Source organism: Sphingomonas leidyi, assembly GCF_011761945.1.
Taxonomy (GTDB): Bacteria; Pseudomonadota; Alphaproteobacteria; order Sphingomonadales; family Sphingomonadaceae; genus Sphingomonas; species Sphingomonas leidyi.
In genome coordinates, this window is sequence record NZ_JAASQV010000003.1 from 279,585 (window position 1) to 484,169 (window position 204,585).

Consider the following 204,585-nt stretch of genomic DNA (forward strand, 5'->3'; position numbering starts at 1 on the left):
TGTTGTTGGCGATGCCATCCAGCGCACGTTGCTGCGTCTGAAGGCCCACCGCTCCCACATAGAAGGCGTCACTCATCGCGTCTGTCCCAGGCTGGAGATCGCGCGGCCGATCAGATCGTCATAGACCTGCACCAGGCGAGCGCCGCCTTCCGACTGGCGCAGCGCGGTCATCATCGCGACCATTTCGTCGCCCATCTCGACATTCGAGCTTTCCACCATGCCCTGGCGGATCACCGGCCCGCCGACCGTGTCCATCGCGCCCGCCCCGGCCGAGAAATAGGATTCGCCAACCGGTGTCAGCGCCTGCGGGTCCCTGGCGGCGAACAGCTCGATCCGGGTGACCGGTCGACCGTCCTCGATCACGGTGCCGTCCTGCTGGATGGTCGCCGCCTGGCGATCGAGCACCAGGTCGCCGCCGCCCTGCTGCTGCAGCACATAGCCTTGCGGCGAGACCAGCGTACCGTCCGCGGCAAGCTTGAACTGGCCCTGGCGCGAATAGACGATGCTGTCGCCCGCACGGAGCTGGAAGAACCCGTCGCCGCTGATCGCGAGGTCGAACGGATTGCGCGTCTCGGTGAGCTTGCCCTGCGCGAAATTGCGGCGGACCGCGACCTCGGGAAGCGGCATCGCATCGTTCCCCGAAGCCTGGAGAAGCTGCGAAAACCCTATCTGCCGCTTGAAACCGGGTGTGGAAACATTGGCGACGTTGTGCGCCGCTACTTCCAGCTTTCTTTCGGACGCACTAAGAATAGCCGTCGCCGCTTCGACGAGCCCCGACATTTCATCCCCCCGTTACTGTCCCGATATGAGACAGTCCGGGGTGTCTGCCGTCAAGTGCCTCCGATTAAGAAATATTTCGATGTGTTGCGGCAACGTTTCAACCGCGGAAATCCCGCGATTCGCCGAAATCCCATTCCATCCCAGACAGCTATGGGCCTCGGCTCCAAGTGCCTTTTGCTGCCATTTCGGTTCATTCTTTTCGGAGCAATTCCACGCTTCGAACCGGAAAGGCCCTCCTCCGATTCGCATGCGATGCCGGCCGCCGACGTCCTTGCCCGATCAGTTCTGCGCGTCGCCGACTTCGCGCCATGGGCCGGTCTGATCCCGCTCGAACGCGCTGCCGATCGCGCTGTCGAGGATCGAAAGGATCGCCGGATCATAGTTTGCGATGGTATTCACCGCGTAGAAATCATGCCGGGAAGCGTCCGCCATGTACGCGTCGTCTTCGTCTCCGGCGAAGAACCGCCAGCCGCTATCCGCCCCGTTCACCGGCCGCTCCCGATAGGCATAGCCGATCATCCTGCCGTCAACGGTTACGCGGTCCGTGGCGGTCGCGGCGCCCCAGCCGCTGACGAGCGCGACCATGTCCTCGGCGGCGATCCTATACTGCTTTTCCGGCATGCCTCAGCTTCTCGATCAGTTGCGCGTTGCCCATGTCGATCGCCAGGTCGAGCGGCGACTTGCCCGCCCTGTTGCGGGTATCCGGATCCGCGCCATGGGCAAGGAGCAGATCGACCAGCGCATAATCGCCCCGCGCGGACATCACCGCGGTCCAGAGCGCGCCATTGCCATGCTTGTTCGTCGCGTTGACGTCGGCACCCGCGCGGATCAGCTTCTCGGCCAGAGGATAATATTGATATTCCATGGCATAATGGAGCGCCGTGAAACCGGAACGATCGCGATTGTCGAGGTCGACGCCGCGCTCCACCAGCCAAGCCGCAAGCTCGGGCTTGCGGCTGGCAATGGCCTCCTGAAGGGTCGTCTGGCCGATATCCCCCTTTGCCCGGATGTCATCGGCAGTGATCCGCGTTTCGATCGCCGGCGCATCGGACCGAATCAGCGTGAAGACGGCCGCTTCGGGTATCATTGGTATCTCCTGCTCCTGTTGGCGCCAGGCGCCTCCGGCTGGTAATTCCGCGGATCATGATATTCGCGGAGGAACTGCTCGCGACTAATCTGCCCGCTCATATACCGATCGTGCAAGGTCTTGTAGTCCTTGCCCGGAAGATGGCCCATGTCCCACTGGCCATTGCGGTTCCGGCCACGGTCCCAGGTAAGGACCTCGCCGGTATTGGGATCGCGTACCACACCGTCCGGCGAGCGGCGCACCGCATTCTCCCAGACGCTGTCGACCTGGCCCCGCGCGTAGCTCGGGCGGCTGCGCGCATAGGGCATGCGCCGCGTGGTGGGCGTCGGATCGGGCGTGGATACCGGCGTCTCGATCGTCGGCGCGCGACGGACCGCGCCGCGCAGGCGCTGCGCGATGCCCTTTGCGAGCGATGGCAGCGAACGCAGCGTCCCGACGATGTCGCGCGAGCTCAACCCGAGCTGGATCAGCGTAGCCGCGCCCACTGCACCGGCGGACGCTTCGGTCGGGTCATATCCCTTGTCGTCATAGCGGTTGCCGACCGCGTCGCTGACATATTGCGTGGCGGCGCCCTGGAGCTGGCCGACGGCCTGGCTGATGAAGAACTTGGCCGGCCCGCCGAAATACCAGGTCGCCGCATCCGCGGTATAGCCGGCAACCGTCACGCCGATCCGCAACCAGGGGCGCGAATCGATGACTTCGCCGATCCGCTGCGCCTTGTCGCCGACGATGCTTACCGCACTGTCCACCGCGACGACGCCGAGCGCCGCCCCCTGACGCGTACCGTCGGTGGGCAGGTCCTCGCGCCGGTATCCGATGACGACGACCGTCTGGAGGATCTCGCCGGTCTGCGGATCGACGGTCGGCGGGGCATTGTTCTGTGCGTTCTGTTCGGCGATCTGCGCATCGTATCTCGCCGGATCATAGCCCCGCCCGCCGGACCGAAGCGCTTCGTTGATCTGCGCGTCGCTATAGCCTGACGCACGACCGGCGATCGTTGCCAACGTGCGCTTGTTGGCGGCGAGCCGGCTCAGCGCGCCTTCGCGACGCGCCTCATAGTCGCCGACGGTCTCGTTCCGGCCCTGCGGGCGGGCATAGTCGTCCGAGATCCTCGGCGCGTCGAGATAGGCGGCCCGGACCTCGGCAAGCTGGTCCTTGTCGGTGATGCCATATTCCGCGGCGAACCGCTGGGTTTCCGACTCGGCATATTCGATCCGCGCCTGCTCCTTGGTGCTGGTGACGCCGTTGAACAGGATGTCGCCGATCGTTTGCGCGATGACGTCCGGGATCGCGGCGACCACCGCGTCGCCGAAGCTCGTGCCCTCGATCGCGCTGCGCGTCGCGGCATTGGCGATGGTGCTCGCCGCACCCTGGGCGAAGTTGACGAGATAGTTGCCGATCGAATTGTTCTGGCTGATCGGCTCCACGCCCATCCACTTGCCGGCCTGATAGCCGACCGCCGCACCCACCCCGGCGGCCGCGACGCCGGCCCAGCTGAACTTGTCCTGCAAGCCGGTGGCGACGCCGATGCCCTGGGTTATCGCGCTGCCGGCGGCACCGCGCGCCGCGGCACCGATGATCCCGCCGCCGCCAAATGCCTCGTTGAGACCGCCCGACACCAGCGAGCCGATCGCGGCCATGCCGACTGCCTTCCAGCTGAACTTGTCCTGGATGCCCGTCGCAACGCCGATGCCCTGGCTGACGATCGAGCCGATGGCCGCGGCACCCGCGCCGATGGCCAGCCCGCCGGCCACGCCGGCGGCACCGATCAGGCCGCCGCCGACGACGGTGGTGATCCCGGCGCCGACGCTGGTCGCCAGGCCGGCGGCCGCCAGCGCGGCGCCCGCGGTCACCACGGTGACTGCGATCGCCACCACCGCGAGGATGATCGCGCCGAAGACGCCGCACTTGTTCTTCTTCTGCTGCTGCGGCTGCGGCGTCGACGGGGTTACGTCGCCGATCGCCTCGCCCGGATTATAGGGCTTGAGCCCGGAGGCGTTGTAGCTCGACTTCACCACGCCGCTCGGCAGCGTCAGCGTCCGCCCCTCGACGAGCGCGGAGGCACCGGTCAGGCCATTCGCCTCGGCCAGGCGATACCAGAGGTTGGAGTCGCCATAGATGGAGAGCGCGATGCCCTGGAGCGTGTCGCCGGCCCGCACGGTGTAGCTGCCGCCCGACGAACCCTGGCTGTAGCTGTTGATCGGATCGTAGCTGTTGGCGAACTCCGCGTAGGAGCTGCCATAGCTCGCGCCGTTGCGGAACGCGCCCGGCGTGGTCGGCGAGACGGTCTGACGCTCGCTGATCGACTGTGCGGTCGACACGTCGTTGGTGCCGTTGTTACCGACATAGCCCAGCTGGCGCGCGTTGAACCGATACCAGATCTCGTGCGGATCGCCGTTGGACCAGTTATAGTCCTGTTCGTCCCGGCGGATGATCTGCCCCTCGCCGTTCATCTTGAACGTGACGTTGCGCGCGCGGGCATCGCCGACATAGAGCGACGTCAGCTGGCCTAGGCCGTTATAATAGAAGCTGGTGTAATAAGTAGTCGACTGGCCGGTATTCGGCTTGTGCGCGATCTGCGACTGCACCGCGCCGTCCCACCAGGTATAGCTGTTGGTGGTCATCGTATCGGGCGCGTTCGCGTTGTTGTTGTCGCGATAGTTGATCGTCGATACGCTCAGCACCGATCCCAGCGCATAGTTGGACCCATAGCCATAGTCGTAATAGCTGTACGACTGATAGGTGTGCCCGTCATACTTCTTGGTCGACGTGCTCTCGTAGGTGACCTGCCCCTTGTTGTTGTAGCCGACATTGCGGCTATAGGCGATCGCCGAACCATAGGCCTCATAGTCGTTCTGCTGGGTCATGTGGCCCACCAGGTCGTAATAGAAGCGCGAGCGCACCGTGCCGGTCGCGGGCGCCGCGGGGATCGTCCCGGGCGGGGTCGCGACGCCGGTGTTATAGTCATAGTCCTCGGAGACATAGCCGCCGATCGAGGTCTGGATCTCGTAGATACGGCCGGCGCTGTTATAGATATAATTCTCGCGGCTCTCGTAATAGCTGCCCGCGTAGTAATAGCCCCATTCATAGTCGTAATAACCGGGCGAATATTCGGTCCGCATGACGGCGATGCGCTGGCCGGCGAGATCGTACAGGATGTCCTGGCCGCCGCCGGTGCCGTACACCGCTTCGCCGCGGACGATCTGGCCGCCGCGCAGCGTGCCCTTGTCGGTGACCACCCGGCCCATGCTGTCGTAGCGGAACCAATAGTCGCTGGTCGTCGAATAGGACGAGACATTGCCCTGATAGTCGAGCGTCCGATAAGTCGCCGTGGTCCGGCGGACATTGCCGTTCGCATCATATTCATAGGCGATGTTCGCCGCGGGCATCGTCGCCGTGCCCGCCTCGGCGAACGTCTTCAGCCGGCCCAGCGCGTCATAGGTGACGCTCGAATTCTGCAGCGTCGCCGAAGTGGTATAGTAGCTCTCGTCGACCCAGTAGCTGTTGGTCACGTACCCGTAATAGGGGTCATATTCCTCGTACCAGTAGCCCGGCGAATAATAGCCCGCTTCCTCGCTGGTCTGCTCGGTCAGGCGCTGGCCCAGCTTGTCGTAGCTGTAGGTGGAGACCGTCCGCGCCCAGCTGGTGTTCACCTGCGGATTGGGGGTGCCCACGATCGTCTGGCCGATCATGCCGGTGTTGAGATAATTATAGGTCGTATAGAGCCCGCCCGTACCCACCTGGCTCAGCCGGCCCGAAATGTCGTAGCTGTAGCTCCAGACGTGTCCGCCAAGGTCGGTCTTGGCGGTGGTGCGGTTGAAGACATCCTTGCTTTCGACGAGTGTCTTGCCGTTGGCGTAGGTCGTTACCTGGGTCCAGCCGCCAAAGGTGCCGATCCCGCTGGTCGAGATGCCGCCGTTCCACGAATAGCCGGCCGTGGTGAGGTCGCCGCCGAACGCCAGCTGGCTGGTCACCCGGCCGAGCGCATCATATTCGGTCAGCGCCTTTTCGGGCGTGTAGCCGATGATCGGCGTGTAATATTCCCAATGGCCCCCGCCGCCATAATAGCCGCCATAGGGATCATAGGGATCCTCGACCCAATAGGATTCCTCCGGGCCGTAGATCGGGTTCTGATAGAGGTTGTTCCATGCCTGGATGCGCTGGCCCAGCCCGTCATAGGCATAGTTCTCGACCAGGCCGCCATAATGCGAGACGCCGGTGACGCGGCTCATCGCGTCATAATCCTGGGTGGTGACCCGGCCGATCTGGTCGGTGATGCGCCGCGTATCGCCATGGATATCATAGGCGTTGGCGATCTTGCCGCCATCGGCCGCGAAGCTGGTGACGACCAGCGCCTGGCTGACGCCATAGCCGGTGCCGGCAAGCAGGCTCCGCGTCGAGAGGTTGCCGTTCGCATCGCGCCCGCCGATCAGCCGGCCGCTCAGGTCGTAATAATAATATTCGGTGGGGCGAACGCTCTGCTGGGCGCCATTCTCGAGCGTGATCGAAACGGTCGGGCTCTCGCTCTTCGTCAGCTTGCCCATCGTGTTGTAGGTATAGGTGAGCGTCGCGCCGAGCGCATTCGTCTCGCTCGCGATCTCGCCGAACGCGTTGTAGCCGCGCGCAGTGACGAACTGGTCGCTGGCCGAAGCGCTCAGCTGGCGCCCCTCCTCCACCACCTGCACCGCGAGGTTGCGCTTGTCGTAGCTCGTATAGGTGGCGTTGACCGTCGACAGGCCCACCAGCGAGAGCGCGCCCAGGAAGGACTGGCCGGCCAGGTTCGTCCCGGCCGAGGTGATCGCGACGGTCTGGTTGCCGTTGCGATCATAGCCGAAGAACTTCCAGACGCCGTCCCCCGAATTGGTCGCGGTCAGGCGGCCGGCATTGTCATATTGGTTCTCGGTCTGCCAAAGCCCGTTGACGCCGTTCCGGGAGACCTGCCCATAGCTGTTATACTGGGTCTGGCTATAATCGATCATCGCGAAGCCGCCGCCGTTCCAGGTGGCGACGCCCTGGAACACCTTGCGGCCGGCAAGGTCGTAGCGTGACGCGATGGCGTCGGTGACGGCGCCGCCCGCCGCAGTGGCGCGCGTATAGCTTTCCTTCTTCACCCGGCCCGCGACGTCATAGGCATAATAGCGGCTGAAGCCGGAGGCGTCGGTGGTGCTCGCCAGGCGCCCATCGGCGCCGTAGCTGTAGGTCGTCACGCGCGCCGCGGCGTTGGTCGCCCCGGATTGCACGGTACGCGACAGGTTGCCCAGGCCGTCATAGAGATATTGGGTGGTCGGCGAGACCCACTGGCCGTTGAAGTCGACAAAGGCCGAGCGTGTCTCCACGCCCAGCCGGCCCGCGCCGTCATAGCCGTAGAAGGTCTGGTCGCCGCTCGACTCGGTCTTGCGGACTACCTGTCCCAGGCCGTTGTAGAGATATTGCACGATCGCGGTGCCGCTGACCGAGCTCAGCGCCCCATTGCCCGCATTGACCGAATAGGCCTCGACCGAGAGCCGCGCCTCCCAGGTGCGATTGCCCTGCCGATCATACCCATATTGCGTGACCCGGTCGGCACCCGACGTGCCCACGCCCGGTGCGCCACCCAGCGACGCCGCACCGGCATAGCGCGTGGCGTAGCGGCGCTCCTCGGTGACATTGTTGTCGGGATCATAGCCCCAGCTCGTCAGATAGCCTTCGGCATCGAGCTGCCCGGTCTTGCGGCCGAGCGCGTCGTACCAGCTATAGGTCTCGCCGCCATTGGGATCGACGACCTTCTTGAGGTTGCCGACGCCGTCATAGGTGTAGCTGGTGGTGAGATTCGCCGCGGCATAGCCCGTCGCGTAGCTTCCGGTGACGACGTTCAGCACCTGGCTCGAGCTCGTACGGCCGAGCGCGTCATAGTTGAACAGGGTCTCGCGATAGCCGGTCGCGGGCGGCGAGGGCGGCGTGCTGCCGACGCTCCCCGGCAGGGCGATCGAGCCCGCATAGACGCGGTTCGACTTTACGTTGCCCGCAGCATCATAGGTGAAGCTCGAATAGGTGTTCTCGCTGGCCGAGGTCTGGCGGATCTCGACCGTCTTGCGATTGAGCGCGTCATAGTAGAACAGCCGGCGCGCACCCGCGACGTCGATCATTTCCTTGACGTTGCCGCGCAGGTCGTAGCGGATCGTCTCGACCGGAGTGACCGTCGACACCGTGACGAGATCGTCGGCGATCACCGAAACCGCGTCGCCGCGCGTCTCGATCAGGCGATCGTTCTTGTCGAAACCATAGGTCGTGGTGCGGCGGTTGGAAAGATTGTCGGCCTCCACCACCTTGGTGCGATTGCCGCGCGCATCATATTCATAGCGGTTGACCACGGTCGAGCTGGTGAGGTTGCCCGCGGCATCATAGGTCGGCTTGGGCAGCGTCTCGGTGAGCACCCGGCCGAGGCGATCATGGGTATAGGTCGTCGCCGCCCCGGCGACGGCGCTGTCGGTCGACGATTTTGCCGTGACCGAGAGCCGGTTGCCGAGCCCGTCATAGCTGTAGGTTTCGAAGAAACCCATCGCATCGGTCGTGCGGAGGAGCCGGCCCAGCTTGTCGTAGAGGAAGCTGGTGGTGGCATCCTCGGTGCCGTTCGCGGCCACCGAGGGCGGCGTCGCCATGGCGGCGGTGCCGGTCACCTGGTTGAAGCGGCGGGTCAGGCTCGCCTTCTCGCCAAAGGCGGTATAGCTGGTTTCGGTCAGGTAGTTGCCGGCATCGCGCGTCTGCGTGATCCGCCCGAGCCGATCGTACCAGCTATAGCTCGAATAGCCCAGCGCATCGGTGGCCTTCCAGGCCTGGCCGAACGCATTGTATTCGTAGCTGGAGACACCGCCCAGCGCATCCGTCTGCGTCTTGAGCTGGCCGAGCTTGTCATAGGTGAAATTGGTGACGTTGCCGTTGGGATCCGTAGCCTGGATCCGGTTGCCGAGGCCATCATAGGCATAGCTGGTCGTCGACGCCTGCGCGGTGCCCCAGGCGCGAACCTCGGTGACGACTCGCCCGGCGGCGTCATAGCCATAGGCGGTGATCACCTGGTCGCCCGTACCATAGGCATCGTACCGGGCGTTGAGCTTGCCGGTCGCGGTATAGTCGTACAGCGTCAGGACGCCGAGGGCGTCATACTCGGTGTAGAGCATGCCGTCGGGGTGATAGCCATAGCTGTGCGCGGCATAGTCGCCCGCCCCCGCCGTCGCCGCGTCGACCTGGCCGATCGTCGTCGCGTTCGAAACGCTGATCCTGTTGTTCCAGAGGATGCTGGCCGTGATCTTGCCCGAGGCACTATAGTCGGTCCGCGAGACGAAGCCTTCGGCGTTCACCACATAGCGGGCCTCGCCGCGCGCCGTGTACCAGGTGCGGGTGATCCGGTCGGCAGCGCCGCCCGCGTTGTTGCCCGACCACCCGTTCATCGTCGAGACGGACGGGAGCGAGCCGGTCACGTACTTGGCTGCATATTGGACCGAGCGGATCACCTGGCCGCTCGTATCGTAGCTCAGCCCGACGACACCGCCATCGGCATCGATCGAGAAGGCAAGCTGGCCCGCCGCGTCATAGACCGACCAGCTGGTCCGGTTGTCGGCATTGCTCGCCAGCGAAGCGGTGAGTGCCTTGACGTTGTCATAGGTATAGTCGCCGGTCGCGGCCATTGCCGCGGCATATTGCACCGTGCTGGTCCGCAGGCCCGCCGCGTCATAGCCATAGGCAGTGACCTGGTTGAGCCCGTCGACGACATAGCGCAGCAGCCCCTGGCCGTCATAGACGTACCGCACCACGCGGTCGCCGGCCGAACTGCCGACGCTCGCCGCCAGGTCGTTGAAGCTGCCCGCCGCGCGCAGCCCCGCGGGGACGGCGTTGTACGAAGCGATCTCGGAGACCTTGTTGCCCGCCTTGTCATAGACGTTCCGGACCAGGAAGCCCTCTCCGTCCAGCCTGCCGAGCAGGCGGCCGTCGCGATCGTAGAAGCTGCGCGTGATCGCATCGGCGGCGGTCGGCGCCGGGATGTCGGTGAGCAGCGGCGGGGTGGTCTTGAAGCCGGCGATCTGTCCCGCGGTCAGCTTGACGGCATAGGCGGTGGTGCCGACCAGGCGACCGGACTTGTCATAGGCCATGGTCGCCACGCTGCCGTCGCCCGCGATCGAAGCGACGACCTGGCCCAGCTTGTCATAGACCGACCAGCTCCACAGATCCGCACCCGACGCGCCCGGGCGGATGGCGCCCACATCGAACACGCTGTCCGGATTCTGGAGGATGGCCAGCTGGCCGGCGGTCAGGCGCGTCGCGTAGCGCGTGGTCGAGACGATGCGATCGTTCGCATCGTAGCGATACTCGGTCATGTCGCCATAATGGTTGACGTCGGCGATCAGCCGGCCCGCCTTGTCATAGGCGGAATAGCGGCTGAGCCCGGCAGCGTCGGTCGCGATCCGCACGCGGCCCAGCTTGTCGTACTGGCTGGCGGCGGTCCCGCTCGCGACATAGCTGCCGCTATCGGTCAAGCTGACCAGGTCGCCGGCCTTGTTGTAGGTGGAGGTCGACACATAGCCCGATGCGAGCGTGACCGTCGTGGTCGTCGCCGTATCGTTGAAGACGAAGCTGGTGGTGCCGCCGTTGATGTCGGTCGAGGCGGTTATGCGGCCCATTCCGTCATAGACGAAGGTCTCGGCGACCTGCCCCTCGTTGCTGCGCGCGAGCAGCCGGCCCGCCTGGTCATAGGTGTAGTAGGTGCGCCGCGCGCCCTCCGCCGCCGATTCCGCGCCTCCGGCGCCGGCGATCCCGAAGCTGCGCGTCGAGGTCATGCTCCCGCGCGCATCATAGGTGTTCAGGGTGATCTGGGTCGACGACCGGTCGGCCAGGCCGTTGCGCCATGCGTCCATCGTCGCTTCGCTGAGCGCGCCGGCGCCGATCCCATAGCTGTGCTCGGGATATTCGATCTTGTACTGGAGCTCGCCCGCCGCCGTGTAGCGGAATTCGGTCACATAGCCTTCGCCGCTGACGACGTATCGCAGATGGTTCCTGGCATCATAGGCGAAACGGCTGGTGACGCTGACGACGGCGCCGCTCGCGTCCGACGCGGTGCGGGTCTCGGTCAGCAGCTCGTTCTTGCTGCCATAGGTACGGGTGACGACATTCCCCAGCACATCGGTGGCGGTGAGCACATTGCCGTTGCCGTCATAGGTGTAGCTCGCCGAATTGCCGGACGCGTCGGTGGTGCTGATCAGGTCGCCATTGGCGTTGTAGCCGAACTGCACGACCTGCTGCGCGGCGCCGCTCGAGGCGGGCGGTGCGGTGATCCTGGTAAGGTTGCCGGCCGCGTCATAGTCGAGCCGGGTCACTTGCCCGGTCGCGTCGGTTATCGTGGTGTAGCCGGCATAATAAGCGAGCGTCGTCACCCGGTTGACGCCCGAGTTGGCGAGCTGGGTCAGCGTCGCGACGCGGCCCGATCCGTCATAGGTGACGGTCAGGCTCGAGCCGTCCTTCTGGGTAATGCTGTTGACTCGGCCGGCGCCGTCATAGCCATAGCTCGTCCAGTAGGAATCGGCATCGCCGGGCAGCGCATTGTCGGCCGGGGTGAGATCGGTGCGGACCTTGGTCAGTTGCGAGCCGGAATATTCGTACCAGACGCGCGATAGCGTCCTGGAGAGGCCCGTCGCGAGATCGGTATAGCCGGTGGTGACCTTGGTGATGTTGTAGCCGGACCAGCTATATTGCACCCAGGCGCCGTCCGCCGTGGTCGCCTTGTCGAGCTTGTCGCCGACATAGGTGTAGGTGATCGCGTTGAGATCGGTATCGCCTTCCCAGACGATGCGGCCGCCGTTCAGCTCGTCATATTTCTCTACGCGCTGGGTGTCGCCATCGGTCCAGATCCACTGGCTGCCCGACTTGACGATCTGGTCGTACGCGCCCGCGCCTTCCTTCGAGACATAGGCCGAGCGGGTGGCATCCCAGGTGTAGATCGTCTCGCTGCCGTCGGCCGAGACGCGGCGCACGGTCGTCCCCGAGACCGTCGTCACGCGCCGGTCGGTGCTCTGGCGCCACTTGTCGTTATTGTCGTCGTCGGCGGTTGCCTGGCTGTTGAAGGCGCGGCCGATCGCGACATCGGGGCCACGGCCGACGAGATATTCATCCTGTCGCGAGATCAGCAGGTTGCCGTTCGCGGCGTTGACGAGGACATTGTCGCCCCCCCGCCCCTGCGATGCGCTGCCGAGCAGGCCCGACCCGCCCAGAACCGAGCCCGACCCACGCTCCAAGCCCGTGCCGGCACCCGTGAAGATCGCAACCATCCGCCCCTCCAAATCGCCGCGGCGGCAGTCCCTTGCTGACGCCCGCGATTGGTAGTCGGAGGATTTTCGCCGGCGTTTAGGCGACTTGTGCCGTTTCGGTCCCATTTCTTCGCGATGCGAAACCGCGCGGGGCCGACACGTTCAGGAATTGGTGATCGCGCTCTCCTGCCCGGGCTCATCGATCTCGATCTCGCCCAGCCAGTCGCACAGGCACATCGAGCCGGTGCACAGGGCCGGCATCCCTTCGAGCAGCACCTCCGGCGCCCCGGGAAACCAGGGCGAAGTCGTCACCGGGATGCACGGCATCGGCGTCAGCACGCCTTCCGCCAGCGCGGTCGCGGCCGCCACCTCGGGATTGGCCAGGCTGGAGCACAGCCCGAAGCTGGGGATGTTCTCCAGCGGCACGAAGTCGAAGATCGTGGCCAGTGGCAGCATGTCGGCGAACACGGGCACCTCGGGCGGCACGATCATCGGCATCGGCGCGCTGCCGAAGCTGCACGACAGCACCGCGCCCAGGCTGACCAGCTGCGGCACCGGGGCCTAGTCGGCGACGATGCCGCTGAGCGTCAGCGCATTGCCGGGCGTGAGGACCTGGGTTTCCAGTCCGGTCGCCGTAGGCCAGGAGACCGTCGCCGGGCCGCCATGTGCCGCCGGCACGAGATTGTCGAGCGTCACCGTCGGGTCCTCCCCGCTCCAGGACAGCGTGAGCGCCAGGGTCCCGGCGAACGCGCCGCCGGTCGGGGCGGCGAAGGTGACTTGCCCGGGATGGACCGTCATGTTGGTGAAGCCCACGACATCGGCCAGGGCGCCGCGGACGCTCTCCAGCGCGAGGACCGCCTGGCCCAGTATGACCTGGACCAGGTTGGTCGAGGCGACGCCCCCGGCGAAATTGATCGTTACTTGCGCATCCACCGGGGGCCTCCCTTGTTCGAGGTGCTTCGCGGCTCAGCTCGCGAAGTTGTTCAGCGTGATCGGGTCGCCCGACATCACGGTCTGCGTCTGCAGGCCGTTCGGAGTCGGCCAGGTCACGGTCACGGTGCCCGCGAAGTTGGTGACCTCGAGCGTCGGCGCATTGCTGGTCGAGTTCGGATGGACCGGCGTCACCACCGCGGCGGTGAACGAGGTGCCCGACTCGACGTTGAAGTTGATCGCGCCCGACGTGATGTAGAGCGAAGTGAAGCTGATCGTCCCCGACATCGACAGCGAGCTCGTGGTGTCGAGCGCAAAGGTGCCGTTGGTGATCAGGATCTGCGACGTCGTCGTCGTCAGGGTGGCGTTCTGGAAGTTGATCGTGATCGTGCTCATGGCCATGACGCGTTTCCTTTCTCAGATTCACAAGTGGCGATGGTTTCGAGACTGATTCCGCGGATCGCCCCCACGCGGAGTCTACAGGAAGGTCGCAGGCATCCTCGCGCTCAGGCCGCCGGCGTGGGCGTGGGCGTCGAGGACCGCGGCTCGGGCGCCGGCGTGGGCGCGGGCTTCGGAGCGGGGCTCGGACTTGGCTTGCTCGAGGACGGCGACGGCGCGGGGGCCGGAGCGGGAGCGGGAGCGGGAGCCGGTGCCGGAGCAGGCTTCGCCGCCGGCTTGCCCTCGGCCTCGACTTGGGTCAGCGGCACCGCCCAATAGCCCGCCCCGACGAAGCGGATGCGCTGCACCGAAGTCGCGATCGACACCTGCACGTCGCCCGGCACCTGCACCCAGCCATGGATGAACCGGCCGCCGCACAGGATGTGGACGAGCAGCGGCAAGGTGGCGGGCGCGTTCTCGATGTCGAACTCGATCCGGCGCGGCTGGATCGAAAGTCCGCGGATCGCCATCTCGCCTCCGCCATAGCTCGCGCCGAGCCGCACCGACGGCGTCGCGCGCGGCATCGGGATGATCGCGCCCGTCTCTATGGGGAAATCGAGCCGAACCGAAGCGGACGAGGGCAGGCCGTAAAAGGTGAGATCGAGTGCGTGCTGCAATAACGCATTGTTCTCGGCCGCCATGAGCAACGCCCTCCCACCCTAAAGAAAATGGTTAGCCGAACGTAATCCCCGTTTCTATCAAGAAACGAGACCAAACAGATGGAGTCGATATGAAATTATGCTATTGACGTACCCGCACATCGTCAAGCACAACGTTGACAGAATCTAAGATCTGAATTTTGGCATGGGGAATCCCCGCCGAGTCTGCGCCGGGGATGGAGAGTCAAATGGCACTTCAGCTGACATATCCCGGCGTATATGTTCAAGAATTACCGAGTGGTACGCACACCATTTCTGGTGTTGCAACCTCCGTGACGGCATTTGTCGGCTATTTGACTCGCGGACCCATGAATACACCGGTTCAATGTCTGAATTTCGGTGATTTCCAGCGCGTATTCGGTGGACTTGATCCTACGAGCACGACAAGTTTTCAGGTATCGCAGTTTTTTCTAAACGGCGGAACCGAAGCCTGGATCAGCAGAGTCTGTGCGAGTTCTAATCCGCCGGTCCAACCGAAGACCGAGCTTTCCGGCGCGCTGCCGCCCACCAGTTCTAGCGGAGGCGGCGGAAGCGGCAAAGGCCTGACGCCGACAACTGGCACCAATCTGGTAGAAATAGACTCGCAGAACCCCGGCACCTGGGGCGAGAACGTGTTCGTGACGGTCGATTACATGACCAACAAGCCGAATACGTTCAACATGGCGGCGACGCTCTACTCGATCACGAGCAACAGCAATTCGTCGAGCAGCAGCTACAGCATCGTCCAGACGCAGAGCGTGCCGGCCGTGACGCTCGACATCAGCCAGACCAATTCGATCGTCGAGGTCATGCAGTCGGGCAACCAGAACAGCGCGCTGCTGGCGGTGCCCAACCTCACCGCGACTCCTTCGGTGCTGGTGCCCTTTGCCAGCGGCACGATCCTGAATTTCACGGCGCCCAAGAACGCCGTGACCGTCACCGGCATCACCGTGACGGTGCAGCCGCCCGGGCCGGACCCGACCAAGCCGCCCCCCTCGGTGAGCACGACAGTCGCCATGACCAGCCCGGTCTCGACGGTGGGAGACATGATTGCGGCGATCCAGGGCGCGCTGTCGAGCGCGGCCGGAACCCTCGGCTATCCGAGCCTGGCGAGCACCCAGGTGCGCAGCTGCCTCTCGCCGTTCCTCTCGTCGAGCGGCACCCAGGCCCAGCTCATCCAGGTCTGGGTGCCCGATCCGGGCTTTGCCGGCTATCTGGTCAGCGTGGTGGCGAACCCCACGTCGCTGTTCACGACTCAGTCGCTCAACTATCAGGCGCAGCAGCTGCTACCGCCCACGACGACGCCGGCACCCAAATATCCCGACGGCCTGCCGCCCACCGGATTCGACATCGCCGGCAACTCGACCAACCGCTCGGGCATCTATTCGCTCGACGCGATGCAGATCGTGAACCTGATCCTGGTTCCCGACATGGCGTCGATGAACACGTCGAACTACCTCACCTCGGCCACCGCGACGCTCAACTATGCGATCCAGCGCAAGGCCTTCGCGATCCTCGACATGCCGCTGACGGTGACGAGCACGACGAGCGCGGTCGCCTGGGCGACGAGCACGCCGGGCACGTTCGGCACCGGCATCATCAGCGCCGCCACCTATTGGCCGCAGATCCAGATCCCCACGCCCTTTTCCACCCAGCTGCTGACGCTGGGCGGCAGCGGCACGCTGGCGGGCGTCTATGCGCTCACCGACGTCAATCGCGGCGTGTGGAAGGCACCGGCGGGCATCACCGCGCCGCTGGCCGGGGTGCAGCAGCTCTCCTATGTCATGAACGACCAGGAGAACGGGCAGCTCAATCCGCTCGGCATCAACGCGCTGCGCACTTTCCCCACCTATGACAACATCTCCTGGGGCGCGCGCACGCTCGCCTCGGCGAACGTTGCCGACGACGACTGGAAATACATCTCGGTCCGCCGGTTGACGCTCTATCTCGAGCAGAGCCTGATCCAGGGGCTGCAATGGGTGGTGTTCGAGCCCAACGACGCGGCGCTGTGGGCGCAGATCCGGCTGAGCGTGAACGCCTTCCTGCACCCGCTCTATCTGCAGGGCGCGTTCGTCGGCGCGACGCCGTCCCAGGCCTATCAGGTGGTCTGCGATGAATCGACCACCACGCCGGAGGACATGGACAACGGCATCGTCAACATCCTGATCCTGTTCGCCCCGGTCAAACCCGCGGAATTCGTCGTCATCAGCTTGCAGCAGATGGCCGGACAGTCTTCGAGCTAGGATAGCGACCCATGCCAAGCGTCTCGTCGACCAGCCAGTCGCCCGACCCGTATCTCAACTTCAAGTTCCGCATCAAATGGCAGGGCAAGTACGTCGCCGGCCTGAGCAAGTGCAGCGCGCTGAAGCGCAGCACCGAGGCGACGCCCTTCCGCGAAGGCGGCGATCCGAGCACCAACCGCATCCTGCCCGGCCAGACCAAGTTCGAGCCGATCACGCTCGAGCGCGGCATGACGCAGGACCTCGAGTTCGAAACCTGGGTCAGCCAGGTGTGGAACTATCGCGCCGGCCAGGGAATGGAGAGCTCGCTCGCCAATTTCCGCCGCAACATCACGCTCGAATTCTACAATGCCGCGGGGCAGTTGGTGTACGCGTACAACATCTACAATTGCTGGCCCTCTGAATACACCGCGATGCCGGAGCTCGATTCGAGTTCGAACGCCGTGGCGATCCAGACGCTCGTACTGCAGAACGAGGGCTGGGAGCGCGACGCCAGCGTCAAGGTTCCGCCGCCGCCCAGCTACTGACGGCCATGGCGCCGCGTCCGCTGAGCGCCGCCGAACTGCTGGATGCCGCATCGGCATGCCGCGGCCGTTCTGCAGCAGAGAAAGGCATCTACCTCGCCGCGCTCGGCATGCCGGATCAGAGCTTCGGCGCCTGTGCCGCGCTGCCGATCGGCGCCCGCGATGCGGCGATCGTGGCATTGCGCCAGACGATGTTCGGCGACCGGATCGAGCTTTCGGCGAAATGCCCGGGCTGCGAGGCGCGGCTCGACGTGGCGATGACGTCGGCGGCGCTGCTCGCGATCGCCGGATCGGCCACGGATGCGACGCGTGCGATCGTGATCGACGGCGATCGCTTCACGGTGCGCCCGGCCGACAGCGCCGACCTTGCCGCGATCGGCTGGATCCCGGACCTTGCGGAGGCGCGCGCCGAACTCGCCCGGCGATGCCTGGTGCCGATGGAAGGCGCCGAAGTGCCGCCCTGGCTCGAGGAAGCCGAGGTCGATGCGATCGGTGCGGCGATGGCCGCGATCGATCCGGCGGGCGACCCGTTCGTCGCGCTCCATTGCCCGGAATGCGATGGCGAATGGGATGCGCCCGTCGACATCGCCGGGGTGCTGGCGGGCGAAATCGAAGGCGCGGCGGATGCGCTGCTCGACGAGATCCACCTGCTCGCCCAGGCCTATCACTGGAGTGAAGCGGCAATCCTCGCCCTCGGCCCCGAGCGACGGCGCGCCTATCTCGCGCGGTTGCAGCAATGAACGACATGCTCGCCCGCCTGGCGGCCCGCGCCCAGGAGAGCCCGGTCGTGCTCGGCCGCCGCATCGGCTATCGCTTCGGGCCGGCCGCGGACCATCAGGAAGCCTGGCCGGGCGAGGAAGCCTGGCTGGGCGAGCAACGGATCCTGCGGACGAGCGAGCCGGCGGCGCCGCCGCAGGCCGATGGCGGCGAAGCGTCTATCGGGCGGGCCGCGCCTGTCGCCCGCGCCCGCAACGTTGCGACCGAAGCGTCCTTGCCGTCGCCGCTGGCCGGCGGGAGCGATGCCGCCGGCACAACGCTTCCGACCAAGCCCGCGCCTTCCGCCAATCGCCCCGGCACGCGCACCGCCGGGCTCGACGCGGCGATGCGCGAGGGGGCGACCGCCATGCGCCCAATGGCGCCGCCGAACCGAGCAACGGCGCCGCCACCGACCGCTCCGGAGCAGATGATGCCCCTGGCTGGGCCGTCGGCCGGTTCTCCCCCGGCCGATGCCGTCGCGCATGCCGCACGGGCGCTTTCCGCACCATCGGCCGGCCCCGGGGGCAATGCCTCCGATGCGCCGGCACCCGCCATGGCTCCGGCAGCCGGGGCTCGCTCCGGCCCCGTGCTCGCGCCCGTCGTGCAGCGCAAGATCGCCACCGCCATCAGCGCCCCCGCGGCGGGCGCCGCCGAAGCTGCACGGGAGGCACCACCGCCGGGCGCCGCACCGATCGCAAATGCGGAGACCCGGCCGCGCGCGCAGGGGGGTGAAGCGGGTCTCCCGGCTTCCGCGACCCCGCACGCGCCCCGCAATGCCTCCGAAGCGGGCGGCGCGGCCGAAACATCGGTTTCGTCGGCGGGAAGGGCCGGGGCCCCTTCGCCATCGGGCGAGGCCCTTGTCTCGCCGCCCTCCGATGCGGCGCGTCGGGCGACCACGGGCTCGCGGCGAGGCATCGCGAGTCCGGCAGCCACGCCGCCCGTCGCGGCACGGCAGGCGGAGGGCATGGAACCCACCGCTCCGGCCGACCGGGCATCGTTGCCCGACCCCGCTCCGCTCGATGCCGTGGCGCAGGCGCTTTCCGAGCCCGTGGCGTCGGCTGTCGCGCGCGCTCCGATGCCCGCGGCGCGCGACGCGCCTGCCGCGATGGCTGCGCACCCCGGTCCCTCCGCGCAAACGGCATCGCAGGCTGGGAACGCACCACCGGCCGCTCCCGCACCCGCCCCAGACTTGCCGGCGGTTCCCCCCGCCGGGCAGCGCGCCGCCCTATCGCAGCGCGCGGCGCAGGAAACCGCCCCGGTGCCGCCGGCACATGCCGGTGCAACCGAGGCGCCAGGGGCGGGCAGGCCACGCCGTCCCGCTCGGCCCGCCAATGGCGTGTCGGCAGGCGCCCCACCGGTGGCGCCCGCTCCAGCAGCGCAGCGATTTGCGAAGACGGATAATGGCATTGCGGCAGGCTCCCGGGCGCCTGCGTCCCCCGCTGCCGTGCCGGTCGTCCTCGCCTCGCCCGGTGAGCCCCAGGCGCTTCCCGCCACCGCCCCGAAGCCGGCGATGCGCGCAGCGCCGGAGTCCGCCCCGCCACCGCTTGCAGCCGCGGCGGGCCCGAGCCGGGGCCGGCAGGCGCGGGATCGCGGGGCCGCCGGACCGCGCGATACGCAGTCCGCGCCCGGGGGACGGCCTTCCGTGCTCGAACCGGGCGAGGCCGGGGTTCGGCGCCCTTCCCCCGAGACACGCCGCATGCCGGATCGCACACCGGCCAGCGATTTGCCGGCGATGCCGGCGCGCGCACCTGCGACGCGATCGGTGGCGGCGGAAGTCATGCCCCCGCCCCAGCCCGCGCGCCGGCCTCCGCCCCCCGCACCGCCTTCGGGCGACATCCGCATCGACATCGGCCGTATCGCGATCGACCTGCCGCGTCCGCGCAGCGCGCCGGCGCGCCCGCAACCGCCGCCGCTAAAGGCCAAGCCGCGCGGGGGGCCTGACGCATGAATTCCAGCTTCTCGATCGCCGCCTGCACCGTGGCGATCGCCGACCGGCTGCACATGTTCATCGGCGATGCGGTGCCGGGTGCGCGAGTGACTACGCTCAATCCGGGCTCGGAGGCACTGCGCACCGGCGATCCGTTCGTGAACCTCTATCTGTTCCGCACCACCCGTAACGGCTTCGTCTCGAACAACGACCTGCCGACGCGCGGGCCGCTGGGCGGCGCGAAGAACTCGCCGGTGCTCAAGCTCGACCTCGATTATATGATCACCTTCTTCGGGGACGATGCGCGGCTCGATCCCCAGCGGCTGCTCGGGCTGGTCGCGGGCGGGCTCAATGCCGAACCCTATATACCGCGCGACATGCTGCGCGCGGCGGTGGCGAGCACGCCCTGGCTCGGTGGCGGGGCCGGCAGCCAGGAATTGCCGCGCGACGAGATCGTGGTGACGCCGCTCAACATGGCGCCGGATGCCATGGCGCGGCTATGGTCCGAATTCGTCAACGTCCCCTATCAGCTCACGCAACTCTATACGGCGATGCCGATCGCGATCGAATACCGGTTGCCGGTCGAGCCGGTATTGCCCGTGCGCCGCATCGGCCTGCGCGCGCTTCCGTCGCGTTCGATCGTGATCGTCGACATCGTCGACGCGGACGATCCGGATCTGCCGATTTCGGGCGGCTGCACGCTGGCGGTCCGCACCCCCAATCCCGCCCAGCCCGGCCTTTCCGTGCTGCTGAACGGTGTCGCGGCGAAGGATGTGACCAGCGGCTTCGATGCGCAGGGCCATGCCGCACTGCTCCTGCCGCTGACCAGCGCCCAGCCCGCGCCTCTCGCCTCTGGCAGCCTGACGGTGAAGCTGGTGAAGCACGGCCCCGACGGCGAGGGCATAGAAGCGGAATCTCCCGCCTTCGCGACCAGCATCGTGCCGGGTTTCGCCGGCGCGCCGTCCATAGGCACCGACGGCAGGCAGCTCGACTTCGCGATGGCGCTGCCGGTGCCCGCCCAGGCGAGCGCGACTGCGCTTCTCTTCGCTCGCGGCGCGAAATCAACTTCCTACAAGATCCCCTGCCTCCCCCGCACCGCGGCCGCGACTGCGCTGGCTGCCCCGCTCGCCGGGGTCTCCCCCGGGGAGTATCTGGTCAGCATCGAGGTCGACGGCATCGCCAGCCTGCTCGACTGGAAGGACGGCGCCTATACCGGCCCGCGCGTCACGGTGCCGGGGAGCTGACGATGGCGGAGATCCCTCACGTCGCCCGCCTGCAGGGCGCGGTCACCGCGGTCGAGCGCATGCTCGAGGACTATGCCCGCACCCGATCGCGCCCCGGTCTGCGCCACGAGCCCCACCTCCCCCCGGAGGCCGGGCTGGGCGAACCGGTCCCCGGATCGGCATTCGACGCGCTTGCCAGCTGGTTCTCGCTCACGGCCTTCGAGCAGGGCGTGGTCGCGCTGGCCGCCGGCTTCGAGATATCGCCCGACATCGCCAATCTTTGTGCGCTCGCACAAGGCGATCCCGCGACTCCCTATCCGACGACGCTCCTCGCGCTCGCCATCTTCGCCGATCTCGAGGGCGCATCCCAAGCCGCGTTCGCGCCCTCGGCGCCGCTCCGATACTGGCAGCTGATCAAGGCCGAAGGCGCGCAGCCGGGAAGCCGGCTCCAGCAGCGCTTCGTCATGCCGGACGCAGTGCTCTCGTTCCTCGTCGGCCAGCCGGTGCTCGATGATGCCCTTGCCGACATCGTCCGCCCGCTCGACCTCGCGCCACAGCTGCCCGCCGACGGCGTCCTCGCGCAGCGGCTCGCCCGGACCGTCCTCGCATCGGGCATGGACGCGACGCTCCATCTCGCCGCCGAACCGAGCCGCCGCGCGCTCGGCGTGGCGGCGGGCGCCGCGGCAGCGCTCGGCCTCCTGCCCTTCCACCTGCCGCTCGCCCGCCTCACCCCGGAAGCCGAGGGCGACGGCTTCTTCCGGCTGTGGCAACGCGATCGGCTCGCGCTGCGCGGCGCGCTGCTCCTGTCCTTCGAGGAGCCGCCGGGCGAGTTCCAGCTGAGCGCGATCTGCCGGCTGATCGGCGAAGGAACCGGCCCATTGTTCCTCGTGGGCGCCGCAGGCCAGTCCATCGCCGAGCGCGCGCCCGGCGCCGTGATCCGCATGTCCTTGCCCAAGGCCGATCCGGGCGAGGTCGCCGATCATCTCGCCGCCGGCCTGGGCCAGGATGCCACACCCGCCCTGCGCGACGTCGCCGCCCGCTTCCGCCTGCCGCTGCCGACGCTGGAGAGCTGCGCCACCGTGGCGCGTGCCAAGGCGGAGGAGACCGAAGCCCCCGCATCGCAGGCGGCGATCCTGGACGAGATGCTGCCGCTGCTCCGCGATCAGGTGCGCGAGGCGATGAGCGGCCTCGCCGATCCGGTGCCGGTGCGGATGACGCTGGACAATCTCATCCTGCCCGAGGCCACCCGAGCCGTATTGGGGCAGATCATCGCCCGGCAGCGCAACCGGTCGCGCGTGATGGAGGAGTGGGGATTTGCGGGCGCAGGCGGCGGCGCGCAGGGCATGAGCGTGCTGTTCGCCGGCCCGAGCGGCACCGGCAAGACGATGGCGGCGGAAGCGCTTGCGCATACATTGTCGCTCGACCTGTTCCGGGTCGATCTGTCGCGGATCGTCGACAAATATATCGGCGAGACCGAGAAGCGGCTCGCGGCGCTGTTCGATGCGGCCGACATGACCGACGCGATCCTGCTGTTCGACGAAGCCGACGTGCTGTTCGGCAGGCGAACCGAAGTGAAGGATTCGCACGACCACTATGCCAATCTCGAAGTCGGCTATCTGCTCCAGCGGATCGAGGCGTTCCGCGGGATCGCGGTGCTCACCACCAACCTGGCGAACGCGATCGACGATGCATTTGCGCGCCGCTTCGCCTTCAGCCTGCATTTCGAATTCCCCTCGCCCGACGAGCGCCGGCGCATCTGGCACGGCGCCTTTCCGGCCGCGGCGCCGGCCAGCGGACTCGATTGGGATCGGCTCGCGCGGCTGACGCTCACCGGCGGCCAGATCCGCGTCGTCTCGATCAACGCGGCGATGCTCGCCTCGGAGGAGGAGGCCGCGATCTCGATGGGCCACATCGCCCGCGCGCTGGAAAGCGAATATGCCAAGCAGCGCCGGCGCGTGCCGCCCGCCGAACTCGCGGACTGGCCGGCATGAACCGTCCTCCCCGCCCGCCCGCCAATCTGTCCGCATCGATCGACGCGGCAATCTCTCGCGACCCGCGCGTGCGCGCCACGCTGGCCCGGCTCGACGCCGGACAACGCGACCATGTCCGCCGCGCGATCGCCCAGGCGATCCGGGCCAAGCTGCGCGAACGCGGAGGCCCGCAATGACGCCCTATCCCAACAGTCCGCATATCCTGAAGGCGGCCCTGATCAGCATGGGCGGCACCATTCCGGTTCCCCGGCTGATCCTGCTGCAATACAATCCCGCCGAGCTCACGCGCCAGCTCCATCCCGATTTCGAGAAGACGGGAGATACCCCCACCGGCACCAACCTGCTCGCCGGCCCCGCGGTCGAGACGATCCAGATGACCGCGCGGATCAGCGCAGTCGACCAGCTCGAGAGCAACGACGCGACGGCGATGGCGTTCGGCATCCACCCCCAGCTCGCCACGCTGGAGATGATGCTGTTCCCGACGACAAGCTCCATCGTGCAGAGCCTGGCCCAGATGGCGCTCGGCGTGCTCGAGATCGTGCCGCCGGAATCCCCGCTCACCGTGTTCGTCTGGGGTCCGCAGCGCGTGCTACCCGTTCAGATCACCAGCTACAGCGTCACCGAGACGATGCACGACACGCGCCTAAATCCCATCGACGCGAATGTGACGATGGACATGAAGGTACTGACCTATCAGGATTTTTCACCCAGCCAGACCGGCTTTTACCTCTATCTCGCCAATCTCGCCGAGCGCGAACTGATGTCGGCCGTGGGCACGGTGCAGAGCGGTGCCAGCATCATCTCGGGAGCGCTGTCGCTATGACCGGCCGCCGCCTCAGCCGCTATCCGGTGCAGATCGAGCATGCCGCCCCCGGCAAGCTGGTCCGCACCCGCACGCGCCATGTTTCCGCGACTTCCTCCTCGACCTCCGGCGCCGATGCGGCAACGGATGCCAAGGACGCCGTTCCCTATCTCGCGCGCACCATCCTGCCGCTGGCGACCACGTTCCAGCCGCAGACCAGCTACACGATCCAGGCCGGCGACCGGATCGACAATATCTCGGCCAGGCTGCTCGGCGATCCGCTGCTCTACTGGATGCTGCTCGAGGCCAACAATGCGAGCGACCCCGCCACGCTGTGCGCGGTGCCGGGGCGAAAGATCGTCGTTCCGGCCGTGGTGGGCCAGGCCAACGACCCGTTCGACCAGCCCAAGGCCTCGCGCCGCGGAACGGCCGCCGCGCCCACCGACCAGACCGACGACCGCGAGGAAAGCGCATGAGCTTTCCCGTCGGCGTCCAGCTCGCCGTGCTGGCGGGCACCCAGGAGGTTCCCACCCCGATCGGGCCCGGGCTGGCCGATCTGCTGATCGAGGCCGAGGTGACCGAAGTGGCCGACGGCCAGTCGGCATTCCGCCTGACGTTCGGCGCGCAGCGGACCGACAATGGCAAGGGCATGCAGGTCCAGGTGCTCGCCGACGGCCGCCTCGCCACGGGCAATCGCGTGCTGATCATGGCGATGCAGGCCGCGCTGCCGACCGTGCTGATCGATGGGCTGATCACCGATATCTGGCTCGATCCGGCGAAGAATCCGAGCCAGAGCCGCGTCGTGATCAGTGGGGCCGACCTGAGCGTGGCCATGGACCTGACCGAGAAGATCCGCGGCTATCCCGACATGGACGACGAGCTGATCGTGCTCGAGATCCTGGCCGAATATGAGCGGTTCGCGATCGTCCCGGAGACGATCCCGCCGGTCGAAGCCGATTTCCCCACGATCGTCCAGCGCACGCCGATCCAGTACGGCACCGATCTCGAATATCTCTACACCCTCGCGAACCGCTACGGTTATGTGTTCACGCTGCGCCCCGGCGCGGTGCCGCTCACCAACACCGCCTATTGGGGCCCGCCCAAGCGCGTCGGCATCCCCGCGCCCGCGCTCACCGTGGGCAACAGCACGTTCACCAATGTCGACCAGCTGACCTTCACGCAGGACGGCCGTTCCGCCTTCCAGGTCTCGGGCCTGATCCCGGGCCCGCTCGAAGCGACTCCGGCATTGCCGGTGATGGCGCTCGAGCCGACGCTCCTGCCGCCGCTCGCCCTCAAGAGCCCGTTCCCGATCTCCTCGCTGCTCGGCATGAAGCTGCCGGCCGGATCGGACGGATTCGACGAGATCCGGGCGATGGGCTTCGCACAGGGGCGCGTCAACCGATCCTCCACGACGGTCGCCAAGGCGGAAGGGGCGCTCAGCGTAGAGAAATATGGTTCGATCCTGCGTGCCGGCGGCCTCGTCGGGGTGCGCGGCGCGGGCACGACCTTCGACGGCAATTGGAGCGTCGCGGAGGTGCATCACAAACTCAAGCGGAACGAATACAAGCAGACGTTCAAGCTGGAGCGCGACGGCACCGACCCGCTGTTACCGGTGGTGGTGCCATGAACGCGCGGCACGGCCGGGGAGGCAAGGATGAAGCAGTTCTGGGGCAAGTATCGCGGGATCGTCGTCGACAACGAGGATCCGCTGATGCTCGGCCGGCTCCAGGTGCTGGTGCCGATGGTGCTCGGCGAAGTGGCGACGGCATGGGCGATGCCCTGCGTTCCCTATGCCGGACTGCAGGTGGGCTTCTACATGATGCCGCCGGTGGGCGCGGCGATCTGGGTGGAATTCGAGGGCGGCGACCTCGACTATCCGATCTGGGCGGGCTGTTTCTGGCGCGAGGGCGAGCGCCCGATCGAGGCGGAGCTGCCGACGATGCGCATGATCCAGACCAGCTCGGGCAAGCTGCTGTTCAACGACCTGCCGGGCGAGGGCGGCTTCACGCTGACGGTGACCGATCCCGCCGTGGCGGTGCCGGTGGTGGTGAGCGGATCGAGCACCGGCGTGGTGATCAGCCTGGCGGAAATCCGCATCACGATGAACGAATCCGGCGTCAACATCCTCGCCGAGCCGGGCACGCTGGCGGTGACGATGGAGGGATTCACCATCGCCCATGGCTCGGCGATGGTGGGCGGCGTCGAGCCCGAGGTCTCGATCAACGAGGGCGGGCTCACCGTGCTGTAGCCGCTTCGATGACGAGCGGCGGTCGGGAGGCGCGCGGATGACGGGCTATCTGGGCTTTCCCTATCAGATCGACGGATCGGGGCAGACTGCGACGACCGATCTCCCGACCTATGTGCAGAACCTGATCCTGCTCGTCTTCGAGACCAATCCGGGCGAACGCGTCAATCGTCCGGATTTCGGCGCCGGCATGCGCCAGCTGGTCTTCGGAGGCATGGATGCGGCGCTCGCCAGCGCGGCCGAGACGCTGGTGCGCAGCAAGTTGATCCAGTTCCTGGGCGATGCCATCTCGATCAACACGCTGACCGTGACCATGGGCAACGAGACGGTGACCGTCGACCTGACCTATTTCGTCACGCACACCCAGACCGCGGCGGGCACGTCGATCACCGTGCCCCTACCCGGCTACAGCGCGACGCCGCAGGGCGGGAGCACTACCGCCACCGCTTCGATTCCGGACTATTGAGCGATGGCGGACGACACCCAGCCCACCGTCGTGCATTCGGTGCAGAGCGCGGGCTCGCTGCAGCTGGTGGTGCAGGTTGCCCCGGCATCGGCGATACCGGCCGCGCAGGTGCGGGCCGCCGATATCGCGATGGACGCACTCGCCGGCGACGCCGCGCCGGCCACGCCGCCTACGACCGTCCCCGCGCTCGACACGGCGCCGGTCGCCATCACCGACCTGTTCGGCACCCCGGCCGAAGTGGTGCGGGTCCATGCGCTCGATCCGGATACCGGGCTTCTCCACATCCAGGCGATCCCGCCCCCGGCCGATCCCGCGGCGGACGCGCCTGCCTATCGGCTCACCATCGGCGACGTCTCCACCTGGTTCGCGCCCGAATCCAAGGCCAATGTCGCCACGCCGAGCAGGCCGGTGCAGGCGCCCCCCGGCCAGGCCGCGATCAACTATCTCGGTCGCGACTATGCGGCCTTCACTTCGCTGATGCGCTCGCGCGTGTCGCAGATCGTGCGCGACGATTCCGCCTGGGCGCTCGATCATCCCGCCGATCCGATGACGACGCTGATCGAAGCGCTCGCCTATGCCGGGGACCATCTCTCGTTCCGCCAGGATGCGGCCGGCACCGAATCCTATTTGCCCACCGCGCGCCACCGCCTGTCGCTGCGCCGGCATGCCCGGCTGCGCGACTATGGCGTCAACGACGGGTGCAATGCCCGCACCGCGCTCGTCTTCACGGTGAAGAGCAATGGCGTGATCCCCGCCGGGCTGCAGGTGGTGACCCAGCAGCCGGGCATCGTGACGATGAACCTGCCCGCCACCCAGGATCTGACGGCGAGCACCACCGTGTTCGAGACCATGGCCGATCTCCCGGTGTCGCTGCTGCGCAACAATCTCGCCTATCCGCTGGCGCGCTCGGCCGCCTACACCTTGCCTCAGGGGGCCATCCAGGCACAGCTCAACACGGCCCAGACCGGGCTCGTCCCCGGCCAGCTGGTCGCCTTCGTCCAGACCGCCGCGCCCGCCGGCGCCGCTCAGCCCTTCGGCGCCCAGGTCGTGCGGCTGATCAAGGTCGAGCTGCTCCCCAACGGCAACAACCCGCCCTATGCCACCATGATCACCTGGCACCCCGAGGATGCGCTCACCAAGCCGCTGACGGTCGCGGTGCAGAACCAGGCGGGCATGGTGCAGCTCTACGGCAATGTCGGGCTGGCTGATCATGGCAGGACCATTGCCGTGACGCCGATGCCCGATACGGCGCCCGCCGGCCGCGTCTATCGCCCGATCATCGAAGTGGAGGATCCGGTGTCGGCGGCACCGATGCCCGCATCCGTGGCGGCGTTCGACGGATCGCAGGACATCGCCGAGGCCGCGTTGCTGGTGCCCTCGGCCAAGGCCAGCCTCGCCCCCGATCCGGGGCAGGCCAATCTCTGCGTGAAGATGCTGGGCGAACGGCCGGGCATGGCCAAGGTCGTCGATCTGTGGACGGCGCGGCAGGACCTGATGAGCACGCCGCCGGCGGGGCGCGCCTTCGCGGCCGCGCCCGAGGACGGCTATGGCGGCAACCGGCGCCACCTGTTCCTGCGCTTCGGCGACGGAGCGTTGGGAGAAGCGCCGGCCCCGGGAACGACCTTCACTGCCACGGTGCGCGTCGGCGACGGGCAGAGCGGCCGGGTGCGCGCGAATGCGCTGGTCCAGATCGTCGGCTCCACGCCGATGATCAGCTGGGTCTCGAACCCCCTGCCCGCGACGCCCGCCCAGCCGGAACTGAACGAAAGCGTCCGCCTGTTCGCGACGACCAGCTTCCGCACCAATCTGCGCGGCATCGATCCGGACGATTGGGAGCGCCTGGCCCAAAGCGATCCCCTGGTCACCGAAGCCGATGCCCGGCTGGTAAACGGCTATGCGCCCTGCATCGTCGGCATCGCCACCACCACCACCACGCCCGACGGCTACACCTATCCGATCGCGAAGGCCCGGCTGATGGAATATGCCGTGCTCGGCGCGCCGCCGACGATCCAGCAGGAATCCGACGTGCCGATCAATGTCTCGCTGGTCGTCTATTGCTCGCAGGGCTCCAATATCGGCGCCGCGCGCGAACGGCTGCTGCGCCGGATCGGTGCCGGGGCGAAGACCGATGGCGGCCCGGCGCATTTCCACCCGACCGCATGGCCGCTCGGCCGGCCGGTGATACTCGCCGATCTGATCGCGCTGCTCGGCGCCGATCCGGTGGTATCGCTGGTGGTCAGCGATCCGGCGATGGACCCCCGCGTGGTATTCCAGACCGTCAGCGGCCGCGACAACACCGTGGACAACATCAAGGCCGGCCGGATCGCGATCGGCTCGAACGAGCGCGCGCGCGCCGGCAATGACGGTTTCCATCCCGAGCTCGGCATCGTCCGGCTCTTCGTGGCGGCAGCGAAATGAGCGGGAACGGCCCCGACGACGAGATCTCGGCCGGGCTGGGCGACTATGCCAGCTTCAAGCAGGAGATGCTCGACCTGATCCCGCGCGTGGTGGTCAACAGCGGCGGGAAATCGGTCTCCCAGCCGCTCGCCCGGCTCGACCGCAACGTCCCCACTGATCCCACCCTCGCGCTGGTGGATGCCTTCGCCGAAGTGGCGGACGTGCTGTCCTTCTACCAGGATCGCGTGCTCAACGAGGGCTATCTCTCCACCGCGGTGGAATATCGCAGCCTCGCGCTGATCGGACGCGGGCTCGGCGAGACGACCGGCATGCATATCGGCGCGACCGCCGAGATCGCGGTATTCGCGCAGCCCGGCGATCCGGTGATCGTGCCGAAGGGCTCCGCGATCCAGGCGACGCCGCCCGCCTCGCGCGGATCGAACAGCGCGGCGACAAGCGGCCCGACCGGCAGCGGCGGCGCCGCGTCGACGGCCACCAACCAGACGGCGGCGGCGACATCGGCCACGGCCGCCGCCAGTTCCGCGAGCGCGGCCGCCGTCGCGGCGGCGGCGGTATTCGAGACGGCGACGCAGCTTACCGCCGTCTCGTCGCTCAACCAGCTCACGCCCCTGCAGACGCGCCCGGCCTGGGTCACCGCGGACGCCACCGAACTGCTGCTCGCCGGCACCGGGCTCGGTCTGCAGGTCGGCGACTTCCTGCTCTACAAGCGCGTCGATCCCGCCCCGATCCAATGGGTGCGGCTCACCGTGTTCTCGGTCAACGAGAATCATGTCCTCTCGACCACCACGATCGGCATCGGGGCGCCGATCGGCGAGCAATGGGCGGCAAGCGGCGCCACCGACCCGCTGCCCCCGAACGAAGCGAACGGGCTCGAGCTCTACGCGTTCGACCTCACCTGCCGGCTGTTCGGCTACAACGCGGCCTCCTGGTCGTCGCAATCGGCGGCGGTGCAGCGGGCGAACACGCCGACCGGCATGGTCCCTTCCGAATTCTCCGAATGGCCGGGCTATGCCATCGACCTGAACCAGCTCGATCTCCAGGCGGTCTATCCCAAGGTGCTGCCCGGCAGCCAGTTCCTGCTCGAGACGCCCGAGGACAAGACGCTCGGCATCATCGACGCGGTCTCGCGGCAGAACATCTCCGAATTCAACATGTCGGGCCAGGTCACCGAGGTGGAGCTGGCGCCCGATCCCGCCACCCTGCCCACCGGCTCCGCGCTGATCCCCTCGCGCATGGGGCACAGCGCCACCACGCTCAGCGACGGCCGGGTGCTGCTGGTCGGCGGCATCGGAGTGCAGGGCGTGCTCGACAGCGTCGAGATCTACGATCCCGCCACCCAGCTCGTCAGCCAGATCGACGCGCTTCCGGAGCCGCGCGCCCTCCACACCGCCACGCTGATCGACGGGAAAGTCTATCTCGCCGGCGGCGTGATGAAGGACTGGTCGCTGGCGACCGACCTGCTGGTGCTCGACCCCACGTCGATGCGCTTCAGCGCGATCCCGAACGTCACGCTCGCGACCCCGCGCGTGGGACACGCGGCCACCCTGCTCCCCAACAACCGCATCATGCTGAGCGGCGGCCTGACCCAGGCGCCGAACGACGCGCACGACAAGATCGCGGAGTTGTTCGCCGCACTGGAAGCGACGAAGTCGGTCGCCGTCTACGATCCCGCCGCCGCCGATTGGCAGCCCTGCGCCGATCTGGCCAAGGCGCGCGCCGGGCACAGCGCCACCGTCTGTCCGGTCGTGAAGAGCATGGCCGATGGCGGCGGACCGGCGGTGCCCCCGGTCGCCAACACCGTGATCTTCGTCGGCGGGCATGACGGGGGCGCCGCGCCGCCGGGCTTCTCGGACACGGGCGCCGCCCTCGGCACGGTATGGGATGATGCCGAGGTCACCAGCACGACCGACTGGCAGCCGACCGGCAATCTCTATCCGATCCCGCCGGGCCAGGCAGGCGCGCAGGGCCGCTACGATCAGGTTGCGGTGGCGCTCCCGAACAATATGGGTTTCCTCATAACCGGCGGCCAGTCCGCCACCGGGCCGGTGGGCGACGACTGGCTTGTCGGCGCCTTTGCCGCCTATCAGGCCGACGGCAGCATCAGCGCGGTGCCGACCTTCGTCGTCGCCCCGCCGCTCAGCGAAGCCCGCTCCAACCATGCCGCCGCGCTGCTGCCCGGCAACAAGGTCGCCGTCGCGGGCGGCATCGCCGGCAACAGGGTGCTCGCCACGGTCGAGACGTTCGCGGTGAGCCCGGGCGTGAGCATTCCGTTCAACGGCGGCAAGGTGCTGGCGCCCAGCATCGTCGGCGCGCCGCTGCCCAATCCGCAGGGCTATCCCGCCTTCGCGGCGCTGGCCCAGGACTTCCTGTTGCTCGCCGGCGGCATCTCCGCGCTGCCCGCCGAACCCGGCACGCCCCCCACCTATACCGGTGCCGTGGTCGCGCTGGATGCCGATGTCGGCACGTTCCAGACGCTGCCCGGACCGGTGCTGACCACGCCGTTCACGCTCGCGCCCACCGGCACGATCCTGCTCGCCGACGGCACGATCCTGATCGTCGGCGCGACTCAGCCGGAGCCCTTTCCGCAGCCGACGACGACCATGACCGGCTTCGCATGGACCTTCGATCCCACCACCGGCCTGTCGACCGCGGCCGGCGCGCCCATCGCGCCCCGCATCGGCGCGACGCTGTCGCTCCTTGCCAATGGCACCGTCCTCTATGCCGGCGGCTACGGCCTGGGCGATGACGGCTATGCGGTGCTCGATACCGCCGAGGTCTATGATCCCAAGAGCCGCACCTTCCGCAAGGTGGGCAACAAGATGACGACGCCGCGCTGCGGCCATAGCGCGACCGTGCTCACCGATGGTTCGGTGCTGCTCGCGGGCGGGTTCGCGGTTCCGCCGATCACCTATGACCTGCCCGGGCTCGAGGCGATCTATGTGCCCAGCCTCCACACGGCCGAGACCTTCGCCACCGCCACCCAGACCTTCACCGCGATCACCACCGTGCTCGACAGGGGCTTCGCCCTGCACTCGGCGACGCTGCTCGCCAATGGCGACGTGCTGATCGCCGGCGGCTTCAGCGCGTTCCAATCCGAAGCGCCGTTCGACGAGATCCAGATCTGGCCCATAACCCAGGCCGCGGTGTTCAACATCGCCGCCCAGGCCTTTGCGACGATCGCGGACATGCCGGTGCCGCGCGCGATGCATTCGGCAACCCTGCTGCCCGATGCCAGGGTGCTGCTCGCCGGGGGGGCGATCGACTGGACCATGGAGCCCAGCGCCAGCAGCGTCCTGTTCGATCCCACCAGCTTCGCCTTCTCCTCCGGCCCCATGCTCGATGCCGCACGCCGGTCGCAGGGCGCGGTGCTCGTCGAACAGGGCGTGCTGATGCTGGGCGGCGACACCAATTCGACCTATGAGATCGTGCCGCCGGACGGAGGCAGCACCCAGCCGGTCTATCCGTTGCCGATCGTGCTGCCCTCGCCCGACTATCCCAATCTCGTGTCGCTCACCGAGGGGGTGAATCCGATCCCGCTCGCCAATCACGGCGTCTATGCCTTTGGCGGCCAGGTCGATGGCAACGGCAATTCGACCTGCACCGCCGTGCTCTATGTCGAGGCACCGCCGCCGGCGGATTCGGACGCCCGGCGCCAGGCGCTGGTCTATACCCAGAGCCAGCAGCTGAGCCTCGCGCCGCCGATCGACGACGCGCCACTACCCGGCAACACGCCGACCCCCGGCAATCCCACCCTGCCGGACGACACGCTGGTGCTCACCGGCCTGATCGACCAGATCGTGGTGGGCCAGGCGCTCCTGCTCGCCGGCAACCCGCCGCTGGCGACGACGGTGGGCAAGGTGTGGCCGATCGGCGCGCCGACGGCGCTCGCGGAAGGCACGCTCGTCATGGTCTACGGGCCGATTCCGCAGGGCGGCGCGAAGCAGGACGGCAAATGGTGGTGGGCCAATATCCCGGATATCGGCAACCTCTCGCTCCAGACCGATCCGGCGGGCGATCCGCCTTCGGACTTCGCCTATCTCTCCGGCAACGGCACCACCATCGGCAACGTCACTTCCGCGCAGCTCGCATTGTTCAACCGCCCGGTCCAGAGCGAGGCGGTGACCGTGAAGGCGATCGCGAAATCGTCCAGCGACAATACCACCACCCTGACCCTGCAGGAGCCGCTGCGCTACCTCTACGACCGCACCACCACCACCGTGTACGGCAATGTGGTCGAGGTGACCCAGGGAAGCACGGTCGCGGGCGAGGTGCTCGGCAATGGCGACGGGCAGAAGCCGTTCCAGCAATTCCTGCTCAAGCAGGCACCGCTGACCTGGCTCGAGGAAGCCGACGGGACGATCGCGCCGCAGCTCAGCGTGACCGTCAACGGCGCCGTCTGGCAATGCGTGGAGGCGCTGGGCAGCATGGGGCCGGATGCGCGTGCCTATCAGCTCACCCAGGATGCCCAGGGTCGCGCGCAGATCACCTTCGGCGACAGCGTCCACGGGCTGCGGCCGCCGACGGGCACGGACAATATCGTCGCCACCTATCGCGTCGGCGCGGGGGTGAACGGCAATGTCGCCGCCGGAAGCATCACGCGCGCGCCGATGGGGGTGGGCGGGATCAAGAGCGTGCTCAATCCGGTCGCCGCGAGCGGCGGGATCGGGGCGCCGCCGCGCAGCACGCTGCGCGCCCTGATTCCGACGGGCGCCCAGGATCTGGGACGGATCGTCACGCGGCAGGACATGGTCAGCTTCGTCCTCAACCGCCCCGAAGTGAGCGCGGCGGTGCTCACGGTCGTCCAGGGTGACGGCACGCTCCCGCGAGCGCGACATTCGGTCTTCCTGCTCACGCTCGCCGGCCCCGACAACGAAGTGCCGGACATGCTGTCGCCGGCATTCAAGTCGCTCACGGCCGCCGTCGATACCGCGCAGGCGACCAGGCTCGACATTCGCCTGCTCCCCTTCGAACCGCTTCCGTTCAAGGTGCAGGGCTGGTTCGCTGCCGATACGGGCGCCGACGTCCATGCGATCCAGCAATCGATCGGCGATGCGCTTCGGGCGGCCTATGCGCTGCCGGCAATGGCATTCGACGAGCTGGTCCGGGCCGGCGAGATCATCCGCATCGTCGAAGGCGTGGACGGCGTGACGAAGGCCGGTGTCGACAAGCTCTGGGCGCCCACCGAATCGGGCACCTCCTCCGGTGCGCCGGACCAGCAGGTGCTGGCGCCCAAATCCGCGCAGCTCGATCCGGTGACCGGCGCGCAGATCCTGTACATCAGCGCCGACGCGGACGCGGTAACCTTCGCTGAACGGACGGGGGCCAAGCAATGAGCGACGACACCGAAGGCGCGCCGATCCCCGATGCGCTCTACGATCTGCTGCCGCCGATCTTCCGCATGGCGGATATCACGCAGGGCTATCCGCTGCTCGCGCTGTGCAAGGTCTTCGATCATGTCCGCGAGCAGATCGGCGACTCGGTGCGCGAGCTCGAGGACGACTGGTTCATCCAGACCTGCCCGCTCCATCTCGTCCCCTATGTCGCCGCGCAACTCGGCCTGGAAGTGGCGCAACCCGTGCGCCGCGAGCATCGCGCGCTCGTCGCCGACGCGCTCGGCTTCCGGCGGCGCAAGGGCATCGCCAGCGCGATCCCGCGCCGGGTGCGCGACGGCAGCGGCTGGTACGCGCTCTACGCCCCGGACGAGACGACACCCTTTGCAAGCTGGCCGCTTCCCGATGCCGCGCCGGCCCCCACGCCCGCCCCAGCGCCGCCCCCCAGCGCGCCCGAACCGGAGGGTGCGCCGGAGGATCCGCCACGCACCTCGGTAGGCCTGTTGCGGGTCTGGCGGCTGCCCAGCTTCGCGATGACGGGCGTTACGCCCATGGGCGCCTCGACGCCCCGTTTCTATCACTTCAACCCGCTCGCCATCGCGCAGCCGCTCTACAATCTGGCCAACGCGCCGCTCGACTGGGTCGCCGCGCCGCCGGTGACCGCGCTTCCGGTCCGCCTCACCACGCAGATGCTGGCGGCCGACCTGGAACAGTATAACCGGATCTGGACGACGCCGGGCACCGGCCCGGCAAGCTCGCTGCTCTATGGCTCCGAGCGCGGCCTTGTGATCCGCTACAAGCCGAAGAGCACCTCGGACTGGGTTGCGCTGGGGGCGGACGGCGTGCGGGCGATGCCCCTCGATATCGGCGCGATCCAGCCGCCCGCGCCGGACTATCCGGTGCTCGAAGGCGGCGCGATCAACCTGCAATCGATCACCGCGCAGACCAGTACGCTCAACCTGAACTATGGCGACGCGTCCGCGGTGCTCGCCATGGACGTGCCCGCCAATCCCTCGATGAGCCAGTTGCTTGCGCTGCTCCAGAACGCGATCGCCACCTGCCCGGTAAAGGCGGGCACCCAGGTGACCGAGGCGGACGTACGCGCGCTGATCTGCGGATCGCTCGGCAACGCGCTGCTGATCGTGCCGACGGTGCCCACCGCGTCGCTGTCGCTGCTGACGGCGCCGTCGAGCACGGACCCCCTGCTGCTGAGCGGCAGCGCGCGCAACGGCGTCGCGGGGGCCACGCTGCCGCTCGACCAGAAGCGCCTGAACCTGCTCAACGACGCGGCGCCCGGCACCGTAATGACTTTCACTGCGCCGACCGGGAAGGTGCTCAACGTCAACCTGCCCTTCTCGCCCGCGGTCACCACGCCCGCCGAAGCCGAGGCCGCCTTCGCGGCGAAGCTCACCAACTGCTTCGTCTGCCTGGCGGGCGACCGGACGGTGATCGTGGCGCCGGCCTCGTCGCAGACGCCGATGTCGCCAACGCCACCGGCCTGGGAACTGGGGCTGGTTCCCGCCGCCGCGATCGACCCCGATCTGGGGCTGTTCAGCTGGCCGGCGGCCTGGGCCGCCCCGGCCGCGCTCAGCGTAGACTATGGGATCGCCATGCCAGGCGCGATCGGCGGGATCGGGCTGCGCGCTCCCCTCCCGATACCGGCGAATGCCGTGACCTTGTACGATGCAGGCAATACCGGCTGGATCGTCACCCAGCTGAGCCTGTGGGAGATGGCGCCCACCCCCTGCACCGTGCTGGTGCTGCAATCGAGCGCGACCCGCTATCTCAACGCGCAGACGATCGTCCCGCCGCCGGGCGACAAATTGTGGATCGCCTCGGCAGCCGGCAGCCAGGCACTGCTCTCCGTCTCCTATCCCGGCGCCTTCTCGCTGACCGGACCCAGCTCGGGCACGGCCGGCACGTTCGGCATGTCGGCCATCCTGTTCCAGGGCGCGCTCTGGCTCAATGGAGGCAATCTCGACCTCCAGTTGCTCGACATGACCCTGATCCCGACGAGCGGCAGCGCGATCATGCCGGCGCCGCCGCCATCTCCGCCGCCGCCGCCGACACCGCCCCCCACGCCGACGCCGGCACCCGCGCCGACGCCCGCTCCCACTCCCACGCCGACCCCGCCACCGCCCCCGTTCAACGGAAGCGCGCGCATCGCGCTCGAGCGGACGATCGCCGCGCCGCTCGATTTCAGCCGCGTGCAAGGCGATGTCCGGTTCGAAAGCTGCGTGCTGAGCCCGCTCCACGCACCGCCGGCCGATATGGCGACGCCGGTGCTCATCGCGCCGCTCGCCACCGTGCACATTGCACGGACGACCGTGATGGGCACGGCGCAGCTCGGCGCCGGGGGAGAGGCTCTCGATTCACTGTTCGCGGGAACGCTCACCTGCTCGGGGGCGATGACCTTCTCCAATTGCTATGCCGCCGATCTGGGATACCTTTCCGGAGGAGGGGGAAGCGCCGGCGCCGCCGCGACCCAGGCCGCGCTGGCCGCCGCACCGACGACCGATCCGCCCAGCCTCGCCGTGGCGCGCTGCAAGAGCTGCGGGAAGATCAGCGGCGTCGGCGGCCGCAACGTGATGCTGCGCCATCTCGTGCTCGGTACGCCGGCCGATGGCTACTGCGCCTGCGCCGACGCCGCCGATGTCGTCGTCACCGCTTGCACGACCTGCACCGATCCCGCCTGCGCCTTGACCTGCCCGGTGCGTTCGGCGGGCGCCAGCTTCCAGTTCGGCACCGCGCCGCCGGTCTTCTCCCCGGACAACGCCTATCCGCTGCCCGGCTTCGCCCGCCTCGAGCCCTTCCCGCGCAATCCGCGTGTCATCACCGAAGGGGCGACCAACCGCGACGAACTTGGCGCCTACAACCTCGCCGTGCCGACCGCGCGGGGCACCGAGCTGCAGGTCGCGCTGGAGGATGCACTGCTCGAGGGCGTCACGCTCGACCTGCGCTTCGAGAGCTGAGCGCGGAGCGGCGGCTCAGAAATCGTCCAGGGCCGAGGACGGGATCGTGGTCTTCCCGCGCTTGTGCCCGTTGAGCAGGAGGTCGAAGTCCTCGACCCTGTCGGGATCGATGCCCCGTCCATCCGTGCCGACCAGATACTCGTCGTCGTCGTCCACCGCGACGCCTCTCGGTACGCGCGGCGGCGACATCGCCATCGCATAATGGGAGCCGGGCGTCATCGGCACCTGCATCGCGTCGTCGTCCTCGTCCCAGTCCTCGGGCCTTTCGACATGGACATGGATGCGGTCGGAGACCGGGATGTTGATCTTGGTGTGCGGCCCATAGTCGGGGATATTGCCGTGCATGTTGTTCGCTGCCTTGAGCAGCCGCTGCACCACCGGCGAATATAGGTCCAGCGCATCGCCATTGCCCTTGGATGCCTCCAGCGCCAGCACCGCGGCGTGAAGCTCGTTCAACTGGGCCGTCACTGCCTGTTTGTACCAGTTGAGCTCGTGCGGGTCGCTGATGTGCGGAGTGTTCAGCGCGGCGCGCTCGACGGTGGCGTCGTACAGGCGCCTGGTCCAGCGTTCGAGCGCCGCGTTGTCGTCCGTCCCGTCGAGATAGAATCCCACGCTTCGCTCGATCGCCGAATAGGGGAAGCGATGCGGCATCGCGAGATCCTCCTCCGATGGCTTGAGGCCCGACTGATCCATGCCGGTCTGCAAGCCATAGGTGACCCTGGCGAGCGCATAGGCTGTGCTCGAGAAATTGGGGCGCGTCTTGCCACCGCTCTTCGCGACCTTGGCGAACTTGCTCTGGAGATCCTGATAATAATCCTCGGTCGTGGCAAAGGTCGTGAGCGGCTGGCTCTTGTCGGCCAGATTGCCGACATAGGTCTTCCAGCCCGGCTTGAGCTCGTCCCCGACCGCAGCCTCGGTATCCCTGATCAGGTTCCTGGTCGCCACGCCGCCGGTGGTGCCATAGTTCCCCGCACGATCGCCGGCGCCAATCCTGAGCACGCGCTGGACGACGCCCGCAGGCGCGGCGATCGGGACGCGGGAGATGTCGTGCATCGGCATGCCCCAGCCGGTCGGCGATGCCAGTCCGCTTTCCTCGAGGCGCGTCGCGACCCTGTCCGATGCCGCGGCGCGGGGGGGCTTGCGGGCGCGGGCCAGGTGCATCCTTCTGCGCCTATTTGATCCGCATGATCGGAATGAGCGTCATATAGGGCGGCAGGGGCACGGTGAACGCGCCGGCCGCGAGGTTGTGATGGTGATTGCCGTCATTCTTGTCGTCGTCGCTCGTCAGCACGTAGCGATAGCCCGAAGTCGGCGACTCCCCCTGGATGATGTCGTTGCGCACCGCGTCCGAATTCGATGCCGCGGTCGACTGGGTATCGATGCTCGGATTCGGCCAGCCGTCGATGCCATAGCCGCCTGCGGTGCCATAGGGGACGGTGCCCGCCCCCAGGACGAAGCGATCGATCAGGCTCGGCAGGTTCGAGCCATCGAACGGGCTGTCCGGATCATGCACCGTGCTGCCGTCGCACAGCATGAAGCCCGGCGGATAGGTCAGGACCGGCGCCGCCCCCGTACCCGACGAACCGGTCGTGAAGGCGGTGGGCGGCGGATACCAGAAGATCACCGTGCCGACGGGCACCGCGTAGAGGATCTCCACGGGCGGCTGCGACGGGGTCGGCGTACTCGTGGGGGCAGGTGTCGCCATGGCCGGGAGGCTATGGAGGGCGCCGCGCGGCCGCAAGCCGAATTGCCTCCGAAAAGGCCCTATGATCGCGGCGCCCGCCGCCTTGCCATGGACAAGCTCCGGCACCGTCCATAAAGAACGCACATCTCCCGCATCGAAAGTTGCCCGGTCCCGATGTTCCGACCCTTGTACGACTGGGTGCTGCGCATGGCGCATCACCGTCATGCGCTGCGTGCGCTGTTCACGGTCTCGTTCGTCGAGGCGAGCTTCTTCCCGATCCCGCCCGATGCGATGATGATGCCGATGGTGCTCGCCCGCCGCGATCGCGCGTTCCTGATCGCGGGCATCTGCACGCTCGGCTCGGTGCTGGGCGGCATGTTCGGCTATGCGATCGGCTATTTCCTGACCGACTTCGCGAACCAGGTGCTCGAATTCTTCAAGCACAACGCGTTCCAGGAATTCACCGAGCAGTACAACAAATATGGCTGGGCGATCATCCTGGTGAAGGGCGTGACGCCGATTCCCTTCAAGCTGGTGACCATCGCCAGCGGCCTGTCCCACTATCCGTTCGCGCTCTTCGTCCTGCTCGCCACGATCACCCGCAGCGCCCGCTTCTTCCTGGTCGCGACGCTGCTCAAGATCTATGGCGCACCGGTGCAGGAGTTCGTCGAGAAGCGGCTCGACCTGTTCGCCTGGGGTTTCCTTGCCCTCATCGTGCTGGGTTTCGTCGCCGTCGCGCTGTTCTGAGCGGAGCCATTTCTTTTCCTGAGCGCGCCAGCTTGCACGCCCGCTCGCGACTCGCTAGATACAGCCCCCAATCCGACAGCGTGGGTGGGTAGCGCCGGTTCCTTCGAGTAAGGACCGGGCAGCGGACCCGTGCCCCGCAGCCGGCGAACTTTGAAGCGAGGGTGCCCCAGTGGCGAAGACCAGTCCGATCGAATTCGTGAAGCAGGTGCAGACCGAGGCCCGCAAGATCGTGTGGCCGTCGCGCCGCGAGACCGTCATGACCGGCATCATGGTGATGATCATGACGACGCTGCTCGGCGTGTTCTTCCTCGGCATCGACTCGATCTTCGATTTCATCGTCAATTCGCTGCTGCGCCTCGCGCAGTAAGCCGCACCGCAGATAACGAGAGAAAGAACGAACGCATGGCGCGCTGGTACATCATCCACGCCTATTCGGGCTTCGAGGGCAAGGTTCGCGACCAGATCCTGGCCGACGCGACCCGCATGGGCCTCGATCGCCTGGTCGAAGCCGTCGAGGTTCCGACCGAGACGGTGACCGAGGTCCGCCGCGGCAAGAAGGTCCAGTCCGAGCGGAAGTTCTTCCCGGGCTATGTCCTCGCCAAGCTCGAGATGAACGACGATGTCTATCACCTGGTGAAGAACACACCGAAGGTGACCGGTTTCCTGGGCTCGTCGGGCAAGCCGCAGCCGATCAGCGAGGCAGAGGCCGCGCGCATCCTGAACACCAAGGACGAAGCCGCCACCGCCGCTCCCAAGTCGAAGGTCAAGGTGGACTATGACATCGGCGATACGGTGAAGGTGACGAGCGGCAACTTCGCGACCTTCTCGGGCGTGGTCGAGGAACTCGATTACGACAAGAGCCGCGTGAAGGTCTCGATCTCGATCTTCGGTCGCGCGACGCCGCTGGAACTGGGCTTCGAGGATGTCGAGCGCGTGAAGTAGGCAACGCTCGCCTATTGTTGGGATTTCGAGAAGGCCGGGGCGAAAGCTCCGGCCTTTTTCGATGCCTGGCCGGCATCGGCAAGGAGCCGGTGAAGGCCGGCGATCGAAGAAGGCGAAGCGCCACCGCCGATCATGGCCGGCACTGCGTCCTGCCCCACTGCCGGGGAATGAGGGGCCGGCCGCTCCGACGCGACCGGCCCCCGCCCCTTCAGATCGCGATCTCGGTCCATTCGATCGTCGAACCGCCGCCGCTCTGGGCCTGGTTGCTGCTCGTGTTGTAGGCGCCCATCTTCGGATAGAAATAGCGGCCGCTCTTGAGGCTGCCGTCATAGACGGTGCCGGCCTTGTCCCCATCCGGGTTCGATTTCTGGCAGACGACGCCGTTGATCCGATATTGCGGGCTCTGGCCGGTGCTGACCGATACGCTCACGTCGTAGGTGCTGCCCACCACCACCGTCGGCGCGCCGCTGCACACCTGGCTACCCTGTACGACATAGAATTCGTAATTGCCCCCCGATTTGGGCCGTACGGCAAGCTGGGTGATCGGCTCGGAAGGCCCCGAGGTCGCCCCCGCGGCGACGACGTTGAGCACCTGCATCACGCTCACATATTTTCCGCCGCTCACCAGCTTGAACCGCCCGCTCGCCGAAGCGCCCGTGGTGCTGGAGGTGCCGCGCAGCTCGGCGCGGCCGGGGGTGCTGTCGGTGCGCTGCTGGATTACGAAGCGCTTGCCGCCGCTGATATTGGCGATGCTCCCGCCGGAATCGGTATCGGTCGTATAGGCCCAGGCCACGCCGGCGGTGGCGAGGATCAGGCCGGTGGCCGCGATCAGCGCGGTACGATTATGTTTGAACATTGCATCTTCTCCAGGCGCCTCCTGGATTGCCCGGCAAGTCTCGTAGGAGCTGGTGCCCGCGCCGCCGGTAAGGACAGCCTGTTACGCGTCAGGCCAGTTGGCAAGGCCAAAGATGCACGGAAATGAATGGGCCGGCGCGCCATGCCGGACGCGCAGGCGCACGCACATGCCGGCCATTGCCTTTCACCCCGGGATGCGCTAGGCGCGCGCCCTTCCAAAGCAACAGCAATGGAAAATCGCGGGAGGCCGTGTCCGCACGGCCGCTTTACCGCTCGACTTGATCAGGGGCTCCAGCTTCGCGACGGCCCCGCGAAAGAGAGTGACATGGCAAAGAAGATTACCGGCTATATCAAGCTGCAGGTGCCTGCGGGCTCTGCGAACCCCTCGCCGCCGATCGGCCCTGCCCTGGGTCAGCGCGGCGTGAATATCATGGAATTCTGCAAGGCGTTCAACGCCCAGACCGGCGACGTGGAAAAGGGCACCCCGCTCCCCACCGTCATCACCGTCTATGCGGACCGTTCGTTCTCGTTCGAGACGAAGACGCCGCCGGCGACCTACCTCATCAAGAAGGCCGCGAACCTGAAGTCGGGCTCGAAGGAGCCGGGCAAGGTCTCGGCGGGCAAGATCGCCCGTTCGAAGCTGAGCGAGATCGCCCAGGTCAAGATGAAGGACCTGAACGCTAACGATATCGAGGCGGCCACCCGCATCATCGAGGGCTCGGCCCGCGCGATGGGCCTCCAGGTTGTGGAGGGCTAAGGACATGGCAAAGCTGACCAAGAAGCAGAAGACCTGGACCATCGACGCAGAGAAGCTGCACGGTGTGGACGAGGCGATCGCGCTGGTGAAGGCCAACGCCACCTCGAAGTTCGACGAGACCGTCGAAGTCGCGCTGAACCTGGGCGTCGATCCGCGTCACGCCGACCAGATGGTCCGCGGCGTCGTCACGCTCCCGAAGGGCACCGGCAAGACCGTGCGCGTCGGCGTGTTCGCCAAGGGTGCCAAGGCTGACGAAGCCCGCGAGGCCGGTGCCGACGTCGTTGGCGCCGAGGACCTGCTCGAGATCGTCCAGGGCGGCAAGATCGAGTTCGATCGCTGCATCGCGACCCCGGACATGATGGGCCTGGTCGGCCGCCTCGGCAAGGTGCTGGGCCCGAAGGGCCTGATGCCGAACCCGAAGCTCGGCACCGTGACCATGAACGTCGCCGAGGCCGTGAAGGCCGCCAAGGGCGGTCAGGTCGAGTATCGCGTCGAGAAGGCCGGCATCATCCACTCGGGCATCGGCAAGGCGTCGTTCCCGGCGGAAGACCTGCGCGCGAACTTCGACGCGCTGGTCGACGCGGTGGTCAAGGCCAAGCCGTCGGGCGCCAAGGGCAAGTATCTGAAGAAGGTCGCCCTGAGCTCGTCGATGGGCCCGGGCGTGAAGGTCGACGTCGCGGAAGTCGCGGCCGTCTGATCCACCGGCACAGCCGAACAAGGAAGGGCCGGGGGAGCGATCCCCCGGCCCTTTCCTTTTGCGCGCGTGCCGCGAAGGACGGAAAAAGGGCCGAAGGCACAGCCTCCGGCCCCTTTCTGCCTACCCTGCGAAAGGGACGGCTCAGACCACCGGATCGCCCGGCAGGGGGGTTTCCGCCTTCCACACGCTCCGCACCCGGCGGGCCCAGTCGTCGACGCGACGGATCGCCTCTTCGGTGAGCGTGACGATGCCTGCCCGATTGTCCATCGGGTTGGGCGTGCGGACCACCAGTCCGGCACTCTCGAGCAAGGCAAGATGACGGATCGCGGTGGTCTGCGGCGCCCCGCTGCCGATACAGGCACTGCTCACCGATACCGGCCGCCCCTTGGCGGCGGCGAGGTAGAGATCGAGCAATATGTCCCAGGTCGGCTCGCGGAACTGCCCGGCAATCGACCCGAAGGCATCGTCGCGCAGCCGGCGGGCGCGATAGATGCCCTCCACCAGATCCGCCGCCGTTCCCGTGAACGCCACCCCTCCGGCAGCGGGCTTGGGCGGGATCATCGGCCGATCGCGCAGGCGATATGTGGAGTTGTCCGCCTCAGCCATGATGCCCCTCCTTCGTCAGGACCAGGCGGGATCCGCCCCGTAGCGTTTCAATCGCTGCCGATGCCGCGCCGCGCCGATCGCGATGAGCAGCGGGCCGGGATAGTTCCACGCGGCGTTCGCCACCGCATAGGACCATGGCATCAGCGAAGGCGTGAGCATCAGCAGATGCGTCACCACGATGTTGAGATACACCGCGGACAGCCACATCGGCCAATAGCGTTGCGCCCGTAGCGACAGCAGCATGGTGCTGAGGAACATGCCCGAATCGACCGCGAGCAGCCCCACCTCCATCTTCTGGAAGCGATATTGGCCAGACACCGGTGCGAAGTGCGATGCGACGATCGCGAGCACCAGAATGAGCACTGCAAGGCGCTCCGGCAAGCCTCCGCGCGTAACCGCGTAGAGACAGCAGAGGAGCAGCACGACCAGATAGACGAGCACGTTCATATGGCGCGACCGCACCAACGAACCCCAGCCAAGTCAAGGCCCCCCTCATGCTGCGACGGTGAGCGGAAGGATTTCCGCTTCGCCACGGGGGTCGTCATGACCCGGAGTCTCGAAGATGTCACCCGCTCCGAGCACCTGATGGCGCAGGCCGACGCCGCGCAGTTCGCCATGCGCCTTCTTGATGTCCGACATCGCGCCGAACACCTTGGCCGTGGCCGCACCGACATAATCGACCGCATCCTGGGCCTCGAGCGGATGGAAAGTGCCGTCGGCCCGGGCAGTGAGCACGGCGGTGCCCATCGCGAGCACCTTGAGCGCAGCTTCATTCACCGCGACTTCCGCAGGCCGCAGCGAGCGGGCGATACGCACGGCGGCAATCTTCTTCGGAGACGTCATGAGTCCTCCTTCGCGCAGCGGAAGGGCTGCGACGGATCTAGATTGGGTGGTTCGAAAGAGGCCGGGGCTAGCCGGTAATGCGCCAGAGCGCCCCCAGGCCGTTGAGGAAATTGGCCACCGCGATCAGCATCAGCAGCGCGAGGCCGAAGATCCACATCAGGCGGTTGAATGGGTCCAGATCATTTGTTTGCTTCCCCTGCCTCAGAAACGGAACCCGAAAACGCGGTTCGGCTTCGGACCGTTTCGGAGGCAATGGAACTCCCGAATGCACCGTTTCGGCAAGGTCCGCCGGCTCGGCCCCCAAATTTTGGGGGGGCGTTTCCCCAGCCTGCGCAGAGAGCTGCTCGTGCGCGGTCAGGATGCGCGCGGCCTCCCGCCGGCTCGAAACCCCCAGCGTGCGTGCCGCTTCCTTCAGATAGCCATCGACCGTGAGGGGCGAGAGCCCGAGCGCGAGGGCGATTTCCTTGGACGACATGCCGCGCGCGACGAGCCGCAGGCAATCGCGTTCGCGCGCAGTGAGTTGATCGATCGTCCCGGTCACCATCGCTGCCAGCTTTTAGCCATCGCGCGCGCGAATCCAACCGAGTTGGTGCGATTTTCAGGCGTTTCCTTTGTGAAGGGAGAATAGGAAAAATTGGCCGCAGCCGGCTGGAAATCCAGCCGAAAAGGCCTTCCCCTCCGCTTCCGGACCACCCGCGACTCCGGGCCTGGCCGAACCGCCATAGTGCGCTTCCCTCCCCCCGACGTAACAAGCATAGTAACGTACTGACAACAAAGGGGGAGAGGCGATATGCGTAGTGCCCGCGCGATTTTAGCACTTGCCTTGATCATCCTGCCCGGAAACGCCCCGGCACAGGAGGCAAATCCCCCCGCCCAGGATATGCCGATCGTGGTGCGGGGCCAGCGCGACCGGGCAAGCAACTGGCATCAGGCCGAAACCGATCACGTCGTGGCGATCAGCGAGGGCAGCGAGAAGGATCTGGCCCGGATCGCCCATGACCTGGAGCGGCTCCATTTCCTCCTGTCGGTGCTGCTGAACCGGGCCGACAAGCCCGATGATACACGCAAGCTTCGGGTGACGCTGGTCGGCGACGGCGCCGAATTCGATGCGATGGAACTCGGGAATCTGAGATATTCGCCAGGCCCCTATAGCCGCGTCTTTCCGGGGCCCGCCTATTACGACCCCCGCGAGGACGGGGCGGTGTTCGCCGCGAGTCGCTACGATCAGAAGGCGGTCCTCGAACGGGGCCAGGACCTCGCCGGCATCCTGCCCGACCTGGTGCGCGCCACCACGCCCGCCGCCGTGGAAGCGCCCGGCGCCGGGGCCGAGAATCCCGGGGCGAGCGCGGCACTCTCGGCCAGCCATGCCGGCTCGATCGTCCGGTTCGGCCGCAACGATCCGCTCGCCGTCTCGGTCAACGAACTGGCCGTGCCGGTATCGGCGGAAGGGCGCATCCTTGCCGGCTATGCGCGCCATTTCCTGCTCACCTATTTCCCGCATGCCTATCCGCGCTGGTATGTCGACGGGTTCGGCGAGCTCTTCGCGACCCTGGCGACAGAAGGCGACGCCCGGATGGAATATGGCCGCGCACCCGCAGGCTATCGCAAGGTGCTGGATCGCTATCGGCGCTATCCGGTCGCGGACATCGTTACCGGCCGCTATCTGGCCGATCGCAATGCCGGCGAGCGCTGGACGCCGTTTCACGCCTGGGCGCTCACCCATATGCTGTTCTTCTCGAACGAACGGAAAGGCCAGCTTCGCACCTATCTCGCGACGATCGCCGCTGGCGGCTCGATGGAACGGGCGGCGGCGGCGTTCGGCGACCTCGGCAAGCTGCAGGACGAACTCGTCGCCTATGATCGGGGCAAGCTGCCCTTCGAGCGGATGTCCTATCCCGCCGAACGGGCCGCCGAACCGATCATCCGGCGCCTGAGCGAAGGGGAAGCCGCATTCGTCAAGGGGCGGCTGGAGCTCGGCGCGCGCCTGGCCATCCCGCCCGCGTCCGCGGATCCGAAGCCCGACAGGCAGCGCATCGCCACGATCGCCCGCCGCGACGAATGGTTGAGGGGCCTCCGCCGCGACGCCGCGCGCTATTCCACGAACCGCGATGCCCAGCTGCTGCTGGCCGAAGCCGAATGCCGCAGCGACAACATGCAGGAATGCGCCGCCGCCGCCGCCAGGGCATTGGCCCTGGCACCGGGCAATGGCGATGCGCTTGCCTGGCAGGGTACGGCACTGGCCGGGATCGCGCTCGCCGCGCCGGCGAGCGCGCGTGCCGGCCAGCTAAGGGCCGCGCGGATCACGATTGCGCGCGCCAATCGCGCCGACAGCGAGAACCCGCTGCCGCTCCTGGCCTATTATCGCAGCTTCGCTGCCGCCGGCGAAACCGCGCCCGATGTGGCGATCGAAGGCCTGATGAAGGCAGTCGACGCCGTCCCCGCCGCCCCGGGATCCAGGCTGTTGCTGGGCGAGGCGCTGGCGAAGCGCGGCAATGTCGCGGCAGCCCGCAACGCGCTGATCGCGGTGGCCAACGGCCCCTATGAAACGCCGGAAGCGGCGCCGGCCCGCGCGCTGCTCTCCAGGCTCGAGCAATAGGCACGGGCCGGGAGCCTGGCCCCCGGCCCGTGCCCGATGCCTGTCGTCAGAAGCCGGCCGAATAGGTGAGGAACCACTGGCGCGGCGGGATCGGATAGGCCGAATAATTGTTCGTCGCCGAGCCGACCGAAAGGGTCGAGACGCCCTTGATATCGCCCAGGTTGGTGATGTTGAGGCTGAGCTTCGCCTTCTTCATCCCCAGCATTTCGGCCGGCAGGTCCACACCGACGCTGAGCGAAGTGAGGAAATAGGAGCCGACGCTGGCGTCGTTCGAATAGGTCGCGAAGCGCTTGCCGACATAGTCGCCGACCAGCTGCGCCTCGACCGGGCCGACATTGAGCGTCGCGACGCTCTTGTTCATCCATTTCGGCGTGCCCGGCAGCTGCTTGCCGCAAGTCGGGACCACGCCACCGACCACCAGAAAGCCGCCGATGCAGCTATTGGTGGCACCACCGATGCCCGTCGCCGCCGAGCTATAGTCGCTCCGATATTTGGAGAGATTGTACGACGTGGCGTTGTAGAAGGAGAAGGTACGGCCGAAGCGCAGGGTGAAGGCGGCGTCGACGCCGTTGGTGCGCACGTCGCCCACATTGACCAGGATCGAAGTGCCGCCGGCGATCTGGCCGCCCGCGATGCCGCCCGGATTGGTCGAGATCGCCAGCAGCCGGTCGCTGAAATCGACGCGGTAATAGTTGATCTGCGCGTCGAGCCCGATGCCGCCGCCAAAGGTGCGATGGGTGCGCAGGCCCGCCTCATAGGTCCAGCTGCTCTCGGGCTTGCCGTCATTGGCGAAGGCATTGAACGCAGTCTGGCTGCCGGTGAACCACGGGCCGCCGCCGCCGGCCAGATAGGCCTGATACTGGCGCAGGTTCTTCTGGACGTTGAAATAGGCTTCCTCGTGCCCGTTGAAGTCCCAGGTCGCGCCGACGGCGGGCAGGAACCATTTCAGCGTGTTGATCTTGCCCACCGGCAGGCCCCCGGTCAGGCCCGAGAGCGAGCCGAGCCGGGGCTGCACCGGATACCAGCCATTGGCCCATTGCGCGCTGGTCTTGAAGCCGAACTGCACGAGCAGCGGCTCGAACACCCGCCAGGTGTCCTGGACATGGAGCTGCAACTGGTTGATCCGCGCCTCGCCCTGATATTGGGTGAACAGCGGCTGCATCACCTCGAGCGGACGGATGTAGGGCGTGCTGAGCCCGGGATTGCCGGCGGGAACGGCATACCAGCGGCGCCACTGGGTGGTGCTGTTGTGCTCGAACCAGCCGCCCAGCTCGATCTGGTGGTCGCCCAGATCCATGTTGAGCGCAGTGATCGCGCCGCCGCGGTCGATGCGATATTCGGTGGTGCGGGTGATCATGCCCGAGCCGCCGGTGGCCGCGACCAGCGCCGCGCCGCGCGCCGCCGCCTGGGCGTCGGTCAGCGCCGTGCAGGCCGCCGGGCGGACGCCGTTGCCATTGGCGCCGAAGCGGCAATTGGCCGGCAGGCTGGCATAATTGGGATCGAGATAGGGCTGCGCCGTCGTGATCGACTGGCCGAGCGGGCCGGCGACGACGCCGGCACCGTCATTGTGGTGGAAGTAGATCGAGTTCGACAGCGTGACGTTGTCGGCGATCCGGGCGTCATAGCGCGCATAGGTGAGATAGTCGGTGCGCTGCGCATCCGAATAATAGTTGCGGTAGTTGCCGCCCTGGGCCGCCGGCGAGTTGCCCAGCGCATTGATGTAGCTGCGATAGCCGTTGAAATCCGAATAGAAGAACGGCTTGGTATAGGGTGTGTAGAGCTGCACCGGCGTGGCGGTGCCGCCGGCCGACGGCTTGAAGAAGACGGTGGCGTCCTCGTTCGGCTGCGTCATGTCGTTATAGTCGAAATAGAGCGTCAGCTTGCCGACCGCATCGTCATGGACGAACTTGGCATTGGCCTGCCATCCGCCCTGCCAGCCGTTGAAGTCCCAGGCCTTGGCCTTTTGCCGCGCGACCGAGACGTAACCGGCATTGGTGCCGCCCCCGCCGAGATTGCCGGTGTCGAGACGCAGGAAGGTGCGCGAGGTGTTGTAGCTGCCCGCGGTCTGGTTGGCGGTCACGCCGAACGCCTGGGTGGGATCGGACGAATAGGTCTCCACCGTGCCGCCCAGGTTGCTGTTCGACGCCGTGGCGAGATCGCCGGCGCCCGTCGCCACCACCACGCGGCCGACATTCTCCGAAATCACCGCGCGCTGCGGCGAGAGGCCGTTGTAGTTGCCATAGCTCTGGTCGCCCAGCGGAATGCCGTCCATCGTGTAGCCGAGCTGGTTGCCGGCGAAGCCATGGATGAAGATCTGGGCGTTCTGCTCGTTGTTCCCCCAGGGATCGGCGGTGACGTAGAGCACGCCGGGCAGCGTCTGGATCGCCTTCAGCGGCGAGACGCCGGGCAGGATCTTCTGGATCTCGCTTGCCGGGATCGCAGTGGCCGAGCGCGTCTGCTTGGCGGTGACGAGGATCGATCCGTCGCCGGCATTCTCGGGCGCGTTGCCCTCGGGCGCGTTCTCGCCCGTGGCGGACGGAGTGCGGTCCTGGGCCTGCGCGGGGGCCGCCATTGCGGCGGCGGCAAGAACGGCGGCGCAAACGGTAGCGCGAAGCGTGTGGCGAACGGTCATCATACCCCCCTGGAGTCACGGCGTCGTTGCGCCGCAGCATCGCCGCCTAGGCGCGGTATGTGGCAGTCCTGTTGTGGTTCGGTGAAACATCCGGGAAACGCCGATGAAGCGTAGATGGCAACGCCCCCGCCCCTCTCCATCGGCGCTCCACGCTCGGTTGACTTATCCACAGATATCGCTATTGGCGCGCCTTCCTCCCTCGGGAGGAGACCGTCCGAGACAGCAAGCGCGGGGAATCTGCCCCGCTTAATCTCTTGCCTAGACGGGGACAGATTTTCACCGGCGGCTCCCTGCGTGGAGCGCGCGGGTCATGCCCAGGGATAACCGGGCACGACGATCCTTCCCCTCGGACATTTTGCAACCGGGCATTTCCCGCAAGGGAGACGCTCATAACGAGGAGACCGGCATGGATCGTTCCCAGAAGGCTGACGCCGTTGCCGAGCTGAACCGCACCTTTGGCGAGGTTGGCGTGGTGGTCATCACCCGCAACCTCGGGATGACCGTCAAGCAGTCGACGGACCTCCGTAACAAGATGCGTGAGGCCGGCGCGAGCTACAAGGTCTCGAAGAACAAGCTTGCCAAGATCGCTGCCAACGGCACCGATTACGCGGCGATCGCGGACCTGCTGACGGGTCCGACGGCGCTCGCCACCTCGATCGATCCCGTGGCTGCGGCCAAGGTGGCGGTCGAGTTCGCCAAGACGAACGACAAGCTCGAAATCGTCGGCGGCGCAATGGGCACCCAGGTGCTCGACCAGGAAGGCATCAAGGCGCTCGCCTCGCTGCCGTCGCTGGACGAACTGCGCGGCAAGCTCGTGGGCCTCATCGTCGCTCCGGCGACCAAGCTCGCGACCGTTACCCAGGCACCGGCCGCGCAGCTCGCGCGCGTTTTCGGCGCCTATGCGGCCAAGGACGCCGCATAAGCGGATCTTGCAAGTTTATTTATCCCGAAACATCTGATTTGATTGGAGTTTATCATGGCTGACCTTAACGCGCTTGTTGACCAGCTTTCGGAGCTGACCGTTCTCGAGGCCGCTGAGCTCTCGAAGCTTCTCGAAGAGAAGTGGGGCGTCTCGGCCGCCGCTGCCGTCGCCGTCGCCGCCCCGGGTGGCGCTGGCGCCGCTGCTCCGGCCGCCGAAGAGAAGACCGAGTTCGACGTGATCCTCACCGGCGACGGTGGCAAGAAGATCAACGTCATCAAGGAAGTCCGCGCCATCACCGGCCTGGGCCTGACCGAAGCCAAGACCCTCGTGGAATCGGCTCCGAAGGCGGTCAAGGAAGGCGTCAACAAGGACGAGGCCGAGAAGATCAAGAAGCAGCTCGAGGAAGCTGGCGCGACCGTCGAGGTCAAGTAAGCTTCTTAGCTTCTCAGCGAACAGATCGGGGCGGTCCGGCAACGGGCCGCCCCTTTCTTGTGTGCGGTTCAGGCCGCGACCACCTGCTTCGCGAAATAGCGGTGCGCCGCCAGCGGCCCTGTCGGCGCCGGGCGGTCTAGCCAGATCGGGCCGAGCTTGCCGCCCTGCCCCGCGGTGCCGAGCATGAAATCGGCACCGAAACGGCGAATGCTCAGCCCGCCGCGCCAGCGCAGGTCGATCAGCACGATAGGAACGAACATCGGCCGGCCGCCGAGCTGGACCACGTTCACGCTCGCGCGCGGAATGGCGACGCGCACCGGCATCCGTCCGCCACCCCCCGCCGGCAGATCGAAGGGCGCGCCGCCCGGCTCGCCCGGCGGCCCGCCATGGAAGCCGGCGATGACTTCGTCCTGCCGGGCATGCGCGCTCATCGCCGCGAAGGTGGCGCGGATATTCTCCGCCGACGCGCCCGAGACGTTGCCGATCAGCAGTTCGAACTCGAGCAGCACGTCGTCCTCGCCCGCGACGATCCGATGCGGATTGACCGCCAGCTCGAAAGGATCCGCGCCGGACGGGGAGAGCCGGGCCGGCGGCACGGGCGCCGGGACGGGCTCGGCCGGTCGCGCAGCGCGCTGCAAGCCGGGCGGCGCCTGGACCGGCGGCGCCGGGAGCGCGACCGGCTCGGCCTCGAACACTTCTTCCTCCGCTCCCGCGCGGCGGCGGCGCAGGAGCAACCAGCCGCCCAGACCGAGCAGCGCCGTTCCGCCCGCGCCGGCGAGCGCCCAGATCCAGGGCGAGGCGGCGGGTGCGGCCATGGGCGCGGGCGCCGCGGTCGGCTGAGGCGCCGGCGTCGACGCGGCCTGGAGGGACGGCGTGGCGGCCGGCAGGGGAACCGGGGCCGCGGCGGGCGCCGGGGCCGGCGCGGCTGCGACGGGAGCGGTTTCACGCGGGGCCGGCGTGGCGCGAGGCGTGGGCGTCGCGCGCTGGGCCGCGGGCGTGGCGGCACGGGCAACCGGTGCAGGAGTCGGCGTCGGTGCTGGCGCCGGCGTCGCGCTCGGCGCTGGGCCGATGCTGAAACGCTCGGGGATTACCCCCGGCAGCTGCTGCGGCCGGGCGCTAGGCGGCGGAGTGATGATCGGCGCGGCGCTGGGGCTGGGGGCCGGAGCATCCTGCGCATGGGCCAGCGGCGCGGCGATCGATGCCGCGGCCAGACCCCATAGCCAACCAGTCCTGAGCCTCCCTGCGTTCACCGTCATTTCCTGGCCTTCCGAAGATGAACGCCGGCTGCACGCCGCGCGCCGTTCGCCGCATGGCGAGGGCGGATTGTCCCTGCCGGTTCCGTCCCTTACAGGGCGAACGATCTGGGGAGATATTGGTGGCAGGCGAACGAACGGGGGACGGCCCCGGTTATATTCCGGCGATCGACGGGCTGCGCGCCATCGCCGTCACCTCGGTAATCCTCTTCCACCTCCGGCCCGGGGCGCTGCCCGGCGGCTTCACCGGCGTGGACATCTTCTTCGTCATTTCGGGCTTCGTGGTGACGGGTTCGCTGCTCGGCCGCGCGTTCGCCAGCTTCGGACAGCTCGCCGCCTGGTTCTATGCGCGTCGCCTGATGCGGATCATGCCGGCGCTGGTCGCGATGCTGCTCGCCACGCTGTTCGCCGCACAGCTCTTCATTCCCGATGCCTGGCTGAGCAACAGCCTTGCCCAGGTCGGCCGCTTCGCCTTTCTCGGGCTCAGCAACGTCGTGCTGGCGACCGACACCGACAGCTATTTCGGCCCGCAAGCAGCCTATAACCCGTTCACCCACAGCTGGTCGCTCGGCGTGGAGGAGCAGTTCTACCTGTTCTTCCCGTTCATCCTGTGGTGGCATCACCAGTTGCAGGCCGGCGCCAAGGCAGTGCGGTGGGTAGCCATCCTGTCCGGCCTTTCGCTGCTGCTCTGCGCGGCGCTGGCCGCCTTTGCGAACAAGTTCGCCTTCTACCTGATCTTCCCGCGCTTCTGGGAGCTGGGCGCCGGCATGCTGCTCTGCCTGACGCGCGAACGCTGGCAATGCTGGGCCGCGGGCAAACGCTGGCTGGCGCCGCTGGGCGCGCTGCTGATCGCCGCCGGCTTCGCGCTGCCCGAGGGACCGTTCTTCCCCTTCCCCGGCGCGCTGCTGCCCGTCGCGGGCACCGCGCTCGTCATCATGGCGATCCTGGGCGGCACCGCGCCCCGCGCGCTCGCCAGCCGGCCGATGGTCGCGGTGGGGCTGCTCTCCTATTCGCTCTATCTCTGGCATTGGCCGGTGTTCGTGCTGTTCCGGTGGACCGCCGGCCTGCACACGCCGATGCTCCAGCTCGCCGCGCTTGCCATCACGGTAACGCTGGCGATCCTGTCCTATTTCCTGGTCGAGAAGCCGCTGCGCTCGAGCCGCCGGATGGCCGGATGGCCGCGCGGGCGCGTCGTTGCCGCGGCGCTGGCCATGGTGCTGGCCGCCGGGCTCGGCGGGCAGCTGCTGATCGCCGCGCACAACCGCATCACGCTCAGCGTCACCCGCGATCGCTTCGCCTGGTACGCCGAACCCGGCCGGCCGCTGCCGCTCGACCTTACCGGCTGCACGCCGATCGACGGCGAGGAACGGCTGGCGAGCGGCAAGGTGACGCTGTGGACGCCGCGCTGCGCCCGGCCGGGAGGCTTCACCCTGTTCGTGCCCGCGGATTCGCACGGCCTTGCCTATGCGCCCGCGCTGCGCCGGCTCGTCGCCGAGACCGGTGCGAGCGTGCGGCTCTATTTCCGGCCCGCCTGCCCCTATCTCAAGCTGATCATGAGTCATGCGGCACGCCCGCGCTGCGCCGACTGGTACGCGGCAGTGGAACGGGACGTGGTGAACCGGTCGCACCCGGGCGACGTGGTGTTCCTGCCCGGGCTGCGCGTCACGCGCCTTGCCAACCAGTTCGAGAAGGACCGCGACCTGGCCGGCCGGCACGACGACACGGTCTCGGCCGCCGCGCTCGCCGAAGCGCAGGGCATCACCAGGCGCCTCGCCGCCGGCGGCGCGCGGCTGGTGCTGGAGGCGCCCAAGCCGGTCTTCCCCAGCCCGGTCTTCCGCTGCACCGACTGGTTCAACCGCACCAACCCCGCCTGCCACGGGCTCACCATCGGGCGCGAGACGATGCTCCAGCGCCGCCGCGACGTGATGCGCGCGATGCACGAGCTGGCCGCCGGCCAGCGCAGCACCATCCTCTGGGACCCGCTGCCGATCTTCTGCCCCGGTCCGACCTGCGAGGCCGTGCCGGGCGGCCGGCCGCTGTTCTTCGACGGCGACCATCCGAGCGGGCTCGGCAACGACCTGATCTATGCCGACCTGAAGCGGACGATCCTGGCGGTTCGGTGACGAGAGCCGCCCCTCCCCGAAGGTCTTGGCAATACGGAAGGACCTGGCGCAGCGATATCGCGGCGCCAGGCCTCTATCCCCTCCCTTCCCGGGAGGGGAAGATGCTCAGGGCACCGTCACATTGGTCATCGGCACGTTCGCCAGTTCGGGCTGGGCCTTGAGCTGCGGCACGACCGTCTTGAGATCGCCGACCACCACCAGCGTGAGCTTGCCCAGCGGATAGGAAGCCGTCGCCGAGGCCATCATCTGCTCCGGCGTCACCGCCAGCACCGCGGGGACGTAGCGCTCCGTCCAGTCGCCCGGCAGGCCGAGCAGGTCGCGCGTCGCCAGCGTGCCGACGACCGCGCCCGAGGTCGAGTTGGAGATCGCGAACAGGCCGGCCATATAGGTGCGGATCCCCTTGGCCTCCTCGGCCGGCACCGGCTCGGTCTGCATCCGGCGGATCTCCTTGAAGACCTCCTTCAGCGAGTCCCCGGTATGCTCGGTGGTCACGTCCGCCTGGAAGGTCCACAGCGCCTGTTCCGGAGTGAACTCCACGTCGGAATCGGGCGAATAGGTATAGCCCTTGTCCTCGCGGATGTTGCGCGTGATGCGCGAGCTGAACGCACCGCCCAGCAGCGCATTGGTCACGCGCTGCGGAATATCCGCCTCGGTGCCCGCGCGGTTCGCGTCGAAGCTCAGGCGCAGCGTGGCCTGCGGCGCGCCCGGCCGGTCGACCAGCACGATGCGCGGGCCCGGCTGGTGCGGGCTCTGCAGCACCACCGGATCGGGCCCCGCCGCCCAGCCTGCGAACGCCTTGTCGATCGCCGCCTTCACCGCCGCCGCGTCGAACCGGCCGGCGACATAGAGATGCGCGCGCTTCGCGCCGAACTGGCCGGCATGGAAGGCCCGTACCTGCGCGATCGTATAGCCCTGGAGCTGCGCCGCGCTCGGGATGATGCGGCCATAGGGATGGTTCGCGCCATAGATGGTCCGGCCCAGCGCCACATCGGCCAGCGTGCCCGGCTGCGACAGCGCGACCGAAAGCTGGCGGCCGAGATTGGCCTTCACCCGGGCAAGCTCGCTCGCCGGCAGCGTCGGCCGGGTCGCCACGTCGCTCACCAGCGCGATCGCGACCGGCGCATATTCGGAAAGCACGTTCACGCCGACCGTGGTCGACTGCATGCCGGCGCTGACGTTGAGCTGCCCGCCCATGCCCGCCGCGGCGGCGGCGAGATCGGCGGCGGTCTTGCCCGCGGCGCCTTCCTTCATCAGCGCCCCGGTGACTTCGGAGAGCCACACGGCGTCGCCCTCGTCGACTGCGCCGGCGCGCACGCGCAGCGAAACGACCGCCTTGGGCGCGATGCCATAGGGGATCAGCGTGACCTGCAGCCCATTGGGCAGCGCATAGGTCTCGGTCGCCGGCAGCCTGAACGGCTTGGGATCGGCGATCGGGGGGGCCGGCGGGAAATTGTCCTGCGCCAGCGCCGGAACGGCGGCGAGCAAAGCCGCAACTGCCAGAATCGCGCGCTGCATCACTTGCCTCCCTTGGGCTGGGCGCCGGGCTCGATGACATAGACCGAGCGGTTGGTCTTGCGGAGATATTCCTGGGCGGTCTTCTGGATCAGCGCAGGCGTCACCTTGGCGAAGCCCTCCTCGATCCTGTTCACCGCGGCGGGATCGTTGTCGAACAGGGCATAGACGGCGAGCAAGTCGATCAGGCCGACACGGCCGCCCCCGTCGATGGTGCCGTACAGCTCCGAGCGCATCTTGGTGCGCGCGCGCTGCAGCTCGGCGGCGCTGACCGGCGTGGTGCGCAGCGCCTCGATCACCTCGTCCACCGCCTTGGTGATCTGCGCGGCCGAGTGCGTCGTGTCGTGCGTGAAGCTGAAGCTCCACAGCATCGGCCCGCGATAGTTGAACATGTTGCCGAGATCGCCGTTGATCCCGCCCGAAAGCTCGCCGGCGATGCCCGTATCGGAGACCAGCTTCTTGAACAGCCGGCTGTCGTCGCCCTGGAGCAGGATCTGGTCGATCAGCCCCATCGCATACCATTCGGGCGTGCCGCGTGTCGGCACGTGATAGCCCGCGGCATAGCCCGGCTTGGGCGCCAGCGCGTCGACCCGGCTCTTGAACTTCTCGGCAGTCTGGCGCGGCTCGGAAATGTCGGGCTGCGCGACCGGGGCGGCCGAGGCGATCGGAGTGAAATATTTCTCAACCATCGCCCGGGTCGCGGCATAGTCGATGTCGCCGGCGATCACGAGCACGGCGTTGTTCGGCCGATAGAATTCCTTCGAGAAGGCCTGGGCGTCCGGCACCGTTGCCGCCTCGATCTCCTTGAGATCCCCGTAGAAATTATGGCTGTTATACCAGTTGACGTTCGCCAGCATCGGCAGGTCGATCCACGGCCAGGTGCTGTAGGGCTGGTTGAGGACGTTGACCTTCACTTCGTTGCCGACCACGCCCTGCTGGTTCTTCAGCACGACGTCGTCGATCACCGGATTGGCCATGCGGTCGGCCTCGAGCCACAGCATCCGCTCGAGCGCGCCCGAGGGGACGATCTCGAAATAATTGGTGAAGTCGAACCGGGTCGAGCCATTGTTGACGCCGCCGGAATTGGTGATCGTCGTGTCGAACACGCCCTTGGGCGCGTGCTTCGATCCCTGGAACATCAGATGCTCGAACAGATGGGCGAAGCCGGTGCGATCCTTGGGCTCCACTCGGAAGCCGATGCCGTAATAGACGCCGACCGTCACCGTCGGCGCGATCGTGTCCCGCGTCAGCACCACCCGCAGGCCGTTGGGCAAGGTGAAATATTGCGCGTCGACATGCAGCTTGTTCGCGGCAGTGGCGCCGGCCTGGGCATGCGCTGCCGCCGGGAGCGCCGCCGCCGCAAGGGCAAGCGCCAGGCTCAAATGCTTCATCGTTCTGGACCCCCTGGGACTCGGGAACTGTATTGCGAGGTTAGCACGGCATGGGGCACCGGGCGCAAGAGCCGGATCCCCCCGCCGGAGCGTTACGACCGCCCGCAACGCCCCGGTCCGGTCCGATTATTTCTCCGCGTTCGCCGACTGGTCGAGCGGCACCACCGGCAGCAGCACGCTGCTCGATTGCGCGCCGCCATAGATCAGCGTCACCGTCGCCTTCTGATAGTCTTCCGGCTTGGCGAAGAAGATGTTCGGGACGAACTTCTGCGGATTGCGATCATAGACCGGGAACAGGCTCGACTGGACCTGGACCATGATCCGGTGCCCCGGCTGGAAGACATGGTTCACCGTCGGCAGGCGGAACTTGTACTCCTGCACCTTGTTCGCCGGGATCGCGGTGGGATGCTCGAACGAGTTGCGATAGCGGCCGCGGAAGATGTCCATCGCGATCGGCAGCTGGAACCCGCCCATCTCCTTCTTCGTGACGTAATCGTCGGGATAGACGTCGATCACCTTGACCACGAAGTCGCCGTCGGTGCCCGTGGTCTTGGCGAAGATGTCCGCCAGCGGCGCGCCCGACACGCGGACCGGCGCGGTGAGCGGATCGGTCATATAGGTCATCACGTCGGGCCGGCCGTCGACGAAGCGCTGGTCGGTGACGAGATAGGTCGACCAGCGGCCGTCCTGGAAATTGACCGGACGCGGCAGATGCGGAACCGGCTTGGCGGGATCGGAGACATAGGAGTCCGAACCGGCGCCCGGCTTGTCGAAGCCCAGGCCCTCGGCCGGCTTGAGGTAGATCGGCGTCAGCTTGGTGCCGCAGCCGTCGTCGCAGGCCAGCGGCCATTTGCTCAGATAGTCCCAGCGATTCTCGCCGGTATTGTAGAAGCTCGCCTTGGCCGGGGTGAACGGCGGCGCGCCGTCCTTGAGATAGGCGTTGAAGAACGGCAGCAGGATGTCGCGCCGGGCCTGGAGCGCGGTGTCGCCCTCGAAGGCGAGCTGGCCGAGCGTCGAGCCGTTATAGTTGAAGCCCGAATGGCGCCACGGGCCCATCAGCAGGAAGTTCTTGTCGGCCTGGGGCGTCTTCTGCAGCGCCTCCCACGCATGGATCGCGCCATACATGTCCTCATGGTCCCAGATGCCCTGCTCCCAGAGCGTCGGCACGTTCGAGGGATTCTTCGCCAGCAGCTTGTCGAGCGCCTGCTCCTGCCAGAACTGGTCGTAGGCGACGTGCTGGCTCATCTTGTTCCAGGCGGGCAGCTGGTCATAGCCGAACTGCTTGGCCCAGTCGCCGGCGCTGCCCACGCGGCGGAAGGTGTCGTAATCGTCCCAGTCCGGGCGGGGCGGCGCCTTGCCGGCGCCCTTGTAGCCGGTCTGCGCGCCGATCCAGCCGATATTCGCCAGGCGGAAGGCGCCGTGGTGGAACCAGTCGTCGCCCATCCAGCCGTCGATCATCGGGCTCTCGGGCGCGGCCACCTTGAGCGCCGGGTGCGGCCCCATCAGCGCCATCACCACGGTGAAGCCCTCGTACGACGAGCCGAGCATGCCGACCTTGCCGTTGGTCTCCGGGACGTTCTTCACCATCCAGTCGATCGAGTCATAGGCATCGGTGATGTGATCGACCTTGGTCGGATTGAGGGGACCGACGGGGGGGCGCGTGATCACATAGTCGCCCTCCGACTTGTACTTGCCGCGAATGTCCTGGAACACGCGGATATAGCCCGCCTTGACGAACACCTCGTCGCCTTCGGGCAGGGTGTTGATCATCTTGCCGCTCTCGGTGCGGACGACGCGGCCGGCGGCGTTGTAGGGCGTGCGGGTGAACAGGATCGGCGCGTTCTTCGCCCCCTTCGGGATGATCATCACCGTGTAGAGCTTCACCCCGTCGCGCATCGGGATCATCACTTCGCGCTTGATATAGTCGGCCGGCAGCGCGGGCGGACTGAAACTGGCGGGAATGTCGTTGAAGGCGGGAGCCGGCGCCGGCGCGGGACTTTCCTGGGCCTGGGCGGCCGCGGCGGCGAGGAGGGCGGTTCCGGCGGCGAGCGCGAGCAGCGACTTCTTCATGTGACATCATCTCCCCTGAGGATGGCGTTCGATAGGCCCAAAACCGCGTGCATGAAAAGAGCCCGCCCCTCCCTTCCGGAAGAAGCGGGCTCCGATGTCCCCGATATTTCAGGGATCAGGCGTGCTCGGGCTGGCCATAGAGCTCGGCGGCGAGATCGTCGGTCACGTGCGGACGCGACGCACCGATCGCACCGATACCGCCTTCATAGGCCGGGCGGCCGATCCGGAACGCGGCCGCGGTGCGCGCCTCGCTGCCGTCGGGCAGCGTGTAGCGGGCCTCGGCAACGACCACCGGATTGAACATGCGGCCGAGATCGCCCTTGGGCACGGCGAGATGCGCATCGACGCGGGTGCCGTCGCCCGGATCGATCGAGACCGGCGGCACGATCGTCTCGCTGCGGCGCTCGGTGAGCATCCGCTCCATCTCGGTGCCCTCGGCTTCGTCGGCGAGCATGAAGCTGGAGATGCGGACGTTGCGCGCCGCGGTGTCGCCCGAATTGCCGACGGTCAGCTCGAAATCGACCATCGCCTCCTCCTCGGTGGTACCGGCGCTCACCGGGCGCAGGCCCAGCTCGATCCACGGGCGATGCGCGACGGGCGCGACCGCATCCGCGACGCCGGCAAGGTCGTCCCTGCTCGCATCGGCGATCTCCGCTTCCTCGACCTGCTCGGCGACGGCCGGAGGCGTGGCCAGGGGCGCGACAACGGGCGGCACCTTGGCAATCCCTGCGGCATCGGGCGCGGCGACCGGCTCGGCCGCCGGCGCACGGGCCAGGGGCCTGGCACGAGCGGGCTCGACATGCGCGGGCTCGGTGGTGACCGCTTCGTCGTTGCGGCGGCGACGCGTGAGCAGGAACACGGCAAGGCCGGCGATCACCAGCGCGAGTCCGCCGAGCAGCCATGGCCAAGCGATGCCGGTGCTGGTGCTGGTGCTCCGCTCAGTGCTGCTATCGGCCGTAACCGGCGCAGCCGCCTCGGGCGCCGGGGCCGTATCGACCTGGGGCGGAAGCGGCTCGGGCACCGTCCGGACGGGCGGCGATGGCGGCGTCACCGGAGTTTCGGCGGCCGGTGCCGCAGGTGCCGCCTGGCGAGCCGGTGCGGCTTCCCGCGCCGGCGCCGGCGCGGCACGGGTAGCGGTGGCCCGGGCCGTGGCGGCCCGCGTCGCGGTTGCGCGGCGCTCGGCCGGTACCGGGGCATCGGCAGCGGCGACGCCGCGCTGCTGCTCCTCGACCGAAGGAACCGGCTGAACCACCGGCGCCGAAGGCTGGATCACCACCTGCGCCTGCGGCGCCGGTGCGGGAGCGGGCGACGGTGCCGGCGTCGTCATGATCGGCGGCGGCGTCACCTGCTGGGGAGCGTCCTGCGCATGGGCAGAGGTTGCGAAAAGCGCGGCACCGATCAACAGCGCGGCGCGTGGGCGGATGGGGGCGTGTGCTTGCGTCATAACGCAGGTTCAATGAATGGAACCCGGTATTGGCTTCCCCCGATTGCGCCGAGGCGTTGCCATTACGCGACAGGGCGAGCATCTAACCATTTGTCTAGAAAGGATTTTCTGCACGCGCGACCACGCGAAAAGTTCCAACGCGCCCTCGGAGGCGGAACCTGACGGAGGAGCGGACGCCGCCCGCCCCTCCGTCACGCCGGGTCGTCAGAAGCGCCCGGTCAGCTGTGCGCCATAGAAGCGTGGTTCCGCGGGAATGAAGGTCGGATTGCCGAAGCCGCCGCCCGTATTGCCGGCATCGAGCAGATAGCGCTCGTTGGTCGCGTTGCGCACATAGGCCGCGATCTCGTATCGGCGATCGGCAAAGCTCAGGCCGGCCCTTGCGTTGACCAGCATCACGCCATCCTGCGAGATCGCCTCCTTGTTGGGCACCTCGAAATAGATCTTGCTGCGATAGGTCACGCTCGGCGTCGCGAAGACGCGGATGCCCCCGCCGATCTCCGCATCGACGGTGAAGCCGCCCGCCGCCTGGACCTCGGGCTGGAGCCGGAACTTGTTCCCGGCATAGACGCCGTTCGCCTTGGTCTTGTCGATCCCGCCATCGATATAGCCGATATTGCCGAACACGCTGAACCACGACGCCGGCCGGAGCAGCAATTCCGCTTCGACGCCGAGATTGCTCGCGCTGCCGGCGCTCTCGGTGATCTGCGCTCCGACCGGGCGGCCCGAGGGGTCATTGGCATCGGTGACGACGCGCGAGATCTGGAAGTTGCTGTACTTCTGGTAATAGACGCCGAGCGAACCCGAGACGATGCCCTTCGACGCCTTGATGCCGCCCTCATAGTTCCAGACCGTTTCCTCCGGAATCAGCGAGGGCGCGGCGGCACCCTGGTTCACCGTCGGCGAGCGGCGGCCCTTGGAGATCGTGCCGTACAGGTTGATGCCGTCGCTCAGGCGGTAGAGCAGGTTGAAGCGCGGCAGGAACGCCTGAAAGCTGTCCTGCGTCCAGCGCGTGCCATTGGTGGTCGCCTGCCCCGGGATCAGCGGGGCGCCCGTCAGCACCGATTTCGGCGCGACGGCGAAATAGCCCGACTTGCGCTGCTCGATCAGCGCGCGGATGCCGGCGGTCACTTCCAGCCGCGCGGTCGGCGTCCAGGTCACTTCGCCGAACATCGAATAGCTGTCGTTGATGCCCTTGTTGCCGAAGATCGAGCGATAGGGGATCACGGTCGCCGCGCCGCGGGTGAGCAGGCCGGTCGCCTGCGCGGCCGTGACCGTGCCGTCGGGCGCGACGCATCCCAGGCCCTTGATCACATTGGCGGCGCACTGGAGATAGGTGCCCTCCTCGCTCGAGAACGGCACTTCCTGCCGGCTGTTCTCGTGGAAGACGTTCCAGCCGAAGCTCGCGCGGACATGATCGTCGCTATAGGCGAAGCGCGATTCGTGGCTGATCTGCGAGCCATAGGCGCCCTCGGCGAATTCGAGATACCAGGCGGCCGAACCGTCGGCATCGAAGATCTCGAGCGAGTCGAAGCTGCGATAGCCATTGACGGTGGTGAAGTTCCAGCCGTCGGCGAAATCATGGCTGATCGTCAGGTTGCCGTCATAGACGTGGCGATTGAGCCCCAGCTTCGCGGCACCCAGCGCGCTCTTCGAGAGCGGCGAGCCCGAAAGATTGGCATAGCCGAACGGATCGGCCGGTCCGCGCGCGGTCGGATAGAGCTTCGAGATGAACGGCGTGCCGCTGTTGCGCTGGCGGTCATAGGTGCCGATCAGATCCACCGTCAGCGCATCGCTGGGCGTGAAGCGCAGCGAGGCACGCACGCCGAGCTGGTTCTGGGCGTAGAGATCGCCCTGGGTGGCCGAGAGATTGCGCACATAGCCGTCGCGCTTCTTCCATTCGAAGGCGACCCGGCCGGCGATCACGTCCGAGCCGAGGTTGAGATGGCCGCCCAGCTGCCTCTGGGCGAAATTGCCGACGCCGCCGGACAGCTCGCCGGAGAAGCCGGCGCGCGGCCGCGCCGAGACCATGCTGATCGCGCCGACGGCGGAGGCGGTGCCGAACAGCGTCGCCTGCGGCCCCTTGATCACTTCGACGCGGTCGAGATCATAGACCGCCTGATAGGCGCCGCGCGACCGCGAGATGTCGATGCCGTTGTAATAGAGGGTGACGCGGGCGGCCTGCTGTGCCGAACCGCTGTCCGAGGTGATGCCGCGGATCACGATGCCGGGATTGTTGGCGCTCTGCTCCTGGATGTTGAGGCCGGGGACATAGGCGGACAGCTCGTCGAGGTCCGACACGCCGAGTTCCCGCATCCGCGCATTGCTGAGCGCGGAGATGGTGATCGGCACGTCGCTCGCCCGCTGCTCGATCTTCTGCGCGGTGACGACGATCTCGTTGCCCTCGGCCGCTTCCTGCGACACCGCCGGCCTCTCCTGCGCATGCGCCACGCCCGTTGCCGTCGATGCCAGAAGCGCCGCGAGCAATTTCATCCTGTTGGTCATGGAACCGACCCCCTTCTCTGTTGACCCGAGAGGAGGCCAGTGCGGACCAAATATGAACTCTACGCTGCATCACGGCATAATTTTTGTTGCAATTGCGAAGCGATTTGCGGTCAGCGGGGCGCCCGCCCGGCCTTCGCGCCGGCCATTTGACAGAATCCAACAAGCTACCTATATGCCGCCCTCCACCACGGATCCGGGAAATGATGCGTCGTCGCGCAGCGCATCGGGCGAATTGGGTTCATGGTCTCATAGGACGCTGAAAGCTGCCGAAACCCACCATGGGAGTCGCGCGGCTTTTTCTGCGTCCTTCTGTGCGTCCCGGCCCCGGAAGGGGCACCGAAATCACTGCTGACGAGGCACTATACACCCATGGCAACCAAGGCGATCGAAGGCGGCACGTTCAAGCGCCGCATCCGCAAGGTGTTCGGCGACATCCACGAAGTGGTGCAGATGCCGAACCTGATCGAGGTTCAGCGCGAATCCTACGAACAGTTCCTCCGCAGCGATCCCTCGGTCGGCTATGTCTCCGGTCTCGAGAAGACCCTGCGCTCGGTCTTCCCGATCCGCGACTTCGCCGGCACCGCCGAGCTCGACTTCGTGAACTACGAGCTCGAGAATCCGAAGTTCGACGTGGAAGAGTGCCGCCAGCGCGGCATCACCTATGCGGCGCCGATGCGCGTCACGCTGCGCCTGATCGTGTTCGAGGTGGATCCCGACACGGAAGCCCGTTCGGTGCTCGATATCAAGGAGCAGGACGTCTACATGGGCGATATGCCGCTCATGACCGAGAACGGCACCTTCTTCATCAACGGCACCGAGCGCGTCATCGTCAGCCAGATGCACCGCTCGCCGGGCGTGCTGTTCGACCATGACCGCGGCAAGACCCATGCCTCGGGCAAGTATCTCTTCGCTGCGCGCGTGATCCCGTATCGCGGCTCGTGGCTGGACTTCGAGTTCGACGCGAAGGACATCGTCAACGTCCGTATCGACCGGAAGCGCAAGCTGCCGGTGACGACGCTGCTCTATGCCCTGGGCCTGAACGGCGAGGACATCCTCAACTATTTCTACAACCGCGTGACCTTCGTCCGCGGCCCGAACGGCTGGCAGATTCCGTTCGACCCGGCCAACTGGCGCGGCGCGAAGCCGATGTTCGACATCGTCGATGCCAAGTCGGGCGAAGTGATCTTCCCGGCCGGCCAGAAGATCAGCCCGCGCGCCGCCAACAAGGCGCAGAAGGACGGTCTCGAGACGCTGCTGATCCCGACCGAGGAAGTCTTCGGCCGCTATTCGGCGTTCGACCTGATCAACGAGTCGACCGGCGAGATCTACATCGAGGCCGGTGACGAAGTTTCGGCCGAGAATCTGGAGAAGCTCGACAAGGCCGGCATCGACCGCCTCGAGCTGCTCGACATCGACCATATCTCGACCGGCCCGTGGATCCGCAACACCCTTGCCGCCGACAAGGCCGAGGAGCGCCAGCAGGCGCTGGCCGACATCTACCGCGTGATGCGCCCCGGCGAGCCGCCGACGCTCGAGACCGCGGAATCGCTGTTCGCCGGCCTGTTCTTCGATCCGGAGCGCTACGATCTGTCGGCCGTGGGCCGCGTGAAGCTCAACATGCGCCTTGACCTCGACGCCGAGGACACGGTGACCACGCTGCGCACCGAGGACATCCTCGCCGTCGTGAAGACCCTGGTCGACCTGAAGGACGGCAAGGGCGAAGTCGACGACATCGACAATCTCGGCAACCGCCGCGTCCGTTCGGTGGGCGAGCTGCTCGAGAACCAGTATCGCGTCGGCCTGCTCCGCATGGAGCGCGCCGTGAAGGAGCGCATGAGCTCGGTCGACGTGTCGACCGTGATGCCGAACGACCTGATCAACGCGAAGCCGGCCGTGGCCGCGGTTCGCGAGTTCTTCGGCTCGTCGCAGCTCTCGCAGTTCATGGACCAGACCAACCCGCTCTCCGAAGTGACGCACAAGCGCCGCGTCTCGGCGCTCGGGCCGGGCGGCCTGACTCGTGAGCGCGCCGGCTTCGAAGTCCGCGACGTTCACCCGACCCATTATGGCCGCATCTGCCCGATCGAGACGCCGGAAGGCCCGAACATCGGCCTGATCAACTCGCTGGCGAGCTTCTCGCGCGTCAACAAGTACGGCTTCATCGAGACGCCGTACCGCAAGGTCGTCGACGGCAAGGTGACCAACGAGGTCGTCTATCTCTCGGCGATGGAAGAAGCGAAGCACACGATCGCGCAGGCCTCGGCCGAGGTCGATGGCGATCACCGCTTCACCGAGGAGCTCATCTCGGCCCGCCAGGCCGGCGAATTCCTGATGGCGCTGCCGGAGACGGTGACGCTGATGGACGTGTCGCCGAAGCAGCTCGTCTCGGTCGCGGCGTCGCTCATTCCGTTCCTGGAAAACGACGATGCGAACCGCGCGCTGATGGGTTCGAACATGCAGCGCCAGGCCGTGCCGCTGGTGAAGGCGGAAGCGCCCTTCGTCGGCACCGGCATGGAAGAGACCGTCGCCCGGGATTCCGGCGCTGCGATTGCAGCCCGGCGGGGCGGCGTCGTCGACCAGGTCGACGCGACCCGTATCGTCATCCGCGCAACCGGCGAGGTTTCGGCGGAAGAGAGCGGCGTCGACATCTACACGCTGATGAAGTTCGAGCGCTCGAACCAGTCGACCTGCATCAACCAGCGTCCGCTGGTGAAGGTGGGCGAGACGGTCAACGCCGGCGACATCATCGCCGACGGCCCGTCGACCGAGTTCGGCGAGCTGGCCCTGGGCCGCAACGCGCTCGTCGCGTTCATGCCCTGGAACGGCTACAACTACGAGGACTCGATCCTGATCTCCGAGCGGATCGTGAAGGACGACGTGTTCACGTCGATCCATATCGACGAGTTCGAAGTGATGGCCCGCGACACCAAGCTCGGGCCGGAGGACATCACCCGCGACATCCCGAACGTCGGCGAGGAAGCGCTGCGCAACCTCGACGAGGCGGGCATCGTGTACATCGGCGCCGAGGTCGAGCCGGGCGACATCCTGGTCGGCAAGATCACCCCCAAGGGTGAATCGCCGATGACGCCGGAGGAGAAGCTCCTCCGCGCCATCTTCGGCGAAAAGGCTTCGGACGTTCGCGACACCTCGCTCCGCCTGCCCCCGGGCGTGTCGGGCACGATCGTCGACGTGCGCGTGTTCAATCGTCATGGCATCGACAAGGACGAGCGCGCACTGGCGATCGAGCGCGAGGAAATCGAGCGCCTGAAGAAGGACAGCGACGACGAGCGCAACATCCTCAACCGCGCGACCTGGTCGCGTCTGCGCGAGATGCTGCTCGGCCAGGTCGCCACGGCGACGCCGAAGGGCCTGAAGAAGGGCTCCGAGATCGACGCCGACCTGCTCGACAGCGTGGATCGTCACGAATGGTGGAAGTTCGCCGTTCAGGACGACAAGGTCCAGGGCGACCTCGAGGCGGTGAAGGGCCAGTATGACGAGGCCGTGAAGCGCATCAAGGAGAAGTTCGAGGACCGCCGCGAGAAGCTGGAGCGGGGCGACGAGCTGCCGCCGGGCGTGCTCAAGATGGTCAAGGTCTTCGTCGCGGTGAAGCGCAAGCTGCAGCCGGGCGACAAGATGGCCGGCCGTCACGGCAACAAGGGCGTCATCTCGCGCATCCTGCCGCAGGAAGACATGCCGTTCCTCGAGGACGGCACTCCGGTCGACCTGGTGCTCAACCCGCTCGGCGTGCCTTCGCGCATGAACGTCGGCCAGATCTTCGAGACGCATCTCGGCTGGGCTGCCCGCAACCTGGGCATGCAGGTGGCCAGGCAGCTCGAGGAGTGGCGCGAGACCAATCCGGACGCGGTGGCGGGCGAGATGCCCGATGCCGTCAAGGATCGCCTCAAGACCGTCTATGGCGACCATTATGCCGCCGAGATCGAGGCACGCAGCCCCGAGCAGGTGGTCGAGCTGATCCAGAACGTCCGCACGGGCATTCCGATGGGCACTCCGGTGTTCGACGGCGCGCGTGAGGCGGACGTCTCGGACATGCTGGAGCTGGCGGGCCTCGACAGCTCGGGCCAGTCGACGCTGTTCGACGGCCGTACGGGCGACGCGTTCGACCGCAAGGTGACCGTGGGCATCATCTACATGCTGAAGCTCCACCACCTCGTGGACGACAAGATCCACGCGCGTTCGATCGGCCCCTACTCGCTCGTCACCCAGCAGCCGCTGGGCGGCAAGGCGCAGTTCGGCGGCCAGCGCTTCGGCGAAATGGAGGTCTGGGCCCTGCAGGCCTATGGCGCGGCGTACACGCTGCAGGAGATGCTGACGGTGAAGTCGGACGACGTGGTCGGCCGCACCAAGGTCTACGAGGCGATCGTCAAGGGCGACGACACCTTCGAGGCCGGCATCCCCGAGAGCTTCAACGTGCTCGTCAAGGAAATGCGCTCGCTGGGCCTCAACGTCGAACTCAAGGCGATCGACGAAGCCTCCGAGGAAGACGGCCTGGCCGAGGCGGCGGAGTAACGGGAATGGAGCGCTGCCCTTCCAAGGGCGGCGCTCTCCCCTGCCCCCGCCCAGAAGAATTGACCCTCCAGAGGGACTGAAAAATGAACGAACTTACCAACTTCGCGAACCCGCTCGCCAAGCCGGAAACCTTCGACCAGATCCAGATCGGGATCGCGTCGCCGGACCGCATCCGCAGCTGGTCGTTCGGCGAGATCAAGAAGCCCGAGACGATCAACTACCGCACGTTCAAGCCCGAGCGTGACGGCCTGTTCTGCGCGCGCATCTTCGGTCCGATCAAGGACTACGAATGCCTGTGCGGCAAGTACAAGCGCATGAAGTACAAGGGCATCGTCTGCGAAAAGTGCGGCGTGGAAGTGACCGTCTCGAAGGTCCGCCGCGAGCGCATGGGCCATATCGAACTGGCCGCCCCGGTCGCGCACATCTGGTTCCTGAAGAGCCTGCCGTCGCGCATCGGCCTGCTGCTCGACATGCAGCTCAAGCAGCTCGAGCGCGTCCTGTACTTCGAGAGCTACATCGTCACCGAGCCGGGCCTGACCCCGCTCGAGAAGTTCCAGCTCCTCACCGAGGACGAGCTGCTCGACGCGCAGGACGAATATGGCGAGGACGCGTTCTCGGCCGGCATCGGCGCCGAGGCGGTCAAGATCATGCTCATGGATCTCGACCTGGAAGGCGAGCGCAAGGAGCTCCTCGAGGAGCTGGCGGTCACCAAGTCGGAACTGAAGCCCAAGAAGATCATCAAGCGCCTGAAGGTCGTCGAGAGCTTCATCGATTCGGGCAACCGCCCCGAGTGGATGATCCTCGACGTCGTGCCGGTCATCCCGCCCGAGCTGCGCCCGCTGGTGCCGCTGGACGGCGGCCGCTTCGCGACTTCGGATCTCAACGATCTGTATCGCCGCGTGATCAACCGCAACAACCGCCTGAAGCGCCTGATGGAGCTGCGTGCGCCGGACATCATCGTCCGCAACGAAAAGCGCATGCTCCAGGAAGCCGTCGACGCGCTGTTCGACAACGGCCGCCGCGGCCGCACCATCACCGGTGCGAACAAGCGTCCGCTCAAGTCGCTGTCCGACATGCTCAAGGGCAAGCAGGGCCGCTTCCGTCAGAACCTGCTCGGCAAGCGCGTCGACTATTCGGGCCGCTCGGTCATCGTGACCGGTCCGGAGCTCAAGCTGCACCAGTGCGGCCTGCCGAAGAAGATGGCGCTCGAGCTGTTCAAGCCGTTCATCTATGCCCGCCTGGACGCCAAGGGTCTCTCGATGACCCTGAAGCAGGCCAAGAAGTGGGTCGAGAAGGAGCGCAAGGAAGTCTGGGACATCCTGGACGAAGTGATCCGCGAGCACCCGGTTCTGCTGAACCGCGCGCCGACGCTCCACCGCCTGGGCATCCAGGCGTTCGAGCCGGTGCTGATCGAGGGCAAGGCGATCCAGCTCCACCCGCTGGTCTGCTCGGCCTTCAACGCCGACTTCGACGGTGACCAGATGGCCGTCCACGTTCCGCTGAGCCTCGAGGCCCAGCTGGAAGCGCGCGTCCTGATGATGTCGACCAACAACATCCTGAGCCCCGCGAACGGCAAGCCGATCATCGTGCCGTCGCAGGACATGGTGCTGGGTCTCTATTACCTGTCGATGCTCAAGGAAGGCGAGCCGGGCGAAGGCATGCTGCTGGGCGACATGGCCGAAGTGCACCAGGCGCTCGAGGCCGGCGCGGTCACCCTGCACACCAAGGTGATCAGCCGCGTCCCGCAGACCGACGAAGAGGGCAACCAGTACCTCAAGCGCTTCGAGACCACGCCGGGCCGCATGCTGCTCGGCGAGTGCCTCCCGAAGAGCCACAAGGTGCCGTTCGACACCGTCAACCGCCTCCTCACCAAGAAGGATGTGGGCGACGTGATCGACGAGGTCTATCGCCACACCGGCCAGAAGGAGACCGTGCTGTTCGCCGACGCGATCATGGCGCTCGGCTTCCGGCACGCCTTCCGTGCGGGCATCTCGTTCGGCAAGGACGACATGATCATCCCGCAGCAGAAGGAAGCGATGGTCGACGAGACCCGCGCCCTGGTGAAGGACTATGAGCAGCAATATCAGGACGGCCTGATCACGCAGCAGGAGAAGTACAACAAGGTGATCGACGCCTGGAGCCGTTGCGGCGACCAGGTGGCGGCGGCCATGATGGACGAGATCAAGGCGGTGAAGCGCTACGAGGACGGCCCCAATGCCGGCCGCGAGAAGCCGATCAACGCGATCTACATGATGGCCCACTCGGGTGCGCGTGGTTCGCAGGCGCAGATCAAGCAGCTTGCCGGCATGCGCGGCCTGATGGCCAAGCCGTCGGGCGAGATCATCGAGACGCCGATCATCTCGAACTTCAAGGAAGGCCTGACCGTCCTTGAGTATTTCAACTCCACCCACGGTGCTCGTAAGGGTCTCGCGGACACGGCACTGAAGACGGCGAACTCGGGTTACCTGACCCGCCGTCTGGTCGACGTGTCGCAGGACTGCGTGATCATGGAGCTGGACTGCGGGACCGAGCGGGCGCTGGAAATGCGCGCGATCGTCCAGGGCGGCTCGACCATCGCGTCGCTCGGCGAGCGTATTCTCGGTCGCACGACCGCGGAGGACGTGGTCGACGCCAAGACCGGCGAAGTCGTCATCCCGACGGGCACCCTGCTCGACGAGGCGGCAGTCGCGAAGATCGAGGCGCTGAACATCCCGGGCATGAAGATCCGCTCGCCGCTGGTCTGCGAAGCCAAGATCGGCGTCTGCGGCAAGTGCTATGGCCGCGACCTCGCCCGCGGTACGCCGGTGAACATCGGCGAAGCCGTCGGCGTCATCGCAGCGCAGTCGATCGGTGAGCCGGGCACGCAGCTGACGATGCGTACCTTCCACATCGGCGGCGCGGCGCAGCTCAACGAGCAGTCCAACCTCGAAGCCCCCGTGGACGGCAAGGTCGAGTTCCGCGACGTTCGCATCATCGAAGACCAGCGTGGCCGCCGCGTGGTGCTCAGCCGTTCGGCCGAGCTGGCGATCCTGGACATGGACGGGCGCGAGCTCGCCGTGCACAAGATCCCGTACGGCGCCTATGTGATGTTCGACGATGGCCATATCGTCTCGAAGGGCGATCGCATGGCCGAATGGGATCCGTTCACCATGCCGGTGATCACGGAAACCGGCGGCGTCGTGAAGTACCAGGACCTGCTCGAGGGCAAGACGCTCACCGAACAGACCGACGAAGCGACCGGCATCGCCCAGCGCGTCGTCACCGAGTATCGCGTCGCCAGCAAGTCGAAGGAGGACCTGCGTCCTCGCCTGACCCTGACCGGCGACAATGCCGCCGAGGCCGCCCGCTACATGCTGGCCCCCGGCGCGGTGCTCTCGGTCGAGGACGGTGCGACGGTGCAGGCCGGCGACGTGCTCGCCCGTGTGGCGCGCGAAAGCGCGAAGACCCGCGACATCACCGGCGGCCTGCCGCGCGTCGCCGAGCTCTTCGAGGCGCGCAAGCCCAAGGAGAACGCGATCATCGCCAAGGTCTCGGGCCGTGTCGTGTTCGGCAAGGACTACAAGGCCAAGCGCAAGATCGGCATCATGCCGGACGATGGCGGCGAGGTCGTGGAGTATCTGGTTCCGAAGTCGAAGGTGATCGACGTCCAGGAAGGCGACTACGTCAAGCGTGGCGACAACCTGATCGGCGGCTCGCCCGATCCGCACGACATTCTCGAGGTGCTCGGCATCGAGCCGCTCGCGGAATATCTCGTGTCGGAAATCCAGGAAGTCTATCGATTGCAGGGCGTTAAGATCAACGACAAGCACATCGAGGTGATCGTTCGCCAGATGCTGCAGAAGGTCGAGATCACCGATGCCGGCGACACCACCCTGCTCCCCGGCGAGCAGGTGGATCGTTCGGAGATGGACGAGACCAACGAGAAGCTGGCTCCCGGCCAGGCCCCCGCACAGGGCAAGCCGATCCTGCTCGGCATCACCAAGGCGTCGCTGCAGACCCGCAGCTTCATCTCGGCGGCGTCGTTCCAGGAGACCACCCGCGTCCTCACCGAGGCGGCGGTCCAGGGCAAGCAGGACACGCTGATCGGCCTCAAGGAGAATGTGATCGTCGGCCGCCTCATCCCCGCCGGCACCGGCGCGGGCATGAACCGCCTGCGTGTCGCCGCGTCGAGCCGCGACGCTGCCCTGCGCGTCCAGCAGCGTGCGCTGCAGAACGCGCTGGTGGCGCCGAACTCGGCCGCCGAGGAGCATGCCGCCGAGCTCGCCCGCTCGGTGCGTGACTCGGAAGGCACCGGCAGCGATCCGCTCGCCTCGGTCGTGCCCTCGGGCCATGGCACCGACGCGGATGCCGGCGAGTATCTGAACGACGGCGAATGATCGCCTGAGTTCGGCCTCGGCCGACCCACGAAACACCGCCGTCCGGGCAACCGGGCGGCGGTTTTCCTTTGGGCTGGCCTGGCGCCCGCCGGCACGATGGGATCAAGGCCGACGGCCGAGCCGCGACGACCGTGCCTCGCTCCAGCCGCCGACACAGAAAAGCCGCCGCCCGGGATGCCGGACGGCGGCCTCTTTCTTGCGCCGCACGCCCGGCGAGCGGGCGCCCGGAGCCGGCGGCGGGTTATTTCGCCGCCGTGGCCTCGCCCGGCGCCAGGAACTTGATCGCGGTGCCGGTGGCGTTGGTCTTGCCCCAGCTGAGCGCGCTCACGTGCGAATCGCCATATTTGGCGTTGATCACCGCATCGGCGCCCATCTTCTCCGCGCGCTCCCAGAGCTCGCGATAGATCTTGGTCTGCGATGCTTCCTTGCTGAAGATCGTCGCCTTGCGAACGCCGGCCTTCACTTCGCCGAGCACCTTGTAGGGGCGATCCGTGATGTCGGTGGCAAAGACGGGCACGCCAACGTCTTCGTTGACGACGACATAGTGCTTCTCGGCCTTGCCCTTGCTCTTGTCTTGCGCCGAAACCAGCGACGGCGATGCGACCAGAACAGCAACGGCGGCAAGCGCCGAGAGACGCGTGAATTTCATGACTTCCCCCCTTTAGTAACCCGAATCCCCTTCAGGCAAAGCGAACCTGCCCCAAGTCCCCGTAATCGACAAGCGCTTGCCAAATGCTTTGGCAGAAGGAATATTCCCCCAAGGGGGACTTGTCATGATCTTGAGCCTGATGGCCTTTGCGGGGCTGTGCATTGCCGTGCAGGACGTTCCGGCAGCGGCGGCGATGCCGGCGCCGGCGGCCGCGGCGGCATCCACGCCGTTGCTGGTGACGCTGCCGCGCGACACGCCGGTCGAGCTGATCGCGACGCGCGAAGTCAGCACGGCGGACGCAAAGCCGGGCACGCCGATCAAGCTCCAGGTCCGTCGCGCCGTGCTGATCGGCGACCGGGCAGTGATCCCGGCAGGCACGCAGGCCTGGGGCGAGGTGGTGACGGCGACCGACGCCGGCGGGCTGGGCAAGTCCGGCAAGATGACCGCCCGGTTGAAGCATATCCAGCTCGGCGATGTGGCGATCCCGATCGACGGCGAAATCAGCAGCAAGGGCCGCACCGGCTCGGTGGCCGGTGCGGTGCTCACCGGCGGGCTGGTGGGCCTGTTCCATCGCGGCAACAACGCCAAGATCAAGGCCGGTGAGATCGTCAGCAGCTTCGTCACCGAAGATGTCGTCCTCGATTTCTCCGGCGCCGCCGTGAAGCGCGTACCGGCGGCAGAAACCGTCGCGGCGCCGGCCGCGCCGGTGGCGGGCACGTGATGGTCGCCGCGCTCCTGCTGCTCGGGGCGGCGCCTCCGGCGGCGTGCGAGCGAGACCTGGTGCTGGCCGAGGGCACGACGATCCGGCTGCTCACTGCCGAGCGCCTGTCGAGCAAGCACGCCGCCACCGGCGACATGGTGGCGCTCACCGTGGCCGAGGATGTGAAGATCGATGGTCTTGTCGCAATTCCGGCGGCCACGCCCGCCCAGGGGCAGCTAACCGAGGCCAGCGGCACGGGTGGGCTCGGCGCCGCGGGCCGGCTGACGCTCCGCCCCCTCTATCTGCGGCTGGGGGAGACAATCGTCCGGCTCGACGGGCAATCGCGGCGCCATGGCAGCCTTCCCGTGGCGACGGCGGTGGGCATGGCCACGGTGAGCGGCTTGTTCGGCGGGCGCACCGCGGAGATTCCAAGCGGCTCGCCGCTGGAATCGGCGGTCCGGCGCACCGTCACGCTTCACGTCACGCTGCGCGACGGCTGCTGAGCCACCGCATCGGGAGCCCCGGGCGGAATTTTTCACCTCCCTGTCGATTTCCCCGCGCCTCGTTCGTCGTCAGGATAGGAAGCGGATGTCGCTTCGATCCGAGGAGATGAACGATGCGCGTACTGGTGTTCGTGAAGGCGAGCGAGGATAGCGAGAGCGGCGTGCCGCCCACGGCCGAGGCCTGGGCGGCGATGGACGCATTCACCGAGGAACTGGTCCAGGCCGGCGTGTTCGTGGCCGCCGCCGGACTCAAGCCCAGCGTCGAGGGCAAGCGGATCCTCTATCACGGTGCCGAGCGCCGGGTGATCGACGGGCCGTTCGCCGAGGCGCGCGAGCTGGTCGCCGGCTTCTCGATCTGGGAAGTCAAGGACATGGACGAGGCGGTGGCCTGGGCCAAGCGCTGTCCCAACCCGATGTCGGGCACCAGCGAAGTCGAGATCCGCCCCTTTTTCGAGGCGGCGGACCTGGCCGAGTTCCTCACCGAGGAAGCGCTTTCGGCGCCCCGCGAGGGCACGCGCGGCAAGCTCGGCGTCGCCTGAGGCGCGCGAGAAAATATTTTCATTCCCTGTCGATTCCGCGAGTCCCGGATCGTCGTCAGGATGCGGAGCGATGGCGCTTCGAGGAACCCTGGGAGAAGAACGATGCGTATGATGGTTTTCGTGAAGGCGACCGAGGACAGCGAAAAGGGCGTGATGCCCACCACCGAGCTGCTCGACGCGATGATGAAGTATAATGAAGAGCTGGTGAAGGCCGGCATCATGGTAGGCGGCGACGGGCTCAAGCCCAGCTCCGCCGGCAAGCGGGTAGCGTTCGACGGGCCCGGCCGCACCGTGATCGACGGCCCCTTCGCCGAGACCCGCGAGCTCGTCGCCGGCTATTGGCTGTGGGAAGTCAAGGACATGGACGAAGCAGTCGAATGGGTGAAACGCTGCCCCAATCCGATGTTCGGGCCCAGCGAGATCGAGATCCGTCCCTTTTTCGAGATGGAGGATTTCGCCGAGATCGTGACGCCCGAGATCGCCGAGCGCGAAGCCCGGCTGCGCGCCGAGACCGAAGGCCGCTGACACCGCACCGGTCGCCGCCCGCCGCTTGCCCTCGCCGCGCGTGAAGGTCACACAGGCGGCGTGGCGGCGACCGATATCCAGCGCACGATCGAAACGGTCTTCCGGATCGAGCAGCCGCGGCTGATCGCCGGGCTCGCCCGGATGCTGCGCGATATGGGCCGCGCCGAGGAACTGGCCCAGGACGCGCTGCTCGTCGCGCTCGCCGAATGGCCGGCGCGCGGCGTTCCGGACAATCCCGGCGCATGGCTGATGGCGGCGGCCAAGCGCCGCGCGATCGACGGCCTGCGTCGCGACAAGATGCGCGCGCGCAAGCACGAGGAGATCGGCCGCGACCTCGAGACCGCGCGCGACACCAGCGTCGAGGACATGGAGGCGGCCATGGACGACGATGTGGGCGACGAACTGCTCGGCCTGATCTTCACTGCCTGCCATCCGGTGCTCTCGCCCGATGCGCGTGCGGCACTCACGCTGCGCCTGATCGGCGGCCTGGGCACGGACGAGATCGCCCGCGCCTTCCTCACGTCGGAGCCGACGATCGCCCAGCGCATCGTCCGCGCGAAGAAGACGATCGGCCAGGCGGGCCTCACCTTCGAAGTGCCGCGGGGCAGCGAGCGCGCTGGCCGCCTCGCCTCGGTGCTGGAGGTGATCTACCTGATCTTCAACGAAGGCTATGCCGCCACGAGGGGCGAGGATCTGGTGCGGCCGGCGCTCTGCGACGAGGCCCGGCGGCTCGGGCGCATCCTTGCCGGCCTGGCACCCGAGGAGCCGGAGGTACATGGCCTGCTCGCCCTGATGGAGATCCAGTCCTCCCGGCTCGCCGCGCGCACCGCCCGTGACGGGTCGTTCGTGCCGTTGCCGGAGCAGAATCGCGCCCGCTGGGACCACGGCATGATCGCCCGCGGGCTCGCCGCCCTCGACAGGGCCGAAGCGCTGGGCGGAGCCGATGGCCCCTATGCGCTGCAGGCCGCGCTGGCCGCCTGCCATGCCCGGGCACTGACGCCGGAGGCGACCGACTGGCCGCGCATCGCCGGCCTCTACGACCGGTTGCGCACGCTCCTCCCCTCTCCCGTGGTGGATCTCAATCGCGCAGTCGCGCATTCCATGGCCTTCGGACCCGAAGCGGGGCTCGCCATTGCCGACCAGCTCGCCGAAGCGGCGATGCTGCGCAACTATGCGCCCCTCCCCGCCGCGCGCGGCGACTTCCTGTTCCGTGCCGGACGGCTGGAGGAAGCCAGGGCCGAGTTCGTCCGGGCGGCATCGCTCACGCGCAACGAAGGCGAAAGGCGCTTCCTGCTCGGGCGGGCGGAAGCCTGCGGGCCCGCCGCCATGCCATGAGCAATGCGCCGGGGAAGCTGCCTATTCCCGCTCCAGCCGCCACGCCGCGTCGAGATATTTCTCCGCCGCAGCCTTGAGCGCGGGCGCCTTCTCGAAAGCCTGGGCCGGCAGGGGCGCGATGCCGAGCCCCTCCATCACCACCCACAGCGCGAACTTGCGCGAAGGCTCCTGCTCCACGCCGAAATCGATGCGCAGCCGCTCCTCACCGCGCGCGCGGGCAGCATCGTCCAGCGCCTCCGGTTCGTCGGTGCCGAAATAATGGGCGAGCAGTGCGTCGAGGTCCATGCGCCCTACTTCGGCGCATGGACCTCGATCTGCAAGCGGCCGGCCGCTACGCCGCCGCGCCGCCTGCAAGCCATGTGGCACCTTCGGGGCCGAGTTCGGCCAGCGCGGCGGCTTCGTAATCGGCCGCGTCCCTGGCCGTCAGCACATCGCGCCAGCGGCCATTGGTGCCCTTGTTGATGAGAGTCTCGGCGCCGCCCTCCCAGAGCGCGCCGCCCAGCGGGGCGACCTGAGGCGCATTGGCCTTCATCCAGTCGAAGCCGCAATGGCGCAGGATGCGCGGCCAGCTTGCCGGATCGACTTCGATCTCGAGGAAATCGGCTATCCGCCGGATCTCACCCGCCATGTCGCGCTTCAGCGCCTCGAAATGGACGAGATGGACATTGGGCAGGCCGCGCACCGCCCACCAGCTCCGGACATTCTCCCAGAAGGGCCAGAAGGGCGCACCGTCGCCGCCCAGCCATTCGCGGAAATATTCGGCGATATCGGGATTGGCGCGCGGCACCGGCGGGCCGACCCGGCCCGGCGTGTCGTTGAGCATCGCATACCAGGCATCGGCCGCGTGCAGATGACGGTTGTGCAGGCTCCACGCCACGTCACGCCCGTCGCGTGCGACATGGATGTATCTGGCCTGGCGGCTGAATCGCAGCGCATCGACCGGCAGATGCGTCTTCAGGATGCGGCGATGCGTCTGCGCCTCCAGCATGGCGAGCCGCGCCAGCACCGGGCCGACGCGCAAATCGACCCAGGGCGAGATGTCCGCGATCGAAACCTCGGGATCTCCGTTGAACACCAGCTGCGCGACGATCTGCTGCACCCAGCCGGTGCCCGATCCGGCATAGCCGGCCACCACCACATCGTCGCCGCGAAACGCCAGATCGTTCCAGACGGTCGAGTCGAAATGGGCACCATGTAGTTCGCGCAACTTGCGCGGAAACCTCGCCGGAACAGCCTCCGGCGCGAAGGTCACGGGCATTTCGCTTGTCCCACTAGAGTTGCACGGTGCACTATGAACACAACACACCACGGTCAATCAGCAAATCGCGCCAGGCCTTATCAAGAACAACGCGAGTCATAGCCAAGTGTTATGCGAAACCGGATCAACTAAACCTGATCTATAGATTACAATTATTTCACGCGCGCCGGGGCGCTGCTCTCAGAACTCCAGCGTGGCACGCAACGCGATCACGGTGACGCGCGGCGCATCCTCGTCGCCACCGCGATTCCAGATGAACTGCAGGTCCGGCTGCAGCGTCAGGAAGCTGGCGAGGCGATCGGAATAGGTCAGTTCGATCGCATTCTCCGCCGCGGCGGTGCGGGCGCCGCCGGCCCGCAGCAGGTCGCGATAGCCGGTCGACAGATAGGCCTGGTTCACGCCGATCGAGAGCTGGCTGCCGTCGCGACCGGGCACCACATGGGCGGCGCGCAGGCCCGCTTGCCAGCCGCCCTTGTAGGGCGTGGTCCTGCCGTCCGATATCCCGGCGCGGGCGAACAGGCTGGTGGCGAAGGGCCCGTCCTGGTCGCCCAGCGCCTTCTCCGCGATCACATAGGCACCCCGCGCTTTCCGGCGGATCGGATTGCCGGTGTCGTCGGTATCGGCGATATCGTCCTGCCGCCGGGTATAACCCCAGGCGCCGAGCGCCAGCTTGTCGCCGTCCTTCTCCAGCCCCGCCTCGCCGATCAGCAGCGCGCCGTGGTGGAAATCGAGCGCCGAGCCGCGATCGTCGCCAAGCGCGCCTGCGGTGGCATTCAACACCGCTACTCGCGCGAAGCCCGCGCCGCCGAAGCGCTGCTCGACGCGGATCGCCAAGGCGGTGGTCGGAAAGATCGAGGGGCCGTTGGGGCCGGTCGCCGCAATCTCCGAGCCCACGCCGAAGGCCGGGGCGAGCAGCAGGCCCGACGCCTCGCCGGCATAGAATTCGCTGTTGAGGTTGTAGAGGCCGGCCCGCAACGTCGTCGCGCCGCCCAGCTTCTGCTCCACCCAGATCTCGAACAGGCGCAGCTTGGGCGAAGCGACTTCGATATTGTCGACGCCCTGCAGCGTGCCCGCCACGCCATTGGGCCGGCCGCCGAGATTGTTGAGCAGGCCGATATGAAAGCGCGCCTCCTTCCAGCCGATCAGCCGTGCCAGATCCCCATCCGCCTCGATGTTCAGGTCGTCGAGCCCGAAGCTGCGCATCCGGCGGCCGTCGGCGGCGATCCCCGACAGGTCGACGCGATACGTTGCGCCGATATCCAGGGCAGGCTCGCCGGTCTCCTGTGCCAGTGCCGATGTCGAGAAAAGCAATGCGAGCGCCGTCGAGCCCCCGCCAAGCGTCGTCCTACCCATATCCAAGCCCCCGCTCTGTGAAACCCCCCGGACACAATAATAGAGGGCTCCCACCGAGCGGGGGTGGCCGCCCCCTATAATTGGCTCGGAGGCGGACGCCGCGGAGGCTTCCGCACGGGAGACTTCTCGTGAAGATCACGTCGCTGAACAAAGCCACGACGCAGGCCGCCGCCGTCCTGATCGGCATTACCGCCCTTTCCGGGAGCACCGGCCTTTTCATCGTGGCCAAGGAGAATGGCGCGATCGCCGAACAGGCAACCGCGGCCACGCTGCTCCAGAACCATATGGAAGCCGACATGATGCACGACGCGGTGCGCGCGGACGTGCTGGGCGCGCTGCTTGGGGGTGGCGACGCCGCACGCCAGGAGACGCTGAAGGACCTGAAGGAGCATCTCGGCACGCTCTCCGCGGCGATCGACAAGGATGCCGCCTTCACGGGCGTCGACAGCATCGTCGCGGCGACGAGCAAGCTCAAGGCGCCAATGGACGCCTATGCCGCCGCCGCGCAGAAGATCGTCGAAGCCGCCGGCAGCGATCCGGTCGCGGCCCGCGCACAGATGCCGGCCTTCATGGAACAGTTCCGCGCGCTGGAGAAATCGATGGGCGTCGCGTCGGACGCGATCGACACGCATGCGCATCAGATCGCAGCCAGTTCCGCGGCGCTCGGCACCGTGGCGATGATCATCCTGTCCATCACGCTGCTGGCCGGCATGGGTGCAGCGTTCCTGCTCGCCCAGGCCGCGCGCCGCCTGCTGGTTCGCCCGCTGCTCGACCTCGCCGACACGATGCGCGCGCTGGACGGCGGCGACCTGTCGGTCCGCGTTCCCCATGCCGATCGCGAGGATGAACTGGGCGGCATGGCCCAGGCGATCGATGCCTTCCGCGACAAGCTCAAGGCTGCCGAAGCCGCCAAGGAGGCGCAGACCCGCCTGATCGTCGATACGATCGGCACCAGCCTCGATGCGATGGCGCGCGGCGATCTCAGCGTCGAGATCGAAGCCGATCTCACCGGCCCCTTCGCTGCGCTCAAGCGCAGCTTCAACGATGCCGCGCAGGGTCTGCGCACATTGATCGGCAATGTCGTGACCGGCACCGAGAATATCCGCACCGGCGCGAGCGAGATCGCCTCCGCCTCGGAGGACCTTGCCCGCCGCACCGAGAGCAATGCCGCAAGCCTGGAAGAGACTTCCGCTGCCATCCACGCGATCGATCATCGGCTCAAGTCGATCGCGCTCTCGGCCAACGAGACGCTGTCGCGCGCCGATGGCGCCATCGCCGTGGTCGGCAACGGCCGCGCGATCGCCGACGAAGCGGTGCAGGCGATGACGCGGGTGAGCGAGAGCGCCAAGGGCATCGACGGCGTGATCGAGGGGCTGGACAAGATCGCCTTCCAGACCCGCGTGCTCGCGATGAACGCCGCGGTGGAGGCCGGGCGGGCCGGCGAGGCGGGCCGCGGCTTCGCGGTGGTCGCCGACCTGGTGTCGGCGCTGGCGATGCGGGCGGAGGAAGAGGCCGGCCGCGCCCGCGACCAGCTGACCGCCACCCAGACCGACATCGTCGCCGCGGTGGACGCAGTGCAGAAGGTGGATGGCGCCCTGGCCGATATCTCGGGCGATGTCGGCCAGGTCCATGCGCTGATCGGCACCATGGCCGAGGACAACAACGCCCAGTCGCATGCGATCGGCCAGGTGAGCGACGCGGTCGGCGACATGGATCGCGGCACCCAGCAGAACGCCGCCATGGTCGAGGAAACCTCCGCCGCCGCGCGCAACCTCACCCGGGAAGTCGACACGCTGGCCGACAGCGCCGCCAGCTTCACCATCGCCGCGCCGCAAGGCCATCGCTCCACCGGGCAGCGTCCGGCGATGAACGGCACGACGGTCCACTAGGTTGAGAACCCATATTTGTTTCCGTCATCCCCGCCTGCGCGGGGATGACAGAGGAAAGTCGCTGGGATGACGAGGTCTACCGATCGAGTCCCGGCCCTGAACGAGAAGAGCCGGCACGGCCGAGGACCGCGCCGGCTCTTCTCGTTGTTCAGCCTGCGCGATTAGAACTTGATCTTCGCGCCGAACTTACCCGTGAAGCTATAGTCCTCATATTGCAGGAGCCGCGAGCGGCCCGCGAAGTTGCGATAGGCGTAATAGGGCTCGTTGGTCAGGTTGATCAGGTCGCCGAAAACCTGGATGTTCTTGGTGATCCAGTATTTCGCGCTGATATCCAGCTGGAAGTGATCGGTGACGTACCGGTCCTCGGCCGCATCGTCGCCCAGCTCGTCGAGATATTTGTCGCGATAGGTACCGGCGACGCGGAAGGAGACCGGCCCCTTCTCATACCCCAGCACGACGTTGAACGTATTCCGCGCGGACGAAGGCAGCGGAATCACGCGGGGATCGCCGATATCGCCGTCCTTGAGCACCGTGCCCTTGGCGTCCGTGAAGGTGTAGTTGATCTGGGTCAGCAGCCCGCTCAGCGCCCCCGGCAGGAAGCTGTAGACCTGGCTGTAGCTGAACTCGACGCCGTTGATGCGCGCGCTCGGCCCATTGTACGGGATCATCGCCTGGTCGAGGGTGCGGCCGTTATAGGCATAGTCCTGATACACACGGTCGACGATGTAGTTCTTGATGTCCTTGTGGAAATAGCCGAGCGACAGGCCGCCGCCCTTGCCGAAATAATATTCCGCCGAGGCATCGAAGTTCCACGCCTTGTAGGGCTGGAGGTTCGGGTTGCCGAACTCGCCTTCGTCGTCCTCGATCACCACGCGCGGGGCCAGCTTCGAGAATTTCGGGCGCACCAGGCTGCGATAGCCGGCGGCACGCAGCACCAGGCCGTTGGTCGGCTCGAAGCGCGTGGTCAGGCTGGGCAGCCAGTCGGTATAGCTGCGGGCGACGCGGATCGGCGTCACCGTCTTGGCATCGAGGTCCAGCACCTGGCCATGGATATCGTTACGGGTACGTTCCATGCGCACGCCGCCGATCACGCGGACCTTGGCGCTGTCCCAGCGGGCGAGCAGATAGCCGGCCGAGACGTCTTCCTTCACCTTGTAATCGGAGTCGTTCGAGCTTTCGAACGTATCGCCGTCGTCCAGCGCGAACAGCTTGCGATTGGCGTCGTAATAGTTGCGGAACGCAGTCTTCGACAGCGCCGGCTCGATGTTGGCCAGGTCATAGTCCTGCGGACCGAGCAGGTCCCGCATGGTGAGGTCGCCCGGGCCGTCATATTCATAGACGTCGATGTTCGCGTCGTAGCGCTTGGTACGCCAGCGGAACTTGGCGCCGCCCTGCACGGTGAACTCGCCCGCGCCGGTCGCGAAGATCTTGGCGAGGTCCGCCTTGGCCGCCCATTCGGTATCCACTGAATCGCTCAGCGTGGTGCGCTCGAGCTTGTCGAACTCATAGCCCGCGGGATCGACGAACGCCGCCTGCCCCGCCACGATATTGTAGCGGGTCTTCATCGGGTCGGCATAGTCGAAGGCGACGACGAAATTGTCGCCATCGTCGAACTTGCGCTCGAACGCGGCCGGGTCGATCGAGCCATTCTCGCGCTCGCTCGACCGCGCCCAGCTGCCCGAATAGTTGAGCTTCCAGCCATTGGCCTTGGTTTCGCCACCCAGGGTGATCGACTTGATCTCCTGGCGCTCGAAACGGTCCTTGAGGTCGCGCGTGACCGCGATCTCGCCATCCTTCGAATCGAAGGTGGCGCCGGTGGCCGTGCCGGTGCTGGGCGCCTCGTCCATTTCGAAGGTCAGCCGGCGGCGATATTCCTGATCGTCGAAGCGCGAATACAGGCCGCGGGCATAGAGCGTGGTGGTGTCGCTGGGCTTCCAGTCGAGCGACAGCGACGAGCTGATGCGCTGGCGCTCCACGTCATAGTCGCGATATTCGACGGTGTCGGCAAAGGCGTTGCCGCCATCCTCGTCCCAGCCGTCCATCTCTTCGTTGTTGGTCGCGAACTTGCGCTGATAATAGGAGACGCCGCCGGCGATGCCGAAATTGTCGGTGATGCGAGTCGAGAAATCGAAGCTCGCCTTGGGCGTCACCGTCTCGCGCAGATTGTTGTAGCTGCCCTCGATCGAGGCGGTCAGCAGGTCCTTCTTGCGGGCGAAGGCGCTCACCGTGTTGATCTCGATCGACGCGCCGATCGTGTCGGCGTCCATGTCGGGGGTCAGGGACTTCTTGACCTCGATCGATTCGATCGTGTCGCTCGAGATCACGTCGAGCGCGACCGAGCGGACATCGGATTCGGGCGCGGGCAGGCGCGTGCCGTTGACCGAGGTGCCGTTGAGCTCGGGATCGAGGCCGCGGACCGAGACGAAGCGGCCCTCGCCCTGGTCATTCAGAATGTTGATGCCCGGCAGGCGACGCAGCGATTCCGCCACGTTCTGATCGGGGAACTGGCCGACCGCGTCGCGGGTCAGCACGCTCTCCACGCCGTCGGCGGCGCGCTGGCGCGAGAGCGCGCCGAGCAGGTTGGCGCGCTGGCCGACGACGAGGATCTGGCTGCCCGCGGTGCCGAGCACCAGGTCCTGCCGGAACACGCCGCTTTCCGGCACTACGATCTTCACTTCGCTCGCGGGCACGCCGGCGAATTCGGCGCGCAGCGTGTAGGCGCCGGCCGGAACGTCGCCGAAGCGGAAGCTGCCCGAGGCATCGGCCTCGGTGGTGCGGCGCAGCTCGACGATGGTGACGCGCGCGCCCTGGAGGTTGCGGGTGCCGCTCGCCTCCGAAACATTGCCGGTCACGTCATTGGCGTGCGCGGCGACCGGTGCGGTGAGAAGCGCGGCGCCAAGCAACAGGCGCGTGCGGAGAGACGGTTTGCGAAACATGAAATCGGGCCCCCTTCAATATGCAGGGGCCCGGTTGCCTTGGATCATGAACGGTACATTTCTTCTTGACGACATTTCGGTGACACAAGTCTAAACAACTGCTTTTACAGCAATCTTTCCCATGACGCGCGATCCCGCACTTCGTTGCGCCGCGGCAATCAGGTCCTGCCGGAAACATTTCGCTTCCGTTCAGGCCCGTTGCGCGGCGTTCCGCGGGGGCTTATCTCCGCGACCATGGCAACCGAACTCTACGACCTGACCGTTCCCGTCTTCCTGCGCGGCTTCAAGGCGATGGCGGCGTTCCTCGACAAGGCGCGCGCATGGGCCGACGAGCAGGGCATCCCGCACGAGGAGCTGCTCGCCGCCCGGCTGGCCGAGGACATGGCGCCGCTCACCGCGCAGATCCAGCGGGTCAGCGATTCGGCGAAGCTCGCCGTGGCGCGGATCGGCCGGATCGAGGCGCCGGCGATGGCCGATACCGAGACGAGCTTCGACGAGCTGCAGGCGCGCATCGCGGCGACCATCGCCTTCCTGAAGGCCGTCCCGCGCGAAGCGATCGACGGACGCGAGGATGCCGATGTCGAAGTGAAGACGCCCAGCCGCAGCTTCCACTTCAAGGGCCTGCCCTATGTGACCGGCTTCGTCCTCCCCAACTTCTATTTCCACATGACCGCCGCCTACGCGATCCTGCGCCACAAGGGCGCGCCGGTGGGCAAGATGGACTATCTGGGCGGCATCTGATGGCGCGCGTGGCGGTGATCGGCGCGGGCGCCATCGGCGGCACCCTTGCCGCCTGGCTGGCCCAGAGCCACGAAGTCACGGTCTGCGCGCGCTCGCCGCTCGCCGATCTCGAGGTCGAGACGCCCGAAGGGGTGATCCGCGCCGCGCCGCGCATCCTCACCGATCCGGCCGGGGCCAGCGCGGTGGATTGGATACTCTGCACCACCAAGACCTATGACTGCGCCGCCGCGGCCGCCTGGCTGCCCGGCTTGATGGGCCCCGCCACCCGGCTCGCGGTGATCCAGAACGGCGTCGAGCAGCGCGATCGCTTCCCCCAGGTGCCGGCGCAGCGCACCGTGCCCGTGATCATCGACCTGCCCGCCGAGCGGCACGCGCCGGGCCGCATCGTCCAGCGCCGCAACGGCACGATCCATGTGCCCGAGGGCGAGGCCGGCGAGGCCCTGGTCGCGCTGTTCGCCGACACGCCGATCGACGCGCAGACCACGCCCGATTTCGTCACCGCCGCCTGGCGAAAGCTCGCGATCAACTGCTCGGGGATCGTCAGCGCGCTTACCCGTCGTCCCGCCGAAGTGGCGAACGACGAAGGCGTGGCGGAGGTAATGCGCGCGCTGGTGAGCGAATGCATCGCGGTGGGCCGGGCGGAGGGCGCCGACCTGCCCGACAAGCTCGCCGACCAGGTCGTCAGATGGACGACGCTCGCGCATCCGCAATCGGTCAATTCCCTCCACGCCGATTTCGTCGCGGGCCGCCAGACCGAAGTGGATGCGCGCAACCGGGTGATCGTTCGGCTGGGCGCCACGCACGGCATCGATGCGCCGATGAACCGCGCGCTCGCATCTCTACTAATGGCGGCATCCACTCGGAATTAACCGTTACGGTGCAGGAATCCCGGCCATGGAAGCTGGTATTCGTGCGTTGCTGCTCAGTCGCGGCACCTGGTTCGTCATACTCCTGGCCATGGCCGGGCTCTACGGCATATTCGCGTTCGACATCTTCCGCGACGAAGGCGCCAATGTCGCCGATCGCAAATTCCGGATCGAAGTGGACGAGTTCCTGCTCTTCACCTCGGCGCTGATCCTCCTGCTGTTCGGCTTCGGGCTGAACCAGCATCGGGCGCGCGCGCGCGAACGCGTGCGGAGGATCCAGGCCGAGCACAGCGTGCGCGATCTCGGCTATCATGACGCGCTCACCGGCATGCCCAATCGCCGCGCCTTCGACGAGGCGCTGGCCCGGCTGGTCGACGGAGCGGCGCCGGAGCGGCTCACTGCAGTCTTCATGCTCGATCTCAACGGCTTCAAGGCGATCAACGACACGCATGGCCATGCCGCCGGCGATGCGATCCTGCGTGCCGCGGCGGGCCGCATCGCCGACGCCGTACGGGACGGCGATTGCGCGGCGCGGCTGGGCGGGGACGAATTCGCGGTGATCGCCCCCGCGGTCCTGAGCGCGGAAGTGGCGCTGTCGATCGCCGGCCGGCTCGCCGCGAGCATCACGCGCCCGATCGTGCTCGACGGGCGCTCCCACCAGGTGGGCACCGGCATCGGCATCGCCCTGGTCCGCAGCGGCGAGATACATTCCGCCGAGCTGGTTCGCCGCGCCGACATCGCGCTCTATGCAGCCAAGCGCGGCAATGGCGAGCCCTGGCGTCTCTACGCGCCCGAGCTGGAAGCCTAGATCCCGACCACGCGCGTTCCCAGCCGCGTCGCTTCGTCGCGGTCATGGGTCACCATCAGGATCGGCATCCGCACCGCGTCGCGCAGCCGCTCGATCAGCGCCATGATTTCCTCGCGCCGCGCCCGGTCGAGCGAGGACAGGGGCTCGTCGAGCAGCAGGAAGCGCGGATCGGACAGCAGCGCCCGCCCGATCGCCACCCGCCGCGCCTCGCCCCCCGAAAGCGTGCGCGGCCAGCGATCGAGCAGATGCGCGATGCCCAGCAACGCGATCGTCTCGTCCACGTCCAGGCCGCCATCGCCTCGGCACCCATAGAGCAGGTTGGCGCGCACGCGCAGGTGCGGGAACAGCCGCGCTTCCTGGAATACATAGCCCGCGCGCCGCTCGGCCACGGGCACGTCGATCCCGGCCGCGCCGTCGAACAGCGTCTCGCCGCCCACTCGCACATGGCCGGCATCGGGCGCCGTCAGCCCGGCGACCATGTTCAGCACGCTGGTCTTGCCCGCGCCCGAGGGGCCGAACAACACGGTGAGCCCCGCGTCCGCCACGATCCGGCAGGCGATCTCGGTCTCGCCCAGGCGCTTGGTCAGGTCGAGGTCAAAGGACATGCAGCCCCCTGCCCGCGCGCCGCGCGATGATCTCGGAAGCGAGCAGCGCTCCCAGCGAGAGCAGCACCGAAATGCCGGCAAGGCGCAGCACCTGGCCCTCGCCGCCCGGCAGCTGCAGCGCGGCATAGATGGCGAGCGGCAAGGTCTGCGTCTCGCCCGGCACGCTGGAGACGAAGGTGATCGTCGCCCCGAACTCGCCCAGCGCCCGCGCGAAGCCGAGCACCGCGCCGGCGAGCACCCCGGGCAGGCTGAGCGGCAGCGTCACGCTCGCGAACACCCGCCAGCGCCCGGCTCCCAGCGTTGCCGCCGCCTGCTCGAGCCGCCGGTCGACCGCTTCGATCGAGAGCCGCATCGCACGCACCATCAGCGGCAGCGCCATCACCGCCGACGCGATCGCCGCCCCGGTCCACCGGAACAGCACCGAGACGCCGAACCAGCTCTCGAGCCAGCCCCCGATCGGCCCGCCCGGCGCGAAGGCGAGCAGCAGCAGCCAGCCGGTCACCACCGGCGGCACCGCCAGCGGCAGGTGCACCAGCCCGTCGAGCAGCAGCTTTCCCGGAAAACGCCCGCGCGCCAGCAACCAAGCCAGCGCGAACGCCACCGGCAGGCATGCCAGCACCGCCACCCCGCCCACGCGGAGCGACAGCAGCACGATGCCCCATTCCGCGGGCGCGAGCATCACAACGGCAGGAAGCCGAAGCGCCGGAAGATCGCCCGCCCCTCGCCGCCCAGCAGGAAGCGCCGGAACGGCTCGGCATCGGGGCTGGCCGATGCCTTCAGCCGGGCAAGCGGATAGCGGATCGGCGGATGGCTGCTATCGGGCAGCACGCGCACCATCTCCACTCGGGTGGAGGCCCGCGCATCGGTCGCATAGACGATCCCGAACGGCGCCGCCCCGCGCTCGACGAACGCCAGCGCCGCGCGCACGCTCTCGCCGCGCACCACCCGGGCCTTCACCGCATCCCAGGCCCCCAGCGCCTCGAGCGATGCCCTGGCATAGCGCCCGGCCGGCACCGCGTCCGGATCGGCGAGCGCGAGCGGCCCGCCGCCCAGCAACCGCGCCAGCGGCACGCGCGGCCCGGCATCGCCCCGCGCGCCCTTCGGCCGCACCACCACCAGCCGGTTCCCCAGGAATGCCGCGCGCGTGCCCGGCACGATCAGCCCGCGCTTCTCGACATCGTCCATCCACGGCTCGTCGGCCGAGACGAACAGGTCCGCCGCCGCGCCCGCCGCGATCTGCCGCGCCAGCGCCGAGGATGCGGCGAACGAGCAGACCGGCCGGGCCCGGCCCTTGCGTGCCCAGGCATCGGCTGCCGCCGTCATCGATTCCTGCAAGCTGGCGGCGGCCAGCACCAGCGGCGCCCCCACCGCGGCGGCAACCACCCCGCGCGGCGCCATCGCCGCCACGCCGATCCCGGCGAGCAGCGCTCGCCGGTCGATCCGTCCCTCGATCGTCATGCCCCCTGCCTGACACCCGCCACGCAGCGAGGCAAGGCCCTCACTTCAGCCCGAGCGCCTTGCGGACATCCGCCCAGCGGACCAGCTTGAAGTTCTGCGCGGCGGGCGCATTGTCGCCATCCTGCGCCAGCATCAGCCCGCCCTGCAGCCCCGGCCCGAAGCTCGCGGTGGAGACTTCGATCCCGTCGGTCTCGCTGGTCGCGCCGAATTTCCCCGCCGCGATCCGGAAGCGCCCCGCATAGGCCATGTCGCGCAGGCGCCACACGCCATAGGCGCTGTCGCCCTGGCTCGACACGACCAGCCAGCCGCCGCGCGCGCCCTCGGCCGCGATCGCCACGCCTTCCACATCGTCCACCAGGCGCTTGCCGTCCACCGCGATCACTTTCTCGCCGGCGATCGGATCGCGCGGGTTCGCACCGAAGCGCCACACGCCGACATCCTCCTCGCCCACGAACAGCGTGCCCGTCCGGTCATCGGCCACGCACCCTTCGGACTGGGTCGCCAGCCGCATGGTGCGCACACGGTCCGCCTTGATCGCTCCGCCTTCGCGCAGGATCTCCATCTGCACGATCGTGCCGCCCTTGTGCACGACAAAGGCATGCAGCCGTCCGCCGCGCGGCGCGTACATGCACAGGCCATATGCCTCGCCCGCCCCGGCATCGAACCGCCCGATCTCGGCGAGCGCGGCCGTCCGCGTATCCAGCGTGTAGAGCGCCAGCTTCGCCGCCGCCTTGTCGTTGCGATCGCTCGCCGCCACGATCACCTGGCCGCCCCACACGCGCAGGTCGACATTGTTCACTCGCCCCGCCGGCAGCGTCGAGCGCAGCTTGCCCGACAGGGCATAGACGTTGAGCCCGGCCTTCTTGTCGGTCGCGACGATCAGGCTGCGGGCGGGATCGCGCGGGTTGCGCCAGATCGCGGGATCGTCCGCCGCATCCTCCAGGCTCGCGACTGCCTGCGTCTCCCCGATCGCCTTCACTTCGGCAGTCGGCACCGCCTGCGCATCCTGAGCGGTGGCAGCAGGCACGGTCTGGAGCAGCATCAGCGTGGCAAGCAGCATGGGTTCCCCTTCTTCATGGACGCCCGCCGTCTATAAACGCTGTGCGACGGAACGATGACGATCCGGAGACAGTCGCTCCCCCATCGCTCGACAGGAAACCGTCGCCCCGGTGCCCGAACCGCGCTACGACGCATGGCGGCGAGAGGGATGGCGATGCGCTTGGGGAATATCGGACCGCTGGTCGTAAGCGCCTTGATATTGGTGCTGGCAGCCTGTGGAGGCGGAGGAAGCGCCCGGCGCAGCGCCACCCCTGCGGGCATCGCGAACGTCACCACCATCGACTTCGCCCATGTCGCGGACTATTCCGCGCCAAAGCTCCCCGCCTATTTCGATCACACCGTGGCGGCGCTGGACAACGGCCCGGCTTCCGACGCGACCAGCGATCGTGTGGCAACGCTTGGACGCGTGCTGTTCTACGATCTGCGGCTGAGCACGAATAACAGGGCGTCCTGCGCATCCTGCCATCGGCAGGCGATCGGCTTTACCGACTCGATGCGGTTCAGTAACGGGATCAGCAACGCGGCCACCACCGATTTCCATGCGATGCGGCTGGGCAATCTCCGCTACTGGCAACCCGGTTCCGCCTTCTGGGATCGGCGCGCGCCCAATCTGGAAGCACAGACCAGCCAACCCTTCCACAGCCTGGTCGAATTGGGATGGGGCGGAGACGCGGGCGGCTTCGACGCGCTGACCCGGAAAATGGGCGCGACGCCCTATTATCCGGACCTGTTTGCCTGGGCGTTCGGCAGCGCCGCCATCGACGAGGCCCGCATCCAGCAGGCGCTCGCCCAGTTCGTGCGCGCGATGGTCTCGCACTCGAGCCGGTGGGACACCGGCTATGCGCAGGTCTTCTCCCCCAGCGCCCCGAACCGCGCGCTGGACGTCGCCCTGCCGAACTTCAGCGCCCGGGAGAATCGCGGACGGCAGTTGTTCATGACAAGTGCGCGACAAGGCGGCGCCGGCTGCTCCGCCTGTCATCTTCCGCCGACCTTCGCCCTGGCGGCAAATGCGCGAAGCAACGGCCTGGACGCGGGCGAGACACGCCTGTTCAAGGCGCCGGCGCTGCGCAACGTCGGACTGACCGGACCCTATATGCACGACGGCCGCTTCGCGACCCTTGCGGAGGTCGTCGACTTCTACGACCGCGGCATCCAGCAGGGCCCGGCGCTCGACGACCGCCTGCGCGAGGGCGGGCGGCCGCGGCGCCTGAACCTGAGCCCGGCGGACCGGGCGGCGCTCGTCGCCTTCCTGACGACGCTGAACGACCCGGCTCTCACCACGGATGCGCGCTTCAGCGACCCGTTCCGCCGGTAGGAACGCCGGTGCCGGATCCTAGGCGCGGATCGAATAGAGAGTCGCGTTGCTGATCGCGTACACCGCGCCATCGGCGCCGACGAGCGTCGGCGTATAGGCCTGGCCGAGCCCTGCGTTCAGCCGCACGCTCTGCGACAGCGTGTTCGTGGCCAGGTCCCAGCGATACAGCACGCCGTCCTCGTTGTTCGCGAGGATCGATCGGCGCACCGGGTCCGCGGCCATGGTGTTGACGCACCACTCGACTCGCGAATTGGCGGAGCCGCCATCCCGCGTCGGGGCCAGGATCGTCAGCACTTCGCGCATCACCTGAACGCTGGGCACGACCGTATCGGCCTGGCTCGCCTTCGGATCGATCACGGCTATCCGGTTGAGCCCGTCGCCATTCCCTACCCCGAAGTAATTATTGTACTTCGTTGCGAGCAGATAGGTCGACGTGCCGGTGTAGGATGGCACCATCGACGCAGGAATCACGCTGGGCGACACGTCCCAGCCGAAGCTGCCCGGAACTCCCGCCGGATTGAGCAGGGCATCGAACTGCAACAGCCAGCCCCGCGTGTTATGCGTCGGGAACTGCGATTCCATCACGCCGAGGAACACGCGGCCATCGGGACCGACCACCGGCGATGCCGTGCCGTCATCGGGAAGGCGCGCGGGCGTGCCCAGGTTCGGGTCGGTCAGCGCGATCCTGGCGCGGGTCGCGAGCGTCGCGCTGTCGAGCGCGAGCAGGAAGCCGGTCTGCGTCGCGGTCGTCGAGCCCCGATTCACCGCAACATACACCGTGCTGCCGTCGATCGAGATGGCGGGAGCGCAGTTCATCGCGGGCTTCTGGACCGAGGCATCGCCCGCTGCCGCCGCGACGCCCACCCAGCTGCCCGTGCCGTCGGGCGCGACCCGCGCTATCCCGCTGACCAGCCCCGCCGGGTTCGCGCCGGTCACGACGAAACCGAAGAAGACATTGCCATTCGCATCCGCGGTGAGCGGCGTGTTGATGAAGACGCTGCCGTCGAATGCCGCGGAATTGGCATTATACACCGCCGCACCATAGAATATCTGGGCCGCCAGGGTGCCGTTGACCGCATCTCCATCCGCCCGCATCAGCAGCTTGCCGCCGGCGCCCGGCGCATAGACCCGGCCCTGTTGGGTGAGGATCAGGTTGTACGGTGGCTGCCAGTTGTGCGGAGGCATGACATAGTCGGTGGCGGCCATCCACAGGAGCGCACCGGTCGCGCCGGCACGGCCTTCGACGCGGAAGCCGCCAGTGGCCCCCGTCTTCACCGGGATCACCACGGTATTGTTCGTCGTCACGGCCGGCGAGCCATAATGCGCGAGCAGCCCGCCCCAGCTGGCATATTGCGGAGCAAGATCCACGGCGGACGTCCAGGCGATGCGATTGAGGTCCTGCGTGGCGATCCCGCTCAGCGCGGTATGCTGGGCGTCGCGGCCATAGCCGAACCATGCGGGGCCGGTGAGCGGCGTGGGCGTCGGCGTCGGCGTTGGGGTTGGCGTCGGGGCCGGGCTCGGCGAGGGCGACCCGCCGCTGCATGCCGCGACCACCATGGTCGACGACAGCATCGCCAGCGCGCCGCGACGCGAGACGTGAGAGTCGGAAACGGGAACGGAGGGAATGCGATTACGGCTCATGGCTGCGCTCCATCAATGTGCTGACGTCGCCGGCGCGCGTGTCACCCCTTGGCATTGCCGACCCGGCCACACTTCCCAAAAGACCTGTGAAGTTGTTGCTGAGCCGCTCTGCAGACATGGCGCCAACCTGTTGAGGAGAGACAGGATAGGCTTCTCAAAAGGAGAAGAAGATCGCAACATTTATCTTGACGGCTCATCGCCGCCAGGATCTCGATCTCCTGACGCCCCACGAATTCGCACAAGTCATTTGCGACCAGACCGCAGCGGCAGGCGATGAGGATCGCCCGCTATCCGATGACCGCAAGAACGGGCGGCCGCTTCGCAAAGGCCCAGGCCGGCCGTCGCTGACGACCCGGCGGGCGCAAGCTTGCCTCTATTCCTCGCCCATCCGCAGCGCCGCGATAAAGGCCTCCTGCGGGATCTGCACCGAGCCGTATTCGCGCATCCGCTTCTTGCCTTCCTTCTGCTTCTCCAGAAGCTTGCGCTTGCGGGTGATGTCGCCGCCATAGCATTTGGCGGTCACGTCCTTGCGCAGCGCGGCGATCGTCTCGCGGGCGACCACCTTGCCGCCGATCGCCGCCTGGATCGGGATCTTGAACAGGTGGCGCGGGATCAGGTCCTTCAGCCGCTCGCACATGCCGCGGCCGCGGCTCTCGGCGGTCGAGCGGTGGACGATCATGCTCAGCGCGTCGACCGGCTCGTTGTTGACGAGGATGCTCATCTTGACGAGGTCGCCGGCGCGGTGGCCGATCTGCTCGTAATCGAAGCTCGCATAGCCGCGCGAGATGCTCTTCAGCCGGTCGTAGAAGTCGAACACCACTTCGTTGAGCGGCAGCTCATAGGTCACCTGGGCACGGCCGCCGACATAGGTGAGGTTCTTCTGGATGCCGCGCCGGTCCTGGCAGAGCTTGAGGATCGGCCCGAGATACTCGTCGGGCACATAGATCACCGCATTGATCCACGGTTCCTCGATTTCCGCGATCCGGTTGGGATCGGGCATGTCGGCGGGGTTGTGGAGTTCGATCTCGCGGGCCTCGGCCTCGCCCGCCGCCTTGGTCAGCTTGAGCTTGTAGACCACCGACGGCGCGGTGGTGATCAGGTCGAGATCATATTCGCGGCTGAGGCGCTCCTGGATGATCTCCAGGTGGAGCAGGCCGAGAAAGCCGCAGCGGAAGCCGAAGCCGAGCGCGGCGCTGGTCTCCATCTCGAAGCTGAACGAGGCATCGTTGAGCCGCAGCTTGGAGATGCTTTCCCGAAGCTTCTCGAAGTCGTTGGCGTCGACCGGGAACAGGCCGCAGAACACCACCGGCTGGACTTCCTTGAAGCCCGGCAGCGCTTCGGCGGCAGGCTTCTTCGCGTCGGTCAGCGTGTCGCCGACGCGCGCCTGGGCAACTTCCTTGATCTGCGCGGTGATGAAGCCGATCTCGCCGGGCCCCAGGTCGGGCAGGTTCTCGAGCTTGGGGCGGAAGCAGCCGACCCGGTCGATCAGATGGGTGGTGCCGGTCTGCATGAACTTGACCTGCTGGCCCTTGCGGATCGTGCCGTCGATGACGCGGACCAGGATCACGACGCCGAGATAGGGATCGTACCAGCTGTCGACCAGCATCGCCTTGAGCGGCGCGTCCGGATCGCCCTTGGGCGCGGGAATGCGTTCGACCACGGCATCCAGTATCTCGTCGATGCCGATGCCGGCCTTGGCGCTGGCGAGCACCGCGTTCGAAGCGTCGAGGCCGATGATCTCCTCGATCTCGTTCTTCACCTTCTCCGGCTCGGCCGAAGGCAGGTCGATCTTGTTGATGACCGGAATGATCTCGTGATCATGCTCGATCGACTGATAGACATTGGCGAGCGTCTGGGCCTCGACGCCCTGGGCCGCATCCACCACCAGCAGCGCGCCTTCGCAGGCGGCGAGGCTGCGGGAGACTTCATAGGCGAAGTCGACGTGACCGGGCGTGTCCATCAGGTTGAGGACATGGCCCTTCCATTCCAGGCGCACCGTCTGCGCCTTGATGGTGATGCCGCGCTCCTTCTCGATGTCCATGTTGTCGAGCACCTGGGCGGACATCTCGCGCTCGGAGAGCCCGCCGGTGCGCTGGATCAGCCGGTCGGCCAGGGTCGACTTGCCATGGTCGATGTGCGCGATGATCGAGAAATTGCGGATCTTGGAAAGGTCGGTTGCCATGATCGGGGCGCGTTAGCAGCTTGCACGCGAAAGCCAAAGGGTCGGAAATACACTGCCGGTACCTTCTGTGATTTCACCGCGACGCGTTTGCCGCTATCCGGGCGATGGTTTCAAACAGAGGGAGAGAACCATGACCTCGAAGACCGCGTTCATCGTGAAGACGTTGATGGCTTCGGCCGCCCTGCTCGGCGCGAGCGGAGCCTATGCGCAGAAGCAGGCCAAGCCGACCAAGGGGGAGAAACTGCAGCAGGCCGCCGTCAACGACGTGCCGCATTGCTCGCGCAAGCTGGGCACGCTCTCGATCGTCGACGGCGACGATCCCAGCGGCTGGACCCAGTATCAGCTCGCCCCGCCCGCCAAGCTGCTGAAGGTGCTGGTGCAGCGCTCCGGATGCTTCAACCTCGTCGATCGCGGCTCCGGCCTGCAGGCGGCCGCGCGCGAGCGCGACATCGGCGGCGGCCTGGGCCTGCAGCGCGGCGCGAATGTCGGCCAGGGGCAGATCAAGGCGGCCGATTATGTGCTCGTCGCCGAAGTGCAGGGCGCCAACAGCAATGCCAGCGGCAGCGCCGTGGGCGGCATCGTGGGCGGCCTGGTCGGCGGCCGGGTCGGCGGGCTGCTCGGCGGCATCAAGTCGCGCAAGCTCGAGGCGAACACCGTGCTCTCGCTCACCAACGTCCGCACGACCGAGACGATCGCGGTGCAGGACGGCTATGCCGCCAAGAACGACATCGGGTTCGGCGCGGGCGGCGGCGTCGGCTTCTTCGGCGGTGCGGCCGGCGCGGTCGGCGGCGGCTATGAGAATACCGATATCGGCCGGATCGTGACGCTGTCCTTCATCCAGGCCTATGCCAAGATGGTCACCGATCTCGGCCTGGTCCGGCCGGGCGATGCCGGCACCGCCCAGGCGGCGCCCGCCAAGACCTTCACCGCCCAGGCGCCGGTCGCGATGCGCGCCGCCCCGGTTGCGACGGGCAAGGTCATCCGTACGCTCCCGGTGGGTGCGATCGTCTATCCGACCGGCAACAAGAACGGCCTGTGGTGGGAAGTCGCCGACGAGAACGACAATGTCGGCTGGGTGCTCAACACCAAGCTGGCGCCGTCGAACTGACATTTTCCGAACGGTGGAGAAAAGGGCGGGCGCCATCGGCACCCGCCCTTTTTTTTGCCCTGGAAAGGGGACGGGCCCAGCGGAGTTGCAATCCGCCGGGCCCGACTGACCGCCGGAAACGGGATTAATGGATCCGGCCGGTCAGCGACACGCCGATGACGCGCGGCTCGTTGAGCACCGCGGCCATATAGTTTTCGATCACGCCCTTGAGGTTCTTCTCGTTCGTGATGTTGCGGGCGAAGGCAGCGACTTCCCAGGCGCCGTTGCCGCCCTGGTAGCCGATCTTCAGGCCGCCTTCGAAATTGCCCTTCGAGTAGAACTCGTTGGTCTTGTAGAGCACATAGTTGGTGTAGCCCTGCACGTTCCAGTCGGTCGAGATGAAGACCTTGCCGCTGTCGCTGACGGGGATGTCGTAACGGGCCGTGGCGCTGAGGTTATATTCCGGCGCGTTCGGCAGCGGGTTGCCATCGATCTGTGCGAACACCGCCGGCGAACCGAAGACGGTGCGGGTGATGGTCGGGTCGTTGACCGTGCAGACCACCGTGCCGGCAAGCGCGCAGACCTGGGCGTAGACGCGCTTGTCCTTGATCTCCGAATGGAGCCAGCTGGCACCGAACGAGAGCGCGAGGTTGCGCACCGGGCGCACGTTCAGCTCGGCCTCGACGCCATATGCCTCGGCCTTGTCGGCGTTGAAGAGCACACCGTTGCCGTTCGAGTCGTTGCCGTTCAGCTGGATGTCGTCGACCGTGTAGTAGAAGCCCGTCAGGTTGAAGCGGACCTTGTTGTCGAACAGGCTCGACTTGATGCCGGCCTCCCACGACAGGATCGTCTCCGAATTGGCGGTGGTGAAGTCCGAGTTGAACACGGCCGAGCGGCCCTGGATGGTCGGACCGCGGAAGCCGCGCGCGACGCGGGCATAGAGGCTCAGATCGTCGCTCGCCTCATAGAGCGCGCTCACGTCCCAGCTCGGCTGCCGGTCCGACAGGCGGACATGGCGGCGGCCCGCATAGGTCACGGCGCCCGCCGCGGTGTCGGCGGTCTTCAGCAGATCGGTGGTCTTCGTGTCCTGGGTCACGCGCACGCCGCCGGTCAGGCGGAAGCGCGGCGTCACCTGATAGCTCGCCTGGCCGAACAGCGCCCAGCTGGTGTTCACGTCGTGCAGGCGCACCCAGTTGTTCGGGTTGCGGCCGACCACGCCGGGGCTCAGGAACCAGGCGCGCTGGTAGAACTCGGTGATGTCGCGGCTGTCGAAGTACATGCCGCCGATCTGCCACTTGAAGGCACCATCGCCGTTGCTGGCGAGGCGGACTTCCTGCGACCACTGGTCGAGACCGCGCAGACGGCCCATCGACTGGCCGCAATCGCGGCACGTGCCCGTCGCCGGATTGTAGCCGAGCTGGCTGAAGCCGCCATCGGTGTCGCCGCGGCTATAGCCCGAGCTGGTCTCGAAGGCAGTGATCGAGGTCAGCGTGACCGGACCGAAATCGAAGCCGTTGTTCCACGACATGCCATAGGTGTCGTAGTCCTGCGGGTTGTTCGCCGCCTCGTCATACTGGACCGTGGTGCGCGAGACGTTGCTGACGTCGTTCGAGCCCTTCTTGAGCCCGTTGCGCAGGAACAGCGTCGAGGTGCCGTGATAGTTGCGCATGTGCGCCGAGAAGAGCGAGGTCCAGTCCTCGGTCGGCTTCACCAGCAGCTGGATGCGGGCATCGCGCTCGTCGAAGCCGCCCATCGCGTTCTTCTTCGGACGCTGGGTGCCGTCCGAGTTCGGGCCGGAATAGGCGTTGTCGACATAGTTGTCGCGATGCTGGAACAGGCCCGAGACGCGGATCGCGACATTGTCGGCCAGCGGGCCGCCGATGCCGGCGTCGAGGCTGATGCTGTTATAGCTGCCATAGCTCAGCGTGCCGCGCGCATCGAGGCCGTCCAGCGACGGGCGGACGGTGTCGAACTTGACGATGCCGGCCGTGGTGTTGCGGCCGAACAGCGAACCCTGCGGGCCGCGCAGCACTTCGACATGGTCGAGGTCATAGACCGGGTTCGACTTGAGCACGACATGCTCGAGCACCACGTCGTCCTGGATGATCGAAACGGGCTGCGAGGCGCCCAGGTAGAAGTCGATATTGCCCAGGCCGCGGATGTAGAAGCGCGGAAAGATGCGGCCGGTGGTCGTCTCGGCATAGAAGCTGGGAACCTTGCCCGACAGCGCGAGCAGCGTGTCGTCGCCGCTGGCGGTGAAGTCGCGGGCATCCTGGCCGCCGATCACTGCGACCGACACCGGCGTGTTCTTCAGCGCTTCGGGACGGCGCTCGGCAGTGACGACGATCTCGGTCGTGGGCTCGTCGGCGGCCGGGGCGGCAGTATCCTGCGCCTGCGCGGTGCCGCCGATGGCGAGCGCGCCGAATGCCGCGCCCAGGAAAAGGGCAGATCTGGTGATGCGGATCTTCATGTGGTTCTTCCCTGCTGTGCGCCCGACACGCAGCAACGGCCACGACCCCGCATTCGCAGAATCGCGCCACCGTCACGCCGGGCATTCTTGTTATCGAAGAGTGGCTCTCGCCCCCTGCAAGGGCGCCGTTAGGATCGGATTGTGTACGAACTATGACAAGAACCGACAATTTCTCGCAAGTGCAGCATACGCATCCTGCAACTGCCCCTGCCGCGTTCAGCCGTCCGCCTGGGCTGCCTCGATCGCGGCGATGGCATTGGCATAGCGCTCCTCGCCCTGGCCCGAGACATGCGCCCAGCGCACACCCCGCCGCTCCAGCTCGGCCTTGCTGAGGTCGTAGAATTTCTGCCGCAGTTCCCGGGTGCCGAACATGCGGGTGCCGTCGGCGCGCCAGGGCATGTCGATATCGAACAGCAGATAGAGGTCCGCCGTTCCCTGCCATTCGTCGAACCAGGGGTCGCGCTCGCCGAACAGCATGTCGGCCCAGACCGCAGTCATCAACGGATCGGTATCGAGCACCAGCGGCCGGAGGCCGGCCGCGACCATGGTGCGCGCGCCCGCGTCGTGCGTCTTGGCGATCTCCAGCAGGTCGCGCATCGTGAAGTCGATGCCGCGCGCCTCGGCATATTCGCGGCCATATTCGTCCACCACCTCGCCGCCGAGATAGGCGGCGATGCGCGGCGCCAGCGTGGACTTGCCGGTGCTCTCCGGCCCGTGGAGACAGATGGTGCGCAGCTTCATTCCCGTGCCTTCAACCAGTTGATCAGCCCCCAAGCGGAAAGGGCCAGGAATACGCAGTACAGGCTCGCCGTAAGCCACAAACCCTTGATGGCGAAAAGGGGAATCGCGAGCAGGTCGACGGTGATCCAGAGCACCCAGCATTCCCAGTTGCGGCGCGACTGGAGGATCTGCGCGGCGATGCTGAGCACCGCGATGCTGCCGTCCCACCAGGGATAGGCCGCATCGGTGAGCCGGTGCATCGCATAGCCCCAGGTGCCGATCACCGCGGCGCAGACCAGCGCCCAGGCCAGGCGCGCCCGCACGCCCATCGTCTCGACCACCACTTCGCCGCTCCCTGCCCGCGAGCGCGCCCAGTTCCGCCAGCCATAGAGATTGACCACGAAGAAGAAGAGCTGGAGCAGCGCGTCGCTGTAGAGCTTCTCGTGATAGAAGACCCAGGCGTAGAGCGAGACCATCGCCAGCGCGAAGGGATAGTTCCACATGCTGCGGCGAACGACCAGGAAGACGTTGATCAAGCCAAGCAGGCTGGCGGTCGTTTCGATCATCGGCACGGCCTAGCAACAACCCCGGGCGCCCGTCGAGAGGGTTGCCCTTCCCCGCCCGGGCGCTAGGCTGGCCCCCTCAGATCGCGGGAGGAATGCCCATGCGTCACGTCGCGGTGATCGGCTCCGGGCCGGCCGGCTATTACACGGCCGAAGCCTGCCAGAAGGTGTTCGGCGATCAGGTCCGGGTCGACATCATCGACCGGCTTCCCGTGCCTTTCGGGCTGATCCGCACCGGCGTTGCCCCCGATCACCAGTCGATCAAGGGCGTCTCGCGCCGCTACGAGGCGGTGGCATTGACCGACAATGTCCGCTTCGTCGGCAACGTCACGCTGGGCCGGGACGTGTCGATCGACGAACTGCGCGCGCTCTATGACGCCGTGGTGCTCGCCACCGGCGCGCCGCACGACCGCAAGCTGGACATCCCCGGTGCCGGCCTGCCCGGCGTGGTCGGCTCGGCGGCGTTCGTCGGCTGGTACAACGGCCATCCCGACTTCGCCGATCTCGATCCGCCGCTGGACGGGCCGGCGGTGGTGATCGGCAACGGCAATGTCGCACTCGATGTCGCCCGCGTGCTCGCCAAGACGCAGGACGAGTTCGAGGGGTCGGACATCGTCACCCATGCACTGGGCGCGCTGCGGGGTGGGCATGTCGACACCATCACCATCCTGGGCCGCCGCGGCCCGCACCAGATCGCGATGACGCCCAAGGAACTGGGCGAGCTGGGCGAGCTCCGGCGCGCCACGCCGCTGGTCTCCCCCGCGGACCTGCCGCCGGCGGAGGACGATACGGTCCTCGACCCCGGGCAGCGCAAGTCGGTGGGGCATCTGCGCCGCTTCGCGCAGGGCATGCCCGACAAGCCGATCCGCATCGTCTTCGATTTCTTCGCCATGCCGGTGGCGATCGAAGGCGACGGCAAGGTCGAGCGCGTCATCGTCGAGCGCACCGCGCTGGGCCTGGACGGCAACGCCCATGGCACGGGCGAGACCTATGCGGTGCCGGCCGGCCTGGTGGTGAGCTGCATCGGCTATCGCACGCCGCCGATCGACGGCGTACCCTATGACGACAAGGCGGGGCGATTCGCCAATCTCGACGGGCGCGTGCTGCCCGGCCTCTATGCGGTGGGCTGGGCGCGGCGCGGGCCGACGGGGACGATCGGCACCAACCGGCCCGACGGCTTCGCCATCGCCGAGAAGATCGCCGAGGATGTCGGCGAGGGCTCGGAAAAGGCCGGCCGGCCGGGGCTGGACGCGCTGCTGGCGGGGCGGGGCGTGGAGCTGGTCACCTTCCGCGACTGGCAGAAGATCGACGCCGCCGAGATCGCTGCCGCCCGCATCGGCGCCCCGCGCGAGAAGTTCGTTTCGGTCGATGCCATGCTGGGCGCGCGGAAAAGCTGATTCAGTGGCTTGCGTGACTCCCACGGCGTGGTTATAGGCGCCCCCTCGCAGTCGGGGTTCGCCCCGGATGCGCCGGTCGGGGAATAGCTCAGCCTGGTAGAGCACTGTGTTCGGGACGCAGGGGCCGGAGGTTCGAATCCTCTTTCCCCGACCATTTCATCCTCATGCAAATCGTCGATCCTACCCCATCCGGGGGGCGGCATTCCCGCGGATCCTCTTGACGCGCGCCATCCCCCGACGCTGACGCCGGGGGATTGCCGCCTTCAGAAGAAACGCCCGTAGACGACCTGGATGACCTCTCCGGTCGTTATGTTGACCAGAAGCGCATCGGGCCCGTAGCGCACCCATTCATAGCCGACCGGCGGAACGTCGAGGCCGAACAGCCAATAGTCCGTCAGCCAATAGTCCTGCCCCCAGAAGATGCCGGGCAGGATATCGCCATAGGCCCAGCGGCGATACTGGAAGCCCCGGGGCGGATGGTACGGGCCAATGTGATAGGTGCGATCGGCGTTGAAGTTATGGTTGTAATAGGGCCGATCGAGCTGACTCGGGCGCGTCTGGGTGCCCTGGGGGCGTTCGAAGCGCGGATAGGCCATGGGCGCACGCTCCATCTCGGGCGCGGCCATTTGCCTCCCGCCTCCCTGATGATGGGCCTGCGCCATCGCCGGCGACACGCCGAGCGTCAAACCTGCGCCCGCACAGGCAAGCGCCAAGGCAGAACAGAACAGATTCTTGCGCATAACGATCTCCGTCACTGACTCGATCGCCTGCGATATGGGAATGCCTCCCCCTCGGTGGCATGCGTAGGATTACGTAATTGACTCGATATGCAGGAACGGGTGAGTCGCCTATCCTGCCCTCTTCTCATTCCGCATCGATGCAAGGCCGGCAGCAGCGACCCGTCGGTCCGCTTTTCCGTTGCAAACGGATGTGCGAGATGTCTCCGCCCGACCAACGCGCGAGGAGTCGCTCAACGCATGCTGCTGTCTCTCCTGCTCTCGCTCGCCGCGCCCGCGCAGGCGACGCCGCTGCGCGTCGGCACCTACAGCTATCCGCGCTACGATCGCCGGATCGCGCTGGGACCGATCGCGGCGCTGGCTGGGAGAATCGCGGGGCGTCCGGCCGAAATCGTGCTGCTGCCGACACCGACCGCGCTGGCCGAAGCGCTGTGCAGGGGCGAAGTCGATGTGGCGATGACCAATCTCGGCGCGTTCGTCGAGGTGCGGGACTGCCCGAACCTGCGGGCCATCGCCGTGCTCGACACGCCGCCGCCGGTATTGGATCGCTATCGCGGCGTATTGCTGGTGCGGCGCGAGACGGGCATCGACACGCTCGATACGCTGGGCAAGCGAGCTTCCGGGCTGCGCTATAGCGAAGTGCTGCCGGGATCGACCTCGGGCGGGCTGGTGCAGGCCGAAGCGCTGCGTTCGGCGGGCAGCGCACCATCGGCCTTCGCCGCGCGCCGGATGGCGGGCACGCACGAGGCAGCGCTGGCCGATCTGATCGAGGGCCGCGCCGATGTCGCCGCGCTGACGGAGGATCCCTGGCGCAGGCTGCAGGCAAGCGACCCGGCGAAAGCCGCCACCCTGCGCCCGATCTGGCGCTCCGCCCCGCTCCCGCCCGGTCCGGTCGTGTGCCACGAAGGCCCCGCGACGCCCTGCGCGGAGATCCAGGCCGCATTGCTCGGCGCGCAGGGAGGCCCGACCGCCGTCGCACTTGCCGCCGGCTGGAGCGAGGCCGATGGCGCGACACGGTTCATGGCCTATGACCGGGCGCGCTACGAGGCGTTCAGGACGCGCTGATACATGGCTTGGGCAAGCGGCCGAGTGCTGCTAGGCGCCGCCCATGCTTTCCTTCCGCGACATCACCATCCGGCTCGGCGGCCGGGCAATCATCGAGGGCGCGAGCGCCGCGATCCCGCCGCGTGCCCGAGTCGGCTTCATCGGGCGCAACGGCGCCGGCAAGTCGACGCTGATGAAGGCGATCGCCGGCATGATCGAGACCGACACCGGCTCGGTCGATATCCCGCGCAACGCCCGTTTCGGCTATCTCCGCCAGGACGCACCCGGCGGCCAGACCAGCGCCTTCGACACGGTGCTGGAAGCCGATGTCGAGCGCGCCGCGCTGCTCGTCGAGGCGGAGACCCAGACCGACCCCGACCGGCTCGGCCATATCTATGAGCGGCTCGACCAGATCGACGCCTATGAAGCGCCAGCCCGCGCCGGGCGCATCCTGAAGGGCCTGGGCTTCGACGAGGCGATGCAGGCTCGGCCGATGGACAGCTTCTCCGGCGGCTGGCGGATGCGCGTGGCGCTGGCCTCGCTCCTCTTCCTCAATCCCGACATCCTGCTGCTCGACGAGCCGAGCAACCACCTCGACCTGGAAGCGGTGATGTGGCTCGAGGGATTCCTGCGCGCCTATCGCGGCACGATCCTGCTGATCAGCCACGAGCGCGATCTGCTCAACAATGTGGCGGACCATATCCTCCACCTCGATCGCGGCCAGACCACGCTCTATCCCGGCGGCTATGACGCGTTCGAGCGGCAGCGGGCCGAGCGACTGGCCCAGCAGGCGGCGGCGCGCGAGAAGCAGGTCGCCGAGCGCGAGAAGCTCCAGGCGTTCGTCGACCGCTGGCGGGCCAAGGCGAGCAAGGCCAAGCAGGCGCAGAGCCGCGTCAAGGCCCTTGAGCGGATGCAGCCGATCGCGGCAGTGGCCGAGGATCCCAGCCTCACCTTCCAATTCCCCAATCCGGTGGGCCTGCGCCCGCCGCTGCTGACGCTCGACCATGTCGCGGTGGGCTATGAGCCCGGCAAGCCGATCCTCTCGCGCGTGGGGCTGCGGCTCGATCCCGACGACCGGATCGCGCTGCTCGGCCGCAACGGCAACGGCAAGACCACCCTGGCCCGGCTGATGGCCGGCGAACTGGCGGTGATGGAAGGCGAGATGGCCACCGCCACCAAGCTGACGGTCGGCTATTTCACTCAGTATCAGGTCGAGGAGCTCGACCCGAAGGACACGCCCGTCGAGACGATGGGCCGGGTGATGAAGGGCGCGACGCCGGTGCAGGTACGCTCGCAGCTGGGCCGGTTCGGCTTCTCGGGCGACAAAGCGCTGACCGCGGTGGGCAAGCTTTCGGGCGGCGAGCGGGCGCGGCTGGCGCTGGCGCTGGTGACGCACAACGCCCCCCACCTGCTGATCCTCGACGAGCCGACCAACCACCTCGACGTCGATACGCGCGAGGCGCTGGTCCAGGCGCTGGCCGAGTTCAAGGGCGCGGTGGTGCTGGTCAGCCACGACCGCCACATGCTCGAACTGGTCGCCGACCGGCTGCTCCTCGTCGACGGCGGCACCGCCCGCGAGTTCGACGGGACGATCGAGGAATATGCCGCCTTCGTCGTCTCCGGCAAGGAGCCGGCGCCGGCCCCCGCGCCCGCCGCCGCGCCGGTGGACAAGAAGGAGGAGCGTCGCGCCGCCGCCCAGGCGCGCGAGGCGTCGGCCGGCCTGCGCAAGGCCGTCAAGGACGCCGAGGGCGAGATCGCCAAGGCGCAGCGGGCGCTGGCCGAAGTGGACGGGGCGCTGGCCGGGATCGCCTCGCCGGCGCTCAAGGGCCTGTCGATGGGCGAGCTGATGAAGCGGCGCGGCGAAGTGGAAGCGCGGCTCGAGGCGGCCGAGGCGGCATGGCTCGCAGCCAGCGAGGCGCTGGAAGCAGCGGGCTGAACCAGGCGCTCCCCGCTGCCCCCATCCGCTCGACACTTGTCCCCTTTCCGATAGGGGCCTCCGGGGAGAGCCTATTTGCGCCCGGCCCACTTCTCGTACGCCACCAGCGCCTTGGCGGGGCCGGCATTGTACCAGCTATAGCCGTTGCGGCGTTCCTGGCTGAGCGCATTGACGTCGGTGTGGATCGAGCGGTCGCGGTCGCCGAAGATCGGCTTGCCGGTCCGGATGTCGTAATAGCGCGACCAGATCGGGCCGGCGCCAGGCTTGTCGACCAGCTTGCGGCCGTCCGGCCCCTTTTCGAAGGCGACGCCGCGGATGGCATGCGCCTCGATCCACGCCACCCCGTCCCGCACCGCCGCCTCGACCGCGGGAGACCGGCCCGCCTGCTTCATCAGGAAGATCAACAGGTCCGCGCTCTCGTCGGAGGACAGGGCGGCCGGTTCGAAGTTCCGGGCCCCCGCGGGCGCGAGCGTGAGCGCGTCGTGCTGCTGGCCCCAGATGGTGCGCTTGCCGTCGACGACCACCTGGGTCGCGAGGATCAGCCGGATCGCCTTGTCGCAGGCGGCCCTGGCCTCGGCGGCCAGCGCTTCGGGCACGAAGGCGTAATCGTCGCGGCGGCGCGCGACCTCGGCGAGCACCGTCACGACCGAGGAGAGCGCATCGTCGTTATAGGTCAGCGCGTCGTGATAGCCGCCCTGGAGCGGATAGATTTGCGGCCAGCCGCCATTGGGGAATTGTGCGCCCAGAAGATAGCGCACGCCCTTGAGGAAGGCCGCGCGATACCCCTCGCCTTCCGCACCCGGCGCCATCGACTGGACGCGGGCGAGGAAGCGCAACTCCGACGTGGTGGCATTGTTGTCGATCGTGCCGACATAGCTCCACGCCTCGTCGTCGCCGGTGCGCGCATTGGCGGGCAGATGCTCGACGGGGACATAATGCTGGCCCTTCACCCGGACCGGGCCGTCGCGATCGACATTCTTGCCCCAGCCGCCGGCGGGCGTCTGGAAGCTGACGATGTTGTCCGCGACGCGGCGCGCCTCGGGCGTGGCATAGAAGGCCGCGGCGAGGTTGGCGGACATGCCGCTCCCGCCCGACTTGCCGCTGGGCGGCGGCGCGGGAATCTCGGCCAGGCCCCGGCGCTCGGCGGCGAGCGCGGCCTTGTCCGCCGCCATCAGCGCACGCGAGCGGGCGAGATAGGTGGTCCAGGCGCCCTGCTCCGCCTTGGGAAGCGCGGCGATGCGCGCCTCGGTGATCGGTGCGGCCGGCGTCATCTGGCCGATCACTTCGACCGCCGCATATGCTACCGGTGTCATCGCTGCAGCTGCGAGCAGAGCGATCTTTGCGATGCGAATCATGTCCCCTCCCGATTTGGATTTTGTCCGAGAATAGCGGGTTTGATTGCGAGCGCCAGCCGGGGCGAGCCGGTATCGGCTGGCGCTCGCCGTGGCGGCCCGTGTACATGATCTGTGCGCGTTCTTGCGAACCTCCGCTATATTGGCCGCATGCGCATCGGAGGAGTGTTCAGACATGGCTGACGCACGTCTCGTTGCCGATCGGCTCCTCGAGCCTGGCAATATGGCCCGGTCATTCGCGATCTGTACAATGCGATGAAGGGCTTCGGCGGGCGCGCGGTCGCGGCGATCGGCCTGGTCGGTTTCATCGCGCGAGGAATTTTCCGCGCGCCGCCGGAGCCGCTCAGCCCCTAGGTTGGGGACTCATTCAGCTAACGCCGTCATCTCCGCCTGCGCGGGGATGACGAACGAAAATCAGATACTTGTTTGGGTTCTCAACCCAGTGTCGACGCACGAAAAACGGGCGAGAGGTTGCCCCCTCGCCCGCTCCTCATGGCCCTGAACTGACGCGCCTACTCGTAGCGCAGGGCATGAATCGGATTGGTGCGCGCCACGCGGAAGGCATGGGCGCCGATGGTGAGCACCGCGATCGCCAGCGCGAGCAGGCTCGCGCCGATGAAGGGCACCGGCGTGAGCGAGATGCGCGCGTCGAAGGCGTTGAGGAACTCGCGCATCAGCCACCAGGCGACGGGCCAGGCGATGATGTTGGCGATCACCACGGGCCGCGTGAACTGCCAGACGAGCAGCCGCGCGATATCGGCGGTGCGCGCGCCCAGCACCTTGCGGATGCCGATCTCCTTGGTCCGCCGCTCCGCCGTGAAGGCGGCGAGGCCGAACAGGCCGAGACAGCCGATCACCACCGCCAGGATCGCGAACATGCCGAACATCTGCGCACGGGCGTCGAGCCGCTTATAGGCCCGGGCGATCACTTCGTCGGCCAGGGTCGCGTCGAAGGGTACGTCGGGCGCATAACGGCGCCAGACCTTCTCGATCTCCTCGCGCACCGGTCGCGGGTCGCCGTGGAAGCGCGCGACGAGCCAGCTCACGCTGTGCCTGTCGAACAGGAACATGGTCGGCTCGATCGCGGTCCGAACGGTGCGGAAGCGCGCATCGGCGACGACGCCGATGATGGTGAGGTTCATCAATCCCCCATATTCGTCCTTCACGCCGTACCGGACCGTCTTGCCGATCGCTTCCTGCGCGCTTTTGAAGCCCATGCGCTTCACGGCGCCCTCGTTGATCACGATATGGCCGCCGCGCGCGACCAACGCCCTTTCCGCCGCCGGATCCTCGGGGACCGGCGTGGTCATGTCGTCGGCCGGGCGGTTCTCCTCGAACAGGCGGCCGGCGACCAGGCGGATGCCCATGGTGGGGAAGAAGCCGGCGTCGACGCCGTAGATGCCGATGTCGACGGGATCGGTGCGGCCGGGCACGACCACCGAAGTGGAGGAGGTGTTGCCGGTCACCACGCCGATCATCGTCCGCCCGACGGAATCGACGCCCGGCACCTTGGCGATCGCGCGGGTTAGCGCATCGGCCTGGGGCTCCAGCGTCTTGGAGCCGATGCCGGCCAGCTGGATCAGCCCTGCCCGCTTGTAGCCCGGATCGAGCGAGCGGGCATAGACGTTCTGCGAATAGACCACCGCGGTGCAGATGATCAGGCCGATCGAGACGGCGAACTGGATCACGACGAGCGCGCTGCGCAACAGGCCCGAGCCTTCGGCATCCGCCGCGGACTTGTTCGCCTTGAGCACGCGCGCCGGCTGGAAGCGCGACAGGTAGAAGGCCGGATACAGCCCACCGGCCGCGCCGACGAGCAGCACCAGGCCGATCATCGGCAGGAACATTCCGCCATGGCCGAAATAATGCAGTTCGAGATCGGCATCGAGGAAGTTGCCGAACCAGGGCAGCACGATCTCGACCAGGGCGAGCGCGAGCAGCATCGCGATGGTCGCGAGCAGGATCGATTCCCCGATGAACTGCGTCATCAGCTGGCGGCGGGTGGCGCCCAGCACCTTGCGCAGCGCCACTTCGCGAGCGCGCTGGCTGGCGCGGGCGGTGGCGAGGTTGGTGAAGTTGATGCAGGCCATGGCGAGGATCATCACCGCGATGGCCGCGAAGGTGACGATCGTCTGCACGTCGTTGCCGGCGGTCATCGCCGAGCCGGTGGCGCGGCCGAGATGGACGTCGGGCGCCGCGACCAGCTTGAAGGTGCGCTCGTCGCCGGGATTATGCTTCTGGCCGTTGAAGGTAATGTCCGGGATGTTGCGCTTCTTCCACGCCTCCAGCTGGTTGTTCACCGTGGCGGCATCGACGCCCGGGCGCAGCTTCACATAGACCCAGCCCGAGGTCCAACCCCAGCTGGTCAGATAGCCATTGTCCTCCGGGAACATGCTCGGGAAATCGACGCGGACCAGCATCCGCATATCCATGTGCGAGTGCTTGGGGAGGTCCTTGAACACGCCGGTGATGCGGTAATCGGCCTTCTTGCCCGAAGTGAGCAGCGTCAGGGTACGGCCGACGACGTTCCTGGTGCCGAAGATCTTGTTCGCCTCGTCCTCGCTCAGCACCACCGTTCCGGGCCGCGAGAGCGCCTTGCGGTCGCCCTGCGCCATCGGCAGCGCGATCGTGTCGAGAAAGGCGCCGTCGACCAGCCTGCCCTCATCGACCTGCCTGGCCTCGCCGTCCTTGAGCAGCGTGAGCGGCGGGCCGCCCATATAGGTGGCGCTCTCGATCTGCGGGAAATCCTTGAGCAGCGCCCCCTTGGTCACATAGGGCGCGCCCTGGTTCTCGAACCCGTCGCCGGTGGTCTTGCTCTTGTAATAGACCTGGAGCTGATAGGTGCGCCCCGCATCGGGCAGCCAGTTGTCGTAGCTGCGCTCATACTGGACGTAGAGCAGGATCAACAGGCAGGCCGCCAGGCCGATCGCCAGGCCGAACAGGTTGATGAAGGCATAGGTGCGGTTCTTCGCAAGCGCGCGCAGGCCGACCGTCAGATAGTTGCGCCACATGGGCTTTCTCCTCTCCCGGAGTTTCAGGCGGCGCGGCGGCGTTCCTGGAGGACGCGGCCGTCGAGCATGTTGACGATGCGGCCGGCATAGTCGGCATGCGCCGGCGAGTGAGTGACCATCACGATCGTCGAACCCTCGGCATTGAGGGTCTGGAGCATGTGCATCACTTCCTCGCCATGCTGGGTGTCGAGATTGCCGGTCGGCTCGTCCGCGAGGATCAGCTTCGGGCTGGCGACGAGCGCCCGGGCGACGGCGACGCGCTGCTGCTGGCCGCCCGAGAGCTGGCTCGGCCGGTGCTTGGCGCGATGGGCGATGCCGGTGCGGTCCATCACTTCCTCCACCCGGCGCTTGCGCTCGGCGGCAGGGACCTTGTGGTAGAGCAGCGCGAGCTCGATATTGTCGCGGACGCTCAGCTCGTCGACCAGGTTGAAGCTCTGGAAGATGAAGCCGATATTCTCCTTGCGGACATCGGCGAGCCTGGTCTCGCCCAGACCGGCGACTTCCTGGCCGTTGAACAGATAGCTGCCCGAGGACGGGCTATCGAGCATGCCGATCATGTTGAGCAGGGTCGACTTTCCGCAGCCGGACGGGCCCATGATCGCCACGAATTCGCCCTGCGCGATTTCGAGGTCGATCGCGTCGAGCGCCGTCGTCTGTACCGTGTCGGTGCGGTAGACCTTGGAGAGTTCGCGCATCTGCAGCATCGGATTCCCTTTCTTTTCGGTCATTTGGTCAGGTCCAGGCGCGTCTTGTCGGTGAGACCGGTATAGGGCGAGGTGATCACCTTCTCGCCGGGTTCGAGCCCGTCGAGCACTTCGACGAAATCGGTGTTGCGGCGGCCCAGGCGCACGTTGCGCTTCTCCGCCGAAGCGCCGCCGGGCGCGACGACGAATATCCAGGCGCCGCCGGTATCGTTGTAGAAGGCGCCGTTGGGGATCAGAAGCGCGGGTGCGGAATCCCCCAGGGTGAGGCGCGCCTGCATGGTCTGGCCGCGCTGGAGCTGGGGCGGCTCGCCGCCGGTGAACTGCAGGTCGACCTGGAACTGGCCGTTCTGCACCTGCGGATAGATCTTGGTGACCTTGGCGCCGTAGCGCTTGCCGCCCCAGTCGAGCGCCGCCTGCTGGCCGAGCTGGACGCGGCCGAGATAGAATTCGTCGACCCCGGCGATCAGCTTGTTGCGGCCGGGGCTGTCGATCTGGCCGACCCGCTCGCCGCGGCCGAGCGACTGGCCGACCTGGACCGAAAAGCCCGAGAGCTGGCCGGCCACCGGCGCGCGCAGCTGGAGTGCGTCGAGATTGGCGCGGGCGATGGCCAGGCCCGACTGCATCGACTTGGCCGCGGCCTGCTGCTGCGAGAGCTGGCTGCCCTGCAGGCGCGCATCGGTCGCCTGGCTGCGCTTCAGGGCGGCGAGGTTGCGCTGGCTGAGCGCGTAATCGGCCTGGGTGTCGGCGAACTGCTTGCCCGAGACGAAGCCGCGATCGGCGAGCGGCTTTTCCCGGTCATATTGGCGGCGGGCCTTGTCATAGACGGTCTCGGCGGCGAGCACGGCGCGCTCGTTGGACAGGCGCGTCTGGGCGAGCGCCAGTTCCTGGCTGCGCATGTTGTTGATCTGCTGCTCCACCTCGGTCTGGCGGGCGAGGGTGGAGAGCTGGAGCTCGGCGTTGGAGAGCAGGGCGATCGGCTGGCCGGCGGCGACGGTGGCGCCGTCCTCGACCAGCATCTTCTCGACCCGGCCGCCCTCCACCGCGTCGATATAGACGGTGAGCAGCGGCGTGACGCGCGCGCGCAGCGGCATGAAATCGTCGAACGTGCCGCGGGTGACGCTGGAGATGGTCACGCGGTCCGCCCCCACCGTCTGGCTCGCGCCCGACGGGGCGAACCACCAGAAGCCGGCCAGCGCGAGCAGCAGCACCACCGCGCCGAGCGCGACCTTGAGCCGCCCCGAAAGCCCCCGCTTCTCGACGACCTGGTCCATCCCGCTTCCGGAGACGGCCCCCCTGTCCTTCTGCATTCGCAAAACCGCCATGTCCTCTTCCCCACCAACTACCCCAGCAACAGCCGTGCCAATCGCTTTCCCCAGCGGCGGCACGTCACATCCTCACACGGCAACTGTTCGATTCCGGACAGGAGCGTCCGGAATCGAACGCTATCCGAAACGAAATCGGCCCGAGATCGAGCGCAGCGCGCGTGGCGTTCGCCTGGACGCGGAGGTCGAGCCCGAAGCGGCCTTGCGGCAGGGCGCAAAGCAGAAGCGCGAGCGCGCCGAGTGCCGCGAGCGTCCTTCCCTCCGTCTTCCCTGCTCCGGTGCGCCGCACGATTTCCTCCTCCGGCACTTGCGCCGTTCATCGGAGTGTCAGCATGACCCGTGCCAATTGCGCGCCGAGGGGGGACCAGGGCTTGGCACGTAAATTGATTGTCCGGTTCCGCACACTAGCTGTACGGGAGCGGGCAGAATGAGCGATCCGGAATTCGAATTCTGCGTCGTGATCGACGACGACGAGGACATATTGATGGCCTCGCGGCTGCTGCTGCGCAGGCTGTTCAGGGATGTCGAGGCGGTGCGCAGCCCCGAAGAGGCGCTGCCGCTGATCCAGGCGCGTACGCCCGACGCGGTGCTGCTCGACGCCAATTTCGCGCGCGGCGCCACCGATGCGGCCGAAGGGCTGGCCTGGCTGGACAAGCTGCTGGCGGTCGATCCCGAGATGGTGGTGGTGATGATCACCGCGCATGGCGGCGTTCAGGTGGCGGTGGCGGCGATGAAGCGCGGAGCGACCGACTTCGTCTCCAAGCCGTGGTCGAACGAGAAGCTGCTGGCCACCGTGCGCACCGCCGCGTCGCTCCGCCGCTCGCGCAAGGCAGTGAGCGGCAGGGGCGCGCCCTCCCCCGCCCCGCCGGTCGGCGCGTCGCCCCTGCTCGGCGATTCGCCGGCGATGGCGCGCGTCCATTCGCTGATCGCCCGCGCGGCGCCCACCGATGCCAATGTGCTCGTGCTGGGCGAGAACGGCACCGGCAAGGAGCTGGTGGCACGCGAGCTGCACCGCCAGTCGTTGCGGGCGGACCAGGGGATGCTGACGGTCGACCTGGGCGCGATCAGCGAGGACCTGATCGACAGCGAGCTGTTCGGCCATGTGAAGGGCGCCTTCACCGATGCCCGTACCGACCGGGTGGGCCGCATCCAGGCGGCGCATGGCGGCACGCTGTTCCTCGACGAGATCGGCAACCTGCCGCTGCGGCTCCAACCCAAATTGCTTACCGTGCTCGAGCAGCGCCAGGTGACGCCGGTGGGCGCCAACAAGCCGGTGCCGGTGGATATCCGCGTGATCGCCGCGACCAACCTGCCGCCCGAGAAGCTGCGCGACGAGAGCCATTTCCGCCAGGACCTGCTCTTCCGCCTCAACACGGTGGAGATCGACCTGCCCCCGCTCCGCGCGCGCCACGAGGACCTGCCGCAGCTCGTCGCCCATTATCTCCAGCATTATGCGAAGCGCTACGGGCGGCCGGTGCCGGTGCTGAGTCCGGCGGCGCGGATGGCACTGCTCGAGCATGACTGGCCGGGCAATGTCCGCGCGCTGCGCCACGCCCTGGAACGCGCAGTGATCCTGGCGCGCGAGGAAGCGCTGGAGCCGGAGGACTTCGCGCTCATACGCGCGATGCCGCGCTTCCCGAGCGTGGCGATCACGCCGCCGCCGCAGCTCCAGCAGAACGACGACCTCAACCTGGATCGGATGGAGCGCCGGATCGTCGAGGAGGCGCTGAAGAAGCACGGCTACAACATCTCGCTCTCCGCCGCAGAGCTGGGCCTGTCGCGCGCGGCGCTCTATCGCAGGATGGAGAAGCATGGGCTTTGACCGGCGCTTCGCGCCCGGCCTGGCCGCCTGGATCGCGGCGCTGGGAGGCGCGCTTGCCGCCGCAGCCCTGACGCTCTTCACCCCGGGGCTGGGCGCGGCGCGGATCGTCGCGCTGCTGCTCGTCCTGGGCGCGGTCTGGGGGCTGTGGCGCCACGTCTCGCGCACCAATGTCGATGTCGCGCGCTTCGTCGAGGCGCTGCGCTTCGACGATACCGCCGCCCGCTTCGGCGGCCATCGCGACGCCGGGTTCGAAGCGCTCGGCACCGCGCTCGATTCGGCGATGGATCGGCTGCGCGCGCGCCAGATGGCCGCTGCCGCCGAGATGCGCTTTCTGGAAGCGCTGGTCGACGATATGCCGGTGGCGCTGCTCACCATCGACGGCGAGGGCCAGGTCGCCCCCGCCAACAAGGCGGCGCGGCGCCTGTTCCGGAAGACGCCCGGCACCCGGGCCGAGGACTACGCCGTCTATGGCGCGACGCTCGCCAAGCGGCTGGCCGGTGGCGGCGCGACAGAGGAGATATTGCTGCTGGCGATCGAGGGGCGGACGCAGCGCGCGCTGGTCCGCTCGGGAATGCTCGAGCGGCTGGGGCGCAGCATCCGGGTGGTGACGGTGCAGCCGATCCAGGGCACGCTCGACGCAGTCGAGATGGCCGCGCAGACCGATCTGGTGCGGGTGCTGACCCATGAGATCCTCAATTCGCTGACGCCGGTGACGTCGCTCGCCGCCACCGCGGCGGACCTGCTCGACGATCCCGAGCTGGCGGCCAATCCGCGGATCGCCGATGCGCGTGCAGCGGTCTCCACCCTCGCCCGGCGCGCGCATGGGCTGGGGCATTTCATCGAGGCCTATCGCACGGTGGCGCACACGCCGATAATCCAGCGCCAGGCCTTTGCCGCCCAGCCCTGGGCCGAGGAGCTGGGCCGCATCTTCGCCGCACGCGAGCCGGAGGTGCCGCTCGAGATCCATGTGGCCTCGGCACGGCTGGCGATCGATGCCGATCCCGACCTGCTGGCGCAGGTGCTGATCAACCTGCTGCAGAACGCGGCCCAGGCCATGGCCGGCCAGAAGCGCCCACCCCGGCTGGCGCTGCGGCTGTTCCCGGACCGCGAGGCGCTGGCGATCGAAGTGGAGGACAATGGGCCCGGCGTGCCCGAAGGGCTGCGCCAGGACGTGTTCCTGCCCTTCTTCACCACCCGCGCGACCGGCACCGGCGTGGGGCTGAACCTCGCGCGCCAGATCGTGGTGGCGCATGGCGGCAGCATCGCGATCACCGATGCCCCGGGCGGCGGCGCGCTGTTCCGGATCTTGCTCTAGGGTGAGAACCCGGACAAACCCTTGAAACTACTCCCGAAACCTGCCTTCGCGGGGATGACGGGTCTGCCGATCGAGTCCCGCCCGCCACGCCCCGCTTGGCCGGAGCACCTGGCGGTGCCCCGGCCGCCGGGTCACCGAAGCAACCAGGCCCAGGCTTCGCCGATCTCGTCATCGATATCGGTACCGATCCTCCGGAAACCGAGCCTGGTGAGAATGCGCGTCGATGCATTCTCCTCCGGCATCGTCTTCGCATAGAGCGCGATGCCGGGCGCGTGATGCCGCGCGATCTCGACCAGCCTCCGGGCAATTTGCGTGGCCACGCCCGTGCGCCGGTGATCGGCCAGGGTGAAATAGGCAATCTCGACGCGATTATCGGCGGGAGCGCCGACAAAGGCGCCGCCGCCGACGGCCGTGCCGGACGATATGGCAATATATCCGATCCAGGGCGGATCGAAGCCCAACCGGTCGTACATCGCTGCGGTGGCTGCGCATGCCTGGTCGATTTCGCGCGCCCGCTCGCATGGGGACGCAATGGTCCCGTCACGCGCGCAGGCGACGAGCGCAAACTTGTCGTCTGACATTTCTTGATCTCACATGCCAAAAATGCCCGCCGCTCTTGGCGGCGAGGCGGATCCTGGTTCAGGCGGGAACCGAAGCTCCCGGGCCTTGGGCAATGGCAGGCAGAGGCAAATCCAATCGATGAACCCCGCGGATAGCGGGCGCGGGGAGGCTTGGCAACGGCGGCGATGCGAGTTGCTGGCAATGTGTCCGCTTTCGTTCCGATGGCGGTTTCCACCCTGATGGATGAATTCGCGCACAGGTGATAGAAGGAGCAATGCGCAATCAACTGCAGAGAGCGGTCATCGCCTTGGCTCAGCCCGCCGGCATTCAGCTCTCCCTCTTTCCCGACTTCGTCTGCAAAGCGGACGAGCTAGCCCTCGACTTCGAAGATGGCCTTTATGAGATGGTCGGACACGAGGCGGAGTTTTCGGATGAGCAGCGAAAGGCGATCAACATCTTGAACCAGTTGCTTTCCAAAATGGTCGGCGAGCAGCATGCATCATTCTGGACTGAGGCAGCTCTCCGCGAGCACCCGGTCTGGGAGGAGATACGCGATGCAGCAAAGGCAGCCGCAGCAACCTTCGGCTGGGACTTGCAGGCTGTCCCCTCGTCGAATGCCGTCTACATCCCTGCGGGCTCGAACGGCGGCTAACCCCCCTTCAGCGCGCGCCTCGCCCCTGCCAACCCGCACCTAACGCCCCGCCACGAACGCCGGCGCCTCGGGCGGCACCGACGCCCCGCGCCAGCGCTCGACCACGCCCACCGCGATCTTGCCATCGGTATGCTGCACGCGCTGGATCAGCACGGCGGCCTGCTGGCTGGTGCCGCCGATCGTCGCACGGGTACGGACCCAGAAGGTGCCCGAGCGGAAGCTGGTGCCCCAGGGCAGCGCGAGGTTCTGGTCGCTCAGGTCCTTGAGGATGAGCTTGCCGTTCCGCTTGCGGATCTCGGCCAGCCGCTGCGCCGCCAGCGGATCGCGAAAGAGGATGCGCAGCATATCGGGATCGGCGGCATTGAGGTTGATCGTCGTGGTGCCGGGCAAGGCCGTCACCAGCCGCTCCAACCGGGCAGTCGCCTCCGGATCCAGACCCGCCAGGCGCAGCGGGCGGATGTCGGTGATCGGGCCGTAGAGGCGGACATAGGTGATCGCCTTCACCGCATCGTCCGGCGACAGCCCCACATCCTTGGCGATCGTCTGGAACAGCACGATCGCGCCGGCATCGCCTGCGCGGAGGGCATTCAAGTTGAAGCGCCCCTCGGCATCGGCGATCGCGAGATCGAAGGTGCCGCCCTCGATCGGCGCGCCGCTCTCCGACAATCGGGCCCAGGGCTCGGTGAGATTGTCCTCATTGGGAGCGACCACCATGTCGCGGCGGAGCGCCACCACGGCGGAAAGCTCGCCGCCGCGCACCACCGCCAGCGCGCGCGCCGCCTCGCGCGTGCGCAGCGCGCGATCGAGCGCCAATTCTTCGCGATTGATTAGCAATAGCACAAGCCCGGACGCGATCGCGACGAACATCAGCACGTTGACGAGGATCATCCCCGCTTCGCCTTCGCCCGCCCGTTTCATTGCTTCGGATACTCCGCCTGATCGGGCAGCGTCACCACGCGGCGCAGCGCCCCGGGCGTTCCGCCGGGTCCGATTGCCTGCAGCTCGATCGCGATGGCGCGCGGCCATCTGTCCTTGTCCTCGTCGCGCAACGGCCAGCGATCGGCCCAGGCGCCGCCGTCGAGGAAGCGCCAGCGGACATTGGCGACGCCACCGACCACGGTCTGCAGCATCGCGCCCGATCCGCGCACCAGATTGCCGTTGGCCACCGAATATTGCAGCGGCACCGCCGGCCCGCCAAAACCGGGCGCGGCGCGCGTGAAGTTCAGCTTCTCGCCGCCACCCGAGACGCGGCCGAACGCGATCTGGTCGATATCGCTCGACACCACGAACATCGCGCGCTGGAGATCGGCGAGGCGATCGAGCCGCTTCTCGGTACGCCCCTGCACCTTGATGATGCCGTCGACCAGTGCGAGGCCCGCCACCGCGATCAGCGCGAACAGGCCGAGCGAGATCATCAGCTCGATCAGGGTAAAGCCCTGCTCGGCCCCTCCTTCGTCGCGACAGCGGGGAACGGGACGAAGCACTTCGGCCTCAGGAACCCGAGCTCGACGCCACCGGCGTGTAGCCGGTCTCGCCGGCGACCACGATCGCGAAGTCGCGGGCGACCGAGCCGTCGGTGCGGAAGCGGACCGGTCCGGTGACGCCGTGGAAGCCCTTGGCGTCCATCAACCCCTCCATGCCCAGCCGGTTGTCGGCACGCAGCGTATTGGCGATGCCCGCCGCGTCATAGGCGAGTGCGGCGATCGTGCCAGGCTCGCCGCCGTTGCGGGCCTGGAAGGCGGCAGCGAAGGTGCCGAAGGCACCCGGATCGGGGCTGGCGAACCAGGCGCCGTCGAGCGCCGCGAGTGCCTGGGGGCGGTTGTCGAGCGCCTGGAAAGTGCCGAGCAGCTGCACGCCGGTGTCCTTGAGCGCGCGCGCCGCGGCCAGAACCGCCTCGCCGCTGCCGGGCAGCAGCACGGCGTCCGGCGCCTCGCCCGGCGCGGGGAGCGGCTGGCCAGGCTTCACCTGGAGGACATGGACGGTGATGCCGAGTTCGCCCTCGCTCTTGCCGGCGGCGAGCGCGGCGGCGGCGCTCCAGGGCGAGCCGTCGTCGATCATCGTCACGGTCTTCACGCCGCGGGTGCGGGCATAGCGCAGGATCGCGGTGGTCACCTGGCCCGCGGTGATCCCGAAGATCCAGGTGCCCGGCGCGCGCAGCACGGAATCGTTGCTGAACGCGATCACGGGCACGCGGCCGGCGATGGTGCTGGAGACGGCGGGCACTTCCTCGGCCGAGAGCGGCCCCAGGACCAGCGCCGGCTTGAGCTTCAGTGCCTGCGCGGCCGCACCGGCGGCGCCGGCCGCGGTGCCGCCCGTGTCGAAGCTCTGCACATAGGCGCTGTTTTCCGCGAGCAACGCCGCCTGGCGCATGCTAAGGCCCAGCCGCGCTCGCGGGCCCGTGAGCGGCAGCAGTAGGGCGATCGGGCGCTTGTCCTTCTTCTCCGCTGCGAACACATGCGAGGGAAGCACGACCGATGCCGCTGACGCGACCAGGCCTGATTGCAGCGACTTCAGCAGGGTCCGTCGATCCATTGCCGACTCTGGGAGAGGGAAGCGGGGCACGGCGGTCTATTATCCTCTTCGCCCTGATCGGCATAGGGGCGTATCTGCTCGCGCTGCTCGTGACGATGCCGGCGAGCGTGATCTTCCGGGACGCCACCTGGCGCACGGGCGTGGCGGGCACGGTGTGGAACGGCGAAGTCGGCATCGCCGGCGGCGCGACCTTCGCCTGGCACATGGCGCCGCTGCGCTCGCTGACCAGCCTGGCCTTTGCGGCCGACTGGAAGGCGACCGGGCCGGACACCGATCTGGGCGGGCAGATGCTCCAGCACCTGGGCGGGCGGACGGTGCTCGACCATGTCAGCGGCTCGGCCGATGCGAGCCTGCTCCGCGCGCTCCAGCCCAACCTGCCCTTCACCTGCAACCTGACCCTGCAGGTCGAGATGCAGCGCATCGCCTCGGGCGGCGGTGCCCGCATGGCCGACGGCAAAGTGACCACCGATCCGGGCAGCTGCCGCGCGAAGAGCGGCGGCGGGCCGGTGGCGGTGCCGGCGCTGCTGATCACCGCCGAGCATGTCGGCGATCGCACGACGATCCGGGTGGCGCCCTCGGCCCAGCGGCTGAAGACGCTGATGACTGCGGTGCTGTCCGAGGACGGCGCGCTCGACATCGCGATGACGCCGGAGGGCGCGGCGATCCTGCCGTTCGTCGGGCTGCCGGGCGGAGCCAGGGTGCAGGGGCAGATGTGATGCGTTGACCGCGCAATCCGATATCGTCAGCCCCGCAAAGGCGGGATGACGATTGCCTTGGCTTACAACCCCACCAGATTGTTCAGGTTGATGATCGGCAGCAGGATCGCCAGCACCATCATCAGCACCAGCCCGCCCATCACCAGCAGCACCAGCGGCTCCACCAGCGCGACCAGGGTGCCGACGATCGCGTCCAGCTCGCGCTGCAGCTCGTGCGAGGCGCGGTCGAGCGCCGGCGCCAGCCTCCCCGAACTCTCGCCCGAGGCGACGATCGCGACGAGCATCGAGGGGAAGACCCCCGCCTCGCCCATCGCGGCGCGCAGGCTGATGCCTTCGCGGACCCGCGACGCGACGCCGAGTGCCCTTTCGCGCACCCAGCGATTGGGCGTGACCGCCGCCGCGGCATGCAGCGCATCGACCAGGGGGACGGCGCTGCCGACCAGCGTGGCGAGGCTGCCGGCGAAGCGGGCGGCGCTCAGCTGGCGGCTGAAACGGCGGAAGGGGCGGCGCTCCGAGAAGAAGCGATCGATGCGCAGCCGATTGGCCGGCACCCGCGCCCAGCGGAAGAAGACGAGCGCCGCCACGGCAAGGCCGAGCAGCAGGTACAGCCCGAAATTCTGGAGGAACCAGCTCACCGCGATCAGCGCCTTGGTGAGGAACGGCAGGTCGGCCCCGCGCGAGACGAACACCTTCACGATATCCGGCACGATATAGACGAGCAGCAGCGCCATCATGCCGAACGAAACGAGCGCGAGCAGCGCGGGATACATCAGGGCGAGCTGGAGCTTCTGGCCATTGGCCTGGCGGTTCTCGACGAACTCGGCAAGGTGGTTGAGCACGTTGGGCAACTTGCCCGACGCCTCGCCCGCCGCGACCGAGGCGCGGTAGAATTCGGGAAAGGCCCCGGGATGCTGCGCCAGCGCGGCGGCGAAGCTGCGCCCGTCGAGGATCGCGGCGCGCACGTCGAGCAGGAGCGAGCTGGTGGGCGCATGCTCGGACTGGGTGGCGACCAGGCGCAGCGCTTCCTCGATCGCGATGTCCGAGCCGACCAGCGTGGCGACCTGGCGCGTGACGGTGGCCAGCGCCTTGGAAGACAGGCCGGCGCGGCGGAAGCGGGGCAACTGGATCGTGCCGAAACTGGCGCCCTTCTCGGCCGCCATCTCGACGGAAAGCGGCAGCAGCGCCTGCTCGCGCAGCAGCGCGCGCGCGGCGGCGGGGCTGGAGGCTTCGATGATGCCCCTCTTCGAAGCGCCGGCCTTGTCGGCGGCGCGATAGGCATAGGCGGGCATCTATATTCCCCCCCGGCACGGGGAGGGGAAGCGGCCGCAGGCCAGTGGAGGAGGGGCGCCGCAAGGGTCTCGCCTGCGGAGAGCCCCCTTCACCACGACGCTACCGGTCGCAGTCCCCCTCCCCGTGCCGGGGAGGATTTTCATGCTTCGTCCCTCACCACCCGGGCCACCTCTTCCACCGTGGTCACCCCGGCCCTCACCTTCGCGATGCCATCGTCGAGCAGGCTCGGATTGTCCTTGCGGGCATGAGCCTCGAGCTCGGCCTCGGAGGCGCCGTCATGGATCAGCTTCTGGAACTTCTCGTCGACCGCGACGACTTCGTAGAGGCCTGCCCTCCCCCGATAGCCCTCGCCATGGCATTCCGGGCAGCCGACCGCGCGCCAGATCTTCTTGCCCGGCTTGATCGCCCCGCCGAGAAGGAGCGAGTCCGCCTCGCTCGCCTCGTCGGGCCTGGCGCAGCTCGGGCAGAGCTTGCGGACAAGGCGCTGGGCGCACAGGCCGACGACCATCGGGGCGAGCAGATAGCGCTCGACTCCCATGTCGATCAGACGAGTGACCGAGCCGACCGCGCTGTTGGTGTGCAGCGTCGAGAGCACGAAATGCCCGGTCATCGACGAGCGCACGGCGACCTGCGCAGTCTCCTGGTCGCGAATCTCGCCGACCATGATCACGTCGGGATCCTGGCGCAGGATCGCGCGCAGGCCGCGGGCAAAGGTCATGTCGGTGCGCGGATTGACCTGGGTCTGGCCGATGCCCGCCAGCTCATATTCGATCGGATCCTCGACGGTCATGATGTTGCGCTTGCGATCGTTGAGGCGATTGAGCGCCGCGTAGAGCGTCGTGGTCTTGCCCGAACCGGTGGGGCCGGTGACGAGCAGCATGCCGTGTGGGCGCTCGAGCAGGCGCGTGAACACGCCGCGATCGCGCGCGCTCATGCCCAGCACTTCCATGTCGAGCCGGAGCGACCCCTTCTCCAGCAGGCGCATCACCACCCGCTCGCCATGCTGGGTCGGGATGGTCGAGACGCGGGCATCGACGTCGTGGCCGCCGATCCGCAGCGTCACGCGGCCGTCCTGGGGGATGCGGCGCTCGGCGATGTCGAGCCTGGCCATCACCTTGATGCGGCTGACCAGCAGCGGCGCGAGCGCGCGCGGCGGCTCGATCATGTCGCGCAGCACGCCGTCGATGCGGAAGCGGACGACCAGGCGCTTCTCCTGCGTCTCGATATGCACGTCCGACGCGCCTTCGCGCACGGCTTCGAGGAGCAGCGCGTTGATCAGGCGGATGACGGGGGCGTCGTCGCGCGTGTCGAGCAGGTCGTCCACGCTGGCGGCGCTGTCGGCAAGCGCGGCCAGGTCCATGTCGCCGAGATCGATGTCGGCGGCGGCGCCGGCACCCGAATAGGCGGCACTCAGCGCCGCGTCGAACTGGTCGTCGGCCACCGAGACGAAGCGCGCGGCGGGGGCGAGGCGCTGGACTTCGAGCAGGCCGTCGAGCGCGGCGCCCGCCTTGTGGACGCACTCCAGGCCGGCATCGGTGACGCGCAGCAGCACCCCGTTCCGGCGCGCAAAGCCATAGGGCAGCGTCGCGGGGGATTGGTCGGTGAGGATCAGCATCTCGTTCATCCGCCGAAATCCACGGTGGCGCTGACCCGGCCCGGCTCCGGGCGGCGCCGGAGGTCGACCCGCCGGATGCGCAGAGTGCTGGTCGCGGAGAGATCGGCGAGCCAGGCCATGACCGAATCATAGCTGCCATCGGCGATCGTCGCACGCGCACCGTCGGGGATCGGCGCGACGGTCGCGGCAAGGCCGAAGCCCCCCACGGAGCCGTTGATCACCTCGGCCGGCGAGCCCTGGCGGCGCTGGGGCTGGCTCGGCGAAAGCGTGCCCGCGGCGCGGATGCGGGCGGTGAGCGTCTCATAGGTGCGGATATCCTGCAGCGCCGAGGCTCGGGCGGCCTGGAGCGGCTTGACCACGCCATAGACCAGCACCAGCGCGGCGAGGAACAGGGCCAGGACGCCGAGCATGGCCTGCTCGCGGCGGCTGCGGCCGGTCCACCAGCCGTCGAAGCGGATCAGCGCGGCGTCGAGCGCCGGCATGCGGGCGAGAATCAGTCTCATGCGGCGCTCGCAGTAATGCGGATCGCGCCTTCGGGCGAGCGGACGACGCGTGCCCCTATCCCGGCAGCCTTGAGCGTCGCCTCGATCCGCGATGCCAGCTCCGTATCGGGCGAGGCGTCGAGATCGAGCGTGAGCAGCTTGCCCTCGAAGGTCATGGCCCGCACCGCGAACGCGCCGGCCAGCGGCCCGAGCGCACCCGATACGCGCGTGACGAGCGGCACGAACGGCTGCGGCACCCGCGCACCGCCACCGGCCGGCAGCATGCCGGTGATCGAATTGGCGAGATCGTCGCCCAGCGTCACGCCGGGCGCGGCGAGCGAGGCCGTGGCGCGCGCCTCCGCCTCGCGCCGATCGGCGATGTTGCGCAGCATGATCACGTCGCCCAGTGCGATCACGGCATGCGCGGCGGCACCGATCGCGGCGACCCAGACGAACTTGCGCCACAGGCCCGAGCGCGCGGTCTTGCGCACCGCATAGGCGCCCTGGCGCAGGTCGAGCGTGGCGACGGCCGCGCCCGCGCCGGGCCCGACGGCGGAAGGATCGAGCGTGGCCGCGCCCTTCTGCATGTCGTCGGGCAGGCGCTCGCCATAGCTGGTGACGCCCGGACGCCCGGCAGCTTCCCAGGCGGGGCGGAGCAAGTCGGCGGGAACTTCGAAGCCGGTTCCTTCCGCATCGCGCACCGCGGCGCGGCCGCCGGCCTGCGACACTGCCCAGCCTTCGGCCGGACGCGGCAGGGTCAGCACCTCGGGAACCATCGCGGCATGGCCGATGCCGGCCTCTTCGGCCTGGGCGATCCAGCGCGCCATCGCTTCGTGGCGGACCACGCCGACCAGATAGCGGCCCGGCGCGATCTGGCCGCCAAGCGCGAGATGCACCGAATCGACCGGCTCGGCGATTCGATCCTCGATAGCAAAGGGCAGGGCCGCGACGCGGCGCGCATGGCTGGGCAGCGGCAGATCGACCGCCAGCAGCCGCACCTGCCCGGTGGGGACGAGAATGGTTGCGGGCCAGTCCCGCGCGGCTATGATCAGGCGGTCACCCGCCAGCGTCCACACGCCCGCGGCGGGCGGCTCTGATGGGTCGGACGCACCCCTGGTGTTTGGGCTCATTGTCACATTTGCTTCATGGGCAGGACGCATGGGGCGGGGATGCGCATAGTTTTGAAACAGTTCCATGACATCGCACCTAAGGTGCATGACCGCAAGCACGCCGTTCCCGATGGCGAGGCCGGCCTGACGCTCATCGAGATGATGATCGTGCTGGTGATCATCGCGATCGTCGCCGGGCTCGTCGCCGCGAACGTGATGGGCCGGCCCGACGAGGCGAAGGTCACCGCCACCAAGAGCAACATCGCCACCATCTCGGGCGCGCTCAAGATGTACCGGCTCGACAATGGCGACTATCCCACCACCGAGCAGGGCCTGAAGGCGCTGGTCGAGAAGACCACCACGCCCCCGCTGCCCGCGACCTTCCCGCAGGGCGGCTATCTCTCCGCGCCCGCGCTCGACGCCTGGGGCAAGCCGTACGAATATCGTTCGGAGGGCGGCACCTTCACGATCCGCTCGCTCGGCAAGGACGGCAAGCCGGGCGGCGAAGGCGTGGACGCCGATATCGAAGGCAAGGGCTGAACCGCATGCGGGGGGCCGACATCGCGATGCGTCGTCGCCCCTCCGACGAGGGCATGACACTGATCGAGATGATGATCGTGCTGGCCATCATCGGCGTGATGGCGGGCGCCGTGGCGCTCGGCATGGGATCGGTGACGCGCGCGCCGAGCGTGGAGACCGAGGCGCGCCGGCTGGCGACGCGGCTCCAGGCCGCCGCGGACGACGCGATGCTCGCCGACAGGACGATCGCCTTCACCGTGCAGAAGAACGGCTATGGCTTCGCGGTGTTGAGCGCCGACGGCAAGGCAGTGCCGCGCACCGACGACGCGTTCGGCTTCCACAAGCTGCCGGGCGGCATGGTGATGACGCTCAACGTGAAGCCGCCGGTGGTGCTCGGCGTCGACGGCGCGGGCAAGCCGATGCAGGCGGTGATCGAGAGCGGGCAGCGGCGCTGGACCGTCGTCTATGACGGGATGACCGTGCGCGCGTTCCCGGTGGGGGCTTCGTGATGGCCGGGGCTGCGGAGCATGACGGGGATGCCGGCTTCTCCCTCATCGAAGCGCTGGTCGCGCTGGCCGTGCTCGCCATCGCCACGGTGGGCCTGATGCGCACGGTGGAATCGCACATCGATTCCACGCGGGCGATGGAGCGCCGCACCACTGCCATGTGGGTCGCCGAGAACCGGCTCGCCGAACTGGAGGCGCACGCACCGGGCCGGGAGCAGGTGGAGATGATGGGCCAGCAATGGCGCGTCGCGGTCGCGCGGCGGCGGACCGACGATCCGGAGATCGAGCGCGTCCGCATCGAGGTATTCGCCGGCGCCGAGAAGAGCGCGCTTGCATCGCTCGACGGCTTCGTGGACGGACGCAAGCTGTAATGGCCGCCCTCACCCTCACGCCGCGCCAGGCGCGCATCGGGCTCAACCTGTTCACCGGCGCGATGGTCGTCTCGGTGGCGGTGGCGCTCGCCGGCCTCACCTGGCGGATCGCCGGCCATGCCGGCACCGGGGCCATCACCGTGCCCACCGGCAGCAATGGCCCGGCCATGGCGCCGGACATCGCTGCGGCGGTGGCGCTCGCGCCGTTCGGCAAGGCGCCGGCTTCCGAGGCCGGCCAGGCGACCGGCCTGCCCCTGGAGCTGAAGGGCGTGATCGCGGCGAGCCCCAGCGCGCTTTCGACTGCCTTCATCTCGGTGAGCGGACAGCCGCCCAAGACCTACAAGCCGGGCGACGCCATTGAAGGCGCGACGATCCAGGCGATCCTACCCGACCGGGTGATCCTGGCCAGTGGCGGGCGGAGCGAATTCCTCGCCTTCCCCGATCCGACGCTGACGCCCGAGCAGCGCCAGGCCGCCGCGGCCGGCCGGCCGCCGGCGCCTGCCGCCAACCCGGTGACCGCACCGGGCGCACCGCCGCCGGCCCGCACGCCGGGCGCCCCGCCCACCCCCGCCGCCGCGCCGCCCCAGGCAACGGTGGCCGGCATCCTCCAGCGCTTCGACGCGACGCCCGTATCGGGCGGCTATCGCATCGGCGACAATGGCCCGCCGGGCATGGTGGCGGGCGACGTCATCCAGTCCGTCAACGGCACCTCGCTTTCCGACCCCACTGCCGCACAGGGCGCCTTCGCGGCGGCCCAGGCGAGCGGCTCCGCCCAGATCCAGGTCCTGCGCGACGGGAAGCGGCTGACGCTTACCCTGCCGCTCCGCTAGAAAGACTCTCCGTGAAGATTCGCTCCGCCATCGCCGCCCTCGCGCTCGCCGGGATCGCCCTCGACACGGTCGCCGTCGCCCAGACCGCACCCGGCTCCGCGCCCGCCCCGCAGGATGCCGGCACCGGCGACGTGGTGGTGAACATGCGCGGCGTCGAGATTTCCGACGTCGCCGACCAGATCTCGCGCATCACCGGCCGCACGCTGATCCTCGATCCGGCCGTGAAGGGCGTGGTGACCGTCACTTCCTCGACGCCGCTGTCGCCGTCGGGCGTGTGGGAATTGTTCCAGTCGGTGCTGCGCGCCAACGGCTTCGCGGCGGTGCGCTCGGGCCGGGCCTGGCGGATCGTGCCGGCGGCCAATGCGGTGCGCGACGGCGGCATCCCGAGCCGGGGCGTATCGGGCCAGGAACTGGTGACGCGGATGGTTCGGCTCCAGAACGTGCCGGCGGCGGACGTCGCCCGCGTGGTGCGCCCGCTGGTCGCGACCTTCGGCAGCGTCGAGCCGCTGAGCACGCCCAATGCCGTGGTGATCACCGACTATGCCGACAATGTCCGCCGCGTGGAGGCGATCGCCCGCCAGCTCGACGGCGGCAGCGGCGCGACCTTCTTCACGCTGGCGATGAAGAACGGCAACGCGGCCGACGTGGCCCAGTCGCTGCAGACGGTGCTGGGCGAAGGCACGCGCGTGGCGGCCGATGCGCGCAGCAACACGGTGATCGTGCGCGGCACGCCCGCCTCGGTCGCCGAGGCGCGCAAGATGCTGATCTCGCTCGACCAGCCGGGCGGCGCGACGCCGATCACCCGCATGTTCCGCCTGAACTATGCCGATGCCGAGACCGTGACCAACGTGCTGCGCGGCGTGCTCGGCCAGGGCGACAGCGCCGACAATCCGATCGCCACCAGCCTGGGCAATGGCAATGCCAATCCATTCGCGCGCCTGAGCCAGAACAGCCAGAACCTCTCGGCACTGCCCAACAGCGCGGCCTCGACCGGCGGCGGCATCGGCAGCGCGATGCAGAGCGCCAATACCAGCGGCACGACGATGCAGAGCGTGCAGACGCAGACGCCCAAGGGCTTCTCCACGCCGGACCTGACCGTGCAGCCGGCCCCCGAACTCAACGCGGTGGTGATCCGCGGCACGCCGGCGGCGATCGCCTCGATCGAGCCGCTGATCACCGATCTCGACGTGCGCCGCCCCCAGGTGCTGATCGAGGCGGCGATCGCGGAGATCACCGGCGACGATGCGGAAGCGCTGGGCGTGCAGATCGGCACCAGCGGCGCGGTGATCAACCAGGTCAAGGGCGTGGCGACGTCGTTCGACAAGGCGGGCGTGTCGCTCGGCCAGATCCTGACCGCGCTCAAGGTGCCGGCGGCCGGGGCGATCGGCACGGGCCTCAACGCCAATTTCGCGATCGGCAACGATTTCTCGGTGCTGGTCCAGGCGCTCGGCAGTTCGACCCGCGCGAACCTGCTCTCCACTCCGCAGCTCACCGTGCTCGACAATGTCGCCGGCGAGTTCGTCTCCGGCCAGAACGTGCCGTTCCTCACCGGCTCGATCCTGACCAATTCCTCGACCGTGAACCCGTACACCACGATCGAGCGCAAGGACGTGGGCATCACGCTGCGGGTGCTGCCGCGGATCAATGCCGGCGACACGATCCGGCTGCAGGTGAACCAGGAAGCGTCGTCGATCGCCGAGGCGCAGACCCAGGCGGCATCCGATCTCGTCACCAACCGCCGCGCGATCACCACCACGGTGCTCGCCGACAATGGCCAGACGATCGTGCTCGGCGGGCTGACCGCCGACGACTATACCGATGCGCGCCAGCAAGTACCGATCCTGGGCGACATCCCGATCGTGGGCGAGTTGTTCAAGAGCCGACGGGAATCGCACCAGAAGCGCACGCTGTTCATCTTCCTGAAGCCGACGATCCTGCGCGACGGCGCCGATGCGACGGCCGCGTCGAAGGACCGCTACAACCGGCTGCGGGCGGACGAGATCGCCAATTCCAAGCGCGGCAGCCTGTTGCTCGCGCCGCCGGCGCCGCGGCTGACGGTGGAGATCGACGGGATTTATTGAGGGGCCGGCGCCGCCGCACGGCAGCGCCCTGTCGGATCACTCTCTTCGTCCGCAAAAAGGGGCAGCCTTCCCGATGATTCGCATCCTGATGCTTGCCCTGGCGCTTCCGATTTCGGCGGCCCCGAGGGGCGCGCCCCTGGCCGCCACGCCGGAGCGGGAGGGCGCGGTGCTGCTGCGCGAGTTCATCTATCAGGCCGCGCCCTATCCGCAGAGCCATGCCTCGACGATCGTGCAGACCCCGGACGGCACGCTTGCCGCCGCCTGGTTCGGCGGCACGCACGAACGGAGTCCGGACGTCGAGATCTGGTTCGCGCGGCGCAGCGCAGGGGGCTGGGAAACGCCGAAATCGGTCGCCAACGGCATCCAGCCGGACGGCACCCGCCTGCCGACCTGGAACCCCGTCCTCTTCCAGGATCCGGCCGGGCCGCTGCACCTCTATTACAAGGCCGGCCCAAGCCCGCAGCGCTGGTGGGGCATGGTGATCACCTCCACCGACGGCGGGCGCAGCTGGGGCAAGGCGCAGCGGCTGCCGGCGGGCATCCTTGGCCCGATCAAGAACAAGCCGGTCATACTGGAGGACGGCGCCTGGCTTTCGCCGTCGAGCACCGAGGATGAAGGCAGCGGGCGCTGGAAGCTGCATTTCGAGCGTAGCGAGGACGCGGGCAAGCGCTGGTCGGCAACCGCCCCCGTCGACCCCGACGCACGTTTCGACGCCATCCAGCCCAGCATCCTGTTCCTGCCCGGCGGCAGGCTGGAGGCGATCGCCCGCACGCGCGAGGGCGTGCTGGCGGCGACCCAATCGGCCGACAACGGGAAGAGTTGGGGCAAGCTGTTCGCCGTCGACCTTCCCAATCCCAATTCGGGCACCGATGCCGTGACGCTCAAGGACGGGCGCCAGCTGATCGTCTATAATCACGCCGCCCAACGGCCCGAGACGCCCGGCTCCGGCAGGCGCTATCCGCTCAACATCGCGATATCGCGCGACGGCGTGTACTGGCGCCCGGCACTGACGCTGGAAACCGAGCCGCTGCCCGATGGCTATGCCTATCCGGCGGTGATCCAGTCGGCCGACGGGCTGGTGCACATCACCTATACCTGGAACCGGCAGCGGATCCGTCACGTCGTCGTCGATCCGGCGCGCCTGACGGACTAGGATGGAAACCCAAGCAAATATCTGATCTTTCGACGTCACCCCGCCTGCGCAGGGGTGACGGGGTTTGCCGATCGAGCCTGGGCCCAGGGCGCGCTGGCGGGCGCCCCCAGCCTCTCCCTTGCCGGGAGGGGAGCGGAAAGGGGATGGCCGCGGAATCTGCCCCGGTTCGCCACCGGGGCAGCACCCTTCATTCGTCGTCGCAACGCGGGTCCCATCGGCGGTCGACGCCGGAAAGGTCCTCCCGCAACGCCCCGGTATCGGTAAAGCGCCACGCACAATAGCCATATTGGAACCAGCGCCTGAAAGGAACCGCGCGGAACCCGGCCAGCTCCTCCCTGCTATGATGCCAGCGCGGGGGCAAAATCGCGAAGAACAGGTCATTGGCGACAAGCCCGCTTCGCATCTTCAGCGAAAGCCACGCATGGCCAAGGCTGCCACGTTCCGCCACGCGATCCACCCTGGGATGCGTCAGCAGATATCGAAGCCCCTGTAATGCCTGGCCGAAGTTAAGCGTGGCGTGCTTGGCGTATTCCTCGATCCATTCGAACATCCGTCACCTCAAAGCCGAAATCGGAAAATCGCAGATTCGGGTTCGTGGCTCGGGACATGTCGCGGATCCTCGGCAATCGTCGATGCCATATTCTGCCGCAAAGCAGGCTGGCTGGAAACCACCGTTTCGCGCATTTCACGGCTCCGCCACGCGGGGCGGCGATCGGGCGCTACGGGCCCGTTTCGCTCGGCGCGGCATCGCCCCCGCCCGGCTCGATCGGCAGGGGCACGCGCACCCGCTCGCTGCCGCGCGTGAAGAAGGCCGCGTCGATCGCCAGGCTGGCCAGGCTCCAGCCGTCGACGCTTTCCCCGATCCCGAGCGTGCGGGTCGCCCCGTCGCTCGCCTTGACCAGCGCCACCGCATCGACATTGAGCCGGCCGACGATGCCGACGAGCCGCGGCGCGTCGGCGGGCGCTTCGGCGGGCTCGGCAGCGCCGAACAGCGGCCGCTCATAGACGCGCGCCAGCGCCGGCATCGTGCCGGCCCCGATCGGCGCAGGGACGGGCGCAGACCTGGGCGCTCTGCCGGCCTCGCCGGGCAGCAGCAGAGCGGGCATGGCGATCGCCAACGCACCGGCGACGGCGAGCAGGATCCCCTCGGGGCGCAGCTTCATTGCCATGCCGCCACCACCTCTCCGATCAGTCGGATGCCGCCGCCCTCGGGGATCGGCTCGATCCGCCAGTTGCGCATCCGCATCAGCGGCCTGCCCCGCTCCAGCGCGTCGGCAAGCGCGATCACTGCCTTCTCCGCACCCGAGACGCGGATGCGCAGCGCGGCCACGCCGGCGGGGGCCTGGGCGACGCTCGCTTCCTCCACCAGCACGCCGCCCGATCGGGCAAGGGCGCGGACCCGCGACAGGATCGCCCCCCGCCCCGCCGCCGCGTCTGCAGCGCGCAGGCCCAGCCCGGGCGCCAGCAGGGGCGGCGGGGATGCCGGCCGGGCCGCGAGCGCGGCGAGCCGGGCATGCTCGGCCCGCGCCGCGGCGAGATCGCCCAGCGCGCTGCCGGTGGCCGGCGCGAGCAGCAGCGCCACGCCCAGGCCGGCGATGCCGCCGACCGCCATCGGAGGCGGCCGCCACCTCATTGCGCGTCCTCGCGCATCGAAACGATCATCGCCGCGTCGGTCCGCCGCTGGCTGGTGTTGCGCATGCCGGCGAGTTCGGGCGCACGGCGGATCGCGGCGCGCAGCGTATCGGGATCGGAGCCGGCGACGTCGAGTTCCAGCCCGCCATCGCGGGTCCGCTCGACTCGCATGAGCCCGGCATCGGCGGGAAGCGCGCCGGCCAGCACCTCGAGCACCTGCCCCGGCGCGGCGCGGCCGGCGGCATTGGCGAGCGCGGTGCGCGCCGCCCGCGCGGTGGCTTCCGCCCCGAGCCGCAGCGCAAGTTGCGCCTGCAACCGGACTGTCGCGTTTCTTTCATGTTGCGCGAGCAAGGTGGCGCCCGCCAGGGTCAGCAGCGGCCCGGCGGCAAGCAACGCGCCGAATGCCGCCGCGGCATGCCAGCCGCGGGGCAGCGGCATCGCGCCAAGCGCCGCGGAAAGCCGATGCGACAGGCTTTGTGCCGGCGCGGGCGGCGGTGCGGGATCGGGCTCGGCGGGGTTCATGTCGCGTGCCTGCCTAGACGCTGCCGCCGGCCCGCGCAAAGCGTCATGGATCGGAAACATAAAAGTCACGCCTGCGAAACCGCAATCGCATGCTGGCGTCATGTCACGCTTCCAAGGACCGGCCAACCGGGTCGCCAGTGACTCGGCTGCTTGGGGGTTTCCATGACCAATCTGACCGAGACGGGCTTCGGCTATACCGATGGTGACGTCGACACCAACATTCACAACAACGGCCCGACGCTGAACGACCTCGCGGCCCAGCGCTACTCGCGTCGCGCGACGCTTCAGCGCGGCGGTGCGGCGATCGTCGCGGCCACCATGGGCGGCTCGGTCCTCGCCGCCTGCGACAGCAAGGTCACGGACACCGGTGCGGGCCCGACCGTGAACGCGGGCGCCGACGCGGCGACCACTTCGGGCCGCGTCGTCACCCTCACCGGCACCGCGACGGGCGGCAACGGCCTCACCACCGCCTGGAGCCAGATCAGCGGCCCGACCGTGACGCTGAACAGCGCCGCGAGCAACACCGCCAACTTCATCGCGCCGAGCGTGAGCGCCGCCACCCCGCTGGTGTTCCAGTTCGCCGCCGCCGACGCCGCCGGCAAGCCGACGACCGCGCGCACCACGATCACCGTCAGCCCGGCCGTGCTCGGCTTCACCGCCGTCGCGAAGAACAAGAACGACGTCGTCACCGTTCCGGCCGGCTACACCGTGCAGATCGGCGCCCGCCTGGGCGACCCGATCGTCGGCGGCGCCGCGGCCTACAAGAATGACGGCACCGACACCGGGTACGCGAACCGCATCGGCGACCATGGCGACGCGCTGTTCTGGTTCGGCCTGGGCACTTCGGGCGCCCGCGACGACACCAGCTCGACCCGCGGCCTGATCGTGCAGAACCACGAGAACATCAACCAGCAATATCTCCATCCGAACGGCCCCACCTCCACCGGCGGTGTCCGTCCCGAGGCGGAGGCGATCAAGGAGATCGAGTGCCACGGCGTTTCGGTCGTCGAATATTCGCAGGCCGCCAACGGCAGCTGGTCGTTCTCCGCCACTTCGACTCTCAACCGCCGCGTCACGCCGAACACCCCCATGGTGTTCAACGGCCCGGTCAAGGGTTCGGACCTGCTCAAGACCCCCTATTCGCCGACCGGCGTGGCGGGCCGCGGCACGATCAACAACTGCGCCAATGGCTACACGCCCTGGGCGACGCTGCTGACCTGCGAAGAGAATTGGGCCGGCTATTTCCGCCGTTCGGGCGACAATGCCGCCCGCACCGCCAAGGAAGTCACTTCGCTCAGCCGCTATGGAGTGACGAGCAGCTCGGGCAGCTATGGCTGGTCGACGGTGACCGCCGCCGACACGGCGAACACCACGTTCCGCCGCTGGGATGCCCGCGCGACCGCAGCGGATGCGCTCACCGACTATCGCAACGAGCCGAACCAGTTCGGCTGGGTGGTCGAGATCGATCCGTACAACCCGTCGGCCGCGCCTCGCAAGCGCACCGCGCTGGGCCGCATGGGCCATGAGGGCTGCTGGCCGGGCGCGTTCGTCGCCGGCCGCAAGCCGGCCTGGTACATGGGCGACGACGCGCGCCGCGAATATCTGTACAAGTTCGTCTCCAGCACCGCCTGGGCGGCCGCGGATGCGAATGCGACCGATCGTCTGGCGATCGGCGACAAGTATCTCGATGCCGGCACGCTCTATGTCGCCAAGTTCAACGCGGACGGCACCGGCACCTGGCTGCCGCTGGTGTTTGGCCAGAACGGCATCGACGCGTCGAGCACCGTCTATCCGTTCGCGAACCAGGCGGACGTACTGGTCAACACCCGTCTGGCCGCGGACGTGGCCGGCGCCACGCCGATGGACCGCCCGGAATGGACCGCGGTGAACCCGGTGACCGGCGAAGTCTATCTGACCCTGACCAACAACAACGCCGCCAACCGTCCGCTCAACGGTACCGACGCCGCCAATCCGCGCCACTATAACGACCCCTATGGCGCGGCGCAGACGGCGCAGTACGGCAACCCCAACGGCCACATCATCCGCCTGAAGGAAGCCAATACCGAAGCCACCAGCTTCACTTGGGACATCTATGCCTTTGGTGCGGGCGCGGACCTCAATGCGACCAACATCAACCTGTCGGGCCTGACCGCGGACAACGACTTCTCGAGCCCGGACGGCCTGTGGTTCGGCCGCGCGAGCAACGCCTCGGGCCTGGTGAAGCCGCTGATGTGGATCCAGACCGACGACGGCGCCTATACCGACGTCACCAACTGCATGATGCTGGCGGCCCAGCCGGGCACCGTCGGCGACGGCGGCGCGCGTACGATCACCAATACGGGCTCCGGCGGCGCCACGGCGACCCAGGCGACCCGCATCGGCGCGGCGCCGGGCGCGAACCTGAAGCGCTTCCTGGTCGGCCCGGTCGAGTGCGAGATCACCGGCGTGGACACCACGCCGGACGGCCGCACCATGTTCGTCGGCATCCAGCATCCCGGCGAGAATGGCGCACCTGCGACGCCGTCGAGCCATTGGCCGGACAGCCAGGCGACCGGCACTGCCGGCGCCACGATCCGCCCGCGCTCGGCGATCGTGATCATCACCAAGAATGACGGCGGCCTAGTGGGCCTCTGATCTTCACGGATCGGTGAAACAGAGAGGGAGGCTCCCGCGAGGGGGCCTCCCTTCTTGCTGCCGGCGCCGGCGCGATCCGGCGCACCCTATCCGCTCGGCGCCGTATCCGCCGCGCCTGAAAGAATCCGGTCGCAAAGCGGCAGCAGCAGCGCACACACCGCCGCGCCGTCACGCTGTTCGTTGCGCAGGCTGGAAAAGGTCGCAAAGCTGGTGAGCGTGAACAGCAGGTCGACCATATCCGCCTTCGCCTGCCCCGCGGCCACGCCCTGGCGATCGACCAGAACGCCCAGCAAGGCACGCCGCCGCGCGTTGCGGGCGGCCAGGGCAGCGCCCAGCTCGGCATCCTGGGCCGCCGCCGCGAAGATGCCGCCAAGCCCGTCATGCGCCATCCAGAAATCGCAGAAGGTGCGAACCACCCCGGCGAGCGCCCCGCGCGGCTCCGGCATCGCCATCGCATCGGCCAGGCTGGCCAGATTGCCTTGCTCGGCAACCGCATCGAACGCGGCCTCGAGCAGCCCGTTGCGCGAGCCGAACTGGTTATAGACCGTCAGCCGGGTGACCCCCGCCGCCTTGGCTACGGCGTCGAGCGACAACATGTGCCCACCGGGCTCGCGCAGGATGGCCAGCGCGGCCGCCACCAGGCGCGCACGAGTCTCCGCCGCCTTCGCGTCGCGTTTCTCGGTCGCATAGGGCCTTGACGATTTGCCGGGAATATTCACTATACATCCTGTATATCAAATCTGAGTCGAGCCCCCGCTCCGGAGCTTCGCACATGCAAATCTTGCTGATCCTGACCATCGCTGTCCATGTCCTGTCGTCGATCTTCTGGGCAGGATCGACGTTCGTCCTCGCCAGGAATGGCGGCCAGGGCGCTACCGGGCTGATCCGCCCGCAAACCGGTGCCGCAAGCGCCTCGATCCTGTCGGGGCTGCTGCTCTGGCATCTGCTCCACCAGGGAAGCTTCCAACGGGTCGAACAGGTCCTCGCGACGGGCGCGGCCGCCGCCATCCTCGCCTTTCTCATCCAGCTCGCCCTGGTCCGGCCGGCGTTGCGATCCGGAGAAGCGCCACGGCGCATCGCCGGCGGCTATCGCGCATCCGCCGCGCTGCTCGTCGTCACCATCGTCTGCATGGCCGTGTCCCGTTACGTCTGAAGGAAGCCGCAATGCCCGATATTCCCCTTTTCCCCGACCTCGCCGGCAAGACCGCGCTGATCACCGGCGGCTCCGGCGGGATCGGCGCCGAGACGGCGCGCTGGTTCGCGCACAACGGCGCCCGGGTTACGATCGCGGGGCGCGACCGGGCGCGGCTCGACGGCGTCCATGCCTCGCTCGCCGCCATTTCGCCGGGGCACGCGGCGATCGCACTCGATTGCACCAGTGCCGACCAGCTCGAGGCGGCCCGCGCCGCGCTGATCGCGCGACAAGGCGGCCTCGACATCCTGGTCGCCTTCGCCGGAGGCGGCACGAGCCGGCCCGCGCCCATCGAGCAGGTGACCGAGAGCGACTGGCAGTCGAGCCTGGACCATAATGTCACCGCGACGTTCCTGACATTGCGCACCTTCGCGCCGGACCTGCGGAAGAGCGGGCGCGGTGCCGCGGTGACGATGGCTTCCACTGCCGGCCGGGCACCGTCTGCGGCGCCGCTCGGCTATGGCGTCGCGAAGGCGGGGATTATCCTGCTCACCCGGCAACTCGCCCAGGACCTGGGTCCCGATGGCGTGCGGGTGAACTGCATATCCCCATCGGCAGTGCTGACCGATCGCACGGCGGAACGGATGCCGCCTGCCGTGCGCCAGGAAATCGCCGATGCCCATCCGCTGCGGCGGCTCGGCACGCCCGCCGACGTCGCCGCGGCGACGCTGTTCCTGGCGTCGGAAAGCGCCGGCTGGCTGACCGGCGCGACGCTCGACATCGCCGGCGGCCGGCTGATGCACTGATCGCCGGTCCTCCCCACCGAAAGGCATTTGCGACATGGGCTTCGAACTCAACCACGCCATCGTCCGCTGCACCGACAAGGCCGGGGCGGCGCAATTCTTCGCCGACCTGATCGGCGCTGCGCCCGCATATGCTTCAGGACCGTTCGCGGCCGTACGAGTCAACGACCGGTTGACGCTCGACTTCCATGACGAGGGCGCCTTCGTGTTCGGCCATTTCGCCTTCATGGTCGAGGACCCGGACCTCGACGCGATCCTGGAGCGCGTCCTGGCGCGTGACGTGCCGTTCGGATCCGGGCCGTTCGCCCGCGACCGGAGGATCAACCGCCACAATCGCGGACGCGGCGTCTATGTCTGGGACGGCGACGGCAACAGCTACGAATTCTTCACCACCGATCCGCTGGGCTGACGGTTCGAGCCCGACGACCGGTGGACACCTTCAACCGCAAGCAGGGCGGCCGGCGGCCCTTGCGTGCGGGGAGTGCATGCTTGCCTGGGCAAGGAATGGCAGAAGCGGCGCGCGCACTAGGGTCAAACCTCGATCAAGACTTTGATTTCTTTCGTCATCCCCGCGCAGGCGGGGATCCAGGGCCAGTCGCGGAACGGGTGTGGCGCGTCCTGTCCTATCCGGGCGGCGTTCGCGCGGTGGCGCCGATATCTCGCATTACCCTGGATCCCCGCCTACGCGGGGATGACGCGTTCGCTGAATGAGTCCTGACCCCAGGCGCCGCCCCATCCGGCGCGCCGCGGCTGCCGCCCCCCTCGCCCTCACCGATCCGTGCGGCTGATGATCTTCGCGACGCCGTTCTTCGGAATGCCGATCATATAGTTCAGCCCGCCCTTGCAGGTGACGCGCCAGGTCGGCACGCCGTCCTGGTCGGCGATGCGGGTCGCGCCGTCGACATGCTCGCAGGGCAAGGGCGCATCCTGGAGCGCGCGGATGAAGGTGGCCCCGCGCTGGGCGTCGTTCTGGGCCAGCACCGCGGCGCTGTAGTTGGTCTCGGCGGCATTGCCGGCGGCAGCCTCGTCCGCCGCATTGAGCGGTTCGGCATTCACGGCATCCTTGGCGGTGAGATTGACGCTGCTCGAGCCGCCCCCGCAACCGGCAAGCGCAAGCGCGGCGAGCATCGGCACGATAATCCGCATCGCGGTTTCTCCCAGAAAAAGCGGTCCCGCAATCAATGCGGGACCGTAACCAAGGTTCCTAGCGCTGATATGCCTTGGGCAGTGCGCCGTCCTTCGGATCGAGATAGCGCTGGCGCAGGCGCGTCCAGCGATTCTCCAGCGGCTGCTCGACGCCGTCGATGAACACGTTCACCGCCGACGTACCGATCTCGAGCGGATCGCCGTCCCAGATCACCACGTCGCCGCGACGGCCGGGCTTGAGCGAGCCGAATTCGCCGCCCAGGCCAAGCGCCTCGGCCGGCCGGGAGCTGATCGCCGCAAAGGCCGCGCCCCAATCGAGACCGGTGGCGCCCGGCACCCTGGTCAGCGCGACGAGGTTGCCGGCATATTGCTTTTCCCAGCGCGCCTGCCGGGCCTCGTCCTGGTTGATCGTGCCGATCGCCACGACCACGCCCGCCGCCGCCATGCGGCCGATGTTCGACTGGCTCGCGGCGAGTTGCTCGAAGCTTTCGGGCAAATCGTTGAGCGCGGTGGCGATCACCGGAACGCCGGCCGCCGCGATCTGCGGCGCGACGGTCCAGCCCTCGGTTGCGCCGACGAACACCAGCTTGAGCCCCGGCATTTCCTTGCGGAGCTGGAGGAGCACCAGCATGTCGGACGCGCGCTCGACATGGACGAGCAGCGGCATGCGGCCCTGCACCACCGGCACCAGCGCCTCGGCATCGGCGCGGGTGAGGAAGGCATCCTTGCCGCGATCGACATAGCTGCCGGGCGCGCGGATATAGTCGCGCACTTCGAACAGCACGTTCCTGAGCGCGGCATAGGCCGCCGGCCGGCTGCCGCCCGCGGCACGCGCGCCGCTCTCGCCCCATTCCATGAACTGGAAGGCGCGCGGCTTGCTGACCGCGTCCATGTCCGCCCCCAGGTCGATGATCGCGCCCTGGCCTGCGAAGATCGAGCCGGAATTGTCGGGCGCGACCACGGCGCGGGTGATGCCCTCGGCCCGGTTGATCGCGATCGGGCTCGACTTGGGGTTCACCGCCGGAGCCACGTCGATCGCGGCGTGGAAGCCGACATTGCCGGGACCGGTGTCGTTCGTCTGGTCGACGCCGTCGACCTCGACGATGCCCAGGCGCGTGAAGCCGGCGAAGATGCCGGGCGAGACCCATTTGCCGCCCGCATCGATCACCCGGATGCCGGCGGGCACGGCGACGCCGGTGCCGGCGGCGACGACCTTGCCGTCGCGGATCACGACGGTGCCGCCCTCGACCGGCTGGCCGCCATCGCCGATCACGAGCCTGGCGTTGGTGATCGCCACGGTCTGGGCCGCGGCGGGAGCGGCGAGGAAAGCCATCGGGGCAAGCGCCGCGGTGGCGGCGAGAAGGAGCTTCCTGGTCATCACTTCACATCCCCCTCGCCCGGCTGGCCGAGCTCGAAATCGGAAACCGGCCGGCGCTTCGGATCCTTGGCGTCGTACAGCAGCGCGCCATCGACCCAGACCATCTCGGGCCGGGTGTAGACGCTGAACGGATTGCCGTTCCACAGCACCACGTCCGCCATCTTGCCGGGCTTGAGGCTGCCGGTCTTGTCGGCGATGCCCAGCGCCCTGGCCGGGTTGATCGCCAGCCAGGTCCAGGCATGTTCCTCGCTGATGTGCATGCCCGCCTTGATCCCCGAGGCCCGGGCCTTGGCGACTTCCTGGTTGAGCCGCTGGATGCCGTTGGCGTCGTCCGAATGGATCATCGCGCAGGCGCCTTCCTTGTCGAGGATGGCGAGGTTCTCCGGCATCGCGTCATAGGCTTCCATCTTGAAGCCGTACCAATCGGCCCAGACGGCGGCACAGGTGTTGTTGGCCTTGAGCAGATCGGCGATCTTGTATGCCTCGACCGCGTGGTGGAAGGCCGAGACATGGTAGCCGAACTCCTTGGCCATATCCATGACGACGGCCATCTCGTCGGCGCGGTAGCAATGGTTCTGGACGAGGATCTCGCCCTCCAGCACGCCGCGCAGCGTGTCCATGGCAAGGTCGCGGCCAGGCGCCTCGCCGCCCTTCTCCTCATATTTGTCCCAGCGGCGCTTATATTCCACCGCGCGCGCCCAGGTCTGCCGGTCGACCGCGACATTGCCCATCCGGGTGGAGGGCATGCGGCCCTTCGAGCCATAGACGCGCTTGGGGTTCTCGCCACAGGCCATCTTCAGGCCATAGGGCGCGCCGGGGAACTTCATCCCCTGCATGGTGCGGGCATACACGTTCTTCACCACCACCGAGCGGCCGCCCATCAGATTGGCCGAGCCGGGAAGGATCTGCAGCGTGGTAACGCCCCCGTTCGCGAGCGCGCGACCGAAGCCGGGGTCCTGCGGCCAGACGCTGTGTTCGGCCCAGACCTCGGCAGTGACCGGGCCGGTCATCTCGTTGCCGTCCGAATTGGCCTGCACGCCGGGCGAGGGATAGTCGCCCAGATGGCTGTGGATGTCGATCACGCCGGGAGTGACATATTTGCCCTGCCCGTCGATCACCGTCGCGCCGGCGGCATCGAGATTCTGGCCGACCGCGACGATCTTGCCGTCGCGGAACAGCACCTGCCCGCGATCGATCCGCCCGCCCTCGCCATCGAGCACGGTGACGTTGGTCAACAGCGTCGGCGCGCCGGGATAGGCACGATAGGTCGAGGGGAAGGGATCGTGGCTATAGCCCTTGCCCTTGCCGGGACCGCTCGCCGCCGGGGCGGGATCGGATGCGGCGCTCTGCGCCCGGGTGCCGCCGGAATCGCAGGCCGCGAGACCCGCCAGCGCACCAAAGATGATTAACGTCCGGATCAAGCGAATCCTCCCCCTTGCGTAATGATCGAGTGATCGCGCAGGTGCTATCCAGTTGGCAAGCCGTCCTTCCTCGCAAAGAAACTGAACCACTCTGGACTATCCCCATTTTCTCTTGGGCTTGATTGGTGTTATTGACAGTTCCCGGAAGGGGAAGGTGCATCGTTGCGCTCCGCAATTGACCCCACCGAGCCATCATGGGTGGCAGCACCCGTGAATCGACGAGTCGCGCTTGCGCTCGCCTTTTTCGGGCTGGCCTGCAGCCTGGCGGCTTTCGCGGGCTGGCTCCTCCACTTTCCGGCCCTGCGCGGGTTCGGCCTGAACGATTTCCCGATCTGGCCCTGGACCGCGATCGGATATATCGGCCTGTCGCTCGGCTTCCTGGCTTCCTTTCTGGGCCGGCGGCGACTGGCAATCAACTTCCTGGCGGTCCCGCTCACCATCGCTCTCGTCGCGCTGTTCGAGCGCTGGACCGAGATCGACCTCGGCGTCGACCGGCTGCTCTTCCCGGCCCAGCTCGACGAATTCAGCTTCAGCTTCCCGGGGCGGGTGGGCATCAATCCGGCCGCGGTGTTCCTCGTGCTCGGCCTCGCCGGGCTGGGACAATGCGTGCACGACCTGGTGGCGAAGGAGATGCGCAGCCTGGTCGCGATGATCGCGCTGGGGCTCGCCGCGGCGGCGGCGATCATCATCCTGTTCTCGCGCGCCGGCGCGGGCCCGGCCCTGCCGCTGCTCACGACCTCGCTGCCCGCGGCGATCGTCTCGATCTCGCTGGCGCTGGCCGCGATCACCTGGAACAGCGGCTTTGGCTGGATGCGCGACCTGGCGCGCGATCCCGACAATCGCCGCATGCTGCAGATCCTGCTGCCCGCCGCGCTGATCCTGCCCGTGCTGCCCGCCATGCTGGAACTGGTGCTCGCGCGGCGGATGGTGTTCACCGCCGCCCCCGGCCAGCTCCTCGCGATGCTCGGCAACGTGCTGATCGTCGGCACGATCGCCTATTGGGCCGTCACGCGCGTCGCACGCGAGCAATCGGTACAGGTGGAGCTGAGCGAGGCCATCGACGTCACTACCATGGCGCTCACTTCGCCCGACGGGCGGATCGTCCACTGGTCCGAAGGCGCGGCCCGGTTGTTCGGATGGAGCGAGGAGGAAGCCCGCGGGCAGAACAAATATCTCCTGCTCCGCTCGCGCTGCGAGAGCGCCGAGACCACCCTGCCCCGCCGCCCGCAGGACGAAACCCAGGAACTGGTGGAGACGACGCGCGACGGGCGCGAGATCGCCATTCTCGAGCGGGTCCACCGTGTCGAGATCGCCGGTCGCGATCCGGTGATCATCCACAAGATGACCGACATCTCCGACCGGGCCCGCGCCGTGGCCGAGCTGCGCGAGAGCGAGGAGCGGCTGGCGATCGCCACCGCGACGCACGAAGTGGGCGTGTTCGAATGGGAAGTCGCCACGGGTCGGCTCGCCTGGGCACCGGGCGCGGAAGAACGGCTGGGGCTGGTTCCCGGCACCGTCACCAGCTTCGACAGCTGGCGCGACCAGATCGAGCCCGAGGACGCCGAACGCGTGATGGAGACGATCGAGGGCGCCGTCGCCGATCGCGCGCCCCGCTTCAGCTTCCGCTATCGCTTCAAGAAGCGCAACGGATCGGTGCGCGCGGTGGAAGGGTCGTCGCGCGCCTTCTACGATGCCGAGGGCAACCTGGTCCGCACCATCGGCGCCATGCTCGACATCACCGAACGCGAGGAGCGCGAGGCGGCGCTGCGCCGCCGCGAGGCACAGTTGCGCTCGATCATCGAGACCGTGCCCGAGGCGATGCTGGCGGTGGACGAGGAAGGCACGATCCGCGTGTTCAGCACTGCCGCGGAAGCCCTGTGGGACTATCGCGCCCATGAGGTGCTGGGCCATAATTTCGCGATGCTCACGCCCTATCCCCGCGACGAGGAGCCGGAATCGGAGACGCGGCTGGGCGCCTTTCTCAAGGCGGGCAAGCCGCTGGAACAGGGCCAGACGATCGCCGCCGCCGGCCTGACCCGCGGCGGTGATCGCTTCCCGATGGAGATCCGCGGCGGCGTCGCCCAGATCGACGGGCATCTGCTCTATACCCTCTTCGCCCGCAACCTGAGCGAGCAGTTCGCCGCCGAGGAGCGGCTGAGCGAACTCAATGCCGAGCTCGCCCATGTCGGCCGCCAATCGGCGATGAGCGAGCTCGCCGCCGACATGGCGCACGAGCTCAACCAGCCGCTCGCCGCCACCTCCAACTTCCTCGCTGCGGCGCGGATGCTGCTCGACAAGGGCGAGGAATTCGAGCGGGTCGGCGAATTGCTGCGCATGGCCAATGAACAGACGTTGCGCGCGGGAGAGATCATCCGCCGCCTGCGCAGCTTTACCATGCGCGGCGAAGTGGATCTGCGCATCATGCCGCTGGGGCCGACAATTCGTGACGCAGCCGATCTGGTCCTCATTGGTACCAGCCAGTTCAACATCCGGCTGACCTACGATCTGGACCCCGAAATACCCTGTGTCTTCGCGGATCGCGTACAAGTGCAGCAAGTTGTTGTTAATCTTTTGCGCAATTCCATAGACGTTCTTCGCCAACAGGGAGGCAACGATCGCCGGATTATCGTACGATCGCGCAAGTCTACCAAAGATATGATTGCAATAGAAATCGTCGATAGTGGGCCGGGCATACCGGAACCAATGCTCGACCAACTCTTTTCCCGTTTCACGACAACGAAGAAAGAAGGCGCAGGAATGGGTATTGGACTTTCCATCAGCAAGCGTATCATTGAGGCCCATGGTGGGGTTCTGAGTGCCGAAAATCGGCCCGAAGGGGGCGCGGTTTTCCGCTTCACGCTACCCACGACGGAACAGGGTGGAGAGTAGATGACAAAAACGGTCTATATCGTGGACGACGACGATGCCGTCCGGGCCTCTTTGCACAGCCTCCTTTCGCTTCGCTCCGATCTGGTGATCCGGGCCTTCCGTTCGGGTGACATCTTCCTGGAATCGCTGCCGGATCTCGATCCGGGCGTCCTGCTGCTCGATTTCCACATGCCGGGCTCGACCGGGCTCGACGTGCTCAACGCGGTGACGAGCGATCCGCGCTTCGTGGCGATCATCCTCACCGGCCAGGGCAATGTCGGTCTGGCGGTGCAGGCAATGAAGGCCGGCGCGCTCGATTTCATCGAAAAGCCCTATGAGGCAGAGTTCCTGATGACCGCGATCGACCTCGCTTTTTCGCGGCTCGAGGAGGGTAGCGAGGCGGCGACGCGCGTAAATGCCGCGGAATCCAAGATCGGCAAGCTCTCGCCGCGCGAGAAGGACGTGCTCAAGGGGCTGATCGAGGGACGATCGAACAAGATCATCGCCTATGAACTCGACATCAGCCCGCGCACGGTGGAGATCTATCGCGCCAACCTGATGGAGAAGCTGGAAGTGCGCAGCCTTTCCGAAGCGCTGCGCATCGCCTTTGCCGCGGGAATGTTCCCCAAGAGCTAGCGCGCATAGTCAGCGCTCGGGATAGCCCCAGCCGGGCAACATCGCTTCGATCACGCTGGCGGGATCGTCGCGCGGGATGCGCGGCGGATATGCCGCATCCGCGGCCGCACCCCCGATCACCGCAATGGCGCGCCAGCGCGGATCGGCGCGCAGCGCGGCCTCACCGCCGGGACGTGCGGCAAGCGCAGCTTCGTCGATGATCAGGACCGGGCTCCGGGCCAGCCAGCGCGCGACCCGCGGATCATCCAGATTGTCGATGGTGACGAGATCGGCGCCGGCCATCGACAAGCGGGCGATCAGCGTGCTGCGGAGGCCCATTTCACGCGCGACGAGCACCACCAGTGGGAACCTCGGGCTCACTTGGCCCTCCTGCAACTTGCGACCCGGACTTACCGCCCGCGGGTGATCGGATGTATGCGCGACCATGCAGGTCCTGCCATCCGTGGCTTCTACCTAAATGTCGGACCGCAAAGGCGGATCAGAACGAAAAGGCGAGATCGGCATGCGCAAACCGGGTGTCGCCGGTGCGCGGCGCATTGGGCGCATCGTGCAGGAAACGCCCCTTGGCGAGCCAGGCTGCGCCAAGCTCGAGGCGCAGTTCCCGCGGCACCAGCCAGCGGCGCCCGCGCAGCTCGAACTGGGTGCCGCCGAAGCGGCCCGCGCGGCCGGCGCGATCGGTCACGCCGGTCGCGGAGAAGCTGTCGATGGCAGAAGCGAGCCAGGCGCCGCGCACCGATGCCATGAGGTCGAGCCGCTTCGAGGGTCGCGCCTCGAAGCGGATGCCCGGCGACACGATATTCGCCCGGCCCAGCGCACCATAGAGCGAGAGCGGGCCGAAATCGGCGCGGCGAGCGCCGTAGAGCGTGTCGAAACGCGTGAACGTGTCGGGGTTGGCCGTCTCGCCGCTGGCATAGTCGAAGAGCGCAGCCACGCGCGGCGCCCAGCTGCCGCCGAAGGTCCAGCCCATCTCGGCATGCACGAAGCCGGCGCGGACGCGAAGATCGCGCACGTCGGTCACCGCGGCGGTTGCACGGGCTAGGCCGCGCTGGAGCGCAGTTTCCACTTCATAGTCCAGCGCATGCCGTGCCGGCGCCTGGCGCAGCCGCACGCCGAAAGTCACCAGGCGGCGGTTGCGCGTCGGATGCGTGGCGCGATCATGCTCGATCAGGCGAAAGGCATAGGTCTCGAAGCCGGTCCTGCCGAACAGCCTGGCAAGCATGGCGTTGCCGCCGAAGAACTCGATATTCTCGGTCGCCCGGTCGAGCTGGACCTTGTTGTCGTAGATGTCCTCCGGCGTGTCGGGCAGCGCAGTGAACGGACGCGTCCAGAACAGGAAGAGCTGGTTGCGCCTTTCGTCCTGCATCTCGAGCTTCGCGCCGAGATAGGTGGGCACGCCATTGGGGAAATCGGTGCGCCCCACCAGGCGGCTCGCGCCGATGTCCATCGCGAATTTGCCCGCGGTGAGTTGCATGCCCCTGGCGGGCCGCCAGGCGAGATAGGCCTGGACCGGCTCGAGGTCGTTGATTTCGTTGGTGCGCACCGAGCTCCGGTCGCGCTCGCCATATCCACGCGCGTCGACCAGCTCGCCGCCCAGCGTGAAGCCGCCGATCTCGGCCTTCGCCGCCAGCATGGAGCGGAACGAGAGGAAGCTGTCATGTTCCGGCGTGTTCGGACGGAACTGCCCGCCGATCGTCTCGGCGCGGGCGCGCAGGCTGCCGTTCACGCTCAGCTTCACCCTGTCCTGCGCGAACGCCGGCGCGGCGGCGAGCGGCAGGATCGCCGCACAGGCGACGGGGATGCGAACGGAACGGGCCACGGGACACTCCGGAAATGGTTACCCGGTCAATTATAGGATGATTTGCAAACTCCGGTCTGCTCGCAGTGCCCGTGCGACCTCAGGAGGGCGAGGAGTTAGTCCTATAATGGTGCCACTTTCCTGCCGGGCAGGACACCCTCCCCGATCGCGGCGCCTACAATGGAACCGCCGGAAAACAACGAAAGATCAAGAATGTTCGGCACGATCAAGCAGCTGGCCCTTCGCAAGGAAGATGCCGGTGGGCGTCGCCATTCTCGGCACCCGGGCCCTCGGTCCGGGCGTCGGCGACTATGTTGCCAGCAGGGCAGGAACCCCGCCTGGGCGTCGTTCTGATGCCGCCGCTCCCCATCGAATTTTAGTCGGGACGGGCTCTCGTCGAGAGCCTGTCTCTTTGCAGGAGAAGTATGAGATGCTCGCAAAGTTGAAGATTCCAACCAAGATATTGGGGCTCGTCGCCATAATCGCCGCCGTGGGGATGGGCGTCGCACTGTTCGGATCGGACGCGCTCCTGCGCATCGACCGGAGCTATTCGGAGATGATCGAGAACCAGATGCCCGTGGCAACCGAGCTGGCACGCGCCAATCGTCGCGCATCGGACATCGCCTATGCCGGCTATCGCGCGCTTTCCTATGACGGCGCTTCGAAGATGGCCCAGGAGGCCGGCAAGGCGGAGCAGGGCAATTTCGAGACGGCCAACAAGCTGCTCGACAATGCCGAACAGCTCCAGCCTTCGCTGAAGCCGCAGCTCGACAGGTTCCGCAGCCAGATCGCCAAGATCCACGAGCTTGCGGCGCAGGCGGTCGTGCTCGGCCAGCGCAACGAAAATGACGGCGCCAAGGCATTGCTCGCCAAGGTGGATCCGCTGATCATCGACCTTTCCGCGCAGATGGTGAAGTTCAACGACAATGTGGTCGCCAACGGCAAGGCCCGATCGAACGAGCTTACCGAGAAAAGCTATTCCACGATCTACACGATGCTGGTCGTCAGCCTCGTCTCGATCCTGACCACGATGGGCTTCAGCTATTTCGTCTCGCGTTCGGGCATCACCCTGCCGCTCGCGCGCCTGCAGGAGGCGATGCTCGCGCTCGCCGGTGGCAACAACCGCGTCGAAGTGCCGGGCACCGATCGCGGCGACGAACTGGGCGCGATGGCAAAGACCGTGCTGGTCTTCCGCGACACCGCCCAGGCGCAGGAAGCCGCCGCCGCGGCCAAGGCCATTGCCGACGCCGAGCAGAAGATGGTGGTCGACACGCTCGGCGAGAATCTCGGGGAAGTCGCCAGGGGAGACCTGACCGCGGAGATCGCCCGGGAGTTCCCGGCCGACTATGCCACCCTCAAGACCAACTTCAACGCAGCGCTGACCAGCCTGCGCACGCTGATCGGCTCGGTGATGGAATCGACGTCGACGATCCATACCGGCTCGAGCGAAATCGCCCAGGCCTCGGAAGACCTGGCCCGCCGCACCGAAGCCAATGCCGCCAGCCTGGAGGAGACCTCCGCCGCCGTCACCCAGATGGACGAGCGGTTGAAGACGATGGCGGCCTCGGCCGGCCGCACGGTAGCGCGCGCCGACGGCGCGATCTCGACCGTATCGGGCGGCCGCGCGATCGCCGACGAGGCGGTGCAGGCGATGACGCGCGTCTCGGAATCCGCCAAGGGCATCGACAGCGTGATCGAGGGCCTGGACAAGATCGCGTTCCAGACGCGGGTGCTGGCGATGAACGCCGCGGTGGAGGCCGGGCGGGCCGGCGAGGCGGGACGCGGCTTCGCGGTGGTCGCCGACCTGGTCTCGGCGCTGGCGATGCGGGCGGAGGAAGAGGCCGGTCGCGCCCGCGACCAGCTGACCGCCACCCAGACCGATATCGTCGCCGCGGTGGCGATGGTCGAGAAGGTCGACGGCGCGCTGGCCGATATCTCGAGCGACGTCGGCGAGGTGCACACGTTGCTCGCCGAGATGGCGACGGACAATGCCGCGCAATCGACGGCGATCACCCAGATCAGCACCGCCATCGGGTCGATGGACCAGGCGACCCAGCAGAATGCCGCGATGGTCGAGGAAACCTCCGCCGCCGCGCGCAACCTGAACACCGAGGTGAGCACGCTCTCCGAGCAGGCCGGCCGCTTCACCGTGGGCAACGCCGCCGCCGTGCGCCCGGCCATGCGCCCGGCCCCGATGCCTGCCACCCGCGCACCGAAACCGGCCTCGAAAAAGGCCTATGTCTCGCCGGTAAAGGCCCTGGCCACTAACGGCGCGATCGAGACCAGCGGAGACTGGGCTTCGTTCTGAGGCCCGGCTCCAGCTGCGCGAACGGGGCGTCCCGGCTTCGGCCGGGGCGCCCTTTCCCTGCGGCCCCCGCATCCTGGCGGGCACCGGTGCCGCTCATTCGAGCATGCGCTTCCCGATCGCCGCCACGAAGGCATCGAGATCGGTGGTGCCGGCATTGCTCAGGATGATGACCGTCAGATCGCTGTCCAGGAACCGGTAGAGCTGGCTCTGCGTGCCCATGATATGGCCCGGACGCTTTGCGACGCGATGCGTCGTGCCGCCGGCCCTTGTGTCATACACCCAGAGGCCGAGGCCATAGCGGTCGAGCCCGGCTGCGGTCATCTGGTCGAGCATGGGCCGGCCGATCAGCCGGCCGTCGAACAGCGCATTGGAAAAGCGCAGCAGGTCGCCCACGCTCGAATAGAGCGCGCCGGCGGCATACCAGTTCTCGGGATAGACCGGCGTGTCATGCTGCAGCGTTCGGCGATCGGCGCCGAGCGAATAGGCATTGGCCAGGTTGGGAACGACATCCTGGTGGCGCATCATTCCGCTGTGGCGCATCTGCAGCGGAAGCAGGATGCGCTCGCCCAGCACGACGCCGAACGGCTTCCCATAGGCCTGTTCGATGATCTTCCCGAGGATGATGTAATCGGCATTGTTGTAGTCGAAGACCTTGCCCGGCGCGTTGACGAGCGGATCGCTGCAGAACTTCCGAAGCAGATCGTCGCTGCTGTAGGGCGTCTGATAGAGCGGCAGCCGGTCGTGCCGGACGGCGTCCTCGATCTGGGCCCGGATGGCCTGCCGCTCGTCCTCGATATTGGGAATGACGTCGATGTTCCGCAGCCCGGACGTGTGGTTGAGAAGCTGGCGGACCGTCACCCTCGTTGCCGCTTCGCCGCGATAGTCGGGAAGATAGGTGCCGACCGTCCGGTCGAGGTCCAGCCGCCGCTGCTCCGCGAGCTGGAGAATGAGCGTCGAGGTGAAGAGCTTGGTGATCGAGGCGACCCAATAGACGGTGTGGTCCGCGTTCGGCACATTGTGCTCGCGGTCGGCCAGGCCGAAGCTGCGTTCGAAGGCCACCCGGCCGCCCTTCTGCACCAGGATCGTGCCGCTGAAGCCATGTTCCGCGGCATAGCCGGCAATGAAATCCCCGGGCGATTGCCCGGCCGGGGACCGGGCCGTCGCGATCGGCGGAGCCTGTTGCGCGCCGGCGGACGGAGCGAGCGCAGCGGCCAGGCCGATCGCCATCACCAACGAGCGAAGGAACAGGTGCACGCGACCTCCCGCATTGTTTCCGGCAGCCCCGTCGCCATCATGGCAATGTCCCCCGTCGGCGCGCAAGCGCATGGTTCGGCACTTGTGCCGCGAGGTTGCGCGAACATTGCGCCCAAGTCCCCTCTCCCGCCTATGCCGGCAGCATGAACCGCAGCATCGCCGCGCTCGCAACTCCGATCAGGACGGTAGGCAGCAGCGGCAGCCTCGTGGCGGCGAACAGCGTCGCGACGAGTGCGATCAGATCCGCGGAGCGCCCGGCGGCGAAGGCCGGCGCGATCACCGAAACGAGGACGCAACCGGGTGCGGCATCCATCACCGCCGTCATGCGCGGAGACAATATGCGGTCGCCGAGCAGCAGATAACCGCCGATCCGGGTAGCATAGGTCACGATCGCCATCAGCAGGATCGCCCCCAGGGTGGCGGGGTCGGGCATCATGGCCGTGCCCAGGCGCAAGCGGCCAGGACGCCCGCAACCGCACCCGCCGGCACATACCAGGCGCCGGGCACGAGCAGGTAGACGGCAATGGCGACGGCAAGGCTCACCGCCCAGGGCATTGCGGCGCGCACACTCTTCCACATGCCCCGCAGCAGGACGAGGAACACGGCCGGAAACGCCATGTCGAAGCCATAGCGCGTGATGTCGCCCAGCACCGGGCCGAGGAGCGCGCCCAGTGCGGTAAAGGCCACCCAGGTGGCGTAGAGCCCGATCGAGACGCCGAGATAATAAGCGAGGCTGAACGGTTGCGACCGACCCGCCCTTGCCCCCAGCCTGGCATCCGCGAGCCCCATCGCCCAGCTTTCATCGCACATGAAGAACAGCGCCGGCAGCACCTGCCGACGGGGCAGATGGCGCAGATAGGGCGCGAACGCCGCCCCCATCAGCAGGTGACGGCAATTGACCAGCATCGTCACGCCCCCGATCAGGAGGAGGTGCGGCGGCGAAGTCCATAGCCCGATCGCGGCGAACTCGGATCCGCCGCCGAAGTTCAGCCCCGTGAGGATCGGCACTTCCAGGGCGCCGAGCCCCTTGGCCGATGCCTGCGCGCCCAGCACGAGCGCGAACGGTATGAATCCGATCATCACGGGCAGCGATGCCCGCAAGCCCCGCGCCAGTTCGGCGCGGCGCTCTGGTACCGGCATCGACCTGCCCTGCGTCATTCCCGTCATGGCTGCCCTTCGGATTGCGGAACTATTTGCAGGCAGTCGTATATGCCGCTTCAAGGCGCATTAGGTTGCGAACTTTCGCGATATTCGGCAGCATCTCAGCATTTATGATTACATATTCTCATGGATGTGGAATATTCCGCCAATGAAGCTCGATCGTATCGACCGCCGCATTCTGATGGCCTTGCAGCGTAACGGGCGCCTGACGAACGTGGAGCTGGCGCAGGAAGTCGGACTGTCGCCATCGCCCTGTCTGCGGCGCGTGCGGCTGCTGGAGGAATCCGGCATCATCGAACGCTATGTCGCGCTGCTCGACGCGGAGCGGATCGGCTTTGGCATGTCCCTGTTCGTCCGGGTCTGGCTCAAGAGCCAGGACGAGGAGACCGTGCAGCACTTCATCGCCAGCATCCGGCCGCTCGGCGAAGTCGTCGAATGCCATCTGATGGCCGGCGACTGCGATTTTCTGCTCCGCGTGGTCGCCGCGGACCTGACGGCCTTTCGGCGATTCCAGGCCGAAAGGCTGGCGCGCATCCCCTGTGTGCTAAGCCTGAAGACCGACATTCCGATGCAGAAGGTGAAACTGACTTCCGAACTGCCGCTGTCGACGGACTAGCCTCGCGGACCGGAGGAAGCCGGGCCCTGTCGCGTACGACGGAAAGGGGCGCCGCGGCTCTCGCCGGGGCGCCCCTTTCCGTCGATGCCGGGGAAGGATCAGGCGGCGGCGCGTTGCGGGCCGCGCAGCCCGTCCATGATCATGCGGTTCACTTCGATCAACTCGCGGATCCGCTCGCGGCCGGCGATCACGTCGCTGGTGAAACGGTCCACCCACAAGGCAAGGGAAATGATCTGCGCGCGCAACTCATGCGGCAGGCCATTGCCCGCAATGCCGCAATCGGTCGAGAAGGCGTCCCACATCTGGCGGTTGCGATGCAGCGGCGGCATCAGCAGCGCGCCCTTCAACCCGCGCTCTTCCGCATCCATCATCTCGCCGGTGATCTCGCCCAACAGCCTGAGCTCTGCCGAGCGCGGCGTTTCAGCCCGGGTACGGGCAGCCTGATAGGCACTAAGGGTCATGCTCGCTCCATTTGCTTGACCCTTCATTCTAGGACGATTGCGACCGTTCCGGGTGCGAACATCCTATAAGATTGGTGCGTCCTGTCGAATTGCGGGCGCGCATCCGGGGAAAATCATTGGCCAACGCAATCCTTCCGCACGCGCTGCCGTCGGCACTGGACGCTTATCCGGGGGTGACCCTGCTCTCGCTCGACTGTTTCGACACGCTGTTGTGGCGCGACGTGCACGCCCCGCGCGACCTGTTCGGCGCGCTCGGCGAAGCCAACCTCCTCCAGCGCGGCTGGGCCGAGCAGACCGCGCGGAGCACCGCCGCCGTCCGCCACCACCGCAACGAAGTCCATATCGACGAGATCTATGCCGAGCTGATGCCCAATGCGAGCGCCGCCGAGCGCGCCGCCGCGGTGCGGGACGAGCTCGCCGCCGAAGCACGCCACTGCTTCGCCTTCGCGCCCACCGTGGCGCTGATGCGCGCAGCCAGGGCGAAGGGCATCGAGACGATCATCGTCTCCGACACCTATCTCGACGAGAAGCAGCTGCGCAGCCTGATCGCCGCCGCCGCGGGCGAGGAAGTCGCCGGGCTGATCGGCCGCATCTTCTGCTCGTCGCATTACGGCAAGGCCAAGGGCGAAGGCCTGTACGGCCCGGTTCTCAAGGCGCTCGGGATCGCGCCCGAGCAGATCCTGCACATCGGCGACAACAAGAAGGCGGATGTCGACGGCGTCGCGCCGTTCGGCGTGAACACGCTGCACCTCAAGCAGTTCACCGACGGCAGCGAGCAGCGCATCCGCCTGGAGGGCGCGATCAGCAACATCTTCCACGCGACCGAGGCCGGCGTGGCGATTACCCACCAGCCGCACCGCGCGACGATCGCCGCCATCGAGCCGCAGCTGGGCGATGCCGCCGAAGTGCTCGGCTTCACCACGCTGGGCCCTGTGCTGAACGGGTTCGACCGCTGGCTGGACGACGAGGCCGCGGCGCTGCGGGCGCAGCATGGCGGCACGGTGCACGCCGTGTTCCTGATGCGCGACGGCCATTTGCCGCAGCTTGTCCACGAGGCGCGCGGCGGCACCGGCCATGCCGTTGAGATCAGCCGCTTCACCGGCACCGCCGCCGCGCTGGCAACGCCGGGCGCGGTCGATCGCTATCTCCAGCGCGAGATCTGCGGCGACCTGAGCGCGGTGGCGAAGCAACTGCTGCTGCCGGCCGCCGAAGCGGCCAGGCTGGTCAAGGACAATCCCCGCCCCGGCGCCTTCCTCAAGGCGATTCAGGACCCGCAGCGCATGCGCCGCATCACCCAGGCCTCGCGCAGCTTCGCCGACCGGCTGATCGCACATGTCCGCAAGGCCGTGAACCCGGCCAGAGGCGACACGCTGATGCTGGTCGACCTGGGCTATAACGGCTCGGTCCAGAACGATGTCGAGCCGCTGCTCGCCCGCGAGCTGGGCGTGAAGGTCGCCGGCCGCTACCTGCTGCTGCGCGAACAGTCGCGTAGCGGCTTCGACAAGAGGGGCTTTATCGGCCACGACGATTATGACTGCGCCGCGCTCGAGGCGCTGTGCTCGAACGTCGCCGTGCTCGAGCAGCTCTGCACCGCCGCCCAGGGATCGGTGATCGACTATGAGAAGGACGGCACTGCCATCCGCCGCGGCAGCTCGATCAAGTCGCGCCAGTCGGACGTGCGCGACCGGGTGCAGGCGGGCTGCCTGCGCTTCGTGCGCGACGAAGGCAGCGTGTCGATCCGCGCGGTGCCGCCCGCGCACGAGGCGATCCTGTGGCGGCGCGGCGCGGCGAGCGTGCTCGGCCGGCTGATGTACGTGCCGCTCGAAGCCGAGCTCGCGGTGCTCGGCGCGTTCGAGCACGACATCAACCTGGGCGTCGACAATACCGTCTCGCTGTTCGATCCCGCCATCGCCCGGCGCGGGCTGCGCCAGCGCGGCCTGTTCTACATGAAGGGCGCCGAGCGCATGTATCTGCCGGCGGAGCTGCACGGCGAGGGGTTGGCGCTCAAGCTCAGCCTGCTGGCGCAGCGCCGCTTCGCGATGCCCCTCAAATACCGGGACTTCGTCGACACCTCGATCGCGCTGCCGCTGATCGTCGCCGACGGCAACCAGGTCTCGACCGGCACGGTGACCGCCACGCCGACGCATGACGGCTATTATCTCGCCCCCATTCCGATCGGCGACAGCCGCTTCTCGGTGGGCGTGCAGTTCGGCCAGCTCTTCGACTATGTGCAGGTGGAGAGCGTGAGCTTCATGCCCGTCGACCGCTTCCTGAGCGACAGGCCGCATCCGGACGGCAGTCAGGAAATGGATGCGCTGCCCTCGCTCGAAGGCATGGAGCAGGTCGCGCCCCATCTCTTCCGCTGCGAGAACGCGTTCGCCTTCATGATGGTCCCGCCGCCGCCGCGCCAGGGAGACCGGCAGATGATGCTGGCCGTGGCCTTCCGTCCCATCGCCGCGCGCCAGCCGGCCGCACCCGCGCCTTCCAACGCCATGCTCCAGGGAGCCATCGCATGAGCCTGCTGATCCACTCCATGTCCGAATTCTCGGACATCATCCTCCACGGGCTCCAGATCGCGGGCGCCCGCAACATCGCCGAAGTAGGCGCCGAGTTCGGCGGCATGTCGCAGCAGCTGGCCGCCTATGCGCGCGTGGCCGGCGGCAGCCTGACCAGCATCGACCCGGCGCCCAAGGCCGAGTTCCTGGCCTGGGCCCGCCAGACGCCGGAGGTGCGCCACATCGCCGAGCCCAGCCATGACGCGATGCCGAAGCTTTCGGACATCGACGCCTGGGTGATCGACGGCGACCATAATTACTACACGGTGATCAACGAGCTGCGCATCGCCGACCAGATCGCGCGGCGCGACGGCAGGCCGCTGCTGGCGCTCCTGCACGACGTCTCGTGGCCGTGCGCCCGCCGCGACTGCTATTATGCGCCCGACCGGATTCCCGAAGAGCATCGCCACCCGCACAGCTTCGAAGGCGGCGTCTCGCTCGGCCAGCCCGGCTGCCTGCCCGATCGCGGCTTCCGCGGCGCGGGCAGCTTCGCCTGGGCGCTGCACGAAGGCGGCCCGCGCAACGGCGTGCTGACCGCGGTGGAGGATTTCCGGGCCGAGGCGCAGACCGAGGCGCGTCCGCTCGCCTGGGCGCACGTGCCCGCGGTGTTCGGCCTGGGCGTGCTGTTCGACAGCTCGGCGCCCTGGGCTCCCGCCCTCGCCGAGATGATCGTGCCCTGGCACAACAACAAGCTGCTCGCCGCGCTCGAGGCGAACCGGCTGCGCAACTATCTGGCGGTCATCGACTGGCAGGATCGCACCGCCGAGGCGGCCTGAGCAATTTGCCGGCGCGGCAACACCGGCCGGCAAATCCTTCCTATAATTCTGGAAACAACAGGGACATCGGGCGAACCGCCATGCTCAACGGCATCGGATTCATCATCATTCTCGTCTGCGTCTTCGGCAGCTTCATCATGTCGGGCGGCAAGTTCGAGATCATCGCGCATGCGCTGCCGCACGAGATGATGGCGATCGCGGGCGCCGCGATCGGCGCCTTCATCGTCGCCAACTCGATGGCGACGATCAAGAAGGCCGGCACGGGCATCATGCGCGCGTTCAAGGGCGGCAAGTGGAAGGCGCAGGACTATAAGGACCTGCTCACCTTGATGTTCACCGTGCTCTCCACCTTCAAGAAGGGGGGCGCCACCGCGCTCGAGCCCCATCTGGACCAGCCGGAGGAGAGCAACCTCTTCACGCCCTATCCGCGCCTGCTCAAGGACCATCACCTGGTCGAGTTCATCTGCGACTATCTGCGCATGATGACGGTCAACTTCGAGGATCCGCATCAGATCGAGGCCGCGATGGACGCGGATATCGAGAAGCATCACCACGAAGAGGCCGGCCCGCAGCACGCGCTGCAGATCATGGCCGACGGCCTGCCCGCGCTCGGCATCGTCGCCGCCGTGCTCGGCGTCATCAAGACCATGGGCTCGATCGACCAGCCGACCGAGATCCTGGGCGCGATGATCGGCGGCGCGCTGGTCGGCACCTTCCTGGGCGTGTTGCTGAGCTACTGCGTGGTCGGCCCCCTCGCCGCCAAGCTGCTCGAGACGCTCGAGGCCGACGGCAAGCCCTATTCGATCGTGAAGACGGCGATCGTCGCCTATGCCCAGAACCAGCCGGTCCAGGTGGCGATCGAGATCGCCCGCCGCATGACCCCCTCGGCCTATGCGCCGAGCTTCCAGCAACTCGAAACCGCACTTGACGAGGCCAAGAATGGACCAGTCCCAGTCGCTGCCGCTGCCTGACGCCGAGGAGCGCGCGCTGCGCCTCCCCGTCCACGGTACCACCGTCACGGCCGAAGACCTGCGCGTGCGCCTGGTGCTCGCCGCCGACCTGGACGACGCGATCGAGATCGACGCGTCCGAGGTCGAGAGCGTCGGCCAGGCGGTGCTCCAGCTGCTCGTCGCCGCGCGCGCCGAGGCGGCCGCGGGCGGCCAGGAGTTCCGTATCGCCAATCCCAGCCCCGCATTCGTCGATCGCGTGCAGCGCTGCCACCTGGCCGCGACGATCGGCCTCGAGACCGGAGACGCCCAGTGAGCAAGTTGATCCTTACCGTCGACGATTCGGCGAGCATGCGCATGCTGCTCAAGACGTCGCTGACCGCGCAGGGCTTCCGCATCGAGAGCGCCAATGACGGCGAGCACGGGCTGGAGCGCATGCACGAAGTGCAGCCCGACCTGCTGATCACCGACATCAACATGCCCAAGATGGACGGGTTCGAGCTGATCGAAGCGGTGCGCGCGGTCTCCGGTTTCCGCGGCACGCCGATCCTGGTGCTGTCGACCGAATTCTCGGACGAGAAGAAGGCGCGCGCCCGTGAGGCCGGCGCCACCGGCTGGATCACCAAGCCGTTCGAGGCGACCAAGCTGGGGGCGGCCATCCGCCGCGTGTGCCCGTGAGCGACGAATTCGACGATATCCAGGCGATCTTCTTCGAGGAATGCGCCGAGGGGCTGACCACCGCCGAGCAGGGGCTGTCGGCCATGCAGGCGGGCGACGTGTCGGCCGAGGTGATCGCCGGCGTGTTCCGCGCGGTCCATTCGATCAAGGGCGGTGCCGGCGCGTTCGGCCATGCCGATCTCACTGCGTTCGCGCACAAGTTCGAGAACGTCCTCGACGAAGTGCGCGGCGGCAAGATCCCGCCGAGCCCCGGCGTGGTCAAGGTGATGCTGAGCGCCTTCGACATCCTGACCGACCATGTCGAATCCGCCAAGGGCCTGGCGCCCCGCCCGGTCGACCAGGCCGCGCTGGCCGCGCTCGAGCAGGTGCTCGCCAACAAGGGTGCCGATGACGGCGGGCCCGTCGCCGCGCCGGCCGCCGCCGCCGAGGTGCCGGCCGGCGAAGCGGACGCGTTCGGCTTCGTGCCCATGGCCGTCTCGCTCGACGATTTCGACGCGCCCGCCGAGTTGCCGGCCGCCGACGCCGCCTGGATCGTCACCTTCAAGCCGTCGCGCGCCGCGCTGGCCAATGCCGGCGAGCCGTTGCTGATCATCCGCGAGCTGGAGAGCCTGGGCGGAGAGGTCGTCGCGGTCGACACCTCGACGGTGCCGCCGCTGCGCGATCTCGATCCCGAGGACGCCTATCTCACCTGGACGCTCCGCGTTCCGGGCGAAGTGGCCGAGAGCGACATCAGCGATTGCTTCGATTTCGTCGCCCCGGATTCGATCGTCGAGGTCCGCCGCGACGAGGCGGCAGCCGCACCCCTGGCCGAAGCCGCACCGGCGGCCGACGAATTCGGCTTCGTGCCGGTATCCGCCGGCATCGAGGACTTCGCAGCGGAAATGCAGCGCGTCGTCGAGACGATCGCCGCTGCCTCGCCCGCGATCGGCAGCGTCGAGACGCCCGCCATCGCCCCCAAGGCGGGCAGCGAGGCGCAACAGACGATCCGCGTCGATCTGGGCAAGCTGGACCTGCTGCTCAACCTGGTCGGCGAGCTGGTGATCCGCAACTCGATCCTGGCCGACCGGCTGTCGCCGGCCGATCGCCAGCGCGTGGAGCTGCCGGAGCTGGCGCGCCTGACGCGCCAGATCCAGGACAACGTCATGTCGCTGCGCGCGCAGCCGATCAAACAGGCCTTCAGCCGCGTGCCGCGCATGCTGCGCGACCTTTCGGTGGAGACCGGCAAGCAGATCCTGCTCGAGACGGTGGGCGAGACCACCGAAGTCGACAAGGGCGTGATCGAGAAGATCGGCGATCCGCTGACGCACATGATCCGCAACGCTGCCGACCATGGCCTGGAAAGCGCCGAGGAGCGCATCGCCGCGGGCAAGGACCCCGCGGGCACGATCAAGCTCTCGGCCGAGCAGCGCGGCGCCCGCATCTTCGTGCGGGTGCAGGACGATGGCCGCGGCATCAACCGCGAGAAGGTCCGCGCCAAGGCCGTCGAAAGAGGCATCATCAGCGGCGACGCGCAGCTGTCGAACGAAGAGATCGACCAGCTGATCTGTGCGCCGGGCTTCTCGACCGCCGACACGATCTCGAACATCTCGGGCCGCGGCGTCGGCATGGACGTGGTCCGCTCGAACGTCGAGGCGCTGGGCGGCCGCGTGGAGATCCACTCGGTTCCGGGCGAAGGCACCACCTTCACGATGATCCTGCCGCTCACCCTGGCGATCCTGGACGGCATGATCGTCCGCCTCGCCGGCCAGCGCTTCGTGCTGCCGCTCGCGCATGTGCTCGAGACGGTGCAGCCCGAGCCGGGCCAGGTGAAGCGCACCTCGCCCGACAGCGAAGTGATCGACATGCGCGGCGAATATGTCCCCGTGAAGCGCGCCACCGAGATCTTCGGCCTCAACGACGACCGCGCGATCGAGGACAGCCTGGTCGTGATCGTCGAGAACGAAGGCTCGGGCAAGGTCGGCCTGGTGGTCGATACCATCGACGATCGCCGCGAAGTGGTGATCAAGAGCCTCGACCAGAATCTCCATCCGATCCGCGGCCTGGGCGGCGCCACCATCCTCGGCGACGGCTCGATCGCGCTCATCCTCGACATCGAGGCGCTCGTCGCCTCCACCAATCGCTTCACCCCGAAAGGACTGGCAGCATGACCACCACCAACGACAACGCCGGCACCGACCGCAAGATCGTCACCTTCTCGCTTGCCCAGCAGACCTTCGGGATCGACATGCGGGCGCTGATCGAGATCCGCGAATGGGACGAGCCGACGCCGCTTCCCAACGTCCCGGGCTTCATCAAGGGCGTGACCAACCTGCGCGGCAACGTGGTGCCCGTCGTCGGCCTGGCCGAGCGGCTGGGCTGGGAACCGAGCGCGATCCATGCGCGCTCGTGCATCCTCGTCGTCCATATCGCGGGCAAGCAGGCCGGCTTCCTGGTCGACGAAGTCAACGACATCGTCGCGATCGGCGAAGCCGAGATCCAGCCGGCCCCCGAGGTCGAGACGATCGAGCCGAGCGTCATCGCCGGGCTGGTGCGCATCGCGACCCGCCAGAAGGACGGCACCCGGGACGAGAAGGGCACCATGGTGCTGCTGCTCGACCTCGACGCGCTGAGCCTGACCAAGCATCTGGACATCGCAGCGTGACCGCCGCCGGGGGCGCCCTGGCGCCTGCCGGCGTCGCCACGGCCATGACGGGCAGCAATGCGGAGCTCACGCCCCGCGACTTCGCTGCCATCGCCGCGATCATGCACGAGGATGCGCGCATCGCACTGAGCGCGGCGAAGACCACGCTCGTCCAGTCACGCCTGGGGCGCCGGCTGCGCGAGCATGGCCTGGCCAGGTTCTCCGACTATGTCGCGCTCGTGCAGGGCGATCCGGCGGAACGCCATGCGATGGTGGTGGCGCTGACCACCAATCACACGCATTTCTTCCGCGAGCCGCATCACTTCGATCATTTTCGCGAGGCCGTGCTGCCGGCGCTCAAGCGCAAGCAGGGCCCGGTGCGGATCTGGTCGGCGGGCTGCTCGTCGGGCGAGGAAGTCTACACCATCGCCATGTGCCTGCTGGGGCCGGACCGCGCGGGCGCCGCGTGGCTGCGCAATGCCGATGTCCGCCTGCTGGCGACCGACATCGCTCCCCATGTGGTGGAATCGGTGAAGCGCGGCGTCTATGCCGACAGCGTCGCCGAAGCGGTGCCCGAGCCCTGGCGCAGCCAGTGGATGAAGCCCGTCCAGGGCGGCTTCCAGATGGCGGACGAGGCGCGCGCGCTGGTGACGGCCAGGGTGCTCAACCTGTTCGAGCCCTGGCCGCTCCGCGCCGCCTATGACGTGATCTTCTGCCGCAACGTGATGATCTATTTCGGCGATCCCGCGAAGGAAGAGCTGGAGGCGGGTTTCGTCAACCAGCTCGCCCCCGGCGGCCACCTGTACATCGGGCATTCCGAGCGGCTGATCGGCCCGGCGGCAAGCCAGATGCGCTCGTGCGGGCACACCATCTACCAGAAGCCGGAGGCGCATTGATGGCACCCGTACGTACGCTGATCGTCGACGACAGCGCCTCGATGCGCGCGACGCTCAACCGCATGCTTTCCGTCGATCCGGCGATCGAGGTCGTCGGCATGGCGCCCGAGCCCTTCGCGGCGCGGGAGATGATCAAGTCGCTCAACCCCGACGTGCTGACGCTCGACGTCGAGATGCCGGGGATGGACGGGCTGTCGTTCCTCGAGCGGATCATGCGCCTTCGGCCGATGCCGGTGGTGATGTGCTCGACGCTGACCGCGCGCGGGGCGGAAGTGACGATCGAGGCGCTCCGCCTGGGCGCGGTCGACTATGTCACCAAGCCCAGCGGCACGCCCGAGGACATCGAGCGCGACGCGGTGCTGCTCTGCGAGAAGGTGAAGGCCGCCGCCCGCTCGGTCGCCCGCGCCGGCCCGCAGCGCCTGCCCGCCCAGCCCGCGCTTGCGGCAGGCAGCGTCGGCGAGCGGATCATCGCGATCGGCTCGTCCACCGGCGGCGTCGAGGCGCTGTTCTCGCTGCTGCCGGCCCTGCCCGAGAATTGCCCGCCGGTGCTGGTCGTCCAGCACATGCCGGCCGCCTTCACCCACAATTTCGCGGAGCGGCTGAACGGCGAATGCCGGGTGCATGTGGTGGAAGCTACGGATGGCGCGCCGGTGCTGCCGGGAACCGTCTATATTGCTCCTGGGGGGCAGCGCCACATGGAGCTGCGCGGCGGCGTCCGCGGCCATGTCAGGCTGCGCGACGGCGATCCGGTCTCCGGCCACCGGCCGTCGGTGGACATGCTGTTCAACTCGGTGGCGCCGCTCGGCAAAGCCGCGGTCGGCGTGATCCTCACCGGCATGGGGGCCGACGGCGCCCAGGGCATGCTGGCGATGCGCCAGGCCGGTGCCCGCACGCTGGGCCAGAGCAGGGAGACCTGCGTGGTCTGGGGAATGCCGCGCTCGGCGAAGGAGCTGGGCGCGGTGGAACAGGAAGTTGGTTTGTCTGGCATGCCTGAGGCGATCCTCAAGGCCTGCCGCGAGAAGATTGGGAGCGTCTGATGCCTGCTGCTGCAGCGATCAAGGTGATGGTCGTCGACGACCAGACCAGCATGCGCGCGATGATCCGTCGCGCGCTGCAGGATCTCGGGTTCAAGGACGTGCGGGACAAGCCGAGCGCCCAGGAGGCGCTGGCGGCGGTCAAGAGCGACCGCGTGCATCTGATCATCTCCGACTACAACATGCCGGAGATGGACGGCCTCCAGTTCCTGGAGGCGGTGCGCACCGATGCGGTGATCGGCAAGACGGTGTTCATCATGCTCACCGGCTCGTCGGACAAGGAGATCGTCCAGAAGGCCGCGGCGCTGGGCGTGAACAACTATGTCGTGAAACCGTTCGCGCCGGCCGCGCTGAAGGAGAAGATCGAGCGCGTCTTCGGCGAGCTCACCTGATGCGCCGGCTCGCCATCGTCCAGGGCGAGCATGCCGTGGTGGCCGAGCCCGGGGTGGTCGTCTCCACCCTGCTCGGCAGCTGCGTCGCCGCATGCCTGTTCGATCCGGTCGCCCGGGTCGGCGGCATGAACCATTTCCTCCTGGGCGAGCCCGGCGCGGACCAGCGCGTGGGCGCCTCGGAAATGGCGCGCTACGGCGTGCATGCGATGGAGCTGCTGATCAACGCGATGATGCAGAAGGGCGCGGTGCGCGGCCGGCTGATGGCGCATCTCTACGGGGGTGCCAACATCGTCTCGGGGCTGGGCTCTATCGGTTCCTCGAACGCCGACTTCGCCCGCCGTTTCATGGAGACCGAGGGGATCGCGGTGGGGCATACCGATCTGGGGGGCACCAGCGCCCGCAAGATCGAGTTCCTTCCCCATGAAGGCCGCAGCCGCTGCGTCAAGGTTACGGACCGCGTGCCCGAGCGCCCGCCGGTCCCCGTTCACGCCCCGGCCTCCGGCGGCGATCTGGAGCTGTTCTGATGTCCTGCATGCCCGTTCCCGCGCAGCTCCCCCCCGCACGGGCGATCTCCGGCTTCGATCCCTTCTCGGCGACGCTGCACAATGTGATCGCCGGCGAGATCCGCGAGATGCGCGCCAAGCTGGAGGCGCTTGCCGAAGTGCTTGTCGGCGACGCGCATTTCGCCAGCTCCTACCTCGAGCAGCTCCAGGACTTCGACTATCTCATCCAGCATGCCGACGAGTGCGTGAACCTGCTCGAGCGGATCGCGCGCGGCGAGGATTCGCTCTCGGCGATCGGCCATATCCGCCTGGGCGCGGTGCAGCAGCGCATGCGCGACGCCCTCGGGGGCGCCTGACCATGCCTGCGCCCGGCGCCAATGATCGCCCGATCGTCATCAAGCGGGTCAAGAAGGTCGCGGCCGGCCATCATGGCGGCGCCTGGAAGGTTGCGTACGCCGACTTTGTCACCGCGATGATGGCCTTCTTCATGCTGCTGTGGCTGATCGCCAATCCGGACAAGCAGCGGCTGAAGGGCCTTGCCGCCTATTTCTCGCCGACCATCTCGGACACCTCGCCTTCGACGCCGGTAATGGGCACGTCCGAGGGCGCGGGCGGCCAGGCGCGCCGCTCGTCGAACGACAGCAGCCGCGCGAACGGCACGCCGACTTCCGAGGCCGCCACCAGCGGCGCGGCGCGCGGCGGCACCGCCGATGTGCCCGACACCTCGATGCGCGTGCTCGCCAGCGAGCTGCAGATCGCGCTCGACGCCGTGCCGCAGGACCAGGCGCGCAAGAACGTGGCGATCGAGCCGGAGCGCGCGGGCATGCGGATCACGCTGATGGACACCGACAAGCAATCGATGTTCCGCCCCGGCACCGCCGAGCTCAATCCCTTCGCGCGCGCGCTGCTCGCCAAGACCGCGGCCAAGCTCGCCCAGGCAGGCGGGCAGATCGCGATCGAGGGCCATACCGACGCGACCGGCGGCGGCCAGAGCGATGCGAACTGGCAGCTGTCGGGCGCGCGCGCGCTCGCTGCGCGCCAGGCGATGATCGCTTCGGGCATGACGCCGGATCGCTTTGCCGAGGTCGTCGCCATGGGCGGCACGCGTCCGGTCTTCCCCGACCAGCCCGACCGGGCGGAGAACCGCCGCATCACCATCGTACTGAAGGCCGAGGCACCCTCGCTTCCGACCGACAGCAGCTTCAAGTTCTGAGTGTCGCCGCCATGAAGAAGATCCTGTTCCTGGCCATTGTGCTGCTCTCCGGGCTCGGCCTGGGGGGCGCCGCCGCGTTCGGCACGCTGGTGGTGCTGGGCCCCCGCCCCGCCCACGCCGCCACGGCCCCCGCCCAGGCGGAAGTCGAGACCGCGTTCGTCCAGGTGGACAAGCTGCTCGCGCCGCTGGTCTCGCCCGAAGACGGGCGGCTCACCGGCTATGTCCAGTTCCAGTTCAACCTCGAAGTGCCCCGCGACAAGTCCGGCGAGGTGGCCAAGCGGCTGCCGCTGCTGCTGCATGCGATCAACATGCGCACCTTCAGGACGCCGATGGCGGCCGGCAAGGACGGGCTGCTGCCCAGCCTCGAGCAGTTCCGCAAGATCGTGGAAGCCGCCGCTCCGGAAGCGTTCGGCGCCGGCGTGGTGCGCAAGGTGGCGATCACCCAGGCGACCCCTGCGTAAAATACGTATTTTGCGTCAAGTCGGACCACCCCGGCCGGCGATCCCCCTATAAAAAACAGAGGTCACGCAATTTCGCCGAGGACATAGTGGAACCCAACTCCGCCATCGCAAGCGAGAACCGCGACGAGTGGATCGAACGCGCGCCGCGGACGGTGGCTACGCTCCTTGTCGGCAAGCTGCGCCATGAGGGCAATCCCGGCCAGCTCTGCCGGGTGCGCAACCTCTCCGAACGCGGCATGCAGATCGATACGATCGCGTCGCTGCTGCCCGATATGCGGATCACCGTCGAGCTGCGTGGCGGCGCGCTGTTGAACGGCGCGATCGCCTGGACCGGGGGAGGCCGCGCCGGCGTGCGGTTCGATACGCCCGCCGACGTGAACGCCATTCTCGGCAAGCCCCAGCCCGAGGCAGCCACGGTGCGCCCGCGCTCGCCGCGCTTCGCCGCCGACATCCCCGCGCGGATCAGCTCGTTCGGCCGCCCGATCGACGTGGTCGTCGCCGACCTCTCGCAGGGCGGCGCCTGCCTGCGCCTGCAACGGCCGCTGCGCGACGACACCGAAGTGATCCTGATGATTCCGGGCCTGCCCTCGCGCCGCTGCACCACGCGCTGGAGCAACGAGGAGTTCACCGGCGTCGCCTTCCACGACCCCATTTCCTATGCCGAACTCTCGGCCTGGCTGGACAGCCCCGCCGCACGGGGCTGACCGCCCGTCACGGCAGCGCGAGACGCTTCGACACGACCGACATCGCCCTGGCGGACGAACGGCGGAGCCGCGCCGGGCGCGTTGGCAGGGGCCGACCCGGAATTAGCAGGGACCGTGCCAGAATACGCCGTGGCCGACTTCCGAATAGCATCCGTCGAACATCGGCAGATCGCGCCGGCTCCGGGCGACATGATATCCCCAACCGCCATCGAAATAGGGCTTGATGACGATGTCGACGCCCCATTCGTGCACCGTGACCCATTCGGGATGCAGGCTCGCGATGACAGGCGGCAATTGGCTCTCCGGCACGCGGGCATAATGTACCGGGGGTCTCGCCGGATGCGTTGCCATCAAGGCCTGGGCTTCGGCCTCGATCGCCTTCAGCCTCACCGGATCGGAAATGGGCCAGGGCCAGCGCGCCAGCAGCACCGGGATCGCCAGGGCCGCCAGAACAGCCAGGACGACGAGCGTGACGAGGCAGCCTCTCCGGCGATTCATGCGCGAAGCTAACCGCCGCCATTCGGGTCCACAAGCAGATAGGGGCGGACGCCCCCCGGCATCCGCCCCCTCCCCCGTCCCTGACGGCTTCGCTACTGGGCGAAGCTCTTGACCAGCGATCCGGCGACCAGCGCCCAGCCATCCACCAGCACGAAGAAGATGATCTTCATCGGCAGGGATATCGTGGGTGGCGGCAGCATCATCATGCCCATCGCCATCAGCACCGCCGACACCGCCAGGTCGATCACCAGGAACGGCAGCAGCAGCAGGAAACCGATCTCGAAGGCGCGCCGCAGTTCCGAGATCATGAAGGCCGGCGCCAGCGTGGTCAGCGGCGTCTCGGCGCGGTTCTGGATCTTCTTGCCCCCCAGATCGGCGAACAGCTTGAGATCGCTGTCGCGCACCTGGCCGAGCATGAACTTGCGGAAGGGCTCGGCCGTCCGCTCGAAGGCCTGGCTCTCGGTGATCCTGCCCTTGGTATAGGGGTCGACGCCCTGGCTCCATGCCTTCTCGAAGGTGGGCGCCATCACGAAGAAGCTCAGGAACAGCGCCAGGCTGATGATCACCGGATTGGGCGGCACGCCTTGCGCGCCGATGCCGGTGCGCAGCAACGAGAGCGCCACCACCATGCGCGTGAAGCTGGTCACGGTCATCAGCAGGCCCGGGGCCAGGCTGAGCACCGTCAGCATCAGCACCAGCTGGATCGCCTTGGCCGAGAGCGCGCCGTCCGCGCCGCCGATGTTGATCGTCGTGCCCTTGGCTTGGGCATAGGCCTCGGCCGGCATGAGGATCAGGGCGGCAAGGGCCGCCGCGAGCAGCCTATGCATCGAGCGCGGCCCGCACCGCGGCGCGGTTCCACCGCGTGGTGTTGCGCTGCTCGCGGACGCGCTTCGGCGCGCGCGGCGGATGGGCATTGCGCGCGGCGGCGGCAGTCGCGGCCCGGGCCGCAACGGCCCTGGGCAGCTCGGCCAGCCTGGGAAGATCGACCAGCCGGGCGAAATTGGCACCGAGCGCGGCGATATCCTCGGCGAGGTTGGCCGCCGGCATGGGCTCCGCGGCCGGCTCGGGCACGGACGGCTCGGGCGCGACGATGCCGCTCTCGATGGTCGCCTGCCCCTCGGGGCCGAACATCACGAGATGCTCCATCCCGTCGCGGCGGATCAGCGCCACCGAGCGCTTGCCGTCGACCGACAGGCGCTCGACGATCTCGATCCGCTTGCGGCGCGTGCTGGTCACGCGGCCGGGCAGCTTCAGATCATAGCGCTTCACGAACCACAGCGCGCCGGCGAGCATGCCGAGCACCATCCCGAGCGCACCCAGCGTGCGCAGCGTCGACAGGATGTCCATCAGTTGCGCTGCTTCTTCACGAGTTCGGTGATTTCGAGCGACATCACTTCGCCGTCGACCAGGACCACGCCCTTCGCGACGAGCTCGTCGTTCACATATACGAGCGAGGGATCGTCCTGGCTGCTTTCCAGCGGGATCATCGCGCCGCGGCTCATCTGCAGGACCTGGCGGATCGGCACATTGGCCGAGCCCAGCACGATCGACATATCGACCATAATTCCGTCGAGCACTGACATGCGTGTTCCTTTCAGGAGGACTTATAGGAACCTTTTTTCCGCGCTCGGCGCCCGCCCCGGCAATTTTTGCCTACAATGGAGGAAACGGCCCGTCGGGCCTGCTTGGAAGGACGATCATGGACCTCAAGACCTCGCTCGGCATCTCCGCCTCGGGCCTGCGCGCGCAATCGCTGCGCATGCGCGTCATCGCGGAAAACCTGGCGAACCAGGACTCGGTGTCGGATACGCCGGGCGGCAATCCCTATCGCCGCCGCGTCGCCAGCTTCCAGTCCGAGGTCGACCGCTCGACCGGCGGCCTGGGCGTCAAGGTCAAGGCGATCGAGAACGACAAGTCGGACTTCGTGAAGGTCTATCAGCCCGGCCATCCGGCCGCGGACAAGGACGGCTATGTCATGAAGCCCAACGTCAACGGCCTGATCGAGACGGCCGACATGAAGGCGGCGCAGCGCAGCTACGAAGCCAATCTCAATGCCATCGAGGCCGCCAAGAGCCTGACGATGCGCACCATCGACCTCCTCAAGTAAAGGATATTCGGAATGTCCATCGGCGCACTTGATGCGATGTCGGCCTATGGCCGCGTCGCCGGCCTTGGCGGCAACAGCAAGACGGATCCCGTAAAGACCGGCGGCAGCGCCGGCGGCTTCGGCGCGATGGTCGAGGACATGGTCACCGGCACCGCGGACCAGCTGCGCACCGCCGAAAAGGCATCGGCCCAGCAGGTCGCCGGCAAGGGCGACCTGATCGACGTGGTCACCGCGATCGGCGCCGCCGAGACCGCGCTCGACACCATGGTGGCCGTGCGCGACCGGGTGGTGAACGCCTATTCCGACATCATGCGGATGCAGATCTAACTGCGCTCTGTGTTCCTTGCGGCTCCCCGGCAAAGGCCGGGCCCCAGTATCGGGCTGGTTGGTTGGATGGGGAAATGACCCTCTCAATGGACATTGCAACTGGGCCCCGGCCTTCGCCGGGGAGCGGCCCTTTCCCTCCCGCGAACCGCTTTCGGGGCTGAACGATGCTGCCGTCCCAGGTCCTCGCCCTGGCGCAGAGCGCGCTGATGCTGGTGCTCACCATCGCAGGTCCGCTGCTGCTGACCTCGCTGATCGTGGGCACCGTCATCGGCCTGCTCCAGGCGCTGACGCAGATTCAGGAAACCACGCTCACCTTCGTCCCCAAGCTGCTCGCCATGGGGCTGGTGCTGCTGCTCATGCTGCCAACGATCGGACAGGCGCTGAACGACTTCATGACCAGGATCGGCAGCCTGATCGTGACCGCCGGATGACGCTGCCCCCCGACCTGGCGCTGCAAGCCTCGGCCTTCTTCATCGTCTTCGCCCGGGTGGGCGCGGTGCTGATGCTGCTGCCGGTGTTCGGCGACGACGCGATCCCCGGCCGCATCCGGCTGATGATCGCCTTCGCGCTGTCGGCTACCATGTATGGCCTGGTCGGCGCCCCTGCCCGCGTGGCGGTGGAGGCCGGCGCGGCGCTGCCCGCGGTGCTCGTCGCCGAGCTGATGACGGGCCTGGCCATGGGCATGATCGTCAAGATCCTGTTCCTCGCCGTCTCGATGGCGGGTTCGGTGATCTCGACCCAGATCGGGCTCTCCTCCGCGGTCATCTTCGATCCCGCGCAGAGCAGCGCGGCGCCCCAGCTCTCCAAGTTCGTCGCCATGGCGGCGGCGCTGGTGTGCATGGGCATGCAGGTCCATCACCTGTGGCTGGGCGCGATCGTGCACAGCTATCAGAGCTTCCCCGTGGGCGGGCTGCCGCCGGCGCATGATTTCGCCATGCTCGCGGTCGAGGCGATCGGCCGCTCGATGACGCTCGGCCTGAGCCTCGCCGCTCCGCTTCTCATCTATGGCATCGTCTTCAACGTCGCGCTCGGCCTCGCCGCGCGCGTGGCCCCGGCGATCCAGGTCTTCTTCATCGCCCAGCCGCTCAACCTGCTGCTCGGCATCAGCCTCGCCGCCGCCACGCTCGGCACCATGCTCACCTTCTTCGCCCGCGCCATGGGCGACGCGATGCAGGGAGGCTGGTGATGTCGGGCGATACCGACCAGGACGACAAGACTCACGATCCGACGGACAGGAAGCTCGAGGACGCGCGCGCGAAAGGCGATGTGCCGATGGCGCCCGAGATGCGCCACGCGGCGATCTTCGTCGGCATGCTCGTGGTGATGGGCGGCCTGGGCACCTACACGCTGCAGCTGCTGGGCACGCTCTTCGTGCGGCTATGGGGCAGCGCCGACGATTTCCGGATGGAGCCGCAGGGCGCCGAGAGCTTCGTGACCGGCGTGATGCGCGCCAGCGCCTTCGCGCTGCTGCCGATCCTGGGCACGTTGTTCGGCATCGCGCTGCTGGGCGGCATCCTCCAGGGCCGGCCGATGCTCAGCTGGAGCCGGGTGAAGCCCAAATGGTCGAAGCTCAATCCCGCGAGCGGCGCCAAGCGGATGTTCGGCAAGATGGCGCTGATGGAATTCGCCAAGACGCTCGCCAAGCTCTGCCTGGTCGGCGGCGTGGCGGCGTATCTCGCATGGCCGCATGCCGCCGCGATCGATGCGATGGTGGGCGCCGACCTTCAGCAGGTGGGCAGCGCCACGCACGGTATCGTCTATTCGATGCTCCGCCCGATCGCGATGCTGGTAGGCGCGCTCGCCCTGTTCGACTTCGTCTGGCAGCGCCGCGCATTCCTGCAGCGGATGCGCATGAGCCTCCAGGAGATCAAGGACGAGCACAAGCAGAGCGAGGGCGATCCGCACATCAAGGCCAAGGTCCGCCAGATCCAGATGCAGCGCTCGCGCGGCCGCATGATGCAGAACGTGCCCAAGGCCAGCGTGGTGATCACCAACCCGACGCACTATGCCGTGGCGCTGCACTATGACCATGGCCAGATGGCGGCGCCGGTGGTGGTCGCCAAGGGCGTCGACGGGATCGCGCTCAAGATCCGCGAGATCGCGGGCGAGCACGGCATCCCGCTGGTGGAGAACCGCCCCCTTGCCCGCGCGCTCTATGCCAGCGCCGAGATCGATCGTCCGATCCCGGTGGAACATTATGCCGCGGTCGCCGAAGTGATCAGCTATGTGCTGAAGATCGCGAAGAAGAGGCGCTGAGCGCCCCTTCCCCGCGATACTTCAGAGTTCCTCAGAACTTCAGGCGCGCGCCCGCCGAGAGCACGATGGCATGGGCGTCGCGCAGCTCGCCATCGGTAAGGATCGGCGTCTGCGCGGCGGTGCCGGCATAGGCGGCGGTGACGCGGTCGATCGGGGCGTCGGCGAAGCTGACATAATTCGCCGCCAGGTCGAACGAGAGCTTCTTGTTCGCCGCGAGACTGCCGCCCACGCCGAAGTTCCAGCGGTTCGAATCCGGCACCCGGGCATCGCGCTCGCCATCCTGGGTCGGCGTGGTCGCGCGCTGGACGCCGGCACGCAGCGTCACCTTGGGCGACACGGCATAGTCGATCCCGCCGGCATAGCTCCAGCTGGCGCGGTAGTTCTCGGGGATCGCCTGGTTGACCGGCGCGCCCAGGCGGATCGCGTCGAACTTGTCCCAGCCATAGCGGATCACCTGCGCGTTCAGGGTCAGCTTGTCGGTTGCCGCGAAGCGAGCGCCGGCGATCGCCTGGGACGGCGTGTAGAATTTCGCCTCGACGCCCGAGAGCTGCATGTTCGACGTCGCCAGCGGGCCGACCAGGCCCGAGACGGTAAGGTCGCCCTTCAGCGTGTGCTCGATCGCCGACTTGTAGCTGAGACCCAGGGTGAAGCGGCGCGAATGCAGCTGCACGCCGGCGGTCCAGCCGAGATCCCAGCCATCGCCCTTCAATTCCTGATGTCCGTCCGGCAGCACCGCCGCCAGATTGGGCAGCGCGTTGCCGAGGCTGGCATCGGTATATTCGATGTTGAGCCCGGCGCCGACGCGCAGCCAGTCGGTCACCGCCACGCCGATGCTCGGCTGGATGTCGACCGTGCGCAGCTGGGTCCGGGCGGCGCTGTAGCGCGCCCAGCTGTCCGCCGGATAATCGGTGGTGAAGCTGTAGGGCGAGGTGATCGAGACGCCGAGCGCGATGCGGTCGTTCAGCGGCACGGCGATCGCGCCCGAGGGGAGCACGCCGTTGTTGATCGGATTGCGAGTGACGCCGTTGCCGCCCACCGGCGCCGGCGGCTGCCCCGGGCGGACGATCAGCGTGCCCCTGTCGGCAACCTCGCCGCGCGGCAGGATGACGGAGGCGGAAAGCGTGGCGTCGCCACTCTCGATGCCGCCGATCGCGGCAGGGTTCCACCAGATCGAAGCGGAGCCGGTATCGGCGGCCTCGCCCGAGAAGGCACGGCCGGCGCCGCGGGCGGATTGCTCCTGGAGATAGAAGGCCTGGGCATGGGCAGCCTGGGAGAAGCCGAGCAGCGCGATCAGCGCGCTGCCGGCGGCGAGCGAATATCTGAAGGGGGACATCGGGGTAATCCTTGTACGCGTACGGATACTGAGAACTCGGAAACGCGCGTCAGCGCACGCGGGTCCAGGTCTGGGTGCGGCAGAAGGGCTTGAACACGCAGCCGCGCAGGTTGAGCTGGTCGTTGCCGGAGAGGGTGATCTCGGCGCTATAGGTCTTGCCGTCCTCGGCATTGTAGATCTTGCCGCCGTACCAGCCGCCATTCTGCTGGCTGAAGCCGGAGAGGATCTGCAGGCCCATCAGCTTGCGCGTGCGCAGTGCCGCGTTGCCGTTGTTGCCGTCGGCCAGGTTCGGGTTGGTGCGCAACTTGTCCGACCCGACGATCTTGCCGCAGATCGACGCGCCGCATCGGGTGATCTCGACGATACCGTTATGGACGGGGGTCTTCCAGCGGCCGACCACGGCATCGGCCGGCTGGAGCGCGGGGGCCGCTGCGACGGCAAGCCCCATAAGCAAAGCCAACATAGGCATACTCTCCTCGAGGGGATTCCATGCCGCGCTCTGCCGGCTGGTCATGGAAGGAACGGCATCGCCCTTTCGAACGCGAAACCGGTGGCGCCTCCCTAGGTTCCAAAAATCCGGTATGCAATTGCGTTCGGATTTGAAACTGAAAACCCGAGGATGCCGTAAGGGAATGAAAGGCGCGGATCAGGCCTTGAGATCGAGCTTGGCCAGCTCGACTCGGACGCGCAGCTCGATGTCGGAGAGGATCGCGGCGAGCGCGGGATCGTCGGTGCGCTCGAAGGTCTCGGACCATTCGACGATCGCCGTGAGCCGCGCCGGGCTGACCACTCCGGCGACCAGCTCGCGGTGGAGCTGATCGAGCATGTCGATGCCGCGCTGGGCGTCGACTGCCTGTTTGCGGCGGCGCTCGATCGCGGGATCGGCGGCGGCGAGCGTGACGAGCATCGCGACCGAGGGGTTGAGCGCCTGCGCCGCATTGGCCCCCGGATGCAGGGGCGCGGGCGCCGCGGGGGCTTCCCCCTCGCCCACCGAGAAGCCGGACGCGACCTTGGGCAGCGCCGCCATCAGGCTGTGCAGCAAGGGTGCCTGCAGGTTCTCGATCCGCACGAAATCTCGTCCCCTGGGCCCGCATGGCCCGTCTTCTATCCTATAAGAGAATTATCGGAAATTTTCCACTTCCAGGGGTTATATGCTGCGCTTCGCCGCTCCCATGATCGCCCTGCTCCTGAGCCTGGGCCTCGCACCGGCCGCAACGGCCCAGACGCGGATCAAGGACGTCGTCAACGTCGAGAATGTCCGCGACAACCAGCTCGTGGGCTATGGCCTGGTCGTCGGCCTGGCCGGCACGGGCGATCGCCTGCGCAACACGCCGTTCACCGAGGAATCGATGCAGGCGATGCTCGAGCGGATGGGCGTGAACATTCGCGGGACCGAGATGAAGACGCAGAACGTCGCCGCCGTCTCGATCACCGCGACGATGCCGCCCTTCGCCCGCTCGGGTTCGCGGATCGACGTCCAGGTCTCGGCGCTGGGCGACGCGACCAGCCTGCAGGGCGGGACGCTGATCGTCTCGTCGCTGCGCGGCCTCGATGGCGAGATCTATGCGGTGGCGCAGGGCAATGTCGCGGTCTCCGGCTTCAAGGGCCAGGGCGCCGCCGCCAGCGTGAGCCGCGGCGTGACCACCTCGGCCCGCATCGCCGGCGGCGCGATCATCGAGCGCGAGGTGCCCTATTCGCTCCTCTCGGCCAATGGCCTGAAGCTGGCGCTCAAGAACCCCGACTTCGCCACCGCCGACCGCATCGCCGGCGCGATCAACGCGAAATATCCGGGCAGCGCCGCGGTACTGGATCCGGCGACCGTGCAGCTCACGGCGGGTTCGAATTTCGTCGGCAACGTGATCGACCTGGTCACCCGCATCGGCGAGCTGTCGGTCAAGGTCGACCAGCCGGCGCGCGTGGTGATCAACGAGGCTTCGGGCACCGTCGTCATGAACGCCGACGTCCGCATCACGCCGGTGGCGATCGCCCAGGGCGGCCTGACCATCACCGTGACCGAGAGCCCCCAGGTCTCGCAACCCGCGCCGTTCTCGAACGGCCAGACCACGGTGGTGCCGCGCACCAACGTGCAGGTGAACGACGGCAACGGCGCCAGCCTGGCGATGGTCGACGGCGCCAGCCTGCAGACGCTGCTGAGCGGGCTCAACACGCTAGGCGTCTCCCCGCGCGACCTGATCACCATCCTCCAGGCGATCAAGAGCGCCGGCGCGCTCCAGGCCGATATCGAGGTGCAATGATGCGCGACGTGACTTCCCCCACCGGGCCCCAGGCCCCGGCCGTCCCGGCCAATCCGGAGCTCGACGCCAGGAACCGCGAGACCGCGAAGAATTTCGAGGCGGTGTTCCTCGGCCAGATGACCCAGCTGATGCTCGAGAGCGTGCAGCAGGGCGACGGGGAATTCTCCGGCGGCCATGGCGAGGAAATGTTCCGCGGCATCATGGCCGAGAAGCTGGGCAACGCGATGGCCGCCAAGGGCGGCATCGGCCTGGCGCCGGTGGTGCTCGACCAGATCATCAAGCTCCAACAGGGTAACAAGTAAATGACCGAGCAGCTCATCGACGCCATGGTGTCCCTCACCCATATCATGGAGGAGGAGAGCGATCGGCTGGGCCGGGCCCCCTATTTCCCCGAACTGCCCGAGATCGCCCAGGCCAAGCGGCGCCTTACCGGCCGGATCGAGGCCGAGGTGGCGCGGATGAAGCGGGAGGCGCCCGACGACTGGGCCGAGCGGCTCGACCCCGAAACGCGCGAGACGCTGGCCGAGGCCAGCCGCGGCCTGCGCGACGCCTCGGCCGTCAATGCGCGGATCCTCGCGCGCCAGATCGAGCTCTCGGTCGAGATGATGGGCGCGATCGCCGCCGAGGCCCAGCGCCTGACCGGCAGCCGCAGCATGACCTATGGCGCCTGTGGCGGCCTGGGCGGGATGGACGCCCCGGCGCCGATCTCGATCAACGCCCGGCTCTGAGATCTCCCGCGCGGGGCGCCGGTTTCGCGCGGCCGGAGTTTCGGAAGTTTAGGCAAGCGCGCGCACTCCAACATCTCCGACAAGTCAGAGAGCAGCCGGATTCTCGGCCCGGGGAGCGAAGCAGGCGAAATCCTACATTGCAATCTTTAGCCCTCTCCCGCTTGCGGGAGAGGGTTGGGTGAGGGTGTGTCAGGCGTCGCAGGCGATGTCGCCAATTTGAGGCGTATCGCTTCGACGACGCCATCGAAATTCTCGACCAGATCGCTGTTCCAGAAGCGCATCACCACATAGCCCTGGGCTTCAAGATAGGCCGTGCGGCGCCTATCGGTGCTGACTGCCGTCCAGTTCGACGACCAACCGCTTTTCCACGCACAGGAAATCGACGACGAACGTGCCGATGGTCGCCTGGAACCGGAACTTGTGGTTCTCGAGCTGCCGGTTTCGCAGTGCGGACCATAGCTTGCGCTCAACGCCGGTCGCTTCCCTGCGAAGGCGGCGCGCATGCGGATTGGTGGGACGTATCGCCGGCATTCGGGCAGAGTAACCCACCTCACACCCTCACCCAACCCTCTCCCGCAAGCGGGAGAGGGCTAAGGAGAAGGAAGGAACCTACCCGCTCTTCCCGACCGCCGTCTTCAGCATGCTCAGCTGCTTGCGGTAGAGGTTGGTCATCGCAGTGAAATCCGCCTGGACCTGGCCGAGCTTGAGCAGCTGGTCCTCGAGCGTGACGTTGTTGCCGTCGGGCTTGGTCTCGCTGATGTCCTTGTCGAGCACGATGCCGGCGCCGGCCGGCTGGATCGCGCCCAGGCCCTTCATGCCGGCCGTCAGTTCGACGCGCGGCTTGGCGACGCGGATGCTGCCGGTGCCCGCGCTGCCCAGCAGGTCGGAGAAATCGGCGTCCTCCACCATGCGCGCCTTGAAGCCCGGCGTCTCGCTGTTGGCGATGTTCTGGGCGATCACGCGCTGGCGATCGGAGAGCGTCTCCATCTGGCGGCGGATGCCGGAGAGGATCGGGGGCATGTCCATGATCAGAATCCGTAGGTGGAGGGCGTGGAGCTGTTCAGGCGCGCGAGCGCCGCCTGATAATTTGCGAGCTGGGCGTTCACGATCGCGGTGCTCTCCTTGCCGGTCGCGGCATTCTTCTTGCTGCCGTCGATCATCTTCGCCTTGGTGTCGTCCCAATAGAGCGCGCGATAGGCGGTCTGCGACATCGAGATCGCGTCCTTGATCTTGCCGAGCGCGGTCTTGGCCATGTCCGCCGTGGACAGGCTGAGCCCCTCGCCCAGATCGAGGCCGAAGCTGCCGCCCGGACGAACCTTGGGCGCATTGCTCGATACCGGCGCCTGGGTCGCGATGCGCTGCGGCTCCATGCCAAGCTTGGCGAGCGCGTCGCTGTCGCCAGTGCCTGCCAGAAGCTGCAACTGATGCCCCGACTTCATGGTGATGCGCAGCTGCTGGACGCCGTCGACCGCGGTGGCGGTGACGCTTGCCTTGGACGCGCCGAGCATGCCCTGCATGCGCGTGGCGATCGACTGGAGCGTGTCGTCGGCAAGGATGGTCAGCTTGCGGATCGCGCCATCATCGGCCTTGAACGAGAAATAGTCGCCTGCCTTCAGCCCGGTCTGCGTCGTTACCTTGCTCGAGGCGACCGCGTTGATCGTCCCGCGCCCATAGCCGAGCGCCGAGACCGCGCTGGCGCCGCCCGTGTCGGCGGCGATGCGGACCGGCTCGGTGCGCAGCAGCGCCTGGCCGAACTGGGTGGTGTTCTGCACCGCACCGGTCGACGCGTCGATGCGCGCGACGAAGCCGTCGGTCGGTCCGCGGCGAGTTGCCGCCAGGTCGCCGGTGGTGCGGCCGCCGGCATAGAGCTCGCCGTTCATGAAGGCGATGCTGTCGACCTGATCGTCGGCCGAGGAGCCGAGATAGGTGGTGCTGGCGCTCGACAGGCCGGCATCGATCCGCGTGACGAAGCCGTCGCGATTGCCGCTGATGCCGTTGACCTGGCTGCCCGAAAGCGCGGTCGAGGTCGCGCCGCCCACGGCGATCGTGCCGTCATCGGCTACCGCGATCACGCGGGCATCGGCAGTGCCGAGGCTGAGACTGCCCATATCGGTGGCCAGCGACGAACCCTGGAACTTGCGGAGCTCCGCAGTGCCGTCGTGCGAGACGAGCGCCAGGACATTGCCGTCGTCGTCGACCGCGAGCGCATTGACGCTGTCGCTGCCCGGCCCGGTGATGGTGCGGCGCTCGGCGATCTTGCCGCTGGCATCGATGCGCGCGACGAAGCCGTCATTGCCGGCGGCGATGCGGCCGCCGACATAGACCGAGCCGTCGGCGCCGACCGCCACCGCCTTGGCGACGTCGGTGCCTGCCGAGCGGACCACGGTGGAGAATTTCTCGTCGCCGTTCGCGGCATATTTGGCGACGACCATGTCGCCGTCGGTCGAGGCGCCGCCGAAGCTGCCGGTGACCGTGCCCGCGACGACGATGCTGCCATCGGGGCCCAGGCTCACCGCCGCGCCGGTCGACGAACCGGTGGCGCCGAGGCTGCGCTGCCAGACGACATTGCCCGCGCCGTCCACCTTGGTGAGGAACAGGTTGTTGTCGCCGTCCGACAGATTGGCGCCAAGGTCGCCCTTGGTGGTGCCGACGACATAGCTGTTGCCCTGCGCGTCGGTGACCACCGCGGCGGCGTCGGTATTGGCATAGACGTTGCTGGTCGACGTCTTGACGGTCTTCACCTTGCCGTCGAGGTCGGTCGTGGTCGTGGTGATCGTCGTCGTCTTGCCGGCGGCGACGTTCTGCGCGGTCGCCTGGCGATCGAGCGCCTGGATCGTGCCCATCGCCACGCGGGTGTTGTCACCTGCCGGATCGTCGAAGCGGAAGAGCTGGGTGGAGCTCGGGGCGTCGAGCGCGGTCTGGCCGGTGGCGACGACCAGCGCGTCCTTGGCGTTGGTCTGGTCGAGCGTGACCTGCTCGATGCCGGTGGGGTTCGAAAGGGTGAAGCCCCATTTCCCGCCCTCGTTGGTCACCTTGAAGGTCGACTTCCAGCGCGGCACGACATTGCCGTTGGCGTCGAGCTGGGGGGCGCCATTGGTGTCGAGATTGGGGATCGCGGCGATCGCGGCGTTGAACTGGGCGGCGACGGAATCGAGCGTGGGCGGCTGCGCGCCCTGCGACAGGTCGACGGTGACCGTCTGCGCCGCAACGCCCGGCTTGCCCAGCGTGATCGCGAACTGCTCGGTGCCGGTGAGGCCGGGGATCGCATCGCCGCGCGCCTTGACCAGGGTCTTGCCCTCGGTCTCGTAGACGCTGGTGGCGACCAGCTTGTTCGAAGTGACGCTGGACGCCGGCTTCCCATAAGCGAGCTTCACCAGGTCGGACGGCGCGGTGCTCAGATAGGATTGGAGATCGTCCAGCCCCTTGAGGAAGGTCTTCTGCAGCTGGGCGCGCTGCGCGTCGGAAGTGGTCTTGGCGCTCGCGGTCTCGGCGAGCACGCGCAGCTTGTCGAGCGCCTGATAGGCAGTGAAGCTGGTCTGCACGTCCTTGGGCAGGAAAGTGCCGTTGCCGTCGGTGATGGCGGGGGTGATGATCGAACGCAGCGCGGTGATCGCGGCGACCTGACTGGCATTGGCCGGCAGCGCGTCGCCGCTCTTCCACGGCGCCACGGTGGCCGCGGTGGTGAACTGCGCCTTGGCCATCCGCACGGCCTTGCTGTCATAGGCGATCGGCGAGACCGCCGACGTCATGGTCGAGCTCGACCCCGTCAGGATGCTCAAGCCGATCAGGTTTCCAGATAAATTAACCGTCATCGCGATCCGCCCTGCCTCCCTTGCTCCTATAATAGAGGGACAGCGGCCCCCGCCCTTGTGCGCGGCCGCAATTTTTTCGCGAGGGAAACGAAAAAGCATGTCCGTGATGGCGCCGATCGCAGAACCGCCCGAACTCAAGCGCTTCAGCGGCGCACAGCGCGCCGCCGCCCTGATGCTGGCGCTGGGCAAGGATCACGGCGCGCCGATCTGGGAACAGCTCTCCACCGACGAAGTGAAGGAGCTGTCGTCGACCATCGCCGGGCTGGGCCGCATCCCGGCCCAGGTGGTGGAGCATCTGCTCGTCCAGTTCACCAGCGAAGTCGCCTCGATGGCGACGCTGCACGGCAGCTACGAGACCACCGAGCGCCTGCTGACCGGCATCCTGCCGGGCGACAAGGTGAAGGAGATCATGGAGGACATTCGCGGTCCTTCCGGCCGCACGATGTGGGACAAGCTCTCCAATGTCAGTGAGTCCGTGCTCGCCGGCGCGCTGAAGCACGAATATCCGCAGACCGTGGCGGTGATCCTCTCCAAGCTGCGCCCCGACCATGCCGCGCGCGTGCTCTCCGAACTGCCGCGCGACTTCTCGGTCGACGTGATCATGCGGATGCTGCGCATGGAAACGGTGCAGAAGGACGTGATCAACCAGGTCGAGCAGACGCTCAAGACCGAGTTCATGACCAACCTCTCGCGCTCGCAGAAGCGCGACCCGCACGAGGCGATGGCCGAGCTGTTCAATTCGCTCGACCGCTCGACCGAGGAAGCGATGCTCACTGCGCTCGACAATCGCGCGCCGGAGAGCGCCGAGCGGATCCGCGCGCTGATGTTCACTTTCGAGGACCTGGGCAACCTGCTGCCGCCGGCGATCTCGTCGATCGTCCGCAACGCCGACAAGCGCCAGATGGCGCTGGCGCTGAAGGGTGCGCCGGACAGCCTGAAGCAGCTGTTCTTCGGCGCGATGACCGAGCGCGCCTCGAAGCTGCTGCGCGAGGACATGGCGGGCATGGGCCCGGTGCGCGCCCGCGATTGCGAGGAGGCCCAGTCGGCGCTGGTGCGCCTGGCCAAGGACCTGGCGGACCGCGGCGAGATCCTGCTCGTCGATCCCAAGTCCGACGACGCGATGATCATCTAGGGGACTTTGCCGATGAGCATGCACGCCCATGTCCATGTCGAGCGTTTCGGCTTCGACCGCATCTTCGCCGTGCCGCCCGGCCGGAGCGCGCCGATCGGCCCCGATGCCGCGCTCGAAGTGGCGACGCTGCGCGCCGAGCTGGCGCTGCTCAAGTCCGAGCAGGAATCCGCCCTCGCCCTCGCCCGCGCCCAGGGCTATGAGGCCGGGCTGGCCCAGGCGCGCGCGGAACGCGAAGTCGCGCTGCTGAGCGCGGTCGACGCGCTGCAGGCCGGCATCGAAGTGATCGACGCGCAATTCACCGAAGTCTCCGAGCGGGTTACCGGCGAAGCGGCCGAAATCGCACTCGCCGCGGCCGACATGATCGCCGGGCGCGCCCTCGAAACGGCGCCGGGCGCCGCGATCGACGAGGCGATCGGCCGCGCACTCGGCCAGGTCGCGCGCGGCACCGAGCTGCTGGTGCGCGTCCATCCCGACCTGCTGGAAGACATCGAGGGCCGCATCGCCGATCGCCAGTCGCGCGACCGCCGCAAGCTGAACCTGATCGTGGTGCCCGATGCCGACATCCCGGTGGGCGACGCCCGGATCGGCTGGGAGGAAGGCGGCCTGGCGCTCGATGCCGCCGCGCGCCGCGAAGCGGTGCTGACCGAGCTCGAGACGCTGCTCAAGGCGGCATGACCCGGATCTCCCCTCCCTGGAACGGGAGGGGTCGGGCGGCATGGCATCCTCATCCATTGCCATAACCGTATCGCGTACATCCACCCACCCCTGCCCCTCCCTTCCCGGGAGGGGTTTCGATTCCGGGAAAGGCCAGGCGGCTCAAGCCACTAGGCAAAAATTTCCCCCGGCAAAAACTGCCGCCTCCCCCACCCCTCTATAATGATCGCAAGGGGCATCCGCCCCGCCAGTTCCATCGAACGGGGCGACATTGGAAGCGATCAAGAACCTGGTGGGCCAGATCGGCCCCAAGCGGCTGTTGCTGATGGGGGGAGTGGCGCTCGCGCTGCTCGCCGCTCTGGCCTTCGTCGCCACCCGCGGCTCCACCCAGAGCATGGGTTTCCTCTACACCGATCTCGATCCCTCGGCCGCTTCGGCGATCTCCGAGAAGCTCAAGGCGCAGAACGTCGCCTTCCAGCTTTCGGCCGACGGCACCTCGATCATGGCGCCGCAGGACAAGCTCGCCGAACTGCGCATGAGCCTGGCCGGCGAGAAGCTGGGCGGCAAGATCGGCTATGAGGTGCTCGACCAGGAGCAGCCCTTCGGCGTCTCCGCCAGCCGCGCCAAGATGAACGAGACGCGCGCGATCGAGGGCGAACTGGCCAAGTCGATCCAGACCATCCAGAACGTCACCGGCGCGCGCGTGCACATCGTGATGCCCGAGCGCGCCATGTTCGCCGAGGAGAGCCGCAAGGCGACGGCGGCGGTGACCGTCAAGACGCGCGGCCGCATCCCGAGCGAGACGGTCGCCTCGATCCGCTACCTCGTCTCCTCCTCGGTGCCCGAGCTTTCGCCCGATGCCGTCTCGGTCGTCGACCAGACCGGCGCGCTCCTCGCCCGGGCCGGCGACCCCAGCACGGCCAGCGCCGGCGACGCCGACCAGCGCCAGCAGGCCGTGGAAGGCAAGCTGCGCGACGAGATCGAATCGCTGCTCGAGCCGATCGTCGGCCAGGGCAAGGTCCGCGCCGAAGTCTCCGCCCAGATCGACCGCGACCAGTCGCGCGAGGAATCGCACGTCTTCGATCCCGACAAGCAGGTGATCGCCCGCCAGGTGAGCGTGGAGACCGGCGAGCAGAACCGCGAGACCGATGTCGGCGCACAGACCGCCTCGGTCGGCAACCAGCTGCCCGCCGCGCAGACTGCCGCCGCCAACACGCCGGGCGCCTCGCGCCAGTCGGGCAGCAACCAGAATTCGGAAGACACGACCTACGACAACAGCTCGACCAGGACGGTAACCGTCCGCACCCCGGGCAAGGTGACGCGCCTCAGCGTCGCGGTGATGGTCGATGGCGGCGACAAGGGCCTGCCCCAGCCGCAGATCGACCGGCTCCAGCGCCTGGTCGAGAATGCGGTGGGCGCCGATACCCAGCGCGGCGACAGCGTCGTCGTCGAGAGCATGAAGTTCAACACCGGCGACGCCCCGGCCGACGCCACGAGCAGCTTCCTCTCGTCGCTGCCGATGGACCGGATCTGGGGCCTGCTCCAGCTGGTGGTGATCGGCGCGGTCGGCCTCCTCGCCCTGCGCATGCTGAAGCCCAGGCCCGCTCCCGCCACGGAGATGGCGGAGGCCCCGGCCGCGCTGCCCACCCACTCGCCCGAGATGCTCGCGCTAGCCGAGCGCGCCGCGGACGGCGACGTGGAAGCGATGGCCCAGCTCGAAGCCATGACGCCATCGGACGTGCCGCAGCTCGATCAGGAGATCGCGCTCGCCCAGGTCGACGGCCGCATCAAGCTCTCCGCGCTCAAGCGCATCGGAGACGCGATCGCCGCGAGCCCGCCCGAGGCGGCCTCGGTGATCCGTCAGTGGATGAACGCATAGGATCAGACCCATGGATACCGAACCCCACGACATCATTCCCACCGATCCGGCGACCGACCAGCCCGCGCCCGTGTTCGAGGATTTCGACAACCAGGGCGGCGCCGAGCCGCACCATGGCGGCGAGGGCCTGGAAGCCGTCCATGACGTGCCGGTGAAGGTACAGGCAGTGCTGGGCCGCGCCCGCATGCCGATCGGCGAGCTGCTGCACCTGGGTGCCGGCACCGTGGTCGAGCTCGACCGCCGCGTCGGCGAGCCGGTGGACATCTTCGTCAACGACCGGCTGATCGCCCGCGGCGAAGTCGTGCTGATCGACAATGCCCTGGGCGTGACGCTCACCGAGATCGTCCGGGCCGAGCATTGACGATGGGACCGATCCGGATGCTGCTGATCGGCGCGCCGGGCGGCGAGTTCCGCCGGGCGGCGGAGCTGGCGCAGGGCGCCGGCGCGGAGGTCACCATGGCCGACGCCCCCGCCCCCGCGCTGGAGACGCTGCGCGAACAGGGCGCCGATCTGGTGATGATCGACGTGCTGGAAGACGCGGTGGGCTTTCTGGCCGACCTGCGTCGCGAGCGCTTCGTCGTGCCCGTGCTCGCCTGCGGCATCTCCGCGCCGGCCGAGCGCGCGGTGGCGGCGATCCGCGCCGGCGCCCGCGACTATGTACCCCTGCCCCCGCAGCGCGAGCTGATCGCGGCGGCCATCGCCTCCGTGGCGGAGCGCCAGGCCCAGGTGCCCATCGGCGGCCACCCGGTGCTCGATCGCGCCATGGCGCTCGCCGCCGCCGTCGCGCCAAGCGGCGCGCCCGTGCTCGTTTCGGGCGGCAAGGGCAGCGGCAAGGAGATGATGGCGCGCGAGATCCACCGGCTTTCCGGCCGGCCGGATCCGATCGCCTCGGTCGAATGCGCCGGCGTTGCCGCCGACGTGCTGGAATCCGAGCTGTTCGGCCACGAGGCGAATGCCTTTCCGGGCGCCGCGGCGCGCCGGGTCGGCCGGCTCGAAAGCGTCCGGGGCGGGACGATCTTCCTGCGCGAAGTGGGGGCGCTCGCACCCGCCACCCAGGCCCGGCTGCTCGCCGCGCTGATCGAGAAGCGTTTCCGCCGCCTGGGCGGCGAAACCGAGGTGCCCTTCGCCGCACGGCTGATCGCCTCGACCAGCATGGACCTGGAGACGGCGGTGGCCGCCGGCAGCTTCCGCGAGGACCTGCTCGTGCGGCTGAGCCTGGCGCGCATCGAAGTGCCGCCGCTCGCCGAGCATGACGACGATATCGCCGCGCTGGCCGGGCATTTCATCGCCCAGTTCGCCCGGGGCGACGGGCTCGCCCCGCGCCCGCTCTCGGACGGTGCGATCGCGGTGCTGCGCGCCTATGGCTGGCCGGGCAATATCCGCGAGCTGAAGGAATGCATCCACCGCGCCGCGCTGCTGGCCCATGGCCCGCGGATCGAGGCCGAGGACCTGACCCGCGCCGACGGCTCGCCGCTCGAGGCGCTCGTTTCCCTGCCGGGGCCCGATGGGCGGATCGAAGTGGACGGCCTGATCGGCCGCACGGTGGAAGAAGTGGAGCGCGAGCTGATCCTGGGCACGCTGGAACGCTGCCACGGCAATCGCACCTCGGCCTCGAACATCCTCGGCATCTCGGTGCGCACGATGCGCAACAAGCTGCGGACGTTCATCGAGGGCGGCATCGCCGTTCCGCCGGCGGCATGAGCCCGCACCCGCTCTTCGCCCTCCAGCGGCTGCACCTTCCGCAGGCCGCGGCGGAGACGGTGGAGGGCTTGCCCTCCGCGACGCCCTGCAATCGCTTCACGCTGGGCCAGTCGGCCTCGGCGCCTGCCAAGGCCATTTGGAAAGCACGCCCCTGATGCCCCCCGCGATCCTGAACTTCCTGAACAAGCTCGGCCTGAACCGCGACATCGCGCTCGCGGGCGGCGTGGTCGCGATCATCGCGATGCTGATCCTGCCGATCCCCGGCTGGCTGCTCGACCTGGGCCTGGCGCTGTCGATCACCGTATCGGTGATGATCCTGATGACCGCCCTGTTCATCGAGAAGCCGCTGGAGCTCAGCGCCTTTCCGACGATCCTGCTGGTGGCGACGATGCTGCGCCTGGGCCTCAACCTCGCCTCGACCCGCCTGATCCTCACCCATGGGCACGAGGGGCCCGATGCCGCCGGCGGCGTGATCGGGGCGTTCGGCGAGTTCCTGATGGGCGGCGAGGTGATCATCGGGCTCACCATCTTCATCATCCTGATCGTCATCAACTTCGTCGTCATCACCAAGGGCGCCGGGCGCATCGCCGAAGTCGCGGCGCGCTTCAGCCTGGATTCGATGCCCGGCAAGCAGATGGCGATCGACGCCGATCTTTCCGCCGGCATGATCAACGAGGATCAGGCCAAGGCCCGCCGCGCCGAAGTGGAGGCCGAGAGCGGCTTCTACGGCGCGATGGACGGCGCCTCGAAGTTCGTGAAGGGCGATGCGATTGCCGGCCTGCTGATCACCGCGGTGAACATCGTCGTCGGCCTGACCATCGGCGTCGTCTCGCATGGCGTGCCCATCGGCGAGGCTTTCCACACCTATACGACCCTGACCGCCGGCGACGGCCTGGTCAGCCAGATCCCGGCGCTCATCATCTCGATCGCCGCGGGCCTGCTCGTCTCCAAGGGCGGTGTGAAGGGCAAGACCGGCGCCGCGCTGGGCGACCAGCTGGGCCGCTATCCCAAGGCGTTCGGCATGGTCTCGGTCCTGATGGGCGCGCTCGCCATCATGCCGGGCATGCCCTTCCTGCCCTTCGCCGTCTTCTCCGCCGCATCGGGCTTCGTCGCTTGGCGGATGAGCAGGAAGGCAGCCGCCAGGGCCGCGCTGGAAAAGGCCGTCGCCGCGCAGGAACAGGCCCAGGCCGCCGTGGTCGAGCAGCCGATCTCGCAGACGCTGGCGATCGACGCGGTGCGCATCGAGATCGGCTATGCGCTGCTGCCGATGATCAACGACGAGCAGCGCGAGCCGCGCCTCGACGACCAGGTCCGCGCGCTGCGCCGGCAGATGGCGACCGATTTCGGCTTCGTGCTCCCCTCGGTCCGCATCATCGACAATATGGGCCTGAAGCCCAACGAATATGTCATCACGATCAAGGAGACCGAGGCGGCGCGCGGCGAGATCCGCGTCGACAAGCTGCTGATGATCAATCCGGGCGGCGGCCCGGCCGGCCTGCCCGGCGAGCCGACCACCGAACCGGTGTTCGGCCTGCCCGCCCTGTGGATCGATCGCGAGCTGCGCGACGAAGCCGGCTTCCGCGGGCTCACCGTGGTGGAGTGCGGCACGATCATCACCACGCACCTGACCGAGCTGGTCAAGGAGAACATCGCCGACCTGCTCTCCTATGCGGAGACCCAGAAGCTGCTGACCGAAGTCCACAAGGATTCGGAGAAGCTGGTCGCCGACATCATCCCGGCCAAGGTCTCGATCTCCAGCGTGCAGCGCATCCTGCAGAACCTGCTGGGCGAAGGCATCTCGATCCGCGACGTGCCGACGATCCTGGAAGGCATTGCCGAAGCCGCGCCGCTGACCAGCAACCTGACCCAGATGACCGAGCATGTCCGCTCGCGTCTGGCCCGGCAGATCAGCGCGTCGCAAGTGCGCGGCGAGGCGATACCGGTGGTGACGCTGTCGCCCGAATGGGACCAGGAGTTCGCGGAGAGCATCCTGGGCCAGGGTGACGAACGCCAGCTGGCGATGGCGCCCTCGTCGCTCCACAAGTTCATCGCGCATGTCCGCGAGACCTATGACCGGCTGGCGCAGGACGGCGAGATCCCGTGCATGCTGACCAGCCCGGCGATCCGCCCGTTCGTCCGCTCGATCATCGAGCGGGTGCGCCCGGCGACGGTGGTGCTCTCCCAGAACGAGATCCATGCCCGCGCCCGCATCCGCGCGCTCGGCACGATCGGCTGAACGCGAACCGTTTCGGCGGCGAACATCCTATAATGAAGATTGCGGGCCCCATGCCCGCTCATGAGGCGCGTGCATGCAGATAAACACTATCGGGTTTCCCGCGAGCCTCCTCGGCGCAACGAGCGCCGACTCCGTTGCCGGCTTCGGCTTCGCGCAAATGCTCGGCGCACCGGCCAGTTCGGCCGGCACCGGCCCCACGCCGCCACCGGCCGCCAATGACGTGCTGGCGCCCGCCGCGCCGCTGAGCATGGCGCAACTCCTCACCACTGCCGCGCCGGCGGCGGCCGCGGAAGCTCCGCCGGTCGAGGGGGCGCCGCCGCAGCCCGCCCTGCCGGCGGAAGCACAGCCTGCCGTACGGGCGGAAGCGCAGCCTCTGGCGGGCTCGCTGCCCGCGGTGGCGGAAGATCCCGCCGCCACACCGGACAAGCCGCCCCTGCCGGGCACCGAGGCCAGGCCGGCCAAGCCGGCGGCGAGCGCCCTGCCCGCGCCCTTGCCCGCCGAACCCGCCGAACCGGCGATCGACACGCCTCCCGCCCCGGCCGCCGAGACGGGCGAGCAAGCCCAGGCCGCGCAGCCGGAAGCGCCGAGGGCTCCGATCAAGCGCGGCCCGCGCCCGGCGAACCTCGGCGAGGAGCCGCCCGCCGCCGCTCCCGCCGCCATCCCGGACACTGCGCAGGCCGCCGACATGGTCGCGGTCGCCCTGACCCAGGCGCCCCCGCGTCCCGAGCTCGCGACGAGGCCGCAGCCCTTGCCGGCGCGCCAGACCGGCGACGCCTTGCCCCCTGCGCGCAAGGCCGATGTCGTGCGCGGGAACCCAGGCGCGGCGCCCGCCCCCGAGCCGGCAGCCGGCAACGACAAGGTCGAGGCAGCAGTTTCGGCGATGGCCGGCAAGCCGGGCGGCGGGAAGGACAATATGCCGGGCGACGAGGCTGGCCAGGCGCCGGCATTCGCGCTGCGCCACGACGCGCATGCCGCGCCCGCCGCACCGCATGCCGCCCCCGACGCTTCCCGCGGCCAGGCGGCACCCGCCATGGCAACGGCCGAACCGGTGGTCGCCGCGCGGCCCGGTCATCTCGGCCAGGCGCTCGGCGTCGAGATCGCGCACAAGGTGGAGGCCGGCGAGGAGATGCTGCGCGTGCGGCTGAGCCCGGACAATCTCGGCAAGGTCGAGGTGACGCTGTCGTTCGACGATGCCGGCACGCTGCGCGCCACGGTGCGCGCGGATAGCGCCCATGCGCTCGACCTGCTCCGCCAGGACGCGCCCGATCTCGGCCGCGCACTCGACCAGGCGGGCATCCGCGCCGACGCGCAGAGCTTCCGCTTCGAGAGCCGCACCGGCGACGGCAACGCGCAGGCGCAGCAGCAGCCGCAACAGCAGAACCAGAATTCCTCCGCCGGCCGACGCGCCGGCAACGACGAACCCGATACGGCCGACATCGCCTATCGCAGCATCCGCGGCGACGGGCAGGTCGACCTTCTCGCCTAGGAGCAGCCAGCATGACTACCGTCAACACCGCGACCAACACGCCGGCAACGAACGGCACGGCCAATGCGTCGAGCACCGGCCTCAACGGCGACTTCACGATGTTCCTGAAGCTGCTGACCACGCAGATGCAGAACCAGGACCCGCTGAGCCCGATGGACACGGCCCAGTATACGCAGCAGCTGGTGCAATATTCGCAGGTCGAGCAGTCGATGGCGCAGACCAACACGCTCAAGTCGATCCTGTCGGCGCTGGGCACCCAGAACCTCACCCAGGCTTCGTCGCTGATCGGCCGCGCGGTGGAAGTGGACTCGCCTGTCGCCGGGCTCACCGGCACCCAGGCGGCGCAGTGGAGCTGGAGCACGCCGCGCGACGCCGCCTCCGTGGTCGCGACGATCAGCGACGCGTCTGGCAAGGTCGTCGACACCCGCACCGTCCAGGTGACCGGCAATAGCGGCACCCTCGCCTGGGACGGCCTGACCTCGGGCGGCCGCGAGATGCCGGCCGGCAAATATTCGCTGTCGCTCAAGGCGCTCGACAGTTCGGGCACCCAGCTGACCAGCACGGTCCACAGCATCGGCACGGTCAGCGACGTGCAGCTCAGCAACGGCGCGGTGCTGGTGACGGTGAACGGCAGCCAGGTCGAGGCGGGCAAGCTCATCCGCATCGGCGGCGCCGGGGCCGGCACGGGCACGGGCACGGGTAGCGGCAATAGCGGCGCCTAGGCCGGAGTGACGGCGTGGATCGGTTCCCGCTCCGAATGTCGATCGGGACCATATCCCAGGGGTTTCCCTGAGGGCCGGGCGTTTGGGGCGCCGCTTCCCCGCCTCTATAATGGAATCAGAGAGGCGGGCGGACGTATCAATCCCCTCGCGATCCGCCCGTCTCTCGGCCGGCGCCGCGGCGCCTTGTTCTTCCTTCGCTTAACCGAGCGGGCCGGATCCTCCACCGGCCCGCTTTTCTTTTGGACCCCGAGCCGGGCCGAACAGCAGAACGGGGCCCAACGGGCCCCGTTCGCGATCTTCGAAACGGATGTGGGATCAGGCGTGCGCGGCACGCAGGATCGGCTGCGTGGGCAGCTGGATGATCCGCATCGGCGGCAGCTCATCCCCGGCTTCGGCCACTTCATAGGCGTCCAGCGCGCAACCGGGCAATGCGGCGGGCGCGGTGAGCATGGCGATGCAATCGGCGATCGACGGATCCTCGCGCGGGCCGATCGTGTCGAGCACGTCGGCCAGCGTCGTGCCCGGCGCGGCCAGCGCGCGATCGGCGGCGGCGGCCCAGAGCGCCCGCGCATCCTCGACCGTTAGCGTTAACGTCACCGTGTAGCCGGTCGCCGCTTCCAAACCCTGCCTGATTTCACCAACGCCCATTTGTCTGCCCCCGACCTGTTCGTGTGAATTTTGTATTAAATGCCTCAAAGCCGGCTTGCGGCGTAGTACGGGCAAGCCCGTATGTGGTTTTGCGGAATCAATGGACCCGCGCTTCCGCCCGCCGCCCGAGCTCGCGGGCATGCGCCGCGACCAGGCACAGTTCGGCATAGAGCCGATCCCAGAAAGGCGCCGGGATATCGAGCGCCGGACCGTCCGACTGATGGAGCGCGAGCGCGGCGCAGGGATCGAGCCCCAGGCGGAAGCGCGTGGCGAACACGCCATCGATATGCTCGTCGGGCAGATCGTGCGGCACGGCAAGGCGCGCCGACATGATGTAGCCCGACAGGATGTCGACGCCGTAACCGTCGAGCATCACGCGGGGCCGGCCGGCCATGTCCGGCCGCTCGAGCACCACGAGCGCGCCCGAGGGATGCTCCTCGACGCTCACCTGGAGCCGGCCGCCGAACGCATCAGTGATTTCTCTGATCCTGGGAAACAAGGCTCTATTCTCCTCTTGGGATCATTATAGAGGCGTCAACCAATTGGCGGGGCGGCGCGCGCAAGAAAATTGCGGGCACGAAAAAGGAGGCCGGGACTTGCGTCCCGGCCTCCTCGTCAGGGCCATAGACTCCAGGGAAAAGTCCGGCCTTAACGGAACAGCGAGGTGATGGTCGACGGCGCCTGGTTGGCGATCGACAGAGCCTGCACACCGAGCTGCTGCTTGACCTGCAGCGCCTGCAGCTTCGCCGATTCCTTGGCGAGATCGGCGTCGACAAGGTTGCCGATGCCGCCCTCGATCACGTCGGAGAGCTTGCTGGTGAAGGTCGCCTGAGCATCGATCTTGCGCGAAGCCGCGCCGAGGGTGCTGAGGCTGGTCTTCAGGTTCGCCTGGGTCGTGGTGATCGTGTCGATCATCGCCTGCGCCGAAGCCTGGGTGCTGATGCTGCCGCCCGAAGCGATCGTGACGACCGAGCCGCCAAGGTCGAGACCCTGGTTGGTGACGCTCAGCGAGTCCGGATCCCAGGTGGTCGAGCCGGTGTTCGAGTCCTGCAGCGACTGCAGGGCCGTCACGGTGCCGCCCGAAGCCTTCAGCAGGTTCGTGCCGTTGAAGTCAGACGAGTTCACGATCGTGGTGATCTGGTCACGCAGGGCAACGAAGTCCGCGTTGAGCGCGTCACGGGTCGACGTGTCGATGCCGGCGTCGGCGGCCTGGTAGGCCTTCGCCTTCATCTGGTTCACGACGTCCGAGATCTGCTCGGCGCCAGCCACCGCCACATCGGTCACGCTCTTGGCGCGGCTCAGCGACGAAGACACGGCAGCGAGGCCGCCCATGTCGCCACGCAGGCCCTGAGCGATCGTGTACGAAGCCGAGTCGTCCTTGGTCGACGCAACCTTCAGGCCGGTGTTGATGCGGCTCTGAACCTGCGACAGGCCCCGGTTGGTCTCGTTGAGGCTCTGGAGAGCCGCCATCGCACCGACGTTGGTGTTAACCGAAAATGCCATTTCCCTATCCTTCTTGGATCGAAGGGCCGCTTCTGCGACCCGGACCGGTGACGCCGGCCCGCGACGGAACGTGATCGGTACGCCCGCATCATCATTGTGGGAAGAATTATAGGATGACCAAAATTACCTGGAGAATTTAGATGGTTAGCAAAGAGTTAACCATCGTTTCCAGGCGTGGTGGGCAAGGAATTCCGGGAGCTTGTCGTCCTTCCCCTCTCCCCGCGAGCGGAGGGGGAGAAAGGAAAATCGCCCCGCAGCGCGGGCTGCGAGGCGATCCTCTCCAAAGCTGGCGACGGCTCAGAAGGGGAAGAGCGCGTCATAGATCTGCTGGCCCCAGCGCGCCTGCTGCGCGTCGGTCAGCTGGCCCTTGCCGCCATAGATCACGCGTGCCTCGGCGATCTGCGAATGGCGGATCGAATTGTCGCGGGCGATGTCCTCGGGGCGGATGAGGCCGGTGATGATCAGCTCGCGCATCTCGAAGTTCACGCGGACTTCCTGGCGGCCCTTGATCATCAGATTGCCGTTGGGGAGCACCTGGGTGACGATGGCGGCCATCGTCATGTTGATCGTCTCCGAACGGGCGGTGGTGCCGCCGCCGGCATATTTCGAGCCCGAATTGGTCTCGAGCGCGGCATTGGCGTCGGCGCCGAGCAGCTTCTTCACCGGGCTGATGCCCAGCAGGCCGCCCAGGCCGCCGCTCTCGCTGCCGCCGCGGGTGCGCGAGGTGTTGTTGCCCAGGTCCGCCTTGTCGGCGATGTTGATCCGGATCGTCAGGATGTCGCCGGTCTTGTTCGCGCGCTGGTCGCGGAACAGCGCGCCGGCGCCGGTGCGGAACAGCGAGGCGCTGCTGCTGCCCTGCGGCTGGACAGCGGCGGTGGTGGTAGCGCCGCTACGGACCCGCTCGGCCGGCATCGCCAGCGACGGCTCGACCTCCGCCACTTCGACCGGCTGGATCTCGGAAAGCTTGGGGGCCTTGCCCACCTGCTTCAGGCGCCCGACGGCGCCGCAACCCGAAAGCGTGGCGCAGACGGCCATCGCGAGAATGATCTTGCGCATGATAGCTTCCCTCAAGGCGTGACGATGCGCACGGCGCCCGTGGCCTCGACGACCCCGTCCAGCGTGCGATTGGTTGCATTGGCGACGACCCGGACGGCCTCGCCCCTGGAGCCGCCGCCGAGCGCGCGGCCCGCCGCGGTGATGATCAGCGGGCCGCTGACGATACGGATCGTCACCGGCTCCCCGCGCCGCACCATCTGCGGGCGCATCAGATCGGCCTGGCGCACCACCGTGCCGGCGGGCAGGTTGCGCGCGGCTTCCATGCCCGAGGCCTGGTCGATGGTGAGCGCGCCGCGCGCGGTGGCGGCGGGGCGCTGCTCGACCGCGAAGTCGCCCGCCTCGATCCGGTCGCCCTTCTGCACGGCATGGCCGAGCACGGCGACCGGCACGTCCTCGGGCGCGGCGAAGGCGAGCAGCGCGAGGCCGAGAACGCCGAGCATCAGCGCAGCTGGCTGGTCGTGGCCAGCATCTCGTCGGCGGTCTTCACCACGCGGCTGTTCATCTCATAGGCGCGCTGCGCGGTGATCAGCGCCGTGATCTCGGCCACCGGATTGACGTTCGAAGCCTCGACATAGCCCTGCATCAGCGTGCCGAAGCCGGGATCGCCCGGGGCGCCGGCGATCGGCGCGCCCGAGGCCGAGGTCTCGAGGAACAGGTTGCCGCCCTTGGCCTCCAGGCCGCCTTCGTTGACGAAAGTGGCGAGCTGGAGCTGGCCGAGCGTCTGCGGCGTCGGGTTGCCCGAGAGGACGACATCGACCTGGCCGGTCTTCGAGACGTTCACGCTCACCGCGTTCTGCGGCACGGTGATGCCCGGCTGGACCGGGAAGCCGTCCGAATTGACCAGCTCGCCCTGGTCCGACACGCCGAACGAGCCGTCGCGGGTATAGCCGGTGGTGCCGTCGGGCAGCGTGATCTGGAAATAGCCATGGCCCTGGATCGCCAGGTCGTATTGGTTGTCGGTCTGCTGGGTCGAGCCCTGCTCGTTGATCCGATAGATCGCGCCGGTCTTCACGCCGGAACCGATCTGGATGCCGGTGGGGCTCATCGTCTGCGCGCTGGTCGACGAGCCGGGGCGCACGACCTGCTCGTAGAGAAGGTCCTGGAACTCGGCGCGCTGGCGCTTGAAGCCCGTGGTGTTCATGTTGGCGATGTTGTTCGAGATCACGTCGACATTGGTCTGCTGCGCGAGCATGCCCGTCGCGGCGATGGAAAGCGTACGCATGAGCTAGTTCCTTATGCTCGTAATGGGGTTCAGCCGACCTTGCTCAGCCGGTCGATCGCCGACTTGCGCATGTCGTTCATGCTCTGGGAGAGATTCTGGCTGGTCTGATAGGCGCGCAGGATCTCCACCATGTCGGTGGTCTCCTGGATCGCGTTGACGTTCGACCCTTCCAGGCCGCCGCTCGCCAGATGCGTCTGCTCCGAGGTCAGCTCGCGGCCGCCGCTGCCGCTGAACAGCCCGTCGCCGCGCGGATCGACGCCGGCCTCGTCGAACTGCGTCACGGTGACGCGTCCGAACGGGCCGCCGGGCCCGTTGACCGTGCCGTCCTTGCCGATCGAGACCTGGTTGGCCGCTTCCTGCGGGATGGTGATCGGCTTGCCGCCCTCGCCCAGCACCTTGTTGCCGGTGGAAGTGGCGAGCTCGCCGGTCGGGAGCATCTTGAGCTGGCCCGCGCGCGTATAGGCGGTGCTGCCGTCGGGCGCCTGGACCGAGAAATAGCCCTGCCCCTCGATCATCAGGTCGAGCGGGTTGCCGGTGGCCTGGAAGCCGCCCTGGCTGAAATCATGGACCGCGCCGTAATCGAGCACGAACGACGTCTGCTTCGCCGGCTTCACCGCGCTGTCCGTCTTCTCGACATATTCGCGGAAGACCGGCTGCTCGCGCTTGAAGCCGACCGTGTTCATGTTGGCCAGGTTGTTCGCCGCCACGTCCATGCGACGGCGCAGCGCCGTTTCCTGGCTCAGCAGCACATAGGAAGAAATGTCCACCGGACGTCCCTCAAAAATTCGCACTAGGCAACAATTGCCGGGCGCTGATCCTATAATAGGAGAAAATGCACCGACGCGGTGTCGGCGCGCAGATTTCGGAAGGTCACCAGGGAATGTCGTCTCCGGAAATCATCGAGGAGGGCGCCGAAGCCGCGAAGCCGGCCGAGCCCAAATCGAGGAAGAAGCTGATCCTCATCGGCGCCGCGGCGGCCGTGCTGCTGCTTGGCGGCGGCGGCGGCGCGGCCTTCATGCTCTCCGGCTCCGGCGCCAAGGCGGAAGGCGCCAAGGACGCGCATGGCGGCGCAAAGGAAGCCGCGGCGAGCGGCGGCGGCCATGGCGAGGCGGCGGCGGGCGACGCGGGCAAGGGCGCCTTTGTCGACGTGCCCGCGATGCTGGTGAACCTGCGCTCGCCCGACGGCCAGGCGCGCTTCCTCAGGATCCATTTCATGATCGTGCCGGGCGACGGCATCGCCCCGGACGGGCTGAAGGAGAAGCTGCCGCTGGTGCTGGACAGCTTCCAGCCCTTCCTGCGCGAGCTGCGCCCCGAGGACCTGTCCGGATCGGCCGCGGTCTTCCGCATCAAGGAAGAGATGATGGTGCGCGCCACCGCCACGCTCGGCGAGGGGCAGGTGAAGGACATCCTCATCCAGGATCTGGTGCAGCAATGATCGATCTCGAGGACTTCGATCTTCCCGATCCCCCCGCCCCCCCGGGCGAGATGGGCGGCGGCGTGTTCGACCAGGCCGATATCGACGCGCTGTTCGGCGATGTGGGCCCCATCGCCCGCAAGTCCGGCCTGCGCGCCGTCATCGAATCCAAGGTCATCAGCCACGAACGCCTGCCGATGCTCGAAGTGGTGTGCGACCGGGTGGTGCGTTCCTTCGCCAGCTCGATGCGCAACCTCACCTCGGACGGCGTCGACGTGAGCCTGGAGGAAGTGACTTCGACTCGCTTCGGCGAGTTCATGAACCGCGTCGCGCTGCCGGCGATGGTGGGCGTGTTCAAGATCGAGGAATGGGAGAGCTACGGCCTCGTCACCGTCGATTCCAACCTGATCTACTCGGTGGTCGACGCGCTGCTCGGCGGGCGCGGCGGCGGCGGCTCGCCGATGGTGATCGACGGCCGCGCCTTCACCACCATCGAGACCGGCCTGGTCTCGCGCATGCTGACGCTGGCGCTCGACGACTTCTCGGAGGCATTCGCCCCGATCGAGCCGGTAAACATGAATCTCGAGCGCATCGAGACCAATCCGCGCTTCGCCGCGATCGCCGGCGTGTCCAACATCTGCGCGACCGCGACCTTCCGCGTCGACATGGACGGGCGCGGCGGACGGTTCACCCTGGTGTTCCCCTATGCGACGCTGGAGCCGGTGCGCGACAAGCTGCTCCAGCGCTTCATGGGCGAGAAGAGCGGCCGCGACAGCATCTGGGAGGCGCACATGGCCGCCGAGGTGCGCAAGACCAACGTCTCGATGAGCGTGCTGCTGGGCGAAAAGGCAATGTCGATCGCCGACCTGCGCAACCTCGAGATCGGCCAGACCATCGCGCTCCACAAGAGCCCGGACGATGCTCTCGACGTCGCCTGCGGCGGCGTGAAGCTCGCCCAGGGCCAGATCGGCCAGCGCAACGGCCAGGTCGCCGTGCGCCTGATCAACGACGTTTCCTCCGACAAGAAGGTGAAGCAATGAGCATCGCGCTACTCGCCAATGTGCTGACGATCATCCTGTGCATGGCCGTGCTCGTGCAGAGCGTGCGGATGATGAAGAGCCTGCGCACCGTGAAGGACGGCGCGCTCACCCAGGTGGTGGAGGCCCTGCAGGTCGCCACCGTCCAGGCCCGTGCCGTGCTTTCGGACATGAAGCACACGCTGGGTACCGATTGCGCCCGCCACGCCCAGCTGGTCGAGCGCGCCCGCGAGCTGCGCGACGAGCTGAGCCTGATGACCGGCATCGCCGACGCCGCCGCCGAGCGGATCGTCAACGCAGTCGGCATGGCCAATGCCCAGCGCGACGCGGAAGCAGGCGAACCGGCGGCCGCGGCCGAGGGCGACGCCCCGCTGGCGGAGGCCGCGTGATGGCCCGCCCCTCGCTGCTCCTGCTCACCGCCGGCGTGGCCGGGCTCGCCGTGGTCGCCAATGCGGCGACGATCGCGACCGGCCAGCAGGACACGGCCCAGACCCGGCTCGGCAACGCGATCACCCAGGACATGAGCGACCGCGATGCCGCCGCCGCCCGCCGCAAGCGCGGGCTCGACCTGCGCGAACAGGCTGCCAAGGCCGCCTCGGCCCGGCTCGCCGCCGATGTGGAAGCGCGCCGGAAGCAGGACGAGGCGCAGCTGCAGGCCGGCATGGGCCCGGGCGGCGCGCCCGGTGCGCCTTCCCCGGCGGACTCGCAGTTCGACGAGCTGGCCCGGATCTACCAGGCGATGAAGCCCAAGGCCGCCGCGGTGGTCTTCGAGCAGCTCGACATGGAAGTGCAGATGAAGGTCGCGCAGCGGATGCGCGAGCGCTCGACCGCGATGATCATGGCGGCGATGACGCCCAAGGGCGCCGCCGCGCTCAGCATGGCGATGGCACGCCGCAACGCCGCCCATCCCCCGGCGCCGCCGGCCGTGCGCGCCCAGCCCGGCCGGGCGATGGGACCGGCCGCGACGGCACGCCGCTGACGCGAAAGGGCCGCCCGGGCGGGATGCCGGGGCGGCCCATTCGCACCTTTCCGTGAATCCGATCAGCCGGTGCGCGCGTCGACTTCGACGATCAGCACGCGGACCAGGCCGGGTTCGGCCACCTTTAGCGCGGCGGTCAGGTCATGGTCGAGCCGCTGGGCATCGACCGCGCGCAGCGCCGAGGCATTGAGCCGGGCGAACTCCAGTCCCGCCGCCACCGTCGCGGCGCGCAGCACCGGCATCTCGCCGTTCAGCCTGGTGGCGACCTCGGGCGAGCCCGCATCGATCACCAGCTTGAAGCGCAACGCGCCGTTGACGCGATCCGCGTCGACGATCGGCACGGTGATCTCTTCCATGGTCACGAGATGCAGGCCCTCGCCCGCGGCGGCGCCGCCGCCCGAGGCCTGCGCGCCACCGCCCGGCAGCGGCAATGCCGCAAGACCCAGCGCCACCAGCGTTTCGCGTCGCAAAATCCCGTCCTCCGATATCCATGCCCGGCGCCCACATCGGGCACCCATCCCTCTATAATAGAATGGAATCAGCAAGCAGGTGACGAGTTGAGCCACGATCAGCGCCCGAGAAAGATGCGTGTCGTCGATAATGGAAGGCATCCCAATGTGCGGGTGACCATCGAGGAGACGGCCGAGATCGTCCGTCCGCCGGCGCCGCCGCCCGCTCCGGCCAAGGCGGGGCTGCCGATGCTGCACGCCATTCTCTTCCTGCTCGCCTGTATCGGCGGCGGCATCGTCGTCGTCGCGATCCGGCCGTTCGGGCTCGGCTGATGCGCGGCCTGTTGCTGCTCCTTGCAGCGGGCACCGCGCCTGCCCCGCACACCACCCCCACTCCCGCCGCCACTCCGGCGGCCGCAACCAAGCCGGCTGCCGCCATCCCGAGCGTCGCCCTGCCCCGCTTCGCCGCAACGCTGGCCCAGATGCCGATGATCACCGGCGCGGACGGCTGGACCGGCATCACCGGCACCGAGGCGTGGCACCAGCTCGCCACCGCGACTCCCGACACGCGCCAATCGGTGCGCTGGGCCTTTGCCCGGGGCCTGATCGGCCAGGATCGCGGCGCCGAGGCGCTGGGCGTGCTCGAGGCGATGCGCCTCGCCGATCCCGACCTTGCGCTCGTCGCCCCCTATCAGCTTGCGCGCGGCGCGGCGCTCACCCTGCTGGGCCGCGATGCCGAGGCCGTGGAATCGCTGAGCACCGCCGAACTCTCCGGCAATGCGGAGGCATGTGCCTGGCGGATGCGCGCGCTCGCCCATTCGGGCGCCGCGCCCGAAGCGGTGGGACAGATCGCCTGCGCCAGCGGCGCGATCAACGCCCACGCCCCGCGCGATCGCGCCCCCTTCATGCTCGCCGCGGCCGGCGCCGCGATCGATGCCGGCCAGCCCCAGCCGGCGCTGCAATGGCTCCAGCTGTTCGGCGATCGCAACGGCGACGCCAACCTGCTGCGCGGTCGCGCGCTGCTGGTGCAGAAGGACCTGGCGGGGGCCCGGCTGCGCTTCGAGCGCGCGGCCCTCACCGGCACGCCCGAAGTACGGGCCGGCGCCCGGCTTGGCGCGATCGAAGTGTCGATCGCCGGCCATGCGATCGCGCCGCCGGAAGCGATCCGCCAGCTCGACGCGATGCGCTTCGGCTGGCGCGGCGGCCCGGTCGAGCGGCGGGCGCTGACCATCGAATATGGCCTGGCCAAGGAACAGCAGGACCTGCGCGCGGAGCTGAAGAGCGGCGCCACCCTGCTGCGCTATTTCAAGCTGGGCACCCAGGCCGGGCCGATGCTCGCCGAGTTGCAGCAAGCGCTGAGCGCGGTGCTGGCGCCGGAAAGCGGCGTGCCGCTCGCCCAGGCCGCCGGCCTCTATTGGGACTATCGCGAGCTGGCGCCCTCGGGCGGCGATGGCGACCTGCTCGCCAATCGCCTGGCCGACCGGCTCCAGGCCGCCGGCCTCTATGCCCGCGCCGCCGAGCTGCTTTCCTACCAGCTGACCCAGCGTGCGCAGGACGTGGCGCAGGGCCCGCTCTCGGTGCGGGTGGCGATGCTGCAGATCCTCGCCGGCCGGCCGGACCTGGCGCTCAAGGCGCTGCAGGCCACCGAGCAGCCAAGCTATACCGCCCAGATGCGCTGGGACCGCAAGCGGATGGAAGCCGTGGCGTTCCATCGGCTGGGCAAGGACGACGCCGCCGCGGCGGCGCTGGACGGCGTGCCGGACGGCGCGGCGGTACGCGCCGAGATCCATTGGCGCACCCAGGACTGGGGCTCCTTCGTGACGGAGAGCGAAAGGGGCCTGCCCCCGGGCAAGGGCCTTGGCGCGCCGCAACAGGCGGCGGTGCTGCGCTATGCGGTGGCACTGGCGATGCTCGGCCGGGAGGACAGGCTGCGCGCGCTGCACGGCCGCTACGCCGCGGCGTTCAAGGGCCTGCCGACCGCCGGCGCATTCGACATGCTGACCGCCAGCATCGACAAGATCGACCCGGCCAGGCTCGACGCCGCGATCGGCGCGATCCCGGAGGCGAGCCCGGCGGGCGCGATCGGCGACCTGCTCGACGCCGGGGGCTGAGCCTCTCGCCGTCACCGCGGATCAAGGCCGCGGTTCCAACATCGCGGCTGGTCCCGGCGCCTGAACGGGCGGCAACGCGCGCCGGCTGCGCCAGCTCCCCTGCACTGCACGAACAACAAGGCGAAGGCCGGGGCCCGGGCACGATGGCCAGGCCCCGGCCTTTGCCGGGCATGCGAGAGCGTTGCGCCCTATTATTTCAGATAGGCGGCCAGGTTCAGTCCCGACAGCTGGGCGAACACCGAATAACTCGCCTCGAGCACGGTCTTCTGCTGGGCAAGGTCGATCGCGACCTGGCCGAGATCGGCATCCTCATTGTCCTGGATCACGCCCTGCAGCACCAGCCCGCGGGCTTCGCCCCGCGCGGTCAGCGTATCGACCTGGTTCTGCTTGCGGCCGTTGTCGGCGTTGATCGCCCGCACGTCGCCAAGACCGGTATTGAGCTGCGCCACTGCCTGCTTGATCGCATCCATCTGCGCGTCGGTGGGCTTGGTGCCGATGTCGCCGGCCTGGCCGAGCGTGCGGAACGCCTCGTAGAGATTGGCGCCGATCTCGCTCGCCCCGACGCCGTAGCTGATGTCCACGCCGTCGGCTACGCGCGCATTGGCGCGCACCGTGTCGTTGTGGAAGGCGCTGGCGCCCGGCGTGGTCGCCGCCTGGGCGAGCGTGTCCACCGAGAAGGGCGCCTGATCGACCTGGCTGCCGCCGAACAGCGGCGTGCCGCCCTCCGAAGCATTGAGCGAGGTGCGGAACTGATCGAAGGCGGTCTGGATCGCTTCCTGCAGGCCGGCGGAATCGCCGGTGCCGACGGCCTTCATCAGGCTGGTGCGCAGATCCGAGGTCGCATCGTCGATGCCTTCGAGATTGGCCTGGTAGAGCGAGAGCGTGGTGCCGACCCGCTTCGACACGGTGGCCTGCGCGTCCTGGCGGGCCAGCAGCGAGTGCGCGGAGAGATTGCGCACCGCCTCGGTGCCGAGATCGGCGAAGGTCGCGGCCTTCTTGCGGGTCGAGAGCTGCCGCTGGGTGTCGGCCAGCTGCTCCTGCGCACGCGAGATCGCGCTCGCCATGGTGCGCTGGAGCGGAATCGTGGCAACGCGGGTCATGGGTCTTCCCTTCTTCTTCCGGCCCTATCGGAGCATGCCGAGGAGCGTGTCGTACATGTCGTTCGCGGTGGAGATCACGCGCGCGGCGGCCGAATAGCTATTCTGCAGCACCACCATCTGCGAGAGTTCCTCGTCGATATTGACGCCCGCGAAGCTGTCGCGGCGGGTGATCGCGTCATCGCGGCGCGCCGTGGCATCGGCGAGCTGGCCCTTGGCCTGGTTCGCATCGAGGCCGATCCGGCCCATCAGGTTGCTGGCAAAGGCATCGACGGTCGACTTGCCGTCCTTGCCGAGATCGATCGCGCTGCCGAGCTTGTTGACGAAGGCCGTCGCTCCGCGCGTGTCGCCGGAGCCGAGCGCCTTGGCGCCGGCCGCGACGTCCTGCAGCCGGGCGAGGCCGAGCTTGGAGGAGTCCGCGAGGATATCGGGCCGCACCTGCGCACTGCCGAGCCCGCTCGACGCGCCGGTGAGGTTCATCATCTGGGCGAAGGAGCGCCCGGTGCCGAGGCGATTGGTCGAGTCCGCCGGGATCGAGAGCGTCGCGCCGGCAACGCTTGCCGCCGGGGCGAAGCGCAGGCGGCCGCTATCGTCCAGCGAGAAGGTGCCGAAATTGGAGAGCGGGCTGCCGTTCAGATCGTTGACGAGGTCGCCGAACGTGCCGCCGGTGGCGGGCGTCAGCGTGTAGCTGGTCAGCGCCCGGCCGGAGCTGTCGCGCAGCACGATCTGCGTGGTCTCGCCGGTAGCGAAGCCATGCGGATCGCCGGCCGCGAAGCCCGAAGGCACCAGCGAGGAGCTGTCGCTGCGGACCAGATCGTTGAGCCCGAAGAATTGGGAGACGCCCTGCCCGGCGCGCGCGCTGGGCTTGGTCGCGTCCTGGCCGATCGCCACGCCGTTGCCGGCGCCATTGGCGACGATGCTGAGCTTGCCATCGGCAAAGCTGGCCGTGCCGGCGCCGCCAAGGCCGGTATTGATCGCGGTGACCATGTCGTCGATCGTCGCGTTCGGGCCGAGCGCGTCGAAATCGATCTTGGTGCTGGCGACCAGCGTGCCGTCCGCCTTGGTGACCGCGAAGGTCGCCGCGCCGGCGAAGCCCAGGCGATCGCTGCCCGCCATGCCGCTGTTGCGGCCGATGAGCGCGGCCGGAGGCGGCACGGTGCTGCCCGCGTTCGATACCGAATTCAGCGCCTGCGACAGGCCGGTGAACAACGTGCCGAGCTGCTCGGAGAATGCCGGCAGCGCGCGATCGCGCAGATCGAGCAGCCCGCCCAGCTTGCCACCGATCGCAGCGGAATCGATCTTGTCGCCGGTGGCCGCGTCGGGCTGGGCGAAACGGATCTCGATCGCCGGATAGGTCGGCTGCGAAGCCCCTCCGGCGCTGGGATAGGAAAGCTGCCGCAGGCGCTTGTCGAGCAGCATCTGGCCATTGGCCGTCTCGATGGTGACGCGACCGTCCGCCTGATCGCGGACAGTGACCTGCATCAGCCCGCTCAGCTCCTCGATCGCGCTCATCCGCTGATCGGCCGCACCGCCGGCGCTGCGGCCAAGGCCGGTCGCCTGCGCCACCGTGCCGTTCAGGTCGTAGATGCGCTTGAGCAGGGTGTTGATCTTGTCGACCGAGTAGCCGACCTCCGATTCCACGTCGGAGCGCAGCTGGGACACGTCATTGTCCATCTGCTGCATCGAGCTGATCGCGTCCTGCACGTCGTTGGTGAACTGCGCCACCGTCTGCGTGGAGCCCAGCGAGCCGGTCATCGCCACCGCCGAGGCCGAGACCGCGTCGAGGCGCGCCGACAGGCCGGAAGAGGCCCCCGGCTGCCCGAGGAGCGCCTGCAGGCGGTCGAGATAGTTGGCGGTCACTTCGGTGCGGCCGTAATCGCCCGCCCGGTTGTACACCGTCGCCTCGAGGAAACGATCGGCAACGCGGGTGGGCTCGCCCACCACGACGCCGCTGACCTGACCCGAGACCACGCCCGTCGTGAGGTTGACGCGCTCGCGCGCATAGCCGGCCACCCCGACATTCGCGATGTTGTTGGAAACCGCGCGGAGGCCGGCCTGGGCTGCCGCCAGGCCGGACACCGCGGTACCGAGAATGTCGTTGAGCGCCATGTTCCCCTACGTTCTCTTGGCGTTAGCGCTTGAGGTCGCTGACTTCGCGCAGCATGTCGTCCACCGTCGTGATGATCTTCGACGACGCGCTATACGCGCGCTGGAAGCGGATCATGTTGGTGAACTCGCCCGCCAGATCGACCGTCGAGGCCTCGAGCGAGTTCGCCGCGATGGCGCCCGCACCCAGCTCGCCCGGCTCGTTCAGGGTGAAGCCGCCCGACAGCCGGCTGGCGGTATAGGCATTGCCGGACACGCGGGTGAGGCCGTCCGGGTTCTGGAAGGTCGCCAGCGGGAGCTGGAACACCGAACGGGTGGTGCCGTCGTCGAACACCGCGTTGACCACGCCTTCCTTGGTGATTTCGATCTGCGACAGATTGCCCAGCGTGCCGCCGTCGGTATTGCCCGAGATCAGCGAGCTCGGCTGGCCGAACTGGGTCAGGCCGTCGATCTTGCCGTCGCTACCCATCTCCAGCTTGATCGGCACCGAGGCCGCCTGGTTGGAATAGGTGATGTTCAGCGCGCTGTTCAGCCAGCTGCCCGCCGGGAGGTCGAGGCTGCCGTCCGGCTTGAAATTGACGTCGCCGCCGGCGATGAAACCGCTGGTGCTCTTCACCGCCGGAGTGACGCTGGTGTCCATGACGTCGCCGGGGGGGTTGGAATAGACTTCCGCCTTCCACGCGTTCGGGCCGGTCTTGATGAAGGCCATGTTCAGCGTGTGCGAGCCGCCCTGCTGGTCGTAGACGGTGAACGAGCGCTGGAACTGGTTCTCGGTCTTCGGCGTGTAGCTGTTGTTCGCGGCATATTTCGCCAGGTCGCCCTTGGTGTAGCCGGCCGCGGCGGGCGAGACGTCGGTCGCGGTGTTGAGGTTGATGCGCGCCTGGATGCGCGACGTCGCCGCCGCGGTGCCGGTCAGGTCGCTGACGCGGATCGCCTCCAGATCGTCGAGATTGCCGGTGTTGACGTACTTGCCCTCGGCATCGAGGCGATAGCCATAGAGGTACAGGCCCGTCGCCGGGTTCTTCAGATAGCCTTCCTCGTCGGCGCGGAACGAACCGGCGCGGGTGAAGGCGACTTCGCCCTGGCCGCCGGCGGCGGTGCGGGTGACGAAGAAGCCCTTGCCGTCGATCGCGATGTCGGTGCTGTTGCTCGAAGCCTGCATCATGCCCTGCTTCGAGATCATCGCGATCGGCGCGGCGACGACGCCGCCGGCCGAATAGCTCGAGCGGGCGCGACCATCCGTCACCATCGTCTTGAACTGGGCTTCGACGCCCTTGTAGCCGATGGTGTTGATGTTGGTGATGTTGTCGGCAACCGCCGCCATCGCGCTCGACTGCGCGTTGAGGCCCGAGACGCCGGCATAGAGAGCGGAATAGAGGCTCAAGACGTTAACTCCCGTCGATGCCCACGGAACGCGCGCGGGCCACGCCTCAATTGTAGGATGAGCGAAGCGAAGACCCAAAGCAGGGCGCAAAGATATACGCTGGGCAAAATTTGCCGGGTGCGGCGCCGGCAACGCGAAAGACATCCTATAATGCAGCCAGACGAACGAAAGGCTGTTCCCCAATGCTCCGCATCACCCTTCGCGACGGCGAGAAGGCGATCGTCAACGGCGCGGTGATCCGCGCGGTGGGCCGCACCCAGATCGCCGTGGAGAACCAGGTATCGATCCTGCGCGGGCGCGAGGTCATGCGCCCCGAGGAAGCGACCACCCCCGCGCGCCAGCTCTATTTCGCCGCGATGCTCGCCTATATCGATCCGGCGAACCGGGACGGCCACCACGATATCGTGGTCGGGCTGGTCGGCGCACTGGTCGTCGCGCTCGAGGTGCCGGAAGCCAAGTCGGCCTGTATCCGCTTCGCCAGCGAGATCGCCCAGGGCGAATATTACAAGGCACTGGCCACCGCGCGCGAGGTGATCGCGTTCGAGGACGCCCTCGCCGCCCCGCAGGCAGCCTGAGGGCCGCAAGGTGCAGACGCTCGCCAGCGCAGCCCGTGCGATCCGGGACATGACGCCCGATCGCCGCTTCGGCCGCGTCGTCGCCGTGCGCGGCGCGCTGATCGAAGTGGAAGGGCTCGCCGGCGCCGCACAGATCGGCAGCCGCATCGAGATCGCCGCGCCGGGCGGCATCGTCCAGGCGGAAGTGACTGCGCTCGACCGCGAAGTCGCGCTCTGCCTTCCCTTCGTCGATCCGCAGGGCGTGGGCCTGGGCGCGCGCGCCGAACTCGGCGCCGGCCAGTTCAGCGTCCGCCCTTCCCAGGCCTGGCTCGGGCGGATGGTCGACGGGCTCGGCCGCCCGGTCGACGGGCTCGGCCCGCTTCCCAACGGCGCCGATCCGCAGCCCATCAAGGCCCCGCCCCCCGCCGCCGCCAATCGCGCCCGGGTGGGCGAGCGGATCGAGACCGGGGTGCGGACGCTCGACCTGTTCGTCCCGCTGTGCCGCGGCCAGCGGCTCGGCCTGTTCGCGGGCTCGGGCGTCGGCAAGTCGGTGCTGCTCTCGATGCTGGCGCGCTGGACCCAGTGCGACGTCGCGGTGATCGGCCTGATCGGCGAGCGCGGCCGCGAAGTGCAGGAATTCATCGAGGACGATCTGGGCCCCGAGGGCATGGCCCGCTCGGTCGTCGTCGTCGCCACGTCGGACGAACCGGCGCTGATGCGCCGCCAGGCCGCCTGGACCACGCTCGCCGTCGCCGAGCATTTCCGCGACCAGGGCCTCAACGTGCTGTGCCTGATGGACTCGGTCACCCGCTTCGCCATGGCGCAGCGCGAGATCGGCCTGGCCAGCGGCGAGCCGCCGGCGACCAAGGGCTATACCCCCACCGTCTTCGCCGAGCTGCCCCGCCTGCTCGAGCGCGCCGGCCCCGGTGCGCCGGGCAAGGGCATGATCACCGGCCTGTTCACCGTGCTGGTTGACGGCGACGACCATAACGAGCCGGTCGCCGATGCGGTACGCGGCATTCTCGACGGTCACGTCGTGATGCGTCGCGCGATTGCCGAGCGCGGCCGCTATCCGGCGATCGACATCCTCAAATCGGTCTCGCGCACCCTGCCGCACTGCATGGACGACGCGCAGAACGACATCCGCGTCGGCGCGCGCAAGCTGCTCTCCACCTATTCCGACATGGAAGAGATGGTCCGGCTCGGCGCCTACAAGGCCGGCTCCTCGCCCGAGGTCGACCGCGCGGTGGCGCTCGCCCCGCAGATCGAGGCGATGCTCAACCAGGGCAAGAATGACGAGGGCAATGCCGATGCCGCCTTCGCCGCGCTCGGCGAGATCGTCGCGCTGAGCATGGAGATGGACGAATGACCCCGTTCGACACCGCACTGCGCGTCCAGCGCCGCGAGGTCGACACGGTGAAGGTGTCGATCAGCGTCGAGATCGAGACGATCAGCACGCTCAACCACCAGACCCGGGCCCACGAGATCCGCATGCGCGAGGAGCGCGCGCTCGCCGCCACCGTACCGATCGCCAGCGACGCCTGGACGTTGCGGATGAAGGCCGAGCGCGCCCGGCTCGATCGCCAGTCGCAACTCGCCCATGGGCGGCTCACCCATCTGCGCGCCCAGGCCGTGGAAGCCTATGGCACGATGCGCGCCATCGAAGGCGCGGCGGATCGCTTCAAGGACGAGGCCGAGCGCGCCGCGGCCGGCGCCGAGCAGGCGATGATCGACGATATCGCCGCCGCGAAGCTGGTCGTGGCGCGTCGCAATGCGGAGCGCAGCGCATGATTCCGCGCGCGGACCTCTCCCAGCTCAGCCCCGCAAACCGTGCCAAGGTGATCTACACCGAGGCGCAGACCGAGCTCGCCAGCCGCTTGTGGCGCGCCGCGCTCGGCGATGGCGAGCGCGACGACCGCAAGGGCAACGGCATCGGCCAGACCGGCCTCAGCGGCGATTCGCTGCTCGACCTGCTCGGCGGCCGGGTCAACGGCCAGACGAACGGCGTGCAGGGATGCAATTGCGGTTGCGCCTGTGCCTGTCACCGGAAAGGCGTCGGCAAGGATTTCGCCGACGACTGTATCGAGGATCTGCGCGGCGCGATCGGCGACACCGCCGAGGAACGCAGCCGCGCCATGGCCGCCGCGATGGGTACCGAGACTACCGTCTCGGTCGCCAGGGGCGCGGTGGTCTCCGGCCTCGCGCTCGGCGCCAACACCCGCTTTGCGCCGGCCCTGACCATGGCCGAGGCACGCACCGGCATTCCCGCGACCGCGCTGGCCGCCATCGTCGACGCCGAAGCCGCCAAGGGGCGCGACGGCAGCTGGAACACCATGTCGCGCAATCCGCGCTCGAGCGCCGCCGGGCTCGGCCAGTTCCTCAGCGGCACCTGGGAGCATCTCGCCGAAACCTCGGGCACCTGGCTCAACCAGCTGGCTGCCGATCGCGGCTGGCTCGACGGGCGCGGCCAGGTGCTGCCCGGCGCGCGTAGCGCGCTGCTGGCATTGCGCTATGACGGCCAGGCCTCGATCCTGGGCGTTGCCGATCTCGCCAAGTTCAACCTTTCGCGGCTCGAGCAATCGGGCATCCGCGTCCACACCGATGCCGAGACATTGGCGAAGTCGGCCTATCTCACGCATCATCTGGGGCTCGGCGACGCGAAGAAGTTCCTCGCCGGGGGGATCGAGCCGGGCCGGGCGCGCATGCTGCTGGCCGCCCAGATCGGCGGCGGTGCGGCCGATCACCGAATCGCCACGGCGGGCAACGCCACCCAGGCGCACCGCCAATGGCTGCTCGGATTCATCGATCGTCGAATCCGCCCGGAACAATTCGCCGGCTAAATTATTTTATCCTATAATAATGGCACCGGCAGCCTTTCAGGCGCGGATCTCCATTAATATCATGTATTTTCCGCACTTTGTGCGGAGCGCCTCGTCATGGCGAAAATCCATGACTGGTAGGACTACATATAGGATTTTAAGGGATCTGTTAAAGGATTAGAAGCCATGTTGCCCCTGTGAACGGCAGCCGAGACCCGGCGGGCCCGGACGAAACAGGGGATACGCAATGTCGAAGATCACGATCGCGCTCGAAGCAGCCGTCGCCACCGTTCTCGAGAACATGCCGAAGGACGCGGCGCAGACGAACC

182 protein-coding genes, 1 tRNA gene and 2 pseudogenes (1 of these 185 cut by a window edge) are annotated in these 204,585 nt (G+C 67.9%); 100 read left to right on the forward strand and 85 right to left on the reverse strand.

What is annotated here, in order from left to right:
- From FHR20_RS16685 to FHR20_RS22725, 9 genes are all read right to left on the reverse strand, one after another.
- A protein-coding gene (locus FHR20_RS16685) for a flagellar hook-basal body protein (RefSeq protein WP_167300754.1) crosses the window boundary here: on the reverse strand, positions 1–76 show its beginning. It extends 695 nt beyond the left edge of the window; the window shows 76 of its 771 coding nt (coding positions 1–76); its start codon is at positions 74–76; its stop codon lies off the left edge, out of view.
- Positions 73–780: a flagellar hook-basal body protein gene (locus tag FHR20_RS16690; RefSeq protein ID WP_167300755.1), complete on the reverse strand. Its 708-nt coding sequence runs from the start codon at positions 778–780 to the stop codon at positions 73–75. Before FHR20_RS16690 ends, FHR20_RS16685 begins: the two co-directional genes overlap by 4 nt.
- 279 nt (positions 781–1,059) lie before the next feature.
- Positions 1,060–1,401, reverse strand: coding sequence for a DUF2185 domain-containing protein (locus tag FHR20_RS16695; RefSeq protein ID WP_167300756.1), 342 nt, complete (start codon positions 1,399–1,401; stop codon positions 1,060–1,062).
- Positions 1,382–1,867, reverse strand: coding sequence for an ankyrin repeat domain-containing protein (locus FHR20_RS16700; RefSeq protein ID WP_167300757.1), 486 nt, complete (start codon positions 1,865–1,867; stop codon positions 1,382–1,384). Before FHR20_RS16700 ends, FHR20_RS16695 begins: the two co-directional genes overlap by 20 nt.
- Positions 1,864–12,159 carry a GH-E family nuclease gene (locus FHR20_RS16705; protein WP_167300758.1) on the reverse strand — a complete coding sequence of 3,432 codons (10,296 nt, stop codon included), beginning with the start codon at positions 12,157–12,159 and terminating at the stop codon, positions 1,864–1,866. Before FHR20_RS16705 ends, FHR20_RS16700 begins: the two co-directional genes overlap by 4 nt.
- Positions 12,160–12,300: 141 nt before the next feature.
- Positions 12,301–12,693: a DUF4280 domain-containing protein gene (locus FHR20_RS16710; RefSeq protein WP_167300759.1), complete on the reverse strand. Its 393-nt coding sequence runs from the start codon at positions 12,691–12,693 to the stop codon at positions 12,301–12,303.
- A gap of 6 nt (positions 12,694–12,699) precedes the next feature.
- Positions 12,700–13,071, reverse strand: a complete 372-nt coding sequence (locus FHR20_RS16715) for a hypothetical protein (RefSeq protein ID WP_167300760.1) — start codon at positions 13,069–13,071, stop codon at positions 12,700–12,702.
- Between the two features lie 33 nt (positions 13,072–13,104).
- Positions 13,105–13,470 (reverse strand): hypothetical protein, encoded by a 366-nt coding sequence (locus tag FHR20_RS16720; RefSeq protein WP_167300761.1) that lies wholly within the window; start codon positions 13,468–13,470, stop codon positions 13,105–13,107.
- A 104-nt stretch (positions 13,471–13,574) separates the two neighbouring features.
- The gene (locus tag FHR20_RS22725) at positions 13,575–14,147 is read right to left on the reverse strand and encodes a hypothetical protein (protein ID WP_208413691.1); all 573 of its coding nucleotides are present in this window, start codon (positions 14,145–14,147) and stop codon (positions 13,575–13,577) included.
- 635 nt (positions 14,148–14,782) lie between these two features.
- On the opposite strand from FHR20_RS22725, the gene FHR20_RS23180 reads away from it, so the two are divergent.
- From FHR20_RS23180 to FHR20_RS16800, 15 genes are read left to right on the forward strand one after another with little or no spacing between them, the layout of a single operon-like run.
- A complete protein-coding gene (locus FHR20_RS23180) occupies positions 14,783–16,387 on the forward strand; it encodes a phage tail sheath family protein (protein WP_167300762.1) in 1,605 nt (534 codons plus the stop codon).
- Between the two features lie 11 nt (positions 16,388–16,398).
- The gene (locus FHR20_RS16735) at positions 16,399–16,911 is read left to right on the forward strand and encodes a phage tail protein (protein ID WP_086130278.1); all 513 of its coding nucleotides are present in this window, start codon (positions 16,399–16,401) and stop codon (positions 16,909–16,911) included.
- A gap of 5 nt (positions 16,912–16,916) precedes the next feature.
- The gene (locus FHR20_RS16740) at positions 16,917–17,648 is read left to right on the forward strand and encodes a hypothetical protein (RefSeq protein ID WP_167300763.1); all 732 of its coding nucleotides are present in this window, start codon (positions 16,917–16,919) and stop codon (positions 17,646–17,648) included.
- A complete protein-coding gene (locus FHR20_RS16745; RefSeq protein ID WP_167300764.1) occupies positions 17,645–19,612 on the forward strand; it encodes a hypothetical protein in 1,968 nt (655 codons plus the stop codon). The genes FHR20_RS16740 and FHR20_RS16745 overlap by 4 nt, the downstream gene beginning before the upstream one ends.
- Positions 19,609–20,835 (forward strand): Pvc16 family protein, encoded by a 1,227-nt coding sequence (locus FHR20_RS16750; protein ID WP_167300765.1) that lies wholly within the window; start codon positions 19,609–19,611, stop codon positions 20,833–20,835. The genes FHR20_RS16745 and FHR20_RS16750 overlap by 4 nt, the downstream gene beginning before the upstream one ends.
- A gap of 2 nt (positions 20,836–20,837) precedes the next feature.
- Positions 20,838–22,805 (forward strand): ATP-binding protein, encoded by a 1,968-nt coding sequence (locus tag FHR20_RS16755; protein ID WP_167300766.1) that lies wholly within the window; start codon positions 20,838–20,840, stop codon positions 22,803–22,805.
- Entirely contained in the window at positions 22,802–22,981 is a 180-nt protein-coding gene (locus tag FHR20_RS16760) for a hypothetical protein (RefSeq protein WP_167300767.1), read from the forward strand. Before FHR20_RS16755 ends, FHR20_RS16760 begins: the two co-directional genes overlap by 4 nt.
- The gene (locus FHR20_RS16765; protein ID WP_167300768.1) at positions 22,978–23,628 is read left to right on the forward strand and encodes a hypothetical protein; all 651 of its coding nucleotides are present in this window, start codon (positions 22,978–22,980) and stop codon (positions 23,626–23,628) included. Before FHR20_RS16760 ends, FHR20_RS16765 begins: the two co-directional genes overlap by 4 nt.
- Positions 23,625–24,083, forward strand: coding sequence for a LysM peptidoglycan-binding domain-containing protein (locus FHR20_RS16770; protein ID WP_167300769.1), 459 nt, complete (start codon positions 23,625–23,627; stop codon positions 24,081–24,083). Before FHR20_RS16765 ends, FHR20_RS16770 begins: the two co-directional genes overlap by 4 nt.
- Positions 24,080–25,234, forward strand: a complete 1,155-nt coding sequence (locus tag FHR20_RS16775; protein WP_167300770.1) for a phage late control D family protein — start codon at positions 24,080–24,082, stop codon at positions 25,232–25,234. The genes FHR20_RS16770 and FHR20_RS16775 overlap by 4 nt, the downstream gene beginning before the upstream one ends.
- Before the next feature lie 27 nt (positions 25,235–25,261).
- Entirely contained in the window at positions 25,262–25,855 is a 594-nt protein-coding gene (locus FHR20_RS16780) for a phage baseplate assembly protein V (protein WP_167300771.1), read from the forward strand.
- 37 nt (positions 25,856–25,892) lie between these two features.
- Positions 25,893–26,318, forward strand: a complete 426-nt coding sequence (locus FHR20_RS16785) for a GPW/gp25 family protein (protein WP_167300772.1) — start codon at positions 25,893–25,895, stop codon at positions 26,316–26,318.
- A 3-nt stretch (positions 26,319–26,321) separates the two neighbouring features.
- Positions 26,322–28,736: a baseplate J/gp47 family protein gene (locus FHR20_RS16790; protein ID WP_167300773.1), complete on the forward strand. Its 2,415-nt coding sequence runs from the start codon at positions 26,322–26,324 to the stop codon at positions 28,734–28,736.
- Entirely contained in the window at positions 28,733–34,069 is a 5,337-nt protein-coding gene (locus tag FHR20_RS16795; RefSeq protein ID WP_167300774.1) for a Kelch repeat-containing protein, read from the forward strand. The genes FHR20_RS16790 and FHR20_RS16795 overlap by 4 nt, the downstream gene beginning before the upstream one ends.
- On the forward strand, positions 34,066–37,038 hold the full coding sequence (locus FHR20_RS16800; protein WP_167300775.1) for a phage tail protein: 2,973 nt from the start codon (positions 34,066–34,068) through the stop codon (positions 37,036–37,038). Before FHR20_RS16795 ends, FHR20_RS16800 begins: the two co-directional genes overlap by 4 nt.
- A 15-nt stretch (positions 37,039–37,053) precedes the next feature.
- On the opposite strand, the gene FHR20_RS16805 is transcribed toward FHR20_RS16800, so the two are convergent.
- Both FHR20_RS16805 and FHR20_RS16810 read right to left on the reverse strand, forming a co-directional pair.
- Positions 37,054–38,199: a hypothetical protein gene (locus FHR20_RS16805; protein WP_167300776.1), complete on the reverse strand. Its 1,146-nt coding sequence runs from the start codon at positions 38,197–38,199 to the stop codon at positions 37,054–37,056.
- Positions 38,200–38,209: 10 nt separating this feature from the next.
- Positions 38,210–38,743: a hypothetical protein gene (locus FHR20_RS16810; RefSeq protein ID WP_167300777.1), complete on the reverse strand. Its 534-nt coding sequence runs from the start codon at positions 38,741–38,743 to the stop codon at positions 38,210–38,212.
- A gap of 153 nt (positions 38,744–38,896) precedes the next feature.
- On the opposite strand from FHR20_RS16810, the gene FHR20_RS16815 reads away from it, so the two are divergent.
- From FHR20_RS16815 to nusG, 3 genes are all read left to right on the forward strand, one after another.
- Positions 38,897–39,469, forward strand: a complete 573-nt coding sequence (locus tag FHR20_RS16815; RefSeq protein WP_167300778.1) for a YqaA family protein — start codon at positions 38,897–38,899, stop codon at positions 39,467–39,469.
- 169 nt (positions 39,470–39,638) lie between these two features.
- On the forward strand, positions 39,639–39,836 hold the full coding sequence (gene secE / locus FHR20_RS16820) for a preprotein translocase subunit SecE (protein ID WP_086130263.1): 198 nt from the start codon (positions 39,639–39,641) through the stop codon (positions 39,834–39,836).
- A 35-nt stretch (positions 39,837–39,871) separates the two neighbouring features.
- On the forward strand, positions 39,872–40,411 hold the full coding sequence (gene nusG, locus FHR20_RS16825; RefSeq protein WP_086130262.1) for a transcription termination/antitermination protein NusG: 540 nt from the start codon (positions 39,872–39,874) through the stop codon (positions 40,409–40,411).
- A 208-nt stretch (positions 40,412–40,619) separates the two neighbouring features.
- Here the strand turns inward: nusG and FHR20_RS16830 are convergent, their stop codons facing one another.
- Positions 40,620–41,267 (reverse strand): hypothetical protein, encoded by a 648-nt coding sequence (locus tag FHR20_RS16830; protein WP_167300779.1) that lies wholly within the window; start codon positions 41,265–41,267, stop codon positions 40,620–40,622.
- A 324-nt stretch (positions 41,268–41,591) separates the two neighbouring features.
- Here FHR20_RS16830 and rplK point away from each other — a divergent pair, with 324 nt between their 5' ends.
- Complete coding sequence (rplK, locus tag FHR20_RS16835) at positions 41,592–42,023, forward strand: 50S ribosomal protein L11 (RefSeq protein ID WP_086130254.1); 432 nt, start codon at positions 41,592–41,594, stop codon at positions 42,021–42,023.
- Between the two features lie 4 nt (positions 42,024–42,027).
- A complete protein-coding gene (gene rplA / locus FHR20_RS16840) occupies positions 42,028–42,720 on the forward strand; it encodes a 50S ribosomal protein L1 (RefSeq protein ID WP_167300780.1) in 693 nt (230 codons plus the stop codon).
- 141 nt (positions 42,721–42,861) lie between these two features.
- Here the strand turns inward: rplA and FHR20_RS16845 are convergent, their stop codons facing one another.
- From FHR20_RS16845 to FHR20_RS16860, 4 genes are all read right to left on the reverse strand, one after another.
- Positions 42,862–43,326, reverse strand: a complete 465-nt coding sequence (locus tag FHR20_RS16845) for a helix-turn-helix domain-containing protein (RefSeq protein WP_167300781.1) — start codon at positions 43,324–43,326, stop codon at positions 42,862–42,864.
- A gap of 15 nt (positions 43,327–43,341) precedes the next feature.
- Positions 43,342–43,788, reverse strand: coding sequence for a hypothetical protein (locus FHR20_RS16850; RefSeq protein WP_144034372.1), 447 nt, complete (start codon positions 43,786–43,788; stop codon positions 43,342–43,344).
- A 30-nt stretch (positions 43,789–43,818) separates the two neighbouring features.
- Positions 43,819–44,169, reverse strand: a complete 351-nt coding sequence (locus FHR20_RS16855) for a hypothetical protein (RefSeq protein ID WP_086130250.1) — start codon at positions 44,167–44,169, stop codon at positions 43,819–43,821.
- A gap of 67 nt (positions 44,170–44,236) precedes the next feature.
- Positions 44,237–44,710 (reverse strand): helix-turn-helix domain-containing protein, encoded by a 474-nt coding sequence (locus FHR20_RS16860; RefSeq protein ID WP_208413692.1) that lies wholly within the window; start codon positions 44,708–44,710, stop codon positions 44,237–44,239.
- A 339-nt stretch (positions 44,711–45,049) separates the two neighbouring features.
- On the opposite strand from FHR20_RS16860, the gene FHR20_RS16865 reads away from it, so the two are divergent.
- Positions 45,050–46,765, forward strand: a complete 1,716-nt coding sequence (locus FHR20_RS16865) for a hypothetical protein (RefSeq protein WP_208413693.1) — start codon at positions 45,050–45,052, stop codon at positions 46,763–46,765.
- A 46-nt stretch (positions 46,766–46,811) separates the two neighbouring features.
- On the opposite strand, the gene FHR20_RS16870 is transcribed toward FHR20_RS16865, so the two are convergent.
- Positions 46,812–49,397 (reverse strand): TonB-dependent receptor, encoded by a 2,586-nt coding sequence (locus FHR20_RS16870; protein WP_167300784.1) that lies wholly within the window; start codon positions 49,395–49,397, stop codon positions 46,812–46,814.
- Positions 49,398–49,803: 406 nt separating this feature from the next.
- On the opposite strand from FHR20_RS16870, the gene rplJ reads away from it, so the two are divergent.
- A complete protein-coding gene (gene rplJ, locus FHR20_RS16875) occupies positions 49,804–50,319 on the forward strand; it encodes a 50S ribosomal protein L10 (RefSeq protein ID WP_167300785.1) in 516 nt (171 codons plus the stop codon).
- A gap of 54 nt (positions 50,320–50,373) precedes the next feature.
- A complete protein-coding gene (gene rplL / locus FHR20_RS16880; RefSeq protein ID WP_086130246.1) occupies positions 50,374–50,751 on the forward strand; it encodes a 50S ribosomal protein L7/L12 in 378 nt (125 codons plus the stop codon).
- A gap of 68 nt (positions 50,752–50,819) precedes the next feature.
- On the opposite strand, the gene FHR20_RS16885 is transcribed toward rplL, so the two are convergent.
- Complete coding sequence (locus tag FHR20_RS16885; protein WP_167300786.1) at positions 50,820–52,001, reverse strand: hypothetical protein; 1,182 nt, start codon at positions 51,999–52,001, stop codon at positions 50,820–50,822.
- Between the two features lie 125 nt (positions 52,002–52,126).
- On the opposite strand from FHR20_RS16885, the gene FHR20_RS16890 reads away from it, so the two are divergent.
- Entirely contained in the window at positions 52,127–54,127 is a 2,001-nt protein-coding gene (locus tag FHR20_RS16890; RefSeq protein ID WP_167300787.1) for an acyltransferase family protein, read from the forward strand.
- Positions 54,128–54,232: 105 nt separating this feature from the next.
- Here the strand turns inward: FHR20_RS16890 and FHR20_RS16895 are convergent, their stop codons facing one another.
- The 5 genes from FHR20_RS16895 to FHR20_RS16915 form a co-directional block, all read right to left on the reverse strand.
- On the reverse strand, positions 54,233–55,642 hold the full coding sequence (locus FHR20_RS16895) for a M16 family metallopeptidase (RefSeq protein WP_167300788.1): 1,410 nt from the start codon (positions 55,640–55,642) through the stop codon (positions 54,233–54,235).
- On the reverse strand, positions 55,642–57,030 hold the full coding sequence (locus FHR20_RS16900) for a M16 family metallopeptidase (RefSeq protein ID WP_167300789.1): 1,389 nt from the start codon (positions 57,028–57,030) through the stop codon (positions 55,642–55,644). The genes FHR20_RS16895 and FHR20_RS16900 overlap by 1 nt, the downstream gene beginning before the upstream one ends.
- Before the next feature lie 126 nt (positions 57,031–57,156).
- Complete coding sequence (locus FHR20_RS16905) at positions 57,157–59,100, reverse strand: CocE/NonD family hydrolase (protein ID WP_167300790.1); 1,944 nt, start codon at positions 59,098–59,100, stop codon at positions 57,157–57,159.
- A 115-nt stretch (positions 59,101–59,215) separates the two neighbouring features.
- A complete protein-coding gene (locus tag FHR20_RS16910) occupies positions 59,216–60,544 on the reverse strand; it encodes a hypothetical protein (RefSeq protein ID WP_167300791.1) in 1,329 nt (442 codons plus the stop codon).
- A 204-nt stretch (positions 60,545–60,748) separates the two neighbouring features.
- Complete coding sequence (locus FHR20_RS16915; protein ID WP_243857488.1) at positions 60,749–63,046, reverse strand: TonB-dependent receptor; 2,298 nt, start codon at positions 63,044–63,046, stop codon at positions 60,749–60,751.
- A 369-nt stretch (positions 63,047–63,415) separates the two neighbouring features.
- Between FHR20_RS16915 and rpoB the strand changes: the two genes are divergently transcribed.
- A complete protein-coding gene (gene rpoB, locus FHR20_RS16920; RefSeq protein WP_167300792.1) occupies positions 63,416–67,570 on the forward strand; it encodes a DNA-directed RNA polymerase subunit beta in 4,155 nt (1,384 codons plus the stop codon).
- Positions 67,571–67,653: 83 nt separating this feature from the next.
- Positions 67,654–71,946: a DNA-directed RNA polymerase subunit beta' gene (gene rpoC, locus FHR20_RS16925; protein ID WP_167300793.1), complete on the forward strand. Its 4,293-nt coding sequence runs from the start codon at positions 67,654–67,656 to the stop codon at positions 71,944–71,946.
- Positions 71,947–72,187: 241 nt separating this feature from the next.
- Here the strand turns inward: rpoC and FHR20_RS16930 are convergent, their stop codons facing one another.
- Complete coding sequence (locus FHR20_RS16930) at positions 72,188–72,595, reverse strand: heavy metal-binding domain-containing protein (RefSeq protein ID WP_167300794.1); 408 nt, start codon at positions 72,593–72,595, stop codon at positions 72,188–72,190.
- A 124-nt stretch (positions 72,596–72,719) separates the two neighbouring features.
- On the opposite strand from FHR20_RS16930, the gene FHR20_RS16935 reads away from it, so the two are divergent.
- From FHR20_RS16935 to FHR20_RS16955, 5 genes and pseudogenes are all read left to right on the forward strand, one after another.
- Positions 72,720–73,316, forward strand: coding sequence for a hypothetical protein (locus tag FHR20_RS16935; RefSeq protein ID WP_167300795.1), 597 nt, complete (start codon positions 72,720–72,722; stop codon positions 73,314–73,316).
- Positions 73,316–73,798, forward strand: coding sequence for a hypothetical protein (locus FHR20_RS16940; protein WP_167300796.1), 483 nt, complete (start codon positions 73,316–73,318; stop codon positions 73,796–73,798). Before FHR20_RS16935 ends, FHR20_RS16940 begins: the two co-directional genes overlap by 1 nt.
- A gap of 113 nt (positions 73,799–73,911) precedes the next feature.
- Positions 73,912–74,337, forward strand: coding sequence for a YciI family protein (locus FHR20_RS16945; protein WP_167300797.1), 426 nt, complete (start codon positions 73,912–73,914; stop codon positions 74,335–74,337).
- A 102-nt stretch (positions 74,338–74,439) separates the two neighbouring features.
- Positions 74,440–74,790 (forward strand): annotated as a pseudogene (locus FHR20_RS16950) (YciI family protein); the annotation flags it as partial.
- A 132-nt stretch (positions 74,791–74,922) separates the two neighbouring features.
- The gene (locus FHR20_RS16955; protein ID WP_167300799.1) at positions 74,923–76,197 is read left to right on the forward strand and encodes a DUF6596 domain-containing protein; all 1,275 of its coding nucleotides are present in this window, start codon (positions 74,923–74,925) and stop codon (positions 76,195–76,197) included.
- A gap of 21 nt (positions 76,198–76,218) precedes the next feature.
- On the opposite strand, the gene FHR20_RS16960 is transcribed toward FHR20_RS16955, so the two are convergent.
- From FHR20_RS16960 to FHR20_RS16970, 3 genes are all read right to left on the reverse strand, one after another.
- Positions 76,219–76,482, reverse strand: coding sequence for a hypothetical protein (locus tag FHR20_RS16960; RefSeq protein ID WP_167300800.1), 264 nt, complete (start codon positions 76,480–76,482; stop codon positions 76,219–76,221).
- Positions 76,483–76,528: 46 nt separating this feature from the next.
- Positions 76,529–77,404 (reverse strand): sulfotransferase domain-containing protein, encoded by an 876-nt coding sequence (locus tag FHR20_RS16965; protein ID WP_208413694.1) that lies wholly within the window; start codon positions 77,402–77,404, stop codon positions 76,529–76,531.
- Positions 77,405–77,635: 231 nt separating this feature from the next.
- On the reverse strand, positions 77,636–78,808 hold the full coding sequence (locus tag FHR20_RS16970; RefSeq protein WP_243857490.1) for a carbohydrate porin: 1,173 nt from the start codon (positions 78,806–78,808) through the stop codon (positions 77,636–77,638).
- 128 nt (positions 78,809–78,936) lie between these two features.
- Here FHR20_RS16970 and FHR20_RS16975 point away from each other — a divergent pair, with 128 nt between their 5' ends.
- Positions 78,937–80,697 carry a methyl-accepting chemotaxis protein gene (locus FHR20_RS16975; RefSeq protein WP_286710739.1) on the forward strand — a complete coding sequence of 587 codons (1,761 nt, stop codon included), beginning with the start codon at positions 78,937–78,939 and terminating at the stop codon, positions 80,695–80,697.
- 161 nt (positions 80,698–80,858) lie between these two features.
- Here the strand turns inward: FHR20_RS16975 and FHR20_RS16980 are convergent, their stop codons facing one another.
- Positions 80,859–83,633, reverse strand: a complete 2,775-nt coding sequence (locus FHR20_RS16980; RefSeq protein ID WP_167300802.1) for a TonB-dependent receptor — start codon at positions 83,631–83,633, stop codon at positions 80,859–80,861.
- 234 nt (positions 83,634–83,867) lie between these two features.
- On the opposite strand from FHR20_RS16980, the gene FHR20_RS16985 reads away from it, so the two are divergent.
- The 3 genes from FHR20_RS16985 to FHR20_RS16995 are packed head-to-tail and all read left to right on the forward strand — an operon-like array spanning position 83,868 to position 86,048.
- A complete protein-coding gene (locus tag FHR20_RS16985) occupies positions 83,868–84,374 on the forward strand; it encodes a DUF1993 domain-containing protein (protein ID WP_167300803.1) in 507 nt (168 codons plus the stop codon).
- The gene (locus FHR20_RS16990; protein WP_167300804.1) at positions 84,374–85,243 is read left to right on the forward strand and encodes a 2-dehydropantoate 2-reductase; all 870 of its coding nucleotides are present in this window, start codon (positions 84,374–84,376) and stop codon (positions 85,241–85,243) included. Before FHR20_RS16985 ends, FHR20_RS16990 begins: the two co-directional genes overlap by 1 nt.
- A 25-nt stretch (positions 85,244–85,268) precedes the next feature.
- Entirely contained in the window at positions 85,269–86,048 is a 780-nt protein-coding gene (locus FHR20_RS16995) for a GGDEF domain-containing protein (RefSeq protein ID WP_167300805.1), read from the forward strand.
- On the opposite strand, the gene FHR20_RS17000 is transcribed toward FHR20_RS16995, so the two are convergent.
- The 4 genes from FHR20_RS17000 to FHR20_RS17015 are packed head-to-tail and all read right to left on the reverse strand — an operon-like array spanning position 86,045 to position 89,171.
- Positions 86,045–86,653 (reverse strand): ATP-binding cassette domain-containing protein, encoded by a 609-nt coding sequence (locus tag FHR20_RS17000; protein WP_167300806.1) that lies wholly within the window; start codon positions 86,651–86,653, stop codon positions 86,045–86,047. The two genes, FHR20_RS16995 and FHR20_RS17000, sit on opposite strands and share 4 nt — an antisense overlap.
- Positions 86,643–87,332, reverse strand: a complete 690-nt coding sequence (modB, locus tag FHR20_RS17005) for a molybdate ABC transporter permease subunit (RefSeq protein ID WP_167300807.1) — start codon at positions 87,330–87,332, stop codon at positions 86,643–86,645. Before modB ends, FHR20_RS17000 begins: the two co-directional genes overlap by 11 nt.
- Positions 87,332–88,111: a molybdate ABC transporter substrate-binding protein gene (modA, locus tag FHR20_RS17010; RefSeq protein ID WP_167300808.1), complete on the reverse strand. Its 780-nt coding sequence runs from the start codon at positions 88,109–88,111 to the stop codon at positions 87,332–87,334. The genes modB and modA overlap by 1 nt, the downstream gene beginning before the upstream one ends.
- A gap of 40 nt (positions 88,112–88,151) precedes the next feature.
- The gene (locus FHR20_RS17015) at positions 88,152–89,171 is read right to left on the reverse strand and encodes a phytase (RefSeq protein WP_167300809.1); all 1,020 of its coding nucleotides are present in this window, start codon (positions 89,169–89,171) and stop codon (positions 88,152–88,154) included.
- Positions 89,172–89,372: 201 nt separating this feature from the next.
- Between FHR20_RS17015 and FHR20_RS17020 the strand changes: the two genes are divergently transcribed.
- On the forward strand, positions 89,373–90,485 hold the full coding sequence (locus FHR20_RS17020) for a cytochrome-c peroxidase (RefSeq protein WP_341786475.1): 1,113 nt from the start codon (positions 89,373–89,375) through the stop codon (positions 90,483–90,485).
- 18 nt (positions 90,486–90,503) lie between these two features.
- Here the strand turns inward: FHR20_RS17020 and FHR20_RS23080 are convergent, their stop codons facing one another.
- Positions 90,504–92,126 carry a hypothetical protein gene (locus tag FHR20_RS23080; RefSeq protein ID WP_167300557.1) on the reverse strand — a complete coding sequence of 541 codons (1,623 nt, stop codon included), beginning with the start codon at positions 92,124–92,126 and terminating at the stop codon, positions 90,504–90,506.
- 373 nt (positions 92,127–92,499) lie between these two features.
- Positions 92,500–94,308 (reverse strand): translation elongation factor 4, encoded by a 1,809-nt coding sequence (lepA, locus tag FHR20_RS17030; protein WP_086130217.1) that lies wholly within the window; start codon positions 94,306–94,308, stop codon positions 92,500–92,502.
- Between the two features lie 166 nt (positions 94,309–94,474).
- On the opposite strand from lepA, the gene FHR20_RS17035 reads away from it, so the two are divergent.
- Complete coding sequence (locus FHR20_RS17035) at positions 94,475–95,416, forward strand: CsgG/HfaB family protein (protein ID WP_167300920.1); 942 nt, start codon at positions 94,475–94,477, stop codon at positions 95,414–95,416.
- 124 nt (positions 95,417–95,540) lie between these two features.
- On the opposite strand, the gene FHR20_RS17040 is transcribed toward FHR20_RS17035, so the two are convergent.
- From FHR20_RS17040 to pnuC, 3 genes are all read right to left on the reverse strand, one after another.
- Positions 95,541–97,865, reverse strand: a complete 2,325-nt coding sequence (locus tag FHR20_RS17040; RefSeq protein WP_167300811.1) for a TonB-dependent receptor — start codon at positions 97,863–97,865, stop codon at positions 95,541–95,543.
- Positions 97,866–98,081: 216 nt separating this feature from the next.
- Positions 98,082–98,606 (reverse strand): AAA family ATPase, encoded by a 525-nt coding sequence (locus tag FHR20_RS17045; protein ID WP_167300812.1) that lies wholly within the window; start codon positions 98,604–98,606, stop codon positions 98,082–98,084.
- Positions 98,603–99,151: a nicotinamide riboside transporter PnuC gene (gene pnuC, locus FHR20_RS17050; RefSeq protein WP_167300813.1), complete on the reverse strand. Its 549-nt coding sequence runs from the start codon at positions 99,149–99,151 to the stop codon at positions 98,603–98,605. The genes FHR20_RS17045 and pnuC overlap by 4 nt, the downstream gene beginning before the upstream one ends.
- Positions 99,152–99,249: 98 nt before the next feature.
- On the opposite strand from pnuC, the gene FHR20_RS17055 reads away from it, so the two are divergent.
- Together FHR20_RS17055 and FHR20_RS17060 are read left to right on the forward strand one after the other, a co-directional pair.
- Positions 99,250–100,545 carry an FAD-dependent oxidoreductase gene (locus tag FHR20_RS17055; protein ID WP_167300814.1) on the forward strand — a complete coding sequence of 432 codons (1,296 nt, stop codon included), beginning with the start codon at positions 99,250–99,252 and terminating at the stop codon, positions 100,543–100,545.
- 77 nt (positions 100,546–100,622) lie between these two features.
- Positions 100,623–100,699: transfer RNA gene (locus FHR20_RS17060), tRNA-Pro, on the forward strand.
- Between the two features lie 109 nt (positions 100,700–100,808).
- Here the strand turns inward: FHR20_RS17060 and FHR20_RS17065 are convergent.
- Positions 100,809–101,171: an RcnB family protein gene (locus FHR20_RS17065; RefSeq protein WP_208413695.1), complete on the reverse strand. Its 363-nt coding sequence runs from the start codon at positions 101,169–101,171 to the stop codon at positions 100,809–100,811.
- Positions 101,172–101,522: 351 nt separating this feature from the next.
- Between FHR20_RS17065 and FHR20_RS17070 the strand changes: the two genes are divergently transcribed.
- Together FHR20_RS17070 and FHR20_RS17075 are read left to right on the forward strand one after the other, a co-directional pair.
- Positions 101,523–102,347: a PhnD/SsuA/transferrin family substrate-binding protein gene (locus FHR20_RS17070; RefSeq protein ID WP_167300815.1), complete on the forward strand. Its 825-nt coding sequence runs from the start codon at positions 101,523–101,525 to the stop codon at positions 102,345–102,347.
- 43 nt (positions 102,348–102,390) lie between these two features.
- Complete coding sequence (locus FHR20_RS17075; protein ID WP_167300816.1) at positions 102,391–104,262, forward strand: ABC-F family ATP-binding cassette domain-containing protein; 1,872 nt, start codon at positions 102,391–102,393, stop codon at positions 104,260–104,262.
- Between the two features lie 71 nt (positions 104,263–104,333).
- Here FHR20_RS17075 and pelA read toward each other — a convergent pair whose 3' ends face one another.
- From pelA to FHR20_RS17095, 4 genes are all read right to left on the reverse strand, one after another.
- The gene (gene pelA, locus FHR20_RS17080; RefSeq protein ID WP_167300817.1) at positions 104,334–105,617 is read right to left on the reverse strand and encodes a pectate lyase; all 1,284 of its coding nucleotides are present in this window, start codon (positions 105,615–105,617) and stop codon (positions 104,334–104,336) included.
- Positions 105,618–106,126: 509 nt separating this feature from the next.
- Positions 106,127–108,625: an ABC transporter permease gene (locus FHR20_RS17085; protein WP_167300818.1), complete on the reverse strand. Its 2,499-nt coding sequence runs from the start codon at positions 108,623–108,625 to the stop codon at positions 106,127–106,129.
- A gap of 23 nt (positions 108,626–108,648) precedes the next feature.
- On the reverse strand, positions 108,649–109,329 hold the full coding sequence (locus tag FHR20_RS17090; protein ID WP_167300922.1) for an ABC transporter ATP-binding protein: 681 nt from the start codon (positions 109,327–109,329) through the stop codon (positions 108,649–108,651).
- A gap of 20 nt (positions 109,330–109,349) precedes the next feature.
- Complete coding sequence (locus tag FHR20_RS17095) at positions 109,350–110,651, reverse strand: efflux RND transporter periplasmic adaptor subunit (RefSeq protein WP_243857496.1); 1,302 nt, start codon at positions 110,649–110,651, stop codon at positions 109,350–109,352.
- A 427-nt stretch (positions 110,652–111,078) separates the two neighbouring features.
- Between FHR20_RS17095 and FHR20_RS17100 the strand changes: the two genes are divergently transcribed.
- The gene (locus FHR20_RS17100; protein WP_167300819.1) at positions 111,079–112,473 is read left to right on the forward strand and encodes a sigma-54-dependent transcriptional regulator; all 1,395 of its coding nucleotides are present in this window, start codon (positions 111,079–111,081) and stop codon (positions 112,471–112,473) included.
- Complete coding sequence (locus tag FHR20_RS17105) at positions 112,463–113,788, forward strand: sensor histidine kinase (RefSeq protein WP_167300820.1); 1,326 nt, start codon at positions 112,463–112,465, stop codon at positions 113,786–113,788. The genes FHR20_RS17100 and FHR20_RS17105 overlap by 11 nt, the downstream gene beginning before the upstream one ends.
- Positions 113,789–113,919: 131 nt before the next feature.
- Here the strand turns inward: FHR20_RS17105 and FHR20_RS17110 are convergent, their stop codons facing one another.
- A complete protein-coding gene (locus FHR20_RS17110; RefSeq protein WP_167300821.1) occupies positions 113,920–114,369 on the reverse strand; it encodes a GNAT family N-acetyltransferase in 450 nt (149 codons plus the stop codon).
- A 254-nt stretch (positions 114,370–114,623) separates the two neighbouring features.
- Between FHR20_RS17110 and FHR20_RS17115 the strand changes: the two genes are divergently transcribed.
- The gene (locus tag FHR20_RS17115) at positions 114,624–115,001 is read left to right on the forward strand and encodes a hypothetical protein (protein ID WP_167300822.1); all 378 of its coding nucleotides are present in this window, start codon (positions 114,624–114,626) and stop codon (positions 114,999–115,001) included.
- 39 nt (positions 115,002–115,040) lie between these two features.
- Here FHR20_RS17115 and FHR20_RS17120 read toward each other — a convergent pair whose 3' ends face one another.
- From FHR20_RS17120 to FHR20_RS17130, 3 genes are read right to left on the reverse strand one after another with little or no spacing between them, the layout of a single operon-like run.
- Positions 115,041–115,919: a type II secretion system minor pseudopilin gene (locus FHR20_RS17120; RefSeq protein WP_167300823.1), complete on the reverse strand. Its 879-nt coding sequence runs from the start codon at positions 115,917–115,919 to the stop codon at positions 115,041–115,043.
- Positions 115,916–116,485: a PulJ/GspJ family protein gene (locus FHR20_RS17125; protein ID WP_286710753.1), complete on the reverse strand. Its 570-nt coding sequence runs from the start codon at positions 116,483–116,485 to the stop codon at positions 115,916–115,918. The genes FHR20_RS17120 and FHR20_RS17125 overlap by 4 nt, the downstream gene beginning before the upstream one ends.
- A gap of 7 nt (positions 116,486–116,492) precedes the next feature.
- Positions 116,493–117,533, reverse strand: a complete 1,041-nt coding sequence (locus FHR20_RS17130) for a penicillin-binding protein activator (protein ID WP_167300824.1) — start codon at positions 117,531–117,533, stop codon at positions 116,493–116,495.
- On the opposite strand from FHR20_RS17130, the gene gspN reads away from it, so the two are divergent.
- Entirely contained in the window at positions 117,533–118,249 is a 717-nt protein-coding gene (gene gspN / locus FHR20_RS17135) for a type II secretion system protein N (RefSeq protein ID WP_243857498.1), read from the forward strand. The two genes, FHR20_RS17130 and gspN, sit on opposite strands and share 1 nt — an antisense overlap.
- 62 nt (positions 118,250–118,311) lie before the next feature.
- Here gspN and FHR20_RS17140 read toward each other — a convergent pair whose 3' ends face one another.
- The 4 genes from FHR20_RS17140 to gspL form a co-directional block, all read right to left on the reverse strand.
- Complete coding sequence (locus tag FHR20_RS17140; protein WP_167300825.1) at positions 118,312–119,538, reverse strand: type II secretion system F family protein; 1,227 nt, start codon at positions 119,536–119,538, stop codon at positions 118,312–118,314.
- Between the two features lie 140 nt (positions 119,539–119,678).
- A complete protein-coding gene (gene gspE / locus FHR20_RS17145) occupies positions 119,679–121,163 on the reverse strand; it encodes a type II secretion system ATPase GspE (RefSeq protein WP_243857499.1) in 1,485 nt (494 codons plus the stop codon).
- Complete coding sequence (gspM, locus tag FHR20_RS17150) at positions 121,160–121,657, reverse strand: type II secretion system protein GspM (RefSeq protein ID WP_167300826.1); 498 nt, start codon at positions 121,655–121,657, stop codon at positions 121,160–121,162. Before gspM ends, gspE begins: the two co-directional genes overlap by 4 nt.
- On the reverse strand, positions 121,654–122,766 hold the full coding sequence (gspL, locus tag FHR20_RS17155) for a type II secretion system protein GspL (RefSeq protein ID WP_167300827.1): 1,113 nt from the start codon (positions 122,764–122,766) through the stop codon (positions 121,654–121,656). Before gspL ends, gspM begins: the two co-directional genes overlap by 4 nt.
- Before the next feature lie 39 nt (positions 122,767–122,805).
- Between gspL and gspG the strand changes: the two genes are divergently transcribed.
- The 6 genes from gspG (at position 122,806) to FHR20_RS17185 (ending at position 128,205) form a co-directional block, all read left to right on the forward strand.
- Positions 122,806–123,285 (forward strand): type II secretion system major pseudopilin GspG, encoded by a 480-nt coding sequence (gene gspG, locus FHR20_RS17160; RefSeq protein ID WP_167300828.1) that lies wholly within the window; start codon positions 122,806–122,808, stop codon positions 123,283–123,285.
- 5 nt (positions 123,286–123,290) lie between these two features.
- A complete protein-coding gene (locus tag FHR20_RS17165; protein WP_243857501.1) occupies positions 123,291–123,773 on the forward strand; it encodes a prepilin-type N-terminal cleavage/methylation domain-containing protein in 483 nt (160 codons plus the stop codon).
- A complete protein-coding gene (gene gspI, locus FHR20_RS17170) occupies positions 123,773–124,141 on the forward strand; it encodes a type II secretion system minor pseudopilin GspI (protein ID WP_167300829.1) in 369 nt (122 codons plus the stop codon). Before FHR20_RS17165 ends, gspI begins: the two co-directional genes overlap by 1 nt.
- Positions 124,141–124,971, forward strand: a complete 831-nt coding sequence (locus tag FHR20_RS17175) for a type II secretion system protein N (protein ID WP_167300830.1) — start codon at positions 124,141–124,143, stop codon at positions 124,969–124,971. The genes gspI and FHR20_RS17175 overlap by 1 nt, the downstream gene beginning before the upstream one ends.
- A gap of 11 nt (positions 124,972–124,982) precedes the next feature.
- A complete protein-coding gene (gene gspD / locus FHR20_RS17180) occupies positions 124,983–127,052 on the forward strand; it encodes a type II secretion system secretin GspD (RefSeq protein ID WP_286710763.1) in 2,070 nt (689 codons plus the stop codon).
- A 73-nt stretch (positions 127,053–127,125) separates the two neighbouring features.
- Entirely contained in the window at positions 127,126–128,205 is a 1,080-nt protein-coding gene (locus FHR20_RS17185) for a sialidase family protein (RefSeq protein WP_243857503.1), read from the forward strand.
- A gap of 187 nt (positions 128,206–128,392) precedes the next feature.
- Here the strand turns inward: FHR20_RS17185 and FHR20_RS17190 are convergent, their stop codons facing one another.
- From FHR20_RS17190 to FHR20_RS17205, 4 genes are all read right to left on the reverse strand, one after another.
- The gene (locus FHR20_RS17190; RefSeq protein ID WP_167300831.1) at positions 128,393–128,755 is read right to left on the reverse strand and encodes a hypothetical protein; all 363 of its coding nucleotides are present in this window, start codon (positions 128,753–128,755) and stop codon (positions 128,393–128,395) included.
- Between the two features lie 169 nt (positions 128,756–128,924).
- Positions 128,925–129,368 (reverse strand): hypothetical protein, encoded by a 444-nt coding sequence (locus FHR20_RS17195; protein WP_167300832.1) that lies wholly within the window; start codon positions 129,366–129,368, stop codon positions 128,925–128,927.
- Positions 129,365–129,838, reverse strand: coding sequence for a hypothetical protein (locus FHR20_RS17200; protein WP_167300833.1), 474 nt, complete (start codon positions 129,836–129,838; stop codon positions 129,365–129,367). The genes FHR20_RS17195 and FHR20_RS17200 overlap by 4 nt, the downstream gene beginning before the upstream one ends.
- On the reverse strand, positions 129,835–130,359 hold the full coding sequence (locus FHR20_RS17205; RefSeq protein ID WP_167300834.1) for a hypothetical protein: 525 nt from the start codon (positions 130,357–130,359) through the stop codon (positions 129,835–129,837). Before FHR20_RS17205 ends, FHR20_RS17200 begins: the two co-directional genes overlap by 4 nt.
- Before the next feature lie 162 nt (positions 130,360–130,521).
- On the opposite strand from FHR20_RS17205, the gene FHR20_RS17210 reads away from it, so the two are divergent.
- A complete protein-coding gene (locus FHR20_RS17210) occupies positions 130,522–132,993 on the forward strand; it encodes a PhoX family protein (RefSeq protein WP_167300835.1) in 2,472 nt (823 codons plus the stop codon).
- A gap of 86 nt (positions 132,994–133,079) precedes the next feature.
- On the opposite strand, the gene FHR20_RS17215 is transcribed toward FHR20_RS17210, so the two are convergent.
- Positions 133,080–133,712: a TetR/AcrR family transcriptional regulator gene (locus tag FHR20_RS17215; RefSeq protein WP_208413696.1), complete on the reverse strand. Its 633-nt coding sequence runs from the start codon at positions 133,710–133,712 to the stop codon at positions 133,080–133,082.
- A 53-nt stretch (positions 133,713–133,765) separates the two neighbouring features.
- Here FHR20_RS17215 and FHR20_RS17220 point away from each other — a divergent pair, with 53 nt between their 5' ends.
- The 3 genes from FHR20_RS17220 to FHR20_RS17230 are packed head-to-tail and all read left to right on the forward strand — an operon-like array spanning position 133,766 to position 135,337.
- The gene (locus FHR20_RS17220; RefSeq protein ID WP_167300836.1) at positions 133,766–134,146 is read left to right on the forward strand and encodes a hypothetical protein; all 381 of its coding nucleotides are present in this window, start codon (positions 133,766–133,768) and stop codon (positions 134,144–134,146) included.
- An 11-nt stretch (positions 134,147–134,157) separates the two neighbouring features.
- Positions 134,158–134,931, forward strand: coding sequence for an SDR family NAD(P)-dependent oxidoreductase (locus tag FHR20_RS17225; RefSeq protein ID WP_167300837.1), 774 nt, complete (start codon positions 134,158–134,160; stop codon positions 134,929–134,931).
- 34 nt (positions 134,932–134,965) lie between these two features.
- Positions 134,966–135,337, forward strand: coding sequence for a VOC family protein (locus FHR20_RS17230; protein ID WP_167300838.1), 372 nt, complete (start codon positions 134,966–134,968; stop codon positions 135,335–135,337).
- 359 nt (positions 135,338–135,696) lie between these two features.
- On the opposite strand, the gene FHR20_RS17235 is transcribed toward FHR20_RS17230, so the two are convergent.
- From FHR20_RS17235 to FHR20_RS17245, 3 genes are read right to left on the reverse strand one after another with little or no spacing between them, the layout of a single operon-like run.
- Positions 135,697–136,074 carry a hypothetical protein gene (locus FHR20_RS17235; protein WP_167300839.1) on the reverse strand — a complete coding sequence of 126 codons (378 nt, stop codon included), beginning with the start codon at positions 136,072–136,074 and terminating at the stop codon, positions 135,697–135,699.
- Between the two features lie 58 nt (positions 136,075–136,132).
- Positions 136,133–137,452, reverse strand: coding sequence for an amidohydrolase family protein (locus tag FHR20_RS17240; RefSeq protein WP_167300840.1), 1,320 nt, complete (start codon positions 137,450–137,452; stop codon positions 136,133–136,135).
- Positions 137,452–138,873, reverse strand: coding sequence for an amidohydrolase (locus tag FHR20_RS17245; RefSeq protein ID WP_208413697.1), 1,422 nt, complete (start codon positions 138,871–138,873; stop codon positions 137,452–137,454). Before FHR20_RS17245 ends, FHR20_RS17240 begins: the two co-directional genes overlap by 1 nt.
- 210 nt (positions 138,874–139,083) lie before the next feature.
- On the opposite strand from FHR20_RS17245, the gene FHR20_RS17250 reads away from it, so the two are divergent.
- Positions 139,084–141,762 (forward strand): PAS domain S-box protein, encoded by a 2,679-nt coding sequence (locus FHR20_RS17250; RefSeq protein WP_167300841.1) that lies wholly within the window; start codon positions 139,084–139,086, stop codon positions 141,760–141,762.
- Positions 141,763–142,377: a response regulator transcription factor gene (locus FHR20_RS17255; RefSeq protein WP_167300842.1), complete on the forward strand. Its 615-nt coding sequence runs from the start codon at positions 141,763–141,765 to the stop codon at positions 142,375–142,377.
- A 9-nt stretch (positions 142,378–142,386) separates the two neighbouring features.
- Here the strand turns inward: FHR20_RS17255 and FHR20_RS17260 are convergent, their stop codons facing one another.
- Positions 142,387–142,737 carry a hypothetical protein gene (locus FHR20_RS17260; RefSeq protein ID WP_167300843.1) on the reverse strand — a complete coding sequence of 117 codons (351 nt, stop codon included), beginning with the start codon at positions 142,735–142,737 and terminating at the stop codon, positions 142,387–142,389.
- Between the two features lie 118 nt (positions 142,738–142,855).
- A complete protein-coding gene (locus tag FHR20_RS17265) occupies positions 142,856–144,193 on the reverse strand; it encodes an alginate export family protein (protein ID WP_167300844.1) in 1,338 nt (445 codons plus the stop codon).
- 409 nt (positions 144,194–144,602) lie between these two features.
- On the opposite strand from FHR20_RS17265, the gene FHR20_RS17270 reads away from it, so the two are divergent.
- Positions 144,603–146,480 (forward strand): methyl-accepting chemotaxis protein, encoded by a 1,878-nt coding sequence (locus FHR20_RS17270; RefSeq protein ID WP_167300845.1) that lies wholly within the window; start codon positions 144,603–144,605, stop codon positions 146,478–146,480.
- A gap of 93 nt (positions 146,481–146,573) precedes the next feature.
- Here FHR20_RS17270 and FHR20_RS17275 read toward each other — a convergent pair whose 3' ends face one another.
- From FHR20_RS17275 to FHR20_RS17285, 3 genes are all read right to left on the reverse strand, one after another.
- Positions 146,574–147,734 (reverse strand): serine hydrolase, encoded by a 1,161-nt coding sequence (locus FHR20_RS17275; RefSeq protein ID WP_167300846.1) that lies wholly within the window; start codon positions 147,732–147,734, stop codon positions 146,574–146,576.
- Positions 147,735–147,864: 130 nt separating this feature from the next.
- On the reverse strand, positions 147,865–148,167 hold the full coding sequence (locus FHR20_RS17280; protein ID WP_167300847.1) for an AzlD family protein: 303 nt from the start codon (positions 148,165–148,167) through the stop codon (positions 147,865–147,867).
- A complete protein-coding gene (locus FHR20_RS17285) occupies positions 148,167–148,901 on the reverse strand; it encodes an AzlC family ABC transporter permease (RefSeq protein WP_208413698.1) in 735 nt (244 codons plus the stop codon). The genes FHR20_RS17280 and FHR20_RS17285 overlap by 1 nt, the downstream gene beginning before the upstream one ends.
- A 142-nt stretch (positions 148,902–149,043) precedes the next feature.
- Here FHR20_RS17285 and FHR20_RS17290 point away from each other — a divergent pair, with 142 nt between their 5' ends.
- The gene (locus tag FHR20_RS17290; RefSeq protein WP_167300848.1) at positions 149,044–149,511 is read left to right on the forward strand and encodes an Lrp/AsnC family transcriptional regulator; all 468 of its coding nucleotides are present in this window, start codon (positions 149,044–149,046) and stop codon (positions 149,509–149,511) included.
- Positions 149,512–149,609: 98 nt separating this feature from the next.
- Here the strand turns inward: FHR20_RS17290 and flaF are convergent, their stop codons facing one another.
- On the reverse strand, positions 149,610–149,972 hold the full coding sequence (gene flaF / locus FHR20_RS17295) for a flagellar biosynthesis regulator FlaF (protein WP_167300849.1): 363 nt from the start codon (positions 149,970–149,972) through the stop codon (positions 149,610–149,612).
- A gap of 116 nt (positions 149,973–150,088) precedes the next feature.
- On the opposite strand from flaF, the gene FHR20_RS17300 reads away from it, so the two are divergent.
- The 15 genes from FHR20_RS17300 to FHR20_RS17370 all read left to right on the forward strand — a co-directional run bounded on the left by FHR20_RS17300 (position 150,089) and on the right by FHR20_RS17370 (position 162,751).
- Entirely contained in the window at positions 150,089–152,488 is a 2,400-nt protein-coding gene (locus FHR20_RS17300; protein WP_167300850.1) for an HAD family hydrolase, read from the forward strand.
- Positions 152,485–153,303: a class I SAM-dependent methyltransferase gene (locus FHR20_RS17305; RefSeq protein ID WP_167300851.1), complete on the forward strand. Its 819-nt coding sequence runs from the start codon at positions 152,485–152,487 to the stop codon at positions 153,301–153,303. Before FHR20_RS17300 ends, FHR20_RS17305 begins: the two co-directional genes overlap by 4 nt.
- 80 nt (positions 153,304–153,383) lie before the next feature.
- Positions 153,384–154,274: a flagellar motor stator protein MotA gene (gene motA / locus FHR20_RS17310; RefSeq protein WP_167300852.1), complete on the forward strand. Its 891-nt coding sequence runs from the start codon at positions 153,384–153,386 to the stop codon at positions 154,272–154,274.
- Positions 154,243–154,566, forward strand: a complete 324-nt coding sequence (locus FHR20_RS17315; protein ID WP_086130166.1) for an STAS domain-containing protein — start codon at positions 154,243–154,245, stop codon at positions 154,564–154,566. Before motA ends, FHR20_RS17315 begins: the two co-directional genes overlap by 32 nt.
- Positions 154,563–154,928 (forward strand): response regulator, encoded by a 366-nt coding sequence (locus tag FHR20_RS17320; RefSeq protein ID WP_137863394.1) that lies wholly within the window; start codon positions 154,563–154,565, stop codon positions 154,926–154,928. The genes FHR20_RS17315 and FHR20_RS17320 overlap by 4 nt, the downstream gene beginning before the upstream one ends.
- The gene (locus FHR20_RS17325; protein WP_167300853.1) at positions 154,925–157,075 is read left to right on the forward strand and encodes a chemotaxis protein CheW; all 2,151 of its coding nucleotides are present in this window, start codon (positions 154,925–154,927) and stop codon (positions 157,073–157,075) included. Before FHR20_RS17320 ends, FHR20_RS17325 begins: the two co-directional genes overlap by 4 nt.
- Entirely contained in the window at positions 157,072–157,569 is a 498-nt protein-coding gene (locus tag FHR20_RS17330; RefSeq protein ID WP_167300854.1) for a chemotaxis protein CheW, read from the forward strand. Before FHR20_RS17325 ends, FHR20_RS17330 begins: the two co-directional genes overlap by 4 nt.
- The gene (locus FHR20_RS17335; RefSeq protein ID WP_341786471.1) at positions 157,566–158,444 is read left to right on the forward strand and encodes a CheR family methyltransferase; all 879 of its coding nucleotides are present in this window, start codon (positions 157,566–157,568) and stop codon (positions 158,442–158,444) included. Before FHR20_RS17330 ends, FHR20_RS17335 begins: the two co-directional genes overlap by 4 nt.
- The gene (locus FHR20_RS17340; protein WP_167300855.1) at positions 158,444–159,481 is read left to right on the forward strand and encodes a protein-glutamate methylesterase/protein-glutamine glutaminase; all 1,038 of its coding nucleotides are present in this window, start codon (positions 158,444–158,446) and stop codon (positions 159,479–159,481) included. The genes FHR20_RS17335 and FHR20_RS17340 overlap by 1 nt, the downstream gene beginning before the upstream one ends.
- Positions 159,481–159,870 carry a response regulator gene (locus FHR20_RS17345; protein ID WP_179188181.1) on the forward strand — a complete coding sequence of 130 codons (390 nt, stop codon included), beginning with the start codon at positions 159,481–159,483 and terminating at the stop codon, positions 159,868–159,870. The genes FHR20_RS17340 and FHR20_RS17345 overlap by 1 nt, the downstream gene beginning before the upstream one ends.
- On the forward strand, positions 159,870–160,394 hold the full coding sequence (locus FHR20_RS17350; protein ID WP_167300856.1) for a chemotaxis protein CheD: 525 nt from the start codon (positions 159,870–159,872) through the stop codon (positions 160,392–160,394). The genes FHR20_RS17345 and FHR20_RS17350 overlap by 1 nt, the downstream gene beginning before the upstream one ends.
- A complete protein-coding gene (locus FHR20_RS17355) occupies positions 160,394–160,729 on the forward strand; it encodes a hypothetical protein (RefSeq protein WP_167300857.1) in 336 nt (111 codons plus the stop codon). The genes FHR20_RS17350 and FHR20_RS17355 overlap by 1 nt, the downstream gene beginning before the upstream one ends.
- A gap of 2 nt (positions 160,730–160,731) precedes the next feature.
- Entirely contained in the window at positions 160,732–161,586 is an 855-nt protein-coding gene (locus FHR20_RS17360) for a flagellar motor protein MotB (RefSeq protein ID WP_167300858.1), read from the forward strand.
- A gap of 11 nt (positions 161,587–161,597) precedes the next feature.
- On the forward strand, positions 161,598–162,047 hold the full coding sequence (locus FHR20_RS17365) for a hypothetical protein (protein ID WP_167300859.1): 450 nt from the start codon (positions 161,598–161,600) through the stop codon (positions 162,045–162,047).
- 86 nt (positions 162,048–162,133) lie between these two features.
- Complete coding sequence (locus FHR20_RS17370) at positions 162,134–162,751, forward strand: PilZ domain-containing protein (protein WP_167300860.1); 618 nt, start codon at positions 162,134–162,136, stop codon at positions 162,749–162,751.
- Positions 162,752–162,853: 102 nt separating this feature from the next.
- Here the strand turns inward: FHR20_RS17370 and FHR20_RS17375 are convergent, their stop codons facing one another.
- The 4 genes from FHR20_RS17375 to FHR20_RS17390 all read right to left on the reverse strand — a co-directional run bounded on the left by FHR20_RS17375 (position 162,854) and on the right by FHR20_RS17390 (position 164,832).
- Complete coding sequence (locus tag FHR20_RS17375; RefSeq protein ID WP_167300861.1) at positions 162,854–163,249, reverse strand: hypothetical protein; 396 nt, start codon at positions 163,247–163,249, stop codon at positions 162,854–162,856.
- A 92-nt stretch (positions 163,250–163,341) separates the two neighbouring features.
- Positions 163,342–164,076, reverse strand: a complete 735-nt coding sequence (gene fliP / locus FHR20_RS17380; RefSeq protein WP_167300862.1) for a flagellar type III secretion system pore protein FliP — start codon at positions 164,074–164,076, stop codon at positions 163,342–163,344.
- Complete coding sequence (locus FHR20_RS17385) at positions 164,069–164,596, reverse strand: flagellar biosynthetic protein FliO (protein WP_167300863.1); 528 nt, start codon at positions 164,594–164,596, stop codon at positions 164,069–164,071. The genes fliP and FHR20_RS17385 overlap by 8 nt, the downstream gene beginning before the upstream one ends.
- Entirely contained in the window at positions 164,596–164,832 is a 237-nt protein-coding gene (locus FHR20_RS17390; protein ID WP_086130154.1) for a FliM/FliN family flagellar motor switch protein, read from the reverse strand. The genes FHR20_RS17385 and FHR20_RS17390 overlap by 1 nt, the downstream gene beginning before the upstream one ends.
- A gap of 116 nt (positions 164,833–164,948) precedes the next feature.
- Between FHR20_RS17390 and flgC the strand changes: the two genes are divergently transcribed.
- The 5 genes from flgC to flhB all read left to right on the forward strand — a co-directional run bounded on the left by flgC (position 164,949) and on the right by flhB (position 167,939).
- Positions 164,949–165,356 carry a flagellar basal body rod protein FlgC gene (flgC, locus tag FHR20_RS17395; protein ID WP_167300864.1) on the forward strand — a complete coding sequence of 136 codons (408 nt, stop codon included), beginning with the start codon at positions 164,949–164,951 and terminating at the stop codon, positions 165,354–165,356.
- Positions 165,357–165,368: 12 nt separating this feature from the next.
- Positions 165,369–165,683, forward strand: coding sequence for a flagellar hook-basal body complex protein FliE (gene fliE, locus FHR20_RS17400; RefSeq protein ID WP_167300865.1), 315 nt, complete (start codon positions 165,369–165,371; stop codon positions 165,681–165,683).
- A 164-nt stretch (positions 165,684–165,847) separates the two neighbouring features.
- Positions 165,848–166,114 carry a flagellar biosynthetic protein FliQ gene (locus FHR20_RS17405; RefSeq protein WP_086130151.1) on the forward strand — a complete coding sequence of 89 codons (267 nt, stop codon included), beginning with the start codon at positions 165,848–165,850 and terminating at the stop codon, positions 166,112–166,114.
- Positions 166,111–166,869 (forward strand): flagellar biosynthetic protein FliR, encoded by a 759-nt coding sequence (fliR, locus tag FHR20_RS17410; protein ID WP_167300866.1) that lies wholly within the window; start codon positions 166,111–166,113, stop codon positions 166,867–166,869. Before FHR20_RS17405 ends, fliR begins: the two co-directional genes overlap by 4 nt.
- Positions 166,869–167,939, forward strand: coding sequence for a flagellar biosynthesis protein FlhB (gene flhB, locus FHR20_RS17415; protein WP_167300867.1), 1,071 nt, complete (start codon positions 166,869–166,871; stop codon positions 167,937–167,939). The genes fliR and flhB overlap by 1 nt, the downstream gene beginning before the upstream one ends.
- Before the next feature lie 31 nt (positions 167,940–167,970).
- Here flhB and FHR20_RS17420 read toward each other — a convergent pair whose 3' ends face one another.
- The 3 genes from FHR20_RS17420 to FHR20_RS17430 form a co-directional block, all read right to left on the reverse strand.
- Positions 167,971–169,272 carry an OmpP1/FadL family transporter gene (locus FHR20_RS17420; protein WP_167300868.1) on the reverse strand — a complete coding sequence of 434 codons (1,302 nt, stop codon included), beginning with the start codon at positions 169,270–169,272 and terminating at the stop codon, positions 167,971–167,973.
- Positions 169,273–169,321: 49 nt separating this feature from the next.
- Positions 169,322–169,735 (reverse strand): DUF2147 domain-containing protein, encoded by a 414-nt coding sequence (locus FHR20_RS17425; RefSeq protein WP_167300869.1) that lies wholly within the window; start codon positions 169,733–169,735, stop codon positions 169,322–169,324.
- 183 nt (positions 169,736–169,918) lie between these two features.
- Positions 169,919–170,341 carry a flagellar assembly protein FliX gene (locus tag FHR20_RS17430; protein WP_167300870.1) on the reverse strand — a complete coding sequence of 141 codons (423 nt, stop codon included), beginning with the start codon at positions 170,339–170,341 and terminating at the stop codon, positions 169,919–169,921.
- Between the two features lie 82 nt (positions 170,342–170,423).
- Between FHR20_RS17430 and FHR20_RS17435 the strand changes: the two genes are divergently transcribed.
- The 3 genes from FHR20_RS17435 to FHR20_RS17445 are packed head-to-tail and all read left to right on the forward strand — an operon-like array spanning position 170,424 to position 172,255.
- Positions 170,424–171,527 (forward strand): flagellar basal body P-ring protein FlgI, encoded by a 1,104-nt coding sequence (locus FHR20_RS17435; RefSeq protein WP_167300871.1) that lies wholly within the window; start codon positions 170,424–170,426, stop codon positions 171,525–171,527.
- Positions 171,527–171,829 carry a rod-binding protein gene (locus FHR20_RS17440; protein ID WP_208413699.1) on the forward strand — a complete coding sequence of 101 codons (303 nt, stop codon included), beginning with the start codon at positions 171,527–171,529 and terminating at the stop codon, positions 171,827–171,829. The genes FHR20_RS17435 and FHR20_RS17440 overlap by 1 nt, the downstream gene beginning before the upstream one ends.
- Positions 171,830–172,255: a flagellar protein FlgN gene (locus FHR20_RS17445; RefSeq protein WP_167300873.1), complete on the forward strand. Its 426-nt coding sequence runs from the start codon at positions 171,830–171,832 to the stop codon at positions 172,253–172,255.
- A gap of 146 nt (positions 172,256–172,401) precedes the next feature.
- On the opposite strand, the pseudogene FHR20_RS17450 reads toward FHR20_RS17445, so the two are convergent.
- The 3 genes and pseudogenes from FHR20_RS17450 to FHR20_RS17460 all read right to left on the reverse strand — a co-directional run bounded on the left by FHR20_RS17450 (position 172,402) and on the right by FHR20_RS17460 (position 176,034).
- Positions 172,402–172,786: pseudogene (locus FHR20_RS17450) on the reverse strand (endonuclease domain-containing protein).
- A gap of 78 nt (positions 172,787–172,864) precedes the next feature.
- Entirely contained in the window at positions 172,865–173,281 is a 417-nt protein-coding gene (locus FHR20_RS17455; RefSeq protein WP_167300874.1) for a flagellar basal body protein, read from the reverse strand.
- A gap of 2 nt (positions 173,282–173,283) precedes the next feature.
- Positions 173,284–176,034 carry a hypothetical protein gene (locus tag FHR20_RS17460; RefSeq protein WP_341786474.1) on the reverse strand — a complete coding sequence of 917 codons (2,751 nt, stop codon included), beginning with the start codon at positions 176,032–176,034 and terminating at the stop codon, positions 173,284–173,286.
- A gap of 130 nt (positions 176,035–176,164) precedes the next feature.
- Here FHR20_RS17460 and FHR20_RS17465 point away from each other — a divergent pair, with 130 nt between their 5' ends.
- From FHR20_RS17465 to FHR20_RS17500, 8 genes are all read left to right on the forward strand, one after another.
- Positions 176,165–177,199, forward strand: coding sequence for a flagellar motor switch protein FliG (locus FHR20_RS17465; RefSeq protein ID WP_167300876.1), 1,035 nt, complete (start codon positions 176,165–176,167; stop codon positions 177,197–177,199).
- A gap of 12 nt (positions 177,200–177,211) precedes the next feature.
- Complete coding sequence (locus FHR20_RS17470) at positions 177,212–177,874, forward strand: FliH/SctL family protein (protein WP_243857509.1); 663 nt, start codon at positions 177,212–177,214, stop codon at positions 177,872–177,874.
- A 250-nt stretch (positions 177,875–178,124) separates the two neighbouring features.
- Positions 178,125–179,732, forward strand: coding sequence for a flagellar basal-body MS-ring/collar protein FliF (gene fliF, locus FHR20_RS17475; protein ID WP_167300877.1), 1,608 nt, complete (start codon positions 178,125–178,127; stop codon positions 179,730–179,732).
- A 10-nt stretch (positions 179,733–179,742) separates the two neighbouring features.
- Positions 179,743–180,093: a flagellar motor switch protein FliN gene (gene fliN / locus FHR20_RS17480; RefSeq protein ID WP_167300878.1), complete on the forward strand. Its 351-nt coding sequence runs from the start codon at positions 179,743–179,745 to the stop codon at positions 180,091–180,093.
- 2 nt (positions 180,094–180,095) lie between these two features.
- Complete coding sequence (locus FHR20_RS17485; protein ID WP_243857512.1) at positions 180,096–181,433, forward strand: sigma-54-dependent transcriptional regulator; 1,338 nt, start codon at positions 180,096–180,098, stop codon at positions 181,431–181,433.
- A gap of 154 nt (positions 181,434–181,587) precedes the next feature.
- Complete coding sequence (flhA, locus tag FHR20_RS17490) at positions 181,588–183,669, forward strand: flagellar biosynthesis protein FlhA (RefSeq protein ID WP_167300879.1); 2,082 nt, start codon at positions 181,588–181,590, stop codon at positions 183,667–183,669.
- A gap of 73 nt (positions 183,670–183,742) precedes the next feature.
- Complete coding sequence (locus FHR20_RS17495; protein ID WP_167300880.1) at positions 183,743–185,155, forward strand: flagellar hook-length control protein FliK; 1,413 nt, start codon at positions 183,743–183,745, stop codon at positions 185,153–185,155.
- Positions 185,156–185,166: 11 nt separating this feature from the next.
- Entirely contained in the window at positions 185,167–185,877 is a 711-nt protein-coding gene (locus FHR20_RS17500) for a flagellar hook assembly protein FlgD (protein WP_167300881.1), read from the forward strand.
- A gap of 315 nt (positions 185,878–186,192) precedes the next feature.
- Here FHR20_RS17500 and FHR20_RS17505 read toward each other — a convergent pair whose 3' ends face one another.
- From FHR20_RS17505 to flgF, 7 genes are all read right to left on the reverse strand, one after another.
- Positions 186,193–186,525, reverse strand: a complete 333-nt coding sequence (locus FHR20_RS17505; RefSeq protein ID WP_167300882.1) for a hypothetical protein — start codon at positions 186,523–186,525, stop codon at positions 186,193–186,195.
- Between the two features lie 97 nt (positions 186,526–186,622).
- On the reverse strand, positions 186,623–187,024 hold the full coding sequence (locus FHR20_RS17510; RefSeq protein WP_167300883.1) for a hypothetical protein: 402 nt from the start codon (positions 187,022–187,024) through the stop codon (positions 186,623–186,625).
- Positions 187,025–187,173: 149 nt separating this feature from the next.
- Positions 187,174–188,028 carry a flagellin gene (locus tag FHR20_RS17515; RefSeq protein WP_167300884.1) on the reverse strand — a complete coding sequence of 285 codons (855 nt, stop codon included), beginning with the start codon at positions 188,026–188,028 and terminating at the stop codon, positions 187,174–187,176.
- Between the two features lie 297 nt (positions 188,029–188,325).
- Positions 188,326–189,084 (reverse strand): flagellar basal body L-ring protein FlgH, encoded by a 759-nt coding sequence (flgH, locus tag FHR20_RS17520; RefSeq protein ID WP_167300885.1) that lies wholly within the window; start codon positions 189,082–189,084, stop codon positions 188,326–188,328.
- Between the two features lie 11 nt (positions 189,085–189,095).
- The gene (gene flgA, locus FHR20_RS17525; RefSeq protein ID WP_167300886.1) at positions 189,096–189,524 is read right to left on the reverse strand and encodes a flagellar basal body P-ring formation chaperone FlgA; all 429 of its coding nucleotides are present in this window, start codon (positions 189,522–189,524) and stop codon (positions 189,096–189,098) included.
- Positions 189,524–190,306: a flagellar basal-body rod protein FlgG gene (gene flgG / locus FHR20_RS17530; protein WP_167300887.1), complete on the reverse strand. Its 783-nt coding sequence runs from the start codon at positions 190,304–190,306 to the stop codon at positions 189,524–189,526. Before flgG ends, flgA begins: the two co-directional genes overlap by 1 nt.
- A 29-nt stretch (positions 190,307–190,335) precedes the next feature.
- Entirely contained in the window at positions 190,336–191,073 is a 738-nt protein-coding gene (flgF, locus tag FHR20_RS17535; protein ID WP_167300888.1) for a flagellar basal-body rod protein FlgF, read from the reverse strand.
- A 113-nt stretch (positions 191,074–191,186) separates the two neighbouring features.
- Between flgF and FHR20_RS17540 the strand changes: the two genes are divergently transcribed.
- From FHR20_RS17540 to FHR20_RS17555, 4 genes are read left to right on the forward strand one after another with little or no spacing between them, the layout of a single operon-like run.
- Positions 191,187–191,741: a flagellar basal body-associated FliL family protein gene (locus FHR20_RS17540; RefSeq protein WP_167300889.1), complete on the forward strand. Its 555-nt coding sequence runs from the start codon at positions 191,187–191,189 to the stop codon at positions 191,739–191,741.
- Positions 191,738–192,760 (forward strand): flagellar motor switch protein FliM, encoded by a 1,023-nt coding sequence (gene fliM, locus FHR20_RS17545; RefSeq protein WP_167300890.1) that lies wholly within the window; start codon positions 191,738–191,740, stop codon positions 192,758–192,760. The genes FHR20_RS17540 and fliM overlap by 4 nt, the downstream gene beginning before the upstream one ends.
- Positions 192,757–193,146, forward strand: a complete 390-nt coding sequence (locus FHR20_RS17550; protein WP_243857514.1) for a DUF6468 domain-containing protein — start codon at positions 192,757–192,759, stop codon at positions 193,144–193,146. The genes fliM and FHR20_RS17550 overlap by 4 nt, the downstream gene beginning before the upstream one ends.
- On the forward strand, positions 193,146–193,736 hold the full coding sequence (locus FHR20_RS17555) for a MotE family protein (protein ID WP_167300891.1): 591 nt from the start codon (positions 193,146–193,148) through the stop codon (positions 193,734–193,736). Before FHR20_RS17550 ends, FHR20_RS17555 begins: the two co-directional genes overlap by 1 nt.
- Before the next feature lie 62 nt (positions 193,737–193,798).
- Here FHR20_RS17555 and FHR20_RS17560 read toward each other — a convergent pair whose 3' ends face one another.
- Positions 193,799–194,206, reverse strand: a complete 408-nt coding sequence (locus FHR20_RS17560; RefSeq protein WP_243857516.1) for a hypothetical protein — start codon at positions 194,204–194,206, stop codon at positions 193,799–193,801.
- A gap of 147 nt (positions 194,207–194,353) precedes the next feature.
- Here FHR20_RS17560 and FHR20_RS17565 point away from each other — a divergent pair, with 147 nt between their 5' ends.
- Both FHR20_RS17565 and FHR20_RS17570 read left to right on the forward strand, forming a co-directional pair.
- Positions 194,354–194,518, forward strand: coding sequence for a hypothetical protein (locus FHR20_RS17565; protein WP_208413700.1), 165 nt, complete (start codon positions 194,354–194,356; stop codon positions 194,516–194,518).
- A complete protein-coding gene (locus tag FHR20_RS17570; RefSeq protein ID WP_243857518.1) occupies positions 194,518–196,296 on the forward strand; it encodes a hypothetical protein in 1,779 nt (592 codons plus the stop codon). The genes FHR20_RS17565 and FHR20_RS17570 overlap by 1 nt, the downstream gene beginning before the upstream one ends.
- A 191-nt stretch (positions 196,297–196,487) precedes the next feature.
- On the opposite strand, the gene FHR20_RS17575 is transcribed toward FHR20_RS17570, so the two are convergent.
- The 3 genes from FHR20_RS17575 to FHR20_RS17585 are packed head-to-tail and all read right to left on the reverse strand — an operon-like array spanning position 196,488 to position 200,883.
- Positions 196,488–197,396: a flagellin gene (locus tag FHR20_RS17575; RefSeq protein WP_167300893.1), complete on the reverse strand. Its 909-nt coding sequence runs from the start codon at positions 197,394–197,396 to the stop codon at positions 196,488–196,490.
- Positions 197,397–197,420: 24 nt separating this feature from the next.
- Positions 197,421–199,502: a flagellar hook-associated protein FlgK gene (gene flgK / locus FHR20_RS17580; protein WP_167300894.1), complete on the reverse strand. Its 2,082-nt coding sequence runs from the start codon at positions 199,500–199,502 to the stop codon at positions 197,421–197,423.
- Positions 199,503–199,524: 22 nt separating this feature from the next.
- On the reverse strand, positions 199,525–200,883 hold the full coding sequence (locus tag FHR20_RS17585; protein WP_279589448.1) for a flagellar hook protein FlgE: 1,359 nt from the start codon (positions 200,881–200,883) through the stop codon (positions 199,525–199,527).
- Positions 200,884–201,065: 182 nt separating this feature from the next.
- On the opposite strand from FHR20_RS17585, the gene FHR20_RS17590 reads away from it, so the two are divergent.
- From FHR20_RS17590 to FHR20_RS17605, 4 genes are read left to right on the forward strand one after another with little or no spacing between them, the layout of a single operon-like run.
- On the forward strand, positions 201,066–201,458 hold the full coding sequence (locus tag FHR20_RS17590; RefSeq protein ID WP_086130119.1) for a flagellar biosynthesis repressor FlbT: 393 nt from the start codon (positions 201,066–201,068) through the stop codon (positions 201,456–201,458).
- A gap of 10 nt (positions 201,459–201,468) precedes the next feature.
- On the forward strand, positions 201,469–202,806 hold the full coding sequence (gene fliI, locus FHR20_RS17595; protein ID WP_167300896.1) for a flagellar protein export ATPase FliI: 1,338 nt from the start codon (positions 201,469–201,471) through the stop codon (positions 202,804–202,806).
- Complete coding sequence (locus FHR20_RS17600) at positions 202,803–203,228, forward strand: hypothetical protein (RefSeq protein ID WP_086130117.1); 426 nt, start codon at positions 202,803–202,805, stop codon at positions 203,226–203,228. The genes fliI and FHR20_RS17600 overlap by 4 nt, the downstream gene beginning before the upstream one ends.
- Complete coding sequence (locus FHR20_RS17605) at positions 203,225–204,277, forward strand: peptidoglycan-binding protein (RefSeq protein WP_167300897.1); 1,053 nt, start codon at positions 203,225–203,227, stop codon at positions 204,275–204,277. The genes FHR20_RS17600 and FHR20_RS17605 overlap by 4 nt, the downstream gene beginning before the upstream one ends.
- The last annotated feature ends 308 nt before the right edge of the window (positions 204,278–204,585 follow it).

Coding starts and splice junctions, on each gene's coding strand:
- FHR20_RS16690 (WP_167300755.1), bottom strand. CDS start 780: ATGTCGGGGCTCGTCGAAGCGGCGACGGCTATTCTTAGTGCGTCCGAA.
- FHR20_RS16695 (WP_167300756.1), bottom strand. CDS start 1,401: ATGCCGGAAAAGCAGTATAGGATCGCCGCCGAGGACATGGTCGCGCTC.
- FHR20_RS16700 (WP_167300757.1), bottom strand. CDS start 1,867: ATGATACCCGAAGCGGCCGTCTTCACGCTGATTCGGTCCGATGCGCCG.
- FHR20_RS16705 (WP_167300758.1), bottom strand. CDS start 12,159: ATGGTTGCGATCTTCACGGGTGCCGGCACGGGCTTGGAGCGTGGGTCG.
- FHR20_RS16720 (WP_167300761.1), bottom strand. CDS start 13,470: ATGGCCATGAGCACGATCACGATCAACTTCCAGAACGCCACCCTGACG.
- FHR20_RS22725 (WP_208413691.1), bottom strand. CDS start 14,147: ATGGCGGCCGAGAACAATGCGTTATTGCAGCACGCACTCGATCTCACC.
- FHR20_RS16735 (WP_086130278.1), top strand. CDS start 16,399: ATGCCAAGCGTCTCGTCGACCAGCCAGTCGCCCGACCCGTATCTCAAC.
- FHR20_RS16740 (WP_167300763.1), top strand. CDS start 16,917: ATGGCGCCGCGTCCGCTGAGCGCCGCCGAACTGCTGGATGCCGCATCG.
- FHR20_RS16745 (WP_167300764.1), top strand. CDS start 17,645: ATGAACGACATGCTCGCCCGCCTGGCGGCCCGCGCCCAGGAGAGCCCG.
- FHR20_RS16750 (WP_167300765.1), top strand. CDS start 19,609: ATGAATTCCAGCTTCTCGATCGCCGCCTGCACCGTGGCGATCGCCGAC.
- FHR20_RS16755 (WP_167300766.1), top strand. CDS start 20,838: ATGGCGGAGATCCCTCACGTCGCCCGCCTGCAGGGCGCGGTCACCGCG.
- FHR20_RS16760 (WP_167300767.1), top strand. CDS start 22,802: ATGAACCGTCCTCCCCGCCCGCCCGCCAATCTGTCCGCATCGATCGAC.
- FHR20_RS16765 (WP_167300768.1), top strand. CDS start 22,978: ATGACGCCCTATCCCAACAGTCCGCATATCCTGAAGGCGGCCCTGATC.
- FHR20_RS16770 (WP_167300769.1), top strand. CDS start 23,625: ATGACCGGCCGCCGCCTCAGCCGCTATCCGGTGCAGATCGAGCATGCC.
- FHR20_RS16775 (WP_167300770.1), top strand. CDS start 24,080: ATGAGCTTTCCCGTCGGCGTCCAGCTCGCCGTGCTGGCGGGCACCCAG.
- FHR20_RS16780 (WP_167300771.1), top strand. CDS start 25,262: ATGAAGCAGTTCTGGGGCAAGTATCGCGGGATCGTCGTCGACAACGAG.
- FHR20_RS16785 (WP_167300772.1), top strand. CDS start 25,893: ATGACGGGCTATCTGGGCTTTCCCTATCAGATCGACGGATCGGGGCAG.
- FHR20_RS16790 (WP_167300773.1), top strand. CDS start 26,322: ATGGCGGACGACACCCAGCCCACCGTCGTGCATTCGGTGCAGAGCGCG.
- FHR20_RS16795 (WP_167300774.1), top strand. CDS start 28,733: ATGAGCGGGAACGGCCCCGACGACGAGATCTCGGCCGGGCTGGGCGAC.
- FHR20_RS16800 (WP_167300775.1), top strand. CDS start 34,066: ATGAGCGACGACACCGAAGGCGCGCCGATCCCCGATGCGCTCTACGAT.
- FHR20_RS16805 (WP_167300776.1), bottom strand. CDS start 38,199: ATGCACCTGGCCCGCGCCCGCAAGCCCCCCCGCGCCGCGGCATCGGAC.
- FHR20_RS16810 (WP_167300777.1), bottom strand. CDS start 38,743: ATGGCGACACCTGCCCCCACGAGTACGCCGACCCCGTCGCAGCCGCCC.
- FHR20_RS16815 (WP_167300778.1), top strand. CDS start 38,897: ATGTTCCGACCCTTGTACGACTGGGTGCTGCGCATGGCGCATCACCGT.
- nusG (WP_086130262.1), top strand. CDS start 39,872: ATGGCGCGCTGGTACATCATCCACGCCTATTCGGGCTTCGAGGGCAAG.
- FHR20_RS16830 (WP_167300779.1), bottom strand. CDS start 41,267: ATGTTCAAACATAATCGTACCGCGCTGATCGCGGCCACCGGCCTGATC.
- rplK (WP_086130254.1), top strand. CDS start 41,592: ATGGCAAAGAAGATTACCGGCTATATCAAGCTGCAGGTGCCTGCGGGC.
- rplA (WP_167300780.1), top strand. CDS start 42,028: ATGGCAAAGCTGACCAAGAAGCAGAAGACCTGGACCATCGACGCAGAG.
- FHR20_RS16845 (WP_167300781.1), bottom strand. CDS start 43,326: ATGGCTGAGGCGGACAACTCCACATATCGCCTGCGCGATCGGCCGATG.
- FHR20_RS16855 (WP_086130250.1), bottom strand. CDS start 44,169: ATGACGTCTCCGAAGAAGATTGCCGCCGTGCGTATCGCCCGCTCGCTG.
- FHR20_RS16865 (WP_208413693.1), top strand. CDS start 45,050: ATGCCGATCGTGGTGCGGGGCCAGCGCGACCGGGCAAGCAACTGGCAT.
- FHR20_RS16870 (WP_167300784.1), bottom strand. CDS start 49,397: ATGACCGTTCGCCACACGCTTCGCGCTACCGTTTGCGCCGCCGTTCTT.
- rplJ (WP_167300785.1), top strand. CDS start 49,804: ATGGATCGTTCCCAGAAGGCTGACGCCGTTGCCGAGCTGAACCGCACC.
- rplL (WP_086130246.1), top strand. CDS start 50,374: ATGGCTGACCTTAACGCGCTTGTTGACCAGCTTTCGGAGCTGACCGTT.
- FHR20_RS16895 (WP_167300788.1), bottom strand. CDS start 55,642: ATGCAGCGCGCGATTCTGGCAGTTGCGGCTTTGCTCGCCGCCGTTCCG.
- FHR20_RS16900 (WP_167300789.1), bottom strand. CDS start 57,030: ATGAAGCATTTGAGCCTGGCGCTTGCCCTTGCGGCGGCGGCGCTCCCG.
- FHR20_RS16905 (WP_167300790.1), bottom strand. CDS start 59,100: ATGAAGAAGTCGCTGCTCGCGCTCGCCGCCGGAACCGCCCTCCTCGCC.
- FHR20_RS16910 (WP_167300791.1), bottom strand. CDS start 60,544: ATGACGCAAGCACACGCCCCCATCCGCCCACGCGCCGCGCTGTTGATC.
- FHR20_RS16915 (WP_243857488.1), bottom strand. CDS start 63,046: ATGACCAACAGGATGAAATTGCTCGCGGCGCTTCTGGCATCGACGGCA.
- rpoB (WP_167300792.1), top strand. CDS start 63,416: ATGGCAACCAAGGCGATCGAAGGCGGCACGTTCAAGCGCCGCATCCGC.
- rpoC (WP_167300793.1), top strand. CDS start 67,654: ATGAACGAACTTACCAACTTCGCGAACCCGCTCGCCAAGCCGGAAACC.
- FHR20_RS16930 (WP_167300794.1), bottom strand. CDS start 72,595: ATGAAATTCACGCGTCTCTCGGCGCTTGCCGCCGTTGCTGTTCTGGTC.
- FHR20_RS16935 (WP_167300795.1), top strand. CDS start 72,720: ATGATCTTGAGCCTGATGGCCTTTGCGGGGCTGTGCATTGCCGTGCAG.
- FHR20_RS16940 (WP_167300796.1), top strand. CDS start 73,316: ATGGTCGCCGCGCTCCTGCTGCTCGGGGCGGCGCCTCCGGCGGCGTGC.
- FHR20_RS16945 (WP_167300797.1), top strand. CDS start 73,912: ATGCGCGTACTGGTGTTCGTGAAGGCGAGCGAGGATAGCGAGAGCGGC.
- FHR20_RS16960 (WP_167300800.1), bottom strand. CDS start 76,482: ATGGACCTCGACGCACTGCTCGCCCATTATTTCGGCACCGACGAACCG.
- FHR20_RS16970 (WP_243857490.1), bottom strand. CDS start 78,808: ATGGGTAGGACGACGCTTGGCGGGGGCTCGACGGCGCTCGCATTGCTT.
- FHR20_RS16980 (WP_167300802.1), bottom strand. CDS start 83,633: ATGTTTCGCAAACCGTCTCTCCGCACGCGCCTGTTGCTTGGCGCCGCG.
- FHR20_RS16985 (WP_167300803.1), top strand. CDS start 83,868: ATGGCAACCGAACTCTACGACCTGACCGTTCCCGTCTTCCTGCGCGGC.
- FHR20_RS16990 (WP_167300804.1), top strand. CDS start 84,374: ATGGCGCGCGTGGCGGTGATCGGCGCGGGCGCCATCGGCGGCACCCTT.
- FHR20_RS16995 (WP_167300805.1), top strand. CDS start 85,269: ATGGAAGCTGGTATTCGTGCGTTGCTGCTCAGTCGCGGCACCTGGTTC.
- FHR20_RS17000 (WP_167300806.1), bottom strand. CDS start 86,653: ATGTCCTTTGACCTCGACCTGACCAAGCGCCTGGGCGAGACCGAGATC.
- modB (WP_167300807.1), bottom strand. CDS start 87,332: ATGCTCGCGCCCGCGGAATGGGGCATCGTGCTGCTGTCGCTCCGCGTG.
- modA (WP_167300808.1), bottom strand. CDS start 88,111: ATGACGATCGAGGGACGGATCGACCGGCGAGCGCTGCTCGCCGGGATC.
- FHR20_RS17015 (WP_167300809.1), bottom strand. CDS start 89,171: ATGCTGCTTGCCACGCTGATGCTGCTCCAGACCGTGCCTGCTGCCACC.
- FHR20_RS23080 (WP_167300557.1), bottom strand. CDS start 92,126: ATGAGCCGTAATCGCATTCCCTCCGTTCCCGTTTCCGACTCTCACGTC.
- lepA (WP_086130217.1), bottom strand. CDS start 94,308: ATGGCAACCGACCTTTCCAAGATCCGCAATTTCTCGATCATCGCGCAC.
- FHR20_RS17035 (WP_167300920.1), top strand. CDS start 94,475: ATGGCTTCGGCCGCCCTGCTCGGCGCGAGCGGAGCCTATGCGCAGAAG.
- FHR20_RS17040 (WP_167300811.1), bottom strand. CDS start 97,865: ATGAAGATCCGCATCACCAGATCTGCCCTTTTCCTGGGCGCGGCATTC.
- FHR20_RS17045 (WP_167300812.1), bottom strand. CDS start 98,606: ATGAAGCTGCGCACCATCTGTCTCCACGGGCCGGAGAGCACCGGCAAG.
- pnuC (WP_167300813.1), bottom strand. CDS start 99,151: ATGATCGAAACGACCGCCAGCCTGCTTGGCTTGATCAACGTCTTCCTG.
- FHR20_RS17055 (WP_167300814.1), top strand. CDS start 99,250: ATGCGTCACGTCGCGGTGATCGGCTCCGGGCCGGCCGGCTATTACACG.
- FHR20_RS17065 (WP_208413695.1), bottom strand. CDS start 101,171: ATGGCCGCGCCCGAGATGGAGCGTGCGCCCATGGCCTATCCGCGCTTC.
- FHR20_RS17070 (WP_167300815.1), top strand. CDS start 101,523: ATGCTGCTGTCTCTCCTGCTCTCGCTCGCCGCGCCCGCGCAGGCGACG.
- FHR20_RS17075 (WP_167300816.1), top strand. CDS start 102,391: ATGCTTTCCTTCCGCGACATCACCATCCGGCTCGGCGGCCGGGCAATC.
- pelA (WP_167300817.1), bottom strand. CDS start 105,617: ATGATTCGCATCGCAAAGATCGCTCTGCTCGCAGCTGCAGCGATGACA.
- FHR20_RS17085 (WP_167300818.1), bottom strand. CDS start 108,625: ATGTGGCGCAACTATCTGACGGTCGGCCTGCGCGCGCTTGCGAAGAAC.
- FHR20_RS17090 (WP_167300922.1), bottom strand. CDS start 109,329: ATGCTGCAGATGCGCGAACTCTCCAAGGTCTACCGCACCGACACGGTA.
- FHR20_RS17095 (WP_243857496.1), bottom strand. CDS start 110,651: ATGGCGGTTTTGCGAATGCAGAAGGACAGGGGGGCCGTCTCCGGAAGC.
- FHR20_RS17100 (WP_167300819.1), top strand. CDS start 111,079: ATGAGCGATCCGGAATTCGAATTCTGCGTCGTGATCGACGACGACGAG.
- FHR20_RS17105 (WP_167300820.1), top strand. CDS start 112,463: ATGGGCTTTGACCGGCGCTTCGCGCCCGGCCTGGCCGCCTGGATCGCG.
- FHR20_RS17110 (WP_167300821.1), bottom strand. CDS start 114,369: ATGTCAGACGACAAGTTTGCGCTCGTCGCCTGCGCGCGTGACGGGACC.
- FHR20_RS17115 (WP_167300822.1), top strand. CDS start 114,624: ATGCGCAATCAACTGCAGAGAGCGGTCATCGCCTTGGCTCAGCCCGCC.
- FHR20_RS17120 (WP_167300823.1), bottom strand. CDS start 115,919: ATGAAACGGGCGGGCGAAGGCGAAGCGGGGATGATCCTCGTCAACGTG.
- FHR20_RS17130 (WP_167300824.1), bottom strand. CDS start 117,533: ATGGATCGACGGACCCTGCTGAAGTCGCTGCAATCAGGCCTGGTCGCG.
- FHR20_RS17140 (WP_167300825.1), bottom strand. CDS start 119,538: ATGCCCGCCTATGCCTATCGCGCCGCCGACAAGGCCGGCGCTTCGAAG.
- gspE (WP_243857499.1), bottom strand. CDS start 121,163: ATGAACGAGATGCTGATCCTCACCGACCAATCCCCCGCGACGCTGCCC.
- gspM (WP_167300826.1), bottom strand. CDS start 121,657: ATGAGACTGATTCTCGCCCGCATGCCGGCGCTCGACGCCGCGCTGATC.
- gspL (WP_167300827.1), bottom strand. CDS start 122,766: ATGAGCCCAAACACCAGGGGTGCGTCCGACCCATCAGAGCCGCCCGCC.
- gspG (WP_167300828.1), top strand. CDS start 122,806: ATGCGCATAGTTTTGAAACAGTTCCATGACATCGCACCTAAGGTGCAT.
- FHR20_RS17165 (WP_243857501.1), top strand. CDS start 123,291: ATGCGGGGGGCCGACATCGCGATGCGTCGTCGCCCCTCCGACGAGGGC.
- gspI (WP_167300829.1), top strand. CDS start 123,773: ATGGCCGGGGCTGCGGAGCATGACGGGGATGCCGGCTTCTCCCTCATC.
- FHR20_RS17175 (WP_167300830.1), top strand. CDS start 124,141: ATGGCCGCCCTCACCCTCACGCCGCGCCAGGCGCGCATCGGGCTCAAC.
- FHR20_RS17185 (WP_243857503.1), top strand. CDS start 127,126: ATGATTCGCATCCTGATGCTTGCCCTGGCGCTTCCGATTTCGGCGGCC.
- FHR20_RS17190 (WP_167300831.1), bottom strand. CDS start 128,755: ATGTTCGAATGGATCGAGGAATACGCCAAGCACGCCACGCTTAACTTC.
- FHR20_RS17195 (WP_167300832.1), bottom strand. CDS start 129,368: ATGAAGCTGCGCCCCGAGGGGATCCTGCTCGCCGTCGCCGGTGCGTTG.
- FHR20_RS17200 (WP_167300833.1), bottom strand. CDS start 129,838: ATGAGGTGGCGGCCGCCTCCGATGGCGGTCGGCGGCATCGCCGGCCTG.
- FHR20_RS17205 (WP_167300834.1), bottom strand. CDS start 130,359: ATGAACCCCGCCGAGCCCGATCCCGCACCGCCGCCCGCGCCGGCACAA.
- FHR20_RS17210 (WP_167300835.1), top strand. CDS start 130,522: ATGACCAATCTGACCGAGACGGGCTTCGGCTATACCGATGGTGACGTC.
- FHR20_RS17220 (WP_167300836.1), top strand. CDS start 133,766: ATGCAAATCTTGCTGATCCTGACCATCGCTGTCCATGTCCTGTCGTCG.
- FHR20_RS17225 (WP_167300837.1), top strand. CDS start 134,158: ATGCCCGATATTCCCCTTTTCCCCGACCTCGCCGGCAAGACCGCGCTG.
- FHR20_RS17230 (WP_167300838.1), top strand. CDS start 134,966: ATGGGCTTCGAACTCAACCACGCCATCGTCCGCTGCACCGACAAGGCC.
- FHR20_RS17235 (WP_167300839.1), bottom strand. CDS start 136,074: ATGCGGATTATCGTGCCGATGCTCGCCGCGCTTGCGCTTGCCGGTTGC.
- FHR20_RS17240 (WP_167300840.1), bottom strand. CDS start 137,452: ATGACCAGGAAGCTCCTTCTCGCCGCCACCGCGGCGCTTGCCCCGATG.
- FHR20_RS17255 (WP_167300842.1), top strand. CDS start 141,763: ATGACAAAAACGGTCTATATCGTGGACGACGACGATGCCGTCCGGGCC.
- FHR20_RS17270 (WP_167300845.1), top strand. CDS start 144,603: ATGCTCGCAAAGTTGAAGATTCCAACCAAGATATTGGGGCTCGTCGCC.
- FHR20_RS17280 (WP_167300847.1), bottom strand. CDS start 148,167: ATGCCCGACCCCGCCACCCTGGGGGCGATCCTGCTGATGGCGATCGTG.
- FHR20_RS17285 (WP_208413698.1), bottom strand. CDS start 148,901: ATGACGGGAATGACGCAGGGCAGGTCGATGCCGGTACCAGAGCGCCGC.
- FHR20_RS17290 (WP_167300848.1), top strand. CDS start 149,044: ATGAAGCTCGATCGTATCGACCGCCGCATTCTGATGGCCTTGCAGCGT.
- flaF (WP_167300849.1), bottom strand. CDS start 149,972: ATGACCCTTAGTGCCTATCAGGCTGCCCGTACCCGGGCTGAAACGCCG.
- FHR20_RS17305 (WP_167300851.1), top strand. CDS start 152,485: ATGAGCCTGCTGATCCACTCCATGTCCGAATTCTCGGACATCATCCTC.
- motA (WP_167300852.1), top strand. CDS start 153,384: ATGCTCAACGGCATCGGATTCATCATCATTCTCGTCTGCGTCTTCGGC.
- FHR20_RS17315 (WP_086130166.1), top strand. CDS start 154,243: ATGGACCAGTCCCAGTCGCTGCCGCTGCCTGACGCCGAGGAGCGCGCG.
- FHR20_RS17330 (WP_167300854.1), top strand. CDS start 157,072: ATGACCACCACCAACGACAACGCCGGCACCGACCGCAAGATCGTCACC.
- FHR20_RS17340 (WP_167300855.1), top strand. CDS start 158,444: ATGGCACCCGTACGTACGCTGATCGTCGACGACAGCGCCTCGATGCGC.
- FHR20_RS17345 (WP_179188181.1), top strand. CDS start 159,481: ATGCCTGCTGCTGCAGCGATCAAGGTGATGGTCGTCGACGACCAGACC.
- FHR20_RS17350 (WP_167300856.1), top strand. CDS start 159,870: ATGCGCCGGCTCGCCATCGTCCAGGGCGAGCATGCCGTGGTGGCCGAG.
- FHR20_RS17355 (WP_167300857.1), top strand. CDS start 160,394: ATGTCCTGCATGCCCGTTCCCGCGCAGCTCCCCCCCGCACGGGCGATC.
- FHR20_RS17360 (WP_167300858.1), top strand. CDS start 160,732: ATGCCTGCGCCCGGCGCCAATGATCGCCCGATCGTCATCAAGCGGGTC.
- FHR20_RS17365 (WP_167300859.1), top strand. CDS start 161,598: ATGAAGAAGATCCTGTTCCTGGCCATTGTGCTGCTCTCCGGGCTCGGC.
- FHR20_RS17375 (WP_167300861.1), bottom strand. CDS start 163,249: ATGAATCGCCGGAGAGGCTGCCTCGTCACGCTCGTCGTCCTGGCTGTT.
- fliP (WP_167300862.1), bottom strand. CDS start 164,076: ATGCATAGGCTGCTCGCGGCGGCCCTTGCCGCCCTGATCCTCATGCCG.
- FHR20_RS17385 (WP_167300863.1), bottom strand. CDS start 164,596: ATGGACATCCTGTCGACGCTGCGCACGCTGGGTGCGCTCGGGATGGTG.
- FHR20_RS17390 (WP_086130154.1), bottom strand. CDS start 164,832: ATGTCAGTGCTCGACGGAATTATGGTCGATATGTCGATCGTGCTGGGC.
- flgC (WP_167300864.1), top strand. CDS start 164,949: ATGGACCTCAAGACCTCGCTCGGCATCTCCGCCTCGGGCCTGCGCGCG.
- fliE (WP_167300865.1), top strand. CDS start 165,369: ATGTCCATCGGCGCACTTGATGCGATGTCGGCCTATGGCCGCGTCGCC.
- FHR20_RS17405 (WP_086130151.1), top strand. CDS start 165,848: ATGCTGCCGTCCCAGGTCCTCGCCCTGGCGCAGAGCGCGCTGATGCTG.
- fliR (WP_167300866.1), top strand. CDS start 166,111: ATGACGCTGCCCCCCGACCTGGCGCTGCAAGCCTCGGCCTTCTTCATC.
- flhB (WP_167300867.1), top strand. CDS start 166,869: ATGTCGGGCGATACCGACCAGGACGACAAGACTCACGATCCGACGGAC.
- FHR20_RS17420 (WP_167300868.1), bottom strand. CDS start 169,272: ATGTCCCCCTTCAGATATTCGCTCGCCGCCGGCAGCGCGCTGATCGCG.
- FHR20_RS17425 (WP_167300869.1), bottom strand. CDS start 169,735: ATGTTGGCTTTGCTTATGGGGCTTGCCGTCGCAGCGGCCCCCGCGCTC.
- FHR20_RS17435 (WP_167300871.1), top strand. CDS start 170,424: ATGCTGCGCTTCGCCGCTCCCATGATCGCCCTGCTCCTGAGCCTGGGC.
- FHR20_RS17440 (WP_208413699.1), top strand. CDS start 171,527: ATGCGCGACGTGACTTCCCCCACCGGGCCCCAGGCCCCGGCCGTCCCG.
- FHR20_RS17445 (WP_167300873.1), top strand. CDS start 171,830: ATGACCGAGCAGCTCATCGACGCCATGGTGTCCCTCACCCATATCATG.
- FHR20_RS17455 (WP_167300874.1), bottom strand. CDS start 173,281: ATGGACATGCCCCCGATCCTCTCCGGCATCCGCCGCCAGATGGAGACG.
- FHR20_RS17465 (WP_167300876.1), top strand. CDS start 176,165: ATGTCCGTGATGGCGCCGATCGCAGAACCGCCCGAACTCAAGCGCTTC.
- FHR20_RS17470 (WP_243857509.1), top strand. CDS start 177,212: ATGAGCATGCACGCCCATGTCCATGTCGAGCGTTTCGGCTTCGACCGC.
- fliN (WP_167300878.1), top strand. CDS start 179,743: ATGGATACCGAACCCCACGACATCATTCCCACCGATCCGGCGACCGAC.
- FHR20_RS17485 (WP_243857512.1), top strand. CDS start 180,096: ATGGGACCGATCCGGATGCTGCTGATCGGCGCGCCGGGCGGCGAGTTC.
- flhA (WP_167300879.1), top strand. CDS start 181,588: ATGCCCCCCGCGATCCTGAACTTCCTGAACAAGCTCGGCCTGAACCGC.
- FHR20_RS17495 (WP_167300880.1), top strand. CDS start 183,743: ATGCAGATAAACACTATCGGGTTTCCCGCGAGCCTCCTCGGCGCAACG.
- FHR20_RS17500 (WP_167300881.1), top strand. CDS start 185,167: ATGACTACCGTCAACACCGCGACCAACACGCCGGCAACGAACGGCACG.
- FHR20_RS17505 (WP_167300882.1), bottom strand. CDS start 186,525: ATGGGCGTTGGTGAAATCAGGCAGGGTTTGGAAGCGGCGACCGGCTAC.
- FHR20_RS17515 (WP_167300884.1), bottom strand. CDS start 188,028: ATGGCATTTTCGGTTAACACCAACGTCGGTGCGATGGCGGCTCTCCAG.
- flgH (WP_167300885.1), bottom strand. CDS start 189,084: ATGCGCAAGATCATTCTCGCGATGGCCGTCTGCGCCACGCTTTCGGGT.
- flgA (WP_167300886.1), bottom strand. CDS start 189,524: ATGCTCGGCGTTCTCGGCCTCGCGCTGCTCGCCTTCGCCGCGCCCGAG.
- flgG (WP_167300887.1), bottom strand. CDS start 190,306: ATGCGTACGCTTTCCATCGCCGCGACGGGCATGCTCGCGCAGCAGACC.
- FHR20_RS17540 (WP_167300889.1), top strand. CDS start 191,187: ATGTCGTCTCCGGAAATCATCGAGGAGGGCGCCGAAGCCGCGAAGCCG.
- fliM (WP_167300890.1), top strand. CDS start 191,738: ATGATCGATCTCGAGGACTTCGATCTTCCCGATCCCCCCGCCCCCCCG.
- FHR20_RS17550 (WP_243857514.1), top strand. CDS start 192,757: ATGAGCATCGCGCTACTCGCCAATGTGCTGACGATCATCCTGTGCATG.
- FHR20_RS17555 (WP_167300891.1), top strand. CDS start 193,146: ATGGCCCGCCCCTCGCTGCTCCTGCTCACCGCCGGCGTGGCCGGGCTC.
- FHR20_RS17570 (WP_243857518.1), top strand. CDS start 194,518: ATGCGCGGCCTGTTGCTGCTCCTTGCAGCGGGCACCGCGCCTGCCCCG.
- FHR20_RS17575 (WP_167300893.1), bottom strand. CDS start 197,396: ATGACCCGCGTTGCCACGATTCCGCTCCAGCGCACCATGGCGAGCGCG.
- flgK (WP_167300894.1), bottom strand. CDS start 199,502: ATGGCGCTCAACGACATTCTCGGTACCGCGGTGTCCGGCCTGGCGGCA.
- FHR20_RS17590 (WP_086130119.1), top strand. CDS start 201,066: ATGCTCCGCATCACCCTTCGCGACGGCGAGAAGGCGATCGTCAACGGC.
- FHR20_RS17600 (WP_086130117.1), top strand. CDS start 202,803: ATGACCCCGTTCGACACCGCACTGCGCGTCCAGCGCCGCGAGGTCGAC.
- FHR20_RS17605 (WP_167300897.1), top strand. CDS start 203,225: ATGATTCCGCGCGCGGACCTCTCCCAGCTCAGCCCCGCAAACCGTGCC.